At 70.2% G+C, this 223805-nt stretch carries 223 protein-coding genes, 3 pseudogenes and 1 CRISPR repeat array (2 of these 227 cut by a window edge); of the genes and pseudogenes, 124 read left to right on the forward strand and 102 right to left on the reverse strand.

The features are described from left to right. The 3 genes from ACFYY8_RS13415 to ACFYY8_RS13425 all read right to left on the reverse strand — a co-directional run. A protein-coding gene (locus ACFYY8_RS13415) for an IclR family transcriptional regulator (protein WP_390040369.1) crosses the window boundary here: on the reverse strand, nt 1-75 show its 5' end (the start). The gene continues 684 nt to the left of window position 1, outside the view; 75 of the gene's 759 nt are visible here — the first part of the coding sequence; it begins with the start codon at nt 73-75; its stop codon lies off the left edge, out of view. Nucleotides 76-763: 688 nt separating this feature from the next. Beyond that, nucleotides 764-2335, reverse strand: a complete 1572-nt coding sequence (locus tag ACFYY8_RS13420; protein ID WP_390040371.1) for a sulfatase — start codon at nt 2333-2335, stop codon at nt 764-766. 148 nt (nt 2336-2483) lie between these two features. Beyond that, nucleotides 2484-2591, reverse strand: coding sequence for a putative leader peptide (locus ACFYY8_RS13425; RefSeq protein ID WP_390040373.1), 108 nt, complete (start codon nt 2589-2591; stop codon nt 2484-2486). 218 nt (nt 2592-2809) lie between these two features. On the opposite strand from ACFYY8_RS13425, the gene ACFYY8_RS13430 reads away from it, so the two are divergent. Then, entirely contained in the window at nt 2810-3400 is a 591-nt protein-coding gene (locus ACFYY8_RS13430; RefSeq protein ID WP_390040375.1) for a DUF4291 domain-containing protein, read from the forward strand. Further along, a complete protein-coding gene (locus ACFYY8_RS13435) occupies nt 3397-4047 on the forward strand; it encodes an HAD family hydrolase (RefSeq protein WP_390040377.1) in 651 nt (216 codons plus the stop codon). Before ACFYY8_RS13430 ends, ACFYY8_RS13435 begins: the two co-directional genes overlap by 4 nt. Nucleotides 4048-4190: 143 nt before the next feature. Here the strand turns inward: ACFYY8_RS13435 and ACFYY8_RS13440 are convergent, their stop codons facing one another. Together ACFYY8_RS13440 and ACFYY8_RS13445 are read right to left on the reverse strand one after the other, a co-directional pair. Then, nucleotides 4191-4559, reverse strand: a complete 369-nt coding sequence (locus tag ACFYY8_RS13440; protein ID WP_390040379.1) for a DUF4440 domain-containing protein — start codon at nt 4557-4559, stop codon at nt 4191-4193. Then, entirely contained in the window at nt 4544-5389 is an 846-nt protein-coding gene (locus tag ACFYY8_RS13445; RefSeq protein WP_390040381.1) for an SDR family oxidoreductase, read from the reverse strand. The genes ACFYY8_RS13440 and ACFYY8_RS13445 overlap by 16 nt, the downstream gene beginning before the upstream one ends. A 71-nt stretch (nt 5390-5460) precedes the next feature. Between ACFYY8_RS13445 and ACFYY8_RS13450 the strand changes: the two genes are divergently transcribed. Next, nucleotides 5461-6426 carry an AraC family transcriptional regulator gene (locus tag ACFYY8_RS13450; RefSeq protein WP_390040383.1) on the forward strand — a complete coding sequence of 322 codons (966 nt, stop codon included), beginning with the start codon at nt 5461-5463 and terminating at the stop codon, nt 6424-6426. Here ACFYY8_RS13450 and ACFYY8_RS13455 read toward each other — a convergent pair. Together ACFYY8_RS13455 and ACFYY8_RS13460 are read right to left on the reverse strand one after the other, a co-directional pair. Then, nucleotides 6403-6723 (reverse strand): annotated as a pseudogene (locus ACFYY8_RS13455) (DUF5753 domain-containing protein); the annotation flags it as partial. The gene ACFYY8_RS13450 and the pseudogene ACFYY8_RS13455 overlap by 24 nt on opposite strands. 91 nt (nt 6724-6814) lie before the next feature. Next, entirely contained in the window at nt 6815-7594 is a 780-nt protein-coding gene (locus tag ACFYY8_RS13460; RefSeq protein WP_390040385.1) for a GntR family transcriptional regulator, read from the reverse strand. Nucleotides 7595-8588: 994 nt separating this feature from the next. Here ACFYY8_RS13460 and ACFYY8_RS13465 point away from each other — a divergent pair. From ACFYY8_RS13465 to ACFYY8_RS13485, 5 genes are all read left to right on the forward strand, one after another. Then, nucleotides 8589-8807: a hypothetical protein gene (locus ACFYY8_RS13465; protein ID WP_390040387.1), complete on the forward strand. Its 219-nt coding sequence runs from the start codon at nt 8589-8591 to the stop codon at nt 8805-8807. Then, nucleotides 8804-9343 carry a hypothetical protein gene (locus ACFYY8_RS13470; protein WP_390040389.1) on the forward strand — a complete coding sequence of 180 codons (540 nt, stop codon included), beginning with the start codon at nt 8804-8806 and terminating at the stop codon, nt 9341-9343. The genes ACFYY8_RS13465 and ACFYY8_RS13470 overlap by 4 nt, the downstream gene beginning before the upstream one ends. Before the next feature lie 59 nt (nt 9344-9402). Continuing rightward, complete coding sequence (locus ACFYY8_RS13475; RefSeq protein ID WP_390040391.1) at nt 9403-9720, forward strand: hypothetical protein; 318 nt, start codon at nt 9403-9405, stop codon at nt 9718-9720. 415 nt (nt 9721-10135) lie between these two features. Further along, a complete protein-coding gene (locus ACFYY8_RS13480) occupies nt 10136-10369 on the forward strand; it encodes a hypothetical protein (protein WP_390040393.1) in 234 nt (77 codons plus the stop codon). Between the two features lie 17 nt (nt 10370-10386). Next, nucleotides 10387-10614: a BldC family transcriptional regulator gene (locus ACFYY8_RS13485; protein ID WP_390040395.1), complete on the forward strand. Its 228-nt coding sequence runs from the start codon at nt 10387-10389 to the stop codon at nt 10612-10614. 146 nt (nt 10615-10760) lie between these two features. On the opposite strand, the gene ACFYY8_RS13490 is transcribed toward ACFYY8_RS13485, so the two are convergent. Both ACFYY8_RS13490 and ACFYY8_RS13495 read right to left on the reverse strand, forming a co-directional pair. Continuing rightward, nucleotides 10761-11237, reverse strand: coding sequence for a DUF6326 family protein (locus tag ACFYY8_RS13490; protein ID WP_390040397.1), 477 nt, complete (start codon nt 11235-11237; stop codon nt 10761-10763). A gap of 74 nt (nt 11238-11311) precedes the next feature. Then, nucleotides 11312-12328, reverse strand: coding sequence for an NAD(P)-dependent alcohol dehydrogenase (locus tag ACFYY8_RS13495; RefSeq protein ID WP_390040399.1), 1017 nt, complete (start codon nt 12326-12328; stop codon nt 11312-11314). 133 nt (nt 12329-12461) lie between these two features. On the opposite strand from ACFYY8_RS13495, the gene ACFYY8_RS13500 reads away from it, so the two are divergent. Then, nucleotides 12462-13151 (forward strand): TetR/AcrR family transcriptional regulator, encoded by a 690-nt coding sequence (locus tag ACFYY8_RS13500; protein WP_390040401.1) that lies wholly within the window; start codon nt 12462-12464, stop codon nt 13149-13151. Nucleotides 13152-13223: 72 nt separating this feature from the next. Next, nucleotides 13224-13322, forward strand: a pseudogene (locus ACFYY8_RS13505) (transposase); the annotation flags it as partial. Nucleotides 13323-13595: 273 nt separating this feature from the next. Here ACFYY8_RS13505 and ACFYY8_RS13510 read toward each other — a convergent pair. The 3 genes from ACFYY8_RS13510 to ACFYY8_RS13520 form a co-directional block, all read right to left on the reverse strand. Further along, nucleotides 13596-14651, reverse strand: a complete 1056-nt coding sequence (locus ACFYY8_RS13510; RefSeq protein ID WP_390040403.1) for a hypothetical protein — start codon at nt 14649-14651, stop codon at nt 13596-13598. 189 nt (nt 14652-14840) lie between these two features. Then, entirely contained in the window at nt 14841-15371 is a 531-nt protein-coding gene (locus ACFYY8_RS13515) for a hypothetical protein (protein WP_390040405.1), read from the reverse strand. 290 nt (nt 15372-15661) lie between these two features. Further along, nucleotides 15662-16273 carry a TetR/AcrR family transcriptional regulator gene (locus ACFYY8_RS13520; RefSeq protein WP_390040407.1) on the reverse strand — a complete coding sequence of 204 codons (612 nt, stop codon included), beginning with the start codon at nt 16271-16273 and terminating at the stop codon, nt 15662-15664. 58 nt (nt 16274-16331) lie between these two features. Between ACFYY8_RS13520 and ACFYY8_RS13525 the strand changes: the two genes are divergently transcribed. After that, nucleotides 16332-17477 (forward strand): FAD-dependent oxidoreductase, encoded by a 1146-nt coding sequence (locus ACFYY8_RS13525; RefSeq protein WP_390040409.1) that lies wholly within the window; start codon nt 16332-16334, stop codon nt 17475-17477. 183 nt (nt 17478-17660) lie between these two features. Here the strand turns inward: ACFYY8_RS13525 and ACFYY8_RS13530 are convergent, their stop codons facing one another. The 5 genes from ACFYY8_RS13530 to sigK form a co-directional block, all read right to left on the reverse strand. Next, the gene (locus ACFYY8_RS13530) at nt 17661-18290 is read right to left on the reverse strand and encodes a fasciclin domain-containing protein (protein WP_390040411.1); all 630 of its coding nucleotides are present in this window, start codon (nt 18288-18290) and stop codon (nt 17661-17663) included. 162 nt (nt 18291-18452) lie between these two features. Beyond that, nucleotides 18453-19058 (reverse strand): fasciclin domain-containing protein, encoded by a 606-nt coding sequence (locus ACFYY8_RS13535; RefSeq protein ID WP_390040413.1) that lies wholly within the window; start codon nt 19056-19058, stop codon nt 18453-18455. 45 nt (nt 19059-19103) lie between these two features. Further along, nucleotides 19104-20657 (reverse strand): molybdopterin-dependent oxidoreductase, encoded by a 1554-nt coding sequence (locus ACFYY8_RS13540; protein ID WP_390040415.1) that lies wholly within the window; start codon nt 20655-20657, stop codon nt 19104-19106. A gap of 159 nt (nt 20658-20816) precedes the next feature. Next, nucleotides 20817-21593, reverse strand: a complete 777-nt coding sequence (locus ACFYY8_RS13545) for an anti-sigma factor domain-containing protein (protein ID WP_390040417.1) — start codon at nt 21591-21593, stop codon at nt 20817-20819. Next, a complete protein-coding gene (gene sigK, locus ACFYY8_RS13550) occupies nt 21590-22186 on the reverse strand; it encodes an ECF RNA polymerase sigma factor SigK (RefSeq protein WP_390040419.1) in 597 nt (198 codons plus the stop codon). The genes ACFYY8_RS13545 and sigK overlap by 4 nt, the downstream gene beginning before the upstream one ends. Nucleotides 22187-22534: 348 nt before the next feature. Between sigK and ACFYY8_RS13555 the strand changes: the two genes are divergently transcribed. Then, nucleotides 22535-22915, forward strand: coding sequence for a peptidase inhibitor family I36 protein (locus ACFYY8_RS13555; protein ID WP_390040421.1), 381 nt, complete (start codon nt 22535-22537; stop codon nt 22913-22915). Between the two features lie 69 nt (nt 22916-22984). Here ACFYY8_RS13555 and ACFYY8_RS13560 read toward each other — a convergent pair whose 3' ends face one another. Next, nucleotides 22985-23830, reverse strand: coding sequence for a class I SAM-dependent methyltransferase (locus ACFYY8_RS13560; RefSeq protein WP_390040423.1), 846 nt, complete (start codon nt 23828-23830; stop codon nt 22985-22987). Nucleotides 23831-24013: 183 nt separating this feature from the next. On the opposite strand from ACFYY8_RS13560, the gene ACFYY8_RS13565 reads away from it, so the two are divergent. Both ACFYY8_RS13565 and ACFYY8_RS13570 read left to right on the forward strand, forming a co-directional pair. Next, nucleotides 24014-25264, forward strand: coding sequence for a TetR/AcrR family transcriptional regulator (locus tag ACFYY8_RS13565; protein WP_390040425.1), 1251 nt, complete (start codon nt 24014-24016; stop codon nt 25262-25264). A 7-nt stretch (nt 25265-25271) separates the two neighbouring features. Beyond that, the gene (locus ACFYY8_RS13570; RefSeq protein ID WP_390040427.1) at nt 25272-25808 is read left to right on the forward strand and encodes an SMI1/KNR4 family protein; all 537 of its coding nucleotides are present in this window, start codon (nt 25272-25274) and stop codon (nt 25806-25808) included. Between the two features lie 64 nt (nt 25809-25872). Here ACFYY8_RS13570 and ACFYY8_RS13575 read toward each other — a convergent pair whose 3' ends face one another. From ACFYY8_RS13575 to ACFYY8_RS13600, 6 genes are all read right to left on the reverse strand, one after another. Continuing rightward, nucleotides 25873-26541 (reverse strand): response regulator, encoded by a 669-nt coding sequence (locus tag ACFYY8_RS13575; protein WP_390040429.1) that lies wholly within the window; start codon nt 26539-26541, stop codon nt 25873-25875. Then, on the reverse strand, nt 26538-27668 hold the full coding sequence (locus ACFYY8_RS13580; RefSeq protein ID WP_390040431.1) for a sensor histidine kinase: 1131 nt from the start codon (nt 27666-27668) through the stop codon (nt 26538-26540). The genes ACFYY8_RS13575 and ACFYY8_RS13580 overlap by 4 nt, the downstream gene beginning before the upstream one ends. Nucleotides 27669-27687: 19 nt before the next feature. Then, nucleotides 27688-28302: a hypothetical protein gene (locus ACFYY8_RS13585; RefSeq protein WP_390040433.1), complete on the reverse strand. Its 615-nt coding sequence runs from the start codon at nt 28300-28302 to the stop codon at nt 27688-27690. A gap of 208 nt (nt 28303-28510) precedes the next feature. Continuing rightward, a CRISPR array of direct repeats spans nt 28511-28844; the repeat unit is 28 nt; unit sequence GGACCATCCCCGCGTGCGCGGGGAGCAC. A gap of 256 nt (nt 28845-29100) precedes the next feature. Beyond that, on the reverse strand, nt 29101-32352 hold the full coding sequence (locus ACFYY8_RS13590) for a S8 family serine peptidase (RefSeq protein WP_390040435.1): 3252 nt from the start codon (nt 32350-32352) through the stop codon (nt 29101-29103). Nucleotides 32353-32443: 91 nt separating this feature from the next. Then, the gene (locus ACFYY8_RS13595; RefSeq protein ID WP_390040437.1) at nt 32444-33343 is read right to left on the reverse strand and encodes a CU044_5270 family protein; all 900 of its coding nucleotides are present in this window, start codon (nt 33341-33343) and stop codon (nt 32444-32446) included. After that, nucleotides 33336-33902 (reverse strand): RNA polymerase sigma factor, encoded by a 567-nt coding sequence (locus ACFYY8_RS13600; RefSeq protein WP_390040978.1) that lies wholly within the window; start codon nt 33900-33902, stop codon nt 33336-33338. The genes ACFYY8_RS13595 and ACFYY8_RS13600 overlap by 8 nt, the downstream gene beginning before the upstream one ends. Nucleotides 33903-34367: 465 nt before the next feature. Between ACFYY8_RS13600 and ACFYY8_RS13605 the strand changes: the two genes are divergently transcribed. Both ACFYY8_RS13605 and ACFYY8_RS13610 read left to right on the forward strand, forming a co-directional pair. Beyond that, a complete protein-coding gene (locus ACFYY8_RS13605; RefSeq protein WP_390040439.1) occupies nt 34368-35141 on the forward strand; it encodes a lytic polysaccharide monooxygenase in 774 nt (257 codons plus the stop codon). 179 nt (nt 35142-35320) lie between these two features. Further along, on the forward strand, nt 35321-35836 hold the full coding sequence (locus ACFYY8_RS13610) for a hypothetical protein (protein WP_390040441.1): 516 nt from the start codon (nt 35321-35323) through the stop codon (nt 35834-35836). Nucleotides 35837-35926: 90 nt separating this feature from the next. Here the strand turns inward: ACFYY8_RS13610 and ACFYY8_RS13615 are convergent, their stop codons facing one another. Together ACFYY8_RS13615 and ACFYY8_RS13620 are read right to left on the reverse strand one after the other, a co-directional pair. Continuing rightward, nucleotides 35927-36658, reverse strand: coding sequence for an ABC transporter permease (locus ACFYY8_RS13615; RefSeq protein ID WP_390040443.1), 732 nt, complete (start codon nt 36656-36658; stop codon nt 35927-35929). Then, the gene (locus ACFYY8_RS13620) at nt 36655-37368 is read right to left on the reverse strand and encodes an ABC transporter ATP-binding protein (protein WP_390040445.1); all 714 of its coding nucleotides are present in this window, start codon (nt 37366-37368) and stop codon (nt 36655-36657) included. Before ACFYY8_RS13620 ends, ACFYY8_RS13615 begins: the two co-directional genes overlap by 4 nt. 139 nt (nt 37369-37507) lie before the next feature. Here ACFYY8_RS13620 and ACFYY8_RS13625 point away from each other — a divergent pair, with 139 nt between their 5' ends. The 3 genes from ACFYY8_RS13625 to ACFYY8_RS13635 all read left to right on the forward strand — a co-directional run bounded on the left by ACFYY8_RS13625 (nt 37508) and on the right by ACFYY8_RS13635 (nt 40457). Then, complete coding sequence (locus tag ACFYY8_RS13625) at nt 37508-38653, forward strand: sensor histidine kinase (RefSeq protein ID WP_390040447.1); 1146 nt, start codon at nt 37508-37510, stop codon at nt 38651-38653. A 3-nt stretch (nt 38654-38656) separates the two neighbouring features. Further along, complete coding sequence (locus ACFYY8_RS13630; RefSeq protein ID WP_390040449.1) at nt 38657-39325, forward strand: response regulator; 669 nt, start codon at nt 38657-38659, stop codon at nt 39323-39325. 82 nt (nt 39326-39407) lie between these two features. After that, a complete protein-coding gene (locus tag ACFYY8_RS13635) occupies nt 39408-40457 on the forward strand; it encodes an aldo/keto reductase (RefSeq protein WP_390040451.1) in 1050 nt (349 codons plus the stop codon). 115 nt (nt 40458-40572) lie between these two features. Here the strand turns inward: ACFYY8_RS13635 and ACFYY8_RS13640 are convergent, their stop codons facing one another. Next, nucleotides 40573-41046 carry a DUF1992 domain-containing protein gene (locus tag ACFYY8_RS13640; protein ID WP_390040453.1) on the reverse strand — a complete coding sequence of 158 codons (474 nt, stop codon included), beginning with the start codon at nt 41044-41046 and terminating at the stop codon, nt 40573-40575. Between the two features lie 194 nt (nt 41047-41240). Here ACFYY8_RS13640 and ACFYY8_RS13645 point away from each other — a divergent pair, with 194 nt between their 5' ends. The 9 genes from ACFYY8_RS13645 (at nt 41241) to ACFYY8_RS13685 (ending at nt 51128) form a co-directional block, all read left to right on the forward strand. Then, complete coding sequence (locus ACFYY8_RS13645; RefSeq protein ID WP_390040455.1) at nt 41241-41954, forward strand: Crp/Fnr family transcriptional regulator; 714 nt, start codon at nt 41241-41243, stop codon at nt 41952-41954. A 143-nt stretch (nt 41955-42097) separates the two neighbouring features. Further along, on the forward strand, nt 42098-42880 hold the full coding sequence (locus tag ACFYY8_RS13650) for a hypothetical protein (protein WP_390040457.1): 783 nt from the start codon (nt 42098-42100) through the stop codon (nt 42878-42880). Then, nucleotides 42877-45054, forward strand: coding sequence for a hypothetical protein (locus ACFYY8_RS13655; RefSeq protein ID WP_390040459.1), 2178 nt, complete (start codon nt 42877-42879; stop codon nt 45052-45054). Before ACFYY8_RS13650 ends, ACFYY8_RS13655 begins: the two co-directional genes overlap by 4 nt. Next, nucleotides 45051-45941, forward strand: coding sequence for a hypothetical protein (locus ACFYY8_RS13660; RefSeq protein WP_390040461.1), 891 nt, complete (start codon nt 45051-45053; stop codon nt 45939-45941). The genes ACFYY8_RS13655 and ACFYY8_RS13660 overlap by 4 nt, the downstream gene beginning before the upstream one ends. Further along, a complete protein-coding gene (locus tag ACFYY8_RS13665; RefSeq protein WP_390040463.1) occupies nt 45938-47215 on the forward strand; it encodes an OmpA family protein in 1278 nt (425 codons plus the stop codon). The genes ACFYY8_RS13660 and ACFYY8_RS13665 overlap by 4 nt, the downstream gene beginning before the upstream one ends. Before the next feature lies 1 nt (nt 47216). Further along, nucleotides 47217-48674 carry a hypothetical protein gene (locus tag ACFYY8_RS13670; RefSeq protein ID WP_390040465.1) on the forward strand — a complete coding sequence of 486 codons (1458 nt, stop codon included), beginning with the start codon at nt 47217-47219 and terminating at the stop codon, nt 48672-48674. A gap of 100 nt (nt 48675-48774) precedes the next feature. After that, nucleotides 48775-49251 (forward strand): Pycsar system effector family protein, encoded by a 477-nt coding sequence (locus ACFYY8_RS13675; protein ID WP_390040467.1) that lies wholly within the window; start codon nt 48775-48777, stop codon nt 49249-49251. A gap of 75 nt (nt 49252-49326) precedes the next feature. After that, on the forward strand, nt 49327-50451 hold the full coding sequence (locus ACFYY8_RS13680) for a sensor histidine kinase (protein ID WP_390040469.1): 1125 nt from the start codon (nt 49327-49329) through the stop codon (nt 50449-50451). Then, nucleotides 50448-51128 (forward strand): response regulator, encoded by a 681-nt coding sequence (locus tag ACFYY8_RS13685; protein WP_390040471.1) that lies wholly within the window; start codon nt 50448-50450, stop codon nt 51126-51128. Before ACFYY8_RS13680 ends, ACFYY8_RS13685 begins: the two co-directional genes overlap by 4 nt. On the opposite strand, the gene secY is transcribed toward ACFYY8_RS13685, so the two are convergent. From secY to ACFYY8_RS13720, 7 genes are all read right to left on the reverse strand, one after another. Further along, nucleotides 51094-52416: a preprotein translocase subunit SecY gene (secY, locus tag ACFYY8_RS13690; protein ID WP_390040472.1), complete on the reverse strand. Its 1323-nt coding sequence runs from the start codon at nt 52414-52416 to the stop codon at nt 51094-51096. The genes ACFYY8_RS13685 and secY overlap by 35 nt on opposite strands. Nucleotides 52417-52536: 120 nt before the next feature. Further along, entirely contained in the window at nt 52537-53715 is a 1179-nt protein-coding gene (locus tag ACFYY8_RS13695) for a cupin domain-containing protein (protein WP_390040473.1), read from the reverse strand. Further along, nucleotides 53712-54929, reverse strand: a complete 1218-nt coding sequence (locus ACFYY8_RS13700) for a radical SAM protein (protein ID WP_390040474.1) — start codon at nt 54927-54929, stop codon at nt 53712-53714. The genes ACFYY8_RS13695 and ACFYY8_RS13700 overlap by 4 nt, the downstream gene beginning before the upstream one ends. Nucleotides 54930-54935: 6 nt before the next feature. Further along, a complete protein-coding gene (locus ACFYY8_RS13705; RefSeq protein ID WP_352011216.1) occupies nt 54936-55163 on the reverse strand; it encodes a hypothetical protein in 228 nt (75 codons plus the stop codon). A gap of 19 nt (nt 55164-55182) precedes the next feature. After that, entirely contained in the window at nt 55183-55590 is a 408-nt protein-coding gene (locus ACFYY8_RS13710) for a hypothetical protein (protein WP_390040476.1), read from the reverse strand. Nucleotide 55591: 1 nt separating this feature from the next. Beyond that, entirely contained in the window at nt 55592-55852 is a 261-nt protein-coding gene (locus ACFYY8_RS13715; RefSeq protein WP_390040478.1) for a hypothetical protein, read from the reverse strand. A 488-nt stretch (nt 55853-56340) separates the two neighbouring features. Next, nucleotides 56341-56979 (reverse strand): DNA-binding response regulator, encoded by a 639-nt coding sequence (locus ACFYY8_RS13720; RefSeq protein ID WP_390040480.1) that lies wholly within the window; start codon nt 56977-56979, stop codon nt 56341-56343. A 113-nt stretch (nt 56980-57092) separates the two neighbouring features. On the opposite strand from ACFYY8_RS13720, the gene ACFYY8_RS13725 reads away from it, so the two are divergent. Beyond that, nucleotides 57093-57953: an oxidoreductase gene (locus tag ACFYY8_RS13725; protein ID WP_390040482.1), complete on the forward strand. Its 861-nt coding sequence runs from the start codon at nt 57093-57095 to the stop codon at nt 57951-57953. Between the two features lie 92 nt (nt 57954-58045). Then, on the forward strand, nt 58046-58849 hold the full coding sequence (locus tag ACFYY8_RS13730) for an MOSC domain-containing protein (RefSeq protein ID WP_390040484.1): 804 nt from the start codon (nt 58046-58048) through the stop codon (nt 58847-58849). Nucleotides 58850-58896: 47 nt separating this feature from the next. Here the strand turns inward: ACFYY8_RS13730 and ACFYY8_RS13735 are convergent, their stop codons facing one another. From ACFYY8_RS13735 to egtA, 8 genes are all read right to left on the reverse strand, one after another. After that, entirely contained in the window at nt 58897-60546 is a 1650-nt protein-coding gene (locus ACFYY8_RS13735) for a carboxylesterase/lipase family protein (RefSeq protein WP_390040486.1), read from the reverse strand. 285 nt (nt 60547-60831) lie between these two features. Further along, nucleotides 60832-61485, reverse strand: a complete 654-nt coding sequence (locus ACFYY8_RS13740) for a response regulator (protein WP_390040488.1) — start codon at nt 61483-61485, stop codon at nt 60832-60834. A gap of 13 nt (nt 61486-61498) precedes the next feature. Next, nucleotides 61499-62614, reverse strand: a complete 1116-nt coding sequence (locus ACFYY8_RS13745) for a sensor histidine kinase (RefSeq protein ID WP_390040490.1) — start codon at nt 62612-62614, stop codon at nt 61499-61501. 377 nt (nt 62615-62991) lie between these two features. Continuing rightward, the gene (locus ACFYY8_RS13750) at nt 62992-64092 is read right to left on the reverse strand and encodes a M20 family metallopeptidase (protein WP_390040492.1); all 1101 of its coding nucleotides are present in this window, start codon (nt 64090-64092) and stop codon (nt 62992-62994) included. A 242-nt stretch (nt 64093-64334) separates the two neighbouring features. Further along, the gene (gene egtD / locus ACFYY8_RS13755; RefSeq protein WP_390040494.1) at nt 64335-65315 is read right to left on the reverse strand and encodes an L-histidine N(alpha)-methyltransferase; all 981 of its coding nucleotides are present in this window, start codon (nt 65313-65315) and stop codon (nt 64335-64337) included. Between the two features lie 23 nt (nt 65316-65338). Beyond that, nucleotides 65339-66049: an ergothioneine biosynthesis protein EgtC gene (gene egtC, locus ACFYY8_RS13760; protein WP_390040496.1), complete on the reverse strand. Its 711-nt coding sequence runs from the start codon at nt 66047-66049 to the stop codon at nt 65339-65341. Beyond that, on the reverse strand, nt 66050-67360 hold the full coding sequence (egtB, locus tag ACFYY8_RS13765; RefSeq protein ID WP_390040498.1) for an ergothioneine biosynthesis protein EgtB: 1311 nt from the start codon (nt 67358-67360) through the stop codon (nt 66050-66052). Further along, a complete protein-coding gene (gene egtA, locus ACFYY8_RS13770) occupies nt 67357-68583 on the reverse strand; it encodes an ergothioneine biosynthesis glutamate--cysteine ligase EgtA (RefSeq protein ID WP_390040500.1) in 1227 nt (408 codons plus the stop codon). The genes egtB and egtA overlap by 4 nt, the downstream gene beginning before the upstream one ends. 133 nt (nt 68584-68716) lie before the next feature. On the opposite strand from egtA, the gene ACFYY8_RS13775 reads away from it, so the two are divergent. Then, a complete protein-coding gene (locus ACFYY8_RS13775; protein WP_390040502.1) occupies nt 68717-69094 on the forward strand; it encodes a zf-HC2 domain-containing protein in 378 nt (125 codons plus the stop codon). Here ACFYY8_RS13775 and ACFYY8_RS13780 read toward each other — a convergent pair. From ACFYY8_RS13780 to ACFYY8_RS13790, 3 genes are all read right to left on the reverse strand, one after another. Further along, on the reverse strand, nt 69035-69298 hold the full coding sequence (locus tag ACFYY8_RS13780) for an anti-sigma factor family protein (RefSeq protein WP_390040504.1): 264 nt from the start codon (nt 69296-69298) through the stop codon (nt 69035-69037). The genes ACFYY8_RS13775 and ACFYY8_RS13780 overlap by 60 nt on opposite strands. Nucleotides 69299-69339: 41 nt before the next feature. Further along, nucleotides 69340-70047, reverse strand: coding sequence for an RNA polymerase sigma factor (locus ACFYY8_RS13785; RefSeq protein WP_390040506.1), 708 nt, complete (start codon nt 70045-70047; stop codon nt 69340-69342). Nucleotides 70048-70279: 232 nt separating this feature from the next. Next, nucleotides 70280-70909 carry a TetR/AcrR family transcriptional regulator gene (locus ACFYY8_RS13790; protein ID WP_390040508.1) on the reverse strand — a complete coding sequence of 210 codons (630 nt, stop codon included), beginning with the start codon at nt 70907-70909 and terminating at the stop codon, nt 70280-70282. Between the two features lie 218 nt (nt 70910-71127). Here ACFYY8_RS13790 and ACFYY8_RS13795 point away from each other — a divergent pair, with 218 nt between their 5' ends. The 6 genes from ACFYY8_RS13795 (at nt 71128) to ACFYY8_RS13820 (ending at nt 76784) form a co-directional block, all read left to right on the forward strand. After that, nucleotides 71128-72321 (forward strand): cytochrome P450, encoded by a 1194-nt coding sequence (locus tag ACFYY8_RS13795; RefSeq protein WP_390040510.1) that lies wholly within the window; start codon nt 71128-71130, stop codon nt 72319-72321. Nucleotides 72322-72411: 90 nt separating this feature from the next. Further along, nucleotides 72412-73383 carry an asparaginase gene (locus ACFYY8_RS13800; protein ID WP_390040512.1) on the forward strand — a complete coding sequence of 324 codons (972 nt, stop codon included), beginning with the start codon at nt 72412-72414 and terminating at the stop codon, nt 73381-73383. Between the two features lie 50 nt (nt 73384-73433). Further along, on the forward strand, nt 73434-74387 hold the full coding sequence (locus ACFYY8_RS13805) for a DMT family transporter (protein WP_390040514.1): 954 nt from the start codon (nt 73434-73436) through the stop codon (nt 74385-74387). 86 nt (nt 74388-74473) lie between these two features. Beyond that, nucleotides 74474-75094 (forward strand): cyclodeaminase/cyclohydrolase family protein, encoded by a 621-nt coding sequence (locus ACFYY8_RS13810; protein ID WP_390040516.1) that lies wholly within the window; start codon nt 74474-74476, stop codon nt 75092-75094. Further along, a complete protein-coding gene (locus tag ACFYY8_RS13815; RefSeq protein WP_390040518.1) occupies nt 75091-76056 on the forward strand; it encodes a bifunctional 5,10-methylenetetrahydrofolate dehydrogenase/5,10-methenyltetrahydrofolate cyclohydrolase in 966 nt (321 codons plus the stop codon). The genes ACFYY8_RS13810 and ACFYY8_RS13815 overlap by 4 nt, the downstream gene beginning before the upstream one ends. A gap of 239 nt (nt 76057-76295) precedes the next feature. Beyond that, nucleotides 76296-76784: a hypothetical protein gene (locus tag ACFYY8_RS13820; protein ID WP_390040520.1), complete on the forward strand. Its 489-nt coding sequence runs from the start codon at nt 76296-76298 to the stop codon at nt 76782-76784. A gap of 95 nt (nt 76785-76879) precedes the next feature. Here the strand turns inward: ACFYY8_RS13820 and ACFYY8_RS13825 are convergent, their stop codons facing one another. Then, a complete protein-coding gene (locus ACFYY8_RS13825) occupies nt 76880-77641 on the reverse strand; it encodes an ankyrin repeat domain-containing protein (protein WP_390040522.1) in 762 nt (253 codons plus the stop codon). Between the two features lie 169 nt (nt 77642-77810). Between ACFYY8_RS13825 and ACFYY8_RS13830 the strand changes: the two genes are divergently transcribed. Beyond that, the gene (locus ACFYY8_RS13830; RefSeq protein ID WP_390040524.1) at nt 77811-78242 is read left to right on the forward strand and encodes an RrF2 family transcriptional regulator; all 432 of its coding nucleotides are present in this window, start codon (nt 77811-77813) and stop codon (nt 78240-78242) included. A 194-nt stretch (nt 78243-78436) separates the two neighbouring features. Here the strand turns inward: ACFYY8_RS13830 and ACFYY8_RS13835 are convergent, their stop codons facing one another. Beyond that, nucleotides 78437-78946, reverse strand: coding sequence for a VOC family protein (locus ACFYY8_RS13835; RefSeq protein WP_390040526.1), 510 nt, complete (start codon nt 78944-78946; stop codon nt 78437-78439). A 75-nt stretch (nt 78947-79021) separates the two neighbouring features. On the opposite strand from ACFYY8_RS13835, the gene ACFYY8_RS13840 reads away from it, so the two are divergent. The 6 genes from ACFYY8_RS13840 (at nt 79022) to ACFYY8_RS13865 (ending at nt 83934) form a co-directional block, all read left to right on the forward strand. Continuing rightward, nucleotides 79022-79468, forward strand: coding sequence for a MarR family winged helix-turn-helix transcriptional regulator (locus tag ACFYY8_RS13840; protein WP_390040528.1), 447 nt, complete (start codon nt 79022-79024; stop codon nt 79466-79468). 170 nt (nt 79469-79638) lie between these two features. Beyond that, nucleotides 79639-79860 (forward strand): hypothetical protein, encoded by a 222-nt coding sequence (locus ACFYY8_RS13845; RefSeq protein WP_390040530.1) that lies wholly within the window; start codon nt 79639-79641, stop codon nt 79858-79860. A 224-nt stretch (nt 79861-80084) separates the two neighbouring features. Continuing rightward, nucleotides 80085-80747, forward strand: coding sequence for a DUF998 domain-containing protein (locus ACFYY8_RS13850; protein ID WP_390040532.1), 663 nt, complete (start codon nt 80085-80087; stop codon nt 80745-80747). A gap of 143 nt (nt 80748-80890) precedes the next feature. Next, entirely contained in the window at nt 80891-83104 is a 2214-nt protein-coding gene (locus ACFYY8_RS13855) for a nitrate- and nitrite sensing domain-containing protein (RefSeq protein WP_390040534.1), read from the forward strand. Between the two features lie 66 nt (nt 83105-83170). Continuing rightward, complete coding sequence (locus tag ACFYY8_RS13860; protein ID WP_184725372.1) at nt 83171-83560, forward strand: roadblock/LC7 domain-containing protein; 390 nt, start codon at nt 83171-83173, stop codon at nt 83558-83560. Next, nucleotides 83557-83934, forward strand: coding sequence for a DUF742 domain-containing protein (locus tag ACFYY8_RS13865; protein ID WP_352011185.1), 378 nt, complete (start codon nt 83557-83559; stop codon nt 83932-83934). The genes ACFYY8_RS13860 and ACFYY8_RS13865 overlap by 4 nt, the downstream gene beginning before the upstream one ends. A gap of 108 nt (nt 83935-84042) precedes the next feature. On the opposite strand, the gene ACFYY8_RS13870 is transcribed toward ACFYY8_RS13865, so the two are convergent. Together ACFYY8_RS13870 and ACFYY8_RS13875 are read right to left on the reverse strand one after the other, a co-directional pair. Then, nucleotides 84043-84204 (reverse strand): hypothetical protein, encoded by a 162-nt coding sequence (locus ACFYY8_RS13870; protein ID WP_390040536.1) that lies wholly within the window; start codon nt 84202-84204, stop codon nt 84043-84045. A gap of 44 nt (nt 84205-84248) precedes the next feature. Then, a complete protein-coding gene (locus tag ACFYY8_RS13875) occupies nt 84249-84749 on the reverse strand; it encodes a DUF6010 family protein (RefSeq protein ID WP_390040538.1) in 501 nt (166 codons plus the stop codon). A gap of 147 nt (nt 84750-84896) precedes the next feature. Between ACFYY8_RS13875 and ACFYY8_RS13880 the strand changes: the two genes are divergently transcribed. From ACFYY8_RS13880 to ACFYY8_RS13890, 3 genes are all read left to right on the forward strand, one after another. After that, complete coding sequence (locus tag ACFYY8_RS13880) at nt 84897-85514, forward strand: DUF6461 domain-containing protein (protein ID WP_390040540.1); 618 nt, start codon at nt 84897-84899, stop codon at nt 85512-85514. A 182-nt stretch (nt 85515-85696) separates the two neighbouring features. Continuing rightward, nucleotides 85697-85828, forward strand: a complete 132-nt coding sequence (locus tag ACFYY8_RS13885; protein WP_390040542.1) for a hypothetical protein — start codon at nt 85697-85699, stop codon at nt 85826-85828. Nucleotides 85829-86231: 403 nt separating this feature from the next. Next, nucleotides 86232-87266 carry an NAD-dependent epimerase/dehydratase family protein gene (locus ACFYY8_RS13890; RefSeq protein WP_390040544.1) on the forward strand — a complete coding sequence of 345 codons (1035 nt, stop codon included), beginning with the start codon at nt 86232-86234 and terminating at the stop codon, nt 87264-87266. Here ACFYY8_RS13890 and ACFYY8_RS13895 read toward each other — a convergent pair. Beyond that, nucleotides 87235-88659, reverse strand: coding sequence for a hypothetical protein (locus ACFYY8_RS13895; RefSeq protein WP_390040546.1), 1425 nt, complete (start codon nt 88657-88659; stop codon nt 87235-87237). The genes ACFYY8_RS13890 and ACFYY8_RS13895 overlap by 32 nt on opposite strands. 328 nt (nt 88660-88987) lie before the next feature. Here ACFYY8_RS13895 and ACFYY8_RS13900 point away from each other — a divergent pair, with 328 nt between their 5' ends. The 6 genes from ACFYY8_RS13900 (at nt 88988) to ACFYY8_RS13925 (ending at nt 95071) form a co-directional block, all read left to right on the forward strand. After that, nucleotides 88988-89344 (forward strand): hypothetical protein, encoded by a 357-nt coding sequence (locus ACFYY8_RS13900; RefSeq protein ID WP_390040548.1) that lies wholly within the window; start codon nt 88988-88990, stop codon nt 89342-89344. A gap of 44 nt (nt 89345-89388) precedes the next feature. Continuing rightward, nucleotides 89389-89679: a hypothetical protein gene (locus ACFYY8_RS13905; RefSeq protein WP_390040550.1), complete on the forward strand. Its 291-nt coding sequence runs from the start codon at nt 89389-89391 to the stop codon at nt 89677-89679. Continuing rightward, nucleotides 89676-90047 (forward strand): hypothetical protein, encoded by a 372-nt coding sequence (locus ACFYY8_RS13910; RefSeq protein WP_390040552.1) that lies wholly within the window; start codon nt 89676-89678, stop codon nt 90045-90047. Before ACFYY8_RS13905 ends, ACFYY8_RS13910 begins: the two co-directional genes overlap by 4 nt. Before the next feature lie 318 nt (nt 90048-90365). Next, nucleotides 90366-90596, forward strand: coding sequence for a BldC family transcriptional regulator (locus ACFYY8_RS13915; protein ID WP_352011176.1), 231 nt, complete (start codon nt 90366-90368; stop codon nt 90594-90596). Between the two features lie 301 nt (nt 90597-90897). Continuing rightward, nucleotides 90898-92925, forward strand: a complete 2028-nt coding sequence (locus ACFYY8_RS13920) for a WD40 repeat domain-containing serine/threonine protein kinase (RefSeq protein WP_390040554.1) — start codon at nt 90898-90900, stop codon at nt 92923-92925. Nucleotides 92926-93109: 184 nt separating this feature from the next. Beyond that, nucleotides 93110-95071, forward strand: a complete 1962-nt coding sequence (locus tag ACFYY8_RS13925; RefSeq protein ID WP_390040556.1) for an FHA domain-containing protein — start codon at nt 93110-93112, stop codon at nt 95069-95071. A 123-nt stretch (nt 95072-95194) separates the two neighbouring features. On the opposite strand, the gene ACFYY8_RS13930 is transcribed toward ACFYY8_RS13925, so the two are convergent. Beyond that, complete coding sequence (locus ACFYY8_RS13930) at nt 95195-96193, reverse strand: RNA polymerase subunit sigma-70 (protein ID WP_390040558.1); 999 nt, start codon at nt 96191-96193, stop codon at nt 95195-95197. Between the two features lie 439 nt (nt 96194-96632). Here ACFYY8_RS13930 and ACFYY8_RS13935 point away from each other — a divergent pair, with 439 nt between their 5' ends. The 3 genes from ACFYY8_RS13935 (at nt 96633) to ACFYY8_RS13945 (ending at nt 101637) form a co-directional block, all read left to right on the forward strand. Beyond that, the gene (locus ACFYY8_RS13935) at nt 96633-97049 is read left to right on the forward strand and encodes a hypothetical protein (RefSeq protein WP_390040560.1); all 417 of its coding nucleotides are present in this window, start codon (nt 96633-96635) and stop codon (nt 97047-97049) included. Nucleotides 97050-97218: 169 nt separating this feature from the next. Next, a complete protein-coding gene (locus ACFYY8_RS13940; protein ID WP_390040562.1) occupies nt 97219-100992 on the forward strand; it encodes a hypothetical protein in 3774 nt (1257 codons plus the stop codon). A gap of 54 nt (nt 100993-101046) precedes the next feature. After that, the gene (locus ACFYY8_RS13945) at nt 101047-101637 is read left to right on the forward strand and encodes a DUF1963 domain-containing protein (RefSeq protein ID WP_390040564.1); all 591 of its coding nucleotides are present in this window, start codon (nt 101047-101049) and stop codon (nt 101635-101637) included. Between the two features lie 91 nt (nt 101638-101728). Here ACFYY8_RS13945 and ACFYY8_RS13950 read toward each other — a convergent pair whose 3' ends face one another. The 6 genes from ACFYY8_RS13950 to ACFYY8_RS13975 form a co-directional block, all read right to left on the reverse strand. Next, nucleotides 101729-102253, reverse strand: coding sequence for a hypothetical protein (locus tag ACFYY8_RS13950; protein WP_390040566.1), 525 nt, complete (start codon nt 102251-102253; stop codon nt 101729-101731). A 79-nt stretch (nt 102254-102332) separates the two neighbouring features. Continuing rightward, on the reverse strand, nt 102333-103052 hold the full coding sequence (locus tag ACFYY8_RS13955; protein ID WP_390040568.1) for a LuxR C-terminal-related transcriptional regulator: 720 nt from the start codon (nt 103050-103052) through the stop codon (nt 102333-102335). Nucleotides 103053-103112: 60 nt separating this feature from the next. After that, nucleotides 103113-103688 (reverse strand): ATP/GTP-binding protein, encoded by a 576-nt coding sequence (locus tag ACFYY8_RS13960; RefSeq protein WP_390040570.1) that lies wholly within the window; start codon nt 103686-103688, stop codon nt 103113-103115. Next, nucleotides 103669-104019 carry a DUF742 domain-containing protein gene (locus tag ACFYY8_RS13965; protein ID WP_390040572.1) on the reverse strand — a complete coding sequence of 117 codons (351 nt, stop codon included), beginning with the start codon at nt 104017-104019 and terminating at the stop codon, nt 103669-103671. The genes ACFYY8_RS13960 and ACFYY8_RS13965 overlap by 20 nt, the downstream gene beginning before the upstream one ends. Nucleotides 104020-104089: 70 nt before the next feature. Next, nucleotides 104090-104497 carry a roadblock/LC7 domain-containing protein gene (locus ACFYY8_RS13970; RefSeq protein ID WP_352011165.1) on the reverse strand — a complete coding sequence of 136 codons (408 nt, stop codon included), beginning with the start codon at nt 104495-104497 and terminating at the stop codon, nt 104090-104092. Further along, the gene (locus ACFYY8_RS13975; protein ID WP_390040574.1) at nt 104497-106842 is read right to left on the reverse strand and encodes a nitrate- and nitrite sensing domain-containing protein; all 2346 of its coding nucleotides are present in this window, start codon (nt 106840-106842) and stop codon (nt 104497-104499) included. Before ACFYY8_RS13975 ends, ACFYY8_RS13970 begins: the two co-directional genes overlap by 1 nt. Nucleotides 106843-107000: 158 nt before the next feature. Between ACFYY8_RS13975 and ACFYY8_RS13980 the strand changes: the two genes are divergently transcribed. Together ACFYY8_RS13980 and ACFYY8_RS13985 are read left to right on the forward strand one after the other, a co-directional pair. Continuing rightward, nucleotides 107001-107807, forward strand: a complete 807-nt coding sequence (locus ACFYY8_RS13980; protein ID WP_390040576.1) for an SDR family NAD(P)-dependent oxidoreductase — start codon at nt 107001-107003, stop codon at nt 107805-107807. A gap of 66 nt (nt 107808-107873) precedes the next feature. Continuing rightward, complete coding sequence (locus ACFYY8_RS13985; RefSeq protein ID WP_390040578.1) at nt 107874-108905, forward strand: acyltransferase family protein; 1032 nt, start codon at nt 107874-107876, stop codon at nt 108903-108905. An 84-nt stretch (nt 108906-108989) separates the two neighbouring features. On the opposite strand, the gene ACFYY8_RS13990 is transcribed toward ACFYY8_RS13985, so the two are convergent. Next, nucleotides 108990-110912, reverse strand: a complete 1923-nt coding sequence (locus ACFYY8_RS13990; RefSeq protein ID WP_390040580.1) for an NAD(P)-binding protein — start codon at nt 110910-110912, stop codon at nt 108990-108992. Between the two features lie 136 nt (nt 110913-111048). Next, on the reverse strand, nt 111049-113766 hold the full coding sequence (locus tag ACFYY8_RS13995; RefSeq protein ID WP_390040582.1) for a M4 family metallopeptidase: 2718 nt from the start codon (nt 113764-113766) through the stop codon (nt 111049-111051). A gap of 408 nt (nt 113767-114174) precedes the next feature. On the opposite strand from ACFYY8_RS13995, the gene ACFYY8_RS14000 reads away from it, so the two are divergent. Both ACFYY8_RS14000 and ACFYY8_RS14005 read left to right on the forward strand, forming a co-directional pair. Continuing rightward, a complete protein-coding gene (locus tag ACFYY8_RS14000; protein WP_390040584.1) occupies nt 114175-114375 on the forward strand; it encodes a hypothetical protein in 201 nt (66 codons plus the stop codon). Nucleotides 114376-114422: 47 nt separating this feature from the next. Beyond that, complete coding sequence (locus ACFYY8_RS14005) at nt 114423-115883, forward strand: flotillin family protein (RefSeq protein WP_390040586.1); 1461 nt, start codon at nt 114423-114425, stop codon at nt 115881-115883. A 102-nt stretch (nt 115884-115985) separates the two neighbouring features. On the opposite strand, the gene ACFYY8_RS14010 is transcribed toward ACFYY8_RS14005, so the two are convergent. Continuing rightward, on the reverse strand, nt 115986-116816 hold the full coding sequence (locus ACFYY8_RS14010) for a hypothetical protein (protein WP_390040588.1): 831 nt from the start codon (nt 116814-116816) through the stop codon (nt 115986-115988). Then, nucleotides 116816-117562 carry a MerR family transcriptional regulator gene (locus ACFYY8_RS14015; RefSeq protein WP_390040590.1) on the reverse strand — a complete coding sequence of 249 codons (747 nt, stop codon included), beginning with the start codon at nt 117560-117562 and terminating at the stop codon, nt 116816-116818. The genes ACFYY8_RS14010 and ACFYY8_RS14015 overlap by 1 nt, the downstream gene beginning before the upstream one ends. Before the next feature lie 417 nt (nt 117563-117979). Between ACFYY8_RS14015 and ACFYY8_RS14020 the strand changes: the two genes are divergently transcribed. Beyond that, on the forward strand, nt 117980-118378 hold the full coding sequence (locus tag ACFYY8_RS14020; RefSeq protein ID WP_390040592.1) for a hypothetical protein: 399 nt from the start codon (nt 117980-117982) through the stop codon (nt 118376-118378). 19 nt (nt 118379-118397) lie between these two features. Here the strand turns inward: ACFYY8_RS14020 and ACFYY8_RS14025 are convergent, their stop codons facing one another. Beyond that, nucleotides 118398-120470: a glycosyltransferase gene (locus tag ACFYY8_RS14025; protein ID WP_390040593.1), complete on the reverse strand. Its 2073-nt coding sequence runs from the start codon at nt 120468-120470 to the stop codon at nt 118398-118400. Nucleotides 120471-120532: 62 nt separating this feature from the next. Further along, nucleotides 120533-121702 carry a non-hydrolyzing UDP-N-acetylglucosamine 2-epimerase gene (gene wecB, locus ACFYY8_RS14030; protein WP_390040595.1) on the reverse strand — a complete coding sequence of 390 codons (1170 nt, stop codon included), beginning with the start codon at nt 121700-121702 and terminating at the stop codon, nt 120533-120535. A 56-nt stretch (nt 121703-121758) separates the two neighbouring features. On the opposite strand from wecB, the gene ACFYY8_RS14035 reads away from it, so the two are divergent. From ACFYY8_RS14035 to hisC, 7 genes are all read left to right on the forward strand, one after another. Further along, entirely contained in the window at nt 121759-123429 is a 1671-nt protein-coding gene (locus ACFYY8_RS14035) for a glycosyltransferase family 4 protein (protein WP_390040597.1), read from the forward strand. Nucleotides 123430-123627: 198 nt separating this feature from the next. Continuing rightward, nucleotides 123628-124890: a nucleotide sugar dehydrogenase gene (locus ACFYY8_RS14040; protein ID WP_390040599.1), complete on the forward strand. Its 1263-nt coding sequence runs from the start codon at nt 123628-123630 to the stop codon at nt 124888-124890. A gap of 19 nt (nt 124891-124909) precedes the next feature. After that, a complete protein-coding gene (locus ACFYY8_RS14045; RefSeq protein WP_390040601.1) occupies nt 124910-125998 on the forward strand; it encodes a glycosyltransferase in 1089 nt (362 codons plus the stop codon). A 61-nt stretch (nt 125999-126059) separates the two neighbouring features. After that, entirely contained in the window at nt 126060-127880 is a 1821-nt protein-coding gene (locus ACFYY8_RS14050) for a DUF4434 domain-containing protein (RefSeq protein ID WP_390040602.1), read from the forward strand. A gap of 19 nt (nt 127881-127899) precedes the next feature. Then, nucleotides 127900-128565 carry an NUDIX domain-containing protein gene (locus tag ACFYY8_RS14055; protein WP_390040604.1) on the forward strand — a complete coding sequence of 222 codons (666 nt, stop codon included), beginning with the start codon at nt 127900-127902 and terminating at the stop codon, nt 128563-128565. 357 nt (nt 128566-128922) lie between these two features. After that, a complete protein-coding gene (locus ACFYY8_RS14060; protein ID WP_390040606.1) occupies nt 128923-129786 on the forward strand; it encodes a hypothetical protein in 864 nt (287 codons plus the stop codon). 195 nt (nt 129787-129981) lie between these two features. Beyond that, nucleotides 129982-131043 (forward strand): histidinol-phosphate transaminase, encoded by a 1062-nt coding sequence (gene hisC / locus ACFYY8_RS14065; protein WP_390040608.1) that lies wholly within the window; start codon nt 129982-129984, stop codon nt 131041-131043. A gap of 91 nt (nt 131044-131134) precedes the next feature. Here hisC and ACFYY8_RS14070 read toward each other — a convergent pair whose 3' ends face one another. The 5 genes from ACFYY8_RS14070 to purD all read right to left on the reverse strand — a co-directional run bounded on the left by ACFYY8_RS14070 (nt 131135) and on the right by purD (nt 137928). After that, nucleotides 131135-132073, reverse strand: coding sequence for an EamA family transporter (locus ACFYY8_RS14070; RefSeq protein WP_390040610.1), 939 nt, complete (start codon nt 132071-132073; stop codon nt 131135-131137). A 414-nt stretch (nt 132074-132487) separates the two neighbouring features. Continuing rightward, nucleotides 132488-133777, reverse strand: coding sequence for a GTP cyclohydrolase IIa (locus ACFYY8_RS14075; RefSeq protein ID WP_352011144.1), 1290 nt, complete (start codon nt 133775-133777; stop codon nt 132488-132490). A gap of 227 nt (nt 133778-134004) precedes the next feature. Further along, the gene (murA, locus tag ACFYY8_RS14080; RefSeq protein WP_390040612.1) at nt 134005-135270 is read right to left on the reverse strand and encodes a UDP-N-acetylglucosamine 1-carboxyvinyltransferase; all 1266 of its coding nucleotides are present in this window, start codon (nt 135268-135270) and stop codon (nt 134005-134007) included. Between the two features lie 268 nt (nt 135271-135538). Then, nucleotides 135539-136573 carry a hypothetical protein gene (locus ACFYY8_RS14085; protein WP_390040614.1) on the reverse strand — a complete coding sequence of 345 codons (1035 nt, stop codon included), beginning with the start codon at nt 136571-136573 and terminating at the stop codon, nt 135539-135541. A 122-nt stretch (nt 136574-136695) separates the two neighbouring features. Next, nucleotides 136696-137928, reverse strand: coding sequence for a phosphoribosylamine--glycine ligase (purD, locus tag ACFYY8_RS14090; RefSeq protein ID WP_390040616.1), 1233 nt, complete (start codon nt 137926-137928; stop codon nt 136696-136698). Nucleotides 137929-138368: 440 nt separating this feature from the next. Here purD and corA point away from each other — a divergent pair, with 440 nt between their 5' ends. Next, nucleotides 138369-139484, forward strand: coding sequence for a magnesium/cobalt transporter CorA (corA, locus tag ACFYY8_RS14095; RefSeq protein WP_390040618.1), 1116 nt, complete (start codon nt 138369-138371; stop codon nt 139482-139484). A 2-nt stretch (nt 139485-139486) separates the two neighbouring features. Here corA and ACFYY8_RS14100 read toward each other — a convergent pair whose 3' ends face one another. Further along, nucleotides 139487-140413, reverse strand: coding sequence for a glycerophosphodiester phosphodiesterase family protein (locus ACFYY8_RS14100; RefSeq protein WP_390040620.1), 927 nt, complete (start codon nt 140411-140413; stop codon nt 139487-139489). A gap of 159 nt (nt 140414-140572) precedes the next feature. Between ACFYY8_RS14100 and ACFYY8_RS14105 the strand changes: the two genes are divergently transcribed. Next, nucleotides 140573-141136 (forward strand): RNA polymerase sigma factor, encoded by a 564-nt coding sequence (locus tag ACFYY8_RS14105; protein WP_390040622.1) that lies wholly within the window; start codon nt 140573-140575, stop codon nt 141134-141136. Further along, on the forward strand, nt 141133-142308 hold the full coding sequence (locus ACFYY8_RS14110; RefSeq protein WP_390040624.1) for a hypothetical protein: 1176 nt from the start codon (nt 141133-141135) through the stop codon (nt 142306-142308). Before ACFYY8_RS14105 ends, ACFYY8_RS14110 begins: the two co-directional genes overlap by 4 nt. A gap of 627 nt (nt 142309-142935) precedes the next feature. Here the strand turns inward: ACFYY8_RS14110 and ACFYY8_RS14115 are convergent. Next, nucleotides 142936-143499 carry a TetR family transcriptional regulator gene (locus tag ACFYY8_RS14115; RefSeq protein WP_390040626.1) on the reverse strand — a complete coding sequence of 188 codons (564 nt, stop codon included), beginning with the start codon at nt 143497-143499 and terminating at the stop codon, nt 142936-142938. Nucleotides 143500-143579: 80 nt separating this feature from the next. Here ACFYY8_RS14115 and ACFYY8_RS14120 point away from each other — a divergent pair, with 80 nt between their 5' ends. Further along, nucleotides 143580-144446 (forward strand): SDR family NAD(P)-dependent oxidoreductase, encoded by an 867-nt coding sequence (locus ACFYY8_RS14120; RefSeq protein ID WP_390040628.1) that lies wholly within the window; start codon nt 143580-143582, stop codon nt 144444-144446. Nucleotides 144447-144527: 81 nt separating this feature from the next. Next, nucleotides 144528-145034, forward strand: coding sequence for a GNAT family N-acetyltransferase (locus ACFYY8_RS14125; RefSeq protein WP_390040631.1), 507 nt, complete (start codon nt 144528-144530; stop codon nt 145032-145034). Nucleotides 145035-145092: 58 nt separating this feature from the next. Here the strand turns inward: ACFYY8_RS14125 and ACFYY8_RS14130 are convergent. Beyond that, nucleotides 145093-145263, reverse strand: a pseudogene (locus ACFYY8_RS14130) (helix-turn-helix domain-containing protein); the annotation flags it as partial. A gap of 66 nt (nt 145264-145329) precedes the next feature. After that, entirely contained in the window at nt 145330-145581 is a 252-nt protein-coding gene (locus ACFYY8_RS14135) for a hypothetical protein (RefSeq protein WP_390040633.1), read from the reverse strand. Nucleotides 145582-145857: 276 nt separating this feature from the next. On the opposite strand from ACFYY8_RS14135, the gene ACFYY8_RS14140 reads away from it, so the two are divergent. Next, nucleotides 145858-146286, forward strand: coding sequence for a DNA-binding protein (locus tag ACFYY8_RS14140; protein ID WP_390040635.1), 429 nt, complete (start codon nt 145858-145860; stop codon nt 146284-146286). A 272-nt stretch (nt 146287-146558) separates the two neighbouring features. Here ACFYY8_RS14140 and ACFYY8_RS14145 read toward each other — a convergent pair whose 3' ends face one another. Next, nucleotides 146559-147218 (reverse strand): TetR/AcrR family transcriptional regulator, encoded by a 660-nt coding sequence (locus tag ACFYY8_RS14145; protein WP_390040637.1) that lies wholly within the window; start codon nt 147216-147218, stop codon nt 146559-146561. A gap of 85 nt (nt 147219-147303) precedes the next feature. Here ACFYY8_RS14145 and ACFYY8_RS14150 point away from each other — a divergent pair, with 85 nt between their 5' ends. From ACFYY8_RS14150 to ACFYY8_RS14160, 3 genes are read left to right on the forward strand one after another with little or no spacing between them, the layout of a single operon-like run. Continuing rightward, entirely contained in the window at nt 147304-149247 is a 1944-nt protein-coding gene (locus ACFYY8_RS14150) for a fumarylacetoacetate hydrolase family protein (protein WP_390040639.1), read from the forward strand. Beyond that, entirely contained in the window at nt 149244-149840 is a 597-nt protein-coding gene (locus ACFYY8_RS14155) for a DUF2867 domain-containing protein (protein WP_390040641.1), read from the forward strand. Before ACFYY8_RS14150 ends, ACFYY8_RS14155 begins: the two co-directional genes overlap by 4 nt. Beyond that, nucleotides 149837-150259: a DUF6463 family protein gene (locus tag ACFYY8_RS14160; protein ID WP_390040643.1), complete on the forward strand. Its 423-nt coding sequence runs from the start codon at nt 149837-149839 to the stop codon at nt 150257-150259. The genes ACFYY8_RS14155 and ACFYY8_RS14160 overlap by 4 nt, the downstream gene beginning before the upstream one ends. Nucleotides 150260-150360: 101 nt before the next feature. Here the strand turns inward: ACFYY8_RS14160 and ACFYY8_RS14165 are convergent, their stop codons facing one another. Then, nucleotides 150361-150810 (reverse strand): carboxymuconolactone decarboxylase family protein, encoded by a 450-nt coding sequence (locus ACFYY8_RS14165; RefSeq protein ID WP_390040645.1) that lies wholly within the window; start codon nt 150808-150810, stop codon nt 150361-150363. An 83-nt stretch (nt 150811-150893) separates the two neighbouring features. Here ACFYY8_RS14165 and ACFYY8_RS14170 point away from each other — a divergent pair, with 83 nt between their 5' ends. The 4 genes from ACFYY8_RS14170 to ACFYY8_RS14185 all read left to right on the forward strand — a co-directional run bounded on the left by ACFYY8_RS14170 (nt 150894) and on the right by ACFYY8_RS14185 (nt 154102). Next, the gene (locus ACFYY8_RS14170) at nt 150894-151799 is read left to right on the forward strand and encodes a sigma-70 family RNA polymerase sigma factor (RefSeq protein ID WP_390040647.1); all 906 of its coding nucleotides are present in this window, start codon (nt 150894-150896) and stop codon (nt 151797-151799) included. A gap of 81 nt (nt 151800-151880) precedes the next feature. After that, complete coding sequence (locus ACFYY8_RS14175; RefSeq protein WP_390040649.1) at nt 151881-152357, forward strand: lamin tail domain-containing protein; 477 nt, start codon at nt 151881-151883, stop codon at nt 152355-152357. Between the two features lie 114 nt (nt 152358-152471). After that, nucleotides 152472-152990: a SigE family RNA polymerase sigma factor gene (locus ACFYY8_RS14180; RefSeq protein ID WP_390040651.1), complete on the forward strand. Its 519-nt coding sequence runs from the start codon at nt 152472-152474 to the stop codon at nt 152988-152990. Further along, nucleotides 152987-154102 (forward strand): hypothetical protein, encoded by a 1116-nt coding sequence (locus tag ACFYY8_RS14185; protein ID WP_390040653.1) that lies wholly within the window; start codon nt 152987-152989, stop codon nt 154100-154102. Before ACFYY8_RS14180 ends, ACFYY8_RS14185 begins: the two co-directional genes overlap by 4 nt. A 57-nt stretch (nt 154103-154159) precedes the next feature. Here the strand turns inward: ACFYY8_RS14185 and ACFYY8_RS14190 are convergent, their stop codons facing one another. Then, nucleotides 154160-155551, reverse strand: coding sequence for a hypothetical protein (locus ACFYY8_RS14190; protein WP_390040655.1), 1392 nt, complete (start codon nt 155549-155551; stop codon nt 154160-154162). Between the two features lie 382 nt (nt 155552-155933). Then, nucleotides 155934-156509: a TetR/AcrR family transcriptional regulator gene (locus ACFYY8_RS14195; protein WP_390040657.1), complete on the reverse strand. Its 576-nt coding sequence runs from the start codon at nt 156507-156509 to the stop codon at nt 155934-155936. A gap of 55 nt (nt 156510-156564) precedes the next feature. On the opposite strand from ACFYY8_RS14195, the gene ACFYY8_RS14200 reads away from it, so the two are divergent. Next, nucleotides 156565-157488, forward strand: a complete 924-nt coding sequence (locus tag ACFYY8_RS14200) for an alpha/beta fold hydrolase (protein WP_390040659.1) — start codon at nt 156565-156567, stop codon at nt 157486-157488. Between the two features lie 2 nt (nt 157489-157490). On the opposite strand, the gene ACFYY8_RS14205 is transcribed toward ACFYY8_RS14200, so the two are convergent. Then, nucleotides 157491-158492, reverse strand: a complete 1002-nt coding sequence (locus ACFYY8_RS14205; protein WP_390040661.1) for a GlxA family transcriptional regulator — start codon at nt 158490-158492, stop codon at nt 157491-157493. A gap of 122 nt (nt 158493-158614) precedes the next feature. Between ACFYY8_RS14205 and ACFYY8_RS14210 the strand changes: the two genes are divergently transcribed. Further along, nucleotides 158615-159199 (forward strand): HD domain-containing protein, encoded by a 585-nt coding sequence (locus tag ACFYY8_RS14210; RefSeq protein ID WP_390040663.1) that lies wholly within the window; start codon nt 158615-158617, stop codon nt 159197-159199. Between the two features lie 6 nt (nt 159200-159205). On the opposite strand, the gene ACFYY8_RS14215 is transcribed toward ACFYY8_RS14210, so the two are convergent. Further along, entirely contained in the window at nt 159206-159703 is a 498-nt protein-coding gene (locus ACFYY8_RS14215; protein WP_390040665.1) for a winged helix-turn-helix transcriptional regulator, read from the reverse strand. A 71-nt stretch (nt 159704-159774) separates the two neighbouring features. Here ACFYY8_RS14215 and ACFYY8_RS14220 point away from each other — a divergent pair, with 71 nt between their 5' ends. Next, on the forward strand, nt 159775-160164 hold the full coding sequence (locus tag ACFYY8_RS14220) for a nuclear transport factor 2 family protein (RefSeq protein ID WP_390040667.1): 390 nt from the start codon (nt 159775-159777) through the stop codon (nt 160162-160164). Nucleotides 160165-160255: 91 nt separating this feature from the next. Here the strand turns inward: ACFYY8_RS14220 and ACFYY8_RS14225 are convergent, their stop codons facing one another. From ACFYY8_RS14225 to ACFYY8_RS14235, 3 genes are all read right to left on the reverse strand, one after another. Next, nucleotides 160256-161539 (reverse strand): adenylosuccinate synthase, encoded by a 1284-nt coding sequence (locus ACFYY8_RS14225; RefSeq protein ID WP_390040669.1) that lies wholly within the window; start codon nt 161537-161539, stop codon nt 160256-160258. A 113-nt stretch (nt 161540-161652) separates the two neighbouring features. Next, complete coding sequence (locus ACFYY8_RS14230) at nt 161653-162069, reverse strand: DUF3151 domain-containing protein (RefSeq protein ID WP_390040671.1); 417 nt, start codon at nt 162067-162069, stop codon at nt 161653-161655. A gap of 74 nt (nt 162070-162143) precedes the next feature. Beyond that, nucleotides 162144-162632: a MarR family winged helix-turn-helix transcriptional regulator gene (locus tag ACFYY8_RS14235; RefSeq protein ID WP_390040673.1), complete on the reverse strand. Its 489-nt coding sequence runs from the start codon at nt 162630-162632 to the stop codon at nt 162144-162146. A gap of 68 nt (nt 162633-162700) precedes the next feature. Between ACFYY8_RS14235 and ACFYY8_RS14240 the strand changes: the two genes are divergently transcribed. Genes ACFYY8_RS14240 through ACFYY8_RS14255 form a run of 4 tightly spaced genes read left to right on the forward strand, consistent with a single transcriptional unit; the run spans nt 162701 to nt 165640 of the window. Beyond that, nucleotides 162701-163456 carry an SDR family NAD(P)-dependent oxidoreductase gene (locus tag ACFYY8_RS14240; protein ID WP_390040675.1) on the forward strand — a complete coding sequence of 252 codons (756 nt, stop codon included), beginning with the start codon at nt 162701-162703 and terminating at the stop codon, nt 163454-163456. Then, on the forward strand, nt 163453-164163 hold the full coding sequence (locus ACFYY8_RS14245; protein WP_390040677.1) for a hypothetical protein: 711 nt from the start codon (nt 163453-163455) through the stop codon (nt 164161-164163). The genes ACFYY8_RS14240 and ACFYY8_RS14245 overlap by 4 nt, the downstream gene beginning before the upstream one ends. Next, nucleotides 164160-164981, forward strand: coding sequence for an SGNH/GDSL hydrolase family protein (locus tag ACFYY8_RS14250; RefSeq protein WP_390040679.1), 822 nt, complete (start codon nt 164160-164162; stop codon nt 164979-164981). The genes ACFYY8_RS14245 and ACFYY8_RS14250 overlap by 4 nt, the downstream gene beginning before the upstream one ends. Continuing rightward, nucleotides 164978-165640, forward strand: coding sequence for an NAD(P)-dependent oxidoreductase (locus ACFYY8_RS14255; protein ID WP_390040681.1), 663 nt, complete (start codon nt 164978-164980; stop codon nt 165638-165640). The genes ACFYY8_RS14250 and ACFYY8_RS14255 overlap by 4 nt, the downstream gene beginning before the upstream one ends. Nucleotides 165641-165912: 272 nt before the next feature. On the opposite strand, the gene fbaA is transcribed toward ACFYY8_RS14255, so the two are convergent. Next, complete coding sequence (gene fbaA / locus ACFYY8_RS14260; protein WP_390040683.1) at nt 165913-166935, reverse strand: class II fructose-bisphosphate aldolase; 1023 nt, start codon at nt 166933-166935, stop codon at nt 165913-165915. Between the two features lie 167 nt (nt 166936-167102). On the opposite strand from fbaA, the gene ACFYY8_RS14265 reads away from it, so the two are divergent. Both ACFYY8_RS14265 and ACFYY8_RS14270 read left to right on the forward strand, forming a co-directional pair. Next, a complete protein-coding gene (locus tag ACFYY8_RS14265) occupies nt 167103-167822 on the forward strand; it encodes a DedA family protein (RefSeq protein WP_390040685.1) in 720 nt (239 codons plus the stop codon). Between the two features lie 88 nt (nt 167823-167910). Beyond that, nucleotides 167911-168318 carry a hypothetical protein gene (locus ACFYY8_RS14270; RefSeq protein ID WP_390040686.1) on the forward strand — a complete coding sequence of 136 codons (408 nt, stop codon included), beginning with the start codon at nt 167911-167913 and terminating at the stop codon, nt 168316-168318. Here the strand turns inward: ACFYY8_RS14270 and pyrE are convergent, their stop codons facing one another. Continuing rightward, complete coding sequence (gene pyrE, locus ACFYY8_RS14275) at nt 168319-168855, reverse strand: orotate phosphoribosyltransferase (protein ID WP_390040688.1); 537 nt, start codon at nt 168853-168855, stop codon at nt 168319-168321. A 267-nt stretch (nt 168856-169122) separates the two neighbouring features. Between pyrE and ACFYY8_RS14280 the strand changes: the two genes are divergently transcribed. Next, a complete protein-coding gene (locus ACFYY8_RS14280; RefSeq protein ID WP_390040690.1) occupies nt 169123-170349 on the forward strand; it encodes an NYN domain-containing protein in 1227 nt (408 codons plus the stop codon). A gap of 122 nt (nt 170350-170471) precedes the next feature. On the opposite strand, the gene ACFYY8_RS14285 is transcribed toward ACFYY8_RS14280, so the two are convergent. Continuing rightward, the gene (locus ACFYY8_RS14285) at nt 170472-171104 is read right to left on the reverse strand and encodes a two-component system response regulator (RefSeq protein ID WP_390040692.1); all 633 of its coding nucleotides are present in this window, start codon (nt 171102-171104) and stop codon (nt 170472-170474) included. Further along, entirely contained in the window at nt 171105-175283 is a 4179-nt protein-coding gene (locus ACFYY8_RS14290; protein ID WP_390040694.1) for a HAMP domain-containing protein, read from the reverse strand. A 121-nt stretch (nt 175284-175404) separates the two neighbouring features. Between ACFYY8_RS14290 and ACFYY8_RS14295 the strand changes: the two genes are divergently transcribed. Continuing rightward, nucleotides 175405-176943, forward strand: coding sequence for a PP2C family protein-serine/threonine phosphatase (locus tag ACFYY8_RS14295; protein WP_390040696.1), 1539 nt, complete (start codon nt 175405-175407; stop codon nt 176941-176943). 324 nt (nt 176944-177267) lie between these two features. Here ACFYY8_RS14295 and ACFYY8_RS14300 read toward each other — a convergent pair whose 3' ends face one another. Continuing rightward, entirely contained in the window at nt 177268-179034 is a 1767-nt protein-coding gene (locus tag ACFYY8_RS14300; RefSeq protein ID WP_390040698.1) for a S9 family peptidase, read from the reverse strand. A gap of 175 nt (nt 179035-179209) precedes the next feature. Next, entirely contained in the window at nt 179210-180040 is an 831-nt protein-coding gene (locus ACFYY8_RS14305) for a putative RNA methyltransferase (RefSeq protein ID WP_390040700.1), read from the reverse strand. A 121-nt stretch (nt 180041-180161) separates the two neighbouring features. Between ACFYY8_RS14305 and ACFYY8_RS14310 the strand changes: the two genes are divergently transcribed. Then, nucleotides 180162-180590, forward strand: coding sequence for a hypothetical protein (locus ACFYY8_RS14310; RefSeq protein ID WP_390040702.1), 429 nt, complete (start codon nt 180162-180164; stop codon nt 180588-180590). A 6-nt stretch (nt 180591-180596) separates the two neighbouring features. Here the strand turns inward: ACFYY8_RS14310 and rho are convergent, their stop codons facing one another. Further along, on the reverse strand, nt 180597-181748 hold the full coding sequence (rho, locus tag ACFYY8_RS14315; protein WP_390040704.1) for a transcription termination factor Rho: 1152 nt from the start codon (nt 181746-181748) through the stop codon (nt 180597-180599). Nucleotides 181749-181940: 192 nt separating this feature from the next. Between rho and ACFYY8_RS14320 the strand changes: the two genes are divergently transcribed. Next, entirely contained in the window at nt 181941-182690 is a 750-nt protein-coding gene (locus ACFYY8_RS14320) for an MBL fold metallo-hydrolase (RefSeq protein WP_390040706.1), read from the forward strand. On the opposite strand, the gene ACFYY8_RS14325 is transcribed toward ACFYY8_RS14320, so the two are convergent. Together ACFYY8_RS14325 and ACFYY8_RS14330 are read right to left on the reverse strand one after the other, a co-directional pair. Further along, nucleotides 182671-183915, reverse strand: coding sequence for an MFS transporter (locus tag ACFYY8_RS14325; RefSeq protein ID WP_390040708.1), 1245 nt, complete (start codon nt 183913-183915; stop codon nt 182671-182673). The genes ACFYY8_RS14320 and ACFYY8_RS14325 overlap by 20 nt on opposite strands. Nucleotides 183916-184085: 170 nt before the next feature. After that, nucleotides 184086-184670 (reverse strand): XRE family transcriptional regulator, encoded by a 585-nt coding sequence (locus tag ACFYY8_RS14330; RefSeq protein WP_362912352.1) that lies wholly within the window; start codon nt 184668-184670, stop codon nt 184086-184088. Between the two features lie 126 nt (nt 184671-184796). Between ACFYY8_RS14330 and ACFYY8_RS14335 the strand changes: the two genes are divergently transcribed. Further along, entirely contained in the window at nt 184797-185993 is a 1197-nt protein-coding gene (locus ACFYY8_RS14335) for a benzoate/H(+) symporter BenE family transporter (protein ID WP_390040710.1), read from the forward strand. Between the two features lie 104 nt (nt 185994-186097). On the opposite strand, the gene ACFYY8_RS14340 is transcribed toward ACFYY8_RS14335, so the two are convergent. Continuing rightward, nucleotides 186098-186529, reverse strand: coding sequence for a hypothetical protein (locus ACFYY8_RS14340; RefSeq protein WP_390040711.1), 432 nt, complete (start codon nt 186527-186529; stop codon nt 186098-186100). 237 nt (nt 186530-186766) lie between these two features. Here ACFYY8_RS14340 and ACFYY8_RS14345 point away from each other — a divergent pair, with 237 nt between their 5' ends. Both ACFYY8_RS14345 and ACFYY8_RS14350 read left to right on the forward strand, forming a co-directional pair. After that, entirely contained in the window at nt 186767-187822 is a 1056-nt protein-coding gene (locus tag ACFYY8_RS14345) for an FAD-dependent oxidoreductase (RefSeq protein WP_390040713.1), read from the forward strand. A 20-nt stretch (nt 187823-187842) separates the two neighbouring features. Beyond that, the gene (locus ACFYY8_RS14350) at nt 187843-188811 is read left to right on the forward strand and encodes a magnesium transporter CorA family protein (RefSeq protein ID WP_390040715.1); all 969 of its coding nucleotides are present in this window, start codon (nt 187843-187845) and stop codon (nt 188809-188811) included. Between the two features lie 241 nt (nt 188812-189052). Here ACFYY8_RS14350 and ACFYY8_RS14355 read toward each other — a convergent pair whose 3' ends face one another. After that, the gene (locus tag ACFYY8_RS14355) at nt 189053-189769 is read right to left on the reverse strand and encodes an HAD family hydrolase (RefSeq protein WP_390040718.1); all 717 of its coding nucleotides are present in this window, start codon (nt 189767-189769) and stop codon (nt 189053-189055) included. Nucleotides 189770-189877: 108 nt separating this feature from the next. On the opposite strand from ACFYY8_RS14355, the gene ACFYY8_RS14360 reads away from it, so the two are divergent. The 6 genes from ACFYY8_RS14360 to ACFYY8_RS14385 all read left to right on the forward strand — a co-directional run bounded on the left by ACFYY8_RS14360 (nt 189878) and on the right by ACFYY8_RS14385 (nt 193347). Beyond that, nucleotides 189878-191074 carry a helix-turn-helix domain-containing protein gene (locus ACFYY8_RS14360; RefSeq protein WP_390040720.1) on the forward strand — a complete coding sequence of 399 codons (1197 nt, stop codon included), beginning with the start codon at nt 189878-189880 and terminating at the stop codon, nt 191072-191074. Between the two features lie 578 nt (nt 191075-191652). Continuing rightward, nucleotides 191653-191880, forward strand: coding sequence for a hypothetical protein (locus tag ACFYY8_RS14365; protein WP_390040722.1), 228 nt, complete (start codon nt 191653-191655; stop codon nt 191878-191880). Further along, nucleotides 191877-192221 (forward strand): hypothetical protein, encoded by a 345-nt coding sequence (locus tag ACFYY8_RS14370; RefSeq protein ID WP_390040724.1) that lies wholly within the window; start codon nt 191877-191879, stop codon nt 192219-192221. The genes ACFYY8_RS14365 and ACFYY8_RS14370 overlap by 4 nt, the downstream gene beginning before the upstream one ends. Nucleotides 192222-192274: 53 nt before the next feature. Continuing rightward, the gene (locus tag ACFYY8_RS14375; RefSeq protein WP_390040725.1) at nt 192275-192592 is read left to right on the forward strand and encodes a hypothetical protein; all 318 of its coding nucleotides are present in this window, start codon (nt 192275-192277) and stop codon (nt 192590-192592) included. Between the two features lie 283 nt (nt 192593-192875). Then, nucleotides 192876-193109: a hypothetical protein gene (locus ACFYY8_RS14380; RefSeq protein ID WP_390040727.1), complete on the forward strand. Its 234-nt coding sequence runs from the start codon at nt 192876-192878 to the stop codon at nt 193107-193109. Between the two features lie 13 nt (nt 193110-193122). Beyond that, a complete protein-coding gene (locus ACFYY8_RS14385) occupies nt 193123-193347 on the forward strand; it encodes a BldC family transcriptional regulator (RefSeq protein ID WP_390040729.1) in 225 nt (74 codons plus the stop codon). A 19-nt stretch (nt 193348-193366) separates the two neighbouring features. On the opposite strand, the gene ACFYY8_RS14390 is transcribed toward ACFYY8_RS14385, so the two are convergent. Continuing rightward, nucleotides 193367-193909, reverse strand: coding sequence for a TetR/AcrR family transcriptional regulator (locus tag ACFYY8_RS14390; RefSeq protein ID WP_390040731.1), 543 nt, complete (start codon nt 193907-193909; stop codon nt 193367-193369). Nucleotides 193910-194028: 119 nt separating this feature from the next. Between ACFYY8_RS14390 and ACFYY8_RS14395 the strand changes: the two genes are divergently transcribed. The 3 genes from ACFYY8_RS14395 to ACFYY8_RS14405 all read left to right on the forward strand — a co-directional run bounded on the left by ACFYY8_RS14395 (nt 194029) and on the right by ACFYY8_RS14405 (nt 197035). Next, complete coding sequence (locus ACFYY8_RS14395; protein ID WP_390040733.1) at nt 194029-195042, forward strand: aldo/keto reductase; 1014 nt, start codon at nt 194029-194031, stop codon at nt 195040-195042. Between the two features lie 117 nt (nt 195043-195159). Further along, nucleotides 195160-196437: an aminotransferase class I/II-fold pyridoxal phosphate-dependent enzyme gene (locus ACFYY8_RS14400; RefSeq protein WP_390040735.1), complete on the forward strand. Its 1278-nt coding sequence runs from the start codon at nt 195160-195162 to the stop codon at nt 196435-196437. After that, nucleotides 196421-197035: a hypothetical protein gene (locus tag ACFYY8_RS14405; RefSeq protein WP_390040737.1), complete on the forward strand. Its 615-nt coding sequence runs from the start codon at nt 196421-196423 to the stop codon at nt 197033-197035. The genes ACFYY8_RS14400 and ACFYY8_RS14405 overlap by 17 nt, the downstream gene beginning before the upstream one ends. Here ACFYY8_RS14405 and murJ read toward each other — a convergent pair. Then, nucleotides 197024-198586: a murein biosynthesis integral membrane protein MurJ gene (gene murJ / locus ACFYY8_RS14410; RefSeq protein WP_390040739.1), complete on the reverse strand. Its 1563-nt coding sequence runs from the start codon at nt 198584-198586 to the stop codon at nt 197024-197026. The two genes, ACFYY8_RS14405 and murJ, sit on opposite strands and share 12 nt — an antisense overlap. Before the next feature lie 73 nt (nt 198587-198659). Here murJ and ACFYY8_RS14415 point away from each other — a divergent pair, with 73 nt between their 5' ends. Continuing rightward, nucleotides 198660-198884, forward strand: a complete 225-nt coding sequence (locus ACFYY8_RS14415) for a DUF6879 family protein (protein WP_390040741.1) — start codon at nt 198660-198662, stop codon at nt 198882-198884. Between the two features lie 68 nt (nt 198885-198952). Then, nucleotides 198953-200014, forward strand: a complete 1062-nt coding sequence (locus ACFYY8_RS14420) for an alpha/beta fold hydrolase (RefSeq protein WP_390040743.1) — start codon at nt 198953-198955, stop codon at nt 200012-200014. Nucleotides 200015-200039: 25 nt separating this feature from the next. On the opposite strand, the gene ACFYY8_RS14425 is transcribed toward ACFYY8_RS14420, so the two are convergent. Both ACFYY8_RS14425 and ACFYY8_RS14430 read right to left on the reverse strand, forming a co-directional pair. Continuing rightward, complete coding sequence (locus tag ACFYY8_RS14425; RefSeq protein WP_390040745.1) at nt 200040-200270, reverse strand: hypothetical protein; 231 nt, start codon at nt 200268-200270, stop codon at nt 200040-200042. Beyond that, the gene (locus tag ACFYY8_RS14430) at nt 200257-200505 is read right to left on the reverse strand and encodes a DUF6400 family protein (protein ID WP_390040747.1); all 249 of its coding nucleotides are present in this window, start codon (nt 200503-200505) and stop codon (nt 200257-200259) included. Before ACFYY8_RS14430 ends, ACFYY8_RS14425 begins: the two co-directional genes overlap by 14 nt. Nucleotides 200506-200943: 438 nt before the next feature. Between ACFYY8_RS14430 and ACFYY8_RS14435 the strand changes: the two genes are divergently transcribed. Then, nucleotides 200944-202827, forward strand: a complete 1884-nt coding sequence (locus ACFYY8_RS14435; protein ID WP_390040749.1) for an ABC transporter ATP-binding protein — start codon at nt 200944-200946, stop codon at nt 202825-202827. A gap of 270 nt (nt 202828-203097) precedes the next feature. On the opposite strand, the gene ACFYY8_RS14440 is transcribed toward ACFYY8_RS14435, so the two are convergent. Beyond that, nucleotides 203098-203373 (reverse strand): hypothetical protein, encoded by a 276-nt coding sequence (locus ACFYY8_RS14440; RefSeq protein ID WP_390040751.1) that lies wholly within the window; start codon nt 203371-203373, stop codon nt 203098-203100. Nucleotides 203374-204055: 682 nt separating this feature from the next. Further along, on the reverse strand, nt 204056-205042 hold the full coding sequence (locus ACFYY8_RS14445; protein ID WP_390040753.1) for an agmatine deiminase family protein: 987 nt from the start codon (nt 205040-205042) through the stop codon (nt 204056-204058). Between the two features lie 731 nt (nt 205043-205773). Here ACFYY8_RS14445 and ACFYY8_RS14450 point away from each other — a divergent pair. From ACFYY8_RS14450 to ACFYY8_RS14465, 4 genes are all read left to right on the forward strand, one after another. Continuing rightward, nucleotides 205774-206010 (forward strand): hypothetical protein, encoded by a 237-nt coding sequence (locus ACFYY8_RS14450; RefSeq protein ID WP_390040755.1) that lies wholly within the window; start codon nt 205774-205776, stop codon nt 206008-206010. A gap of 246 nt (nt 206011-206256) precedes the next feature. After that, complete coding sequence (locus tag ACFYY8_RS14455; RefSeq protein ID WP_390040757.1) at nt 206257-207054, forward strand: thymidylate synthase; 798 nt, start codon at nt 206257-206259, stop codon at nt 207052-207054. Beyond that, entirely contained in the window at nt 207051-207554 is a 504-nt protein-coding gene (locus ACFYY8_RS14460) for a dihydrofolate reductase (RefSeq protein WP_362912379.1), read from the forward strand. Before ACFYY8_RS14455 ends, ACFYY8_RS14460 begins: the two co-directional genes overlap by 4 nt. Nucleotides 207555-207604: 50 nt before the next feature. Then, a complete protein-coding gene (locus tag ACFYY8_RS14465) occupies nt 207605-208036 on the forward strand; it encodes a DNA-binding response regulator (protein ID WP_390040759.1) in 432 nt (143 codons plus the stop codon). Between the two features lie 30 nt (nt 208037-208066). On the opposite strand, the gene tmk is transcribed toward ACFYY8_RS14465, so the two are convergent. From tmk to guaA, 3 genes are all read right to left on the reverse strand, one after another. Continuing rightward, the gene (gene tmk / locus ACFYY8_RS14470; RefSeq protein ID WP_390040761.1) at nt 208067-208714 is read right to left on the reverse strand and encodes a dTMP kinase; all 648 of its coding nucleotides are present in this window, start codon (nt 208712-208714) and stop codon (nt 208067-208069) included. A 41-nt stretch (nt 208715-208755) separates the two neighbouring features. Next, the gene (locus ACFYY8_RS14475; protein ID WP_390040763.1) at nt 208756-209538 is read right to left on the reverse strand and encodes an SDR family NAD(P)-dependent oxidoreductase; all 783 of its coding nucleotides are present in this window, start codon (nt 209536-209538) and stop codon (nt 208756-208758) included. Nucleotides 209539-209716: 178 nt separating this feature from the next. Beyond that, nucleotides 209717-211306 (reverse strand): glutamine-hydrolyzing GMP synthase, encoded by a 1590-nt coding sequence (gene guaA / locus ACFYY8_RS14480; protein ID WP_390040765.1) that lies wholly within the window; start codon nt 211304-211306, stop codon nt 209717-209719. A gap of 327 nt (nt 211307-211633) precedes the next feature. Between guaA and ACFYY8_RS14485 the strand changes: the two genes are divergently transcribed. The 11 genes from ACFYY8_RS14485 (at nt 211634) to ACFYY8_RS14535 (ending at nt 223166) form a co-directional block, all read left to right on the forward strand. Then, on the forward strand, nt 211634-213061 hold the full coding sequence (locus tag ACFYY8_RS14485) for a coproporphyrinogen-III oxidase family protein (RefSeq protein ID WP_390040767.1): 1428 nt from the start codon (nt 211634-211636) through the stop codon (nt 213059-213061). 11 nt (nt 213062-213072) lie between these two features. Further along, entirely contained in the window at nt 213073-214254 is a 1182-nt protein-coding gene (locus ACFYY8_RS14490; RefSeq protein WP_390040769.1) for an adenylosuccinate synthetase, read from the forward strand. Beyond that, on the forward strand, nt 214254-215282 hold the full coding sequence (locus tag ACFYY8_RS14495; RefSeq protein ID WP_390040771.1) for an ArsR/SmtB family transcription factor: 1029 nt from the start codon (nt 214254-214256) through the stop codon (nt 215280-215282). The genes ACFYY8_RS14490 and ACFYY8_RS14495 overlap by 1 nt, the downstream gene beginning before the upstream one ends. A 25-nt stretch (nt 215283-215307) precedes the next feature. Next, nucleotides 215308-215832, forward strand: a complete 525-nt coding sequence (locus tag ACFYY8_RS14500) for a DinB family protein (protein WP_390040773.1) — start codon at nt 215308-215310, stop codon at nt 215830-215832. Then, entirely contained in the window at nt 215829-217595 is a 1767-nt protein-coding gene (locus ACFYY8_RS14505; RefSeq protein WP_390040775.1) for an alpha/beta hydrolase family protein, read from the forward strand. Before ACFYY8_RS14500 ends, ACFYY8_RS14505 begins: the two co-directional genes overlap by 4 nt. A 54-nt stretch (nt 217596-217649) precedes the next feature. Next, entirely contained in the window at nt 217650-217793 is a 144-nt protein-coding gene (locus ACFYY8_RS14510) for a hypothetical protein (protein WP_390040777.1), read from the forward strand. 31 nt (nt 217794-217824) lie between these two features. After that, on the forward strand, nt 217825-220008 hold the full coding sequence (gene asnB, locus ACFYY8_RS14515) for an asparagine synthase (glutamine-hydrolyzing) (RefSeq protein ID WP_390040779.1): 2184 nt from the start codon (nt 217825-217827) through the stop codon (nt 220006-220008). Further along, nucleotides 219998-220777, forward strand: a complete 780-nt coding sequence (locus ACFYY8_RS14520; protein WP_390040781.1) for a hypothetical protein — start codon at nt 219998-220000, stop codon at nt 220775-220777. Before asnB ends, ACFYY8_RS14520 begins: the two co-directional genes overlap by 11 nt. Then, entirely contained in the window at nt 220777-221052 is a 276-nt protein-coding gene (locus ACFYY8_RS14525; RefSeq protein ID WP_390040783.1) for a PqqD family protein, read from the forward strand. The genes ACFYY8_RS14520 and ACFYY8_RS14525 overlap by 1 nt, the downstream gene beginning before the upstream one ends. Further along, nucleotides 221049-222002: a diiron oxygenase gene (locus tag ACFYY8_RS14530; RefSeq protein WP_390040785.1), complete on the forward strand. Its 954-nt coding sequence runs from the start codon at nt 221049-221051 to the stop codon at nt 222000-222002. Before ACFYY8_RS14525 ends, ACFYY8_RS14530 begins: the two co-directional genes overlap by 4 nt. Nucleotides 222003-222173: 171 nt before the next feature. Continuing rightward, nucleotides 222174-223166 (forward strand): LacI family DNA-binding transcriptional regulator, encoded by a 993-nt coding sequence (locus ACFYY8_RS14535; protein WP_390040787.1) that lies wholly within the window; start codon nt 222174-222176, stop codon nt 223164-223166. Here the strand turns inward: ACFYY8_RS14535 and ACFYY8_RS14540 are convergent. Beyond that, on the reverse strand, nt 223157-223805 hold the 3' portion of the coding sequence (locus tag ACFYY8_RS14540) for an MFS transporter (RefSeq protein ID WP_390040789.1). 644 nt of this gene lie beyond the right edge of the window; only the last 649 of its 1293 coding nucleotides appear in the window; its start codon lies beyond the right edge, outside the window; it ends in the stop codon at nt 223157-223159. The genes ACFYY8_RS14535 and ACFYY8_RS14540 overlap by 10 nt on opposite strands.

Raw genomic sequence — 223805 nt, forward strand, 5'->3', positions numbered from 1 at the left:
GCTGTGCCTGCCGATCTCCCGCAGGATCAGCAGGGCGCGGTCGACGCTTCCCACCGGTGACCGGCCCTCACCCATGATTCTCCTCGCCTGTTCCGGATAATGGAATGCTGTAGCGTCATGCGGAATTATCGCCAGTCAACGGCCGAGAGTCGAGGAAGGTTCACCGAACCGGTGAACAGGGCACCGAACACAGTCCGCGAAGCCTACCCCCAGTCTGTCGCTCTGAGAGACCGTCCCGTTACCCCTCCATCCGGGTACGGCGCACCCGAGCCTTCAGCCAGGGCAGGCGCCGGGTCCTCACAGAGGTGAACGACCCGTGCGCCGCCGAACGATCACGGGTGTGAACCCTTGAAGGTGATGAGCGAGCCAGGTCGTCGGGATCGACGTGAAGGACAGCTGGAAGTCGCGAACCCTTGAGGGTGATGAGCGACCCAGGTCGTCGTGATCGAGATCAAGGGTAGATGGAAGTCGCGAACCCTTGAGGGTGATGAGTGGCACGCCGGGCCGTCGGTCGTACGTTCGGAAGCCCGGGCGGCCCTCTCCGGCCGGAGCCGGAGCAGGTGGGGGACAGCGTAACCCACGATGAGGGGGCGGGCGAGGACGGCACCGCCGGAGAAGTGGTTCGAGGCGTCACCTCCGGCCCGGAGCGGGGCGAACCGCACGGCGAAGGAGGGCGAGAACGCGGTGGTGCCGCAACACGTCACTCGGGCTTCTCATCCTCTGGTGCGGGCGGGGAGTCCCCGCCCGCACCGTGACGGGTCCTCTACTGCGGTGGGTTCTCCTCCGCGTCTCGCAGCGCCTGCCCGGAGGCGTTCTTGAGTCTGCCGACCCAGGTGTCGAGCCTCTGCCTGAGCGTGGAGTCGGCGCCGCTGTAGGAGTTGTCGAGTTGGTGGGGATCGGCCGACAGGTTGTACAGCTCGTGTTCGCCGTTGTCGTAGGCGACGTAGTTCAGCGCCGCGTTCACGCCGAGCGTGTTGGGTTTGGCCCGCAGGCCGACGTAGACGGGGGCGCCTCCGGAGGCGAGCGCCTGCGCGTCGCCGGGGTCCTGGGGCTCCAGCAGGTTGTTCAGGGTGTTGGTGTTCAGGGTGCTGGGTCCGGCGTGCTCGTTGAGGAACGCCAGGCGCCACGGCGACGGTGTGGTGCCGCGCAGGAACGGCACGAGTGAGCGGCCGTCGACGAAGGAGGGAGCGGTCGCTCCGGCCAGTTCGGCGAAGGTCGGCGCGAGGTCGACGTTGAGGGTGAAGGCGTTGACGACCGCCCCGGCGGGGACGCCGGGTCCGCGGATGACCAGCGGAACGTTGAGATCCTCCTCGAAGGCGGTGTTCTTGCCGGAGTTCAGGCGGTGCTGACCCTGGTGGAAGCCGTTGTCCGAGGTGAAGACGATGTAGGTGTTGTCGAGTACGCCCTGCGCCCGCAGGGTGTCGATCGTGTCCTGGACGAGGTCGGCGACCGCGCGCAGGGATTCCCTGCGCTTTTCGTAGAAGGCGTCGATGTTGCTGATCTGGGCGGCGGTGAGCTTGGGCTTGTTGCGGATCCAGGCCGGCTTGTCGCTGACGTCGTCCTCGTTGAAGGACGGGGTGCGCGGCGCCTTGGCGTTGGGGTAGATGCCGTCGTAACGCGGCGGCGGCGTCGCCGGTCCGTGCGGGATGTAGGGGGCGACGTAGGTGAAGAAAGGCTTGTCCGGGTAGTCGGTGGTGGTGTTCTTGATGAACGTGGTCAGCCTGCGAGAGATCACGTCGACGCCGTAGTCAGACGACGCGCCGCCGAAATGGACGGTCGTGCCGTTGTCGTTGACGTCGTAGTTGTACTCCGAATACGGGCTTCCGCCGTTGGGGCTGAACCAGCGCGTCCACCCGGGCGGAATGTAGGTGCTGCTCGGCGCTCCGTTGGGGTACCCGTTGAGGTATTTACCGAAGAATCCGGTACGGTATCCGGCGCTCTGCAGCCAGGTGGCGACGGTCGAGTTCTCCAGCCCTTTGTTGCGGAAGGACTGGAATCCGCCACCGGAGGCGGCGTCGTTGGTGTAGATGCCCGTGTTGTGCGCGAACTGCCCGCGCAGCGTGGACACCCGCGACGGGCAGCACAGCGACAGTTCCACGAACTGCTTGTTGAACGTCGTTCCCTGGCTGGTCAGGAGCGACTGGAGCCCGGCGTCCTTGCCGAAGACGTCCTCGTTGAGGTCGTCGGTGAGGATGAAGACGATGTTGGGCCGGGTCGTCGTCGCCGACGCCGGAGGACTGTCGAGCCTCACACCCGCGTAGGTGATGATCGCGGATACGACGAGCAGAGCCCCCAGGAGTTTCGATCGGTGACGATGTGGTTTGAGGACGTTCATACCGCACCCTTTCTCGGAATACCTGTTCCATCGTTTGGCGTCGATGAATGCGTGCCGAGGCATTCCAGCCTCGAACAGGGTGGAGTTCATCCAGGGGTGACAGCGGTTGTGGGCACGGAAATTCGCACCCGAAAAAGAGGCCGGAGAATCAGTGGGAGAGAACCGGGCGACACATGGCGCTGCTCACACGCGCCAAGTCGATGTGACGCCGCACAGTGGCGTGGAAGCTGTGTCCACTCCAGGCGGTCGATGTCATAATCACATCGAATCCGAATTATCCCTACCGGTCAAGTGGGTAATTGTGTGAACTCGCCACTGAACCGGTGTCGCGTGCGGCGTTCGTTCTGTTCACGACCTCGCGTAGCCGTTTGTCGGCGGCGTACCTGTTTCGTCGGAACATGCCGCTCCGGGCCTCACGGCCGAGGGCGGAAAAGGCTTCGCGATGCCGGTGCCCCGGATGGCAGGGTGCGAAGCATGGCACCCCGGTACCAGGTTCGCGCTGACTACGACGCCGACACGATCGTGGTCTACCAGGCGTACGCGCCTGCCATAGCCGACGCGGCACTGCGGGCGGGCCGCTTCGTCACGCCGTTCTCGTTCCACAGGATGACCTGGATCAAGCCCTCGTTCTTGTGGCTCATGCACCGCAGCAACTGGGCCCGCAAACCCGGTCAGGAACGCGTTCTCGCGGTGCGGATGACCCGGAAGGGCTGGGAGGAGGCTCTGTCCCGGGCCGTGCTCACGACCGCGGATCCGGCAGCCGTTGCCCAGGCGGCCGTACATGTCCAGTGGGACCCGGAACGCTCGTCGCGCGGAGCGGCACTGAACCACTACAGCATCCAGGTCGGCATCGGCCGTGATCTGATCCGCGCGTTCACCGACGACTGGATCGTCAGCCTCACCGACCTCACCCCCCAGGTCCGCAAGGCCGCGGCATTGACACAGACCGGGCACGCCGCCAAAGCCCGGCGGCTGTTCCCCGCGGAGCGGGTGTATCCACTGCCACGGACCCTGGAAGGCCTTCTTTTCCCCGGTTATGCCGCCAGACGTACGCTGTCCGGATGATCAACCCGGTTGAGCTCGTCATTTTCGACTGCGACGGCGTGCTCGTCGACAGCGAACGCATGGCCGTACGCCTCCACGTCGCCGTGGGCGCCGAGCTGGGCTGGCCGCTGACCGAAGCCGAGGTGATCGAGAAGTTCATCGGCCGGTCGATCGTCTCCAACGGAGAGCAGATCGCCGCCCGATTGGGCCCCGCCCGGGCCACGCTCTGGCTGGAGAGATTCGAGCGGCTCCATCACGCGGCCGTCGACGCCGAACTCACCCCGGTCGACGGCATCCTCGACGTCCTCGACACCCTCACTCTCCCCAGCTGCGTCGCCTCCGGCAGCAGCCACGACACGATGCGCCGCACCCTGGGCCGCGCCGGGATCCACCGATACTTCGAAGGCCGCGTCTTCAGCGCCGACGAGGTGCCACACGGCAAACCGGCCCCCGACCTGTTCCTGCACGCCGCCAAGCAGATGGGCGTCCACCCGTCGGCCTGCGTCGTCGTCGAGGACAGCAGATACGGGATCCAGGCAGCCCGCGCAGCCGGCATGCGCGCCCTCGGATACACCGGCGGTCTCACGCCCGCGCGATGGCTCGAAGGACCGAACACCTCGGTCTTCGACGACATGCGCGAACTCCCAGGACTACTCGCGAGAGCCTGACCGCCCACCGCCCCGCGCATCGTCCACGTGACCGCGAACCCCTGCCTCGCCGTACGGCGGCAGCACCAGGTGGAACACCTCGGGGTCGCCCACCGCCCGGGCCGGGACGCTCCGGGTCACGGGCCGGGCGGGGCGGGTCGTCGTTACGGTAGCCAGGTCTCGTGCAGGTGCAACCAGGTGGTGCCCTGGAAGACCACCGTGGACTGCCGGGTCCGATCAGGCTGGACCTCCTGGTAGGTGGCCACGACGAAGGCGCCCTCGGAGGCGACGATCCGTACGTGGCGGATCTCGATGGTCACTCCCGGCGCGGTGCCGTGGAGCGCCTCGACCTCGGCGAGGACCTGGTCGCGGGTGAGCGTCGGGCCGTCGGGGGTGCTGAGCGTGAAGCCGGGGCCGTGGGCGTCGGCGAAGGTGGCGAACTCCTCCCGCGGGAGGGCGCCGGTCAGCCAGCGTTCGATGACCTCGTGATGGCGGACGATCTCCGCCTCGGCGCCGGTCACCGGGTCGCCCACGGCTGGGCGGCGATCCAGGCGCGTAGCGGCGTCAGCCGTAGGCCCAGCAGGTCGGCCACGGCGGGGTCGGCCACGAACAGGTCGCGGTCGGTGGTGGCCCAGCGGTAGGTGTCCGCCACCGCGGCGGCCGTCGGCGCGCCCACCGCCATCGCCAGGCCCGACTCGAACTCGGCCGGGTCCTGCGCGGCGTAGCGGGCGCCGAAGGCCGCCGCCAGTTCGTCGCCGGTCACCACGTCGGCCCCGCCGAGCTTCAGCACGGCGCCCTCCAGGTCGTCACGGACGAGCGCGGCATGCGTGGCGGCGCCCAGGTCGTCGTGCGAGAGCCAGGCCACCGGCAGGTCGGCGGGCAGCGGGTAGCGCAGTACGCCCCCGGCCGCCAGCGGACCCGTCACCCACGGCGCGGCCAGGTTGTCCAGGTAGAGCGGCGGGCACAGCACCACGACCGGCAGCCCGGCCGACCGCAGCGTCCGCACCGCCCACCGGCGCGTCTCGAAGGCGGCCACCCGCGTGGTGGCCTCGGGCAGCCGGTTGGCGGTGTTGAACACCAGCCGCCGCACCCCGGCCGCCAGCGCGGCGTCGCGCACATGGTGGACGTAGGTGGCGACCGTGTCCGGCTCGAAGACCATGGGCAGCGTCACCGAGGCGTGCGTCACCCCGGCGAAGGCCGCCTTCACCGCCTCGGCGTCGCCGAGGTCGCCGACGACCGGTTCCACTCCGTGCGGCACCCGGCCGCTCCTGGTCAGGCCGCGCACCGTGTGTCCCTCGGCGACGAGCCGCCGCGCGACCGCGCCACCCTGGGCGCCTGATGCGCCGATCACAAGAAAGGTCATGCCGGAGAGTCTCGACCGAATCCGCGATACGCTCGATTAATTGAAATATCGGGTTATTTAAGGATCGTCCGGTGGATGATGACCTGCTGAGCGCCCTGCTGGCCCCGCTGCGGCTGGAGGGGGTCTTCCACAGCCGCTGGCAGGCGGGGTCGCCCTGGGGCATCGCGGGCGAGGCCGAGGACTGCGCGCTGCTGCACTACGTGCAGGAGGGAACCTGTGCCGTCGAACTGCCCGGCGCCGAGCCCGTCCTGCTGCACGCCGGGGACCTGGCCGTCTTCCCGCACGGCAACGCCCACCGGCTGGGCGACCGGCCGGGGCGCTCCGCCGTACCGCTCTCCACACTGCTCCCCGAACGGCCGCCGGGCAGCGTGATCACCGTCGAACTCGGCGGGCCGGGCGAGCGGACCGTCCTGATCTGCGGCGGACTCCACTACGACCGGGCCGCCATCTCGCCGATCTACCGGGCGCTGCCGTCCGTCCTGGTGCTCGACAAGGCCACGCTGGACGGCCACGGGCTGCTCGGCGGCACCCTCGGACGGCTGGCGGGCGAGTGGGACCTGGCCGAACCCGGCGCGGCGCTGGTCGCCCTGCGCGCCTTCGAGCTGGTCTTCGTGCTGGCGCTGCGGGCCGCGGTGGGGGAGCTGGCCGAGGGCTCGCCGGTCCTGCGGGCGCTGCGTCACCCCGCGATCGGGACGGCGCTGCACGCCGTACAGACGAGGTTCTCCGAGCCCTGGACGGTGGAGTCACTGGCGGCCCAGGCCGGCATGTCGCGTTCGGCGTTCGCGGCGACCTTCCGCGAACTGGTCGGCGAGGCGCCGATCCGGCACCTGACCGCCCGCCGCATGCAGGAGGCCGCCCGCCTGCTGAGCGAGACCACACTGGCCCACAGCCGGATCAGCGAACGCGTCGGCTACCACTCGACGGTCGGCTTCCACCTGGCCTTCCGCCAGTGGTACGGCACCACCCCCGGCGACTACCGCCGCCGCTGGGCGCAGGGCACCGCACCCGGTCTCCTCGTAGGTGAGGATCGTGAATGATCCGCTCACTGAACCATGCGCGCCAACCTTGAAAGGGAGAACCCGAATCTCCACCCCGGGCCGGTGGCTCATGGCGATCAGATGCTCCGCCTGCTCCCACATGACGTCGGGGCCACCGACCATGCGGGACAGCGCGGCTTCGTCGATCACCGAGGAGAAAGCGGGCGGCCGGGCGCGGTCGAAGATGGCCGGACGTGCCATCCGTGCGGCGACTCCGCGTTGGTCAGTCCTGGCCAGGAGCGCGGTGGCGTAGGCGGGGGTCTGTAACGGCCCCTGGATGACCGCCGCTTCGTACATTTCGAAAGCCGTGAGCCCGCTGTCCTCGCGGAAGTCGGAGGTTCTGCAGTTGTTGCAGTTCGTAGCCCTGGCCGGCCAGAGTGCGTGATGGTCAGTCAGGGATGTCGAAGGTGTACGACCAGGTGAATCTGCTTGCCGAGTGGATGCCTCGGGCGTATTCGATGACGTGGCCTTCGGCGGTGCGGGTGGTGCGGCGTACTTCGACGACGGGCTCGCCTGTGGGGAGGTCGAGCAGTTCGGATTCCTGGGCGGTGGGCATTCGGGCGGAGATGTCCTCGGTGATCTGGTGTGGGGGAAGGCCCTGGTCGGTCAGGACTTGGAATCCGCCGGACTGTCCGGCGATGCCGGGTGTGGGGTCGGTCAGGGGTGTGCCTTCGATGTCGGCGGGGCGGTAGTAGGAGGTCATGGTGTGCGTGGGGTTGCCGTCGCGGGTCATGACGCGGGCTCGTTCGTAGACCGGCGAGCCGGGTTCGATGCCGAGGGCGGTTGCTGTGGCTTCGTCGGCTTCGACCAGGGAGACGTTCTGCGTCTGGTGTCCTTGCTGTTGGGCGGAGGCGCTTTGGGGTTGTTCGGTGGCGAACACTTCGACGGTGGTCCTTTGCCAGCGGTGGCGTGCGTAGCGGTCTGGTCCCAGGCGTCGGATGGGGTATGCGTCGCGGACGTAGGCGCCTGATCCGTGTCGGGTGGTGATGAGGCCTTCTGCTTTGAGCGTGCTGAGGGCTTTGTTCGCGGTGTTGCGGGAGACGTCGTACCGGTCGGCGAGGTCGCGGACGGAGGGCAGTTTCGCCCCTGCGGGCAGGCGTCCTTGGGCGATGTCGGCCCGCAGATCGGTAGCTATGCGACGCGCGGTCGAATCTGGGTCTGTTTGCACGCGAACCACCATATCCAAGTGTCGTAGGCCATTTTGCTTGACGAGTGCTCTGACCTGCTCTAGCGTCCAGTGTCGTACGACACTTTAGGGCAGCTCTCGTCCAGCCATATACAGACGGCTCCTTGATCAGGAAGTGGAGTCCCAAGCCGTGACCAAGCCTAGTGTTCCGGTCTTCGAGCGGATCACGCTCCGCAACGGATGCGACTGCTTCGGTGACGCCATCCCCCTGCCCATGGGATGCGCCCGATGCGGCCACTCCCCGTACGCCCACGGCTGCCCGAACCAGGACGGGCACGACTACGTGCAGCCGTCCGGGCTGTTGATGAACGCCCGTCTCCAGGCCCGTCGTGCGTACGGCCCGCAGTTCCTTCCCGCGCCTCGGCCTCCGGTGGAGGTCGCGCCCACCGAGGTGGTTCCGTTGGTGCCCGCCCAGCGCCGCCCCGATCCCGACCCTGAGCCGGAGGCGCCCGCGCTGGTCCCGGCCGCGAAGGCCGTACCGGATGGTCCTACGGGGGTGGTTGGGCCAGGCCTGGTGCCGGGGGCTGGTCAGAGTGGTCCTGTTCCCGAGCCGGATACGTTCGCGGCTGCCCCGGCCGTGAGTGCCGTACCGGATGGTCCTGCGGAGCCGGTTCCCGGCGGTGATCCGGTCATGGTTCCGGAGTCCATGCCTGTCGCGCCGGTACGGCCTGCTCAGGCTCCGGTGTCCAGGCGGGCTCGGCGCCCGTTCCCCACGGTTCCTCGGCCGGGGATCACCTGGACGAGGGTGAGTCAGCCCGGCCACTTCGGTGTACGGCCCGCGAGCGGTGGGCCGTACCGGCGCGGAGACCGATGTCGCGTTCCCCGTGCTCAGGCGGTCTGTCGGCCTGGTGCTCGTGATCTTCGGTCTTCGGCTGTGCCGTACGGCGCGCGGCTTCTTTCTTGTCCCGCAGGGCAGGCCCGTCTGGCGATCACCCATGCCAGGCATGCCTCTGATCGGATCACGGAGGTCCAGATCATGCACGACACCCCTACGACCCCGGTGATCCCGGGCTGGCGGTTGATCATCAGTGACGCGGGCCGGTTCTGGGCCTTCCGTACCCATGTCTTCTCCCGCGTCGCCGTACGGGCCGGAGCCGAGTCGGCCGTGGACGCCGACACCTTCGACGAGGTCCAGGAGGCCGTGGCCGAGCAGGAGAAGACCGCCCGTGACGCCGTCGCGGGGGTGACCTCGTGACCGGGCGGCACCGGGACGGCCTGCCGTACACGCCGGTGTATCGGCGGGTGTGGGACGGCCCGGCTCGCGCGGAGGCCGAGCGGATCGACCAGGCGTGGGCGGACTGGACGGTGCTCTACAGCCTGGGACGACGCGCTTTCTACGCGGTGGCCGCCTGGGAGGGTCCCCGGCCGGTGATCGTCGCGGACCCGACGGCCGAGGGGTTGGAGGAGCGGATGCGGGAGGCGGAGATGATCAGAGCGATGCGGCTCGCGGCGCCCGCGTCCCGGCCTTCCCCGGCGCCCACGTCGAAGTCTTCTCCGGCGCCGGTTCGGCGTGAGAGGGGCGGGGCCGGTCGTCCGTCTTCGGAGGCGCGGAACGAGGTGGTCGCTGAGGAGCCCGGCGGTGAGCGCGGTTCACCGACCGGGGAAACGGCGTCCGCCGGAGGACGCCGTTCGTCGGGCGAGGGGATGGTGTCCGCCGGGGGGCGGCTTTCGCCGGGTGAGGAGACGGTGTCCGCCAGGGATCGACGCTCGCCGGGTGGGAGGGCGGCATGATGCCAACGGCCTGGACGGCTCGTCAAGGTTCTGAGTTTTCCGATCGAACCTGTAACTCCGTGCAGACGGCTCATCCGGACTGGCTGGTCTTCCACAGCTCGCGGTCCGGGCTGTGGAGCGCCTACCGAAGCGCCCTCCCCGGCAGACCGTGCCCCGGGGACGTGCTGTTGGTGCGGGCCGGGTCGGCTGAGGAACTGGACCGCAAGCTGGCCGCCCAGACGCTCCCGGCGGTCCCGGCGGTTCCGGCGGTCCCGCCGAGTATCCAGGCCGTCGCCGTCGCCCGCGCCCTGCGAGCTCGAACCATCCGGGCCTCCCGGGCCGGTCAGGCCGTCGCGCCGGGCCGGTCTACGGCGTTGCGCAGGTTGCTGCGCTCTTGAGGCCGGTACGGCGGGCGGCGGAACGTCATCCCACCCGTCGCTCGCCGTACCTCGTGAACGTGCGGCTCAGGTGGGAGGGACCTGGGTCGCACACCTTCGCAGGACGGCTTCTACACACGCCGGGTGTGGGAGCCGTCCGGCGCACCGGACCCGTATTCGTGGGGCCGGTCCTCCTCCAGGGTGTCCGGCCCGTGCTCCCCGGCTCCGGGCCGGGCACCCGCCCTCTCGTCACCGCTCCACCCGACCCGAACGATCAGGAGCCCCGGTCGAATGGAGCCCGGCTTCATGGTCCGGATGAAGGTCGGCCAGAGCGGAGACGATCGGACCTCGCGGTTCGAGCGATCGGGAACCCCGGCCCGAACGGCGACGGCCTGAGCGAAGTGTGTTCCTTGTCCGCCTCCGAACAGAGATCACCGTGACCGACGACGAACGACGCCTGATCGACCTGCTCGTCAGCACCCATCCGGCCTGGCGGTACGAGGAACGGAACCTGCCCGGACTTCCCAGGTGGTGGGCCGTCCGCTACGAACCGCTACGCCTCGACCAGCGCAGGGCCGGGGCCCGCGATGCGCTTGGCCGTACGACTCTCCACCGGCTGGCCAGAGCGCTGGCCCGGCACGACGAGATTCTCCACCGCAGCCGCTACTGACCCTCTACGGAGTTCCCATGTCCCCCCTCAAGGCCGTCGCCCCCGACGGCACCTTCGCCACCGGCCCCGGCACCACCGAACGACTCCTCACCCCCGGCGAGGTCGCCCGGATCTTCGGCGTCGACCCCAAGACCGTGAACCGCTGGGCCCTGACCGGCCGGATTCCCTCGGTGCGGACGCCCAGCAGGCAACGTCGCTACCGGGAAACCGACATCAAGGCCCTCCTCAACGGCTCGACTCCCTGACCACGGCGTCAGGGGCACGAACGTCTGAGCGTGCGTTGAGCGAGCTGACGCTCTCTTCGTTGTCGCGGTCGGTTGGATGAGGTCCGCTGGTCGTTCGGCCTACGGGCGCGGCGGCGGGCTTCACACCGTAGGGCCTTCACGGATACCTACTGTCGAAGGTCGGTCGTCGCGGGGTCGGCTGGGACGGCGGGGGTTCGAGGCCATGTCCAGGCGGAGCGCAGGACGAAGGCCAGGAGCAGCACCTCGATTCCGATGGAGAGGCCATAGAAGGAGGCCCAGTCCCAGGTCTCCCCTGCCGCGTTGAACACCGAGTAGGGGACGTAGAGCGATGCGACGACGAGGTTCGTGGCGCGGTTCACCCGGGCGGGCAGCGTCATGGAGAGCATCACCATCAGGGCCGGGATCGCTACGGACGCGAGCATCACGGTCAACAACGTCGGGCTGATGTCGAACTCGAAGACGACGCCTGCGCGGAGGCCGTCGATGACACCGGGCTTGTGGAGGTGGAAGTAGTCGACGTAGATGTAGAGGAACATGAAGCTGGTCCATGCGGCGGCGATCTTGGCCCGCACGGAGACCGGCGGGTCGTCGAGCAGGTTCAGGGGTTTCGTTCGGACGGTCATGGTTCTTCTTTCGAGAGGAGCGGTCCCCTGCGCCGGAGCGGCGACAGGTTGGCGTGCACACACGGGTCCGGTCGTCAGACGGTGACGACGACTTTCCCCCGGGTGTGGCCGGCCGCGACGTGGCGGAGGGCGTCAGCCGCTTCGTCGAGGGGGTGGGTGCGGTCGATGACGGGCTTGACCTGCCCGGTCGTGAGCAGGTCGGCCAGGGTGAGCAGGTCCTGACGCTTCCCGACCGACGTGAAGGGCTTCAACCGCTGACGGGTGAACCCGGACAGCACGCGCGCTTTGACGATCCGGCCGAGGGGGCCGAGCAGGCGGCCGCCGCGTCCGCTGTTGGGGATGAGGGTGCCGGTGGGCGTCAGCGCTCGGCGGACAGCCGCCAGGGGCTGGGCTTCCACGTTGTCGAGGATGACGTCGTAGCGCTTCCCGGTGCGGGTGAAGTCGGTCTCGGTGTAGTCGACGACGTGGTCGGCGCCGAGTGACCGGACCAGGTCGACGTTGCGGGTGCTGCACACACCCGTCACCTCGGCGCCGAACGCCTTGGCGATCTGTACGGCGAAGGAGCCCACGCCGCCCGACGCGCCCGTGATCAGCACCGTCTGGCCCGGTCGAACGTTCGCGATGTCGCGCAACGCCTGCAATGCCGTCATGCCGGACGTGGGCACCGCCGCCGCGTCCACGTCCGACAGGTCGGCGGGCACGGGCACGAGGTGGTCCGCGGGGACGCGGGCGTACTCCGCGAGCGTTCCCGTGGTGCTCCAGCCGAACACCTTGTCGCCGGGTCGGAGGGCGGTGACGTCCTTCCCGACCGCCGCCACCACGCCGGCGAGGTCCCTGCCGGGGATGCCGTGGCGCGGCCGGCGGAGCCCGAACACCAGACGCACCACGTACGGCTCACCGGTCATGACGAAGTGGTCGCCGGGATGTACCGAGGTCGCGCCCACCCGGACGAGTACATCGCCTCGACCGGGCAGCGGTAGCCCGACCTCGGACACCACGAGCACGGAGGGCGGGCCGTAGCGGTGCTGGACGGCGGCCCGCATCGTCGCCGTCCCGGCCGGACTCGGCTCCGGCACTCGTTCGATTCCCACAGAAGCCTCTTCCCCCGAGCCGCGACGCTCGCTGTCTCGTACACCGTACGTCGTACACCGTACGAACGCGTACGCTGTACTATGGACGTACGCTGTACGACTGTCAAGCCGTATGAGCGAGCGAGGAGACCCGTTGGCTGCGAGGGAACAAAGGCGGGTCGTGTCCGACGCGGGGCTGAGCAAGCAGCGGGTGGTGGAGGAGGCGATCCGGCTCGCCGACCGCGAGGGGGTCGACGGGCTGAGCATGCGCCGGCTGGCCGGCACGCTCGGCGCGGGCGCGATGTCGCTGTATCACTACGTGGCGAGCAAGGAAGAACTGCTGGACGCCATGATCGACGTCGTGTTCGAGGAGATCGAGCTCCCGCCGGAAGGAACCGACTGGCAGTCGGCGATACGACGGCGGGCGGTGTCCGCCCAGCAGGTTCTCGCACGCCACCCGTGGGCGAACGGCCTGATGGAGTCGCGGACATCGCCTGGGCCCGCGACCCTCCGCCACCACGAGGCGGTCACCGCCTGCCTGCGGAGGGCCGGTTTCTCGGCCTTGATGGCGACGCACGCCAACTGGTTGCTCGACAGCTATGTCTACGGTTTCGCCCTGCAGGCGGCCAGCCTGCCGTTCGGCACCGCCGATGAGCTCGCGGACGTGATCGAGGACGCCTACCTACCCCAGCTTCCTCCTGACGAGTTCCCCTACCTCAACGAGTCCGCCGCGGCGCTCGTCGCCGCCGGCTTCGACCCGGCGAAGGAGTTCGTCTTCGGCCTCGACCTCGTCCTGGCCGCCCTTGAGCCCCTGAGAGTGCCTTCCGCGAGCCCCCATCCGTGATGTCGTCAGGTGATCGTGTGGCTTTGTAGTGCTACCGCCCGTCTGCGGGGCCAGTTGTGCTGGGATGGCGCGATGGCTGAGCGCAAGCCGTACCCGAGCGACTTAACCGACGCTCAGTGGGCGTTGATCGGACCGGTCCTCACGGCCTCAGTCAACGAGAACACGGCCAGGGTCGCCCTGCTGGACCGGGTCACCGTCGTCACCGAGGGCAGCGTGACCAAAGTGCTGGTCGACCAAGGGTTCAAGAACACGGTTGTCGCCCATGGCGCCAGCCTGGGAAGCGCCGTGGACATCGTCAAACGCAACCCCGCCGACAAAGCCCGTCGTGCCCCAGTCCGCTCGGCCGTCATCCGCGAAACCGACATCAAGGCCCTCCTCAACGCCTCGTGAGAGCGCGCCGCGGGCGGGTGGTGAGGTTCCGTGTCTGACCGTCGAGGGGCACCCCTACGTGGTACCGGCGGAGCCGCCACCGGCACTGTTTCCGCCGGTGCGTCCTTGAGTGTCCCCGCCGAGAAGGCCGGGACGATCGGAGTCCGTCCCGGACCGTCCACCGGCGCCGCCTGCGCCGCCGCTCACGTCGCCGTTATCGCCAGACGACTTGGGCTTCTTGTCGGGGCACGGCTTCGGCGTGGGCGGGACGCCGCACGACTCGGTGTCGTAGGTGAGGGTCAGCTCGCCGTCGCCCTGGCGGACACCGACGGTGAAGGTGGATCCGGCAGGGCCGAGACTCGACCCTCCGCCTCCGCCGCCGCCGTACATGGTGCTGGCGGAGGAGGAGCCGCCGGCGCCGCCGCCTTGTGCGCCGCCGCCACCGCCCCCGCCCGTGCCCATGTGCGGGTCGGCGAGGTTGACGGCGCCGTCTCCTCCGGCGCGTCCTTGGGCGGCCCCGCCGGGACGGCCGGGAAGGTCGGAGTCGGACACGGGCTGCCCACCGGCGCCGCCTACGCCGCCGTTACCGCCCGAGGAGCCGCCGACACCGGCGCCGGGTTGGTTCGGGGTGGCACCGTCGGTGCCGTTCTGGCCGCCGTCGCCACCTTGGCCTTCCGTTCCACCCGCGAAACTGCCGGCGCCTCCACCGCCGCCACCGGCGATGATGAGCGGCTGGTCGCCAAGGGCGATCGTCGTTGTGCCGCCGCCGCCACCGCCGTTGGTGCCGTTGCCGGGCCTGAGGTCCTCCTGGTAGCCGCCGGGCCGGCCGCCGCCGCCGAAGCCGCCTGCGGCGGGCTCGCCGGTTTCGAGGTTCCCGCCTGTGCCCGCGCCACCGACGTAGATCGTCAGTTCGTCCCCTGGGTTGACCTGGACGGTTCCGTTGACCTCGCCACCTCGCCCGCCGGGAGATCCGTAGACGGCGGTGCCGCCTGCGGCTCCGAAGGCGTCCACGATCAGCTCGCACACCCCTTCCGGGACCGTGAAGGTCTGCGGAGCCCCGGTGTAGCCGAACGTTCGGCTACCCGGTTCCGCCTGCGCGACGGTCGGTACGAATGCCAGCGCCGCGGTCATGGCGGCTCCCGCAGCACGCGGGAACCACTTAGAGTTAGTAATTGTCACGAGCTGTAAGGTATGCAGGGCTTGATCGCGATCAAGTCGATCTGAGGGCAATGAACGTGCCCGTGTCGTCCCATACTCACTTGCCGACAGGGTGCCGTCCGGTCCTCACGAAGGACTGACAGCGAGTTGCTGGCCGATACGTCAACGCTTCGTGACAGCGCGCCGCAGTCGGGTGGCGGCGGCCACGGCGGGCCACAGGCGGGTGGCGAGGTTCCGTGCCAGGATGCCGCCCCGCGTCGCGGGAACCATGAGCGCCGACGGAGGATGTCCCGGTCGGTTCCGGTCTGAATGGTGAGCGGCAGCGTCGCGATGGAGTCGTCGAAGATGAATTCGGCGTGGTCGCGGCTCGCCGCGTACAGGATCGCCGCGCGGTACCTCGACCTCGTCCGGCTGCTGGAAGGCCCGCATGTCCATCCGGCCGACCCGCCTGCCCGCCGCGTCGACGAAGGTGAGGCCCGTCGTGCCGGTGGCGGCCTCGCGCAGCCGGGGCATGACGCCCATCCGTTCCGCGACGCGTACGGCGGGGCCTCTGACGTCCACCGGGTTCCCGCTGGAGCGCGGCGTCCCGGCGCGTTCGACGACGGTGACCTGGAAGCCGTGCCTGGCCGGCCAGTAGGCCGCCGTCGGCCCGCCGACCCCGGCTCCGGAGATCAGGACTGTCCGCTCGGTCACGGCGCCTCACTAACCGGATGAAACTCCTCCGCCTACCTGGCCGTGCATGGGAATCGATGTCAGCATCGCCCTTTCGGAATTCCTGATCAAGGGCGAAGGAGCGGGCCAGGTCGGTCGGGCACATTTCTGCGCGACATCCGGAAAGACGACGGCTGCTTCGGGCCACGGTGAACGTTCGCGGAACGGTCTCCACCGAGAGCGGGTGTTTCTCGGTCTGGCCTTGTGAAACAGCGGTTGGGTCACGTGCCTTGTCGCGACCTTGAAGGTGGGCCGCCGAGGGGTCCGGAGCCTCAGATCCGTGTCGCCTCGGGGTTTTCCTCCTGGGAGGCGCAGCCGTTCAGGATGGTCCGGACCAGGGTCTGGACGACGTTCCTGTCGACGGTCTCCGGCGGTGCGGTGACCAGGGTGAACAGCGCGCCCCCGTAGAGCGCGATCAGGGCGGGGATCGTCTCGCGGGGGAGGGTGAGACCGAGTTTGTCGTGCTGCCCGGCGGTGATCCGTACCGCCGCGTCCCCCAGGCCCGCGAGGGCCGAGGCGAGTGCCGGGCGGCGTACGGACTCCAGCTGGAGTTCGAAGATCGCCAGGTAGCGGTCGCGCAGTGTGGTCGCCGCCGTGAGCAGCGACTCGGTCAGCAGGTCGTCCAGAGTCGCGGGCCGCTCAGTGGGCTCGGTGGCCTGATCGGTGGCCCGGTCGGTGTCTGTGTGGTGCAGCTCGACGACGCGCTCCGCGGCGGCCACCAGCAGCGTCTCCCGGTCACGGAAGTAGTTGGAGGCGGTTCCCGGCGGAAGGTCCGCCTCCTTCTCCACCGCGCGGTGGGTCAGCCCGTGCACGCCCGACGACGCCAGCAGCGCGATGGCGGCATCGGTCAGGGCGCGGCGACGGGCCGGATTGGTGGGCGGCATACGGTCACGCTATACCAGTAGGCGTACTAGTACGATCGTAGTGAATCGAGGAGGTCCCGTGAGGATCGTGGTGGTCGGCGCCGGGCTTGGAGGAGTGGCGGTCGCGGTCGGGCTGCATCGCCTGGGCCACGAGGTGACGCTCTTCGAGCGCGGCGCCGAGCTCAGGGAGGCGGGAACCGGGATCGTGGTCATGCCCAACGGGCTCCGGGCGCTGGACACGCTGGGGCTGGCCGAGGACGTCCGCGAGCACGTCATGCGTGAAGGCCGTGGAGGGCTGCGCGACCGGCACGGACGGCCGCTGCTGATCACCGACGTGGCCCGGGTGCGGGAGCGGATCGGGATTCCCGTCATCATCGACCGGGCCCGCCTGCACCGGGCGCTACGCGCCCCGCTCCCCGCCGAGCTGGTGCGAACCTCCACCCCGGTCGAGCGTCTGGAGTCCGACTCCACCGGGGTGACCGTGATCGCCGACGGTGGGCCCGTCGCCAGCGCGGACGCCGTGATCGCCGCCGACGGCATCGGCAGCAGGCTGCGGGCTCAGCACTTCCCCGGTCATCCCGGGCTGCGGCGGACCGGCCGGATGGATCTGCGCGGCATGCTGCCTCGCCCACCCGGTCTGGTGACGGACCTGCTCACCAGCCAGCTGGTCGACCGCCGCACCGGGGCGATGTTCGGCCTGTATCCCGTCGGCGAGGACCTTCTGTACTGGTTCACCGACTCCGTCCTGCACGGCACGCCGCCGGACGCGGAGGAGGCGCGCCGGCGGATGCTGTCCCTGATGGCCGACTGGCATCCCCTCGTCGCGACGCTGATCGAGGCCACCCCTCCCGCCGACGTCTACGTCGACCCGATCACCCGCCTGGCCGCGCCCCTGTCCTCGTTCGCGGCCGGCAGGGTCGCGTTCCTCGGCGACGCCGCGCACGCCATGCCGCCCGACCTCGGCCAGGGGGCCAGCCAGGCCTTCGAGGACGCCGCCGCGCTGACCCGCCACCTGACCGGCGCCGAACCGGCGGACGCCCCCCGGCGGCTCCTGCGTTACGACGCCGAGCGCAGGCCCGGCGCCAACCGCATGATGCGGGCGGCGTCCCGGCAGTCGTGGCTGACCTCCCGGACCGGCCTCGCCGCGTCGCTGCGTGACGCCCTGCTGCGCGCGGTACCGTCCCGGCTGGCCACCCGGCAGCTCGCCGCTCTCTGGCGCGTCTGAAACCGGGACCCGGAACATTCGACGGGCTGTGCGTTCCGGTCCTCCCGCGCCGGTGTGACTCCGGGCCGTGTCTCCATGGGGTGTCGCACGAATACGGCAGAAAGACACCGCGGAGCGGACCGGGGGCGTTCATCCAATTCGTTCGCACCATCGCCGAAGAGGTTCGGCGAGTCCGGCTCCGGGTCATTTCCCGGGCATGAGGACGGTGTCGACGATGTAGACGGTGGCGTTGCGGGTGGGGACGTCGCCGCATACCACGCGGGCGTCGCCGACCATGTAGTCCCGGCCGGAGCCGGTGGTGGTGACCGTGCCGCCCTGCAGGGTGGTGAAGCGGCCGTGCCGCAGGTCGGTCGGGGTCTTGCGGCCGGGGACGACGTGGTAGGTGAGGATGTCGGTCAGCGTCTTCTTGTCGGCCAGCACCTTGGTGAGGGTCTCCTTGTCGATCTTGGCGAAGGCGTCGTTGGTCGGGGCGAAGACGGTGACGCCGTCGGCGGAGTTGAGGGTGTCGACGAGGCCGGCCTTCTTCACGGCGGCGACGAGGGTGGACAGGACCGGGTTGTTGGAGGCGGCGGTGGCGACGGGGTCGTCGGCCATGCCGGTGAAGCTGCCTTCGCCGGAGGCGGGAACCGCGGAGCAGGCCGTGCCGAACGGTGTGTCGGCGACGGGCTCGGTGGCTATCGGAGCGCTGCCGGTGGAGGTCGGGGCGGCGTCCGTGTCCGTGTTGGTCTGGTCGCTGGTGCCGCCACAGGCGGTCAGGGACACGGCCAGGGCCAGCAGGGGCAGGGCGGCGACGAGGCGCCTGTTCGTGATCATGCGTGAGGTTCCTTACCGAGGTGAGGGGGAGGCGGGTGGAAAGGGGGTGAGCGGGGCCGCGGACGGCTGGTAGCCGAACGCGATCACGCTCAGCGCGGGGCGAAGAGGGCCTGAGGCCGTCGTCGCGACGGGCCCACCGGTGTGGCGGGCCCGCCGGTGCGGCTACCTGGTGGGCATGAGGACGGTGTCGACGATGTAGACGGTGGCGTTGCGGGTGGGGACGTCGCCGCACACCACGCGGGCGTTGTTGACCTTGTAGGCGGCGCCGGAGCCGGTGGTGGTGACCGTGCCGCCCTGCAGGGTGGTGAAGCGGCCGTGCCGCAGGTCGGTCGGGGTCTTGCGGCCGGGGACGACGTGGTAGGTGAGGATGTCGGTCAGCGTCTTCTTGTCGGCCAGCACCTTGGCGAGGGTCTTCTTGTCGATCTTGGCGAACGCCTGGTTGGTGGGCGCGAAGACGGTGATGCCGTCGGCTCCGTTGAGGGTGTCGACCAGGCCCGCCCGCTTCACCGCGGCGACGAGGGTGGACAGGGCCGGGTTGTGGGAGGCGGCGGTGGCGACCGGGTCGGCGGCCATGCCGGCGAAGCTGCCCTTGCCCGTGCTGGGCACGGCCGAGCAGGCCGGGCCGAAGGGCTGCCGGACCGCGGCCGGGGCGACCGCTCCTCCTCCTGCGGCGGTGGCGTGCGGGGCGGAGGCGAGCGCGACCGAGCCGGTCATCGAGACGGCGACGGCCGTGATCGGCAGTGCGGCGAGGACGTGACGGACGTTCATGTTCTGGCATCTCCTGTGTCTGGTGGATGGGTTTGCTGAGGGGGTTCAGGTGACGGTCACCAGGACCGTGTGCCAGCCGGTGGCGCCGTCCGGGATCGGCGGCACCCGTTCGGCGGGCTGAGTGTGGCCGGTGGCGTCGGTGGCGCGGACCTCAAGGCGGTGCTGTCCGGGGGAGGCCTGCCAGGTCGTATGCCACTGCCGCCAGGTGTCGGGCCCCGCGGAGGCGGCCAGGTCGGCTTGCCGCCAAGGACCGCCGTCGACGCGGACTTCGACGGCGGCGACGCCGCGGTGCTGCGCCCACGCGGTCCCTGCGACGGTGACGCTTCCGGCGGATACTTCCGCGAAGGGTTTGGGCACCTCGATGCGGGAGGCGGTCTTGATCGGCGCTCGTTCGGCCCAGCCTCGCCGGGTCCAATACGCCTGCTCGTCGGCGAAGCGGGTGAGTTTGAGGTCGGTGACCCATTTGGTGGCCGAGACGTACCCGTACAGGCCGGGCACGATCATCCGCGCGGGGAATCCATGGGCGGGCGGCAGCGGGCGGCCGTTCATCGCGACGGCCAGCAGCGCGTCGCGTCCGTCCAGCACCGACTCCAGCGCGGTGGAGGCGCTCCACCCGTCTACGGAGCGGGACAGGATCTGATCGGCTCCGGCCTGTACTCCGGCCTCGCGCAGCAGTGCCGCCAGGTCGACGCCGAGCCAGCGGGCGTTTCCGGCATACGGACCGCCGACCTCGTTGGACACGCAGGTCAGGGTGATATCGCGCTCGGTGAGCGGGCGGGCCAGCAGGTCGGCGAAGGTGAGTTCGATCGGGTGGTCGACCAGGCCGTGCACGCGCAGCGTCCACTCCTGGTGCGGAACGCGCGGGACGATCAGCGCGGTGTCGACCCGGTAGAAGGAGTTGTCGGGAGTGGTGAACGGGCCGAGCCCTGGCACGTTCAGCCCGACCTCCGGCGGAAGCGGCCGGGCCGGGTCGGCGGGAGGCGGCAGCGCCAGGGAGCGGCCGTCGGCGGCGGCCTGGCGGGCCGAGGTGATCGCCCTGCCGGCGCCGCCGCTCAGCACGGCCACTCCCAGCAGGGCGGCACCGCGGGTGAGCAGCGCCCGCCGGTCGGCTCCCGGCGCGGGTGCCGGTGGCTGGATGGGACGGTCGTGGCGCGGGACGCCCAGCGTGATACGGCTCTCAGGCCTCGGACGGGGGCGGCGGTGGGCGTACAGCAGGGCGAACGTCCCACCCGCCGCCCCCACCGTGGCGGGCAGCACGTCCACCGGGCCGGCGCCCGGCCGAGACAGCGCCGCGGCCCCGGCGAGCGCCGCGAGCCCTGCCAGGGCCGCGACGGCCAGGCGCGGACGCCGGGGCGCGGCCGTTCCGACGGCCGCCGACGTGACCGCGAGCACGGTCACCAACCCCAGGAGCAGGACCGGTTTGTCGGCGGTGCCGAAGGCGCGGACGGCGAAGTCCTTCAGCCACGCCGGGCTCAGGTCGATGAACGCCGACCCCACCGCGAGCAGCGGACCGGCCTCGGGCCGGCCTGTCAGCGCGGCGGTCAGCTCCGCCACCCCCAGCGCCAGAGCCGCGGCCAGCACGCCGAAGACCTCCAACACCCAGGCCCCCGACACCCAGGCCCCCGGCGTCCGGGCTCCCGGCGTCCGGGCTCCCGTAACGGGGACCGTTACGCTGTGGGCCGGTGTCTCATCAGTCACATCAGGGCTTCGGAGCCACCGCGGAAACGGATGGGCGCCACTTTCCCGGCGGAGGGAAGATCAGGCAGCGGACACGTCGACCAGCAGCAACGGCGTGCTGGTCGGCTGCCGCGAGCCACCGGCAGGCTCCACCGTCACCCCCACCTGACCCACATCGGCCCCGAGAGCGCTCAGCACCGGCACGGTGCCTCCGGACCCGCTGGAGGCAAGCAGGCCGGCCGAGGTGATCCGTCCCGGCGCGAGCTGCCACAGCTGGTAGACCCGGCCTGCGGGCGGATCACCCAGCCCGGCCGCCCAGAACACCAGCGCGCCCTGTGAGCGTGACAGCACCACCGTGCCGCGCCCACGCCCGCCCCCGGCGGACGGCGCGGTGGCCGGAGTGGTGACCGCCCGGGCGTCATCCGCGCCCAGCACCGCGGCGATTCGCTGTTCCGCGCGCCGGGCCTGCGCCAGTTCCTGGCGTGCCTGTACCGTGCTCACGCCGAGCCCGGCCACCACGGCCAACGTCGCCGCCACGCTCACCGCCGCCGACCACGGCCGCCACCTGATTCCCCGTAGCCGCCTGGAGGGCGCTGCGGGTGGCAGCATCGGCGGCAGCTGACGCACCTGGTGGATCTCGGCCAGTACCCGCGCCCGCAGGCCTGGCGGCGGCTCGGCCGCCACCGCCAGGCCGAGGCGCGCGGCTGCCTCGGCGAACCCGGTGATCTCCTGAGCGCACTCGGCGCATCCGGCCAGATGCCGCTCGAAGCGGCGCCGCTCGCCCTCATCGTCGATGGCGTCCAGCGCGTAGGCACCTGCCAGGGTGTGCGGGTCGAACCCGTCCTCTCGTTCCCTCATCGGTCCACTCCCAGGCAGTCGCGCAGCCGGATCAGCCCATCGCGCATCCGTGTCTTGACTGTCCCCAACGGGGCCTTGACCAGTTCGGCGACCTCCCGGTAGGAGTAGCCGCCGTAGTAGGCGAAGGTGACCGACTCACGCTGCAACTCGGTGAGATTGCCCAGGCAGCGGCGCAGCCGCTCACCTTCCAACCGGCCCACCACCAGCTCCGAAACTTCATCGAAGCAGCGATGCGGCTCCAGCCGTGCGGCCCGTTCCTCCCGGTCGGTGCCCGCCTGCGCCGCACGCACCCGGTCGATCGCCCGCCGGTGTGCGATGGTCAGCGCCCACGCCATCACCGAGCCTTTGCCCGGATCGTAGCGGGCGGCACTGCGCCACACCTCCACCAGCACCTCTTGGGCCACCTCCTCGCTGTGCGCCCGATCCCGCAGCACCCGCAGCACCAGCCCGAACACCTGCGGCGCCAGCACCTCATACAGCCGCTCGAACGCCGCCCGGCCGCCCCTGCCGACCTCCTGCAGCAACTCCTCCAGTCCCGGCGGGCCGCCATCCGGACGGTCCTCGCCCACCGGCGACCGGTCACGCGTTCCCATGCGGATCCTCCTGCCCCGACCGGCACAGCACCGGCCACAAAAGCTTCGGAGCCATCCGCGTACCGGATGGGTGACACACCTGGTTGTGGACCCGCGATGTGCCCGGCGACGGCAGGACCCGGTTCGGCCGGTCACGAGCCGGACGACGACGATCATGACCGGCGCGTCGGCGGCACGATCCACCCCCGTCGTCGCGTTCTCCGGGAGCGGCGGAGAGCGCGGACGTTCCGAGGGGCGGCGGAGAACACGAATGGAAAAACCATTACCCTTCGAACTCGATCCATTACATACTGTGCTGGAAGTGCCTTGAGGGATCTTCCTTAACCACCCAGAAAAGGAGAAACCACCATGAAGGTAACGACCTCCACCGCTCGGATCGCCGCCACCGTCGGTGCTTTCGGGCTCATCGCCCTGGCCTGCGCGACCCCGGCCTCGGCCGCCGTCCCCACCTCGACGACCACCGCGACGGCCGGCGACATCTGCCTGTGGAGCGGGCGCAACTACACCGGCGCCTCGTGGTGCTGGAACCCCGGCAACGGCTACGTCGACGTCCCCCCGGCCCTGCACGACAACGTCGGCTCCTTCAAGGCCGACGCCAACGGCTGCTTCATCAACTGGATCCACGTCCCCGACCGCAGGGAGACCCGCGTCGTCCGCAGGGGCGACTACCGCAGGGTCTACGACAACGACTTCGGCGGCAAGATCGACGCCGTGGCACCCTCCTGCTGATCGAGCGGCATCCCGCCGGACAAGGAACCCGGGTCGTACGCGGCCCGGGTTCCGTCTGGCCGGGCGGGGTCAGGCTCCGCCGAAGGCGAAGCGGAGCAAGCCCTTGTCCATGCGGGCCATGCCGGGGATCGCCCGCATGATCCCGCAGCGGATTCGTTCGCCGCGCGGCATCTTCGCCACCTCGGGAGAGGTGATCAGCCGTTGCCGCTCGACGAGCCGCAGGTCGGAATTCCAGCGCTCCACGTCGTGTGGGTCGTCGAACCCCTCGTTGACGGGAGCCCCGATCGTCCTGATGGCCGGCACGACCTTGCGCATCATCCGGCTGGAGAGCTTGGAGAAGCCCAGCAGGAGGATCTCGCCTCTCTCGAAGTGGGCGGTGATCCGGCGCAGCAGTCTGACGAAGGTGGGCCCGGTCATCCACGGGTAGAGCCCGTCCATGACCACGACCACCGGCCGATCCGCCGGTAGCGCCTCCAGCCAGCCGTCCTCGTCGAGCGACAGGGCCAGCGCGTGGACGCGGTCGGCCTTGTCGTAGAGCTTCGCGCGTACGGCCATGATGCCGGGCAGGTCCACGTCGTACCAGTCCACGCCGGGCGGGGGATCGATCCGGTAGCCGCGGCTGTCCAGTCCGCATCCGAGGTCGAGCACGACCGCGTCCGGGTGGCGGGCGATGAACCGGCGCACCCATCGGTCGAAGTGGACGGCCCTGATGCTGACGTTGAGCCGCTCCTTCTCCTCCAGCCGGGGGGTCGGCTGGAGGCGTCGCCAGTCGTAGTCGAGGGCCTGGGCGGCCTTCGCCGCGTACGGGTCGCCCAGGATGGGGTCGTCCGACCCGGCGTCCAGTGCCCGTGCGCGCAAGGTGATGAGAGAGGTCTCCTCGATGCCGGAGAGTCCGGCCGTACTTATGCCTGGCATGGTGACCGCCGTTTCCCTGATCGCTGAATGTTTTACCGACACTAGCTTTAATATGGCAGTACGGCGCTGGCAAGCACTAAAAAGCTAGGTTCTTGGATGATTATGTGATTCGTAGTTAACATGATCAAGGGTCCGTGCCTGGATCCGGTACGGTCGACGCGTCGTGGATGGACGGAGGGGTGGATGCCGGAGGCCGAGCAGACGCGACCGCGCCCACGACGCGGCAGGCCGCCGGGGAACCGGCGCGCGCTGATCCTTCGCGAAGCCGCCCGTCTGTTCCACGAGCGCGGATTCCACGGGACGAGCATCATCCAGATCGGTGCCGCGGCCGGAGTGAAGGGGCCGACGGTGTATCGGCACTTCCCCGACAAGAACGCCGTGCTGGTCGCCCTGATCGAGCAGAGCGCGGAGCGCTCCGAAGCGGAGATCGCCGAGATCGTTCGCGAGGGAGGAAGTCCGCGCGAGGTTCTGGAGCGGCTGGTCCACGCCCAGGTCCGTCAGGCGGTCGACGACGGTCCGCTGTCCGCGGTCGCCGCCCGTGAGCTGCGCAGCCTGTCCCCCGAGACGAGCGAGCCGCTCCTACGGCGCGGGCGGGACAACCTCCAGGAGTGGGTGCGCCGAATCGTCGGAGCACGACCCGAGCTGACCGAGGACGAGGCGCGGGCGCTGGCGGTCGGCGCGAAATGGCTGATCTTCACCGTCGCGACCGGCCACGTGGGGCTCGACGACCACCTGCTGCACCGCCTCATCGTTCACATGGCACTGGCCCTGCTCCTGCCCGGTCGAACGCACCGGGCTCCGGCGGCCCCGGCGCTCGCGGTGGCGCCCTCACCCCTGGCGGACGGCGACCGGCGTGAGCTGATCATCCGGGAGGCCGCGCGGCTGTTCGTCGAGAAGGGTTACCACGCGACCGGCATGGACGAGATCGGTGAGGCGGTGGGCGTCACGGGGCCTGCGCTCTACCACCACGTCAAGGGCAAGGACGAGCTGCTGCTGGCGGTACTGCAGGCCGAAGCCGACCGCGCAGAGGCCGAGGTCGCGGAGACGTACGTCGTGGACGGCCCGGCGGAGCGACTCCTGGAGGCACTGGTACGCAGACGGGTGCGCAGGGCGCTCACCGACGCCCACCTCATGGCGGTCGCCGAGCGGGAGTCGTACGGCCTGCCGCCGCGCCGGCGACAGGCACTGCTCCGCCGCCGACGGCTCAACCACGAGGAATGGGCGCATCTCGTCTCCGAGTCTCGTTCCGACCTGAGCGACCCCGAGGCCCGCGCGCTGGTCGACGGAGTCAGGGCCCTCATCTTCGGCCTCGTCATGTCCGGCACGTCACTCGTCGGCGACCGGCTGGAGGCCATGACACTCGATGCGGCGCTCGCCGTGCTGTTCCCGGCCGAGACGGGGGACGCCGTCGATCGGACGAGGTTTCGTGGTTAGGTGGCGCATGGACATCGACCCTGCCGCGCTCCGTGCCGTGTTCGACGTCGGGACACGCGTGCCGCCCCTGGGCTGGGACGCCGTGCGTGCCTTCGAGGCGGAACACGGGATCGTCCTGCCGGAGCCGTACCGGACGTTCGTCGCCGAGGTCTGTGACGGGTCCCGCTCGGGGCCGCCGGACTTCGGGCTGGTGCCGTTGGCCGAGCTGCCCAGGGACTGGGGGAACGGCCGGCCGCGGCGGGTCCTGGCCCTGCCCTTCCCGCTGACGGAGGTGTGGGTGTGGGATGACGATCCACGCCCCGAGGAGGAGATCGACCCTCTGCTCGAACGGGTCTTCCATCACGGCTCGATCGTGCTGGGCACCGACGGGTGCGGCATGTACTGGCACCTCGTCGTCAGCGGACCGCACCGGGGGCACGTCTGGCAGATCAGCGGCGAGGGCGCCGTTCCCTTCGGCGCCGAGTTCGGTACCACCACGGGGAGTTCGGGGTTCGCCGGATGGGTCGAGCACTGGGTCGCGGGAAAGCCCTGGTTCGACGTCTGAGGGTCACGGCGCGGCGCCGTCCGGTCGAGCCGCTCGCCGGGCGCGACCGACGACCACGGCGGGATCAGGCGTGACCGTGACCCGGCACGACCAGGCCGCCCTCGTAGGCCGCGATCACGGCCTGCACCCGGTCACGCAGGCCGAGCTTGGTGAGGATGTTGCTGACGTGGGACTTCACGGTGTGCTCGCTGAGGACCATCGTGGCGGCGATCTCGGCGTTGGACTGCCCCAGGGCGATCATCCGCAGGGTCTCCTGTTCCCTGGCGGTCAGCACGTCGAGTTCTCCGGCCGGTGGTCTCACGGCCTGGGCCCGGGAGGTGAACTCGGCGATCAGCTTGCGGGTGACCGAGGGGGCCAGCAGCGACTCACCGGCCGCCACCACGCGTACGGCGTGCACCAGGTCGTCCCGCCGTACGTCCTTGAGCAGGAATCCGCTCGCGCCCGCCCGCAGCGCCTCGAACACGTAGTCGTCGAGGTCGAACGTGGTCAGCATGAGCACCCGGCACGCCGTCTCGGCCGAGACGATCCCGGCCGCCTCGATGCCGTCCATCCGGGGCATCCGGATGTCGAGCAGCAGCACGTCCGGCCTGTGCGCGCGGGCCGCCTCGACGGCCTCGACGCCGTCCCCCACCTCGGCGACGACCTCGATGTCGGGCTGGGCGTCGAGGATCATGCCGAACCCGGCCCGGACGAGCTCCTGGTCGTCGGCGATGACGACACGCAGGCCGCTCACGCCGCCACCCCGAGAGGAAGACGGACGACGACCTCGAAGCCGGGGCCGTCGGAGCGCGGCCCCGCCGAGGCGGTGCCGTGGCAGGCGGCGGCGCGCTCACGGATGCCGATCAGGCCGTTACCGCCACGGGGGAGCGTGCGCGAGGCTCCCCTGCCGTCGTCGGTGATGTGGATCATGAGTTCGTCGTCCCGCCAGTCGAATCGGATGTCGGCGCGGGTGGCGCCGGAGTGCTTGACGATATTGGTGAGCGCCTCCTGGGTCACCCGGTAGGCCGCGACGTCGACGTCACCGGGGAGTGGGACGGGGGTGCCGGTGACGACGTAGTTCACGGCCAGCCCGGGGCTCACGACCTGGTCGGTCAGGCCGGGCAGGTCGGCGATCGTGGGCTGCGGGGCACGTTGGCCCTCGCCCTCCTTGAGCACGCCGAGCAGCCTGCGGAGCTGTGTCATCGCGTCGCGCCCCGAGGCGGCGATCGCGTCGAACGTGGCCTCGGCCCGGTCGGGATCGCTGCGCACCACGACCGGCCCGGCCTCGGCCTGGACGACCATGAGGCTGACCGCGTGGGCCAGGATGTCGTGCATGTCCCTGGCGATGCGGGCCCGCTCGCGTTCCGCGGCCCGCTCGGCCTCGATCCGGCGTTCGCGCTGGAGCTGGGCGGCCCGCTCCTCCAGCGCGGCGGCGTGGCTCCGGGAGACGGCCGCGGCCCGGCCGATGGCGTAGGCGGCGACGAACAGCACGACGCCGCGCACCGCCGTGTCGGACGACCCGGTGAACGCGAGCCCGCCGACGGTGGCCACGGCCAGCGCGATGACACGCGGCCACCAGGAGGAGTAGGCGGCGACGGAGTACATCGCCACCAGCGCGCCGTACCAGACGGGCTGCGCGGCGACCCGATCGGACAGGTCGTAGAGGGCGAGGGCGCCGAGGGTGACGACGAGCGTGACCACCGGTGCGCGCCGCCGCCACATCAGGGGTATGGTCGCCGCGAGCACGACGGCGTACCCCCACCAGCTCAAGGACTCCCGGGTGGCGAGGAGCGGCCAGAGCTGGACCACCAGGACCAGCGCGGTGAGTGCCACGTCCAGCTGGAGTGCCGGGATGGCGCGCAGCCGATCAAAAAGGGGCATAAGGCGCATTCTCTACTCGTCACACAGAAGCCGGTACGGCGGGCTCGACCACACGGTGCCGGCCGTCGGCCAGACGGGACTCACGGGACACCCGGGCCAGCGCCATGAAGGAGACCAGCAGGCAGGCGGCGCCCAGCGGCATGAGGTCCTTCTCCACGAACGGCACCAGCACGTCGGCGATCACCAGGACGGGCGTCCACGCCTTGACGTGGCGCCGGGCCGCGAGCTGCAGGACCAGGCCGATCTGGGCGACGAAGAACAGCAGCGGACCGAAGTCGTAAACCACCTGCTGAACGCCGGGAACCGCCTGGACCTGGTCGAACAGCATGCCCATCTCGGCGTGGTCGGCTGCCTGGAACCCCAGGACGATGTCGATGGAGAACTGGGCGATCAGTGTGGCGATGCCGACATATCCGGCGGAGGCCAGCCCGGTGGCCAGGGGTCCGCGACCGGCCAGTCTTCGCATCTCGTGGAACGCCATGGCGAAGAACACCAGGGCGCCGACGAAGGCCAGGTGCCCGGTCGTCCAGGCGATGCCGGGGCCACGGACGCCGTCCAGGCCGTCCAGGATGCGGAACACGCCGTAGGTGAAGGTGAGGACGGGGGCGGCGACGAAGGCGATACGGGGGTTCATCTCGTTGACTCCTTAGTGGTGCTGACCTCCTTAATCCTGGTTTTTCACGACTTTGTGGACATCGCCGTGACGAGCGAACTCCCACCTCCCTCTCAGGAGGGATCCGCCGGATCGGACAGGCTCCTGAGAGGGGGCCCCACCGGTCTTGCCGACCGAGCGCCGTCACCCGAGGGCTCTCATCGGCTCGTCGCGCCGCCCCCTTCGGAGGGGACCATCCCCGCGTGCGCGGGGAGCACGGCCCTCACCGAGACCGGCAATCCGCCGGCGGAGGACCATCCCCGCGTGCGCGGGGAGCACCGAACCAGACGGCCGCCCGTCCACAGGAAGCCGGGACCATCCCCGCGTGCGCGGGGAGCACCGGTACGTCTCAAAGCCGTCTGTACCCGAGCAGGGACCATCCCCGCGTGCGCGGGGAGCACGGTTGTGGTCGAGATGCGCGAAAGATCCTGATGGGACCATCCCCGCGTGCGCGGGGAGCACTCGGCTACCGCGTCGTCCACCACGATCCCGACCTGGACCATCCTCGCGTGCGCGGGGAGCACCCTTGGTGACCTGGGGGTTTATCGGCGGGGAGGGCTGAAATTCATTACTTCTGTTGAGTTGGACATTTCGGGCATGGTGTCTCTTGGGGAGAGGTGAACGCCGGTAGCCAGGGTAGTGGCCGACCGGGCTTTAGGGTGGCTTCGCGATTCGTGGAGTGGGTGTCCACAGCCTGTGGGATCAACGCGGGCCGTACGGATGAAAAGGCCTTAGGCCCGGGTTCGGGGTGACCGGGCCTGAGGGGTTCGGGGTGTTGGGTCAGCCGATGGCGTAGGCGCGGGTGATCGTCTGGGTCAGGTCGGTGCCCGAAGGGTCGGTCACGGTCGCGCGGAGGGAGACGAAACCGGGCGTACGCGGGTTCGGCACCATGCTGGTCCAGCCGGAGCCGGTACGGACGACCGGGATTCGACGCCAGTGCGCTCCGTCGTCGGCCGACATCTCCAACCGGATCGAGGTCCGGCTCGACGACCACCCCGAAGTCCCGGCCGAAGACCCGCCCGAAGAATCAGAGGAAGGCGCAGCCGAGGAGTCCGAGGAAGGCCCGGCCGACGGTGAGGAGCCGGGGTTGTGGTCGAGCCAGAGGGGGAGGCGGGTCAGGCTGCCGGGCTTGGCGCGGTTGAAGGAGTCCAGGCCCGCCGGGCCGTACCGGACGGCGGTCAGGGGGAGCGGCCGCTCCTTGGCCGTGGTCGCCGAGCGGAACGTCCAGGCGGACTCGACGGCGGTGGACAGCGTCGAGTACGGCACCTGCCTGCGCGTTGACGCGGTCAGCGTGTAGGTCCCCGGCCCTGCGGGGAGGGCGGCGCGGAGTTCGCAGGTCCGCATGTCGTAGACGTCGCAGCCGACGAGGTCGGCCGTGGCCAGCGTCTTTCCGTCCCTCGTGAGGGTGGCGGTGCCGGTTGCGGCGCTGTCGGAGCCGGTTCTCTCCTGGCCGCCGTCGGCGAGCATCCCCGTCCCGGTGAAGAGCAGCTCGTCGCCGGTGCGGCTGCCGTTCGGCAGCAGGAACGACGGACCCGTGACGGCGGCGTTCACGGTCTCGCTGGTCTGTCCGCGCCTGGCGAGCCTGCCCGCGCCGAAGACGATGGAGCCACCGACCTGCAGGCCGTCCTCGTAGGTCACCCCGGGGGTCCGGTAGTGCACGAGTGTTCCGGGAAGAGGGATGTCTCCGACGGGCACGCTCAGGAACATGCCAGGGAATTCGTCGGAGGAACGCCCGGACATCGGCGCCCCGGTGGTCGCGGTCCCCGAGGCGCGGTAGGTCGTGGTGATCTTCGCGAGGTCCCGCTTCCTGGCGTCGTAGACGGGGTTGTCGGGGAGGCCGTCGGTGCGGTGGTCCACCAGGTCGTAGACGTAGGGGCTGGGTGTGACGTCCTTGCTCAGCCATGTGGTGTGCAGGTCGTAGGTCAGGCCCGCCAGACGAACCGGGACGAAGCGCTGGGAACCGACGTCAGCGCTCGTGAAAGCCGTTGAGCTCCACGCACCGTGGACCAGTCCGAGGTCGAAGCCACGTTGGCGTTCGGCGGTCGGGTCATCGAGGGTGGCCCCGGCTGCTCTGCCCTGGCGAGAGTCCGTCGTCAGGCGGAGGTCCTCACCGTCGACCTTGAATGGGGAGACGGCGGTGGTGAAGGAGTGTTCACCGTCGACCTTTTCCGCTGTCTCGGTGAAGAGGTTCCAGTCGCCCTTGGCGAGCCGTACGGTGGCCGTGCCGTTCTGGAACGTCAGGCCCATGACCTTGCCCGACTTCGCGTCGTAGATCTCGCCTATCCAGGGGTCGACCGGCTGCCCCTTCCTGTCGAGGGCGTTGACGGTGACGTCGTAGGACTCGGGTTCGACGTACGCGCCGGCGAAGGTGCGGACCACGGTGTCGCCGGAGGTGGCGGTGACCGTCCCCACGTGCTCCCCTGGGGCCTTGCCCGCCGCGTCGACGGTGACCGTGACCGACGTCTGTCCTCCGGCGGGCACGTCGAGGCGCCGGGTGCCGAGCCGGAGCACGTCCCCCTCCACGGTCAGGTCGAGGCTGACCGGGGTTTCGCCCCCGTTGGTGTAGGTGACGGTCCCGGTCTTCTCCCGCCCGTCGGGCCCCTTCCAGGGGAAGGCGGCCCAGGTGCCCTCGGACTGGGCCGTGACCTGCTGCCTCAGCGCGCGGACCACGTCCACCCGCCCGGTGCCCTGCTGGTACGGCGTGGCGCCGGACGTGGGACGGGCGCTGCCGACCAGGGCGGCCTTGAGCCGCTGCCCGGTCCAGTCGGGGTGCCGCTGGGCGAGGATGGCCGCGGCCCCGGCCACGTGCGGTGAGGCCATGGAGGTGCCGCTCATGGCGACGTGGGGGCCGTCGGCGGTGCCCTGGGCGGCCGCCGCGACGATGTCCGTACCCGGTGCGGTGAGGTCCGGCTTGACGGCGTGGTCGCCGATCCGGGGGCCGAGGCTGGAGAAGTAGGCCACCTGGTCCCGCCTGCCGACGGCACCGACCGCGAGGGCGGCGTCGGCGCTGGCGGGGCTGCTCACCGGTATCTTGCCGCCGTCGTTGCCCGCGGCGACGACGAACAGGGTGCCGGTCTCCGCGGACAGCGTGTTCACCGCCTCTTCCACGAGGTCGGTCCCCGGCTGGTCGGTGTAGCCCAGGCTCATGTTGACGACCTTGGCCTTGACCTCGCGGGCGGCCCATTCCATGCCCGCCAGGACGGCGGAGTCCGAGGGGCCCCGCTCGCCGCCGACCTTCCCGATGGCCAGCCGGGCGCCGGGGGCCACCCCCCGGTACTTCTCCCCGTTGCCCGCGACGGTCGAGGCGACGTGGGTGCCGTGGCCAAGGGTGTCGCGGATGTCGGGGTCTTCGCTGAAGTTGCGCTCCTGGGTCACCACGCCCTTCAGGTCCGGATGGTCGGGGTCGTAGCCGGAGTCGAGCACGGCGACCGTGACGCCCTCACCGGTCAGCCCCTGCTTCCACGCCTCGGGGGCGCCGATCTGCGCGGTGCTCCGGTCGAGGCTGAAGGACCGGCGGCCGTCCAGCCAGACCTTGGTGGTGTCCGGCGCCAGGGTACGGCCGCCCGCCAGGTCCTTCCACGCCTGGGCCGCGCCGTTCTTGGGCAGGTGGAAGGCTGTCATGCCGAGGCCGTCGAGCCGCCGCAGACCCCGCGCGCTCCCGAGGGCGGGGGCCGGGCCGTTCTCCGACCGGGTGATCAGTGGGATGTCGGGGGTGTCGGCGTCGCCGTACCGCCACTGGAGCAGTTGGGTGACGTCGAACAGCCGGGGGTCGAGCACGCCCTTGGCGATCAGGGGCTGGGCGTCGGAGGGGATCACGTGCAGGTGTCCGTCCCGCGTCCGGCTCGCGAAGACGACCTCCGTACGGCCGGGGCCGGGGGTGATCCGGTGTCCACGGCCGGTGACGACGACGCGGTCCCCGGTGATCAGGGTGACCCCGCCAGCCGGTTGGGCCGGTTGGGAGGGAGGTGTCGGGGTGACGCCCAGGGCCGTCGCCGCGAGAGCGACGGCGAGGAACGGTTTGCCGAAGATCATGGTCTTCCTAGGGGTTGAGGGGGGATGCGTTCGCCCAAGGTCACGCCCCCGCGAGCCCTTCCGGGTCACCGTGGGCGAACGCGGAACGTCCTTACTTGGGAAGCTCGTCCGTCCACTCGGTGGCCAACGCGATGGAGTCCTTGGACCAGGTCACGCTTCCGTCTCCGCCGAGAAGGAAGTTGGTGCGCTTCACCTGGGCGGTCTCGGGGTCGACGACCATCTTGATCTCCCAGCTGTGGTCGTCGGGATCGGGGATGGCCAGTGCCTGGCCGCCCTCGACCGCGCCCGTGCTCCTGACCTCCGGTGTCGTGGCGAGCGCCTTGAACGCCGCGGCGCGGACCTCGGGGGGCGTCGGCAGCTCGGAGATGAGCGTGATCAGGGGGAAGAGCGGTTCGTCTCGCTGCTCGGACAGGCTCATGTCGTCGGGGTTTCCCTGACGCTGGACGATCCAGGTCTTCAACGCCTCGGGATCGGTCGGCAGCCCTGCGAGGTCGTCGAGGCTGATGTCCGCGCCCTTGAGGGAGAGCGGGTTCCTGCCCTGCAGGACGGTGTCGGCGGGGTCTCCCGGCATGGCTCTGGTCCAGCGTTGGCCGTCACGTCTGGTCCAGCTCTCTATCGGAGGTATGTCCGAGTTCAGGAAGGTGGACGTGACGTGCCAGTAGGTCCCGGTCGTCTGGGGCGCGCGTTCCGCGCTGACGGCCGCCATGAGCAGAATCTCCTTGCCGGAGATATCGCCGACCGAGACGGCGGTCGAGGCGGTCGTGGTGGGCGCGGTGGGTACGGCGGGCGGGGTCGAGTCCACCGTGATCACGGCGACGGCCGCGGTGACCGCGGCCGCCAGGGCGACCGAGGGCACGAGCCAGTTGACGCGGCGGCGGTTCCGGGTGCGGCCGTCGATCCGATCCTGGAGTCGTCCCCGGCTGCGCAGGAGGACTTCGCGGGACGGTTCGGGCTTGGTGAGCAGGGCGGCGATGTCGTCCAGGTCATCCACGGGCCTTCTCCTTGTCGATGAGGGTGAGGATCTTCACGCGTGCCCGGCTGAGCCGGGACCCCACGGTGCCGACGGCGATGCCGAGCGCCTGGGCCACCTCCTCGTAGCCGAGCTGGCCGAGCGCCACCAGGAGCAGGACGTCGCGCTCGCCCCCGGAGAGCGCGGCGAGTGCCCTGGCCAGATGCGGCTGCATGCGCTGGGCGGTGACGGAGGTGACGACCCGGTTCTCGTGCCCCTCCACGTCGGGGTCCGGTCCGAGGCGGGCCAGCGCCCTGTAGTGCCGTGTCTCCTTGCGCCTGTGCCTGGCGATCAGGTTGGTGGCGATGCCGAAGAGCCAGGGCCGCAACTCCCCGAGTTCCGGGTCGAAACGGTCACGCCGGTCGAAGGCCACCAGGAACGTCTCGGCGGTGATGTCCTCGGCGATCTGCGTGTCCAGCCGCCCGGCGACGTACAGGTAGACGTCACGGTGGTAGCGGTCGTGAACGACGGTGAACAGGTCGGGATCCCGCCGGTAGTGGGCGACGAGTTCGGCGTCGGTCAGCTCATCCGCTTCGGTGATCAAGCTCTTGTCTCCGACATGAGCCTGCCTTTCGGTCGGTGGGTGCTTTCACCCTCTCTTCGCCGCAAAGCCAGATCATCTTCCCGCAGGGCGGAAACGCGTCCCGTATGGCAGAAAGCCGCCACGTCGTCATGGCCCCGCGCACGGCACCGCGAGGGTCGGCACGGCCGGTGAGAGCACGGGTGCGGTTCGCGGTCCGCTGCGGACCGGGTGCGCGCCGCACTTCTGCGAGTGGCAGGGAACGCACGCGCGGGCACGTCCTGTGGCGCCGCCGTGCCCTCGGCCCGCAGGACGGCCTGGCGGAGGGGGGAACGACCGCCTCCGGCTCTCCCCGAAGAGGACGGGTGACCCTTTCCTGAGGACTTGGGGTGCGTTGACCGTTTGGGTGGAATCCCAGTTGGAAGGATATTTACTGTTAGTAAAGTTTCCTTTATATTTGGATTTCCCCCCAGCGAAGGAATCAACATGCGCAGAACGATCTCAGTCGCATCAGCGACGGTCATCGCGTTCGCCACGGTGTTGCTGACCGCCACGCCCGCGTCGGCGCACGGTTACATCACCTCTCCTCCCAGCAGGCAGGCCCTGTGCGCTCAGGGCAAGGTCTCCAACTGTGGCCCGATCATCTGGGAGCCCGCGAGCGTCGAAGGCCCGAAGGGTCAGCACAACTGCAGCGGTGGTGACAGCCGCTGGTCCCCGCTGGACGACGACAGCAAGGCGTGGCCGGTCACCAACGTCGGCAGCAGCGTCACGTTCAACTGGCGGATCGAGGCCCGTCACGCCACCAGCACGTGGCAGTACTACGTCGGCAACACCCGCGTCGCGGAGTTCAACGACCGTGGCAGGGTTCCCGGCTCCACGGTCTCGCACGTGGTGAACCTCGGTAGCTACAGCGGCCGCCAGAAGATCTACGCCATCTGGAACATCGCCGACACCGCGATGGCCTTCTACAACTGCGTCGACGTCAACGTCGGTGGTGGCCCCGACCCGTCGCCGACCCCCACCGTGACCCCGACCGTCACGCCGACCGCGACCCCCACCGTGACCCCCACGGTCACGCCGACCGTGACCCCGACCGTCACGCCCACCCAGGGCCCGGCCAGCCCGTGGGCCGCCGGCACCGTCTACACGTCGGGCGCTCTGGCGATCTACAACGGCACCACCTACCGCTGCCTCCAGCAGCACACCGCGCTCCCCGGCTGGGAGCCGCCGAACGTCCCGGCCCTCTGGCAGCGCCAGTGATCCGGTGACGCCAGTACGTCACTGAGAGCCCGCGCCCCCTTCACCGGGGCGCGGGCTCTCCCCTTTTCCCACGAAGACCGCCATCCGGAACCACGACCTGGAACCGTCGGCCGGGCCGTACGGTGGCCGGAGCTCTTCGTTCGGGCTGTTTGTCGGTGGTGGGGGGTAACGTGCCGGGTGTGAGCGACGAGCACCATCCCTACGAGGGCGAGCGCTGGCAGCCCGGCGACCTCGTGCTGGACGCCGAGGGCGGCCTGTTCACCCGTGCGGGCCTCGCCGATCAGGCCAGAGGCAAGCCCTGGGGTTACCCCGACAACCGCACCCGCTGTCTCACCGGTGAGCCCTTCGTTCCCGAGGGCATCGCCACCGAGGACTTCCCGATCCGCCCGCTCACCCTCATGCTCCGCGACGGCCGCCCCATCCTGCCCGGGGTCCCCGACGACATCTCCGCCATCGACGGCACGGCCGCCCGCGACGCCGCCGTGGCCTCCGGGGTCGGCGGCCTTTTCCTCGCCGCGACCGCCTTCGACCCGGACGGTGCCGGTGACGTCAGGGCCGCCAGGCTCCGCGCCGACCTGCTCGACAGCGTCGTCATCGTCGACAACGTCCGCGACCTGCACCGCATGTTCCGCGGCGCCGCCGACGGCCTCCTCGTCGCCCTCGCCGAGGCCCAGCAGAACGACCCCGGCCTCTGACCTACCCGGTTCAGAGCTCGCCGGTCAGTACGGCACGGGCCACCCGGTCCCTGATCCCCGCCAACTCGGCCTCGACTTCAACCGATTCCGTCAGCGGATCTCGGTGCGGGACACGCGGATCGTGCCCAGGGCCGCCGGGAGGGCGATCCACAGCAGGATCGACGTGGCCAGCCGTACGGCGTCGCCGCCCGTCATGGTGCCGGTCGCCAGGGGGCCGGTCGTGTTGCCCAGGTCGAACCACTCCGCGAGGACACGGCCGGTCTCGCCGAGTCTGCTGACGACGCTCCACAGCATCGTGTTGGTCAGGCAGACCACGATCGCGACGGGGGCGTTCAGGGACAGCACGCCGAAGGCGGAGCCCATCGCGGTCAGCAGGACGAACGTCGCGGCCATGCCGGGCAGGGCCAGGGGAGGGACGGTCCAGTCGGCCGGGACGTGCTGGACGGCGGCGACGACGGCCGTGGCCGGCACCGCCACGAGCAGCGCGAACACCGTGGCCACCACGGCGACGGCCAGCGGCGGCAGGAACTTGGCGGCCAGTACCCGCGCCCGGCGGGGCTCGAGGGCGAACGTGGTCAGGGCGGTCCGGTGGCTCCACTCGCCGGTCACCGACAGTACGGCGAGCACGGGCAGCAGGATGCCGAACCCGATCCCGGCCGTGCCGGTCAGGGTGAACAGCCGGGGACCGGCGACGACGCCGCGCCCGACGACGGAGGCGATCGTCAGCGCGACCAGGACCGCCGTCAGGATCTTCCCGCTCCGGGTGTCGAAGATCTTGCGGGTCTCGACGAGCAGCAGTCTGTGGAAGGGGATCGAGGTCACGCCGCGCTCCGGTCCGTGTCGGAGGTGAGGTTCAGGAAGACTTCTTCGAGCGAACGGCCGCCGCCGAGCCCGTCGACCGACCCCTGGGCGAGGACCCGGCCCCGGCCGATCATCACGACGTGGTCGGCGATCTGCTCCACCTCGTGGATCAGGTGTGAGCTGAGCAGTACCGCGCAGCCGGAGTCGGCCAGGTGGCGCAGCAGGTCGCGCAGCCACCGGATGCCCTGCGGGTCGAGGCCGTTGGCGGGTTCGTCCAGGACGAGCGTCCCGGGGCGGCCGAGGAGCGCGTGGCCGATGCCGAGCCGCTGCCGCATCCCCAGCGAGTAGCCGCCGACCGGGCGCCGCGCCTCCTGGCCGGTGAGCCCGACCAGGTCGAGGATCTCCCCGACCCGCGACTCCGGCAGGCCGAGCGTCGTCGCGCCGAGCCTCAGCACCTCCCGCCCGCTGCGGCCCGGATGCAGGGCGCCCGCGTCGAGCAGCACCCCGACCCGGGTCCCGGGGTTGCCCAGCCCGCCGTACGGCAGGCCGTACACGGTGGCGGAGCCGGAGGTGGGGCGGGAGAGACCGACCAGGACGCGCAGGGCCGTGGACTTGCCCGCGCCGTTCGGCCCGAGGAACCCGGTGACGCCGCCGGGTTCGACCGTGAAGGACACGTCGTCGAGCGCCCGGACCCCTCGGTAGACCTTGCTTACATGACTGAACTCGATCATGCGTCAAGTCCACCGGATCCGGTGCCGCCGGTCATCGGCCCCGGGGCGAGGGGGCTACCGACCCAGGTATCGCCTTCGGACGTCAGGGTGTGGACCCAGGTCGCTGGGGGCACAGGGCGGCGTTTCCTAGGCTGGTGGCGTGCGGGAGAACACACCACTGGACCGGCGGGGCGAGGCCCTGCGCTATCTGTGCGCGGTGCTGCCCATGCTGTTCTACGGCGTCATCCTGGTCACGGCGGCGTCGCGTTCGCCGGACCGGGTGGTCCCCATGCTGGTCGACATCCCGCTCGGGGTGGTGGGGCTGGTCCTGATGCGCTGGCGCTGCCGCCTGCCGTGGCAGACCGCGCTGGCCACGGCCCTGCTGACCAGCTTCTCCGTCACCGCGACCGGCCCGGCCCAGGTCGCCTACGTCTCCCTGGTCACGCACCGCAGGTGGCGCTGGACGCTGCCGATCGCGGTCGCGTCGTGGCTGTTCCTGCTGGTCAACACCACCCGGTACGGCCTCACCCAGGCGGCCGTCATCAGCCAGATCACCGGGACCGTGATCCTGGCCGGCCTGACCCTCTTCGGACTGTACCTCCGGGGACTTCGCGACCTGGAAGCCTCCCGGCGGGAGGCCGCGCTGGCCGCCGAACGCGAACGACTGCAGCAGATCGAGCAGACCAAGCTGGCGGAGCGGGCGAAGATCGCCCAGGAGATGCACGACGTCCTGGCCCACCGGATGTCGCTGCTGTCGATGCTCGCCGGGGGCCTGGCCTACCGCAAGGACCTGGGCCCCGAGGAGACCCGGGAGATCGCGCTGGCGATCCAGGAGAACGCCCACCGGTCGCTCAACGAGCTGCGGGCCGTACTCGGCACGCTCAGGAGGGACGGCGCGCTTGAGGCGCCGCAGCCGGGCCTTGAGCACATGGGGGCGTTGTTCGATGAGGTGCGCGCGGCCGGGCAACGGGTCGAGGTCGCCGACACCGTCGAGGACCGCGAGTCGCTGCCGACGCAGACCGGCCGCCACGCCTACCGCATCGTCCAGGAGGCCCTGACCAACGCGCGCAAGCACGCGCCGGGCAGTGAGGTGGCGGCCGAGCTGGACGGCAGGCCGGGCAAGGGGCTGCGCATCCGGGTGAGCAACCCGGTTTCGTGGGGGACGCCCGCGAGCCCCGGCGGGGGGCATGGGGGGTACGGTCTGGTCGGCCTGGCCGAACGGACCAGGATGGCCGGGGGCACGCTCGACCACGCCGTACGAAAGGGACGCTTTGTCCTTGATGTCCGTCTTCCGTGGGAGGCTTGACCCGTGATCCGGCTGGTGATCGTGGACGACGACCCGATGGTGCGCACCGGGCTGCGGCTCATCCTCGGCGGCGAGTCCGACCTGGAGATCGTCGGGGAGGCCGGGGACGGCCTGCGGGCCATGGCCGTGATCCGCGACCTCGAACCCGACGTCGTGCTGATGGACATCCGGATGCCCGAGCAGGACGGGCTGACCACGACCGAGCTGCTGCTGTCCGAACCGGACGCCCCCAGGATCGTCGTGCTCACCACCTTCGACGCCGACGACATGGTGTTGCGGGCGTTGCGGCTCGGCGCCACGGGCTTCCTGCTGAAGGACACGCCGCCGCCCCGGATGGTCGAGGCGGTCCGCGCCGCCGCCCGGGGCGAGGTGGTGCTCTCGCCGAGCGTCACCCACCAGGTGATCGCCGCCGCGACCGGCGGGCCGTACGGCGCGCAGGGGCCGCACGGGCCGTATGACGCGGGGGCGCGGCGGGAGCTGGACAGGCTCACCGAGCGTGAGCGTGAGGTGGCGGTCGAGGTGGCGAGGGGTGGCTCGAACACCGAGATCGGCGAACGCCTCCACATGAGCGTGGCGACCGTCAAGGCGAACGTCACCCGGATCTTCGCCAAGCTCGGGGCGGAGAACCGCGTCCAGGTCGCGATGAAGGTCCGTGACGCCGGGCTGCTGTGACCTTGGGACGTGGCTTGCCCTGGAGTGAACTCCAGCACCTAGAGTGCCGGTCACCGAAGGCGACCATCGAAGGAGCACGACCGTGCGCTACCGCGTTCTCGGCGGCACCGGCATCGAGGTGAGCGTCCACTGTCTGGGCACCATGATGTTCGGCGCGGTGGGAAACCCCGACCATGACGAGTGCGTCCGGATGATCCACACCGCGCTCGACCAGGGCGTCAACTTCGTCGACACCGCCGACATGTACTCGGCGGGCGAGTCGGAGGAGATCGTCGGCAAGGCGCTGCTCGGCCGCCGCGACGAGGTCGTCCTCGCGACCAAGGTCCACTTCCCGATGGGTGAGGGCCCCAACCGGAGCGGCAACTCCCGGCGCTGGATCGTCAAGGAGGTGGAGGAGAGCCTCCGGCGGCTGAGGACCGACTGGATCGACCTCTACCAGGTCCACCGCCCCGACCACAGGACCGACATCGAGGAGACCCTCTCCGTCCTGAGCGATCTCGTACGGCAGGGCAAGATCCGCGCCTTCGGCTGCTCGTCCTTCCCCGCCGAGGAGGTCGTCGAGGCCTACCACGTCGCCGAACGCCGGGGGCTGATGCGCTTCAGGACCGAGCAGCCGCCGTACTCGCTGCTGGCCAGGGGCGCGGAGCGATCGGTGCTGCCGACCTGCAGGCGGCTGGGCATGGGGGCGCTCACCTGGAGCCCGCTGGCCTGGGGCTTCCTGAGCGGCAAGTACCGCAAGGGGCAGGACATCGACCTCACCACGGGCCGTGCCGCCCTGGCGCCCGCGCGTTTCGACCCCGCGCTGCCGTTGACCGCGGCCAAGCTCGACGTCGTCGAGCGGCTCGTCGAGGTCGCCGACGGACTCGGCTGCACGCTGCCCGAGCTGGCCGTCGCCTTCCCCGCCGCGCACCCGGCCGTCACCTCCGTGATCATCGGGCCGCGGACCCCCGCCCAGCTCGACGCGACGCTGAAGGGGGCCTCGCTCGTCCTCGACGACGCGACCCTCGACCGGATCGACGAGATCGTGCCGCCCGGCACCGACGTCTACCACCCGGACGGGGCCTGGCAGCCGCCCGCGCTGACCGACGTGGCGCTGCGCCGCCGTACGGCGGACGACCGCGCCGCGGTCTGATCCGTCCCGTCCTGATCCGTTCCGCGACGGGAGGCCCAGCCCTTCCCGCGGGGGAAGTCTCCCGCGACGGGAGGCCCAGCCCTTCCCGCGGGGGAAGTCTCCCGCGACGGGAGGCTCAGCCCTTCCCGCGGCGGAAGAAGGAGCGTCTCCTCCGGGTCGGGGGTTCGGAGGAGGCGGGAGGGTCCTCGGCGGGATGGCGTTCGCGCCACTCGGCGAGGACCTCCTCGACGTCGAGGGTCGGCTGGAAGACCGGCGGCCCCGACAGGGGTTTGCCGTGGGCGACGCGGATGCGGGCGTTGAGCTCGTCGATGATCCTCCGGGCCTCGGCCTCGGTGCGCGCGCCCACCGCCGCCGCCCTGGAGTCCTCGGCGTCCTTGCGCAGCGCGAGCGTCCCCGGCAGTGGGAAGGAGAGGTTCTCCTCCTGCATCTTCCGCTTGATCCACCACATCTCGTCGTCCTGCTTGCCCCCGCCGGGGAGGGGCTTGCCGGCGCCGGGCAGGTTGTCGAACTCGCCGCGTTCGGTGGCCTCGCGGATCTGCCGGTCGATCCACGTCTCGAAGCTGACGCCGAGGGGTTTGCGCTCCGTCATGGGCACCTCCGTATCGCGGCCGGTGTTCTTTTCCGAGGATAACCAGGCAGATGTTCCACCCCCGATCCGAGGTCAAGTTGGAGTCCAAGATCCGGGAAACGGATTTTCCCGATGTCGACCATGTGCGGAGGGTCACCGGAAAGAGAGTGTTAGGTTGGCGTTGACCGTACTTTGTCGGCGCCCACGGAGAGCCAATGGTTTCCGAGCCGTCCGGTCGTCCCGACCGTTCATGGCCTAAAGGGACATTTCTTGCACGGCTGGCGGAGGCGGATCGCCGTTCGCTGCTCAGCCTGGGCAGACCCAGGGTCTGCCCGCCCGGGGAGGTTCTGCTCGCCCAGGGAGCTCCCGGTGACCACGTGGTCCTCCTGATCGACGCGCTGGTGACGGTCACCGCCACGGTCGAGAACGGGATCGTGGCCCTTCTCGGCATCAGAATCGGTGGTGATCTTGTCGGGGAGATGGCCGTCCTCGACGGGGCGAGCCGTTCGGCGACCGTGACGACGTGCGCGCGTTCGATGGTCATCCGCATCGGTAAGCGCCCCTTCCTGGGCTATCTCGCCGAACACCCCTCCGCCGGGCTGGTGCTCAACTCGATGCTGAGCGACCGGCTGCGCTGGGCGAACAGGCGCAGGCTCGACTTCACCGGCTACGGCGTCGGCGTGTGCCTGGCCCGGGTGCTCGTCGATCTCGCCCGCCTGCACGGCCGCGAGAGCGCCGAGGGGGTGGACATCGGCGTACGGCTGTCGCAGTCCGAGCTCGGCGCGCTCATCGGGGCCAAGGAGATCTCCGTCCACAAGGCGCTGCGGGGCCTGGCGGACCGGGGTCTCGTCAGGGTCGGCCACCGCAGGGTCGTCATTCTCGACCGTCATTCCCTCATGACGTACGCGGAGCTGAGCGAAGTGAGTTGATGATCGTTTCCGGGTGACATCGGATATTTCTCCGAAACCATATTTGTAGGGCTTCCTTTCGCGCTTCCGGCGTCATCGTTGGCCGTGCTCCCGAAAAGGGACACGCCGATCTGACAAAGGGGAAGCGGATGACGGAAGCCGTCATGCCTGAATATCGGGCGATGATTTCCGGCGACATCGAGGACTACGGCTCACGCAACGCCGGTGAACAGGCCGTCCTGCAGACGACCCTGGCGGATCTCCTCGACACCGCCGCCCGGGAGGCCAGGCTCGAACGCCCGCGCTGGTCGCGACAGGTGTCCGGCGACGGGGAGTTCTCGGTGCTGACCGAGCCCGCCTCCGTGCTCGACCTGGCCGACGCCTTCGTGCGTGAGCTCGACGTCGCCCTCGCCGTGTACAACCGCAGGCAGTACGGCGACAACTGGACCCGGGTACGGCTGCGCGTCGCCCTGCACGTGGGGCCCGTGCTCCCCGCCGGGCCCATGGGTGTGCCGGGGCCGCACGCCGTACAGGTGAACCGGCTGGTCAACGCGCCCGCGGCCTGTGCGGCCATGCGGGTGTGCCCGGCCGCCGACCTCGCCCTGATCGTCTCCGACCGGGTCTTCGACGACTACCTGTCCCAGGGGTACGGTCACCCCCGCCCTGTGCGGTTCCGTCCCGTGACGGTCCAGGTCAAGAGACAGCGTTTCCTGGCCTATCTCTACCTGCCGAACGCCGACGTCCACGAGCTGCGGGAACTGGACGCCTTCGACCCGCCCGCCGACGACGACCCGGTCCCCGCGCGGGGTGCGGAAGGTCCGCGCCCGACGAAGCCCTTCGGCGCCGCGCGTGACGTCATCATGGGCGACCAGCACCGCGTCAAGAACGGCAACATCTACCGGTCCCAGGGCGACATGCGCTTCGACGCGGGACACGGTGGACGATGAGCGCCGAGCCCACGCCCCAGGAGCCGGGCGACAGGCCACCGGAGGAGCCCGCGAAGCCCGAGCCCGCCAAGGCCGGCAAGGAACCCCCGGCGGAGAAGGCACGCGCTGAGACCTCCAGGGAGATCGAGGACGAGGACGGCGAGCTCGACCTTCCCCTGCGCGAGCGCATGGCCGCCGAGGACGAGGAACGGCACCTGCGCGAGGCCAACCTGCGTGACCTCTACGGCGACGGCCCGCGCGCCGGGCGCGACGCGGTCGCCGGGAGCGCCTACCGGGTCAGGTCGGGAAACATCTACCACGCCGACCGGATCTTCTTCGGCGGCAAGGGGGAGGAGGGGCGCGGGGGCGTCGTCCACCTCGCGCCGAGCCAGCGGGAACTCCTCGACCGGGTGTACGTCAGGACCGTCTCGTGCGGGCGTCTGGCCGAACTGTTGCGCGACGAGCCGGTCGTCGCGCTGCGGGGCGGGCGGGGCAGCGGCCGCAGGGACACCGGCTGGATGGCGCTGCTCGGGTTCCGCCGTACGGAGGGGGCGCCCGTCGGATGGGTGCGCGACTCCGTCAACCCGCTGGACCTGACCGGGGAGGAACTCGACGAGACGGGCGGCTACGTCCTGGACGTCACGGGCAGGACGTGGACACGCGCGTCGGCGGACGGCCTCTTCCAGCACCTCGCCGCCGTCGCCGCCGTGCGGAACGCCAGGATCGTGGTCCTCGTCGACCAGGGGTTCCCCGGTGTCGTGTCGGCCGTGGACCACGACGCCCCCCTCCCCGACCAGGTCTTCGAACGGTGGCTGTCCTGGGAGCTGGACGGCGTCGCCCCGGTGGACGTCACCGCTCACGACGGCGTCCGGGAGCACCTGAAGGAGGGCTGCGCCCTCGCCGACGCCGTACAGCTCGCCAAGGACGTCGCGGAGGCCCTGCGCGGGGGCGGCGGGCTCGACAACGCGCTCGCGGGGCAACCGCGCAGGCTGCGTGCCCAGGTCTGCGCCCTGCTCTCCCCCGAGCACGACGTACGGCGGCGCTGCTTCCTGCTCGGAGTGGCCGTGCTGAACGAGCTGCCCTCGGTGACGATCACGCGGGCGGCACTCCGGCTCACCGAGATCCTCGCCGACCCCGACCACGTGCTCGTCGATCCCGAGTCGTGGGACGCGCTGTCGGAGTGGGTGAGCTACGCCCAGGCGTCCCAGGTGCCGGACGAGCACGGCCAGGGCAGCCGGATCCGCCTGAGCCGTTCCTCCATGGCCTCCGTCGTGCTCGAAGTCGCCTGGCAGGAGCACCCGACGATCAGGGAGGCCCTGCTCGCCTGGCTGGGACGGCTGTGCGAACATCCCGACCAGGCGGTCCGCATCAAGGCCGCCCACGCCATCGGCAGGCTCGCCACCTACGACTTCGACGTCATCGACGGTGAGTTCCTGCGCCGCTGGAGCGTCTCCGGCAGGACCCGCGACCACTGGCTCGCGGCCTGGGCCATCGAGGCGGCACTGCTGTCCCCGCACGTCGTGCCCCGGCTGCTCGACCGGCTGCGTGAGTGGGCCGCGGGAAGCGCGGCGAAGCAGGCCATCGTCGCCAGGGCGTACGGCCTCGGCGTCGGCGTCGAACAGATCGACCGGGCGCTGCCCGCCCTCAGGCAGATCGCGCTGCGCTCCTCGCGCCCCACGACCCAGGACGCCGTCTCGCGGACACTCATGGAGATCTACGGCCCCGGGACGGCGTCCAAGATCCTCTCCGAGCTGGCGGAGTGGGCCGTCGGCGGCCACCCAGGGCTGCGCCGTACGGCCGCGCTCGCCCTGACCCGGCTGGCCTCAGGGGTGGAGAACGACACCTGCAGGCTGCTGCTCACGGAGTTCACCGGCGAGGAACGCGGCTGGGCACGGGAACACCTCGTCACCCTGTGGGGAAACGCCCTCAGATGCGGGCTGTTCGCCCGGAGGCCGACGGGCGTCACCGGTAGTCCGATCCGCGCCGCCTGGGATGTCTTCGCCGAGTGGGTCGCCAACTGGGGCACGACGCCCGGAGTGCGGCCGGTCGTCGAGGCCGTCTTCGAGGCGGCCGGACACCACCACCTGCGCGGGCCGCTCCGCTTCCACCTGCGCCACTGGTACCTGCGGCGGATCGTCGACATCCCCCTCTACCACCGCCTGGACCACCACATGAAAAGGACGGAAGACTCATGAGATTCGTGCACCGGCTCCTCAGAAGGCTCCCCCGCCGCGCGACCGCCGGCATCGCCCACCCCTGGAAGGACGGGGAGGACGGCCCGATCGGCTCGGTGCGCCGGTTCTTCCAGCCCCCGCCCGCGCCGCACTCCGTCTACGACGAGCAGGGCCTGCACGAACGGGACGCCCCGCTGGAACTCACCGTCCCCGCCCGTGGGGACGCCTTCTCCTTCCAGGCCGTCGTCACGGTCGCCTGGTGTGTGACCTCGGGTGACGGCCGCACCACGACGGGGCTCAAGGCCGACATCGCCGCCGAACGGCCGAAGATCCACGAGCGCGCGGAGGAGGTCATACGGCGCGTCGCCCGCCGGTTCGAACCGTATCTGCCCGGCGAGGCGGAGGAGGCGGTCAACGAGGCCCTCACGGTCGAGTTCGCCCGCCCGCCGCACCAGTGCGACGACGTGACGATCACCGCGACCGTCAAGGCCAAGGTCGGCCTCACCGAGGAGGTTCGTGAACTGCGCAAACAGCTCGGCCGGGTGCTCCTGGAGATCCAGGCGAAGGCGGAGATCGACGAGATGATCAGGGCCAACATGACACAGGCCCGCGACGCCTGGCGGGACTTCCTCACGGAGGGCATGGAGGACTGGACCGCGCGCTTCGCCGTACGGCTCGCCGAGAGCCCCAGGGAGGTCGCCGGGGTCATGACGACGATGGTCGAGGAGCGCAGGCAGGACGCGCAGAGCTTCCTGGACGTCGTCAAACAGGTCGTCGCCGCCCAGCAGAGCGTGGACGTGTTCGACCTCGTCGCGGCCAGCGACGGCGTGCTGCGGATCGCCCTGGAACGGCTTGGCGTGCCCGTCCCGCCCCCCGCCTCCGACCTGCCCTGGCTGGAGGAGCGATGAAGGCGCGTCACCTGCTCGCGGTCATGACGATGACGGCCGTCACGGGATGCTCGGTCGGCGGCCTGCTCGGCCAGACGGCCCAGGTGCCGGGCGGGGGAACGGCGGGCCAGGCGTGCCGGTGGCTCGGCGAGCAGGCCGCCGACGCCGCCCAGACCCGGCTGGACCTCGTTCTCCTCGTGGACCGCAGCGCCTCGGCCCGTGACGGGCAGGGCAGGGCGTGGGACTGGTACCGGGCCGTCTTCGGCGGCGAGGGCACGGCCGTCGGCGACGCCGTCACGTTCCCGAACACCCGCCTCCCCACCCCGGCGAGGATCAGGATCGGCGCGTTCGACGGGGAGGGGTCGGTCGAATGGGTCGTCGGCGACCTCCTGCTGCCCCACCTCACCGCCACGGCGGACGGCTACCGCTCCTCCTACGCGCTCAACGTGGGCGACTGCCTCAGGGACGCCGTCGGCCGCGCCGCGACCTCCCCGCCCCGCGAACCGGGCAGCGCCGTCCTCGGGGCGCTCGACGTCGACCGCGCCCCGGCGACCGCGCCGGACGCCGAACACCGGCTCGTGGTGGCCACCGACGGCCTGTCGACACAGGGGTGCGCCTCCCTGGAACGGACCGCCATGCGGGACCTCACCATCGTCGGCAGGATCGTCCGGGCCTGCCAGGGGCAGCGGGCCGTGCCGGACCTGCGGGGCTGGCGGGTGGAGATGCCATGGCTCGGCCACCCGGGAGCGGGCAGGCCGCAGCCACGGCAGAGCCACAGGAAGTGGCTGACCAGCCTGTGGAGCGGGCTGTGCGCCGCGACGGGCGCCCACCCGTGCCGGATCGCCGACGGTCGCCCCACGGACCCCGCCCAGGGGGCCCCGGGCGTTTCCGTGAGCGTCGCCGACCCGGTCATCGCCTTCTCCTCCACGGAACGGGCCCCCGACCCGTTCGTGAAGAAGGTCCTCCCGGAGGACCTGCTCTTCCCGACCGGGTCCGCGGTGCTCCACGCGAGCGGGCGGGAACTGCTCACACGGTTCGCCGACGAACTGGCCGGGCAGGCGCCCGAGTCGGTCAGGGTGGCGGGATACGCCGACGACCGGGGCGGCACCACCTACAACGAGGACCTCTCCCGGCGCAGGGCACGAGCCGTCGGCGACGTCCTGCGACAGGCGGGCCTGCGCGGCGTCCGCACCGAGGGGCGGGGAGAGATCGCGGGGAACTGCCCCTCACCGAGCGCGGGGGACACCAAGGCGTGCAACCGGCGCGTCGAGATCGTCTACAGGGTGCGTGGCTGACATGGACGACGCTTACACGAACGGCGCTCACTCCCACTCCGGGGACGAGACGGTCATCCAGGGCCGTGTCGTGTCGGAGGAGACGGCGCCTCCCCCGCTGGACACCCGTGAGGTGCATCTGTGCCACCACGGCTGCGACTGCTGGCAGCGCAACTTCGACCGCTACCTCGCCGTCACCCCCGAGCGGGAGCCCGACCAGCTCGACAGCGTGGAGATGCACGCGCTGCTGACCGCCAAGGGCCGTGCCGTACGGCATCTGCACCGGCACCTCGACCCCATGGCGCTGGGGCGGCGCAGGCTCATCAAGACCCATGGGGAGGCCACGGTCGCCCTGGGCGAGCTGAGGGCGTTCGCCGACGAGGGCGCGCTGACGCGGGCCGTACGGGAACGGGAACGGCTCGACGACGCCATGGCGGACAGGAAGGTCCGGCCCCCGATGTGGCTTCGGGTGATCGCGTGGCCGGCGATCGTCGCGGCCGGGGCCTTCGACACCTGGTACTTCCAGGGAGTCTTCCAGCGGCTCGTCGGCAACCGGGCGGTCTCCCTCCTGGAGCAGGTGATCACCCTGCTTCCCGGGGTCGTGCTGACACTCGGCATGGTCATCGCGGGGACCACCCTCGGCAAGGCCGTCTACCAGGCCAGACGCGACCACGAGGAACGCCGGGAGAGCAGGGGCGGGGCGGCACGGCTGTTCGCGAACCTCGGTCTGTGGGCGTTGCGCCTGGCCCTGCCCGCGCTGCTGCTCGTGGTCGCCACCCTGTGGGCGCTGTTCCGGGTGGTGGACGTGAACGCGGGCGGCAGGTTGCCCCTCCCGGCGGACTTCGTGGCCGTCCTGGTCGTGACGCTGTCGCTCTGCGCGATCGCGGTGAAGGTCGCCGCCCACGACCCCTACGTCACCCGGGAGTCCGAGGTACGGCGCCGCCTGGCGCGGGCCCGCAGGTCGGAGCGGACTCTGGTACGGCGCGCGGGCGGGAGGCTGCGCCTGCACGTCACGGCCTGGAGCGACCTGCGGGCCACGCGCGACGACCTCGTGGCCGGGGTCATCGAACGGTACGGCGAGGCCTACCGGTTCATCACCTACGCCCGGGGGTTCCACGGCAAGGCCGGGCAACTGCCCCCCGTGTTCGTCCCCGGTTCCAGGAGGGCCGACCGGGGTTCCGGCGGGACCGAGGGGGAGCCGCCGTTGCCGGAGTGGATCGGGGACGAACTCTCCGGGGTGGCCGGCCCCGTCCCGGAGTACGGCGCGCTGCGGGAGGTGCAGGAGGTCCTGCGCAGGTACGAGCCGGGGGAACTGGAGCGGGAGTTCGCCGAGGTACGCGGCCGGCTGACGGCCCAGTGGAGCGGGACACCGGCGGGCCGTACGGCATCGGCGGACTGGACGGATTCGACCGGCTGGACGGATTCGACCGGCCGGATGGGTTCGACCGGCCAGACGGGGGAGGGGGAACGTGAGGGGTAGGCGTTCGCGACGGATGGGAGCGGAGGCCAGGCCGCGGACCGGGCCGGTGGCTCGGGCGGTCCGGTCGGCTCGGGCACGGAGTGAGGCACCGGACACGCGGATGCGGGCGACGGCGATCCTGGCCGAGACCCGCGAGGAGGTGAACAGGGCCGACACCAAGGCGTCGATTCTGCTGGGGGCCATCGGGATCGCGGTCAGCGGTGTGGTCGGCGACATGGTGAACGGCGTCGTGAACGGGTCGTGGGGGGCCTCCTGGCCGTGGTTGCGCTGGACCGCGGCGGGGGCGGCCTTCCTGTCGGTCACGATGCTGTTGATGGCCCTGTATCCGAGGCGGATCGGGTTGCGCCGCCCGTTCGTCAACGCCTACTTCGGGGACGTGGTCGCGCACTCCGGCCCCGAGGCCCTGCGTGCCTCGCTCGAAGGGCCGTTCCCCGACGAGCTGGGACGGCTCACCGACCAGATCCACACGATCAGCCGTATCGTCTCCACGAAGTACCGGTTGATCCAGCTCGCCCTGTGGTGCCTGGCCGTCTCGGTGCTGAGCGGCGTCCTGACCGTCGTCACGGCCACACTTTGAACCCCACACCCCGGGCCGGTAATGGTTAGGATCAGAGGGATATGCCCTGTGCTGGGGGAGACCCGAGGGGGGACGGTGACCGAGCACACGCCCCAGGAACACCGTCCACGTGGCTCCTTCGTGGCCGCCGCCGCGGCGCTGTCCCGGCTGGGGCGGCTGCGTGACCTGCCGGTCATCCTCACACTGGCGTGGGTCGGCTGGCTGGCCATCCCGTGGCCGTCCAGTGGCCTGACCCAGGCCAGGGGCCTGACCACCGGCGTCCAGGACATGGACGCCCCCGCCGCCCCCGCCGTACGGCCCGCCGCCGCGGGGACGGCGTGGACTCTCGCCGCCGCGCCCGCCGCGCCTCCGCCGACGCTGGTCAAACCACCGCCACCGGTCCCGCCCTGCGTCGGGGAAACCTGCGTCGGAGAGCCCGGGGCTGAGGAGCCCGAGGCCGGGAGGCCCGGCACCGAGGGAGACCTGGCCGGGCTGATCGCCGAGGAGCGGACACGCATCGCCGGAGAGGTGCACGACGCCGCGGGGCACGGCCTGGCGACCATCGCCATGCAGGCCGGGCTCGCCCTGCTGATGTTCGACGAGCACCCCGACCAGGTCCGCGAGTCGCTTGAGGCCATCCGCGCGACCAGCACACGGGCGCTCGGCCAGCTCCGCTCCGCGCTCGACCTCGTCGAGTCGGGGCCCTCCGGTCACGACCTGCCGGAGCTGTTCGCCGGGGTGCGGGCCGCGGGGCTCGCCGTCACGGTCGAGCCCGCCAGGCCGTACATCCCGTCGCGGCTTGAGGACGTGGTCTACCGGGTGGTGCGTGAGTCGCTGACCAACGTGTTGCGCCACGCCGGTCCCACCCAGGCCGTCGTCCGGATCGCGCACGACCGGGACGGCCTGCGCGTCGAGGTCGTCGACCGGGGTTCCGGCACGGCGGGCACACCGGCCGGTACGGCGGGTGCGCCCGCCGAGGGGCGCGGGCTGACCGGGATGCGGGCCAGGGTGGTCCAGGCCGGTGGCTCGTTCGAGGCCGGTCCCCGGGAGGACGGCGGCTTCCGCGTCACGGCTCACTTCCCGCAGGGGACGACCTCCACCAAGGCCGACCTCCCGTCCGAAGCCGATCCTCTGTTCGCGACCGGTCCTCTACCTGGAGCCGGCCTTTCGCCCGGGGGCGATCTCCCGTCCGCGACCGGTCTCCCGCCCAGGGTCGTATGAACGAGCGCGCGGGCACGGCGCCGATCCGGGTGGCGCTCGCAGACGACCAGGCCGTCGTGCGGATGGGGTTGCGGGCGCTCATCGAGCGCGAACCCGACCTGGAGTTCGCCGGGGAGGCCGCCGACGGGGCCGGGGCGCTGCGGCTGCTCGGCGAGACGCGTCCCGACGTGCTCCTGCTGGACATCCGGATGCCGGGCATGGACGGCCTCGAAACGCTGCGGGCCATCGCCGCCGACCCCGCCCTGGCCGCGACCAGGGTGGTCGTCGTCACGACCTTCGAGGTCGACACCTACGTCTTCGCCGCCCTCCAGGCGGGTGCCAGCGGGTTCGTCCTCAAGGACAGCGCGCCCGAGGAGCTGACCCGCGCCATCAGGGTCGTCGCCTCGGGGGAGGCCCTGCTGTCCCCCTCGGTCACCAGGAAGGTCATCGGTCTGTTCGGCCGGCACGACGCCGCCCCGGTCGAGGGGATCGACACCCTCACCCCGAGGGAGCGCGAGATGGTCGCCTGGGTCGCCACCGGCCGGTCGAACGACGAGATCGCCGCCGAACTGGTCATCAGCCCGGAGACCGTCCGCACCCACGTCAGCCGCGCCATGGTCAAGCTGCGCGCCAGGGACCGCGCGCAGCTCGTCGTCTTCGCGGTCAGGTCCGGACTGGCGTCCCCCCGAGATCCTTGAGGAAGCCCCGGTAGGCGCGCTGTTCGAGCTGCGCCTCGATCTGTTTGACCGTCTCAAGGCCGACGCCGACCATGATGAGCAGGGTCGTCCCGCCGAACGGGAAGTTCTGCTGGGTCCCCGGGTCGCGCAGCAGTACGAACGCGACGATCGGGATCAGCGACAGCACGGCCAGGTAGGCGGCGCCGGGCGCGGTCAGCCGTGACAGCACGAACGCGAGATAGGTCGCGGTCGGTCGTCCGGGGCGGATGCCGGGCACGAACCCGGAGTAACGCTTCATGTTGTCGGCCACCTCGACCGGGTCGAAGGTGACCGAGACGTAGAAGTAGGTGAAGGCCACGGTCAGCAGCAGGTAGGCCGTCACGTAGACGGGGTGGTCGCCGGAGGTGAGATAGCGCTCGATCCAGGCCGCGACGGGCCCCGTGCCGCCGGTGAACTGCGCCACCAGCTGCGGCAGGAACAGCAGCGACGAGGTGAAGATGACGGGGGTGATCCCGGCCTGGTTGACCTTGAGCGGCAGGTAGGTCGAGGTCCCGCCGTACATCCTGCGGCCGACCGCCCGCTTGGCGTACTGGACCGGGACGCGCCGCTGCGCCTGCTCGACGAACACCACGGCCGCGACCAGGACGATCCCGGCGGCCAGCATCGTGACCAGCGCGAACGGGCTGAGCACGAAGATGTTCGACAGGTAGGAGGGGAAGACGGCGACCACCTGCGTGAAGATCAGGATGGACATGCCGTTCCCGATCCCCCGTTCGGTGACCAGCTCTCCCAGCCACATGATCATGGACGCCCCCGCGACCAGCGTGACCACGATCACCATCGTCGTCAGCATCCCCTGGTCCCGCAGGAGCTGCCGCCCGCAGGTGGGGAAGATCCGGCCCGTGCGGGCCAGTGAGACGACGGTCGAGGCGTCCAGTACGGCGAGGGCGATCGTCAGATACCGGGTGTACTGGGTGATCTTCGTCTGCCCCTGCTGCCCCTCCTTCTTGAGCGCCTGCAGCCGGGGAACCGTCACCGTGAGCAGCTGGATCACGATCGCGGCGACGATCGACGGCATGATCCCCAGCGCGAAGACCGACAGCTTCAGCATCGCCCCGCCGCTGAACAGCTGCACCGCGTCCAGGATCCCGCCCCGGGCGCCGCTCAGGCAGGAGCGCACCGCGTCCACGTCCACTCCCGGTGCCGGGAGGATCTGCCCGAACCGGAACAGCGCGATGATCGCCAGGGTGAACAGGATCTTCTTCCTGAGCTCCGGCACACGGAAGGCGCGGATGAGGAGGGTCGGCATGCGCCGAGTCTTCCTTCGGAGCCGCAGGCCGGGCATCCGCCCACCGGAGGCTTCGCCGTACGCGAATCCGCGTATGCCGGACCGAGAGAAGTCCGAGTGCGGAGATCAGCGGTGGAACGGTCACAGCCGCACGAGGAACCCGTCCACGACGAGCGTGCGGGCCAGCTCGATTTGCCGCGCCTCGGACAGCTCCGGCAGGTCGCGCACCTCGAACGGCTCGGTGCTCCCCGACAGGAACAGCATCGCGGCTCGATGGTCCGCGTCGGCGCTCACCAGCGACTGCGCGAACTGGAGAGCGACGCCGTCCGCCATCATCAGTACGCGCGAGTAGAGCGGCTGATACTTGACCACACGGGTCCGTCCGTCGATCCGGGGAGCCTCGACGGCGTTGGGGACCAACTGCCCGACGGGCCGGCACCGCCCACGCCGAACCAGGGCGTCTCCCAGAGCCCCGAGACCTTCGGCCATGACGGCCGGGTCCTCGATGGCCCTGGCCACGTCGCGCAGGAGGCCGTCGAGGTTCGCGCGGACGTCCACGTCGTCGACGTGCCGTGGCGGCAACTGGGCGAGGACGCGGTCGTCCCGGTAACTCAGCGCCTCAAGAGCCTCGGTGATGAGCTTCAGCACGGTCGGTGCGTGGATCCCGACGGTCAGGTGGATGGACGGCTCGGCGTTGGCCGTGGCGGCGTGGACGCGACCGCGTGGGAGGTACAGCGCGTCCCCCGCGTTCAGCCGCAGGACGGCCGGCGCCGGGAGGTCGGACGCAACGACTTTCTCCCCGCGTCGCATCTTGTGCGGGGACACGTCGGCGTCGTGGATGTGCCAGGTTTTGGATCCCTGGACCTGGAGGACCAGCACGTCGTGGTCGTCGTAATGAGGGAGGAAGCCCTGCGATCCGGGTGGCGTGATGTAGGCGTTGACCTGTGTCTCGAAGTTCAGCTCGACCTCAAGGCCGTGGGCCAGTGAGGCGATGGCGGGCACGTAACGCTCGACGCCGTTGAGGACGATCGTGTGGCCGTCCGCGAAGTCGTTGCGGATTCGGACGAGGTCAACGGTGCCGTCGGCGAACCGGTAGGAGTCGGGGCTCCTGCGGTCGTTCTCCCGCACGACCGTCACAGTCGACGGTTCCGGCCGGACGATCTCCAGGACGTCCTCGACGGCGGCCGGGCCGAACAGGCTGTCGAAGTAATCTTCGCGATCGCGTTCGACGTGGTAGTGCGTGACACCCCACACCTTCTGCAGGAAGGTCTCCACCGTGAGCGGCTGGAGCAACTGGGCCAGCGTGAATTCGACGGTCATGCGTTCCCAAACTTTGCCGTGATCAGTTCACCGGGGTAGCCGTTGCGCACCAGCTCGTCGCACATGTACTGGTACATCACTTTGTAGGCGTCGCAGTACACCGACGGGTTGTCGAACCCGTTCCGCTTCGAGAAGCGGTTCTCCAGGTCGCCACCGCGGCAGACATGACGCCACCGGCACCCGGCGCATCCTCTGGGCAAGGTGTTGAAGGTCTCCTCGACCTCCAGGAATACCGGTTCGGCGAGAAATTCGCGCAGGCGGGTGTCGGCGGTGGAGCACACCGGCGTCCCGGTGTACCAGCCCAGTGCCGGGATGAACGTGTCGTCGATCGCGACGGTGCCGTCGCTGCGCGCAATGACGACCTGGTTCTCCTTACGTGGCCGCCAGAACGCCTGGCCGGGGGTCACGTCCGGCCGGAAGTGGTCGAGCAACTGGTCGACGAAGCGGAGGTGCACGTCCGTGTTGTCTTCGCTGAACCATTCGTGGAAGAGATCCGAGAGGCACGAACCGTACTGCTTCGCCGCGCCCGAGGAGATGAACTCGACGTCATCGGCGTTTCTGTCGGGAAGCAGGAAGGTCATGTTCCGCACGCCCAGCGCCCGCAGGTAGCGGTAGACCTCGCGGTAGTCGTTCCCGCTGTGCATGACGCTGACGGTCGACGGCAGTGGATTCCCGGGCCCATGGGCATCGACGAGCCGCCGGATCGCGTCTTCCGTCCGGCTGAAGCTCGAACGACCGTGCCGGTCAAGGCGGAAGCGGTCGTTGACCGTCCGCGGTCCGTCGATGCTGACGCCCACGGCGACGCCGTGCTCGGCGAAGGCCGCGATCCACTGGTCATCGAGCAGCGTGCCGTTCGTCTGGACGCTCAGCAGGACGGTCGCGACCGGTTCGACGATCTCCCGGAGGAGCCGGCACGCCTCAGCGAACCTTCTGACCCCGATGAGGGTCGGTTCGCCGCCGTGGAAGGCGATCTTCGCGCACGGAATGCGCAGCTCTTCACAGCCTTGGGCGATCCAGTGGGCCAGCGCCTCTGTGACGTCGGCGGAGGCGAGTGAAGGCCTGTCGAACGCCGTCTCCTCGCCCATGTTGAAGTAGTAGCAGTACGTGCAGTTGATGTTGCACCGTTCGGCCACCTTGTAGACGACCTGGAGCGCCTCAATGGAGCCCGGCTCCGCCGGGCTCCATGCCGGCCGGACCACCCTGTCCACCACCACGCGGGCCTACTTCTGCAGCGGGGCCTGGTCGTAATTCCCGCCGCCGCCCTGGGTGTAGTTGCCTCCGCCGCGTTGCGAGTAATTACCGCCGTGCTGGTTGTAGTCGAGGGAACCCGCGATTACCTCACCCGGTGCGATGATTCCGTTCAGGATGCTTTCTCCGAGGATTTTACGGCCCTCGACGGAAATCGTCGACCGGCCCTCCGATACTTTTTCTTCATTCGCATCCGGCATGACGCGATCTCCTTTCGTGTCAATCAGTGACCGGATCGGCCGTTCTCACGTTTCTTGCGATCAGGGGGCACACCGCACAGGCGCTTGGCCCGGCCTGCGTAAACCAGCGGCATGCTCTCCGGATCGAACAGGCCGGCAGGGGTTCGGCGGCGGTCCCGAACTCCAGGGCGTCGTCGATCACAGTGCACCGCTCGCCGGTCCAGTTTCTGCAGCCGTTCTCGACGCAGGGCTGGGCGAATCGGAAACGTTCCTCGGGAACCCGCCCCTTGGCGGCGTCGGCCACGAATTCGTCGTCAATCTTGAGAGCCGGACGTATGTATCCGAGCCGGCCGGTGGCATCGAAGACCCCCAGCAGGACCGCGTCCTTCTCACACCGGGCGCTCGGGCAGAGGACCTCCACCGCCTTCTCCCCGTGGACGCCCACCACGTCAGCTCCCAAAGTCCGGCTTCCTGAGCCCGGCGGCCGCGATCTGCTCGCCGGAGATCTCGACCGCCCAGATTCCCCGCGTCCTCCCGCCGTCGCCTCCCGCCCGTGCGGCCAGGATGGGGTTGTTGATCCACGCCCTGTCGCTGAGGTCGACGTTCGCGAGTTCGACGGCCACCGCTTTCTGCACGGCTTGGTCGATCCTGCTGATCACACTCTCGTCGAGCTCGAAATCGAGCACCACACGAAATTCGTGTCGCGCCACGGCCGCCTCCTCCACAGTGTTCCCAGGCTTTTATCCCGCTGCGACCCCGGCCGTAATCATGGGAAAACCAAGGCAATACCCTCTTTGCACGGTGAATAGCGTCGGCGGGTGTCGTTTTTGTCTGGGTTTTCGAACCGGCCGAGGACGACGGCTTCAGTGAGCCTTTTTCATCTCACTTCACGGAGTCGAAGCGTGGGGATCGCTTTGACGAGCTGACCTGTGAGACGAGGGCGGCAGCGTGGCCCGCGCGGGATGCGCCAGGCCTTCGACCGCGCGTTCGCTCGCTCACCGGGGCCACGAAGCCGGTCGTGGGCGGAATCGGCGCCCTTCTGCGGGACGGACCTGTTCCTGCCCTTGTACGGCACGCGGAGGTGCTCACCGGCACCCCTTCCACATGTCGTTCGACCTCGCCGTCGGCGGTGCGTGGCCGTGCCCGCCGAACGAGTGGGCCACGTTCGCGTCGGCGCCGAAGCGTGGAAGGAGCCGGTTCAGCCGAGTTCCCTGGCGCGCAGGCCGGCCTCGAAGCGGGAGTCGGCGTCGAGCGTCTTCATCAGGGCGGCCACCCGGCGACGGTAGGTGCGCAGCGACAGGCCCAGCTCACGCGCCGCGCTCTCGTCCTTGCGCCCGCTGCCCAGCATGGACAGCACCCGCAGGCTCTCCTGGTCGAGTACGGGCGGCGCCGAACGGCGGAACTCGGCCAGGTCGGTGGCGGCGTTCCACGCGGTGAGGAACAGCGCGTTGACGTTCGCGACCACGTCGGGGGAGCGGACCACGGTGTAGGAGCGTTCGCCGGGACCGGGCGGCCCGGCCAGGACCGCGAGGAGCCCGTCAACGATGATCGTCTCGTACGGCAGGCCCGTCGTGGAGATCCGCACCAGGGCGCCCCTGCGGGCGGCCTCGTCGAGATGGCGCCGTCCCTCCTCGTCGGCGAGGAGCCGGGCGTCGAAGAGCTTACGGACGGTCAGGGGACGGTCCTTCGTGATCCGGGCGCGCATGCCGGGCATGCTCCAGGTCCCCAGGTCACCGGCCGCGCAGGAGAACTCCCGCCGCGCGCCGAGCAGCAGGTGCCCCACCCGCGCGGTCAGCTCCCGCTCTCCGCGCAGGGTCACGTTCCGGTCCGGATCCATGCCCCAAGTCTGCGGTGTCGCGCCGTACGGGACAAACCCATACAAGCCAGGGCGGGTGGCAGCTTGCTGCCATCGCCTCGTGCGGGACGGGGCGGAGACGGCAGGGTTGAGACATGACGAAACACGTGACGTTCGGTGGTGACAGGCGGGTCTCACGCCTCGGGTTCGGGGCGATGCGGCTGCCCGCACGCGGCTGGGACGGCCCCAGGGGCGACAGGGAGACCGCGCTCGCGGTGCTGCGCCGGGCGGTCGAACTCGGCGTGAACCACATCGACACCGCCGCGTTCTACTCCTACGAGGACCTCTCGTCCAACGAGCTGATCAGGACGGCGCTGCGTCCCTACCCCGAGGACCTGGTGATCGCCACCAAGGTCGGTCCCCGGCGTGGTCCCGGCGGGTGGCTGCCCGAGGCCGGTCCCGGCGACCTGCGCGCCTCCGTCGAGGAGAACCTCGCCGGGCTGGGGCGGGACCACCTCGACCTGGTGTACCTGCGGGTCGGCCTGATGGAGACGTCGGAGGAGCCGATCGAGGAGCGCTTCGCCGTACTGGCCGCGCTGCGGGAGGAGGGGCTCATCCGGCACCTCGGGCTCAGCAACGTGACGGCGAAGCAACTCGCGGAGGCACGGGACATCGCGCCGGTCGTCGCGGTGCAGAACCACTTCCATCTGACGCGCCAGGACGACCTGGACCTGTTCGCCGAGTGCGAGCGGGAGGGGATCGCGTACGTGCCGTTCTTCCCGCTCGGCGGGTTCGGGCTGCCGGACGACGGGCGGATCAGGCGGATCGCCGACCGGCACGGGGCCACGGTCGCGCAGGTCATGCTGGCCTGGCTGCTCGCCCGTTCCCCGGTGACGCTGGCCATCCCGGGGACCTCCTCGCTCGCGCACCTCGCCGAGAACATGGCCGCCGCCGACCTCGTGCTGGACGAGCGGGAGGTCGCGGAACTGAACGCGATCGGCACCGAGGACCAGTAAGACTGACATTTTGCTGTGAGATTCGCCGGGGAAACCTTCTGATCGCTCCCGAGGACGCGTAGGGTCGCGGCCATGACGGCACGGAGATCCATGTGATCGTGACGGAGCTGAACGTCTATCCGCTCAAGAGTTGCGCGGGCACCGCGCTGCGGGAGGCGGAGATCACGCCCAGGGGGATACGACACGACCGCGAGCTGATGCTCGTCTCCCCGGACGGCACGCACCTGTCCCAGCGGGAGGTGCCGGGGATGGCGCTGCTGCGGCCGGTCTACGACGGCGACAAGCTCAGGGTCGAGCACCCCGACCCGTCCACGGCGGCCCCGCTCACCCACGAGGTACGGCGTGACCTGCCCGCGCGGGACATCACCCTCTTCAACGCCCCGCACCGGGGCGTGGACCAGGGGGAGGAGGCGGCCGACTGGTTCTCCACGGCGCTCGGCGTCCCCTGCCGCCTGGTGTGCTTCCCCGGCGACCACGTCCGCAGGATCAACCCGAAGCACGCCGCCGGGGAGCTCCGCTACGCCGACGCCCTCCCGCTGCTGGTCGCCTCGGCCGAGTCACTGGCCGAGCTGAACACGCGGCTGGCGGAGCCGGTGCCGATGAACCGCTTCCGCCCGAACATCGTCGTCTCCGGCTGGCGCGAGCCGTTCGAGGAGGACGGGGTACGGCGGCTGCGGATCGGCGAGATCGAGGTCGAGCTGGTCAAACCCTGCGGGCGCTGCGTGATCGTCAACGTGGACCAGGCGACGGGGGTCAGGGGCCGGGAGCCGCTGCGCACGCTCGCCGGATACCGGACCATCAGGACGGACAAGCCTCACGTCGTCTTCGGCAAGTCCGGCCTGTCCCGCACCCCGGGCACGATCCGCGTCGGCGACCCGGTCATGCTCCTGGGGTGACAATCTGTCAATGGATTGTCACTTTACCCTGAGCGGTCGGCGGCCGGTCACATGTAGGCGCCGTCGAAGGGGACGCCGTCCCACAGGGCGCGCTCGTGCCCCCTGGGGTCGTCGGCCACCCTGGGGGAGAGGTCCCAGATCATCGTGGCGCGTCGCGGCACCCGGTAGGCGGGCCAGGCGGGACGCGGGACCGTACGGCGCGCGCCCGGGTCGCCCGTGCGGGCGAAGGAGGTCCAGGCGTCGACCATCTGGGCCGACAGGGTCGTCAGCCGCGCCCGGTCGGTCCGTAGGGCCTCGGGGCCGCCCTGGACGCCGACGAAGCGCAGGGTGCCGAACATGAACGGCAGCTCGATCGTGTGCACCGCCCCGACGCCCTTCGGCGGCGCCCAGTCGAACTGGTACACGTAGGTGGGCCGCCAGCGGCTCTGCGCCTCGGCGAGCCTCAGGGCGGGCACCCGCATGCCCTGGTCGGTGAACATCGCCAGGGCCGCGGCCTGCTTCGTCCTGTCCCTGCGGTAGACCTCGGTCATCCGGGCGCGCCGGGCGGTCAACTCCTTCGGGAAGAACGCGTCGTACTGTTCGGCGAGAGTTCTCAGCCCGTCCTTGGAGTACTGACCGAAGAAGTTCATCTCGTCCCGGTCGGTGCCGAGCAGCAGGTCGATCCCCCGGGCGTTGCCCGCCTTCACCCGCTTGACCACCGTGTCGCGGACCAGCGTCCCGTCGACGTACGGGCCGAAGTAGAGCGCGTGCCCGGCCGCGCCGGGAAAGGCGGCCACGGCCTTCTCCTGGACGGCGAGCAGTTCGGTCACGGACATCCTCCGCAGCGCGGCGAGGTCGCGCACCGGCAGGGTCGAGGCCAGCCTCCGCTCGAACGCCGCGGTGTGCACCAGGGCCCCGCTGCCGCTCTGCAGTACGGCCCTGCGGAACAACCGCTCGGGGTGGTCGGTGGCGAGCATCGCGCTGATCGAGAACGCGCCCGCGGATTCGCCGACCACGGTGACGTTGGCCGGGTCGCCGCCGAAGTCGGCCACGTGGTCGCGCACCCAGCCAAGCGCCGCGATCTGGTCGCGCAGCCCGTTGTTGCCCGAGCCCCGGTAGGCCGGGTCGAGGCCGCCGAGTTCGGCCCAGCCGAGCAGCCCGAGCCGGTAGTTGAGCGAGACGACCACCGCGTCCCCCCTGGCGGCGAGGTTCGTCCCGTCGTAGCGGGCCTCGTTGCCGGTGCCGTACGCGGCGGCGCCGCCGTGGATGAAGACGATCACCGGTCGTTTCGAGCGGTCCGGCTTCGGCGTCCACACGTTCAGGTGGAGGCAGTCCTCGTCGGTGTAGGCCTTCCTGTCGTCGGGATAGTCCTCCGACATCTCGTCGCGGCCCTGGGGGCAGACCTTGGTGCCGTCGACGGCCTTGAGCGTGCCCCGCCACGGGGACACCGGGCGCGGTGGCCTGAACCGGAGCCTCCCGACGGGTGGTTGCGCGTACGGGACGCCGCGGAAGGCGCACAGGCCGTCCGTGGCCGTCCCCGCGACGACGCCGAGCGAGGTCCGGGTCACGCAGGCCGTACCTCCGGCTGTGCCGGCGGTGGACGCGGCAGCCGCGCCGGACGCGGCAGCCGCGGTGGCGGGTACGGCCAGCGTCAGGGCCGCCCCCGCGACGGCCAGGGCGGTGGGCAGGGAGACGGGCAGGCGGAGCGAACGGAACATCGAGACCTCCTCGGGCTGTGTGGATCGAGGAGAGCCTCGCGGCGGAGGGCACCGTCGCGGATCGGCCTGCCGAGCGAACCCGGAATCACCCGCGAGAACCAGGAACCAGAGGGCGGGGAACCGCCCCGGGGCGAAAGGACCGACAGAGCCGGGAACCGCGCAGGGAGGGAAGGGCCTACGGGCTGGGGCATCACACGGGGACAAGAGGACCTACGGGAGCCGTACGGAAAGCAGGGAGCCGGGGCTGCGCGGAGCCGGGAGCCAGCCGGAGACAGGAGACCGGGGCTACACGGAGCCGGGGACGGCCAGGCCTGACTCGTAGGCGAACACGACGGCCTGCGCCCGGTCCCGCAGGCCGAGTTTGGTCAGCAGGTTGCTCACGTGCGTCTTGACCGTGTGTTCGCTGACCACCAGCTCGGCGGCGATCTCGGTGTTGGACAGCCCCCGGGCGATCAGCCGCAGCGTGTCGGTCTCCCGGTCGGTCAGCTCGCCGAGCCGTCTGCGCAGCTCCGGCCTGGCGGTACCGCGCCGTACGACGTCCTCGATCAGCCTGCGGGTCACGGCCGGGGCGAGCAGCGCCTCCCCCGAGGCGACGAGCAGGACCGCGCGCACGAGCTCCTCCCGCCGCGCGTCCTTGAGCAGGAATCCCCCGGCCCCGGCGCGCAGCGCGTCGTAGACGTACTCGTCGACGTCGTACATCGTCAGGACCAGCACCTTCGCCGAGGTGCGGCGGCAGATCTCAGCGGTGGCGGCGACGCCGTCCATCCGGGGCATGCGGATGTCCATGAGGACCAGGTCGGGCTGGAGTTCGACGGCCCTGGCGACGGCCTCGGCCCCGTCGGCGGCCTCCCCGACGACCGTGATGTCGGGGTGGGCGTTGAGGATCAGCGAGAAACCGGCGCGGAACAGGTCCTGGTCGTCGACGACGAGCACACGCATGGGGAACCCCTTGTCAGAGAGAGCCGAGGGGGAGGACGGCGGTGACGGTGAACCCCCGGGGGTCGACGGTGAGGTCGCCCCCGCAGGAGGCCGCGCGTTCGCGCATCCCGACGACGCCGTGCCCCTCGCGGAACTCGGCCGTGCCGCCGCCCCCGTCGGTGACCTCGATCGTCAGCGCCCGCCCCGTCCAGGTCAGGCGCAGCCGCGCGGTGCGTACGGTCGCGTGCCGCAGGACGTTCGTCAGGCACTCCTGGACGATCCGATAGGCGGCGATGTCCACCGCCGCGGGGACCGGGGACCGGGTCCCGTGCTCCTCGACGACCACGTCGAGACCGGCTCCACGGGTGCGTTCGACCAGGTCGGCCAGGGTTTCCAGGCCGGGCTGCGGCTCGCGGACCGGGCCGTCCCGCAGCGTCCCGAGGATCAGGCGGAGTTGGCCGACGGCGTCCCGCCCGGCCGTCGCGATCGCCTCGAACACCATCTCCGCCCGCGCCGGGTCGTCCCGCACGACCAGGGGCCCCGCCTCGGCCTGCACGACCATGAGGCCGACCGAGTGGGTCACGATGTCGTGCATGTCGCGGGCGATGCGGGTGCGTTCCTCGGCGACCGCCGCGGCCCGTTCCTCACGCAGTCGCAGCGCGCGTTCCTCGACCATTCCGCGCTGCGCGCGTCTGGCCCTGGCGCCGACCCCCAGCGCGTAGGCGGCGACGTAGGCCGTCACCACGTAGCGGAAGGTGTCGAAGTCCTCGTGCGGCAGGATCAGGGAGGAAAGCACCCCGACGGCCAGCAACCCGACGCCGATCATCCGCAGCGTCGGCGGGGCGAGGGCCGCGATGGTGTAGGCGCACACCAGCGGGCCGTACGGCATGAGCAGGAAGGGCGGGTGGGTGAGCGCGTCCTGCATCAGCACCAGCGCCGTCATCGCCAGGCCCGCGACCAGGCTCGCCGCGATCAGCAGCGTCCGTCGCCACAGGACCGGCGCCGAGGACAGCAGGGCCAGGACCACGACCCACCACGGCTGGAGGTGAGGCAGCAGGACCGGTATCACCGTCGCGGCCGTGACGACGGCGGCGATCGCGACGTCGGCCCGGGGCACGCGCAGGAGGTTCGGCGCGCGTAGGGAGTCCAACTGGTGTCACCGTCCGGGTCGAAAGCCCCATTGAGGAGCCCTGTAAGGCTATGCGCCGTTGGACTCCCGCCCCGTTCGACGGCCAGGCCGCCGACCATTGAGGAGTCCTGTAAGGCTATGCGCCCCCCACCGGGACACGCCTCCCTCGCCCGACCGAGGCCGCCCTCCCTCCCGGGAGGGAACTCCCTCGGGAACTCCGGGGAGTCTCCCGGACGAGCCTCCGGGGTGAGCTTCCCGGAGAGAACCCTCTGGGCCGACTCCCATGGGGACCTCCCGGGGCAGGCGGCGAGGCCCGCGTCCAGAGGCCGACGCCAGGGGATCCGTGCCCTGAGGTCCATGTCGTGAGGTCCGTGCCCAGAGGGCTCACGCCCGGGGACTCACGGCCCGAGGTCGGTGAGGAACTCGCGCAGGGCCCCGCGGTAGGGCTCGATCGTGGTGATGTCGGCGTACTCCTCGGGGCCGTGCTGCCCGTCCCCGCCGATGCCGAAGATGACGGCGTCGATGCCCCGGCGGTAGTAGAAGCGGCCGTCGGCGGCGCCGTGCTTGCGCAGCAGGGCGCCGTCGTAGCCCTGGTTGCGCGCCGCCCGCCGCAGCCCGAGCACCTCGGGCCGTTCGGGATCGGCGTGGTGCGGCGGGGCGACGTGGGTGACGACGGGCACGACGCCCGGCGCGCAGAAGGCCGCCAGGTGCGCGGTGACCTCCTGCTCGGTCCTGCCGTCCAGGTCGGGGTCACCGGCGGGGAAGCGGATGTCCAGCCACGCCTCCGCCTGGTCGGGCACCTGGTTGCGGGCCGTGTTGGAGGTCTCGATCCTGGCGACGTTGACCGTGGTCCGCCAGGCCTCCTCGGTCGCCACGGGGTAGCGCCCAAGCAGGGCGCCCAGGCTGTGGTTCAGCTTGAGCAGCGCGTTGTCGCCGAGCCACTGGTAGGCGCTGTGCGCGCCGAGCCCGTTCGCCCGCAGGTTCGCGGACACCATGCCCTTGGAGTCGGTCACGACCCGCAGCCCGCTCTGTTCGCCGATGACGACGAAGTCGGCGGTCACGCCCTGGTCGATCTGGTGGGCCGTGCCGTCCAGGCCGCCGACCTCCTCGTCGGTGACGAGCTGCAGCCCGATCGGGTACGGCAGCGCCCCGGCGAGTTCGCGGAAGACGAGTGTCTCGACCAGCGCGGACACCTTCATGTCGTGGGCGCCCCTGCCGTACAGGCGGGTGCCTTCGAGGCGGGGCCTGAACTGGTGCGGCGGCGCGGGCACCACGTCGAGGTGGGCGTTGAGGATGACCCGGAACCGGGGTCTGCGGGGACCGGGGTAGACGAGCGCGCTCGGCTTGCCGTTCGAGACGAACCGCTCGACCGTGAACGAGTCGTCGGCCAGGAGACCGAGCACGAGTTCGAGCGCCTCACGCAGGTCGCCGGGGCGGTCGGCGGTCGACGGCACGGCGAGCAGCCGCCGTGCCGTCACGAGGAGGGAGTCCAGGTCCACCGCCTCATCGTCCCCCGCCCCGGCGCTTCCGTCACCCGTCACGAGCGGAAGAAGCGCGTGATGACGAACCCGGTCACACGCGAAAGGAACCACACGCGAACGAACCATGCGCGAACAGACCACGGGCCGACGGATCCGTCACGAGTGGACGAGCCGCGCGACGACGGACCCGGTCACGCGTGGGCGAACCACGAGCTGACGAATCCGTCACGAGTGGATGAACCGCGCGACGACGGACCCGGTCACGCGTGGGCGAGGACAAGAGTGAAGTCCCCCGTCGGGTCGGTGTAGGTCTGGCTCGGGGTGAACCCGGCCGCGACCAGTTCCCGGCGGAGTCCCTCCTGGCGGAACTTGGCGCTGATCTCGGTGCGTGTCTCCTCTCCCGCCTCGAAGGAGACCGACAGGTCGAGGGCGGCGATCCGCACGGTCATGGCGCGGCTCGCGCGCAGCCGCATCTCGATCCAGTCGTTGCGCTGGTCGTACAGCGCGACGTGCTCGAAGGCGTCCGGCTCGAAGTCGGCGTCGAGCCGGTGGTTGAGCACGTGCAGGACGTTCCTGTTGAAGGCCGCCGTCACCCCGGCCGCGTCGTCGTAGGCCGCGACCAGCCGCCCGGTGTCCTTCACCAGGTCGGCCCCCAGCAGGAAGGAGTCGCCGGGGGAGAGGGTGGCGCGCAGTTCCTTGAGGAACACGGTCCTGGCCTCGGGGTCGAGGTTGCCGATGGTGCCGCCGAGGAAGGCCACCATCCGCCGTCCCCGCCTGGGCAGCAGCGCCAGGTGGCGTTCGAAGTCGGCGCAGACCGCGTGCACCGCCATCCCCGGGTAGCGGGCGGAGAGCCGCCGCGCGGCGTCGCCGAGGGTGACGGCGTCCACGTCGACCGGGGTGTAGGCGCGCAGCGTTCCCGTAGAGGCCAGGGCGTCGAGCAGCAGCACGGTCTTCTCGCTGGTCCCCGAGCCCAGCTCGACCAGCGTGTCCGCCCCGCTGTCCGCGGCGATGTCGGTCGAGTGCCTGCGCAGGATGGACAGCTCCCTGCGGGTCGGGTAGTACTCGGGCAGCCGGGTGATCTGGGAGAACAGCTCACTGCCCGTCTCGTCGTAGAACCACTTGGGCGGCAGCCACTTGGGGTCGGACGTCAGCCCGGCGCGGACGTCGTGCTCAAGGGCCTGGCTGAGGTAGTCGTCGCCGAGGTGGTTGGTCAGGCGTACGTCGGACTGGCTGACGGGCATGATGACTCCTTGGATGTCGCAGGTCACAGCGGCTGGACGCGCACGCCGTCGATGGACGCGAGGACCAGACTCCGATCCGGTACGGCCTGCCAGCCGGACCGGTCGTCGAGCGGTTCACTCGCCACGAGCACGCCGTCTTCGAGGTTGAGGAAGAGCGTGTCCCCCCAGGTGGTCGCGGCGAGGGAGGAGCCGTCGCAGGCGAGGAGGTTCAGCCGCCCGGCGGGGTCCTTGGCCCCGGCGGTGACGACGACCTCGGACAGGGCGTCGCCGAGGGTGAGGCCGGCGCGGCGCCGTACGAAGACGGCGGCGGCGACCCAGGCGGCGTCGCAGGTGCTCTCCGCTCCCGTGTCGCCCGCCAGCTCCCTGACGGGGCCCCGGGCGACGCGGCCGTTGTGGCTGAGCAGCCACGCCCCGTCGGCGAAGGGCGCGGTGGCGCTCTCCTCGATCGGCATGCCCACGCTGGCCGACCGTACGGCCGCCAGCAGGCAGCTTGAGCGGGCGACCTCGGCCAGGGCGGGAAGGTTGGCGTCCGCCCACATGGGGACGGAACGGCGGTAACGGACCGGTTCCGCGCGGCCGGCGTCGTACCAGCCGATGCCGAAGCCGTCGGCGTTGACCAGGCCGTGGCGTTGCATGCGCGGGGCGTAGGACTGCCGCAGCAGGCCGTGCTCCGGTTCGCTGACCAGTGAGGCGATGGGCCGGGGAGCGCCGAGCCAGGCGGCGTGGCGGCACATCTAACGGTGCTCCAGACGCTCGGCGGACACGGAGCGGGCACAGCGGAAGCCCGTGAAGATCTGCCTGCGGATGGGGTGGTCCCAGTTCCTGAACGTCGTGCGGACCGCGGCCGGGTCGGCCGCCCACGAGCCGCCGCGCAGCACCCGGTAGTCACCGCCGAAGAAGACCTCGCTGTACTCGCGGTAGGGGAAGCTGCGGAAGCCCGGGTAGGGCAGGAACTCCGAGGAGGTCCACTCCCACACGTCCCCGATCATCTGCTCCACGCCGTAGAAGCTCGCCCCGGCGGGGTAGGCGCCGAGGGGGGCGGGACGTGCCGCGCGGTGTCCGAGGTTGGCCAGTCCGGGGTCCGGGTCGTCGTCCCCCCACGGGTACTTCCTGGCCCGTTCGGCCTCCGGGTTCCAGCCGCAGGCCTTCTCCCACTCGGCCTCGGTCGGCAGCCGTTTGCCCGCCCAGCGGGCGTAGGCGTCGGCCTCGTGCCAGCTCACGTGCTGCACGGGTTCGTCCATGGGCACCGGTTCCGGCCTGCCGAACCGGGTCCGCCACCAGGTGTCGCCGTCCCTGGTCCAGAACAGCGGGGCGAAGGCGCCCGTCTCCCGCCGCCAGGCCCACCCCTGGGGGTTCCACCAGCGCGGGTCGTCGTAGCCGCCGTCCTCGACGAAGTCGGCGTAGGCGCGGTTGCCGACCGGCAGCCGGTCGATCCAGTAGGCGGGCAGGTCGACCCGGTGCGCGGAACGCTCGTTGTCGTAGGCCCACGGCAACGTGTCCGTCCCCATCGTGAACGGCCCGGCGGGCACGAACACCTCCTCGGGGCCGTACCGATTGCCGGACGGCAGCTCGCCGTCGCGGATCAGGCCCGCGGTCCCGGAGAGCTGCCAGGTGGCGAGCATGGTCTCGTCGTGCTGGTGCTCGTGCTGGATCACCAGGCCGAAGACGAAGCCGTCCCGGTGCAGCGGGTCGGGGCTCTCCGGGTCGAGCCGGTCAAGGACGTCGAGCACCCGTCCCCGTACCCCCTCGATGTAGCGCCGAGCCTCGGCGGGTCCCAGGATGGGCAGGCTCGGCCGGTTCTTCCTGGGGTGTTTGAACGCGTCGTACAGGTCGTCGATCTCGGGGCGCAGCGGGGTGATGCCCCCGGCCTCCCGCAGCACCCACAGCTCCTCGTAGTTGCCGACGTGCGCCAGGTCCCACACCAGCGGTGACATCAGCGGTGAGTGCTGCCTGACCAGCAGGTCGTCCTCGGCGTCGGTGTAGGCCAGTGACCGGCCGCGCACCGCGGTCAGTTCGGCGGCGATGCGCTCCTTGAAGTCGTTCATGCCTGTCCTTCCTCGGTCAACCAGGCCGACAGGCGCGGCCCCGGTTCTGCGGCCATGTCCAGCAGGTCGAGGGCGGGGGGCCGCCCGGTCGTCACGTGGCGGTCGGTGTAGGCGGCCACCCGCGCGGCCAGCGCGCCGTCCACGCCGAGCCTGGGCAGCGCCTCGCAGGCGGCGCGGAAGCACTCCTCGGCGGCCTGGCGCAGCCGGGGGTCGGTGAGGCCGCAACGGGCCGCCTCAAGCCACATCCCCGCGTACGGCTCCGCCGCCGCCAGCGCCGTGTCGGCCGCCCGGTCGTCCATCACCAGGGCGTGGGTGACGGCCACGCACACCGGCCAGTTCGCCGGGTGCTGGGCGTCGAGGTAGCGGATCTCCAGCCAGCCGCGGGGCCGTACCGGGGGGAAGATCGTCGTGGCGTGGTAGGCCAGGTCGGCCAGGGTCGGCGGGGGCACGGGCGCGTCGAGCCAGTCGCGGAAGGTCGAGCCGTCGCGGATCGTGCGGTAGTGGTCGTCGTCCTCGCGCACCAGCATCAGCCGGGCGTCGAGGAGGTAGGCGGCCCAGTCGGCGACGGGGTCGCCGGTGGTCTGGACGGGGGCGGTCCTGGTGCGGTCGAGGTTCTCCCACACCTCCTGGCGGCCGGACATCCATCCGCACGGCCGTCCCTCGCGCAGCGAGGAGTTGGCGAAGGCGGCCAGGAGGACGGGGCCGAGCCGGTGGGCGCGTTCCCAGCGCGCCGAGGGTCTGTCGCCCAGGTCGAGGTTGACCTGGATCGACGCGGTCGAGCACATCATCAACGCCCCGTACGGCAGGCCGAGGAACTCGGCCATCGCGTCGTAACGGGGCAGGTGTAACTGCCGTCTGGCGGGCCGTACGGGGTCGAGACCGACCCCGGCCAGGGCCAGGCCGGCCTCGTTCAGCGCCCGGCGGGTCGCGTCCACGTCGGCGCGCATCCGGGCGATCGCCTCGGGCAGCGGGCCCGCGGGTCCCGACAGTTCGAGCTGCCCGCCGGGCTCGAACGTCACCCGGCTTCCGCCGTCCATCGACGGCAGAACGTCGGCTGTCCTGTCCAGCGGAACCTGGTCGCCGGTGGCCGTACGGTCGAAGACCAGGAACTCCAGCTCGACCCCCACCTCGTCCCCGGCGGCGCCGAGGAAGCAGTCCTGCGCGAAGGCCTCCACATCGGAGGCATTCCGGATCGGCGTGTCCTCGGCCACAAGACTGGCCATCGTCCCCCCTTTTCGCCTGATGTGTACGGTCTATAGACCCGTGAGACGTGCAGGCGTTACAGGGGGACTTTCGGGGTGTGTGTAACGGTTCGGCGGCCCCGGGGGACTGTCCCGTATGGAACGGGGGGCTGCGATGAGACGGGCGAGCCTGGGCTGCCGGGAGGCCGGGGGCCTCGTCACGGCCTATCTGGAGGAGGCCCTGCCCGCCGGGACGCGGCGGCGCTTCGAGGAGCACCTGGCCGGATGCTCCCTGTGCCCGGACCTTCTGGAACGGGTCCGGGTGACGGTCGAGGTGCTGCGGGCCTTCGGCGGGGAGGACATCCCGCAGGAGGTGCTCACCCGGTTGTGCGACGTCTTCGGCCCGCCCGAAGGCCCGTCACAGGGCCTGTCGCGGGGCTCATCGCGGGGCCTGCCACAGGGCCCGCGGGGGCGGCTCTCCCCGGTGCCGCCCTCAGGAGCTCCGCGGCTCCTCGACCCTGGAGTTCCGCCGGTCGCGGAAGGCGGCCAGTAGCCGCTCACGCGCCTGACCTGGCAGCGGCTCGGGTCGCAGGGTGCCCAGAGCGGTGACCGTCACGCGGAACTGGTGCAGGTAGTGTCCGCAACACTCGCAGGCGGCGAGGTGCTCCTCGAACACGTGCCGGGTGGACTCGTCGAGGCCGTCCTCCAGGTAGGAGGTGACGAGCTCGACCCACTCGTCGCAACTGAACCGCTTCACGACGTGAAACGCCTTGCCGTCTCTGAACCGAACCGATTTCACTACGCCGACCGCCTCGCCGTCTCGAAATAATCCTCCAGGCGTCCGCGCACCGCCACGCGGGCGCGGTGTAGCAGAACCCGCTGGTTGGCCGCGGAGATCTCCAGGATCTCGCAGACCTCCTCCGAGGTGCACCCCTCGACGTCGCGGAGCGTGATGACGGCGCGCTGTCGTGGGGGAAGCTCAGCCAGGGCCGCCGCGATCAGGTCGCGCACCTCGGCGGCCAGCACCTCGCCCTCGGGGGTGGACCAGGCCGAGGGGACGTTCTTCCAGTGCCCGGGGAACGGGTCGTCGGGCCCCTGGAAGAGCGACCGGTCGGCGACCGGCTCCTCCCGATGTTCGAAGGCGCTGCTCCACGGTACCGTGCGGTTCTCGCGCAGCCCTCGTTTCCTGGCGGTGTTGACCAGGATGCGGTAGACCCAGGTCTTCACGGAGGAACGCCCCTCGAAGCCGTCGATGCCCCTGATCACCGCCAGCCAGGTGTCCTGCACGACCTCCTCCGCGGAGTCGTTGGTCGACACGTGGGAGCGGGCGAGCCAGAGCATGCCCCTCGACCAGGTGTCCAGCAGGGCCGCGAACATCGCCTCGTCCCCGGCGCGCAGCGCCGCGACGACGACGTCATCCGGGGGGAGCCTGCTGCCCATGAAGGACTCCACGATCGCCTCCTTGCGGTCGGGCGTCTGGGACGCCGCTCTCGTGCCCGTGGACACGAGAAGGTGCCTGGACCGTCCGGCGCCCCCGAGGCGCCACCGACTGCGAGGATGAGGGTTCCCGTCCACGGCCGGTCCGACACCTCCCCGCGGGGACCGGGGGAGCGCCGGAAGAACGCGCAAGAAGGCACCGAAGGGTGCGGTCCAGGCTGTACGGTTCCCCGGCACGCCCAGGTGTTACACCGTTATTTCAGGACGTTCCTGAAATTTCCCGTCTGTTGGTAAAACGTTCTCAGGATTCGGGGAGCCGCAGCATGCGGTCGACCAACTGGTGGAGATGGGCCCGTAGGCGGGGCTTCGTCCTGGGGTTGTCCGGATCGGGTGGATCGGGCGGGGCCAGGGCCTCGCCGTGCAGGAAGCCGTACATGCTCCAGGCCAGCGTCCGCACCAGCAGGTCCAGGTCGGTGTCCCCCTCGATGAGCCCGTCCCTGACGGCGGCGTGCAACGCGTCCCGGGTGAGGTTGATGATCGGGACGGCGTACCGCTGTTCCAGGTCGGGGATGTCGGCGGCGTCGCCGAGCCAGCGGTGCATCCACAGCGCCGGGATCTGCGGGTTGGACAGGCACAGCTCCAGGTAGTCGTCCACGAGGGCGTGCATGGCCTCGGCGACCCCGGCGGCGTCGCGGGCGGGCAACGACGCCAGCGCCCCCTCGACGACGGTCCGCTGGGCCCGGCTCGTCCGTTCGATGACGGCGAGGTAGAGCGCGCGTTTGTCGCCGAACGTCTCGTGCAGCCATTCGAGGTCGAAGCCCATGGCCTCTGCCAGTCCCTGCAGGGTGGTGCCGTCATACCCGAACGCGGCGAAAAGCCGGGTCGCGAACTCTATGACCGCCTCGCTCTGCTGCTCATCCGCAGAAGTCATGGTTCGATTCAAGTCGTTGTCGCAGGTGGACGTAGCTAAGCGCCGGTTTTGGGGTGGTCAAACCTGTGTGCGCAATGGTCAGGCGTCCCACCGGTCCCGGGGCGGGGACGCCGGGTGAAAAATACTGCATCGAACGCTTATCTTCATGGGTTGCAATTTTTCTCTCAGTGAGGTTTTGTGGAGGCGAACATGCGCGTCCCACTTCGAAGGAGCACGCTGTGCACAAAGCCGACTTCGGCCCCGTGACCCTCTCCGTGGCTCGTCACGACACCTTCGATCCACCTCCTGAGCTGGCTGTTTGGCGCCAGGAGGCCCCGATCCGCCGCATGACCTACGCCGACGGCCACATCGGCTGGCTGGCGACGAGCCACTCGGCCGTCCGCGCGATCCTGGCCGACAACCGCTTCAGCAGCCGCGTGGAGGCCCAGCACCCGGCGCTGCCGCACATGGTCGAACAGCGGCAGCTTCCGATGCCCGCCGGTTTCTTCCTGCGGATGGACCCGCCGGACCACACCCGCCTGCGGCGGCTGCTGACCGGTCAGTTCACCGTGCGCAGGATGCGGCAGCTCGAACCGAGGATCGAGAAGATCGTCGCCGCGCGGCTGGACGAGATGGAGCGTCAGGGGACGACCGCCGACCTGGTGAGCGCGTTCGCGCTGCCCATCCCCTCGCTGGTGATCTGCGAGCTGCTCGGCGTCCCCTACACCGACCACGACCGCTTCCAGCACGACTCGGCGGTGATCGTCAGCCGGGAGGAGTCGAAGGAGAGCAAGCTGGCGGCGGTGACCGACCTGCTGACCTTCCTGCACGAACTGGTGCTCAGCAAGCGCGCGAAGCCGACCGACGACCTGCTCGGCGGCCTGGCGGAGAGCGACGAGCTGACGGACGACGAGATCACCGGGATCGCCCTGCTCCTGCTGGTCGCCGGGCACGAGACGACGGCGAACATGATCGCGCTCGGTACCTACACGCTGCTGTGCAACCCCCCGCAGCTGGCGGCGCTGCGTGCCGACCCCTCCTTGGCGGCGGGGGCCGCCGAGGAGCTGCTGCGCTATCTGAGCATCATCGACTTCACGGTCAGGGGCGCCGTTGAGGACGTGGAGATCGAAGGGCGGACGATCAGGGCCGGTGAGACGGTGACGGTCTCGCTGCCCGCGGCCAACCGCGACCCCGAGCGCTTCGAGCGGCCGGACGACTTCGACGTCTTCCGGCAGTCGGGTGGACACCTGTCCTTCGGCCACGGCATCCACCAGTGCCTGGGTCAGCAGCTCGCCCGCAACGAGATGCGCATCGCCATCCCGGCCCTGCTCGAACGGCTGCCCGGCCTGCGCCTCGCCGTACCGGCCGAGGAGGTGCCGATGCGCTCCGACATGGCCATCTACGGCGTGCACCGGCTGCCGGTCGCCTGGTAGAAACCGAATGACCCCATGGATAACCCCATATGGGGTTATCCATGGGCTATAAAGGCTGTGAACAGTTCGGAGAACCGAAGGGACCGTGCGGTGGGGCGTGTGCTGCTGCTGGCGACCGGCGACACCATCGCCTACTCGACCGATCCCCGCAGCCCAGGGGTGGCCTCGGGCGCGCGGCTCCTCGAAACACTGCCTCCCGGCACGCTCACGGCCGAGGTGGTGGCCGAGGACGTCCAGGCGGAACCGAGCTGGGACATGTCCCCCTCGACCATGCTGCTGCTGGCCCGCAAGGCCCGGGAGGCCGTTCTCGACCGGGGCTTCGACGGCGTCGTGATCACCCACGGTCTCGACACCGTCGAGGAGACGGCCTTCCTCACCGACCTGCTCGCCGGGCGGGCCGCGCACCACGGCGCGATCGTCCTGACCGGCGCGACGCGACCCTTCGACGCCCTGTCGCCGGACGGCCCGCGCAACCTGGCCTCCTCCCTGGCCGCCGCGGCGGACCCGGCGCTGTGCGGCGTGGGCGCCGTCGTGTGCGTCAACGACGAACTGCACGCCGCCCGCTGGGTCACCATGACCGACGCGACGGGCGTGTGCGCCATGTCCTCCGCCCCCGCCCCGGTGCTCGGTCACGTGCACGGGGGACGGGCCGTGATCTCCACGCTCCCGCCGGGCAGGCCGCCGACGGTCGCGGGCGACCCCGAGACGGACGTCGCCCTGGTCAAGACCTATCCGGGCATGGACACCGCGGCGCTCACCGCCCTCGTGGACGCGGGCGTCAGGGGCATCGTGATCGAGGGGACCGGCGCGGGGAACGTGCCGGTCGGCCTGCTCACCGCGATCGACGAGCTGACCGGATGGGGCATCCCGGTGGTCGTCGCCTCCCGCGCCCGCACCCGCAGGGCGCCCCTCGACGAACTGGGCCTGGGCGCCGTCCTGGCCGCCAAGGTGGGCGCGGTCGGCGCGTACGGCCTCAGCCCGGCCAAGGCGCGCGTCGCGCTGATGGTCGCCCTCGGAACGGGCGGCGTCGACGCGGTACGCGACTGGTTCGCCAGACTTTAAGCAGGGAAATTTAGATGTGGAGTGAAATGTCCGCATCCTAGGGTTCGGGTATGGAACAAACCGCTGGTTCGGGTATGGGGCAGGCCACTACACCGGACAGCCGGATCGACCGCCGGGCACTGGCCGCGGCGGGGGTCACCGTACTGCTGTGGGCCTCCGCGTTCGTCGCCATCCGCGACGCCGCCCAGTACTTCGGCCCCGGAGCCCTCGCCCTCGGCCGCCTGCTCGCGGGCTCGGCCGTACTCCTCGTCATCTGGCTGGCACGCGGCGGGGGACTGCCGTCCCGGGGCGCCTGGCCCGGCATCCTGGGCTCCGGCGTGCTGTGGTTCGGCCTCTACATGGTCGCCCTGAACTGGGGCGAGCACGAGGTGGACGCCGGGACCGCGGCCATGCTCGTCAACATCGGCCCCATCCTGATCGCGCTCCTCGGCGGCTGGATGCTTCGGGAGGGCTTCCCGCGCCGCCTGCTGGCCGGGATGGCGGTCTCGTTCGCGGGGGCCGCCGTGGTCGGGGTCTCCATGTCGGGCGCGGGCCGCGCCTCGATCCTGGGCGTCCTGCTGTGCCTGCTCGCCGCCGTGACGTACGCCGCCGGGGTGGTCTGCCAGAAGCCCGCCCTCAGGCACGGCTCCGCCATCCAGGTCACCACCTTCGGCTGTCTCGTCGGCACCGTGGTCTGCCTGCCGTTCGCCGGGCAGCTGGTCGAGCAGGTCGCCGCCGCCCCACCGGCCGCCACGCTGAACGTCGTCTACCTGGGCGTCTTCCCGACGGCCCTGGCCTTCACCACCTGGGCCTACGCGCTGGCCCGCACCACCGCCGGGAAGATGGGCGCGACCACCTACGTCGTCCCCGCCCTGGTCGTCCTGATGGCCTGGGCGGTGCTCGGCGAGGTGCCCGGCTGGCTGACCCTGGCCGGCGGCCTGCTGTGCCTGGCGGGCGTCGCGGTCTCCCGCGGCGGCCCGCGTGCCACCACCCCGTCCTCGGTCGGGGCGGTACGGTCCCGGTAACGTGTCAGCCCGTTACGTGATCCACGGGGACGGGGGCGCACCCGCCCGGTCACTCGGGGAGGCACGGATGACTCGGGGAGGCGCGGATGCGAGACCAGACGATCGGTGACTTTCTGCGGAGCCTGGCGGCTCGGGTACCCGCCCCGGGCGGGGGAGCGAGCGCGGCCCTGCACGCCGCGCAGGCCGCCGCGCTGCTGGGCATGGTCGCCCGCTACAGCGACGGCCCCAAGCAGGCCGGGCACGAGCGGCTGATCGGGCGGATCCTGGCGGAGGCCGACACGCTGCGGGAACGCGCGCTCGAACTCGCCGAGGAGGACGCGGCGGCGTTCACCGCGGTCACCGACGCCTACCGGCTGCCGAAGGAGACCGACCAGGAGCGTACGGCCCGCTCGGCGGCGATCGCCGGAGCGCTGGCCGCCGCGGCCGGGCCGCCCGCCGAGACCGTGGACGTCGCGCGCCGCCTGGTCGAACTGGCCGGGGAGCTGCTGCCCGTCGGCAACCGCAACGTCGTCACCGACGTGGCAGCCGCCGCCGAGGCCGCCAGGGCCGCCGCGACCACGGCCAGGGTCAACGTCGAGATCAACCTCGGGGGCATCCGGGACGAGGCGGTCCGCGCCGAACTGGCCGGAAGGATCGCCGGGGTCGACGACCTGGCCGCCGACGCCGACCGGGTGACCGCGACCGTCCGCGAGGAGATCAGCCGTTGAGCACCGAGGGCTCAGCGGGCACGGGGGGCACGGAGAACGTGACGGACGCCGGGAGCAGGGGGAGTGTCGAGAACGTGACGAATGCGGAGAGCTCGGCGGGTTCGGCGGGCGCGGCACGGGAGTTGTCCGGGCGGGGGCTCGCCACGGCCATCCGGACCGACGCGACGGAGCGGGCGGCGGCCCTCGCCGCCCGGGGACGCCCGGCGCGCCTGGCCGTCGTCACGGCCACCGACGACGAGGCCAGCGCCTGGTACGTGCGCTCCATCGTGAACGCCGCGCGCAAGGTGGGCATCGAGTGCGAGGTCGCCGATCTCGGTCCCGGGGCAGAGGCAGGTGAGATCCGTGACCGCCTTGAGGCGCTGAGCGCCGACGAGTGGGTGAGCGGGATCATCCTGCAGACCCCGCTGCCGAAGGGGACGAAACTGGAGGACCTGGCCTCGGCCATCGTCCCCGCCAAGGACGTCGACGGCGCCAACCCGCTCTCCCTCGGCCGCCTGGCCGCAGGACTGCCCGCCTTCGCGCCCGCTACCGCCGAGGCGGTGGTCAGGCTCCTCGACCACCACGGCGTCCCGCTCGCGGGCAGGCACGCGGTCGTGGTCGGCCGCTCGACGGTGGTCGGCAAACCCGCCGCCCACCTGCTGCTCGACCGCGACGCCACGGTGACCGTGTGCCACTCGCGGACCGCCGACCTGGCCGCGGTCACCTCGGCGGCCGACGTCCTGGTCGCGGCCGTCGGCCGGATCGGGCTCGTCACCCCGGACCACGTACGGCCCGGCGCGGTGGTCGTGGACGTGGGCACGAACCAGACCGAGGACGGAGGCCTCGCGGGTGACGTCGATCCCGCCGTGGCGGCCAGGGCCTCGGCGCTGACACCCGTGCCGGGAGGCGTGGGACCGGTGACCACCGCCCTCCTGCTGGCTCACACGGTCCAGGCCGCGGAGACCCTGACCGAAGGCCGGTGACTCCTTCGGCCCTCACACCAGGTGACGGCCGTCGACGCGCGTGCCCCGTCCAGACCGGAACCGGGTGACGATCCTGGGCCCGGTGGAATGAGCCGCGTCCGCGCCCGTCAGTACCGCGATTGATTTTGTCCAGGTGGCGAATAGGGGTTCCAGACAATCCGTCGGCCGCTGACACTGGCCCCTGCCTGCCGTTATCCGTCCGGCGGGCCGGCCTTTTCAGGCGACCGACAGGAGACATCATGATGAGAAAACCAACCATCGTGGACGCGCCGACGACGGGCGCCGCGGCGGTGAACGTCGAATCCGGAATCCGGTCGGGGCGCAGGTCCTTCGGTGCCGGACCTTTCCGCGTCGCGTTCGTCACCCTCGTGGCGGGAATACTCGCGCTCACGGTCACGCAGGGCACCGCATTGGCCGGAGACAACCTGGCCCGATGCCTTTCCGGGCAGGTCTGCCTCTATGAGGGCAGCCTGGCGGACAACGACATGGTCGACTCGTCCTACGGCACGCTGAGCCACTACGGATTGAAAGCGAACACGTCCTACTACGTCGTCAACAACGGAAACGCGAAGCGCGGACTCGACCACTACTACTTCGAACACGCGGGGAAGACCAAGTGCCTGCACTTCAACGTGGGGACGACCCTCAACCAGGGGTCGTGGGTGTATTTGCGCTCATCCCTCTACCAAATCCTGTCCGACCAGCGGTGGGGCGGCGAATGCCCCTAGATCTGCCGGTCTCCTCGCAGGGCGGAAGCGACCGGACGCAAGGCGACCCGACGCGGCGGTCGTGACCGCGGGATGAGCCCGTACGGCCCGGCGGGTCAGGAGGCCGTACGGGTTCGCAGGAGGTCGAGGATCTCGGCCTGGCCGGTGCCCGTGCGTGACTCCGAGCGCGGGGCGCCGGTGGCGTCGCGCACCTCGACCACGAGCAGCGCGTCCCCTCCCTCGGCCTCCTCCCGGCGGACGGTGATCCGCGCCCCGGGAGGGGCGTGTTCCGTGGCCCGCGCGAGGGCCTCGGCCTCGACGTCGTGCCCGGCGCGCAGTTCGGCGAGTTCGACCGGGCGCCGCCCCTGGCCGTCGGGCAGCTCCGGATCGGCGCCGCCGTCGAGCAGCGCCCTGACGACGGCCGCCGCGCCGTACGTCACGGCACGGCAGAGGGCGGTGCCGCCCGCGGAGTCGCGGACGCCGGGGTCGGCGCCCCGGGCGAGCAGGGCCTCGACGACGGCCAGGTGCCCACCGGCCACGGCCCAGTGCAGGGCCGTCATCGCGTTCTCCTCGGCGTGTTCCCGCCGGTCGGGGTCGGCGCCGCCGTCGAGCAGCGCGGTCACCGTCTCGGCGTGTCCCCAGGACGCGGCGGCGCACAGCGGGAGTCCCTCGTGCTCGCCCCCGCTCTCAAGGCCGGGGTCGGCACCGGCCGCCAGGAGCCGCCGCGCGATGTCCGCCTCCCCGTGTACGGCGGCGCGGTAGAGGGCCGTCGAGCCGTACGGATCGGGGGTATCCGGGGCCAGGCCGTCGTCGAGCAGCCGCCCGACCGTCGCGGCGTCCCCGGTCGCCGCGGCCGTCACCAGTCGTTCCCCTGTCATGCGGTTCATTGTGCGTGGCGAAGTGTCCGTGATCTACGGGTTTTCCCAGTGATGATCTCCATTTCTGACTGTGGCGATAATTCATGGTTAACCCATAGAGATAGTAGATTTATTGAGCCCCACCCAGAGGTCGCCGATCATCGGTTCACGTCATCGGGAGGATCTTCGGATGCACGTCACGGCCCGCAGTGACTACGCCATACGCGCGATGCTGGTGATCGCGGCCCATGACCCGACCTCGGTCACCGCGGAGACGCTGGCCCGGGCTCAGAAGATCCCGCCGAGCTTCCTGAGGGGCATCCTGACCGACCTGCGGCGGGCCAACCTCGTCTTCGCCCAGCGGGGCAACGAGGGGGGGTTCACGCTGGCCAGGAGGGCGGAGACCGTCTTCGTCGGCGACATCCTGCGGGCTGTCGGCGGCGGCTTCACCTCGGTTCGGGGCTTCTCGACGGCCGACATCGTCTACTTCGGCGAGGCGGTGCCGCTGCGCGCCGTCTGGCTGGACGTCGAGGCCTCCATCGGGGCCGTGGTGGACAGCGTCAGCCTCGCCACTCTTCTGGAGTCCCAGGGGGCCGAGGTCCCCCGGCGGCAGACGGCCTGAGAGACGGGTGCCGGGCGCGCCGTCACCCCGCTTTCCGTGCCGGGTTCCCTGACGGGCCGGGGCATGCCGGCAGCGCCGGAACCCGGCCCCGGACGTCGGCCGGGTCCCCGGGGACGGCTGGGCCCTCTGAGGGGCGCCTGGTCTTCCGGCCGGTCGGTCCCCGGAGGCGGCCGGACTTCCTGAGGGGCCGCGCCTCAGACGTGGATGGAGACCCCGAGGCCGCCCCGGGTCTGCGCGCCGTAGCGCTCCTTCTCCTTGGCGAGGTCGAGGGGCCTGATGTGGCTGCGGCCCTGCATCGTCTCCTCGGTGATCAGGTCGGCGGGCACGAGCCAGGACACCTCGAACTCGATCCCGTCGGGGTCCTTGGCGTACAGGGCCTTGGTGGTCGAGTGGTCGGAGGCGCCCACGAGGGAGTTCATCTCGGTGAGCTTGACCGCGATGCGCTCAAGCTCCTGGAGGGTGTCGACCTCCCAGGCGAGGTGGTAGAGCCCGACGGTCGTCCGCCCGGCGCCGGAGGGGCCCGCCTGGGCGCCGATCTCGAACAGGCCGAGGTCGTGGTCGTTGCTCGATCCGGGGGCCTGCAGGAACGCCGAGCCCTGGCCGCCCATGACGACCCGGAAGTCGAGGGCCTCCCGGTAGAAGGCGACGCTGCGCTCGACGTCGCGAACGAACAGGACGGCGTGGTTGAGCCGCTGGACCGGCATGTTTCCTCCCCGAAAAACTTTAACTCTCAAGTACACTATCCCCATATGCTTGAAAGTTCAAGTAAAGTGGGCCTCGTGACCAGATGGCTTGACGACGAAGAGCAACGCGCGTGGCGCGCTTTCATGGGGGCCTCACAGTTCATCCACGAGGAACTGGACCGCCAGCTGCAACGCGACTCGAGTATGCCGCACACCTACTACATCATCCTGGTGAAGTTGTCCGAGGCGAAGGATCGCAGGATGCGGATGAGCGATCTGGCCACCGAGCTCAACTCCTCGCAGAGCAGGCTCTCACACGCGGTGTCCCGTCTTGAGGAGAGGGGTTGGGTACGGCGCGTGCCCTGCGCCGCCGACCGCCGCGTCAGCTGGGCCGAGCTCACCGACGAGGGGTTCACCGCGCTCACCGCCGCCGCCCCCGGCCACGTCGAGGCCGTACGGCGCGTGCTGTTCGACCGGGTCGACTCCGAGCAGGTCAAGCGGCTCATGGAGATCTGCTCCGCGGTGCTCGCCGACCGGGGCTGAACCTCCTCGCCGGTCCGGCGACACGCCCGCCGTGCGGTACGGCCGGCCCGGGCGGAGGCGCTGGAAGGAGTGGGGGAACAGAAGGAGAATCCAGCCGGGTCCGTCCCCGCCCCGGTGCCGTCCGTCGTACCGTTTCCCCCGACCGATCGGCTCAACAGGGGGATGCGGAGATGGCGGAGAGTTCTCTGAGGCGGGCGAACGGTGAGCACGAGGCGAACCGCGCGCTCTTCGGAACCGTCCACGAGGTGGCGGTCCGGTACGCGGGAGCCGACGTCTCCCGGGTGATCGCCGTCCTGCGCGGCAGGCTCGCCGGGGTGCCGGGGATGGACGACCACGGCATCCGCAGGATCGCGGAGGAGATCAGCGTCGGCCGGGACCCGTCCGGGCTGTAGACCAGGGCGCGGGCCGTCCCGTCTCCGCCCACAGCGGCACGGGACGGCCCCTTCCGTCCACAGGCCTGTGGATGAACTCCCCCAGCTGGTGCGGGGTTTCCACAGGATGTGCGGAATGGTTGTCCACAGCCTGTGCACAACGGGCCGGGATCAGGGGCGGCTCAGGGTCGGATCAGGGGTGGCGCCGGATGTGTCAGGGACCCCTCCCGGGACAGTCTTGGGGCATGCTCGCGTTGAGAAGGCTCTACCCGCTGGTCGCCTGCGCCGGAATCGCGGTGGCCGTCGGGTCCATGGTCGTGGGACAGGTCGTGGCGACCACCCACTCCGACCCGCTCGCCCTGACGATCGGCGAGTACGCCGCGGTCGAGGGCAACGGGACGACCGAGCTGGCCATGATCTCCCTGGCGGTCGCCTCCCTCGCGCTGGTCGCGGGACTGCGGGCGGCCAGGGCCCCGCTGGGGACGGCGGTCGAACGCCTGCTCGCGGTGTGGAGCGGCGCCCTGACCGTCATGGCGTTCGTGCCCGCGGGCGTCCCCGGCTCGGTGGGCGCCCTGGACGACTGGATGCGGGACCAGGTGCACGGTTACGCCTCGGCCGTGGCGTTCGTCGCGCTGCCCGTCGCGGGCGCGCTGATGGTCACGCGCCTCGGGGAGGACGAGCGGTGGAGGGCGGTGGCCAGGCCGATCGAGTGGCTGGCGCTGGCCTGCGGTTTCGGGCTGGTCGCGGTCACCTACGTGGCGCTTCCCGGCGACCGCGTCTTCATCGGACTGGCCGAGCGGGTGCTGCTCGCCGCCGAGATCGCCCTGGTCGCGGTGCTCGCCGTACGGCTGGCGCACCTGAGCCGGGCCGGGAGGACCGCTCGCGCGTCCCAGGCCGCTCTCGGCTGACTTGTCACTTTGCTTTACTAATTCATGACATGTCACAAATAGGATACGAATACACAGGCTTGTCAGTGCTATCCTCGTCGGCGATCTAGAGGTCGTCCGGAGTCCCCCACTTCGGCGCTCCGGGACCGAACCGATGAGGTGACATGGCATCGAGCAGACCCATCAGGTTCAAGATCTCGGCACTCCTGGCGATCCCGATCATCTCGCTGCTCGCCCTGTGGGGTTTCGCGGCCACCGTGACGGTCGGCGACTCGATGAGCCTGCTCACGGTCTCCACCCTGTACGACACGGTCGGCAAACCCGGTGACGAGCTGAACAACGCCCTGCAGCACGAACACCTGCTCTCGGCCGAGTACCTCGCCTCCCGCACGGACTCGGCCAGGTCGGCCCTGGCCGTACAGCGGAACATCACCAACCAGGCACGCCAGCGCTTCCGCGAGCGGACGAACACCGAGTCGGCCAAGGCCGCGATGACCCCCGACATGCGCATCCGGTTCAACGAGGTGATGACCCGGATCAACGCCCTCGACGGGACCCGCGTCAAGGTGGACGGCGGCAGGATCGGCCTCGTCGGGCTCTCCAGGGACTTCTCCCTGGTGCCCGACGCGCTGAACCGGCTGTCGAGCATCATGAGCCTCAACAACGACCTGCCGCTCTTCCAGCAGTCACGAAGCCTCGGCATGGTCAGCTACGCCAAGGACCTGATGAGCCGCGAGCGGGCGCTGGCCGCCGGGGTGCTGGGCCTGGGCCGTTCGATGTCGCCGAGTGAGCTGCAGCTGTTCAACCAGCTGGCCACCAACCGGGTCTTCCTGCTCGAACAGGCCCTGCCCGACCTGGAGCCGAGGCTGCGCCTGCCGTTCGCCGGGATGATGACCTCGACGATCTACACCCGGTACACCGGCTTCGAGGAGACCATCCAGGAGGGGGAGCTCATCCCCGCCACCGAGTGGCGCTCGGCGGGTGACGACCTGGAGGCCGTCTACGAGCGGGCGCTGACCGCCGTCACCCTCTCCCTGGCCGACCGGGCGGCTCCGTCCGCCGCGACGACGTTCACCAGGGCGGGAGTCGCGGGCGCGCTCGGCCTCGTCGCCGTCGTCGCCTCGCTGCTGGTCTCCTACCGGGTCGGCAGCGGGCTCACCCGCGAGCTCGCCGGGGTGCGCAGGGCCGCCATGGAGGTGGCCGAGGTCCGCCTGCCCCGCGTCATGGAGAAGCTTCGCAGGGGCGAGCCGGTGGACGTCGGTGTCGAGGCGCCACCGCTCGAACCGCTGGGCAGCACGGCGGAGGTCCACGACGTGGCCGCCGCCTTCGACAGCGTCCAGCAGCGCGCCATGCAGTCCGCCGTCGACCAGGCCAAGCTGCGCGAGGGCGTCGCCCAGTCCTTCCGCAACCTCGCCAGGCGCAGCCAGTCCCTGCTGCAGCGTCAGCTCAAGCTGCTCGACGGGATGCAGAAGCAGGCCGAGGACCCCGCCGCCCTGGAGAACCTCTTCCTGCTCGACCACCTGACCACCCGCATGCGCCGCCACGCCGAGGGCCTGGTCATCCTGTCCGGTGGGGCCTCCGGCCGTAAGTGGCGCTCCTCCGTCCTGATGGAGGACGTGCTGCGCGGCGCCGCCGCCCAGGTCGAGGACTACGCCCGGGTGCGGGTCTACCCCATGTCGGGCACCACCCTGATCGGCAGCGCGGTCGCGGACATGATGCACCTGTTCGCCGAGATCATCGAGAACGCCACCGTCTTCTCCCCTCCCGGAGGGGAGGTGTCGATCCGCGGCGAGCTGGTCGGCCGCGGGTTCGCGATCGAGATCGAGGACCGGGGCCTGGGCATGACCGCCGAGAAGCGGGCCTCGATCAACGAGCGCCTGGCCAGCCCGCCCGAGTTCGACCCGTCGGAGACCGACCGCCTCGGCTTCGCGGTCGTCGGCCTGCTCGCCGCCCGCTACGGGGTCAACGTGACGCTGCGGCCCTCGCCGTACGGCGGGACCGGGGTGGTCATCCTGCTTCCCGAACACCTCCTGGGAGACCCGGAGCCCGTCGAGCCGGTCGTGCCGCTCAGGGCCGAGCACATGCCGCCGGTCGCCGCGCTGCCCCCGGTGTCCGCCGAGCCCCGGTTCACCGAACCGGTGCTGCCGGTCCCCGCGGACCTGTGGAAGTCGTCGGTACGGCGCGGCTCCGGACTGCCCCGCAGGGTCCGTCAGGCGAACCTCTCACCGGGCCTGCGCCAGGACGACCAGCGCCAGGAGAACGACCAGATCTCAGGCGCCACCGAGCGCTCGCCCGAGGAGGCTCGGGCGCTGCTGAACTCCTTCCAGTCGGGATGGCGGCGCGGACGCGCCGAGAGCGAGGACGGCGGTGCCGAATGAAGAGCTGGGGTAGTGGACCGAGGATCACACCGAGTGTGATCGTCACAGGGGAAGGGGTTTGAGCACGTGCCGGGTGAGCTTTATTGGCTTCTGGATGACTTCGTCACAAGTGTGGCGGACGTCTCCCACGCGCTGATCCTGTCGAACGACGGGTTGATGATGGCCTCCTCCCGAGGTCTGAGCAAGGAGGACGCCGACCACCTCTCGGCCGTCGCCTCCGGCTTCCAGAGCCTCGCCAAGGGGACGAGCATGCAGTTCGGCGGCGGCGCCGTACGGCAGACCATGGTGGAGATGGACTCGGCGTTCCTCTTCGTCACCTCGGCGGGCCAGGGCAGCTGCCTCGCCGTCATGACCAGCGGCGCCGCGGACGTGGGCCTCATCGCCTACGAGATGGCCCGCCTCGTGACCCGCGTCGGCCAGCATCTGGCCACCGCACCTCGGGTGGCGGGCCAATGAGCGACGACGTCGAGTGGGTCGACGAGGAGGCCGGGCCCGTCGTCCGTCCCTACGCGCTGACCGGCGGCAGGACCGCGACCTCGACGTCCTCGTCCGCGTTCGACCTGCTGTCCATGGTGGTCGCCAACGGCTCGGTGATCTCCGCGGGCTCACACCTGGGCTCGGAGCACCGGCGGTTACTCGGCCTGATGAAGCGCACCAGGCCCATCGTCGAGGTCGCCTCGGAGTCGGGCCTGCCGATCGGCGTGATCAAGGTCCTCCTCGGCGACCTGCTCGACCAGGGGTTGATCCTCGTGCGTTCCCCGCTTCCCGCCAACACCTCTCCCGCGGAGGGGCTGCTGCGAGAGGTGATCAGCGGCCTGCGGGCCTTGTAACGTCCTCACCCGTACGGCCCGGCGGGGGTGGGGTGGCCGGCCGTACGATCCAGGACGACTTCGGAGGCCCCGTGCACCGTCGGAGGGCACGGGGAAAGCTCCTCCCGGCTACGCCCTGAACGCGCAGACCAGGAAGAACAGCACGGCGATCACGCAGAACAGGGCGGTCAGCCCTATCCCGTCGATACAGATGGTCAGCACCAGGACGACCACGGCGAGGGCCGCGTTCAGGAGATAACGTGCCCTGAGCGCCAAGCTTCCTCCGGTCACAGTCCGCTTCCTCGAAGAGACGACTCTTGGAGAACGCGACGGCCTCAGCCCCGGGTTCCCGCCTCCTCGGGTGACCTGGCGCCCTTCGCGAAACCGCCACGGCGGGCGCGGTAGGCCAGGTAACCGGCGACCAGCAGGTCGTACAGCACGCAGGCCGTCGGAAGGTCGGTCAGCGGCGGCTCAAGATGACGGGGCACCACGACGTCCCACACCGGGTGCAGCACCCAGGCGGCCACCAGGAACCACGGCGACCGGAACACCCCCAGCAGGGCCAGCGCCACCACCACCCCGGACGCCGCGTACTCCACCCCGCCGCCGGCCAGGTAGGTCGGCGCGAGAATCCCCACGGTGACGGCGCTCCAGGCCGCCAGTTCGGTCCTGCCGGGCAACCGGCACAGCGCCAGGACGAGCACCACCCCCAACGGCGCCGCCGCCACCACGAGCAACCCGGCCCGCGCCACGGCCCCGATGGCGTACGACATCGCCACCATGACCACCACGACGTAGAACGCCCACCCGGCCGTCACCCACACCCGTCCGCCCATGCTCGGCCCTCCTGTCTTTACCTCAGGAGTCGTCGGCGGTCGGGCTGGAGTTCCGGGAAGGCCTCACGTGTTCGGCCGGGTGCGCCGTACGCGGGCCGTACGGCCCTGAAAGGCCGGGCAGAATGATTCGCGGAGGAGGCTGAATCCGTGACGGCAGACGACCTGTATCAATTGCTCCGCTCGTACGATCCCAGTGACGTTTCGATGCAGCAGTTCCACGCCGTCTGGGTGGAGTCCATCCCTGTCGAGGAAGCGGTCGTCATTTTGAACGGCGATCCGGCCTCGGGGACGCGGGACGGTTTCCTCGGATGGGGTCCGGGATCCGACGGAGGCGACGAGGAGGCCGCCGGTCTGCTGGTCGGGCCGATCGGTGACTGGACTCTGATCGTCGGCGACCATCGTTCCACGGAGGATGAAGCGCTGCTCGCGTTGTCACGGTGTGGTGGGCGCGCTCTGGCCGTCAGCTGGGATTTCCATGGTGAGAACACATTGAAATTCGCCGAAGACGGGAAGCTGATCACGGTCATTGACATCTTCGACACCGGCGAACGGTCCGGTGCCGATCCGAACGCCCTCGACCCGTACTTGCACGGCCTCCGTTTCAACATCGACGACGACATCCCAGGAGAACCCGCCGTCGAACCCGGTGAAAGCCTCACATCCGCCCTGACCGCGATCGGCCGAATGGTCGGCCACCGCATCGACAGAGAATGGCTGGAGGCCACACACACCACGTATGTCGTACCGGCCGGCGACCCTGATTGACGGCCCCCTGGAGGGTTCCCCGACCCACCGGACGTCGGCCCCGCCGTACCGGTGACCATCCTGGCGATGGCCCTGAACGCCTTCCTCCTGTACACCCTGGCCTGGAGAGAATCCACCACCCCCTTCTTCGACCCCGGCTGGTGACCGTCCACAAGGTGGGGAGTTGTGGACCTTTCAGAGTGATGAGTGACGCCCTCTCGCTGAAGTTCGACGTCGCCAAGGTGTTGCGAACCCTTCAGGGTGATGAGCGACCAGCGTTCCTGCCGGTCACGGACGAGCAGTTCGAGTTGCGAACCCTTCAGGGTGATGAGTGACCCGAGGGTAAAGTCCCAGGTCGGGCCGGACGCTGTGGAAGTGGGATGCGCGATTTCTGCAGCAATCCGGCGGTAGTGCAACGGTGCAGGTCAGAGCGTTGATCATTTTTGAGATCTGACTTGGTTCGAGAATAGTCCCCTCCTCGTACCGATGGCGGCCATAGTGTGATCCGCGCCTCGCGGGGATGTACCTGGTGACCCCACTGTGCCATGTGACAAGAAAGATCACTTTTCACGGTACGTCTGGGCAGCCGGGTTAACGGTCGAGGAGACGAGGGTCGCGGGCTGTGGGGAAGGCCGCGAGCGATAGCCTCTGGAGGGCTCTCCTGGTTTCCTCGACGGTTACGTATTGCTCCCGGGAAGCACCTGTGTGGATCGGGTTTCCTGGTCCAGGATCGAGACCATGCGGCTCCTTATCCTCGGCGGAACGAAGTTCCTGGGGCGTGTGCTCGTGGAGCAGGCCCTGCGGCGTGGTCATGAGGTGACCACGTTCAACCGTGGCCGTTCCGGTGATGACGTGTCCGGCGCCACCATGATTCGCGGAGACCGGACCAACCCTCAGGACCTGATGGCGCTCGCTGACGCGGGTCCGTGGGACGCGGTGATCGACCCCAGCGGCATGACCCCGACCATGGTGGAGGACACCACCCGCGCTCTGGCCGATGTCGTCGGCTGGTACGTGTTCGTCTCCACCGTGAACGTCTACAAGGGCTGGCCCACCACTCCGCTGACGGACGCCTCGCCGCTGCGGGAGTACACCCCCGAGGGCCCGGAGGGGGAGAGCGGGCCCGACGCCTACGGGCGCGAGAAGGTCGGTTGCGAGCAGGCTGTCACCGCTGTTTTCGGTGAGCGCGCCACTGTCTTGCGGCCGAGTGTCATTCTCGGCCCGCATGAGTATGTGGGTCGTCTGCCGTGGTGGCTGTCGCGGATCCGCGCAGGGGGCCGGGTGCTGGCCCCGGGCACGGCCACGTGGAAGATCCAGCCGATTGACGTACGAGACGTCGCCGCCTTCGCGTTGGAGTGCGCTGAGCGGCGTCTGTCGGGTCCTTACAACGTGGCCGCGCCGATCGGGCATGCGACGTTCGGTGAGTTCCTCACCGCCTGCCGTGAAGCGACCAGCAGCACCGCTGAACTGGTGTGGGTGGATAGCAGCTTTCTCCGGCGGTACGGCGTGCGTGAGTGGACGGAGTTGCCGATCTGGCGCGAGCACGAGGGCGCTTGGAGGGTGGATGCCTCCCGCGCTCACGCCGCAGGTCTGACGTGCCGTTCGATCGAGGAGACCGTGACCGATACCTGGCGGTGGCTCCAGGCCGGGGTCACGGTCTCTTCCGCTCGCTCTGCGGAGCTGGGCATCTCCGTGGAACGGGAAACGGCGATCCTCACCGCCTGGGACAACCGGACAGTGGTCAAGAACCAGGAACAGGCGGCAGGTGCTTAGCGGTCGAAGCCTCACCGAACGCGGTGACCGTCTCGACCAGTTCCTGAGCCGCCCGCGTGCGGAGTTGGTTGAGCGGTGCCCGTAGGGAGCGCAGCCGGTAGCGCACGGAGAAGGTGCGCAGATCCGGAGACAGGCCCAGCATGGGCTGGACCGTTTCGTGGGCCCCGTTCACATCGCCGAGCAGTACTCGGGCGGCGGCCATGTCCAGCAGGATGGTCGCTCTCAGGATCGGAGAGCGTTTGTCGGCTGGAGTGGCGAGCTCCAGGTTCAGCGCTCGTTCGGCGTGCTCCAGCACCAGATTCACAAAGCGGCGTAGCGTCGCCGGCTCCAGGCTGTCGTGGCGGCGTTGCAGCAGTTCCAAGAACGCGGTTGAGGCGCAACGCTCCTCTCGTGCAGGTCCCCAGTCGAACAGGCCGCCGATGACAGCCAGGTCGTCATGGGTGTCTGAGTCGGTTGTCCGTGCCTCCTGCGCGTCGCGGACGGCCCGTAGCGTTTCGTCGGGATTGCCTAGGTGCGACCACGCGCGGGCGGTGATGCTGTGCAGTCGCGCGGCTGCCAGGCCGGTGGGTTTGTGCTCCCGGCCGCGTTTGACTGCGGTGATCGCCTCTTGGGGAGAATCGCCCCAATAGGCCGCCGTCGCCTGCACACCGCGTGCCCATACGGCCAGACCGGTGTTGCCGATGCTGTTGGCGTGTGCCCACGCGGCGCGCGCGTGATCACGAGCGAATCCATGCTCGCCCAAGTCCATGCAGGTTTCGGCCAGCAACAGGCACAGCAGCCCGTTCAGGTAGGTCAGTTCGGTGATCTGCCCGGGTTGCCGGGTCTGTCCAAGCTTGTGCTCCACTTGGTCGCGTAGGTCTTTGATTTCGGGAAACGTCACGATCGGCGGTCGGGTGTGGAACGTGCGTGCTGCACGAACCACATCGTCTTGCAGTGTTTCAAGGGTTGAGGGTCCGATCGCGGCGTCCGCTGCTCGGGCGGAATGTCGGGAATCTTCGGCAGCAGCCATCATCAACTCACGCAGAGAGGGCGCAGGTTTTGAGCCTGCACCAGAGGTGGGAAGGTCGGGCGTCGTCCATACGACGCTGCGGGTGGGTGACAGGTCGATCACCTCGCCCGGTGATGCGGGGTCTGCCACCAGGGTGGGAACCATCGTGAACAGTTCCTGCGCCGACCGGTCGAACATTTCCTCCAGGACGCGGCAGGCATCCGGCAGCGGTAGCCCTTTGACGTTGCCTGCCAGCCAGCGCCGGTATTGGCGTTCGTCGAGGGTCAGGCCGCGTAGACCAAGTCCGGCGGCGCATCGGCTGTAGGCGGTGAGGAACGTGCGCGGAAGTAATAGTCCACGCGCGCGCACGAGCTGCTTCAGGAGTGTTTCTTCGGCATGGTGCACGGGGTTTCCTCCTCGTGCGGGTGCGGTCGCTGGCAGCGTAAAACGCTGTCTCGCAGCGCGGAGGGACTTCGCAGCAGATGTCGCCCTTGGGTACTGACATGCCATGACGGGGTCCACGGCGATGTCCGCTCCGGACATCAAGTACCGATGAATGTCACCCTTCGCGACATGTTCATGACACATGGTTGCTGGTGATGATCGGCCACGTCCCACCGCTGGCCACCAGAGGTTTCCCCTGGTGACCGGCATCGACGCCGAAGATCGCGCAACGGACCGGGCCGGAAGCGACCCCGAGGCCGTTCACTTCATCCCGTGAAGGAGCCGAATCGTGTTTCCCATCGGTACGCCCATGGCCGACGCTCTGCGTCGGAAGGTCAGTGAGGGTTTCTACGACCCCAAGGCGCCGCAGTTGCGTCGGCTTCAGGGGTTGCTCGGCCGGTCGCGGGTGGAGGTGGTGTTCCGGTGTGACGACGGGGCTCCGTTGCTGGAGGTGCCCTCGATGGGGTTCGTGATCTGGACCGACCTTCGGGAGCGGGACTTCTTCTGGAAGTACCGCGATGAGCGGGCTCATCAGGTCCCGGTCACGCAGGTGGAGGAGGCGGCCCGTCAGATCGTCGAGCACCTGGCCCGTCTTCCGGTTCCTGGGGTGAAAGGTGCCGCGCCGGCGGAGGGGGCGTCCTCGTGATCGGGTCATCTCGGCCGGGTGGGCGGCATCGTGATGGGCGGCCTGTGGCGGCGGTGTATCGGCGGGTGTGGGACGGCCCGGCCCGTGCGGAGGCCGAGAGCCTCAACCAGGCGTGGGCCGGGTGGACGGTGCTCTACAGCCTGGGGACGCGCCGGTTCTACGGGTTGTGTTCGTGGCCCTCCCCGCAGCCGGTGATCGTCAGCGACACCACCGCCGAGGGTCTGGAGCGGCGGATGCGTGAGGCCGAGGCGCTTCTGACCCTGCGGATGCCGACCGCTGAGGAGCGGCGACCGGCCGGGAGACGACGGTTGCGGTCGGCGGGGAGGGCGGCATGATGCCGGGGGTCGCGGATCCCAGCTGTGACAGTCTGCAGCGGGCTCACCCGGACTGGCTGGTCTTTCACAGTTCGCATTCCGGCCTGTGGAGCGCCTATCGAGGTGCCCTGCGCGGCAGGCCGGGCTTCGGGGACGTGCTGCTGGTGCGGGCCAGGTCGGCTGAGGAACTGGGCCGCAAGCTGGCCGCCCAGGTGTCCCCGGTGGTGCCGCCGAGCATCCAGGCCGTCGCGGTCGCCCGGTCCTTGCAGGCCCGAGCCGCCCATGCCCTCCAAACCGCCCGGATCTCCCGGGCCGTTCAGGCCGTGTGTCCTGGCCAGGCCGTCGCGCCGGGCCGGTCCACGGCGTTGCGCAGACTGCTGCGCTCCTAGAAGCCGGTACGGCGGGCGGTGGAACGTCATCCCACCCGTCGCTCGCCGTACCTCGTGAACGTGCGGCTCAGGTGGGAGGGACCTGGGCCGCACACCCTCGCAAGACGGTTCCCACGCACGCCGAGCGTGAGGGAGCCGTCCGGCGCACCGGTCTTCCTATAAGGAAGGCCGGTCCTCCTCCAGGGTGCCCGGCCACCTGCTCCCCGGCTCGGGGCCGGGCACCCGCCTCGCGAAAAGCACCCGCCTTGCGAAAAGGCACCCGGCCTACGAAAAGGCCATGGCCTCCCGAACCCTCTGAGCCGCTACTGAAGGAACCCCATGTCCCCCCTCAAGGCCGTCGCCCCCGATGGCACCTTTATCACCGAGGCCGGAACGACCGAACGGCTTCTCACGCCCGGCGAGGTCGCCCGGATCTTCGGCGTGGACCCCAAGACCGTCAACCGGTGGGCGTTGACCGGCCGCATCCCCTCGGTGCGGACCCCCAGCAGGCAGCGACGCTACCGGGAGAACGACATCAGGGCTCTGCTGGACGGTTCCCAGGGCTCCTGACCGGCTGTCTCCGCAAAATCCCCCTCTCAATTCGATTTGGTGATAAATCCCATTTAGGAGGATAAAAAGTAATAAACCTCATGACGCGAGGTCCATACATCGCGTGCCGGTGTGGCCGTGGTGTACCGAGGATGTGATCCGGCTCGTATTGTTGCCCCGAGGAAAGTCGTCATGCGCGTCGGATTTGTCGGTCAAATGTGTCTTTCGCAGATCATGATCGACGCGTTGTGAGGGTCCCGGCTGCGCGGCCGGATGGCTCCGTCGGGCGCCCGTGGGCATCCGGCGGGAAAGGACGGTAGCGGTGCCCGACGCAGGACCGTTGAAGGCGACCGACCCCCGGCGCATCGGCGTCCACGACCTGCTCGGAGTGCTGGGCAGCGGCGGCCAGGGCACCGTCTACCTGGGCCGGGGCCCCTCCGGACAGCAGGTGGCGGTGAAGGTCCTGCACGCGCGCGTGGTCGAGAACACCACCGAGATGCGGCGCTTCGAGCGCGAGGTCGCGCTGGCGCGGCAGGTGGCGGCCTTCTGCACCGCCACGGTCCTTGAGGCCGGGTTCAGCGAGGGACGGCCCTACCTGGTCAGCGAGTACGTGCCCGGCCCCTCCCTCCAGGAGCTGGTCGCCACCGACGGCCCCCGCACGGGGAGCGGTCTGGAACGGCTGGCGATCGCCACCGCGACCGCCCTCGACGCCATCCACCGGGCCGGGATCGTGCACCGCGACTTCAAGCCCACCAACGTGATCATGGGTCCCGAGGGGCCGGTCGTCATCGACTTCGGCATCGCCCGCATCCTGGAGGGAACCGACGCGACCACGGTCTCCGCGCTGGTCGGCACCCCCGCCTACCTGGCGCCGGAGCAACTGGCCAACCAGCCCGCCAGCGCGGCCTCCGACCTGTTCGCCTGGGCGGCGACCATGGTCTACGCGGCGACCGGCCGCCGGGCCTTCGCCGGTGATCACGCCGCGGCGATCATGGGCACCATCCTCAACAGCGAACCCGACCTGGACGGGGTGCCCGAGCCGCTGCGCGCGCTGCTGGCCGCCTGCCTGGCCAAGGACCCCAGGGACCGCCCCGGGATCGGCGAGGTGCTGGCGATGCTGACCGGCCGCATTCCGGCGGAGCCGTACGAGCTGGAGACCGTCACCGAGAGCCCCGCTCCCGCCCCGGACGGGTCGGCGGTCTCCGACGCGGTGACGCCGAACCCGGCGGCCGAGCGGGACATGATCTCCACCGGGGACCGGCCGGTACGGCGCTCCTTTCCGCGTGGCCGTACCGGATGGATCACCGCGGCGGCCGGTGTCGTGGTCGTCGCGCTCGGGGTGATCTTCTGGCCCTTCTCAAGGGAGCCGGTGACGAGCGCGGCCCCGGCGACGGCGGCGGCGGTGGTGCCGGGCGTGGTCGGCACCCAGAGCGACGACATCTGGGCGGTCGCCGCCGCGCAGGTGGACGGACGTTCGGTCGCGGTGACCGGCAGCGCGGACGACACGGCCCAGGTGTGGGACCTGACGACGCGCGCGCCGGTCGGCGACCCGCTGCGCGGGCACACGGAGGACGTCAGCGCGGTCGCGATCGGCCAGGTGGACGGGCGTCCGGTGGCGGTGACCGGCAGTGCGGACGACACGGTCCGGGTCTGGGACCTGGTGACGCGTCAGCCGGTCGGCGACCCGATGAAGGGGCACACCGAGGACGTCTACGCGGTGGCTGTCACCCAGGTGGACGGCCGTCCCGTGGCCGTCACGGGCAGCGGCGACGACACGGTCCGGGTGTGGGACCTGACCACCCGCCAACCCGTCGGTGAGCCGATGAAGGGGCACACGGAGGACGTCTGGGCGGTCGCCGCCGGGCAGCTGAACGGACGTCCGGTCGCGGTGACCGGTGGGGTGGACGACACGATCCGGGTCTGGGACCTGACCACGCGCCGTCCCGTCGGCGAGCCGATAACAGGACACACCGGTGACGTGTACGGCGTGGCGGTCACCCAGCTCGACGGCCGTCCCGTGGTGGTGAGCAGCAGCGAGGACGACACGGTCCGGATCTGGGACCTGGCCACGCACCAGCCCGTGGGGCAGCCGATGGTCGGCCACACGGGCAACGTCACGTCGGTGGCGGTCGGGCAGGTGGGCGGCCGTCCCGTCGCCGTCACCGGGAGCTGGGACAGGACCGTCCGTCTGTGGGACCTGACCACGCGCCGTCCCGTCGGCGGGTCGTTCACCGGGCACACCAGCACCGTCTACGGAGTGGCGGTCACGCGGATCGGAGGACGGGCCGTCGCGGTCAGCGGCAGCAGGGACACGGCCGTGCGGGTGTGGGACCTGGGACCCGCGTCCTGAAATTCCGTGCCATTTTTTCGACGTCCGAAAAATCCATTCCAGGGAGTCCGAATCAAAGTCCACGGAGGCGCAGTAGGTGGGATGTGTCGGGTTTTTGTGGCTTTTCCTGTGTGGCGAAGCGTGACACGATAAACGATCAAACCGGTTTCTGCTGGAGATTTTTGACGGAGGGGAGTACGGCCCCATGCCGTATGCGATCGTCGGGCACGAAGGTCCTCTCACCGGACAGCGGTTCCTGATCGGCGACGAGCCGATGACCTTCGGCCGCCGGGGCGACAACAACGTGGTGATCACCAGTGAGCGGGCCTCGCGCTTCCACGCCGAGGTGCGCGCCCAGGGTGAGGACTACGTGCTGCAGGACCGTGGAAGCCGCAACGGGACGCTGGTCAACGGCAGGAAGATCACCTCCCACGTGCTCCAGCCCGGCGACACGATCTCCATCGGGGGTGAGACGTTCCGTTTCGAGACGTTCGACGACCTGGAGACCGTCGTCGACGCCTCCATGCTCCCGACGGTCGTCAGGGCCGTGCCCGGCGTCGGGATGGGACAGGTGCTGCACGTCACGATCTCCGGCGGCGGGCCCGTCGGGCTGAGCCTCGCCCTGCTGCTCGAACACCTCATGGGACATCGGGTGTCCATCACGATGTACGACGGCCGCTGGACCCGGGACGGGGCGCGGGTCGTGTGGCGGAACGCGACCCAGGGCAACAACCGGCGCCAGCAGGTCGTGACCGTACAGAGCCGCCAGTATCTCAACCTGCCCGAGGACGTCCAGGAGCGGCTGTTCACCACCGGCTCCTACAGCGAGATGTGGCCGGCGGGCCCCGACTCGATTCGCGGCTACAGCCCGCGCAACATCCGGATCGCCCATGTCGAGGACGTGCTCCTCGACATGGTGAACGAGAAGGCCGACCGCATCCGGCTGATCCCCGAGAACTTCGATCCGGCCGAACACCGCGACGGCGTCGCGCAGGACCACGTGCTGGCCATCTGCGAAGGCGGGCGTTCCCGGACCCGCGAACACTTCGGCGACAGGTTCGGGCAGGCCGACAAGTCGATCTACTCGCTGGACGGCCACCACGTCCAGGACGTGGTGCTCGGCATCCGCGTGAAGTCCGACCTGCCCGACCCCATGATCGTCCTGCTGACCGTGGCCCAGAACCGCTTCCTGCTCAACTCGCTGCGCGGCGAGGGGTTCCTGAACGTGCGCCTCACCGACGCCGAGGCCAAGGAGGTCATCGGCATCGACCCCATCCGGCAGGTGTTCGAGGAGTGCATCGCCTCCAACCCCTGTCTGATGGAGCGGACGGAGAGCGGCGACTTCCACTGCTCGACGCACCAGACGCTGTTCCTGCCCGCCCTGATCAGGGGCTCGGCGCTGTGGAGGCGGGTGCAGGAGGGGCTGACCCTCTTCGGCATCACCGAGGACAACGTGAGCGCGGTCACCGGCTTCCGGCTGGACATGGTGCAGCGGCCCCGCTTCACCTCCCGGCTGTTCTTCCCGACCTCGACCACTCCGGGCACGTACGGCTTCCTCCTCGGAGACGCGGCCAACGCCATCCACTTCTGGCCGGGACGCGGGCTCAACAGCGGACTGGCCTCGGCCATCTCGCTGGCGCGCTCACTCAACCGCAACTGGCGGGGCAGGCCGTTCCGCGACGCCGACTTCGTCCGCCACGAGGCCGCGATGTCGATGCTGCAGTACCGGCACAAGAGCCGCGCCTGGAACGCGATGGTGGCCGCCGACGAGCAGGGGGTCACCCGGGCCATCAAGGACAAGATCGCTCAGGGCCTCGAAGAGGGCGCCGCCGGGGCGGACAGGAACGCCGACATCGACGTCCTGATGGACCGGCTGCGCCAGATCCGGTCCCGCCTGGCCCCGAGAATCCCCGGCATGCCCGACGACGCGGCCCTGCTGGAGCGGCTGAGCGAGCTGCGGAGCGAGACCGTACGGTCCCTGGTGGTCAGCGGCGCCTGGGACACGCTGACGGTCGGGGGTGAGGAGGTGGACATCGACATCTTCGACACCCCGGTCCCCGCGGAGCCGTCCCCTGCCGACGCGACCCTGTTCGTGCGGCCCACCACGGCACCCCACGAGCTCTCGGGAACGACGGGCCCCCAACCGGTCCACAACGAGGCTGAGTGAGGGACCACCCCCCGCGTGCGACGACGTCTTCGCACGCGGGGGTGGTCCCACGCACGCGGAATGAGAACCGAGGTCGCGTCGGCGCCCTCCCGCCGTGGGATCGTCAACCGGCCCGCGCCGGGACTACTCCGTACCGTCCGCGGGCAGGCGCTCCGGCAGCCCGAGCCGCGGGAACCGGTCGTCGTGGAACGTGAAGATCTCGGTGATCGCCCCGCCGGTGACGCGCAGGACGTCGATCGTCAGCGGCAGGTACGCGCCCTCCCGCTCCCGCCAGAGGTAGAAGGCGACGGCGGGCTGCCGGTTCACGAAGACGGGGACGGCGCGCAGGCGCTCCATGCTCTCGAAGCCGCTCTCGACCCAGCCGTTCACCACCGTTTCGCGGCCGACGTGCAGGCCCGGCGTGGGCGGCATCGAGCAGCGGACGTCGTCCCGCAGCAGTGCGGCGAGCCCGTCGACGTCCGTGGCCACGCTGGCGTCGGTGTAGCGGCGTACCAGCTCGCGCGTCCCGGCGTCCTCCTCACCGCCGGTCCAGTCCTGCCGCTCGGCGGGCAGGTGCTCCCGCATTCCGGCGCGGGCCCGCTGTAGTGCGCTGTTCACGGAGTTGACGGAGTCCCCGAGGAGTTCCGCGACGTCCTTCGCCGGCCAGCCGAGCACGTCCCGAAGGATCAGCACGGCCCGGGGGCGCGGCGCGAGATGCTGGACCGCGACCAGGTACGCCAGCTCGATCGTCTCCCGTGCGACGGCGACGGTCTCCGGCTCGTCCGCGTCGCCCGCGGGCAACTCGTCGAGCAGCCGGTCCGGGTAGGGCTGCAGCCACAGCGCCTCGCCACCGGTCGCGGGCTCCGGGCGGCACCTGGCGAGCAGGTCCAGGCAGGCGTTGGTGGCGATCCGGTACAGCCAGGCCCGGAACGTCGACCGTCCCTCGAAGGTCTCCCGCCGCCGCCAGGCACGCAGGAACGTCTCCTGCACGGTGTCCTCGGCGTCCTCGAACGACCCGAGCATCCGGTAGCAGTGCACGTGCAGCTCCCGCCGGTGCCGCTCCGCCAGCCCCGAGAACGCGGGCTCGTCGACCTCGCCCAGACCGCTCACGCCCAGCTCCTCCAGCAGCGTTCCCACACTCATCACGTCACCTTTTCACCTCGTCGTGTCCCGTCGTAGGTATGACGGGTTTGGGCGCGAGAACTCATCACCGCTGAGCACGGCGAGGAGGGCGTGGGTGCCCGTGGAGACGTCCCGCCGGGATGGAACGCGCGGCAGGACGTGCCGGGACGCCCGAGGAGAACGGAGGATGAATGAACGATGTCCATTCGGTGTCCGAAAGGAAGGGGTCTGGCTGCGGTGCCGTACGGGGTGGAATGGGATGATTGTTCGCTGAAGGAGGGAAATTCCAGAAGAGGGTAATCTGGCCTGGAAGTGGGTTATTTGGTGATCTAGATATACGGCGAATGCTCCACAAAGCGCTCAATTCGGGACATCGTGCTATCCCTTTTTTGTGGGGTGGTTCGGTGGAAGGATCTGATTTATCGTGGCAAGAGATAATAAGGCGCAATAGGAGCGACACATGGATCCGCTTGTGCTGGCCGCGGGGACGGCGTTGGTGACGGCCATGGCCACCGATGCCTGGCAGGACGCCCGCGCCGGAGTGGTCGCGCTGTGGCGGCGTTTCCGCCCCGAGCAGGCCGAGGTCGTCGAGGGCGAGCTGGTCGAGGCCCACGCCGAACTGCTGACGGCGAGACAGGCGGGGGACGTCGAAACCGAGCGGGCACTGGCCGGTCTCTGGCAGGTACGGCTGGCGCACCTGCTGAAAGAGGCTCCCGAGTCGGCCGCCGAACTGAGACGCCTCCTCGATGAGGAACTGACCCCGCTGTTGTCGGTCACGGAGCAGACCCGGATCGGTTCGATCGTCATGAAGGCGGTCGTCCGAGACCAGGGACGCCTTTATCAGGCGGGCCGGGACCAGCACATCAACGAGCGCTGAACGGAATTCCCCGGCGGCCGTGACGCCGCCCTCGTCCGGCTCCACAACGTCGTATGACCAGGCCGGAAAGTCAATGGCTGACTCTTTCCAGAATGACCGCCGGGAGCCGGAATCCGAACCGGTCCCACCGGCACGGGAAACGCCCACCGGAGACAACGTCCGCCTTGAGGTGTCCGTCTCCGACCAGGGCCACGTGTACCTGGCCAACAGGGACCAGCACTTTCACTACGGCGAGAAACTGAGCGCCGAACAGCGGACCCGGCCGGGGGTGGTGATCGAGGAGTGCCCCTATCCAGGGCTGTCCGCCTTCAGCCGTGAGCAGCGAAGGTGGTTCTTCGGCAGGAAGGACCTGACCGGTGCGCTGGTCGGCCGCCTCGACCGGCGGCTGCGCACGGGCGGTCTTCAGGTGGTCATCGCCCCCTCGGGCGCGGGGAAGTCCTCGCTGCTGCACGCCGGTCTGCTGCCCGCGCTCGACCAGGCGGCCCTGCCGTACGCCAACCGGTGGCCGCAGGTGACGCTCACCCCCACCGCCACGCCGGTCAGGGAGACGGCCGACAGGCTGGAACGCCTCACCGGTGTCGACCGGGGCCGGATCGCCGAACAGATCGCCGGCGGGCCGGAGCGGTACGTCTCGGCGCTGGAGAGGTGGCTGCGCGACCGGGCCGACGACCCGGCCGCCGCGCGGATCGTCGTGGTGGTGGACCAGTTCGAGGAGCTGTTCACCGAGTGCGACGACGAGCGGGAACGCGAGGCGTTCGTCGAACTGCTCGTACGGCTGGCCGCCACACAGGCCGGGCTCGTGGTGATCGGGGTCCGCGACGACTTCCACTCCGCCTGTGCCGCGCATCCTCTGCTGCAACCCGCCCTGGAGGACCGTCCGCTGGTGGTCGGGCCGATGCCCGAGGCGAACCTCAGGGAGGCGATCGTCTACCCGGCCCAGGACCTGGGGGTGGATCTCGAACCGGGGCTGGCCGAGCTTCTCCTGGGCGACCTGAGGGCGACCGCGGGTGACAGGCGGACGAGTGGGTACGAGGCGGGACGGCTCCCGCTGCTGGCCCACGCGCTGCGCCTGACCTGGCAGCAGCGCAACGGCGCCACGCTGACCGTCGAGGGATACAAGGCCACCGGCCGGATCGAGGGCGCCCTCGCGGCCACCGCGGAGCAGGTCTTCGCCGGTCTGGACGACACCGCCCAACGGCTGGCCAGGCTGCTCTTCCTCCGCCTGGTCAAGCTCGGGGACGGAGCCGAGGACACCCGCAGGCGCGTCGCCCACACCGATCTGGTCGGCATGCGCGCGGACCCGAGGACGACCGCGGCGGTGGTGAACGCCTTCGCCGGGGAACGGCTGCTCACCCTGGACCGCGAGGCCGTACAGATCACTCACGAGGCCCTGCTGAGCCACTGGCCCCGGCTGCGCGGCTGGCTCAACGACGACCGGGCGGGGCGGCTCATCCACCAGGACCTGGAGGACACCGCGGCCGCGTGGAGCCGTGAGAGGGGCGACTCCTCCCGGCTGTACCGGGGGACCCGGCTTGACGCCGTACGTGTGTGGGCCGAGACCAGGCCCGAGGACGAACTCACTCCCGTCGCACGCGACTTCCTCGCCGCCTCGACCCGCCAGCGACGCCGTACGGCCCGGCTGAGGACCGGCGCCGTCGCGGCCCTGACGGTGCTCGCCCTGGTCGCCTCCGTCGCGGCCGTCTACGCCCTCCAACGGGGCAGGGAGGCGATCACTCAGCGGGACCTGGCCGTCTACCAGCGTGTCGTCGCCGAGGCCGACCGGCTCAGGGAGACCGACATCTCCCTGTCCGCCCAGCTCACCCTGGTCGCCCATCGGATGAACCCGGGGGAGGAGACCCGGACACGACTTCTCGGCACCCAGGGCGACGCCCTTTCCACGAGCCTGACGGGACACGTCGGTTACGTCGAGTCGGTGGTCTTCAGCCCCGACGGGCGGATCATGGCCAGCGGTGACGGCAGCGGCACGGTCCGGCTGTGGGACGTCTCCGCCCCCGCCCTGCCGAAGCCGCTCGGCCGTCCCCTGAGCGGCTCCATAAGCGGCGTGTCCGTGATGGCTTTCAGCCCTGACGGACATCTTCTGGCGGCCGGTGACTCCGACGGGAGGGTGCAGCTGTGGGACCTCTCCGACCGCGCGCGCGTCAAGCCGACGGGGGAGCCGCTGCTGGGACACGTGTTCCGGATGACGGCCATCAGGTTCGTGCCCGGAGGGAACATCATGATCACCTCCGGAGCGGACGGAGTCGTCCAGAAGTGGGACCTGACCGTCCCCTCCCCCGCGCTGATGGAAGGGCGAGGTTTCGTCGCCTCCGCGTTCAAGGGGGGCGGGACGATCTCCTCCACCGCCGTCAGCGTGGACGGGAGGACCCTGGCCGTCGGCATGGACAACGCGAAGGTGCACCTGTTCGACATCTCAGACGTCAACCGTCCCAAACCGCTCGGTGATCTCCTGGAGATCCACAGAGGTGAGGTCAAGGCGATGGCGTTCAGCCCGAACGGCAGGACGCTGGCCACGATGGGAGGCGCCGGTGACGCGGGGGTGCTGCTGTGGGACGTCTCCGACCCCACCGACGGCAAGCTGCTCAACATTCCCTCGCGGAGCCGTACCTTCATCGGCACGTCGGTCGCGTTCAGTCCTGACGGAAGGACCCTGGCCGCGACGTACACCGACTGGACCGTCCGGCTGTGGAACGTCTCCAACCCCTCCGTCATGACGCCGCTGGGTCACTTCCTCGTCGGCCACACGGGGTTCGTCACCTCGGCCGCGTTCAGCCCTGACGGGCGGACCCTGGCCAGCGGCGCCTCGGACGGGTCGGTGCGGCTGTGGAACGCGCCCAGCGCCTACCTCCCCGGGCACACGGAGACCGTCACCTCCGTGGCGTTCGGCCCAGGCGGACGGCTGCTGGCGAGCGCCGGGGTCGACAGGTCGATCATCCTGTGGGACGTCTCCGACCCGCTGCGGGCCAGGCGCGTCGGCCGTCCGCTCCTGGGGCACAGGAACTCCGTCGCCTCCCTGGCCTTCGGCCCCGACGGGCACACGCTGGTGAGTTCGGGCGCCGACGGGGACATTCGGCTGTGGGACGTGACGAACCCCGCGCGGGCCACTCCCGTGGGAACACCGCTGAGAGCCGGGAAGAAGGACGCGATCGTCTACGCGGTGGCCTTCGATCCCACGGGAGACGTGCTCGCCGCCGCGTCGAGCGACGGAGCGGTGCGCCTGTGGGATGTGGCCGCCCGCAAGCTCCTCGCCGAGTCGCCGGAGAAGAAGGCCGAGGAGGACGACGCGCGCTTCAGTTCGATCGCGTTCGGCCAGGGCGGGAGGCTTCTGGCGAGCATCGATCTGAGCCAGGCCGTCGTACTGTGGGACGTCTCCGACCCCACCCGTCTCAGACCGGTCGGCCGTCCGCTGGAGTTGCGGGCCGGCACCGCGAGCAGGAGTTCGGAATCCGGCGCCTTCTCCGCGGTGACCATCAGTCCCGACGGGCACACCCTGGCCGCCACAAGCGCCGACGGGAAGGTGTACCAGTGGGACATCACCGATCCGGCGCACGTCACCGCCAAGGGGCGTCCGTTCACGGGGCATACGGGCCTCGCCTATTCGGCGCTGTTCAGCCCCGACGGGCGCACCATGGCGAGTTCCGGCTTCGACGGTGTGCTCCGGCTGTGGGACATGACCGACCCCGCCGGAGGGAAACCCCTCGGGCAACCGTTGCTCAGACACACCACCGCGGTCCTTCCCGTCGCCTTCGACCGGACCGGAGGGTTGCTGGCCGGCGGCAGTGACGACGGGGCCGTCTGGCTGTGGACGCTGGACGAGGAGCAGGCCGCCCGGCGGATCTGCGCCTACACCAGGGGTGCCCTCGACCCCGAGAAGTGGCGCCGTTTCGTGGGAGAGGGCATCCCGTACGACCCGCCCTGCTCCTGATCTCGACATATCCGGTATCTGGCCGGTATAGGCTGCCAAGCCGTGAGTGGATCTATGGCGTTTGTGAAGGATGTCGAGGTCGCGGCGCGGGTGAGCCGTATCGGTGGTCTGCCGTTGGCGCCGGAGGGGTTCCCCTGGCCGCGCTGCGCCGTGTGCGACGGGCCGTTGCGGTTCCTGCTGCAGCTCATCACGGACGACCTCGGCGACCACGCCGAGGCCCTGCGGCCCGGGGCGCTCCTGTCGTTCTTCATGTGCGACAACGATCCCGGCCAGTGCGAGGCCTGGGACCCCGAAGCGGGCGGGAACCGCGCCTACCTGTTCGCCGAAGGCTCCACGGTGCCCCTGCCGTCCCCCGGGGAGGCGTTCGTTCTCCCGCAGTGCTTCGAGATCGGCATCTGTGAGGTCGAGCCGGAGACGGCGGACGAGGTCGCGGAGTTCAAGGTGGTCGGCTGGCTGGGCGGCGAGGCGGAGTGGTGGGAGACCGACATGACGCCCACGTGTTCCACCTGCGGCACCCCCATGGGCTTCGTCGCGCAGATGAGGGAGGGCTACAGCAGGAACTGGCTGATGAACTTCGGCGGCGGCGAGGCGTTCGTCTTCGCCTGCCCTCCCTGTGACGCGGCGTCCGTGGTCCTGCAGGGCTGACACCCCGGTCCGTACGGCGTGGGCCGCCGGGCCGCGCCGCCGACAAGGACGGACCGTGCGACCGGCGGGAGCAGGCCGTACGACCAAGGGTTCAGGGCCTGGCGAGCCGTAGTCCGGCCGTGAGGGATCCGGCCAGCAGCACGGCACCGGAGGCCACCCCGCTGACGATCGGCACCCAGGGCAGGGAACCCGCCCAGGCCATGAGGAATCCGGCGATCCCGAGCAGGGTCAGGGCCACGCCGGGCACCGCGATGGTCCAGTCCTTCCACACCGGGGCCAGGGCGACGAAGTGGACACCCACGATGATCGCCACCCACGCCACGTTGACCTCCGCGGACGCGCCCAGGGCGGCCAGCAGCCGGAGGCCGCCGAACAGCGCGAGCACCTCGACGGCCACCACGATCAGGTAACCGCGCCCGAACATCGTCCCCGCGGCCCCTCCGGAGACGGCGGCGGCCGGTCGTCTCACACCGGCGAACCACAGCGCCAGTACGGCCGCGACGGCCAGGCCCGCGAGCACCCGCAGGACCGTGACCACGACGTCGTCCAGCGGGCTCCGCGCGTTGACGAAGACGAAGACCGCACCGAAGACGGCGCCGACCAGTAATCCGCTCATACGTTGCATGCGTTTCATCCAAACCCACCGGACGCCGGCCGGACACGGGTGCCAGGCCTACCTTGACGTGGTGCCGTCCCTACCTGGCGGCCCCGCGCTGGTAGGCCAGCACCGCCAGCACCCGCCGGTTGACGTCGTCGCCCGAGGGCAGGTCGAGTTTGGCGAACACACCGGCCACATGTTTGCCGACCGCCGCCTCACTGATCGACAGGGCCCGTGCCACGGCCGCGTTGGAGCGTCCCTCCGCGATCAGCGCCAGCACCTCCCGCTCCCGAGGGCTCAGCCGCGCCGTCGGCTCGGTGACCTCCCTGGCCCTGTCCCAGGTCTGTTCGAACAGGTCGATCAGGACGCTGATCAGGCTCTGCTGCCGGATCAGCAGCGCGCCCGGCGAGCGGAGCACGGGGGTGATCCTGACGAAGGCCGCCTCCCGGTCGAAGACGAGCAGTTGCTGGATCGGTTCGTCCACCACCCGGTGCAGGTCACCCGCGGCGTGTAGTTCCCTGAGCCGGGCGAGCTTGCGTTCGTCGTCCAGCACGCTCGCGTGGACGACCGTCCGCATCCGCATCCCGCGCGTCAGGGCGTCCAGCACCTGGCGGCGGCTGCGCTGCTCCTCACGCCCCTGCTCCGGAGACCCCAGCGGCTGCATGGCGCGTAGTTCGCGCGAGGTGGCGGCCAGCCGGGTGATCTCCTGCCTGACCTGTTCCCCGTCCTCCAGCCGCGCGACGTCAACGGGGACACCGCGCAGCTCGCCGACGACCTCTTCGAGCCGCCGGGCCAGTTGGTCAAGAGACGCTTCCATCAGGAGAAGCCTCCCATGACCCACCAGACCCGACGGCCTTCGCCAAAGCGGACGGCGGGGTCAGGGCTGGCTGGCGGTGAGAACCCGCAGGGAGTGCTCAACGAGGGTCACCAGGACGGTCTTGGCCGAGGTGCGGCGCCGTACGTCGCAGAGCAGGACCGGGACGTCCGGGTCCAGGTCGAGGGCGACGCGCACCTCCTCAGCCTCGTACTGCTCGGCCCCGTCGAAGCAGTTGACCGCCACGATGAACGGCGTGCCACGCTGCTCGAAGTAGTCGATCGACGGGAAGCAGTCGGTCAGCCTGCGGGTGTCGGCGAGCACGACGGCACCGAGCGCGCCGTAGGACAGCTCGTCCCACATGAACCAGAACCGTTCCTGACCGGGGGTGCCGAACAGGTAGACGACCAGCCCCTCCCGGATCGTGATGCGTCCGAAGTCCATGGCCACGGTGGTCGTGGTCTTGTTCTCCACGCCTTCGACGTCGTCGATGCCGATACCGCGGTCGGAGAGCACCTCCTCCGTGCGCAGTGGGCGGATCTCACTGATCGAGCCGACGAGCGTGGTCTTGCCGACACCGAATCCGCCCGCGATGAGGATCTTGAGCGCTACAGGTTCGTCAGAGGGCCCGAAGTCCATTGATCACTTCCTTGAGAATGCGCTCGCTCGCCGACGCGCGCCCGATCGAAATGAGCTTGTGGTCCTTGAGGTCACCGAGGAGCACCCGGACGACGCCGAGTGGCAGGTCCAGGTCGGAGGCGATGTCGGCGACCGAGGTGGCCTCGACGGTGACCAGGGAGAGAATGCGTTCGTGCTCGGGTCCCGGGACGAACCCGCCGGACGGGGCCGAACCGGTCGCCTTGACCATCGCGACCAGGTCCAGCGTGTCACCGGACGATCTGGTACGGCCGCCGATCAGCGCGAACGGCCGGACGACCGGTCCCGCGTCCTCGTCCATCCACCGGGTCATCCGCCCGCTCCGCCCTCGGCCCCGGGGTGGGAGAACCCGGGAGACGAGAACCAGGACGACGGAAGCCCGGTCATGTGAGGCCCTGTCTCGGCCGGGCGGAGATGTGCTGGCCGACCCGCTTGACCAGCATCGCCATCTCGTAGGCGATGTGGCCGACGTCGGCGTCCGCGGCGCTCAGCACGGCCAGGCAGGTGCCCTGCCCGGCGGCCGTGACGAACAGGAACGCCGACTCCATCTCCACGATGGTCTGGCGCACCTCACCACCGTTGAAGTGACGGCCCGCCCCGCGTGCCAGGCTCTGGAACCCGGAGGCGATGGCGGACAGGTGTTCGGCCTCCTCCCGGTTGAGCCCCTTGGAGAAGCCGACGGCGAGCCCGTCGGTCGACAGGATCACCGCCTGACGTACCGCGCCCACCCGGTTGGTCAGGTCGTCGAGGAGCCAGTTGAGCTCGCCAGTACTGGACGCTTTCCCAGTCATTAGTCCTCCTTGTCGCCTGTCCTGTGGTGTGCGAGATCGGGTTTCTCTTCCTCCCGGCCGCGTCGCGCGCCCGCCTGGAAGGCGGAGAACAACGCCCGCGCCTCGTCCGGTGAGCGCTCCGGCGCCTCGGAGGGATCGGGTTCCGCGGCCTCTGGAGACTCCTGACGGAGCTGCGGGGCCAGGTTGGCCTGCCGTACCCGGCGGGGCAGGGCCCGTGGCCGTGGCGCCCCCTGCGCGGGAGCGGCGCCCCCACCGGGTTCCCCGCCGCCCGCGCCGTTGGGGCCTCCCGGGGCCGGGCCGCCTGGGACGGGCCCGCCTGGGACCGAGGGGCCGTCCGTGACCACGGAAAGGGAGGGTTCGGGAACGGGCGGGGCACCCGTCGTCCTGCTCCTGCGGGGCAGGGCACCCGGCATGGACGACTCGAACAGGCCGCCGGAGGGACGCGCGGGAGGCACGGGAGGCTCGGCGGGCCGTTCGTCCACCCGCTCCGCGGTGAGGGCGAGCTGCGCGGGCAGTTCGGCCAGTACGGTGCGCGGGATGAGCACGATGGCGGTGGTCCCGCCGAAGGGGGAGCCGCGCAGGATGACGCGGATGTCGTGCCTGGCGGCGAGCCGCCCGACCACGAACAGGCCGAGGCGCTCGCTGTCGGCCAGGTCGAACTCCGGCGGGGTGGCCAGCCGTTCGTTGAGAACCGCGTACTCCTCGGCGCTCAGGCCCAGGCCGCGGTCCTCGACCTCGATGACGAAGCCGTTGGCGACCAGGTCTCCGCGCACGGCCACCATGGTCTGCTCGGGGGAGTAGATCGTGGCGTTCTCGATCAGCTCGGCGATCAGGTGGGTGATGTCGGCGACCGCGGCGCCGTCGAGCGCGGCGGCGGGCATCGGCGCGACGTTGACCCTGGTGTAGTCCTCGACCTCGGCGATGGCCGCCCTGACGATGTCCACGGCCGCGACGGGGTTGCGCCAGGCGCGTCCCGGGGCCGCCCCGGACAGGATGATCAGGCCTTCCGCGTGCCGCCGCATGCGGGTGGTCAGGTGGTCGAGCCGGAAGAGGTCCTCAAGGCTGTCGGGGTCGGTCGCCCTGCGCTGCATGCCGTCGAGCAGGGTGAGCTGGCGCTGCAGCAGGTTCTGCTTGCGCCGGGCGAGGTTCAGGAAGACCTGGCCGACGCCGCGGCGCAGGTTGGCCTGGCCGACGGCGGCCTCGACGGCGGTGCGCCGTACCGAGTCGAAGGCGTGGGCGACGTCGCCGACCTCGGTGGAGTCGCCCACCTTGATCGGTGGGATCTCGGCGGGGACGTCCACCTCCTCGCCGCGCCGCAGGCGTTCGACGACGCTCGGGAGCCGTACGTCGGCCAGGTCGAGGGCGGTCGAGCGGAGGGTGGCGAGCTCACCGGCGAGCCTGCGGCCGAAGCGGACGGACAGGATGATCGAGGCGATCACCGCGACGAGTCCCAGGCCGCCCGCGACCGCGATCCTGACGATGATCCCGGTGGCGATGGACCTGGACCGCTGGGACAGGGTGTTCGAGGAGGAGACGCCGAGCTGGTCGAGCCAGTTGGCCACGCTGTTGGTGGTCTGCTTCCAGCGCTGCGCCTCGATGGGCAGCCGGTCCCCCTGGGCCCCCGCGATGGCCCTCTCCAGGGCGGTGAACCGCTCGAAGGCCGTCGAGTCGAAGGTCTCCCGGTACGGCCTGCCCAGCTCGGCGTCCAGCGCGGACAGGCCCCGCGCGTGCAGGTAGCGCCGGGTGGCGACGTACTCGCCGAAGGCCTCGCGCTCTCTCGGGGTGAGGCGGTAGTCGATCAGCGCGCCGCTGATCAGCGCGTTCTCCCTGGCGATCATCTCGCGGGCGTTGCCCATGGACTGCATGGCCGCGGCCTGCCGGTAGATGCCCAGGTCGGGGACCGCGACGAGCTGGTCGTACAGGAGGAAGACCGAGTCGAGGACCCGGTTGTAGTTCGTCAGGACGTCCAGGCGCGCGTCACGGCCGCTGTCGATGCCGGCGCGGACGGTCGCCAGCCTGCCGATCTGGCTGAGCACCCCGTTCAGCGCGGTGCGGAGTTCCGGACTGCCGGAATCGGTGGACGCGGCGGCGGCGCGGAACTTCTCGGCCGCCCGGTCGGTGCGGGCGCGCTGGTCGGCGATTCCGCTGGTGAGGACGCGGGAGCTGATCGCCACCGAGGACTGCGTCCGTTCCGCCTGAAGCTGGAGCCCAAGCTCGGTGGAGGTGAGGCCGACCGTTTGGTAGAGGTCGTTCGACCGTAACAGCGCGGCACCGTCGCCAACCGTCAGATTAAGTGCGAAACCCCACAGAGCACTCAGTGACAACAGGGGCAGGAGCAGCAGCAAGAAGATCTTGAACCGAATTGACCGGTTTCCAGAGCCCATGCCCACTCGTCCCAACTTCTGAGTGTGTGGAGGCCCGCGTCGCCTTGGGGGTGGATATGCCTCCGGAAGATCGCACAGGAGACTAGCACCGATAGGGTTTCCGCGCAGTGGAGGATCTGATGATTAATGTGATTACCGGGGCGAGTGCCGGAATCGGTGAGGCCGCTGCCGTCGAACTCGCCGGCCGCGGGCGTCAGGTCGTTCTGGTCGGCCGGAACCAGGAAAGGCTGGCCGGGGTCTCCGCCAGGGTCAAGGAGGTCTCGGGGTCCGTCCCGGACACGCTGACCTGTGACTACACCTCCCTCGACGACGTCAGGCGACTGGCCGGTGAGCTTCGGTCCCGCTACGACCGGATCGACGTCCTGGTCAACAACGCGGGCGTGATGTCCACCGAACGGACCCGCACCGGGGACGGCCACGAGACGATGATCCAGGTCAACCACCTCGCGCCGTTCCTGCTGACGACCCTGCTGCTCGACCGGGTCGGGGAGCGGGTGATCACCACCTCGTCCATGGCGGCCAGGTCGGGCAACCTCGACCCGGCCGACCTGAGCCGTGAGCGGCGCCGCTGGAGCGGCTGGCTGCAGTACGGCGACTCCAAGCAGGCCAACGCGCTGTTCACCGTCGAACTGGCCCGCCGCCTGTCCGGCACCGGGGTGAGCGCGACCTGCTTCCACCCCGGTGTGATCAAGACCGGGTTCGCCTCGGGGACGTTCCTGATGTGGATGACCCACCACATCCCGGGCGTCGGCCGTACGGTCGAGCAGGGTGCGAGCACCCTGGTCCATCTCGCCACCCACCCCGACGGGACCGCGCACCCGGGGCGCTACTTCGCCAACAGCGCCCCCGCCAGGGCCCCCAGGGGCATGACCGACCCCGGCCTGGCCCGCGACCTCTGGGAGGCCAGCGAGCGGGCCGTCTCCTGACCGTCCCTGGGATGTCATCCCGGGTTCGCCCGCCGTTGGGACACGGGCGGCTACGGTGCGTGGCCTGTGAGCGTCACGAGCCCCCGCCAGGTCACCGCCGTCCCCACGGCGGGCAGGGACCCCTTCTTCGACAACGCCAAGTTCCTGGCGATCACCCTGGTCGTCTCCGGGCACCTGGTGGAGGACCTGCGGGACGTGGCGGTGGCGCACGCGGCCTACTTCTTCGTCTACGTGTTCCACATGCCGCTGTTCATCGTGCTCAGCGGCTACCTGTCGCGGAACTTCACCTTCTCCTCCGGCAAGGCGCGCAAGCTGATCAGCACGCTCGCCGTGCCGTACGTGATCTTCGAGCTGCTCTACTCCCTGCCCCGCCTGATCCTGTACGGCAAGCTGGACATCAGCCTGCTCGATCCGTACTACCTGACCTGGTTCCTGATGTCGCTGTTCCTGTGGCGGCTGTCCACCCCCGTCTGGCAGCAGCTCAGGTGGCCGCTGGTGGTCGCGGTCGGCCTGTCGCTGCTGTCCGGGATGAGCAGGCTGCCCGACGAGCTTTCGATGAACCGCACGCTGGGGCTGCTGCCCTTCTACGTGCTCGGCCTCATGCTGCGCCCTGAGCACTTCACGATGCTCAGACGGCCGAAGGTCAGGATCGCCGGGGCGCTCACGCTGGTGGCCGGGGCGGCGCTCGCGCTGGCCGTGCACACCTCGGTGAGGACCGAGTGGATCCGCTGGCGGCACGCCAACGACGCGATCGGGGTGGACGACCTCACCGGCAGCCTGATCCGGCTCGGCATGCTGACGGCCGGGGCGCTGCTGGTCGCGGCCTTCCTCGCGATCACCCCCTCGCGCCGGACGTGGTACTCGGGCCTCGGCGCGGCGACCATGTACGCCTACCTGCTGCACGGCCTGGTGGTGAAGGTCGCCGAGCGCTTCTACGGCGACTGGGCGCGGACGGTGCCCGGCGTCGTGGCCGTGGCGCTCCTCGGCGTCGTGCTGGCGGCCCTGCTGTGCACGCCCCCGGTCAGGGCCCTGACCCGCTGGGCGGTCGAACCCAGGATGAGCTGGGCCTTCACCCGGCTGCGCCGCCCGTCCCGCTGAACGCCCGGCCCCGCGGGCCCGCAGACCCGCAGAGCTTCAGACCCGCGCACCTTCAGACCCGCGCACCTTCAGACCTGCGGGCCTTCAGGTCCGCAGGTCGAGGACGGCCCGGTAGGCGGCGGTGATCGCCGCGTCGGCGTAGGCGGCGGGCACCGAGTCGGAGTTGGCGATCGCGATCCGGCCCCACCTGCGGCGGGCGGTCTCGGCGGGGAAGGGCCCGCCGGGGTAGAAGTCCAGGTTCCACGGGGTCGCGTACTCCGGCGCGTAGCCGTGCCCCCACCGGTTGACCGTGATCGCCTGGATGTCGCGGACCGGGTCGAACCCGCCGGGCCCGAGCAGCCTGACCAACTGCTCACGGATGCTGAACTCCAGATAGGAGTACGGCGTGCCGAGCAGTTCACGCCGCCCCGCGATCGAGCCGTCCGCCGGCGACATGCCCGGCACCGCGGGAGCCCGTACCAGGTGGGCCAGGACCGGTTCGCCGGGGTCGCCGGGGGGCCGGTAACCGCCGACGGCGACCCGGGGGGCCAGTTCCGCGACGGACCAGTAGGCCCCGGTGAAGCGGACCCGGCCGACGCCGATCGCCTGCCAGGCCCGCCAGTCGCGCAGCTGGACCGTGGCGTAGAGCATCGGCACCTTGACGGCCGCGCGCAGCGCCCGTTCCTGCTCGGGAGGCAGGCCGGTGACGAGGTGGGGGATCATCATGTTCCAGCAGGCCATGATCACCCCTGCGGCCCGTACGGTCCTGACCCGGTCGCCGTCGAAGTAGCCGACCGTCGCCGTGGTCGCGGTCTCCGGGTCGCCGTCGTTGGCCACCGAGACCACCGGGCTGGACAGGCGGACACGGACCCGGCCGCCCGGCCGGTCGAGCCGGTCGTAGTCGAACCGCGCGGTCGTGACGTCCTCGGGGTCGACGGAGGTGGCGAACCCGGGGACCATCCTGCCGACCATCATCCTGACCAGGGCCTGGTTGCCCTCGGGGAAGAGCAGCACCTCCCTGGGCGCCTCCCAGTGCCTGATCACGCTCGGCGAGTTGTAGACCGAGGGCTTCGACCGGTCGAGTCCGAGCCCCTGGAAGCCGGGGTAGCCGCACCCCCAGGCGTCGACGGCGCCGAAGGCGTCGGAGCCGTACCCCCACTCGTCGCTCGGCATCGTCCGCACGAAACGCAGCACGTCCGGGTGGACCCCGCAGACCTCCCCGAGGAAGCCGGAGTAGGTCAGACCCGCCAGGAACCGATGCTTGGCCTGCTCCGTCAGGCCGCGCAGCCAGTCGGGCGGGTCCAGGTGGAGCGTGAGCAGGTCCCTCCTGGCCCGCTCCGCGAGGGGCAGCTCGGAGATCCACCGGCGGGCGCCCGTGCCGGTCCGTACGAGCCGGTCGACGCCGAAGGACTCCCGGTCGCAGAAGACCCCCTCCCGCGACCCAAGGCCCGGGTACGGCACGGCGGCGAGTCGTGCGGGCCGTACCCCGAGCAGGTCGAGCAGCCGCCTGCCCTCGGGGGTCCAGGCGGAGGGCGCCTCGATCGCCTGGGAGCCGCCGTAGCCGACCAGCGGCCCCCGGCGGCCCGTGGGGTGGAACTCGTTGCGGCGGGCGTGCCCGCCGACGTCGTCGTGGTTGTCCAGGATCAGGATCCGCGCGTCCGGGTCGTGTTCGAGCCAGCGGTGGGCCGCGCTGATCCCGCTGATCCCGGCGCCGACCACCACCAGGTCGTAGCGTTCGCCGGTCGGCTCCGCGGGGCCCGCGTGGGCCCAGAACCGGCCGTCGCGCAGGGCGTGCGGCACGCCGACGTCCTCCGGGGCGTCGCCCCGCAGTCCCGTCAGCGCGGCCGGGTGGCTTCCCCGCGGTGCCGTCCCCATCGGCTCGGCCGACGCCGGCCGGCCGGTGAAGGTCTCCAGCGCCGCGACCCCGGCGGCCGTCGCGACGCCGTCGAAGAAGTCGCGGCGGGAAATGGGGCGGTTCATCCCCAGTTCCCCGGCCCTGCGCGGAGTGATCTCCCCGGGATCCGTCATGGAGGGATCATCATGAATCGGGCCGCCCGAATTGGTCGTCCAAGGGCGGTGGCGAGGACTTTTTACCCGGGGCGTTGAAAGGCTTTTCGTGATTTCCGGCGGACGGGCCAGGGGGCCCGCCCGCCGGAAATGTCATTTATTTCGTGTTTTTGACCCGCGCCCACAGGGCGGGAGTCCTGGGCGGCTGCCAACCGGGCAGGGAGACGTGCCCGAGCACGCACCGGTAGACGACCCCGTTGTGGGTGACGCGGTCACCGGCCTTGTACTGGGTGTACGGCTTCCACGCGGGCAGCGGGGGCGGCGTGACGGTCAGGGTGAAGGTCGCGGAGCGCGTCTCCACACCGGTCGCGCTGACCGTGATCGGATAGGTCCCCGGCACGGTCGCCGCCGAGGTGGTGAACGTGAGCGTGCTCGGGCTGCCGAGCTCGACGGCGGACGGGCTCGCCGTGACGGTCACTCCCGCCGGGGCGCCGCTGGCGGAGATCTGCAGCGCCTGTGGGGCCAGCCAGACGGGCGAGGTCTCCAACGTGGAGACGGCCGTCTGCCCGGCCTCCACGGTCGCCGCGGCCGGGGTGAGGTGCACGGCGAAGTCACCGCCACTCACCTCCACCCGCAGCGTGGTCGTACGGCGGGAGGCGCCCGTGGCCCGGACGGTGGCGAAGTAGTAGCCGGGCGGCGTCGCCTTGGACGGATGGACGGTCACCCGGGCGGTCTGCCCGGTGGTGATCGTGGACGGGTTGAAGGTGAAGGAGAAGGAGTCGGGCAGGCCGAAGGAGGTGAGCGCGACCTGCTGCGGGTCACCGGCCGTGGTCGTGGTGCCGAGCGTCAGCGTGGCCGTCTGATCCGGTTTGACGGTGACCGTGTGGCGGTCGAGCGAGACGGAGAAGTCGTTCGCCGGGGAGGCCGGGGAGACGGTCAGCCGGTAGGACGTCGTCTCGGAGAGCGTGGGGGTGGCCGCCGAGGTGGCGCGGACGACGATGGTGTGCGTGCCGACCGGGGTCGACGCCGAGGTGGTCACCGTCATCAGGGTCGAGGCGCCGCTCGGCATGCGGGGGGTGGTGAAGGTGACGCCCGTGCCGGCGGGGACGCCCTCGGCGGTCAGGTCGAGGTCCTGGCTCGGGCCGCTCAGCTTCCTGGTCCGCACCGCGACGGACGTCGAGGTGCCCTGGTCGATCACACCGTCGGGCTCGCCGGTCCGCACCGTGAAGGTCCGCGAATCGGCCGGGCAACCGGGCTCGTCGGGGGAGGCCGCGACCCCGACCGCCTCCCAGGCGTCCTTGACCCGCTGGAGGTGGAGGCAGCCGAACAGGGCCAGCGCCGACTGCACGGTCGCCGCGCGGGCCTTGGCGTGGGTCCAGGGCGCGGTCTTGAGGTTCAGCGCGCCCATGTAGATCTCACCGGCGTCGCGCAGGCCGATCCCGGTCACGCCGTCGCCCGCGCAGACCGGGCTCCGCTCCGGCCTGCCCTGGACGTGGTCGCCCTCGGCCAGCAGGTAGAACCAGTGGTTCTGGATGCCAGCCACCTTGTGCGGCTCCTGGGTGGGCACGTCCTCGGAGTAACAGCCGGGGTCGCCGAAGACGGCCGGGTCGTACATGTTGCGCAGCGGGCCGGGGCCGCTGAAGTCCACCTTCTCCCCGATCAGGTAGTCGGGCGCGTCCGCCTCCGGCGGCTGGTTGGCGTAGTGCTCGGTCAGGGTGCCGATGATGTCGCCGGTCGACTCGTTGAGGGCGTCGCCCTCGTTGCCGCTGCCGTTGCCGCCGCTGGTGTTCTCGAAGATGGCGTGGCCGTACTCGTGGCCGACCACGTCCATGGAGGACATCTGCTTGCTGCCGTTCTCGTTGTGGCCGAGCCACACGCCGTCACCGGCCCAGACGGCGTTGGGGAAGTTGAAGCCGACCCTGATCGGGAACGTCCGGCCGGTGCCGGTGATGCCGTCCCGGCCGAGCCAGTCCCGCACCATGTCCCAGGTGCGCTGCGCGGCGAACATGCCGTCGACGCAGGCGGTCTCCAGGTCGGAGACCGAGCCGTTGCCCCACTCGTCGTCGGCGCCGGTGTAGACGGTGCCGTTGGTGGACGCGCAGCTCAGGTTGGCCCGGGTGGGGTCGGTCATGCTGTAGGAGCCTGCCGAGCCCGAGGTGTCGAGATAGACGGGGTCGCCGTTGTGGAAGGGGTGGCCGACGCCGCGCCGTACGTCGTCCCAGCGGTCGGCGATCGAGCCGTCGGCGGCGTCGACGTAGACGTGCAGGACGGAGGGGCCGTCCTTCGAGCTCCCGGTGACGACGCTCTCCCAGGTCAGCCGGGGCTTGGTGCCCGCGGCGTGCACCACGAGGCGGGGGTCGCTCTGCTTGGTCACGGTGCCGAGCAGGTCCCGCGCGATGGTCCGCGCCCGTTCGGCGGTGACGACGGGCTTGGTCGCGACGTCGTCGAGCTTGGCCCGCTGGCCGGTGGTGACCGTGGTCACCCTGCCGCCCTCGCGGTCGGTCGCGACGATCACGTCACCGCCGTAGACGGGCAGGCCCCGGTGCAGGCGCGGATAGGTCAGGTACTGCAGGCCGCGTGAGCCGAAGACGACCGTCGGGTTCCCGAAGGTGTCGCCGTCACCGGCGCGCAGCTCGCGGGAGCGCGCGGTGAGGGCCTTGTCCGCGGTGCCGAGGGCGCGGGAACGGGCGCGGGCGTCCGGGGGCGCGTAGGCGGAGCCCTGGGCTCCGGCGGCCTGAGGGCCGGAGGGGTCGGCAGGGCTGACGGGAGGGGTGGGGGTGGGGGAGGCGGTGGCGGGCGCGGCGCCGTACAACGCGCTCGCGCCCAGTGCCGCCGCGAGTAACGCCGCGATGCGTGTTCTGCCGTTCGGTTTCACTGCGTGTGACTCCTCAAGACGTCCCTGGGGAGGGGGACCAGGAGCCCGGCCGGCCAGGCTCAACTCGAAACGAAACTCAACGTGACACCGGATTGTGCGGGGCGAGTAGCCAATGCTTTTCCATGTCACGGTGTTATGGGCCGGACTTCTGCCAAACGAAGTACGCCCTGCTCAGTCGTATATATGGGGATACGCAGAGATTGTTTGGGCTTGTCGCAACCGATGGTGAACGTTTTCGAGGCGCCGGTCGTTGGAGGGGGAGACGGGCTGCGGAGCGGTCATCGACCCCGCAGGCCACCGGGCATGCTACGAAGGGTGGTGAAACAGGACATGTCGGAGTAGCGTCCGCAGACGCGGATTCGCTCGGCGGATGACGGATCTGCTCCGCGACGGGACGGGGAGCCGCGCGTGGTCGGTAAGCAGGGCAGGGTGACCGGCAAGATCGGTCCCGGTCTGGTCGGCGAGGTGCTGATCGCGGTCCGCGGCGGCGTCGAGGCCTTCTACGCCCATCCCGCCGTTCCCGACGAGGAGATCTCTCCCGGATCGATCATCGTCGTCGTGGAGTACTACCCGCCCCGCACGGTCTACGTCGCTCGCGCGCTCGTCTGAACCTCTCTCCCTTTTCTTTTGCTCTCTCCCCCCTCGTGGAGGCCACATTGCCAACCGAGTCCCTCATCATCGGTGGCGGCGTCCTTGTCGCCCTTTTCATCGTCATCCTGCTGTTCAAGGCCGTCTGGCGGGTGGCCGAGCCCAACGAAGCGCTGATCATCTCCGGCCTCGGCGCCCGGGGGAAGAACGAGGGCGACAGCCTCGGCTTCAAGATCGTCACCGGTAAGGGCACCGCCGTGCTCCCCGGCTTCCAGACCGCGCGCCGCCTGCGCCTCGACAGCCGCGCGGCCAATCTCCAGGTCTCCTGTGTCACCCAGCAGAGCATCCCGGTGGTCGTCAAGGGCGTCGTGATCTACAAGGTCGGCGACGACCTGCACTCCATCGCCAACGCCGCGCGCCGCTTCCTCGACCAGCAGGACTCGATGAACGGGGCCATCCACGAGCTGTTCACCGGCCACCTGCGCTCGATCACCGGCAACCTGACCGTCGAGGACCTCATCCTCAACCGCGAGCGGCTGACCGGTGAGACGCGCGCCTCCGCCTCCGATGAGATGATCAAGCTCGGCCTGATCGTCGACTCCCTGCAGATCCAGGAGATCGACGACGAGACCGGCTACATCACCAACCTCGGCAAGCCGCACGCCGCCAAGATCGCCGCGACCGCCCGTATCGCCGAGGCCCAGCGCGACCAGGAGGCCACCGAGGCCGAGCAGATCGCCGCCGCCAACAAGGCCGCCGCCTGGCGTGACGCCCAGATCAAGCAGGCCTCCTACCAGGCCGAGATCGACGAGGCCCAGGCCAGGTCCCGCCAGGCGGGCCCGCTGTCGGAGGCCTCCGCCCGCCAGGAGGTCGTGGTCCAGGAGACCCGCGCCGCCGAGCTTGAGGCGCAGCTCTCCGAGCAGCGTCTGCAGTCCCAGGTCCGCAAGCCCGCCGACGCCAAGGCGTACGAGACCGTCACGCTCTCCCAGGCCGAGAGGGACGCCCGCATCGCCCGCGCCGAGGCCGAGGCCCGCGAGACCGAGCTGCGCGCGACCGCGCAGGCCTCCCAGGTCAAGCAGGCCGCGGCCGCCGAGGCCGAGTCCGTACGGCTGCGCGGTCTGGCCTCCGCCGAGGCGACCAAGGCGACCGGTCTGGCCTCCGCCGACGCCGCGAAGGCCAAGGGCCTCGCCGAGGCCGAAGCCGCCAAGGCCAAGGGTCTGGCAGAGGCCGAGGCCATCCGTGCCCGCTCCCAGGCGCTCGCCGAGAACCAGGAGGCGGTCATCGCCCAGCAGCTCGCCGAGAACTGGCCGCAGATCGTCGAGGCGGGCGCGAAGGCGTTCGGCAACGTGGACCACATGGTCGTGCTGAACGGCGCCCAGGGCATCGAGGAGATGCTCGCCAAGGCCCTCACCCTCGGTGGGACCGGTCTCGGCCTGGCCCGCTCCCTCCTCAACATGAACGGCACCTCCGCTCCCGTCGCCGTCCCCACCCCCGAGGTCAACGGCAAGGCCGTCGAGCCCACCTCCTGACCCGCGCCTTTTGAGGGGCCGCCCGCGACAGCCGTACGGCACGCGGGCGGCCCCCAGGCCTCTCAGGCCCCAGGCCCCCAGGCTTCTCAGGTCCCAGGCCCCTCAGGGCACCGGGGTTCGCAGGGCGTCGAGGACGAGACCGGGGGAGTCGGCGAACAGCCGGATCACCCGGGCCTGCTCCCTGCGGCCGAGGGGCCGGACCACGGTGACCGGTTCGGACAGTTCGACGACCACGTTCGTCTGGGAGGAGACCGCGACCCCCAGCCGCCCGTCGGCCACGGTGACCGTGCCCCGCTCGTCGTAGGCGCGCGCCAGCCGTACCGAGGAGATCAGCTCACGGGGGACGCGCAAGTCGAAGTGGACGCCGTAGCGCACCCGCAGCTCCCCTTCGGTCACCACGTGCGGCCGGGTCGCGCAGGCGGCCCACAGCGCCAGCACCAGCACGACCGCGTACGCGTCGAGCACCAGCACCACCGTCCGCACCCCGTACGGCACGCCGAGCGCCCCCAGCAGCAGCTCGACCGCCACCGTCTCGACGACCGCCGCGAACAGCAGCACCAGCAACATCGAGGACTGCTCCCGGGCGTACGGCACCGCGGTCGCCCCCGGCGGCACCCCGTGACGGCGGCGCGCCACCCACAGCCAGAGACCGGCCACGCTCCGCGCCTCGAACCCGATGAGCCTGCGCACCGGGACCGGCACCAGCTTCCGCACGGCCGTACCCAGCGCCGCGCGCCGACCGGCCCCGCCCCGGCGCGCCGCGCGGAACAGCCGCAGCAGGGTCACCGCCTCCAGCAGCAGCACCGCCACGACGGCCACCTCGACGACCACGAGCACCGGCCCAGGGAGCCGCACCCCCGCCACGGTCAGAACCACGAGCAGCAACTCGGCGGGAAGTACGGCAAGCAGCGCGGCCCGCGCGACCCTGAACATCAGCCCTCACCTCTCAGCGTGGTCAGCACCAGTCGGAACACCTCGATCTGCGCGGGCGACATCTCCGCGCCCAGCGCCCCGGTCATCTCCTCGACCGCGTACGGCCCGGCGAAGGCCCCCGCCATCTCCCCGGGCAGGTGCGCGGTCAGGTCGGCGGCGAGCACGGCCACCCGGGGGTCGGCGGGGTCGGCGTCGGCCAGCTCGTCCAGCCGCCGGTAGAGAAGCCGCCCCCGGGCCAGCGCCTCCGGCTCGGTCAACGGCCGGATCATGCCGAGCATCCTGTCCCTGGCCTCGGGATCGGTGACGCCGTCGAGCAGGGTCAACAGCTCCCGGTCGAGTTCGGCGACGCGCGACCCCTCGGCGGGAAGCTCGCGCAGCACCGCCGCCAGGCCGGGGGAGACCGTGGAGTCCGGCCCCAGGTCCTCCTCGGCGAGCAGCGCGGCCAGCCGTTCTCGTCTGGCGCCGATCGCCTCCTGCTGTCTGGCGAGGTCGGCGTCCAGCTCGACGAGCACCTCACGCAGGTCCCCGCCCCGGTCGCCGGGACCGAGCACGTCACGGATCTCGTCGAGGGAGAGGCCGAGCTCCGTCAGCCGCCGCACCCGGGCGAGGAGGACCGCGTCGCGCAGGCCGTACTCCCGGTAGCCGTTGGCCAGCCGTACCGGCTCGGGCAGGAGGCCGAGGTGGTGGTAGTGGCGCACGGTCCGGGTCGAGACCCCGGCCAGCGCGGCGAGTTCACCGATCCGCATGCCCTCATTAGAAACGTTGACGTTACGTCAACGTCAACACGCCTCGGCGGGCGCCGTACGGACGACCAGGAGGGAGCGTACGGCCCCGGCACGAGGGCGACGGCCATCCCCGCGACGGAACGTGTCTGCTCTCTCCTGACGACTTTCCCGGCGGGCGGGCGGGTGCTCCCACCCGGCGGCGGGTCACGGGCGATGGCAGGGAGCCACCCGGAGAGCAGCGGGGAAGACCGCTCTGACCAGGCTGTTCATCATTATGTCGATCTTCACCCCCGGGGAAAGACACCACGCCAGACGGGCCGGAGTTCTTGGGAGACCACATGGCGGTCGACACGGGTGAGGGAAAAGGTGATCATGGGACGGTTGATCCGGGGGCTTCCCTTACGTCCTGAATTGGGGAAGCCGAGTCGAGGAGGACGTGTGACCGACATCGCCGACGACATCGCCGACTGGCTGTATCCCACCATCGAGCGTGAGATGAACGGCGCCCAGGTTCTCGCGGCGGACGGTGACCTGCTCAGGACCCTCGGGGAGAAGACCCTCGGTCCCGGGGGCGGGGAGAGGTTCATCGACCACATCTCCGGCAGCTCCCAGGTGAAGCTCAACATCATCCAGCGCTACCGGGCGACCCGTGAGGCCGTCGTCGCCTTCCGGCGACGGGTCGCCTCGGGCGAGTCCCTGAGCACCGAGGACACCCTGGCCCTCACCCGCGCCACGATCAGGGACGAGACCCTGTCCGAGGTCCTGTCGTATCTCGCGGCCGGTTACTACCTGCGCCCCGGGTTCAGGGAGGAGTGGCGTCCGGCCTCCCTGCCCTGAACCCGGGGCCCGGGCCGGTTCAGATCATCACGTGGGCGTCGGGGTGGCCGACGAAGGAGAACTGGGCGTTACGGGTCAGTTTGATGTCGTCGGCCTGCCAGGTGTGCATGGCCGCGTCGCCGCTGCGCCAGTACACGAAGTTGAACCGGTCAGACGAGTAGATCTTGACCCGGTCCTCCTTGAGCCGCCGGACCAGCCTGGTGTCCTCGCCCCGGGTCACGTCCTCGAACCCGTAGTGCTTGAACATCTCGGCCTTGCCGAGGAAGGTGCCGCCCTGCACCAGCCAGCTGTAGCGGTGTTCGAGCCCCGGCAGCCGCAGCATCGTGGTGTTGCTGCCCTCGAAGTAGGCGTAGTGCGCGCCCTTGCCGACGAGTTCGGCGTCGGAGTAGTCGAAGGCCCGCACCAGGTCCGACAGGTAGTGCTCGCCGTACAGGTTGTCGTCGTCCATCTTGGCGATGAGCGAGCCCTCCGCGGCGGAGATGCCCAGGTTCATGCAGGCGCCGAGGGAGAGCGACGGGTCGGCGGGCAGCACGACCACGTCGGAGATCCCGGCGACCCGCGCCTTGTCGGCCACCACGACGGGGTCGATGTCGAGGCCGTGCAGCACCATGACGAGCTGGACGGGCCGGTGGATCTGCTTGGCGACCGAGGAGATGGCGTGTTCGATCTGCGCGGCCCTGTTGGTCGGCAGCACGACCGAGACCGACCGCGACCGCGTCTCGACGGGCTTGCCGAGCACCCGCAGGATCTGGTCGACCCGGTGGGTGAACAGGTGCTTGTCGAAGACCTCCCGCATCGCCATGTGGCCCTGCCTGGCCCGCAGCTCGGGGCTGTTGATCAGGTGGAGCACCTGGTTGTAGGACTCGACGGGCTCACGCGCGATCGGGATCAACGACCCGAAGGTCTCCTCGATGGCCCGCGACCACCCGGAGACGACGGAGGTCGCGCAGGCCGACAGCTCGAAGACGCGGCGGGCGCACATGGTCGGCGAGTCGAGCACCGAGTTGACGTTGAGGAAGACCTTGTACATCTTGTACGCGGCCAGCATCTGGTCGTACGGCAGTTCGCCCACGATGTGCGGGACGTACTCGGCGGGCCAGGCGTACTTCTCGTCCACGGTGCCGTTGCGGGCGAAGATGTGCAGGCCCAGTTCGCGGACGGGGGCGAGCACGGTCTCCATCTGCTCACGCCGCTCGGGGTGCTTGTCGCGGAAGTACATCCCGGCGAACACCACGTCGTGCAGCCTGCCCTGGCGCTCCTGGATGGGGTTGTGCACCCGGGGCTGGGCGGCGAACTGCAGCACGTCCACCCGGTCGTGCCCGAGGACCTCCCGGTAGCGGGGCACCATGTCCCCGTCGCAGGTGAAGACGTAGTCGAACAGCTTGGCCGTGTCGATGAAGAACTCGAAGTTCGGCGGGTCCTCCTTGTTCCAGAAGACCGTGGGGATGCCCTCCGCCTTGCACCAGTCGATCAGGGCGCGCAGTTCGGGCTTGGGCGCGTTGGAACCGGTCATCTGGTAGCGCCAGCGACCCTGGTTGCCGTGCCAGGCCGACTCGGCGAACAGGATCTCCGGCCTGCGCTCGGCGAAGATCTCCGGCCAGTCGCGCAGCCCGAACTCGATCTGGTCCCACTCGTACTTGAAGGCCATCCTGGAGAAGTCGTCCAGGATCACCGCGACCTTCATGTCGGGCCGGTTGATCGGCCCGGCGGGCCACTTCACCTGGGGCACGTTCACCACGGGCCCCTGCTGGTCGAGCTCCTCGACCACCTCGGACACGGGCCTTGGCGCCTTGGGGCCCTTGCGGGTGGACATGGCCGCCTTCAGCTTGCCGGGCAGCCGGACGACCCCCGACCCCTTGGCCCCGGTCAGCGCCTCAGCCACCCGGTACGGCCGCTGCACCTTCGTGGACTCCAGCTTCCACTGGGCGTAGTCGGCGCGCGCCTCGGCGATGGCCAGCCGCCGTTCCAGGTCGCGGACGCGCTCCTCGAAGCGCTCGACGACCTTGCGCTCCTCGGGAAGCCAGTTGATCGGCCCAAGACGCTGGAACTTCGGCTCTTCGGGGGTCTGCTCAGACTGCTCAGGGGAACTCATGGGAATCGCCTTTACACCGAGGTCGTGCCAGCGTACGGCGTGCGCCGTACTTAAAGGGCGGTTTACAGGGAATTGGGCGGTATGGCCTGGCCTGCGGGGGAGAGGTTGCCTCCCTTGAGCCAGGCGGCGATCACCCGGGCGATCCTGGGGCCGGCCTTGCCGTCCCAGAGCGGGGGCAGGTCCCCGGACGGCGTCGTGGCGCCCTCGGCCAGCGCGCGGTCCGCGGCGACGGCCAGCTGCGCCGGGGTGACCAGACGGTTCGTGCCGTGGGTGATGGTGATCGGCCGCTCGGTGTTCGGCCGGACCGTCAGGCACGGCACGCCCAGCATGGTCGTCTCCTCCTGCACCCCGCCCGAGTCGGTGACGACCAGCGAGGCGCCGCGAACCAGCGACAGGAAGTCGACGTAGCCGAGCGGATCGACGATGAGCAGGTTCCCGCCGGTCACCAGCCCCGCCTCGGCCAGCCGCTGCCTGCCCCTGGGGTGGATCGGCACCACGATCGGCAGGCGCGCGCTCACCTCGAGGACGGCGTCGACGAGCTCCTTGGCCGAGGCCGGGTCGTCCACGTTCGCGGGCCGGTGCAGGGTGGCCACGCCGTACCGGCCGGTCAGGCCGAGGCGGGAGCGGATCGGCGCCGGGTCGAGGTGGTCCAGCGCGGAGAACAGGCTGTCGATCATCGGGTTGCCCACCAGGTGGACCCGCGCCGGGTCGACGCCCTCGTTGGACAGGTGGGACAGCGCGTCCGGCGAGGTGGCGAACAGGATGTCGGACAGCGCGTCCGTGACGACCCGGTTGACCTCCTCGGGCATCTCCCGGTCGAAGGAGCGCAGGCCCGCCTCGACGTGCGCGGTCGGCACGTGCAGCTTGGCGCAGACGAGGATCGCCGCGAGCGTGGAGTTCACGTCGCCGTAGACGACGACCAGCGTGGGACGGTGCTCCAGCACGACGTCCTCAAGGCCGGTCAGCAGGGCCGCGGTCTGCCGCGCGTGGGAGCCGGAGCCCACCCCGAGGTTGGCGATCGGCTCGGGCAGACCCAGGTCGGCGAAGAACACGTCCGACATCAGCGCGTCGTAGTGCTGACCGGTGTGGACGATGCCCTGCCGCACCCCCAGCTCCGCGAGCCCGCGCACCACCGGGGCCGCCTTCACGAAGTTGGGCCGCGCGCCGAGCACGTGCAGGACGAGGGGATTGTCGGGGTCCGGGGTCGTCCCCGTGGGGGCGTAGTCCCTCATTGACCTCGCCTTTCATGCGGGAGTGGGGCAAACGATGCCTATGGTACGGTCACGGCGTGGTATCCGATGCCAGCACGCCAGACTCCTCAAAGGTTTCCGCGAAGTCGGCCCGTGCCGGGCTGAGCGGCCTGTTGAAGGGGTTCGCCAAGCACCCCGTGATCGTCTCCCGGGTCGTGGCGGCCAAGGTCAAGTCCGATCCGGTGCGTGTGGCCCAGGCCGCCGCCGAGACGCTCCCGCCGAGCCTGCGCCCCGTCGTGGGCCGCTTCGCGTGGCCGGCGGCGCGACAGGCCAGGCTGGTCGTCCGCAAGCTCGGCATGCGCATGGTCAAGGGGCCGTGGGCCGAGGCCAAGGAGCACTTCGACTCGGGCCGGATGAGCGAGGCCGTCGCCGTGCTCCAGGGGCACACCAGGTATCCCTTCATCAAGCGCAGGGCCACCTACTACGCCGGTGAGCTGGGGGCCATCCAGCCCAACCCGATCCCGCCCAAGGACAAGGTCATCGTGGGGGAGCGGGTCGAGGGGCGGGTGCTGCACTGCGTCACCAACGCGCTGCCGTTCACCCAGGCCGGATACACCGTGCGCACCCACCGCATCGTCACCGCGCAGAAGGCCGCCGGCCTCGACCCGCACGTGGTGACGAGCTGGGGCTGGCCGATGATGCAGGGCCACGCCGACGCGACGCCGTACGAGGAGATCGACGGCATCCCCTACCACCGGCTGATCCCCGACGGCGGTGAGGTGCCCTTCGAGAGCCAGGGCCGCATGATCAGGGGCGCCGGTGAGGTGACCGAGCTGGTCAGGACCCTCAGGCCGCAGATCCTGCACGCCGCGACCGACCACCGCAACGGCTCGGTCGCGCTGGCCGTACGGGAGCGGACCGGCACGCCGATGGTCTACGAGGTCCGCGGCTTCCTTGAGGAGACCTGGGCCTCGCGCGACCCCAAGCGGATCGGCAGCCAGCGGCACGTGCTCCAGCGCGACCGTGAGGCGTTCATCATGCGCTCGGCCGACGCCGTGGTGACGCTGGCGGAGACCATGGCCACCGAGATCGTCGAGCGCGGCGTGCCGAGGGAGAAGATCTTCCTGGCGCCGAACGCGGTCGACGACTCGCTGCTGTCCGCCGAGTACGACGGCGCCGCGTTCCGTTCCGCGTACGGCATCGCCCCCGGCGAGGTCATCATGGGCTCGGTCTCCAGCATCGTGGCCTACGAGGGCTTCGCGACGATGCTGAGCGCCGCGGCGCTGCTGCGCGACCGGGGGACCCCCGTCAAGGTCCTGCTCGTCGGCGACGGCGCGGAGCGGCCCGCGCTGCTCGAACAGGTCGAGGAACTCGGCCTCGGTGACGTGGCGATCCTGCCCGGCCGGGTCGGTCCCGACGAGGCGCTGCAGGCCCAGGCGGCCATCGACATCTTCGTCTGCCCCCGCGAGGACCTGCGGGTCTGCCGACTTGTTACACCATTGAAACCTGTTGAGGCGATGGCGCTCGGCAAGCCGGTCGTGCTGAGCGATCTTCCCGCGCTCTCGGAGCTCGTCGGCTCCGACGGCGCCGGACTTCTCGTCGCCCCGGGCGACCCCGAGGCCCTCGCCGACGCGCTCGCCGCGCTGCGCGACGACCCCGAGCGGCGGGCCGAGATGGGGCGGGCGGGACGGGCCGAGGTGGCGGCCAAGCGCACGTGGAGCCGCGTCGCGGAGACGTACCGTGACCTTTACCGATCACTTACCGCTTGATGACCTTCGGACGACTCCCAGAAAACAACCGGTTTGTGATGCGTTCAATGGCATTAGACGTGGCTCGTTCGGACTTGAGATAGCCTTTGCGACCATGAAGTGTTGTTTCCGGCATCCCAAGGTCACCCGGTGAGCGAGCGCAACGAGCCCGCCGGCGACACTGGAGCCCCCGTGGGCGGGGCCGGCGAAGGAGGCCGAGTGAGCACCTACGACCTGGCCGTCATCGGTCTCGGATATGTCGGCATGCCCCTGGCGAAGGAGGCCGCGGGGGCCGGACTGCGCGTCGTCGGCTTCGAGGTCGACCCCGTGAAGGTGGAGGCCCTCAACGCGGGCCGCTCCTACATCGACGACCTGACGGACGCCGACCTGGAGCACATGCTGGCCGGTGGTTTCACCGCGACCCTGGACGAGTCGGTCCTAGCCGAGAGCGCGACCGTGGTCATCTGCGTGCCGACTCCGCTCGACGAGGACCACCGCCCCGACCTGTCGGCCGTCGAGGGCGCGACCGCGACCGTCGCCCGTAACCTCTCCAAGGGCACCCTGGTCGTCCTTGAGTCGACCACCTGGCCCGGCACCACCGACGAGGTCGCCCGCCCCATTCTTGAGGCCTCCGGCCTCGTCGCGGGCACCGACTTCCACCTCGCCTTCTCGCCCGAGCGCATCGACCCGGGCAACGCCAAGTACGGCATGCGCAACACCCCCAAGGTGGTCGGCGGTTACACGCTCGCCTGCCGGGAGCGCGCGGTCGGGTTCTACTCCCGCTTCGTCGAGCAGGTCGTGCCGGTCAGCGGCACCCGCGAGGCCGAGATGGCCAAGCTGCTGGAGAACACCTACCGGCACGTCAACATCGCCCTCGTCAACGAGATGGCGATCTTCTGCGACGAGCTGGGCGTGGACCTGTGGGAGGCCATCGAGGCCGCCTCGACCAAGCCGTTCGGCTTCCAGAAGTTCCTCCCCGGACCGGGCGTCGGCGGCCACTGCATCCCGGTCGACCCGTCCTACCTCTCCTACACGGTGCGCAAGCTGGGATACCCCTTCCGGTTCGTCGAGCTGGCCCAGGAGATCAACGAGCGGATGCCGGCCTACGTGGTCGCCCGCGTCCAACGGCTGCTCAACCGGCACAAGAAGGCCGTCAACGGCTCCAAGGTGCTTCTGCTCGGCGTCACCTACAAGCCCGACATCGCCGACGAGCGAGAGACCCCGGCCCTTCCGGTCGCGCGGGCGCTCGTCGAACTCGGCGCCGACCTGGTCTTCGCCGATCCCTACGTCAAACAGTGGCGGGTCGACGGCGTCGAGGTGCTCCACGAGGAGGACCTGGCGAAGGCCGTCACGGAGGCGGATGTGACGGTGCTGCTCCAGCAGCACGCCGCCTTCGACCTATCGATCGTCGAGGACCACGGCAGGCTCGTGCTCGACACCCGAGGCGTTCTCGCCGAGGGTGAACGCGTCGAGCGGCTCTAGTAACGAAGGGCTGCGCGCAGTGCACGTGCTCGTCATGACGGTGGTGCATCACCCCGAGGACGCCCGGATTCTGCACCGGCAGATCCGCGCGCTGGTGGACGCCGGTCATGAGGTCACGTATGCCGCGCCGTACACCGCGCGGGGCGTCATGGCCCGGTCGTGGGTGAACGGCGTCGACCTCCCCAGGGCAGCCGAGCGTAAGCGGCTCACCGCCGTACGCGCCGCCCGCAAGGTCTTCAAACGCATGCGTGGCCAGGTGGATCTCGCGATCGTGCACGACCCCGAGCTGCTGCTCGCGGTCGTCGGGGTGCGCAACCGGCCTCCGGTGGTCTGGGACGTCCACGAGGACACCCCGGCGACCCTGTCGCTGAAGCCCTGGTTGCCCGCCTTCCTGCGCCCGCCGGTGCGTTTCCTGGCCCGCCTGCTCGAAGGCACGGCCGAGCGCCACCTGCACCTGCTGCTGGCCGAGAGCGCCTACGCGGGCCGCTTCCACAGGACGCACCTGGTGGTGCCGAACGAGACGTGGGTCCCCGACCAGGTGACGGCGCCGGGCGGTGACCGGATCGTCTACCTCGGCTGGTTGTCGGAGGCGCGCGGAGTGCGCGAGGCGATCGAGGTGGCCAGGCTGCTGCGGCCGCACCGGGTCGCGGTCGAGCTGATCGGCTACGCCGACCCGCAGTCGCGCCCGATGCTGAACGAGGCGGTCGCGGAGGGCCTGCTCGAATGGCGTGACTTCATGCCGAACGACGAGGCGCTCAAGAGGCTCGACGGCGCGCTGGCCGGGCTCTCGCTGCTGCGCGACGAGCCCAACTACCGGCACTCCATGCCCACGAAGATCGTGGAGTACATGGCGCACGGCATCCCCGTGATCACCACTCCCTCGCCGCGGGCGGTCGAGCTGGTCGAACGCTACAACAGCGGTGTCGTCGTGCCGTGGCAGGACCCCAAGGCCGTGGCCCAGGCCGTGGTCTTCCTGCGGGACGACGTCAGGGAGCGGCACGGCCAGGGCGCCCGGGGGTACGCCGCGGCCCGTGCGAACCACCACTGGCCGAACTCGGCACGCCGGTTCGTCTCCCAGCTTGAGGCGTGGGCGGGGGTCAAGAGCTGATCTCCGGCACGGGGGAAGTCGTTTATGTCCGCCTGATCGTGAGAACGGTAGTGTCCTGAAAGTGCGCTGGCTGACCGCTTTCCTGGGCCTGGCGATCCTCGCAACCGCCGTCGTGGCGGTCGTGATGGTCCTGCCCCGTGGCGAGAGCGCCTCCACGGCCCGGAGCACACCGTCCACCCCTTCGCAGAGCCCGCCGGACCCGTCGGCGTCGGCCTCCCCCTCGGGTACGCCGTACACCGATCCGTGCGGGACGTTCGACACGGCCGTGCGGTCGCCGTACGCGCTGACCGGCTACTGGCTGATCCCCACGACCGACCACTGCACCTGGCGCAAGCAGTTCACGGCCATCCACGAGGTGGGCGGCGACACCGTGATCCGGATCGGCTGGGGCCTGCAGGCCCGCAGGACCTCCGAGGACGGCCGCGTCCTGGAGAAGGAGGGGAACAAGGCCGACCCCCGCTACGCCTCCTGCGTCGAGGACGGCGTGCCGTGCGTCGAGGCGGCGGAGCGGGACCTCAAGGCGGCCAACCCGGGTAACCGGGTGAGCTGGACGTTCGTCTACCGGACCGACGAGGCGTTCGGCGACGGGCTGTTCCGCTGCCCGGCCTACGAGCGCCGGATCGTCGCCGGGGACACGGTCTTCTACCGGCTGCTCGCGCCCGACGACGGCACCGACGACCCCAGCTGCGACAACGTCAGGAACCGGGGACGCGGCTACCACCTGATCCTGGTGGCCGCCGCCAAGGAGGACAGTCTCACCGAGCTGCTCGACCTCGGCGACCGGTTCGGGGTGAAGGTCTTCCCGGCGCTGCCGCTGGCCCCGCGCGACCCGGCGCAGAGCACCCGCGCCTCGGAGCGCGGCACCGACACCCTGACCACGCTCACCCGGCGCATCCTGCAGGACTACGGCGACCGCTTCGCGAACCGGACCTCACTCGGCGGGTTCTACCAGCCGTTCGAGCTGCAACTGCGGGACATGAAGGCCGAGCACCCGACGCTGGCGGTCTACGCCTCCCAGCACCAGATCGTCGAACAGGAGATGCCGGGCAAACCCATCCTGGTCAGTCCCTACCTGGACGCGCGCAAGCGGCTGCCGTTCAGCGCGACACCCCAGGAGGTGGCCAAGGGCTTCGAGGCGCTGGCCAGGACCGGCGTCGGCATCATCGCGCCGCAGGACAGCCGGGGCACGGGCAAGGTGGGACTGTTCTGGCCCGACCAACGGGGCCAGCGGGTCGACGAGCGGCTGAGGTCCGTCGTGGGGGAGACGACCAACGGCGACGCCTACCACGGCTCGACCCGCGACTACTACCGGGAGATGGCGGCGGCCAGGACCAGGATGGTCGAGCAGGGCTACAACGTGCAGCTCTGGGCCAACGTCGAGGCGTTCGAACCGTCGTCGGACGAGCCGTGCGCCGCCAGGACGGGCACCAGGGGGCGCACGGACAAGGAACGGCTCGACACCGCGGTGACCCAGGTCGGCCGGTACGTCTCGAAGATCGTCTCCTACATGTGGAGCGACTTCTTCACCTGTGGTTCGCCGTCCCTGTCCGAGGAGGTCGCCCGGGACGCGGGCAGGCCGATCCCGGTCGACGCCGTCCACCGGCCGCGTGACATCCAGGACGGCGTCGAGATCCGCGGCTACGACATCCCGGTCGGCTCGACGGTGACGATCACCTGGCCCGGTCAGGAGACCCCCGAGGTCACCAAGGTCACCGGGGTCGATCTCGAAGCGCTCCCGGCCGACCTGCCGGAACGCGTCAGGACGGCGTGGTTCCCGTTCAACTGGAACGGCGTGCCGCCGGGGACGTGGGTGCGGATCAAGGTGACCGCGCCCGACGGGCGCGCGGCGGCCGAGTCCTTACACGTTCGCGTGGGCTCCTGAGCGGTGTAACGTGCCTGACATGGTTCCGCGCATCCCCGTCAGCGTGGACCTTGTCGTTCTCACAGTGCGGTGCCAGGAGCTGAGCGCGCTCGTCTGGCGGCGGAACAAACAGCCCTACGAGGGGCGATGGGCCCTGTCCGGCGGCTTCATCCACCTCGACGAGGACCTCCCCGCCGCCGCGGAGCGCGTGCTCGCCGAGCGGGCGGGCCTGCCCGGGGCGCCGGTCCACCTGGAGCAGCTACAGACCTACGGCTATCCCGACCGTGACCCGCGCCAGCGCGTCCTGAGCGTGGCCTATCTCGGCCTGGCCCCCGACCTGCCCGCCTCGACCGAGGCCCACATGAGCTGGCAGCCGGTCTCCTCTCTCAGGGAGATGGCCTTCGACCACCGGCGCATCATGGTCGACGGGATCGAAAGGGCCAGGGGCAAGCTCGAATACACCCCGCTCGGCGCCGCCTTCTGCCCGCCCGAGTTCACGGTCGCCGATCTTCGCCGGGTTTACGAGATCGTCTGGGATCGCGCGCTCGATCCCCGTAACTTTCACCGGAAGGTCACCAAGGCGGAGGGCTTCCTGGTGCCGACGGGCCGCACGACCACCCGTGACGGGGGCCGTCCGGCCAAGCTGTACCGCAGGGGACCTGCGGTTTTCCTGCATCCCCCGATGCTTCGCTCCCTGAAGGAGTAGATCCGGAGACAGTCCCCACGGGGAAGGCTTCCGACGCATCGAATCTCAAGGGATGAAAACCATTCCTTCGTTATAGACATGAAAATGGTTATCGCTTACGCTATTTCCACACTGAGAGGTTAAGAACGCAAAATCTTGAAATTTCAGGATGTCGTCGGGGTTGTTCCGCGACGATTGTCCTGGTGGTCTCGGCGACCGTGAACCCGGCACCGGACGGCGACGGCTCACCCGGCGAACGGCCATGCCTCGTCACCGTCAGGTGGTGGGAGCGGAGGCCGGGCCGGGGCGGGAACCGTCCGGACGCGTGACGCCCTTCCCAGGCACGGAACAGGCTTTTCTCAAGACAGGAGAGTGCTGATGGCGCGGCGGACACTTGCGCCCGGCGTGGAGATCTTCTCGGTGACGACCGGGACGGTACGGCAGGCGGCGGGCACGACGGGACGTTCCGAGATCGAGCCCCGCGGGCGACTGCGGGCCGGGGCGGGCAACGGCCACGCGGAACGCCGCGTGGGCCGGGCCGTACCCGAGGAGTCCGCGAAGGTGACGGTGCTGCGGACCGCCGCGGGCGAGTTCCTCCCCGTCCAGCAGGAGATCGGCGGAGACCTCGACCAGCTCGACCCGGGAACGCTGCGGACCTTCGAGGACCGTGGGCTGCTGGTCGAGCGCGAACCCCGCTCCTGGCCGGGTCCCGTCGCCGTGGTCGGCGGCGGAGCCATCGCGCTCGCGCTGTCCGAACTGCTCGTGCGGATCGGCGCCGAGGTCCACCGGGTGCCGACCCCGGACGCCGCCCTCGGCTGCGCCGCCGTCAGCTGGTGCCAGGACGACCACCCTCCCGCCGAGTGGGCCAAGGCCGACGTCCTGCTCACCGAACGTTCGATCGCCTGGCAGCGCTGCTCGGTCGAGGGCGCCACCGCGGTGCTCGAACCCATCTCCTCGGGTCCCGAGGGCCTCACCCACTCCGACATCAGGGCCAGGCGGCTGGCCGCCTCCGCCACTCCCGGGCACCTGCAGGCCTACTGGAGCAGCGAGCGCCGCAGAGGGCCCTCCCCGGTCGGCCCCGCCGAGGCCTGGTTCGTCGCGGCGCTGCTCGCCGCCGACCTGGAGGCCTGGGCCGCCCGCCGTACGGTGTCGCGGGGGTTGAGGCTGGTCGACCTGATCAGCCTGACCGTGACGGAACAGCCGATCCTCCCGCTGTCGGTGGTCTCCTCAGGAGACGCCTGACCGCGAAACGCCCATGGACAGGCGCCGGGTCCCCGGGGGGGTGGAACCGGCGTCGACCGGCCGGCGACCGGACATCCCACGTCCGGTCGCCGGCCGGACATCTTCCGCCCGTTCGGCTCGGAGACCTGCTCGGAGGCCGTCGCCCCGGCGTTCCAGGAGGATGCCCCATCCGCCTGCTCCTCATAAAGTAAGGTCATGCCTCGTTTCCGTGCGATTCTGGACACCGTGCCCCCCTATCGGGCGGGCAAGGCCGTGGTGTCGACCGACGGCCGGTCCTTCAAGCTGTCCTCGAACGAATCCCCCTACGGTCCGCTTCCCTCCGTGGTCGAGGCGATCTCCAAGGCGGCCGCCCAGGCTCACCTGTACCCCGACCCGGGGGTGAGCGCGCTGACCAACGCGCTGGCGGAGCGCTACGACGTGCCCGCGGAGCACGTCGCGGTCGGCGCGGGCTCGGTGACGCTGCTGCAGCAGCTCTTCGAGACCGTGGGCGAGCCGGGTGCCGAGGTGATCTACGCCTGGCGGTCGTTCGAGGCCTACCCGCTGATGGCCGACCTGTCGGGTTCCACCTCGGTGCGGGTCCCGCTGGCCGACGAGACGCACCACCTCGACGCCATGGCCGAGGCGATCACCCCGCAGACCCGCATGATCTTCGTCTGCAACCCGAACAACCCGACCGGCACGGTCGTGCGCTCGGCCGAGCTGGCGGCCTTCCTCGACCGGGTCCCCGAGGACGTGCTGGTCATCCTCGACGAGGCCTACCGCGAGTACGTCAGGGACACCGACGTCACCGACGGTCTCACGATCTACCGCGACCGGCCCAACGTGGCCGTGCTGCGCACCTTCTCCAAGGCGTACGGCCTGGCCGGGCTGCGGGTCGGCTACCTGATCGGCAACGAGCCCGTCGCCGCGGCCGTCCGCAAGACCGTGGTGCCCTTCGCGGTCAACCACCTCGCCCAGGTGGCCGCGATCGCCTCGCTTGAGGCCGAGGCCGAACTGCTCGAACGGGTCGAGACCGTGGTCAAGGAGCGCGACCGGGTCCGTGACACGCTGATCTCCCAGGGCTGGACGGTGCCGGTCACCGAGGCCAACTTCGTCTGGCTGCGCCTGGACGGGCGCACCCTTGAGTTCGCCGGGGCCTGCGCGGCCGAGGGTGTGGCCGTGCGTCCCTTCGAGGGCGAGGGCGCCCGGGTCTCCATCGGCTCCCCCGAGGCCAACGACACCTTCCTGGCCGTCGCGGAGGCCTTCCTGAAGGGCTGACGCGCCCCGGGCCCTGGGGGGAACCCCCGGAGCGTCCCAGGGCTCCCACGGGGCTCTCAGGCCCCTGTGGTCCCTTTGTGGGAACCCGTCCCTACACGGGGGCGGGTTCCTTCTCCGTCACGACCGGTGCCTTCCTGCGTTCCGTCGAGACCACCAGCGCCACGCCGACGACGATCACCAGGCCCGCGACGACCATCGAGCCGGTGACCACCTCGCTCAGGATGAGCCCGCCGAGGACGACCGCGACGACGGGGTTGACGTAGGCGTAGGTCGAGACGAGGGAGATGGGGGCGTTGCCCAGCAGCCACGCGTAGGCGGTGAAGCCGACCAGCGAGCCCATCACGATGAGGTAGGCGAGCCCGATCCAGGAGCGCCCGGAGACGGCCGCGAGGTTCAGGTGCTCACCCGACGCCGTGCCGACCAGCGTCAGACCGACGCCGCCCACGAGCATCTCGACCGTGCTGGCCGCGAAGGGGTCGGCGGGCATGGGGATGCGCGAGGACAGGAACGAGCCCACCGACCACGAGATCGAGGCCAGCAGGATGATCGCGATCGACGTGCCGTTCGACGAGCCGCTCGCCCCGGTCAGGGAGAGCACCGCGACACCGGCGAACCCGACGAGCACCCCGGCCAGCGTCAGCGCCCGGGGCCTGTCACGCGCGACGACACGCAGGATCACCAGCCACAGGGGGACGGAGGCGACCAGCAGCGCGGCCAGGCCGCTGGAGATGTGCTGTTCGGCCAGCGCGACCAGGCCGTTGCCCGCGGTCAGCAGCAGCACGCCGACCAGTGCGGCCCCGCCGAACTGCTTGACCGTCATCCTGAAGGGACCCGGTCCCTTCACCAGCAGAATGACCAGGCTGAGGATCACCGCGGCGGAGGTGAAGCGCATCGCCCCGCTGAGCAACGGGGGAAGCGTCTCGATGACCACCCGGATGGCGAGATAGGTGGAACCCCAGACCACGTAGACGATCGCCAGCGCGCCCCAGACGAGGAGAGACGTACGTCTGTCAGCAGCGTCATAAGCCATAGCTCCTGACAATATCCCCTTATATGGAGAAACCTCTCGCGGATTTCAGTCCTTGAGACGGCCCTCCCGAGCCTCGAAACGGAAAGCGCCGTCACCCCCCGATGTCCTCATGGACCCGGAGGATGACGGCGCGGCGGCCCCGGGGCATGGGCCGTGCTGCAGTACGGCGCAGGCCCCGGAGCCACGGACACACGAAGGTCGCGGCCCAGGCCGCGACAGGGGCCCCGGCGGAGGCTGTGACCTCAGCGGTCTCAGCGGCCTCGGCGGAGCCCGGACAGACCTTCTCCACCCCGGAAGCCCCAGGGGTCTCCGAAGTCCTGGCAGGGACTCCGGTGGGGACTTCGTGGGAGGCGTCGAAGGGAGCCTCGACAGCCGCGGCGGCGAACTTGACGGCCTCGGCGGTCTCGGCGGACCTCAGCGGGTTCCCAGCTTCTCCACGATCAGCCGGTAGAGCTGGCGTGGACGACCGGGCTGCGGAGTGCGGTTCGGCGGAAGCGGCCACGCGAGCCCCTCGTCGACCAGCGTGCGCAGCAACCGCCGTGCCGTACGCGGGGTGACGCCGAGCATCTTGCCCGCGCCCTCCGCGTCCACCACGGTGTCCCCGCCCTCCAGCTTGGCGGCCAGCCGAGCCAGCACCTCCACGCCCTTGGGCTTCAGCGGCCCGCCGCCCTGCGGAGGCATCCTGGGCGCCGGGATGAGCGCCCTGCCCTCCCGGTCGACGGCGAAGCCCTGGGCCTGCTTGCCCGCCTGCGTGCGCGCCAGGGCGGCCCTGGCGTGCGACTCGGCGTCATGCGTCGTACGGCCCATGCCGACCCCGACCTCGACCGCCAGCCCCAGCTCGTCACGCACCCGGGCCGCGAAGGGCAGCACCCGGAAGCCCTCGGTCGCCGTGGCGACCGAGCCGCGTGTCGCGGTGACCATGTAGCTGTGGTCGTCGACCGCGGTCACCGAGGCGTTGATGCGGTTCGCCTCCTGCACCAGCAGCCGGTGCAGCGACAGCCTCAGCTCGTCACGCCAGTAACGCGGCGCGGCCCTGCGGACCGGCTCGCGGAGCGTGGGAACCTCGACCAGCACCACCGTGAGCTGAGACTCCTCCAGCCTGTGGTGCGCCCCGAGCAGCGCCGCGGTGTGCAGCGCCGTACGGACCGCGGCGGAGGTGGGGCGGATCCTGACCACCGGAACCCCGGCCGTCTGCAGCCGGTCGGCGACGGCGGGCAGGCAGGTGAGCGCCCCGCTGGTGTTCCCCTGGCGCGCCAGGCGCTCGTGGAAGGACGCGATCGTGCCGGTGGCTCCCGGCTCGTCGCGGCTGTGCACGTCCCCGGCGGGCAGCCCGAGGTCGGCGTAGGCCTCCTCGATGTCGGCCCGTCCGAGCACGTCGATGCTGACCCTCCTGGGGTCGATCCGCTCGTCCAACGCGGCCCTGGCCAACGCGGCGATCAGTGCGGCGCCGCCGAGCTGGACATACGTCGCGGGCATCGTCAGCACCCCCGATCGTCTGGCCAGGTCGTAAGGAACCGGGCTGGCGAACAGACAGGCGTCGACTCCCGCCCCGAGGCGGGTCACCTTGTCGGCCGCCTCCTGTTCGTCCCGGTACGCAGCGGCCACCAGGCGGCACGGCAGAGGTGCCGCCGCATGTCCCATAAGCATCACTCTTTCTACGAGGTCATGGGGGCCCACCACACCGATAGTGAGGTCCGGTGTCATGGCACCCGGGCGTGACACTCGTGGAGTTTCTTCGGCCCGCTCGACCAATGTTCGTCCCATCCTGCCGTCCCTGTTGATTCGGCTCTCTTTTGGAACGATCGCTTGCGAGGGCCGTAATGTCACGCCCGTTTAGAGGTCAATTCTTGGAGGAACCCACGGTCTAAACCCTGACTGACAGTGTTTACACAGGTCAGAGCGCTTTTTGGGAGACTGAAACCGGTTGATTATCAGGCAGAAATCTCTCGGTGGACATCCGCGCCCAGCGCCTGCATACGCTCGGCCAGATAAGAGTGGCCCCGGTCGATGAGATATCCTGACCCGATCACGGTCTCTCCCTGGGCCGCCAGACCGGCCAGGACCAGGGCGATGCCGGAGCGCAGGTCATGGGCGGTGACATCGGTTCCGGTGAGCGGAGTGGCGCCCCGGACGACGGCGCTGTTCTCCTTCACTTCGATGTCGGCGCCCATTTTGTTCAGTTCTGCGGCCAATGCGAACCGACCGTCGAAAATCCGTTCGTGGATGTAGCTCGCGCCGTCCGCGAGACAGGCGACCGTCATGATCGGCGACTGCAGATCGGTGGCGAAGCCGGGGTAGGTGTCGGTGATCACGTTGATCGGGCGCAGCGGGCGGTCCCTGCGCACGTGCAGCACGGCGCCGTGGTCGGCGAACTCCACCCCCATCTGCTCCAGCTTGTAACGGACGACACCGAGGTGGTCCAGGTCGGCGCCGACCAGGTTGACCTCGCCGCCGGTGATCGCGGCGGCCATGGCGAACACGCCCGCGTCGAGCCGGTCGGGCATCACGGTGTGCTCGACGGCCTGCAGCTCGTCGACGCCCTCGACGGTGATGAAGCCGGTCCCGCCACCGCTGATCCGCGCGCCCATCCTGGTCAGCATCTCGATCACGTCGAGGACCTCGGGCTCAAGGGCCGCGTTCTCGATCACGGTCGTGCCGCGCCCGAGGACTCCCGCCATGATCAGGTTCTCGGTGCCGGTGTGCGAGGGGGTGTCGAGGTACAGCGTGGCGCCGGTGAAGCCCGTCGTCTTGACGTGGATGACGGCGTCGCCCTCGTCCACGACCGCGCCGAGCCGCTTGTAGCCCAGGTAGTGGAAGTCGAGGTTACGACTGCCCAGGTTGCAGCCGCCGACCCCCTCGATGACGGCCTCGCCGAGGCGGTGCAGCAGCGCCGGGACGAACAGCACCGAGCCGCGGAAACGGCGGGCGATCTCGGCGGGCAGCACGGGGCTGCTCAGCGTCGAGGCGTCGATCACCAGCGTGCGCTCGGCCTCGTGGAGCTCGACCTTGGCGCCGACGGCCTCCGCCAGCTCGACCGCGCGGCGCACGTCCTCGATGATGGGGACGTTGCGCAGCACGGTACGGCCTCTGGGCGCCAGGAGGGCCGCGCCGATCATGGGAAGCACGGCGTTCTTGGCGCCCTGGATGAAGGCGGTTCCACGGAGGGGATTGCCACCGCGCACGCGGTAACGGACCATGCTTCATGCTCCTTGGGGGTGGGGGACGATATTCGTACGACAAGGGGGGCGGTGGCCCGAAGGCGTCGGCCAACACTAGCCGTTGGATGCCCCTGAACCTGCTATTTCGTGGGGAAACCGGACCCGGTCAGCGGACTGACCAGAAGCTTCCGCGCGAAAGTTTCGACGGTTCCCACATGACAATTTCCACTCGACCGTGAAAGCTTCCGCGGCTCGTGTGCCCCGCCGGGCGGGCCGTGCGACGCCTACGTCACCGGCCAGAGTTTATTCACGCGGTCCGGGTGCCCCTGCCCGAGGGGGTCAGCGGGGAGGCGGCCGTCAGCAGGGTGTCGGCCCGCTGGTCCACGAAGCGGGTCACGACCTGCTGGCCGTACCCGAAGACCATGGCCCAGACCAGGATCGCCGGCTGGGAGCCGAGCCCGGACATGCCAGGAACGAACCCGGAGTTCAGGATCAGCAGCCCGAGCACGGCCGTCGCCACCCCGGCGGGCGCCTTGAGCAGGGTCTGGGCGACCGCCAGGGAGTAACGCGTGGACAGGTCCGCGCGGGTGGACAGCGAGGCCGCGCTGGACAGCGCCGCGCCCAGCACGCCGACCAGGGCGACGAGCGGGACGTCGCCGTGACCGGGCCGGTGGCCGCCGGTCGGGCAGATCTGGGCGGGCATCAGGCCCTGGGTCTGGACCACCGACTGGTTGCCGCACATCGGCACCGCGTCCGGCCAGATCGCGCCGACCGCCACCAGGCCGAACACGATCACCGACAGCATGAGGACCCCGCCGAGCAGCAGGTTGCGGAAGCTGCGGACCCGGCCGCTCTCCATCGCCTGCGCGGTGTAGGCCGCCCGCAGCACCGACTGCATCAGCGGCCTGTCGCCCTCGCCCAGGTCTCCGGCGGCGATCCTGGCCTGCAACTGGACCAGCCTGGGGTCGTCGCCGGGCAGGTAGGCCCTGCCGATCGCGAGGACCTCGGTCGCCCGGCCGCACAACTCGGGCGTCGGCAGCACGCCGTACAGCATCACGGTCGCGCTGTTGACGTTCGACCAGGCGCCCTCGACGGCGTGGCCGGTCAGCCAGCGGCGCAGGCCGTGCCTGCTCCTGGCGTAGGACTCGGCGCGGGCCAGGTGCGTGCCGATGCCCTCGCCGACGGAGGCGGACGGGCCCGTGCGCTCGCACGCGGTCAGCGCGCGCTCGGCGTCGGCCCTGATCTCCTCGCTGCGGGTCGCCACGTACACGCGCCAGATGCCGGGCCAACGCAGGACGCCGGTGTCGCCGATCCGTTCCGGGGAGACTGCGTCGAGCGACATCGTTCCTCCGTTGGGCGCGGGCCGTGGGGGACCGGGCCGGGAGTGTTCCCGGCCCTCGGGGTGTGCCGATTCGACGGTACGTCCCCGTGCCCCGGGACGCCGGGCCTTCGCGGAGCCGGGGCTCAGAGACCCTGGACCGCGATGTCCGTACGGTGGTGCGAGCCGCGCATCCGGATGCGGCCGACCGCCTGGTAGGCGGCCTCGCGGGCGGCGGCGACGTCGGCTCCGGTGCCGACCACGCTGAGCACCCGCCCGCCCGCCGACAGGACACGGTCGCCGTCGGCGGCGGTCCCGGCGTGCAGCACGTAGGCGTCGTCCGCCACCTCGGAGAGCCCCTCGATGACATCGCCCTTGACCGGGTCCGCGGGGTAGTTCTCCGCCGCGACGACCACGGTCACCGCCGCGCCCTCGTGCCAGGAGAGCGGACCGAACCGGTCGAGCGTGCCGTTCGCGCAGGCCAGCAGCAGGCCGGCGAGCGGCGTGGCGAGCCGGTCGAGCACGACCTGGGTCTCCGGGTCGCCGAACCGCGCGTTGAACTCGATCACCTTCGGGCCGCCCCCGGTGAGCGCGAGCCCGACGAAGAGCACCCCCGTGTACGGCGTGCCGCGCTTGGCCAGCTCGGCCACGGTCGGCAGGACGGTCTCGGTCATCACCCGGTCGGTCAGGTCGGCGGGCGCCCAGGTCAGCGGCGTGTAGGCGCCCATGCCGCCGGTGTTGGGACCCTTGTCGCCGTCATAGGCGCGCTTGTGGTCCTGGGCGGGCAGCAGCGGAACGGCCGTCGAGCCGTCGCAGAGCGCGAACAGCGAGACCTCGGGGCCGTCGAGGAACTCCTCGATGACGACCCGTCCGCACGCCACCGCGTGCCCGAGCGCCTCCTCGCGGTCGTCGGTGACCACGACGCCCTTGCCCGCCGCGAGCCCGTCGTCCTTGACCACGTACGGCGCGCCGAACGCGTCGAGCGCCGCGGCGGCCTCCTCGGGCGTCTCACAGGTGTGGGAGCGCGCGGTCGGCACACCCGCCGAGGCCATGACGTCCTTGGCGAAGGCCTTGGAACCCTCGATCCTGGCCGCCTCGGCCGAGGGGCCGAAGCACGGGATGCCCGCCTTCCTGACCGCGTCGGCGACCCCGGCGACCAGCGGCGCCTCGGGGCCGATCACGACCAGGTCGGCCCGCAGGTCCTCCGCGAGCCCGGCGACGGCCTCGGGGTCGGTCGGGACGACCGGGTGGAGGGTCGCGATCCGCGCGATCCCCGGGTTTCCCGGAGCACAGTGGACCTCGGTGACCTGGGGGTCCGTCGCCAGAGACCGGCACAGGGCATGCTCGCGCCCGCCGGATCCAATCACAAGAATGCGCACTCGGGAGAGCTTATCCGTCGAGTGCGGGACGACTGTCCACAGGCTGTGGACAAGGTGTTCGACCGCGTACCGCCCGGGGTTGACGAACTTCCGCGTGTCGATCTTCTCTGTGACATATCCTGATGAAAGAGCTGATCTAGCTGTAAACGGGACATGAATTTCGTTGGGTTCCGCATGATCGCCCCTTGTGGCCGAGGGTATCCTGGGAGTCCGCCCCCAAGCATGTGCTAAGTTTGGGCGGCTTTGGCGTGTCTGATGCTGATTGGAGGTGGTTGGGGATGACCTCTGGCGATCCCAGCAGTACGTGCTCGCGCACACGTGCTGTGCGCACTCTCGACCACTCCACACCGGTGTCCGACCGGCTGCGCGCGCATTCTCTTTGAGTTGAGGTGACACAACGTCGCGTGCGATCAGTGCCGGTTCGGGCGGGAAGGCCTGACATGCGCTCTTCGCTTCTGTTCCCCCGCATCAAGCACGTACGTGCCGTTCGTACCCCGCGTCCCAGCCTCTCGGCTGTCGACCGTACGAACTCCCCCTGCGTCCCGCCGAGCGACTCGCTCGTCGAGTACGCCGCCTACGTCAACGGCAAGAAGATCGACGCCCTGGGCATCGTCGACGCCCTCGAACTCGTCCGCGAGCACAACGCCGCGCAGGAGAAGGGCAACGCCTTCGTCTGGGTCGGCCTGCACGAACCCGACGCCCCCGAGGTCGAGTGGCTGGCAGAGGTCTTCGCCCTGCACCCCCTCGCCGTCGAGGACGCCGTCAAGGCTCATCAGCGTCCGAAGGTCGAGCGGTACGGCGACTCGCTGTTCGTCGTCCTCAAGACCGTCGCCTACCTCGACCACGACGTGCTCACCGCGACCAGCGAGATCATCGGCACCGGCGAGATCATGGCCTTCGTCGGCCCCGACTTCGTGGTCACCGTACGGCACGGCACGCACTGCCCGCTGACCGAGGTGCGCGAGCGCCTCGAGGACAAGCCCAAGCTCCTCAGCCGGGGCCCGACCGGCGTGCTGCACGCCATCGCCGACCACGTCGTCGACAAGTACCTCACCGTGGCCGACCTCATGCAGACCGAGCTCGAAGACGTCGAGGCCATGGTCTTCGCCGAGGTCAGCGCCCGTGACATCGGCCGGATCTACAACCTCAAGCGCGAGATGATCGAGATGAAGCGGTCGGTGACCCCGCTGCAGTCACCGCTCGCCACGCTCGCCCAGCGCCGGATGATCCCCTCGGAGATGCGCGAGTACTTCCGTGACGTCGTCGACCACCTCGCCCGCGTCTGCGAGCAGGTCGAGTCGTCCAACGAACTGTGCAACTCGGTCCTGCAGGCCGCGCTGGCCCGCTCGAACGCCCTCGCCAACGAGGACATGCGCAAGATCTCCTCGTGGGTGGCCATCATGGCCGTTCCCACGATGATCGCCGGGATCTACGGCATGAACTTCAAGCACATGCCCGAGCTTGAGTCCGTCTTCGGCTACCCGCTCGTGATCTGCGTCATGGTGATCGTCTGCACGCTGCTCTACCGGGGGTTCCGCCGCAACGGCTGGCTGTGACGTCAGCCGACCGGCGCGCGCATCGGGGAGAGCGGGGCGGCCAACGGCAGGCCCCGCTCGGCCCACAGCACGCGCATCCGGTCGGGATAGTCGGTGACGACCCCGGCGACCCCCAGGTCGAGCAGCACCGCGGCCCTGGCCGGGTCGTTGACGGTCCAGGCGACCACAGGAAGCCCGGCCCTGGCCGCGTCGGCCATCAGCTCCTCGTCGAGCAGCACGTGGTCGGGCGAGAGCACCGTTCCCCCCGCCGCCAGCGCGGCGGCCGGAAGGTCGCCGTCGAAGTCGTCGAGATCGAGCCCGCCGAACCACGCCGGGTCCATCGTCGCCCGCTCGACCAGCGCGTAACGGGGCATCGCCGGGGCCAGGGAACGGACGGCGCCGAGAATCCGCCAGTCGAAACTGAGGATCGCCGCCCCGCCGAGCCTGCCGTGCAGGTCCAGCTCGGCGACGACCAGCTCGGTCAGCTCACGCGGGTCGGCGCTCAGGTCGGGCCGCGTCGGATCGGACTTCAGCTCGACGTGCAACCGCACCCGGTCGGCCCCGTAGGCGTTCACCAGGGCCAGCACGGCGCTCAGCGTCGGCATACGGGTGTCGGGAACCGGCACCTGGGTGGCGACGAACCGGTCACCCGAGACGAGCGGCAGCCGTACACCGCATTCGAGGGTGCGTAACTGCGCCAGCGTCAGAGTCCCGACGGGCCTGCCCACGTAGGGGAACATCGGGTCGCCGGGGAAGGCGGGGTAGCGGTCGGCGCTGGTGACCGCGGAGACCGTCAGGTCGTGGGTCAGCACCAGACGCCGGTCGGCCGTCAGCGCGACGTCGAACTCAAGCGCGTCGACACCCAGCTCCAGGGCGTGGGCGAGGCCGGGCAACGTGTTCTCTGGCCGGAGGCCGCGGGCTCCCCGATGGCCATGGATCTCGGCATGCACACAGGGGACCTTACAGACCCCGGACCCCGATTCCACAGCGCGGCTCGCCCCCTGTTTCCATCGCGCGTCAACCTTGTCACCGCATGTGGTTCGCAAAATCCTCACCAGTGGACAACCAAGGCGGCGCAGCGGATCGGGCCCGGTACGCGTTCTTAGGACATGAACGGTGAGACAGTCGCTCAGGCGACCGCGCCACCCGGTGCCGGGGCGGTACTGGCGGACCTGTACCGCGAGCACCGGCTCGCCCTGGTTCGCCTGGCCGTACTGCTCGTGGGGGACAGGGAGAGCGCGGAGGACGTCGTGCAGGACGTCTTCTCCAGGCTGCACACCGCCGCGCTGAACGGCGGGCGCCCCGGGACGCTCACGCTGACGTACGTCCGCGTCTGCGTGTTGAACGCCTCGCGCTCCCTGCTGCGCAGACGCGGGGTCGCCGCCAGGCTGAGGCCCGCGCGACGGGACTGGCCGATCGACTCGGGCTCGGGCTCCGACTCCGGCTCCGATTCCGCGGAGACGAACGTGCTGCTGGGCGAGACGCGCCAGGAGATGCTGGCCGCGCTCGGCAGGCTGCCCAGGAGGCAGCGCGAGGTCCTCGTGCTGCGTTACTACCTCGACCTGTCCGACGCCGAGATCGCCCAGGTGACACGGCTCGGGCAGAGCACCGTACGGTCCACCGTCTCACGGGCCCTGGGACGGCTTGAGCGCGAACTGGGAGGCAAGGCATGACCGGCATCGAGGATCGGCTCAGGGACGCGCTGACCGCCAGGGCCGAGGCCGTGACGGACGACGGGCGGTCCCGCGTTCTCCCCGAGCCGCACAGGCCGCTCACGCGGGCCGGGTGGTGGGCGCCGGTCGCGGTCGCGACGGCCATCGTGCTCGTGGTCGGCGTCGTCGTCGTGGGAACGCGAACGCGGCTGGTCACGACCCCGCGACCCGTGTCCTCCTCCGGTGCCCTTCCCCCGCCGATCAGGCAGGTGTGGCCGGACGCGGTGCACGAGGTCCCGACGACCGGGCCGGGCGGCCGGACGTTCACTCCGGAGATGTTCGTCACCGACGGGATCGTGGTCGGACAGGGTCTGGGGAAGGACCGGTTCGACGGGCTCTGGGCGTACGACGTCGTCCGGCGGAGGTTCAGCCTGATCGCGTCGTTCAAGGAACCGATCGGCGGGACGCTGACCTTCGGGGACGGCCATCTGGCGTGGTCGACCGCCCGCGACCGGATGACCGAGGTGTGGACGGTGCCGGTCACCGGCGGCACGCCACGGCGGCTCGCCAGGTTCCCCGCCGCGATCGACGACGACGACAATTACGAGGGGATAAGCCTGGCCGTGGCAGACGACGCGGTCGTGTGGTCCCCGCCGGGGGGCGGTGTCTACCGGGTTCCGCTGAAGGGAGGGAAGGTGTCCCTCATCGAGGGGACGAAGGGCCAGTGGCTGGTCGAGTGGCCGTGGGCGGGGTGGCCCAAGCGGGGCACCATGACGGACCAGTCGGTTCCCCGTCCCATGGAGCACCTGCGGAACGTGCTCTCGGGCGAGTCGAGGGACGCGGTCCCTCCGGCGGGACACACCTCGTGGTACGAGTGCGGCCTCACATGGTGTTACGACGGCTCCAGCGCCTGGCGGCGTGACGGGACGGGCCTGCACGCGATGCCGGGGTCGACGGGCGGGGCGTCCTTCCGCGGCCGCGTCGTTCTGCTTGACCAGACGGACCGCGCGGGCAACGGGGGACGCAGTCTCTACGACGCCGCCACGCGCCGCGCCGGCCTGCTGTTCGCCGTTCCGGTTTCCCGGAACCCGAGGGACAACCCTCCCGGCCTGTTCGTGCCGAAGAACCTGTTCTTCTTCAAGAAGGACAAGAAAACCCTGGTTCTGGTGAACCCCAATGCCATGATTCGTTGAGGCTTTATTGGTTTCGGTCGGCTGGTAAACGGGTTCGGGTTCTCAGCCTCGTGGGGGAGCCGTGGCGAGGAGGAAAAGCCCCGCGCCGCCTCCTGGGAGCGTCCGCCCATGTCCTCGCCCTGGCGGCTCAGGAGGCGGGGGAGACCACGTCCCCTCCGGGGCCCGGCCCGTTCGGAACAGGTCGGCCGCCGTGAAAACCCTGGTGACGACGGGAGTTGACAACCGGTCCTTACAGGCTTGTTTCGGAAACGGTGTGTGCGAACTCGTGGGAAGGCCCGTACGGCGGTCGGACCGAACGGGTCGTCGGGCTTTCCCGTCACGAGGCTCCCGAATGGGAGCCTGCTATGTCGGAACTGACATCCCCTGCTCGGAATAATCGCGGAGGAACAGGAAAAAGGTGGTCGCATTCTTTTGACACCGGATGTGGGAATTCACAATGCCCGTGGGATGAATTCCTCTCGGTGCCGGTAGGGGCGATTTCCCCATGACGCCCTTCCGGGGGCCGTACGGCTCGCTGTGGGGTGAGCTGGGGAGGGTCGGCTGAGGACCTGGATCCTCCCAAGGCCGTACGGCTCGCCCGGCGTGGGACAGGAGGCCGGAGCATGGTGAAGCCGGGGCCTTGCCGGGTCAGCTGAGGAAGGCCGGGCGGAGCATGGCGAAGACCTGGTCCGTCAGGGCCAGGCGGTCGGCCGAGCCGCCGGTGCGCAGCCATTCACGCGCCACCGTGTCGAGGGCCGCCCCGGCGGCGACCGAGGCGAGGTCGGCCTCCAGCGGGGACAGGCCGCGCCCCGTCAGCGCCTCGACGATCAGGGCGCGGGCCTCGTCACGCTTCTGCAGGAGCCTGGCCCGTAGCGGGGGAGTGGACTCGATGAGCCGCAGCACCTCGACCTGCGTGTTGATGTGCGCCTCCCAACCGCGCAGCACCGTGTGCAGGCTCTCCCACGCCCCTTCCCCCGGCGGCCGGGCGGAGATCTCCTGGGCGACCCGCTCTGCCGTCGCCTCAAGCTCGCCGAGGAGCGCGTCCTCCTTGGTCGGGAAGTAGCGGAAGAAGCTGCGCTTGGACATCCCGGCCGCCCTGGCGATGTCGTCGACCGTGGTCTCGTCGAAGCCGCGCTCGGTGAACAGCTCAAGCGCCCGTGCGGCCAGCTCGGCGCGCACCGCCCGCCTGGTGCGATCTCGTAACCCCTCCATGACCGAAAATCATACACTCATTGCCAAGCTTGTCACTTGGTGACATATTCAGGGCGACGCTCTTCGGATCGGAGGCTCTCATGCGTGGAAAGACCGCCCTGATCACCGGCAGCACCGGAGGAATCGGCAAGGAGACCGCACGCGGGCTGGCCGCCCTGGGCGCCCGGGTGATCCTCGTCGGCCGCGACCCCGTACGCGCCCGGCGGGCGGCCGACGAACTGGGCGCGGGCGGCGGCCAGGTCGAGGCCCTCGCGGCGGACATGACCCGCCTGGGTGAGGTGGCCGCCCTCGCCGCCCGGGTGGCCGAACGCTGCGACCGGCTGGACGTGCTGATCAACAACGTCGGCGCCAACCCGCCACGCCGTACGCTCACCCAGGACGGGGTGGAGACCACCTTCGCCGCCCACGTGCTGGCGCCGTTCACGCTCACCCGTCTGTTGCTGCCGCTGCTCGTCGGCCGGGTCGTCAACATCACCGGCGGCATCCCCGGCGGCCCGATCGACCTGGACAACCTCCAGGCGGAACGGCGCTATCTGGGGTGGACGTTCGCCCAGTACAACCACACCAAGACCATGCAGATGGCGATGAGCCTGCGCTTCGCCGAGGAGGTGGCCGGGACCGGCGTCACGGTCAACGTGGCCTACCCCGGGCACGGCCACACGCCGATGAACCAGTCGCTGAAGGCGGCCGGATTCCCCTACCTCTACCGCCCGATCGTCCCGCTGCTGGGCCTGGTCGCCCCCCGGTTCTTCGCGGACCTCGGCAAACCCGCCCGCTCCAGCATCCACCTGGCCTCAAGCGCCGAGGTCGAGGGAGTGAGCGGGGCCTACTTCAGCATGAAGTGCCGCCGTACGGCCTGGCCGGAGAGCGCCCTGAACCGCCGCAACCAGGACGCGATCTGGGCACTGTGCGAGAACCTGACCCGCGAGGTCATCGGACACCCCTGATGGAGGAGGCTGGGGGGATGACACGGTCACATATCACTGGTTTTCAAGCCCCTGGGTTCTTTCTGAACGGCGGTGGCTCCCATGCCTGAGAGACGTCCCGTTCCCGTGATCCGCGAGGCTCGTGAGGAGGACTGGCCGCGGATCTGGCCCATCGTTCACGACGTCGTCACCGCGCGGGACACCTTCGCCTACGACCCCGCGATGAGCGAGGACGACGCCAGGAAGCTCTGGCTCCTGCCGGCCCCGGCCAGGGTGGTCGTCGCGGTTGACGGCGACCTGGTGCTCGGCACCGCGAACATGTACGCCAACCGGCCCGGCCCCGGCGACCACATCGCCTCCGGCAGCCTGATGGTCGCGGGGGAGGCACGGGGCATGGGCGTCGGACGCGCCCTCGTCACGGACATGATCACCTGGGCGAGGCAGCGGGGGTTCGCGGCGATCCAGTTCAACGCCGTCGTGGACACCAACAAGAGCGCGATCCACCTCTACGAGACCCTGGGCTTCACCACCCTGGGCACGGCCCCCGGTGCCTTCCGCCACCCCACGGAAGGCCACGTCGGCCTCCGAATCATGTGGCTCCCCCTGTGAAGACCGAGCCTGTCGGAGCACCCCGGTTCCTAACCAGTGACCTCTTCGGTGTGAACGCTCATCCCCTTGAAGGGTTCGCAATCGCCGAAGAGGGGTTGAGGAGGGCCTTGATGTCGGTTTCGCGGTAGCGGCGTTGGTTGCTGGGGGCTCTGACCGAGGGGATCTTCCCGGTGAGGGCCCAGCGGTTGACGGTCTTGGGGCCGACGCCGAAGATGCGGGCGACCTCGCCGGGGGTGAGGAGTCGTTCGGTGGTGTCGGGTCCGGTGGAGAAGGCGCATTGGGGACGGTCATAACGTTACGCACACGACGAGTGACTCGACAGGGACAGGACCCCCACGGAATCAGCGAGTGCCACGATGCCGCGCGGCCGGTGAGGGCGGGCGAGCAACTCCCGGATGACGACCTTGCTCAGACCGCTCTGCCGCAACCACGCGGGAGCGATCCTGCGCAGAGTACGCAGCGTCTCCACCGAGTCGGAGTCCCGGTAGGTCTGCGCCTGGGCGTGCGCGACGTCAAGCAGGAACCACGACTTCCAGGAGTCGGGCACCTGAGCGGAAGCCGGGGTTTCGGCTGTGGATGGCAGCGCCCGTTGCGGTCCCACCCTGCTGAGCTGGTCAGACGCCGTTCCAGGAACCGGAGGTCCGAGGTTCTGTCCAGCGTGCCGATCGCTGTTTGGGGCTGGTGACGCGTTCTTACCGGTACCCACGATGGACCGTTCGCGAGACGGCTAGGCCTGGGCTGCCTCAGCCGGTGTGGCCCAAGGTTGATCTAGTACATGAACGTTATGTTGAAAACGGATCGTTTATTCGGCATGCTGTCATGCATGTCCGATGTCTTCACCCGGCCCGATTCCGGGGCGCAACGCGCCGAACGCGGCTACCACGCTCTGACCCACCTCGTCGAGCGGCATGCCGGCGATGCCGCGCGTCGAGCGCGGCAGATTCATCCCGACATGCCGGCCCCGCATGAGGTGGTTCGGCTCGTGGCGGGACTGGTCGGCGGTTCCATATGCCTGGAGGCGGGCGAGCCGGTCATCGATCACGACGACCTCGTCGCCGTGCTGACCCTTTTGCCGGGCATTCGAGCCGACCTCGAATCGACCGAGCTGTTTCTGCTCACGACCGCCAGAAAAAGGGGCATGACCTGGCAGGACATCGCCTTCAGTCTCGGCCTGAACACAGCCCAGGCCGCCCGGCAAAGGTACGAACGCTTGGCCGCTCGATCCGAGAGCGGGCCGCCTGCCGACAGCTGATCTACAGACTCCGCAGGCCGTTCCCTCACGCCCGGCGCAGCGGGCGGCGCCCGACGCGCCGCCATGTTCATCCCGTCATGGGGAGCAGGCCAAGTAATCCGGAAAGGGCTAATAGGGCTGGTCAAGCGGTGGAGGCGGAAGCCAGGTTTTCGGCTGTGGATATCCGTTCCCGGCGTGGGATCGGATTGCTTCCCGCAGCGGTATGGTTGCGCCGGCCTGGTCAAACGCCACCCCAGGAACCGGACAGAATATGCCCCGGTGACCGGCCCTCGTCACCCCCGGTCGGTCCCGGTGCCCTCCAGGACCGTGGAAAGCAGGGCGCGGAGTGCGGTGCGGACGGCTTCCAGGTCCACCGCTTCCGGGGTTATCCGCCACTGGGCGTGGATGCCGATGACGGTTCCCACCAGGACGACCGTGAAGGCCTCCGGGGTGGTGCCCGGCGGTAGGGCGTGGACCGGGATCCGGGCCCGTACGGCCTCCCTGAGGGCCGTGTGGAGCCGGGCGTAGTGGTCGCGGATCGGTGAGTCGGCCTCGACGGCCTCGGCGAGCAGGGTGATGAACAGGCGTGCGGCGGGCATGCGGATGAAGGTCATCACCTGCTCCAGCGGGTCGCCGCGCACCTCCCCCGGAACCGGGCCTCCTGAAGCCCGGCCGGAAGCCGAGGTTCCTGAGGCAGGGCCCGAAGCCAGGACGGGCGCCGGGGCCGGGCCGAAGGCGGTCAGCATGGCGTCGAGCCGGTCGTCGATCACCGCCTCAAGCAGGCCCAGCTTGTTGCCGAAGTGCCAGGGGATGGAGCCACGGCTGATACCGGCCCGGTCGGCGATGTCGATGAAGCTCGTCTGCCGGTAGCCCTTCTCGGCGAAGAGTTCGGACGCGGCCGTCACCAGCAGCCGGCGGCTCTCCTGCGTCATCTCGGTACGTCGCGTGGCCATGTGACCCATCAAACCAGGTATGCCCGATGACCTACCAAGTGTTGATCGATATATTCTGTGTCAGTCAACATAGAAAGAGGCATCCATGCGTTGGGTCACCTACGAAACGGACGACGGCGACCGCGTCGGAGTGGTCGACGACGACCGGATCCACCCGATCGGGCCGGGTGTCAGCCTGATCGACCTCATCGGCCAGGGTTCGGAGAAGCTGCGCGCGGCCGGGGAGGCGGCACTGGCCTCGGAGGCGCACACGGTCCTGCTGGCCGGGGTCAGACTGCGCGCGCCGATCCCGCGTCCGCCCTCGATGCGCGACTGCCTGTGCTTCCTGGACCACATGCGCAACTGCCGGCAGGCCATGGGGCAGCCACGCACGCTCAAGGACGCCTGGTACCAGATCCCGGCCTTCTACTTCGCCGCTCCCGCGACGGTCGTCGGGCCGTACGACGACGTGGCGATCTCCCCGGGCAGTTCCTGGTTCGACTTCGAGCTGGAGATCGCGGCGGTCATCGGCCCCGGCGGCCGGGACCTCACCCCTGAGCAGGCCGAGGAGCGCATCGTCGGCTACACCGTCTACAACGACTGGTCGGCGCGGGACCTGCAGACGCACGAGGCCGCGCTGGCGATCGGCCAGGCCAAGGGCAAGGACGGCGCGACCACGCTCGGCCCGTTCCTGGTCACGCCAGACGAGCTTGAGCCCTACTTCCGCGACGGCAGGCTCGCGTTGCGGGTCGAGGCGGCCGTCAACGGCCGGGTCATCGGCTCCGGCCGTACGGACTCGATGGACTGGAGCTTCGGCGAGGTCGTCTCCTACGCGTCGCGCGGTGTCGACCTGCTGCCCGGTGACGTGTTCGGTTCGGGTACGGTGCCGGGCTGCTGCCTCGTCGAGCACCTGTCCCTGGCGGACCCGGGCTCCTTCCCCGGCTGGCTGAAGGACGGCGACGTCGTCGAGCTGACCGTCGAGGGGCTGGGCCGTACCCGGCAGACGGTTCGCGCGTCGGCCAGGCCGTACGCGCTGGCGCCCCGGGACAACCCCGACCGGCTTCCGCCGCGTCCGCGCGTGAACAGGGCGTCGTCGCGGCTGCCCTACACGCGCGGTCTGCACGAGGTCGGCGCGGACGTGTGGGCCTGGCTGCTGCCCGACGGCGGGTACGGCCTGAGCAACGCCGGGCTGGTCGCGGGAGAGGGCGCCTCGATCCTGGTGGACACCCTGTTCGACCTGCCGTTGACGGCCGAGATGCTCCACGCGATGCGGCACGTCACCGCTCGGCACCCGCTCACCCACGCCGTCCTCACCCACTCCAACGGCGACCACACCCACGGCAACCAGTTGCTCGGCGAGGGCGTCGAGATCGTCGCCGCCACGGCCACCGGTGCGGAGATGCCGCACGAGATGCCCGCGGAGCTGCTGACCGCCACCCAGGTCATGGAGATCGGCCCCGCGACCCCCTACCTCCGTGAGCGGTTCGGGCCCTTCGACTTCGGCGGGATCCGTCTGCGGCTGCCCGACCGGACCTACGACGGGGAACTCACCCTGGACGTCGGAGGGCGTGAGGTACGTCTGACGAACCTCGGCCCCGCCCACACCGGAGCCGACACGGTCGTGCACGTGCCCGACGCCGGGGTGCTCTTCGCGGGGGACCTGCTGTTCGTCGGCTGCACCCCCATCGTGTGGAGCGGACCGATCGGCAACTGGATCGCCGCCTGCGACAGGATGGTCGCCACCGGCGCCCACACGATCGTCCCCGGCCACGGCCCGGTCACCGACCCCGACGGCGTTCGCGCGGTACGCGGCTATCTCACCCATGTGGTCGAGCAGGCCGACGCCGCCCACGCCCGGGGCGTCCCCTTCGCGGAGGCGGCCAAGGTCGTCGATCTCGGGGAGTACGCCACCTGGCTGGACGCCGAGCGGATCGTGGTCAACCTGCACCGCCGCTACCGCGAACTCGACCCCGGGACCACGCCCGAACTGAACCAGCTGACGCTGATGGCGATGATGGCCGACTGGGACGCGACACGGGGACTCTCGTGAGGCTCCCCGAAGCCGCGCACACCCGCCTGCCCTGGCGTGTCCACGAACTCACCGGGGACTTCACGGTCGAGGACGTGTGGTCGTTCCGCACTCCCGGCGCCGGGCCCGGCGACTTCCCCACGATGCTTGAGGCGATGCGGACCGCCGGGGGGCTCGCGAAGCTGCCCCGGCCCGCGCGGTTCCTGTTCGCCCTCCGCTGGAGGATCGGCGCGCTTCTCGGCTGGGACAGGCCGTCCTCTGGCGTCGGCGCGCGGGTCGGCTCGCTGCGCGACCGCCTGCCCGACGACCTCCGCGACGCCCCCCGTGGCGCCGACAGCGAGACCATGCCGCTCAAGGCGGTCTACGAACTCGACACGGAGTCGGCCAGGGAGCTGGCGAACAGGACCGTGCACACCGTGATGCACCTGGGCTGGGTCCGGGGGGCCGGCGGTGACCACGAACTGAGGATGGCCGTCCTCGTCAAGCCCAACGGCCTGTTCGGACGGCTCTACATGGCCGCCATCGCACCCTTCAGGTATCTCGTCGTCTACCCGGCGCTGACCCGGCGCTGGGAACGGGCCTGGCGTGACCACGCGGAAAGGACGCCCCGATGAACTTCAGGATGCTCCGCTGGGCGAGCGGGATCATGATCGCGCTGGGTGCGGGGCACCTGTCCGTGGTGGTGCTCACCGGCTGGGCGCGGATCTCCGACTGGGTACGGCAGGGCCTGTGGGCGGCCGTCCCGTTCCTCGGCACAGGCGGTGACACGGGTGAGCTGGTGGAGACCCTGCGGGACAAGACGGTCTTCTGGGCCGGTCCGGGAAGTTTCGCGGTTCCCCTGGTCCTCCTGGGCTGCCTGACGTGGCACCTCGCCGGGCGTGGGGTGACCGTACCCGCCGGAGTCGGCTGGGGTGTCGCGGTGTGGTGCGTGGTGGGCGGCGTCATCCTCGTGCCGTCCCCGTTCTTCCTCGGGGCCGTCGCCGGAGCGCTCATCGTCCTGGCGGCGCGGAGGGACGTGCCCGCGCCGCGCTGACTCGCGACCTCACCTGGGATGGAGCCGAGCCGGTCACCACGGGGGCGTCCGGCTCACGTTCCCGGCGGGGCGTCGTCCGTCGCGACGACGCCCCGTCCGGTTCACCAGGTTTTGCCGGCCTGCTCGCGGATCGTGTGGTTGATCCGGTTGAAGAAGTTGGTCAGCGCGATCTCCATGGTGATCGCGTTCAGTTGGTCGCCGGTGAAGTGGTCGGCGGCGCCGTCCCAGATCTCGTCGGTCACGCCGGGAGCGCCGTCCTGGATCCGGGTGGCGGCCTCGGCCAGCGCGAGCGCGGCCCGTTCCTCGTCGGTGAAGAAGGACGTCTCGCGCCACGCGACGACGTGGTGCAGCCGCTCGTCGGTCTCACCGGCCTTCTTCGCCGAGGTGACCGAGGCGAAGACACACGGGCTGCAGCCGTTGATCTGGCTGACGCGCAGGTGGACCAGCGACAGCAGACGGCCGTCGACACCTCCGGAGTGAATCACCTTGTACAGCTTCGCGATCCCCTCGACCAGCTCGGGGCTTGCCGTACCTTTCAGGCGTGCTTCCATGGTTCCTGCTCCCTTGTCGGTTACCTGAGCCCGTTCTGGCTCGTCATCACCCATGACGGAGCGGTTCTGCGGAAGGTAACAACATGCACGACACCGGCCAGGCCAGGCCCGCCGATCCGATGACCGAGGTATTCGAGTCGCAGCGCGACCGGCTGCGCGCGGTCGCCCATCGTGTGCTCGGATCGCACGCCGACGCCGAGGACGTGGTCCAGGAGGCGTGGCTGCGGCTGTCCCGCCAGGACGCGACGGCCACTGGCAACACCGCCGACATCGCCAACCTCGCGGGATGGCTGACCACGGTGGTCGCCCGGATCAGCCTCGACATCCTGCGAACGCGCCGGGCCCGCACCGAGGTGCTCCTGGACGACCGGCTGCCCGAGTTCGTGGTGACTCCCGACGACGGTCCCGCTCCCGAGGAGGACGCGGTGCTCGCCGACTCGGTCGGGCTCGCGCTCCTCGTCGTCCTCGAATCGCTCCGGCCGAGTGAGCGGCTGGCCTTCGTGCTGCACGACCTGTTCGCGGTGCCGTTCGACGAGATCGGCAAGATCCTCGGCAGGTCGACCGACGCCGCCAAGATGCTCGCCAGCCGGGCCCGCAGGAAGGTGCGGGCGACGGAGCGTCCGGCGGGTGCCGGACGGGAGCGGCGCGAGGTGGTCCAGGCCTTCCTGGCGGCCGCCCGCCGCGGGGACTTCGAGGAACTGCTGCGCCTGCTCGACCCCGAGGTGAAGCTGACCGTCGACACCCCCACCGGCGTGGTCGTCGTCCTCGGCGCGACCAAGGTCGCCGGGGGCGCGCGGCTGTCCTCGGGCGCGGGCGTCCTCGGCCGGGCGGTGCTCGTCAACGGCCTGCCCGGCTTCGTCTCCTGGCATCAGGACGGCACCCCGCTCTCCGTCCTGGCGTTCACCGTCACCGAGGGCCGGATCGCCGCCATCACGGCCTTCGTCGACCCGGCCAAGCTCGCGCGGATGGACCTGCCCGACCCGGCGTGAGTCGTCGGGCCCTGCTCAAAAGACGCGTGAAGTGCGAGGATCACTAGCAGAGTTACCTTTTACTGCACTTCCGGAGGATTGGTGCGTTCTCTCCCCCTGGCCTGCGCGGTGGCACTGGCCGCTGCCACGCTCGCCCCTGCCCTGCCCGTTCAGGCCGCCGCGACTCCGTCCCTTCAGATCACCCGCATCTGGTACAACTCGCCTGGGTCACCCGATTTTGGGGCGAACAGCAGCCTGAACGGCGAGTACATCCAGGTCAAGAACACGACCCGGCGAGCGGTCGGCCTCAAGGGCTGGACCATCCGCGACGAGACGCGTCGCTCCGACCACGTCTACACGTTCGGCGCCCTCACCCTCGGCGCGGGCAAGACGGTGACCCTGCGGACCGGTAAGGGGAAGGACACCTCGACCACCCGGTACTGGGGCAGGAGCGGGGGCACGCTCGCCTACATCTGGAACCAGACCAGGGACACCGGCTACCTGCGTGACCCCAAGGGGAAGCTGGTCGACTCCTGCTCCTACAACTCGTCCCGGGTCGAGTACGTCAACTGTGTCTAGGCGGGGTGAACCGCCGAGGAGCCCGCTCCGGAAGGAGCGGGCTCTTTCCATTTGAGGTGTCCTGCAACCTTTCGCGTGGTTGGTCGCGTTGGGAACCGGCGAGAGGAGATCACATTGGATCGTCACGACGGTTTCCGCGAGTTCGTGCTCGCCCGCCAGCAGGCGCTGACGAGGACCGCGTACCTGCTCACGGGCGACGCGCACCTCGCCGAGGACCTGCTGCAGAGCGTGCTGATCAAGGTCGCCAAACAGTGGCCCAAGCTGTCCGTCGACGGCAACCCCGAGGCGTACACGCGCAAGGCGCTGATGAACCAGTACATCTCGTGGCGGCGGCGGTTACAGCGGGAGTGGCCGAGCGCCTCTCCACCCGAGCGCGGCGCCTCCCATGACGAGGGGACGATCGACCGGATCATGCTGCGTCAGGCGATGACCAAGCTGACGCGCAAGCAGCGCGCCGTACTCGTGCTGCGTTTCTGGGAGGACCTCACCGAGACGCAGACGGCCGAGGCGCTGGGCTGTTCGGTCGGCAACGTCAAGAGCCAGACCCACCGCGCGCTGGCCCGCCTGCGCAAGCTCGCGCCCGAGTTGTCCGACCGGAGTTCCCTTTCCTTGCTGCAGGAGGTGGCGGTATGACGAGGCTGCGCAGAGCCCTGAACGGCCTCGCCGAGGAGGCGCCCTCGGCGGACCTGTCCGGCATGGTCGACCGGATCCTGACGGGGAACCGGCGCAGACGGCACACGACCACCGTGCTGGCCGCCTTCGCCACGGTCGCCACGGTCGTGGCCACGGGTACGGTGATGGCGGCCGTGACACGGTCCCGGTCCCCGGAGGCGGCCACGTCACTGCGGGCGGGGGCGATCGCCGACCTGCCCGGGGGCAACGTGGGGCCGCTCGAATACGCGTACGAGACGCCCTGCAAGGTGGACAAGCGGAAGGCCCTCGACTGCTCCTCCGTGGAGTGGCGGGTGGTCACCCGCGCGGGCACGACCTACCGGCTGCCGCAGGCGCTCGCCATGACCGCCAGGAACCACCGGGTGCCCGTCGCGATCAGCCGGGACGGGCGCATGCTCGCCTACTACAGCAAGCAGGCCCAGGCGCACGTGGTGCGCGATCTCGTGGGCGGTTCCGAGACGACGTCCCCCGCCACGGTGAAGGAGTCACAGATCGGTGCGGGCTCCATGCTCGTGCTCTCCGACGACGGCCGTCACGTGGTGTTCGACCCGCGTGAGGGGACCAAGAAGCCGGGGCTGCTGATCGACGTGCGCACCGGCACGACGGTGCGGGTGCCCGGCCAGTACGAGACGGTCAGTGTGCGCGGCGGCGTCGCCGAGCTCGTCCGGTACCTCAGGACCGACCTGCGGCTGATGCCCGTCACCGGTGGAGGCAGGATGGTGCACTTCGACGGCACGTTCATGGGCTTCAGCGAGGTCTCTCCCGACGGCCGTACGGTCGCCGCCTTCGAGAGACGCGACGCCAAGAAGTGGGTCCAGGAGCTGCGCACGCTCACCCTGCTCGATGTCGGCACCGGGCGCAGGGTGCGCAAGGTGCCCATCGACGGCCTCCCCGAGGGGCAACCCGTCACGGCCACCGGTCCCTGGCGGAGTGGGTCGGAACTCACGGTCGTCGTGCAGGACGCGAAGCGCACCTATGTCTACGGGGTCGACATCGGTACCGGGAAGGCCCGTCGGCTGACTGACTATCCGAACGTGCTGTACCTGACCCTGCCGGGGATCGCGAGCGAGTGATCCGCCGAGCGCGTAGGAAGGGCGTCGGACAAGGGGGCTCCGACGCCCTTCCCGCGTTCAGCTGGAGAGCTGGTCGTACCGGACGCGCATGCCGTCCACGAGGGTCTTGAGGGCGGGGGCGTTCGGCAGCCAGGAGTTGGCCAGAGACTGGGTGGCCTGGGTGACGAGCTGGTCGGCGAGGTTGGACATCGGCGTCGCCGCGTTCGTCACGTCCGCGGCCCACAGGTAGGCCGCGTTCCCCGCGGGCACGGGCGTCCCGGCCGCCAGGACGTGCACGGTGTGCTGCGCCTGACCCCAGCCGACCAGCTGGTGCAGGTCGGCCAGGACCTCCTCCATCACCGCGAGGTCGTAGGCGGTGACCAGGGGAAGCACCGGCATGGCGCTGACCGGGGTGGTGGAGCGGCCTCCCGGCCCGTGGTGCAGGGTCATCGAGATCTGCTGCGACTCCAGCATGAGCTGCCGGAGCAGCAACTCGGTCGGCGCCTCACCCAGCCAGATGTAGGAGTTCTGGTACTTCTGGACGAACGCCATGTTCTGCCACACCCACAGCGACCGGGCCCAGCCCTTGGTGAGACGCTCCTGGGCCTCCGTCAGCGCCTGACTCACCTTGGTCTCCTGCGGGACCGTCAGGGCCGGACCGGCGGCCGGGGAGAGTACGGCGAGCGGCGCGGGCGCGGGCAGGACGAGGTTCGTGTGGCGCCTGGCCACCTCGGCGTAGTGGTCGGCGTTGGTCTTCATTTTCGGCCAGGCGATCGCGGCGAAGCCCGCCGCGCCGAAGTAGATGTGGTCCACGATGCTCTTGCTGGCGATGTGGAAGGACTCGTGCAACAGAGTGCGGACCCGATGGTCGGTACGGGCGTCCGCGAACGTCATGGGGACGGTCAGCGACTTGGGCGAGGACACGGCCCCGGCACCCTGGATGGCCAGGTCACCACGGCTGTCCAGCAGGATCATCCGGTTGTCGTAGAGGCGCCTCAACCCGGTCGCGGCGTCGGTGAACGTCTGCTTGATCTCCGGCAGCCTGGCACCGTTCGGCAGGTTGAAGACGGCGGTGATGTGCGCGTCGGCGTTGCCCGCCGCGATCTGGGTGAAGGCGGTGGTCGCCTCGTCCACCATGGTCTTCAGCACCGTCTGACCGGCGTCGCCAGGAGGCTGGTTCTGCCGGTCTCCCGCCTGCGCGACGTACGGCGTCTTGTCGGCGAGGACCGCGATCAGCTTTTCCAGGGTGACGTTGGCCGCCGCGTTCGTGTAGTCCAGCGGGGCGGCGGTCCTGGCGTAGTTGTCCACCCCGGTACTGCCCAGCGCGACCCGCAACGCGCCCAGGTCACCGGGCAGGACCCTGTCGTAGGCGCGCCGTACCAGCCGGTGCAGCGTCGCACGGAGCGGAGGCTGGGGGAGTTGGGGGTGGGTGAACGGTTCCTGCTGGGTCACACCGCTTAACGGCAGCATGAATTCCCTTCCACATCCGCTTTTTCCCTCGCGACGGATGTCGCGTATGTCAGATATGACACCCGCCACAGAAAATGCGTTTACCGCTCAGGCGGGCCGGTCCGAAAAGCCGGTGCCGTACGGCGCGCCCTCCGCGCAGTGAAGCCGCCGTGGAGCCGCCGTGGAGTCGCAGCGCACTTCCGGGGACCCTTTCGACGCCCGGCCGGTCAGGGGTTCTCCTTCTCCGGGGAGCGGGTTCCTTTTCGGGTACGGCGGGCGGCTCGGTGTGGGTGGGAGCCTGGACCATGACGCGCAGGTGGCCCGCGGCGGTCTCCTGGGAGCGGACGAACATCCCGCCTTTGGTGAAATCGGCCGTCCAGCGCCGGAGGGCCCGTACCGATGATCACGAGGCCGGATCGACGGCGAGGCGGTTCAGTTGCAGGTCGAGTGTCGCGACGGCCGTGTCGCGGTCGATCTCACCCAGCATGAGCGCGTCGGCGAGTGAGCCCGCCGCGCCGAGCAGGATGCGCGCCTCCGCCTCGGCGGCGACGGCCGGACCGTACGCTCCGGCGACGAGCCGCGTGACGGCGGCCGTCGCGGCGGACAACCCCTCCCGGTAGAGCCGGTGAAGCTGGGGGTTCGCGGCGGTCGAGGCGAGGAACGCGTGACCCGTCAGGATCTGTTCGGCGCCGAGGTCCACAAGCGCCAGAAGGACCTGACGCAGCGCCGTACGCGGCGGATCACCCGGTCGTACGGCTGCCGCGAAGGCGCTCTCGATGTCGTGCCGCCGCATGGTCGCGGCCAGCCGCAACAGCTCTTCCTTGGCGGGGAAGTAGTGCTGGACCAGGCCCTTGGAGATCGAGGCCTCCACCGCGACGCGCCCGACGGTCACCGCCTCCGGGCCCTCGCGCACGCACAGCCGAAGCGCAGCCCTGGCGATCTCCTCACGCCGCGCGTCGTGGTCCACGCGCTTCGGCATCTTCACCTCCGTGGAGCGTTTACAGTACGATCGTATCGTAAACGAGGGGGTTGCCATGGACACCATCGCGCCGAACGTCGGGGCGGCATTCAAGGCGGGCGGGCTCGGTCACTTCCACGACGCCGCCGCCTACGCCAGATATCGGCAGGCCTACGACCGTGCGCTGGCGACCCTGCCCACTCCGAGCGCGACGCTGGACGTGCCGACCGACTTCGGCACCGTCCGCGCCTACCGGTTCGGGCCCGCCGACGGGGTGCCGCTGTTGCTGCTGCCCGGCCGTACGGCGGCCGCGCCCATGTGGGAGGCCAACCTGGCGGGTCTGGCGAGGAACCGCCCGGTGTACGCGGTGGACCTCATGGGAGAGCCGGGCCTGTCCGTGCAGACCCGGCCGCTGACCTCCTCGGAGGACCAGGCGGCCTGGCTCGCCTCCCTGGTCGACGGCCTGCCGGAGCCGGAGCTCCACGTGCTGGGGCTGTCGATCGGCGGCTGGTCCGCGCTCAACCTCGTCGTCCGCCGGCCGGCCGGGATCCGCTCACTCGTCCTGCTCGAACCGGCCGTCACCTTCGGTGGCATCACCTGGAAGGTCGTCGTCGTCTCCCTGGGGTCGGTGCTCCCCATGCCCGGCGCGGTACGGCGACGCCTGCTGAGCTGGATCTCCGGCGGCGCCGACGCCTCGGAGGACGAGCCCGTCGCCGAGTTGATCGCCTCCGGTATGCGTGACTTCACCGCCGCCCTCCCCCGGCCCGACTACCCCACCGACGAGCAGATCTCCGGGATCGACCTGCCCACCCTGGTGGTGATCGGCGGCCGGAGCATCATCCACAATCCGGAGAAGGCCGTGGCACGGGCACGCCGTCTTCTGCGGCGCGGCACCGTCGAACTCTGGCCGGAGGCGTCGCACGCCGTCAACGGCGAGTTCCCCGAGCGCGTCGAGAGCACGGTCAACGCCTTCCTGGCCGAGGTCGAGCGCCGTCCTTGAGCTCAGTCCTCCGGAGCCGTTCGTGGGGTGGTGAAACGCTCCCGGTAGTCCGTCGGGGTGACGCCGAAGCGCTGTCTGAAGACCCGGTGGAGTGTCTCGACGGAGCCGAGGCCGACCGTGTTCGCGATGGTCCGCAGGCCGCCGCCGGTGTGGAGCAGGTGCCGTGCCGCGGCCTCCACCCTGATCGTCTCGACGTAGTCGGCGGGTGTGACCCCGACCTGGCGGCGGAAGAGCCGTGAGAAGTGGCGGACGCTGAGGCCGGCCCGGCGCGCGAGCGCCTCGTTGGAGAGGTCCTCGGTGAGGTGGTCCGGTATCCACGCCTGCAGACGCGCGATCCCGGCGTCCGAGGCGGAGGGGTGCGCGAGGAGTTCGCTGAACTGGCTCTGCCCGCCGGGCCGTCGCATGTACATGACGAGCCACCGGGCGACCCGGCGGGCCAGTTCGGCGTCGTGGTCCTCGGCGACCAGGGCGAGGGCGAGGTCCATGCCCGCGGTCACCCCGGCCGACGTCCAGATGTGCCCGTCCCGCACGAAGATCGAGTCGGGGGCGACGGTCACCTCGGGGTGGTCGGTGGCGAGCCGTTCCGCCGCCGCCCAGTGCGTCGTCGCCCTCCGTCCGTCGAGCAGCCCGGCCGCCGCGAGAATGTGGGCCCCGACGCAGACCGACGTGATCCTCCGTACGTCGTGGTCGGCGAGGGCGGTGAGCCATTCGATGAGCGGTTCGGCCCGCAGGACCCTGGGCCCGGTCGTGTCCAGCACCAGGCCACCGGGCACGATCAACGTCCCGATTTCGCGGCGCAGTTCCGTCCAGGAGACGTCGGCGGCGATCGAGGCGCCTCCCGCGCAGCGGACGAGGCCCGCCTCAGGCCCGGCGACCACGATCTCGTAGCCGGGTGCGCCCTCGCCGAGAAGGCGGTCGGCGGTGGAGAACACCTCAAGCGGTCCGGCGACGTCGAGCAGTTCGACACCGTCGTACACGGTGATCACGACGAGATGCGAAGTCACGGTGCCCACTCTGCCGTACGGATGGCGATGGCCGGATATGACATGTACATGTCCTTGCGGACATCGGTTTCGCCGATCGACGATGGTGATCGTCCATCCACCGGTGACGTACGGAGCACCCGATGATTCCCTCGATTCCCGACTCGCCCATCGCCAGGGCGGCGGTCGCCCTCGCCGCCGAGGCCGAACCCGTGGACCTGCTCAACCACAGCTACCGCACCTACCTCTTCGGCCGGTACCTGGTCGCCGAACCCGAGATCGACGAGGAGGCGGCCTTCGTGGCGGCCATGCTCCACGACCTCGGCCTGGCCCCGGACCACCGGGGCGAGGCGGAGTTCGCACGTGTCGGGGCCGACCACGCGTGCCGCTTCCTCGAAGGGCGTGGCTGGGACCTGGACCGGATCCACCTGGTCGAGGAGGCGATCCTGCGGCACGCCAACATCCACGCCGAGGAGGTGCCCGAGTACCGCGTGATCCAGGCGGGAGCCGCCCTGGACGTCGGCGGGCTCGGCTACGAACACGTCAAGAAGGATGATCTCTCCGGCGTCCTGAAGGCCTATCCGCGCCTCGGCTTCGCGTCGCACATGCGCGACCGCTTCCTCGGCGAGATCCAACGGCACCCGGAGGGTTCTTTCGCCGAACTGGAGCGGGCCCTCGGGGCGACCGACCTGATGGGCGCCAATCCGATCGACCGGCTGGAGGAGTAGTCCCCCTCAGGGGCTTTCGAGGACGGTGCCTATCAGGGCGGTGCCGCGGTCCGTGCGGCCGCCGGGGCCGGGGTGGTAGCCGACCTGGTCGGCGGTCAGCTCACCGCCGCACGACCGGCAGGTCACGGTGGCCCGGGTGTCGTCGCCGCAGGTGTGGTGCCGGACGATCAGCGGCGGGCCCGCGTCGTCGGCCTCCCAGCGGTCGCCCCACGCGGTCAGCGCGAGCAGGACGGGCACCAGGTCCCGGCCCTTGTCCGTCAGGTGGTAGCCGTACCGGTCGGGCCGTTCGGCGTAGCGCTCACGCCGGAGCAGACCGCCCTCCACCAGTCGTTCGAGACGCTGGCTCAGCACGTTGGTCGCGGCGCCCAGGTCGCGCTGGAGCTCGTCGAACCTGTGCAGGCCGAGCGTCACGTCACGCATGATCAACAGCGCCCAGGGGTCGCCCACGATCGCCGCGGAACGGGCGATCGAACATGCGATGCCAGTGAAGTCCGTTCTGGTCATATTTGAGTCCCTTGCTTAAAGCAAGTCAGCAGGATAATTTGCGCTTCATGTATCACGCTATTGTGCGGTCGGTGGTCAGGAGAACCTGGCGCAAGGTGGGCGCGGGCGACTACGAGGCGGCGGTCGCGATGGCCGCTCCCGACGTGCGATTCCGGTTCGTGGGGGACACGGCGCTGGGCGCGGATGTGCGGGGCCGGGACGCGTTCCGGGCGTGGTTCGCCCGCTTCGAGGAGCGTCTGCCCGGTGTCCGGCTGAGGCTCGTCGACGTCGTGGCCAACGGCTGGCCGTGGAACACCAGGGTCGCGGTGTGCCTCCAGGTTGTCGGCACCCTGCGGGACGGGACGCCGTACCGCAACCTCGCCATGCAGTGGGTCACCCTCCGCTGGGGCCGCATGGTCGACGACGTCGTCGTCGAGGACACCCTCAAGCTCGACGCGGCCCTGCGCGGCTCCGAGGCATGACTTCCCGGCGCGGGGGCACGGGAAGGCAGGGAGAGGGAAACGCGACGCGGGGACGGTGCTTGGGCGCCGCCCCCGCGTCCGCGGTACGAGATCAGATCAGCGAGTGGACCTGCAGGGTCTCGGTACGGCCGGGGCCGACACCGATGGCCGAGATGCGGGCGCCGCTCATGCTCTCCAGGGTCTTAACGTACGCCTGGGCGTTGGCGGGCAGGTCCTCGAAGGTCTTGGCGCCGGAGATGTCCTCCTGCCAGCCGGGGAACTCCTCGTAGATCGGCTTGGCGTGGTGGAAGTCGGTCTGGGTCATCGGGATCTCGTCGTAGCGGACCCCGTCCACCTCGTAGGCGACGCACACCGGGATGCGCTCAAGGCCGGACAGGACGTCCAGCTTGGTGAGGAAGAAGTCGGTGACGCCGTTGATCCGGCTGGCGTAGCGGGCGATGACGGCGTCGAACCAGCCACAGCGGCGGTTGCGGCCGGTGGTCACGCCGTACTCGCCGCCGGTCGTGCGCAGCCAGTCGCCCATCTCGTCGTCGAGCTCGGTCGGGAACGGACCGGAGCCGACACGGGTCGTGTAGGCCTTGAGGATGCCGATCACGCGGGTCAGGCGGGTCGGCGGGATGCCGGAACCGGAGCAGGCGCCGCCGCTGGTCGGGGAGGAGGAGGTGACGAAGGGGTAGGTGCCGTGGTCGATGTCGAGCAGGTTGCCCTGACCGCCTTCGAGCAGCACGACCTTGTTCTCGTCGAGGGCCCTGTTCAGGATCAGGGAGGTGTCGGCGATGTGCGGCTTGAGACGCTCGGCGTAGCCGAGGTACTCGTCGAGGACCTGGTTCGCGTCGATGGACCTACGGTTGTAGATCTTGGTGAGGATCTGGTTCTTCTCACCCAGGGCGATCTCGATCTTCTTCTGCAGGATGCCCGGGTCGAGCAGGTCCTGGACCCGGATGCCCATGCGGTAGATCTTGTCGCCGTACGCGGGACCGATGCCGCGGCCGGTCGTGCCGATCTTGGCCTTGCCGAGGTAGCGCTCGGAGACCTTGTCGAGGGCCTTGTGGTGCGGCATGATCAAATGCGCGTTCGCGGAGATGAGCAGACGCTCCGAGGAGACGCCACGGGCCTGGAGGCCGTCGATCTCACTCAGCAGCACACCCGGGTCGATGACGACACCGTTGCCGATCACCGGGATGACGTTGGGGGAGAGCACTCCCGTCGGCAGCAGATGCAGCGCGTACTTCTGGTCGCCGATGACGACCGTGTGTCCCGCGTTGTTGCCACCCTGGTATCTGACGACGTAGTCGACCTGGTCACCGAGCAGGTCGGTCGCCTTCCCCTTGCCCTCATCGCCCCACTGGGCACCCACGAGAACGACAGCCGGCATCGTTAGTCTCCAACCGCAAAAACCAAAGCCCCTGACGCAATCGCGACAGGGGCTCTTGCGAGGTGAGAATACCTGACCTGGTGGGAAATGGGGATTGTCCGTTTCCTGGCGGGTCAGCGTCCGTTCAGTTCCTCGGCGGCCGCGGCGCTCGAATCCCTCAGGAACTGCTGGCAACGCTCCGCCTCGTCCTTCTCGCCGATGGCCTGGGCCGCGCGGCCCAGAGCGTGCAGGCAGCGCAGGAAACCGCGGTTGGGCTCGTGTTCCCAGGGGATGGGACCGTGGCCCTTCCAGCCCGCCCTGCGGAGCTGGTCGAGACCGCGGTGATAGCCGGTCCTGGCGAAGGCGTAGGAGGTCACCGCGTGTCCGGCGGCGAACGCCTCGTCGGCGAGCGCCCCCCAGGCGGCGGGGTAGGCGGGGAAGCGCGCGGCGACGTCTGAGGCCTGGGCGCCGGACTCCAGCGCCTGCCTGGCCTCGGGCAGGTCGGGCAGCCTGGTGGGCGGCGGACCGGCGAGAAGGTTCTCGGATTCCATAGGGACAGTCCTACCCGCTGGGACGGGGTCAGGCCAAGATCGGCCGCCTGAGACGTGCCTTACTTCTGCGGGACTCAGCGGCGGTAGCCCGGGTGGACGCCGGGGGTGAGGCCCTGCTGTACGGCGACGGCCTCCAGGAGGGCGGTGAGCTGCTCACGTTGGGCCTCGTCGAGGGCGGCGCAGATGTCGTTCTCGTGCGCGGCGCCCACCTCGCGCATCCCGGCCATCACGCGGGAGCCCTCCTCGGTGAGGTGCAGGGCGTAGTTGCGGCGGTCCTGGGGGTTGCGCCGCCGTTCGACGAGCCCCTTGCGCTCCAGGCCGTCGACCAGCGTGACGACCCGGCTGGGCACGACCCCCAGCTCCCCGGCGAGGGACTGCTGGCTGCGTCCGGGGCGCATGGCGATCATGCGCAGCAGGCCGACGTCCGAGGGGGCGACGCCCAGGACGCCGACCCGCTCGGCGAAGCGCGCCGCCGCGTGCGCGCCCACCTGCGCGAGCAGGAACGCGGTGCCCCTGGGCTTCGACCGTGGCGCCGTCCCGCTGTCGTGCTCCTCTGTGGTCATGGAGCGATGGTAGTCGTAGTGAATGGTTCTCTGCTATGAATAGTTCAGTAAAGAGAACGGAGAAGAGCGTGTCCGACGACATGACGGGCAGGGTCGCGCTGGTGACCGGCGGCTCACGGGGGATCGGTGCCGAGACCTCCCGTGTTCTGGCGGCCAGTGGCGCGAAGGTCGCGGTGAACGGCCGCGACCGGGCGGCGATCGACGAGGTCGTCGCCGACATCACCGCGCGAGGAGGTACGGCGCTGGCCGTACCCGCGGACGTCACCGACGAGGACCAGGTGTCGGCCATGCGCGAGCGGATCGAACGCGAGCTTGGGCAGGTCGAGATCCTCGCCGCCTTCGCGGGCGGCTCCGGGGCGCCCGCCCCGACGGCCGACCTCGGGGCCGCCCGCTGGCGCGCGGTCATCGAGTCCGACCTGACCTCGGTCTACCTGACGGTCTCCGCCTTCCTGCCCGCCATGGTCGAGCGGGGCCGGGGCGCGATCGTCACCATGTCCTCGACGGCGGGACGCCACCCCGGCGGGGCGAACGCCGCCTACGCCGCCGCGAAGGCCGGGGTGGTGATGTTCACCAAACACCTGGCCAACGAGGTCGGCGGGTACGGCGTCCGCGTCAACTGCGTGGCCCCCTCGGCCGTGCTCAACGAGCGCATGCGGCGGTTCATGTCCGACGAGCAACTCGACGGGCTGGCCGCCTCCTACCCCCTGGGCCGCATCGGGCGTCCCGAGGACGTCGCCCAGGCCGTCCTGTACCTCGTCTCGGACGCCTCGTCCTGGGTGACCGGGGTCACCCTCGACCTGACCGGCGGCCGGGTGATCGTGTGAGCGAGACGACCGTACGGCGCAACGGTCAGGGCGGGCCTCCGCTGGGCGTCCTCGGCGTCGTGTTCACCGTGCTGTTCCTGGCCGGGATCATCGTCAGCACGATCATGGCGGGCGGCGCGACCTTCCCCTCGCCCTTCGGGGACGGGGTCGTCGACTACTTCAGGGAGAACGGGAACGCCGTCGCGGTGACGGGGTTCCTGCAGTTCGCCGCCTCGGTCCCGCTGGCCGTCTACGCCGCGACCGCCTCGGCCCGGCTGCACAACCTCGGCGTCCGCGCGCCCGGCGCCGTCATCGCCCTGACGGGTGGCGCGCTCGCCTCGGTCATGCTGACCATGTCCGCGCTGTTCAGCTGGGCGCTCTCCCGCCCCCAGGTGGTCGCGGAGCCCGGTGTGGTCCGCGCGCTGCACTTCCTCGCCTTCGCCACCGGCGGCGTCGGGCACGTCGTCTTCCTGGGACTGCTCATCGCGGGCGTCGCCGTACCGGGCTGGCTGGCCGGGCTGCTGCCGCGCCCGTTCGCGCTGACCGGCCTGGTGATCGCCGTGGTGGCCGAGCTGACCACCCTCGTCATCCCGCTGACCGGGCTGGCCGTGCTGCTGCCCGTGGCCCGCTTCGGCGGCATGGCCTGGCTGGTGGCCGCCGGATTCCTGCTGCCCCGCACCCGGACCCGCGGCAACGGCCGCTCGACCGTCACGAAGGAGACTCCATGAACACCGCGATGCTCGAAAAGCTCATCAGGTTCCAGCACCCGGAGAAGGTCCTCGGCTATCTCGGCGGGCTCGACGACACCCGCGTCGCCGCGCTCTTCGGTCTGGAGGTGGACGCCTACCTGCGGATACGGCACGACCACGAGGACCAGGTGCGCCGGACGGCGGAGGAACTGCTCGGCGACCCCGCGTTCGCCGAGAAGGTGGACAGGCTGCCCTTCGCGCCCGGCCTGCGCGTCGTGGCCGTCGGCGAGAGCACGACCGACGACCTGCTGTCCTGGTTCGAGATCCTGCGCCACCTCCTCGCCCTGCGGCGCCCCGGCGACGGGATCGTCCTGGTGAACACGGCCGTCTCCGGGCAGACGAGCACCCAGGCCCTGGCAGGCTCGCCCGCGGTGGCCTTCCAGCGGCCCGACTGGGTGCTGTGCATGCTGGGCGCCAACGACGTGCGGCGCTTCGGCGGCCCAGAGGGGCCGATCCTGGTCAGCCCCGACGAGACCGGCCGCACCCTGGGAGCGCTGCGCGACATCGTCACCGCGCGCACCGGAGCCCGCTGGGTGTGGGTCGCGCCGAGCCCGATCGACGACGCGCGGGTCGCGGCCTACCAGCCGTTCCTGCAGGGCGGTTTCTCCTGGAGCGACCGCGACCTCGACCCCGTCGGCGCCTTCCTGGCCGCCCAGCCGGAGCCCGTGGTCGGCAGCGGCCCCGCCGTCGCGAAGGAGGGCGCCCAGGCCCACCTCGACGACGGGGTGCACCTGTCCCTCGCGGGCCAGCGGGCCCTGGCCGTCGCCGTGGTCGAGACCCTCGCGGACCTCACGTGAGGCTGATCGTCTTCGGCGCGACGGGCGGCACCGGCCTGCAGGTCGTGGTCCGGGCCCTCGACGCCGGTCACGACGTCACCGCCGTCGTGCGGGACCCGGCGAGGCTCGGCGCGGGCGGCGTTGCGGGTGGCGGTGCGGGCGGGGACCCCCGGCTGACCGTGATCCGGGGCGACGTCCTGGAACCCGAGCCGTGGCGGCGGAACGTCGGCGGCCACGACGCGGTCCTGTCCTGCCTGGGCAGCAGGGACCGTAAACACCCCACGACCGTCTACTCGCGGGGCACGTCCAACATCGTCGACGCCATGCTCGGCACCGGGGTACGGCGGCTGCTGTGCCTGTCGTCCGCGGGCCTGGAGATCCCACCGGGCACCCCCCTGGCCCAGCGCCTGGTCACCAGGCTTGTCATCCAGCGCCTCTACCGGTACGGCTACGCCGACATGGCCGCCATGGAACGGCTCGTCAAGACGTGCTCCGTGGACTGGACGATCATCCGCCCGCCCATGCTCACCGACAAACCGGCGACCGGGCACCCCCGCGCCGCGGTCGACGGGCACCTGGAGGGGCTGCGCAGCGTCTCCAGGGCGGACCTGGCCGACTACATGATCGGGCACGTCGAGGACCGGGAGACCTGGGGAAGGACGGTCGAGGTCGGTTCGTGACCCGGTGTCCGGCCCCGCGACGGGGGTGGGCCGGAAACGGTTTCCCGGCGGCTCGTCGTCATCCCCGAACGAGGCGAGCCGCCGGGATCTCAACAAATCGACCCGTCGGGGCCACTGAATGAGGCGGGCTGTCAGAACCTCCGGATGAGGCGGGTCGCCGGGATCTCCGTACAAAGCGGCCGGTCAGGGCCTCCGAACGAGGCGGACCGCCGGGGCCTCCGAACGTGAGGAGCCCGGGTCCGAACGTGGACCCGGGCTCGAAGGACTCAGGCTCAGGTGAGCCTGGTGCCCGCGGACTTCAGGTGCCGGCAGGCCTCGGCGATACGGGTCGCCATGGAGGTCTCGGCCGCCTTGCCGTACGAGCGGGGGTCGTAGGCCTTCTTGTTGCCGACGTCGCCGTCCACCTTGAGCACGCCGTCGTAGTTCTTGAACATGTGGTCGGCGATCGGGCGGGTGAAGGCGTACTGCGTGTCGGTGTCGATGTTCATCTTGATCACGCCGTACGAGATCGCCTCGTGGATCTCCTCGAGCAGCGAACCGGAACCGCCGTGGAAGACCAGGTCGAAGGGCTTCTCCTTGCCGTACTTCGTGCCGACGGCCTCCTGGATCTCCTTCAGCACGCCGGGACGGAGCTTGACGTGGCCCGGCTTGTAGACACCGTGCACGTTGCCGAAGGTCGCCGCCAGCATGTAGCGGCCCCGCTCGCCCAGACCGAGGGCGTCGGCGGTGGCCAGGGCGTCCTCCGCCGTGGTGTAGAGCTTCTCGTTGATCTCTCCGACGACGCCGTCCTCCTCACCGCCGACGACGCCGATCTCCACCTCAAGGACGATCTTCGCGCGGGCGGCCTTGTCCAGCAGCTCCTGCGCGATGTCCAGGTTCTCCTCAAGCGGTACGGCGGAGCCGTCCCACATGTGCGACTGGAACAACGGGTCCTGACCGCGGGCGACGCGTTCGAGGGAGATGTCCAGCAGCGGCCGTACGAAGCCGGGAAGCTTGTCCTTGGGGCAGTGGTCGGTGTGCAGGGCGACCGTCACGGGGTACTTGGCCGCGACGACCCTGGCGTACTCCGCCAGCGCGGTCGCGCCGGTCACCATGTCCTTGACGGTGGTTCCGGAGAGGAATTCGGCGCCACCGGTCGAAACCTGGATGATGCCGTCGCTCTCCGCCTCGGCGAACCCTCTGAGCGCGGCGTTGAGGGTCTGGGACGAGGTCACGTTGATCGCCGGGTAGGCGAACTCACCGGCCTTGGCCCGGTTGAGCATCTCGGCGTAGACCTCTGGAGTCGCGATGGGCATCGGTGTCATCTCCCTAGAGACGGCGGTGAACTGCTGGCGCGGGGTCCGGCCGGGGCCAGGCCCTCAGCCAGTATTCCGGGTTCCTTCCCAGCCGGACAGTCCGGGCAACACTTGTGCCCGCGAAGATCTCTCGATCCGGGGGCTTTGCCCGGGTAGGCTTCACGCCGATGGACCTCCTGCATAACATCCTCGACCCGAAGTGGTGGCTCGGCCTGCTCGGCCCGTTCGCCACCATCGGCGTGCTCGGCATCATCTTCGCCGAGACCGGGCTGCTGCTCGGCTTCTTCCTGCCAGGTGACTCGCTGCTCGTCGCGGCGGGGGTGTTCAGCACGGCCGAGGCGGCCAAGGCCATACCCGGCCTGGAACCGCTCTCGTTCCCCGTGCTGCTCGTCCTGGCTCCCCTCTGCGCGATCGTGGGGGCCCAACTCGGCCACCATCTCGGCGCCAGATACGGCCGCAAGATGTTCGACCGGCCCGACTCCCGGCTCTTCAAGCGGGAGTACGTGGAGAAGGCCGAATACTACTTCCAGCGGTTCGGCCCGGCCAGGGCGGTGGTCATCGCCAGGTTCATCCCGATCGTGCGGACGTTCCTGAACCCCGTCGCGGGCGCGCTCGGCATGGACGCCAAGCGGTTCTTCCTGTGGAACTGCGTCGGCGCCGTGCTGTGGACCGACAGCATGTTGATCTTCGGCCGCCTGGTCGGCTCCGCGGTGCCCAACGTCGACAGGTACATCCTGCCGGGCGCCTTCGTGATCATCCTGCTGTCCATCATCCCGATCATTCGGGAGGTCCTGAAGAGCCGCAAGGAGGGCAAGGCCGTACAGACTCCGCAGGGCAGGCACCACCGGGGCTCGCCGACCGGCACCCCTGGTGAGCCCGGTCTCTGACCGTTCTCCCTCAGTCCGGCCGAAGCCCCTCCCAGGCCCGCTGCCTGCCGCTACTCTCCACACTGTGGGACGCCACAGGTCTGATCCGATGGGTATAGCGCGCCTCGGCCTCGCGGCTCTGGCGGTGCTGGCGCTCGTCTCCTTGGTCGTGATCGGCGTCAGGTCACTGTCGGGAGCGCTCTCCGTCGCGCCACCGAAGCCGGCGCCGACCGTCACTCCGCCGTCCCCGGTGCCCTCCTCCGCCTCTCCGCGGCGGGTGCCCACGGTCGTGGTGCGGTGTCTTCGGGAACGTTGCCCCACGGTCTTCCTGAAGGAAGCCGGGGGCGACGTGCTGATCAACCGGGAGATGGACGACGGCGAGCAGGTCCGTTCCTTCGAGAAGAAGCTCGAAGTGGTGCTGGCCGACTCCGCCGCGGTCAAGGTGCTGGTGAACGGGGAGGAGCGCCCCCCGGGCAGTCCGGGGAAGCGCCAGGAGTTCACCGTCTCCCGTGACTGATCAGGCCAGGCCGAGGTCCCCGAGGGTGTAGGCGGTCAGGTACGGCAGGCCGGCGGCGGCGATCGCCGAGGCCGCGCCACGGTCCACGATCGTGGCGACCGCGACGACCTCGGCGCCCGCCTCGCGCAGCGCCTCGACCGCCGTCAGCGGGGAGCCACCGGTCGTCGAGGTGTCCTCGACGGCCAGCACCCGCCGCCCGGCCACGTCCGGCCCCTCGATCCTGCGCTGCATGCCGTGCGCCTTCTGCGCCTTGCGGACGACGAAGGCGTCGAGCTTGCGGCCCCGCGCCGCCGCCGCGTGCAGCATGGCCGTGGCCACCGGGTCGGCGCCCAGCGTCAGCCCGCCGACGGCCTCGTAGTCGAGGTCCTCCGTGAGGTCCAGCATGACCCGGCCGACCAGCGGCGCCGCGTGCCCGTCGAGGGTCACCCTGCGCATGTCCACGTAGAAGTCGGCCTCCTTGCCGGAGGAAAGCACGACCTTTCCGTGCACGACGCCCTTGTCCTTGATCTCGGTCAGCAGGTTCTCGCGATCGCTCATGGCAACAAGGTTAGGGTGGCCGCCGAGAGCCTCGTGCGGCGGGCGAATCCACGTGCCGCAGGGGCCTCAAGAACGGGACAAACTGGTACGGTCTGCGTAAACCCTCCGGCGTATGGTCATGCGCGGGTCGAATCGTCGGGATTCACCCTCGGACGATCAGCGGCTTGATTACCCTGAGAAAGGGCCGCCTGTTCTGGTCTCTCAAGGGGTTCTTTCAGGCGTTTGTGAGCCGGAAGGGCCGGGCCACGCAAGAAAGGGCGGTTTCGCGTGGATCGCTGCGCGCTTTTCGTGGACGCTGGATATCTGCTGGCCGACGGCGCGATGGCGGTGCACAGTACCCGTCATCGGGAGGAGGTCTCGTGGGACTACCGGGGACTGCTCTCCCTGCTCAACGAACTCTCCAGGGAACGCACCGGCCTGCCGCTGCTGCGCTGCTACTGGTACGAGGCCACCGTCGAGGGCCGTCGCACTCCCGAGCATGACGCGCTGGCCGACCTTCCCGGACTCAAGCTCCGTCTGTCCCGCATCCGCCCCGGCCGCCGCGAGGGCGTGGACGCCCAGGTCCACCGCGACCTGATGACCCTGGCGCGCAACGGCGCGGTCTGCGACGCGGTCGTGGTCAGCGGCGACGAGGACCTGGCCCAGGTCGTGTGCGACGCCCAGGACTTCGGGGTCCGGGTCACCGTCGTGCACATCACCGCGGACGGCAGCTGGGCCGTCTCGCGCTCGCTCCGCCAGGAGTGCGACGACCTGATCGAGATCAGCGCCTCCCACCTGAGGCCGTACGTCACCGTGACGTCGAGCGTCTCGGTCGGCGTCGCGGTCACTCCCGCGGTGACCTCGGCGACGACGGAGACCCCCGCGCTGCCCACCGGCGGCAGGGCGAGCGCGAACGGGCAGACCCCCGTGGCCTCCCTCGGCACCGGACCCTCGCAGACCGGCCCCATGCCCGCCGTCCCGCCCTCGCGGGCCGCCCACGCGCTGCCCACCTACCCCGGCTACTCGACCGAGCCGCCCCCGCCCCCGGCGCCGCCCGTCCCCCAGCCGCAACCACAGCCCCAGCCGCAGCAGCAGGCCCCGACCCCACCCGTCTCGTCCGGCCAGGGCGGTTCGGCGGGCTCGCCGCAGCCGCCGTACGGCTCGGCGGGCACCGGCGGGCCCTCGGCCTACCGGCCGGGCCAGATGGGCGCCTACACCGGGCCGCATCCCGCGCCCGTCCCGCAGCAGAGCGCGGGCGGCAACGGCACGACCACCCTCTCCGAGGCGGTGAAGGCCGCGCACAAGGAGGGATACGACTTCGGCGAGTCCGTCGCCAAGGACGCCCCGGCCCTGTGGCTTGAGGCCGTGCTCGCCCGCAAGCCACGTATGCCCTCCGACCTTGAGGCCCGTCTCCTGCAGGGTTCCTCCCTGCCGATCGACTTCCTGTTGCACGACGAGGTCCGTCACGCCCTGCGCCGGGGCTTCTGGGACGCCCTGGAACGCGCCCGCCGCTAGGTTCCCGGCCTCGCCGGTTCTCACCCGGGGCCGGATCGCGGGCACCTCGGCCGTCGCGTGAAAGCCGCCGCCTGAAAACGGTGAGGCCGCCGGGGAGGTCCCCGGCGGCCTCATGCTCCGTGTCAGGAGAGGGCGTCGAAACCGGCCCTGAGGTGGTTGAGACGGTGGGAGAGGTCGGACAGGGGGCCGACGAGGTTCGGGTCGCCACCCTTGCGGGCCAGCTCGACGACCCGGGCGAGCTCCTCCTCAACGGCCGTCAGCCGCCCGGACAGCTCCGGCAGCACGGCCGTCTGGACGTCGGCCTCCCCCGGGGGGATCTCGGAGGCCAGCCGGTCACGGAGCATGAAGGCCTGCTCGGCCAGGCGGCGGTTCATGTTGTACAGCTCGACGAAGACCGCGACCTTGGCCCGCAACACCCAGGGGTCGAACGGCTTGGTGAGATAGTCGACCGCCCCGGCCGCGTAACTGCGGAAGGCGTAGTCGGGGGCGCTGTCCACCACGGTCAGGAAGATGATGGGGATGTTGCGGGTACGCTCACGGCGCTTGATGTGCGAGGCGGTCTCGAACCCATCCATGCCGGGCATTCGCACATCCAGCAGGATCAGTGCGAAATCCGTGTTGAGCAGGGCCTTCAACGCCTCCTCTCCCGATCTGGCCCGTACGGGCACGAGATCGAGCGAACTGAGGATCGCCTCAAGCGCGATGAGGTTCTCCTCCCGGTCGTCGACCAGGAGGATCTTGGCGCGGTCCGCCATCTACTGTGCCCCTTCGTTGGAGTCGTCCGCCGGCCTGCCCCTGGTGAGCCAGCCGCGCAGCCGTTCCAGCAGCCGGTCGACGTCCACAGGCTTGGGAACGTAGTCCGAGGCACCCGAGGCTATGCTCTTCTCCCGGTCGCCGCGCATGACCTTGGCGGTCAGCGCGATGATCGGCAACTCGGCGAACTGGGGCATCCGGCGGATCGCCGACGTGGTCGCCCAACCGTCCATCTCGGGCATCATGATGTCCATCAGCACGAGGGCGACGTCCTCGTTGCGTTCGAGCTGCTCGATGCCCTCCCGGCCGTTCTCCGCGAAGACGACCGTGGCGCCGTGCCGTTCGAGCACGCTGGTCAGCGCGAACACGTTGCGGATGTCGTCGTCCACGATCAGGATCTTGGTCCCGGTGAGCGGATCGTCACCCTTCCACGTCTTTGTCTCCTGCTTCGGGAAGTGCGAGACCGGCATCTCCTCCGGCATCGGGATCTCGGGCAGCTCCTCGGGCTCCTCGGCCACCCCCACGATCGTCTGGCCGCGCGGCAGCGTCTCGGAGACGGCGGCGCCGCCGTCCCGCGAGGCCAGCGGGCCGACGTAGGACGGCGGGAGGTACAGCGTGAAGGTGCTGCCCTGCCCGACCTCGCTGGCGACGTGGATCTCACCGCCGAGCAGACGGGCGATCTCCCGGCAGATCGACAGACCGAGGCCGGTGCCGCCGTACTTGCGGCTGGTCGTCCCGTCGGCCTGCCGGAACGCCTCGAAGATGAACTCCAGCTTGTCGGCGGCGATGCCGATGCCGGTGTCGATCACCTCGAAGGCCAGGGTGCCTTCGGCGCCGCGCAGGGTGTCGTCGACGTAGGGGACGTTCGAGGGGGCGCGGACGACGCGCAGCCGTACCTCGCCCTTGGGGGTGAACTTGATCGCGTTGGACAGCAGGTTGCGCAGCACCTGCTGCAGGCGCTGCTCGTCGGTGCGCAGCTCCTGCGGGACCGAGGGGTCGACCTCGACGGCGAACGACAACCCCTTGTCCTGCCCCAGCGGGGCGAAGGTCGCCTCGAAGTAGTCGACGAGCTTGGGCAGCGAGATGCGCTGCGGATGGATGTCCATCCGCCCCGCCTCGACCTTCGACAGGTCGAGGATGTCGTTGATCAGCTGGAGCAGGGCGGAACCCGCGCCGTGGATGGTCTTGGCGAACTCGACCTGCTGCACGGTGAGGTTGCCCTCGGCGTTCTCGGTGAGCAGCTTGGCCAGCACCAGCAGGCTGTTCAGCGGGGTGCGCAGCTCGTGGGACATGTTGGCCAGGAACTCGGTCTTGTAGCGGGAGGAGACCGCCAGCTGCTCGGCCCGTTCCTCCAACGTACGGCGCGCCTGCTCGATCTGGAAGTTCTGGATCTCGATGGCGCGGTTCTGCTTGGCCAGCAGGGCGGCCTTGTCCTCAAGCTCGGCGTTGGAGCGGCGCAGCTCCTCCTGCTGGCGCTGGAGCTCGTCGGAGCGTTCACGGAGCTCGGTGGTCAGGCGCTGCGACTCGGTCAGCAGGTCCTGCGTCCGGGAGTTGGCGATGATCGTGTTCATCGTGACGCCGATTGTCTCGACGAGCTGGTTCATGAAGTCATGGTGTATCTCACTGAACTGGCTGAAGGAGGCCAGTTCGAGCACTCCCAGGACCTGCGTCTCGAACAGGACGGGCAACACGATGATCTGGGCGGGCACCGAACTGCTCAACCCGGTGTCCACGGTCAGATATCGGGCGGGGACCTCCCCCATGAAGATGCCCTTGCCGTCCATGGCGGCCTGCCCCACGATGCCCTCGCCGGTCGCGAAGCGCTGCCTGATCCGTGAACCGGGGCGGGCGCCGTACCCGGCGATCAGGTGCAGGTCGTGGTCACCGGACGGGTCGGCGAGGTAGAAGGCGCCGTAGTGGGCCGCGACCAGCGGGGTCAGCTCGCTCATGATCAGCCTGGCGACCTCCATCAGGTCGCGGTGGCCCTGCATCAGACGCGAGATCCTGGCCAGGTTGGACTTCAGCCAGTCTTGCTCCTGGTTGGCCTTCGTGGTGTCGCGCAGGTTGGACACCATCGTGTTGATGTTGTCCTTCAGCTCGCCGATCTCGCCCCCGGCGTCCACGGTGATCGAACGGGTCAGGTCACCCCTGGCCACGGCCGTGGTGACCTCGGCGATCGCGCGGACCTGCGTGGTCAGGCGGCCCGCGAGCTCGTTGACGTTCTCGGTGAGCCGCCGCCAGATGCCCTCGACGCCCTCGACCCGGGCCTGACCGCCGAGCTTGCCCTCCGAACCCACCTCGCGGGCGACTCGGGTGACCTCGGAGGCGAAGGAGGACAGCTGGTCGACCATGGTGTTGATGGTGGTCTTCAGGGCCAGGATCTCGCCCTGGGCGTTCACGTCGATCTTGCGGGCGAGGTTGCCGTTGGCGACGGCGGTGGTGACCTCGGCGATGTTGCGGACCTGGTAGGTCAGGTTGTTCGCCATCGAGTTGACGTTGTCGGTGAGGTCCTTCCAGACGCCGGAGACGCCTCGGACGCGGGCCTGGCCGCCGAGCTGTCCCTCGGTGCCGACCTCGCGGGCGACGCGGGTGACCTCGTCGGCGAACATGGACAGCTGGTCCACCATCGTGTTGAGGGTGTCCTTGAGCTGGAGGATCTCACCTTGCGCGTCGGCGGTGATCTTCTTGGACAGGTTGCCCTGCGCCACCGCGGTCGAGACGGCCGCGATCTGCCGGACCTGCGTGGTGAGGTTGTTGGCCATGACGTTGACGTTGTCCGTCAGGTCCTTCCAGGTGCCCGAGATGCCGGGAACCTGCGCCTGACCGCCGAGCTGCCCCTCGGTGCCGACCTCGCGCGCCACCCGGCTCACCTCGGAGGCGAAGGAGGACAGCTGGTCGACCATGGTGTTGATGGTGGTCTTCAGCGCCAGGATCTCACCCTGGGCGTCGACGTCGATCTTCCTGGTCAGGTCGCCGTTGGCGACGGCCGTGGTGACCTCGGCGATGTTGCGGACCTGGTAGGTCAGGTTGTTCGCCATGAAGTTGACGTTGTCGGTGAGGTCCTTCCAGACGCCGGAGACGCCTCGGACGCGGGCCTGGCCGCCGAGCTGTCCCTCGGTGCCCACTTCGCGGGCGACGCGGGTGACCTCGTCGGCGAACATGGACAGCTGGTCCACCATCGTGTTGAGGGTGTCCTTGAGCTGGAGGATCTCGCCCTGCGCGTCGGCGGTGATCTTCTTGGACAGGTCGCCCTGCGCCACCGCCGTGGCGACGGAGGCGATCGCGCGGACCTGCGTCGTCAGGTTGCCCGCCATGAAGTTGACGTTGTCGGTGAGGTCCTTCCACACGCCGGAGACCCCGCGAACCTGCGCCTGACCGCCCAGCTCACCCTCGGTGCCGACCTCACGGGCCACCCGGGTGACCTCCTCGGCGAACGCCGAGAGCTGGTCGACCATCGTGTTGACCGTGGTCTTCAGCTCGAACATCTCGCCGACCGCGTCAACGGTGACCTTGCGGCTCAGGTCTCCCTTCGCGACCGCCGTCGTGACCAGCGCGATGTCACGCACCTGCGCCGAGACGCGGCTGGACATCGTGTTCACGGCCTCGGTCAGGTCCTTCCAGCTGCCCGACATGCCCCGCACGTTCGCCCGGCCGCCCAGACGACCCTCGGTGCCGACCTCGCGCGCGACCCGGGTCACCTCCGAGGTGAACAGTGAGAGCTGGTCGACCATGCCGTTGATCGCCTTGCCGAGGCGGCGCACCTCGCCCCGGGAACCGCGAACCAGGTCGATCCTGCGCGACAGGTCGCCCTTGGCCACCGCGTCGATCACGTCCGCGGCCCCGCTGACCGGGCCGACCAACGCGTCGATCAGAGCGTTCACCGAATCGACGCTCTCCGTCCACGAACCGACCCCGGGGCCGGGGGAGAGACGTTCACCGAAGCGACCCTCCCGCACCACCTCCCGGCGCACCCGGTGCAACTCGTTCGCGAGGTGCTCACGACGGTCGGCCACCTCGTTGAGCAGCAGGCGGATCTCGCTCAGGATGCCCGGCGGGGCATGCGGCACCCGGCGGCGGAAATCGCCATCGCGCCAGGTGATCAGTGTCTGGAGAATCGGCTGCAGGTCCGATTCGGTGTACCGTCGTTCTTCGACGCCAGACACGGTGTTGGCCGTGGTCATGAGACCTCCTTGACTCCCGGGGGGCGCAGCCGTGAGTCATCCCAGTCTGTCACGGTGCGCAACTCCGAGTCCCGCCTTCGATTTACCCCATGTCAGCAGCAAGTGTGGTAGGCACGGAACAGTGACGAACGCTCCCCGCGCCGTCCTGGCCGCGACATTCGCCCCAGGAGACACGGCCGTCCCGGCAGCCAGGCGGTTCACCATGGAGGTGATGACCGCCTGGGCGGCCGCATCCCTGCTCACGCCCGCCGAACGTCTGGTCGCGGAGTTCGCCGGCCAGGTCGGGGACGCGCCGTTCGAGGTCGTCTGGAGTCACCTCGGGAACGGCCTGCGGATCGAGGTGCGGCGGCAGGACGCCTCGGAGACGGCGTTCGAACGCCCGACCGTACCGGTGGAGGAGTGGGGCGTCACCTTCACCGACGACCAGCGTACCCACTGGGCGGTACTGGGCCTGTCCGGCGAGGCCGAGGGGCAGGCCGCCGAGTGGAAGGCGGAGGAACCGAGCCGCGGACCGCTCTGGATGGGTTTCCTGGCCAACGCCAGCGACCTGCTCGCCGGGACCCTCAACCCGGACATGGTGCCCGCGATCATCTCGCAGATCGTGGTGCCCCGCCTGGCCACCTGGTGCGCCGTCTACACCTGGAGTGACAACGGCGGCCCGCAGCGTCCCGCCTACCTGTGGCACACCGACGAACGCGGCATCGACGGGCTGCGCGAGGAGCTCGCCACCGTCCAGATACCGCAGGCGGGCGGCGCCATGCAGCTCGGCGACTGGCAGATGCTCGTCGTCCCGCTGCTGGCCAGGGGCAGGGCACTCGGCGCGATGTGCCTCGGTCGCCCCGACCACTTCGCCGAGGACGTCTTCCAGTACGCCGAGGACATCGGCCGCCGCGCAGCCCTCGCCATGGACAACGCCAGGCTCTACGCCACCCAGGCCGCGGCCAACCGGGCGCTCCAGCGCAGCCTGCTGCCTCCCGACGAACCCGGTGAGATCCCGGGCCTCGACCCGGCCGTCGTCTACGAGCCCGCCGGCGAGACCAACGAGGTCGGCGGCGACTTCTACGACCTGTTCGCGGCCGGGGACGACTGCTGGCGCTTCGCGGTCGGCGACGTCTGCGGCACCGGTCCCGAGGCCGCCGCCGTCACCGGCCTCGCCCGCCACACCCTGCGCCTGCTCGCCAGAGAGGGGTACGGCGTCGCCGCCGTCCTCGACCGCCTCAACCAGGCCATCCTCGAAGAGGGCGACCGTGCCCGCTTCCTGACCCTGCTGCACGGGGAGATCAAGCCGGTGCCGACCGGGCTGGACGTCTCCATGGTCTCCGCGGGCCACCCCGAGGCGCTACGGCTGCGGCCGAGCGGCGTCGTGGACACGGTGGTGACCTCCCAGTCGCTGCTCGGCGTCTTCCCCGAGGCGACGTTCAAGGCCCAGCTCGTCCACCTCGACCCCGGCGACGTCCTGCTCGCGGTGACCGACGGGGTGACCGAACGCCGCCAGGGCGGCAGGCTGTTCGACGACGACGGGGGACTGGCCAAGCTGTTCGCCGAGTGCGTGGGACTGTCCGCGCGGGCGGTCGCCGAGCGGATCCGCCGCGCCGTACAGGACTTCGCCACGGAACCCAGCGCGGACGACCTGGCGATCGTGGTTTTGCGAGCGCGTTAGCTTTGCGCCGCCTGCGGCGGCGCGGGCTTGGGCGCTTCGGGTCGGCGCTTTCCCTCGTCTCTCCGTCGCTTCGCTCCTGCGTTCCTCAGTCCAAGCGCCGACGCGCCCAAGCCGGACACTCCTCACGCACGGCACCGGTAAAGCAAAGCTGCGCCTCTTTGCGCCGCCTGCGGCGGCGCGGGCTTGGGCGCTTCGCGTCGGCGCTTTCCCTCGTCACTGCGTCGCTTCGCTCCTGCGTTCCTCAGTCCAAGCGCCGACGCGCCCAAGCCGACACTCTTCACTCCTGGCGCCGGTAAGACCACGGGCGAACCTTCACGCGAGGGGTCAGGGGCCTGGGGTTATGTGTTTGCGGACGAAGTCGAGTTGGGTGGACATCTGGGTGATGCGTTCGGCGATGACCAGGGAGCCGTGGCCGGCGTCGTAGCGGTAGACCTCGTGGGGGTGGCCGCGTTCGGCCAGGCGGGAGACGTAGGTCTCGATCTGCCCTATGGGGCAGCGGGGGTCGTTCTCTCCGGCCAGGATCAGCACCGGGGCCTCGACCTGGTCGACGTAGGTGATGGGGGAGCACCTCGCGTAGCGTTCCGGCTGTTCCTCGGGGGAGCCGCCGAGCAGGGCGCGGTGGTAGGACCGCAGCGCCTCGGTCTCCTCGCGGTAGGTGGCCAGGTGGTCGGCGATGGGCACGGTGGCGACGCCCGCCGCCCACATCCCCGGCTGGGTGCCCAGGCCGAGCAGCGTGAGGTAGCCGCCCCAGGAGGCTCCCGCCAGCACGAGACGGGTGGGGTCGGCGACACCCCGTTCGATCATGGTGGTCCGCACCGCGGCCACGTCGGCCAGTTCGATGTGGCCGACCTCGCCGACCAGGGCGTCCCGCCAGGCGGAGCCGTACCCGGTCGAGCCTCGGTAGTTGATCCGCACGACGGCGAAGCCGTGGTCGACCCAGGCGGCCACCTGCGGCACGAAGGAGTCGTCGTCCTGCGAGGTCGGGCCGCCGTGCAGCAGGAAGACCGTGGGGAAGGGGCCGGAGCCGCGTTCGGGGCGTGAGACCAGGGCGTGGATGCGGCCGCCGGGTCCCTCGACGTCCAGGTCCTCGACCGGTACGGACAGCGGCGCGGTCGGGCCGCCGTGGCTCACCACGATGTGGCCGTTGGTCGACCTGATCACCGGTGGGTGGGCGCCGCTCGACCAGGAGTACTCGACGGAGTCGTCGGGCCGGGGCGTGGCGCCGTCGATCACCCCGTGCGGGGTGTCGATCGGGGACATCCTGCCGCCGGGAAGGTCGTAGTGGTGCAGGTACGTACGGCCCCGGTTGGCCCGCACGAGCAGCAGGGAGCGGCCGTCGTCGTACCAGTCGGCGGTGATCTCACCGGAGTCGCGCAGCCAGATCTCCCGCTGTTCGCCGGTCTCCGGGTCCCAGACCAGGGGTTCCCTGCGGCCTCTGCGCTCGTGCAGGGCGAGGATCCTGCGGTCGCCGAGCACAGGCGCGAAGCGCAGGCCGAGCACGCCCCTGCCCTCGCCGTCGCGCAGGTCGCCGACCACCGTGCCGTTGCGTCTGAGCACCCGCAGCGCGGGGTGGCGCGCGTCGCCGTGCTCGCTGTGGCTGATCGCGACGAGGGAGCCGTCGAGGGAGATCGCGGCGACGGAGGCGGCCTCGGCGTGCTCGTAGATCACCCGGGCGGGTTCGCCGGGCCGTACGAGGCTGACGGTGAAGCCCTCGCCGGGCCTGGCCATGCCGATGGCCGCCTCACCCGTCGCGGCCAGGGCGATTCCCGAGGGGAAGCCGGGTTCCAGGTCGATGGGCTCGTCGGGGCCGCCGTAGAAGGGCTGGCGCATCCAGCCGCCCCACTCGTCACCGTCGGTGTCGGAGAACCACCAGACCCACTTCCCGGTGGGGTCGATCGTGCCGTGCGAGGTGCCCTTGGGACGCGCGGTCACCTGGCGGGTCGCGCCTGTCGTACGGTCCCAGGCGTAGATCTCCCAGGTGCCCGAGGCGTTGCTCCGGTAGACGTTCCTGGCGGGGGCCCGCCGCGCCCACACGGGCAAGGTCACGCGGGGCGCTCGGAACCTGGATTGCCAGCGTTCCTCCGCCTTCATATATCGCTTCCCCTCGTCAAGGCGTGGCTTCAAGCGTCCAGGCGCGGGCTCGCCGGATTGCCGTCCAGTATGTCGCCTCCACCACTGGTTTGCTTCATTAATGTGTGGGAATTTCGGACTAAATGTCACTCCAGTAACACGAATCTCGGAGGCATCTGTCAAGTTAACGGCTTGATCAGAGACGGCGTTGAAAGATAGACATATAGAAAGAAGCCGTCACTTCACTGGATTCAGGTAGGTCTGCGATCCTCGCTCGCATAGCGTGAGAATCGGTGTGCCAGGCGCTCGGTCCCATGCCCACGACGGCCTCGACCGCGTCACGTCCGAGGGTCATGCCGAACTCGTGCAGGCTCCGCCCGGCCTCGACGAACCGGTCGCCCAGGCTGTCGGCGACCCGCCGCTCCTTGTCCTGGTCGACGGAGAGCAGCCCGAGCCGTTCGACCAGCGGTTCCAGGTGCCTGGAGGTCGGGGTGACCACGACCAGCGTGCCGTCGGGCGCGAGGACCCTGGCGAACTCGGGGCCGTTGCGCGGCGCGAACACGTTCAGCAACACCTCGGCCGAACCGCTTCTGAGAGGCAGGGGCCGCCACACGTCGGCCACGACGGCGCCGAGCCGGGGATGAGCCCGCGCGGCCCTCCTGAGCGCGTGTTTGGAGACGTCGAGCGCGACACCGACCGCCCCCGGCAGCCGGTCGAGCACCCGGGCCAGGTAGTGCCCCGTGCCCGCCCCCGCGTCCACGACCACCCCGGCGTCCGTACGGCAGGCGCCCGCGACGGCCTCGGCGAGGGGGGCGAAGTGCCCGGCCCCGAGGAAGGCGTCCCTGGCCGCGACCATGTCCGCGCTGTCGGCCGTCCCCGGCGCCCGTGAACCGGTCAGCAGGCTGACGTATCCTTGCCTGGCCACGTCGAAGGTGTGCCCTGCGTCACACCGTACGGCCCGCTCGTCGAGGGCCAGGTCGCCGCCGCAGACCGGGCAGACGAGAAGATGGACGACGTCGGCCAGCATCCGTCCATCATCCCGCCTCCCGGGGAGTGCCCCGCCCCGGCCTCTCGTCTTGTTCTGAAGAGGAATTCAACTCAGCGCCGTACAAGCCGGTTCCAAGTGGCGGGCCGTACAAATTCGAAGCATGAGAAGGACATTTTTCGCCGGTGCCGTCCTCGTGGCCCTCGCGGCGGGCCCGGTCACCGCGCTTCCCGCCGCGGCGGACTATCAGCTGGGGTCGGTCAGGTCCTCGGCAGGCCACGGCGGCTACGCGAAGGCGACCGTCAGGATCACCTCTTTCAGCGCCGAGACGTTCAAGGTGTACGGCACGCTCTACGACCGCGACCCGCACCGTGACCACTGCGCCTACATCAGGGCCAGGTTCCACTACACGGGGGGCGGGACGGGGTGGGCGCAGCCGCGCCTGACATGCGCCCCCAGCGGCTCCTACCGGCTCGGCTCGGACGGCGAGATCACGAGGGTCGACATCAAGATCTGCCTCTACGACCGCAGGTCGCGTTCACTCGGGTACTGCCGGGTCGACTCGATCAGGAACGAGGACCTGGCGTACTGATCGGGATCAGGCCGCCCGGACCCGCTTGAGGAAGGCGGCGTTCGAGGGGGTCTCCCTGAGGCGGTCGGTGAGGAGTTCGAGCGCCTGCTGCCGGTCGAGGCCCCCCAACGTACGACGCAGCCGCCAGGTGAGGTCCAGTTCCGCGGGGTCGAGGAGGATCTCCTCACGGCGGGTGCCGGAGGCGTCGAGATCGACCGCGGGGTAGAGGCGCTTGTCGGCGAGGGCACGGCTGAGACGAAGCTCCATGTTGCCGGTCCCCTTGAACTCCTCGAAGAGGCTGTCGTCCATCCGGGACCCGGTCTCGACCAGGGCGGTGGCCAGGATCGTCAGCGAGCCGCCGCCCCGGAGGGCGCGGGCCGCGCCGAAGAAGCGGCGCGGGGGCAGCAGGGCCGCGGCGTCGAGCCCGCCGGCGAGGGTGCGTCCCCCGCCGGGGGCGAGGTTGTTGTAGGCCCTGGCGAGGCGGGTCAGGGAGTCGAGCAGCATGACGACGTCGTGTCCCGCCTCGGCGAGGCGCTTGGCGCGCTCGACGGCGAGTTCGGCCACGGCGACGTGGTCGCGGTCGGCGCGGTCGAACGTCGAGGCGGCGACCTCGCCCTTGATGCCCCCGATGCCCCCGAGGTCGCCGACGGACTCGCGCATCTCGGTGACCTCCTCGGGGCGTTCGCCGACGAGGACCATCATGAGGTGGCATTCGGGGTGGTTGCGGGTGATCGCGGTGGCCAGGTCACGCATGACCATCGTCTTGCCCGCCTTCGGCGGCGCGACGATGAGGCCGCGCTGGCCCTTGCCGATCGGCGCGAACAGGTCGACGACCCTGGTGGTCACCGACTCGGTCTCCAGATGGAGCCGGTCGCGGGGGTGGATCGGCGTCATGTCCGCGAAGTCGGGCCGCTCCCGCCAGGAGGTGCCGCCGTTGACGGTGCGAACCTCCTCAAGCTTGTCGTACGGCCCGCGCGCCAGCGCCACGACGTGGTCGCCGGGCCGCAGGCCGTACCTCCTGATCTGGGCGTGGGGGACACGGACGTCGCCGGGGCGGGGTAGGTAGCCGCCGGTTCTGAGGTATCCGGTCTTGTCGCGGACGTCGAGCAGCCCGGCCACGGTCTCGACGGGAGTGCCGTCGCGGGGCCTGGGGGGTTTCACAGGTGTCTGGGACGTCATGAGGGGACCTTTCGTCCGGGAGACCTCGGACGGGTCTCAGCACGGGGAGAGGAAAAAGGGGGAAAACCACCGCACGCCGAAGAAAGGGGCGGTGAGGGAGAATGGGCGGATCATCGCACGCGGCACGGCCAGCGGTGCGTCACACCCACATTTACCGTAGCACCGTCAAGCTGTGGATGAACAGGAGAACCGATGCCACATCAGCCGATAACAGTCGCCGGAGTCGAGGTGTTCCCGCTCTGCGACGCCGTGGGCCCGATGGGCGGAACGATCCGGCGTCCGCTGACGGAGCTGTTTCCCGGAGGCGGGCATCGGGAGACCGACGAGTGGGTGCTGCACTTCCACTGCTACCTGCTGCGTGACGCGGCGGGCCGTACGGTGCTGGTGGACACCGGGGTCGGGCCGGAGGACTCGCCCGCCGCGAGCTGGGCGCCGGTTCCCGGGTCGCTCGGCGCGGAGCTCGCGCGGGTCGGCGTCCCCGCCGAGGAGGTCGACGCGGTGGTCGTCACCCACCTGCACAGCGACCACGCGAGCGGCACCGTGATCGGCGGGCTGCCCGCCTTCCCCAACGCCAGGCACCTGCTCCAGCGGGCCGAGATCGAGACGGCGGAGGAGACGGCCCTCGACCGGTTCGTCAGGCCGCTGGGCGAGCGGGTCCAGGTCGCCGAGGGCCGGGCCGAGGTGTTTCCCGGCATCAGGGTCTTCCACACCCCGGGCCACACGCCCGGCCACCAGGTCGTCCAGGTGGGAGACCTGGTGCTGACCGGTGATGTGGTGCTGCACCCGGTACAGCTGGCCGATCCGTCGATCCCCTACCTGTACGACGACGATCCCGGCCTCGCCGTGGTCACCCGTACGAAGCTGCTCGAACAGGTCGAGGCCGAGCGGGGCATGATCGCCACCGCCCACTTCGCCGAGCCGTTCACCCGGCTTGGGGGGTGACCTCGGGTTCGGCCGTCCGTACGGCCGCCAGCAGCCTCCGGGTCTTGCGCCGGTAACGCAGGACCTGGAGGGCGCCCAGCGCCCAGATCGGATACTGGACGGCCAGGGCCCAGCGGAAGGACTCCAGGGTCGTCTGCCCTGTCAGGTCGAGGACGATCCCGACCAGGGCGATCAGCGACATCGACGCCACGAATCCGCCGCCGTTGACGATGCCGGTCGCCGCGCCGATCCTGGCGGCCGGGTTGAAGGTCCTGGCGTAGTCGAAGCCGATCATCGACCCCGGCCCGTTGGACGCCAGCACGACGACGAGCACCACCAGCAGCCACAGCGGGGCCCGTCCGGGCCAGGCCAGTACGGCGGTCCACGCCGCGGCCGTGCTGCCGACCACGACGAACACCATCCGTGAGCGGTGGAAGGGAAAACGGCCCGCGAGGTAGCCCATCAGCGGCCCGCAGACCATGCCGCACAACGTCAGCGTGGACAGCAGCACACCCGCCGTCGCGGGGGACAGGCCCTGCCCCTGTACCAGGAACGGATACCCCCACAGCAACAGGAACGCGGCGGCCGAGCACTGGGTCGCCGCATGGGTCCACATGCCGAGGCGGGTCCCCGGCTCGGCCCAGGCGGCGCCCAGGCTCGGCCGTTCCGCCGTCCGCACGGGCCGGGAGTCGCGGAGCACGACCAGCAGCAGCACCGCCGAGACCGCCCCGAGCCCGGCCGCGCCGACGAAGGTCGGGGTCCAGCCGTTGACGTGCAGGGAGTGGATCAGCGGCACCGTGGAGGCGATCGCGCCCACCTGCCCGATCAGGCCGGTGAGCTGCACCATCAGCGGGTTGCGGCGGGCGGAGAAGTGGACGTTGACCAGTCGGATCACGCTGATGAACGTCATCGCGTCGCCGCAGCCGATCAGCGCCCTGCCCGCGATGCCGCCGGTGAGCCCGTCGGCGAACGCGAAGACCAGCTCGCCGCAGCCCATCACGATCGCGCCGGTCACCAGCATGCGCTTCGAGCCGAACCGGTCGACCAGCACCCCGACGGGCACCTGCATGGCCGCGTAGACCAGCAGCTGCAGCATCGCCAGGACGGAGAGCCCGGCCGCGCCGACCCCGAGCCGCGCGGCGGCCTCGATGCTGGAGACGCCGAGGGACTGGCGGTGGAAGACCGCGATCACGTAGGCAAGGACGCCCACGGCCCAGAAGAGCCCCGCCTTGGCTCGTGGAGTCATGGGATGAATATATGTTTATGCCCTTTTTGCCGCACCATTGGGGTCCCCGGGGGTGGGACTGAGGATGGTGCGTGTGTTCCGAGTCGTCTTTGGGCGGGCGGGGTCGTGATCGGGTTTCGGTGTTGTGTCCTGGACGGGGCCGTGGGTGATGCCGATGTCGTGGACGGGCGTCAGCGTCGTGGGTAGCGGATGAGCAGGCTCGCGTGGACGTCCTGGTCGCCGACGGCCTCGTAGGAGTGCGGCACGTCCGACACCCAGCCGATGTGCTCGCCCGCCCCGGCCGTCAGCGTGCGGTCCGCGGCGACGACCCTGAGCGTTCCGGAGAAGACCGTGATGTGCTCGGTCACCCCCCGGTGATGGGCCGGGGAGGTCTGCGCGGCGCCCGCCGGGACCGTCATCCGGTAGAGCTCGTAGGTCACCTCCCTCTCCTCGAACACCTCAAGGAGCACGGCGGCGACGGCCGTACCCCTGATGGTGGTGCCCGGGGCGGCGGGGGCGGTACCGAGGGCCACGGCCAGTGGCACGCCGAGCTCGGCGGTCACCGACCAGAGCGTCTCCAGGGTCGGATTGCGGGTGCCGTTCTCCAGGCCCGAGAGGGTGGCCTTCCCCACGCCCGCACGACGGGCCAGCTCGGAGAGTGACATGCCGCGTTCCTCACGCAATTGGCGGATTCGCAGGCCGATGTCGTGAGTGTTGCTCTCCAGGGCTGGACGAGGGGTTTGTGAGTGGCACTCCATGGGGCTATGGTGCAGCATGCCCGCTGTTCCGTTTACGGAACGATCGTCCGCGTGTCGTGCAGAGGGGCTTGTTCGTGCGCGGTCGGGTGAAACGCACATGCCGCCGGGCGGGGTCGCGTGCCGCAGGGCGGAGAACGGAGAACGATGTCACGCCTTCTGCAACCGGCCCTCGCCGGGATCGTCACCGCGCTCGTCGGCTTCGCCAGCTCCTTCGCCGTGGTCCTGGCCGGGCTGCGGGCGGTCGGCGCGGACCAGAACCAGGCGGCGTCGGGACTGCTCGCCCTGTGCCTGGCCAACGGGGTGGTCGCGATCTGTCTCGGGCTGTGGCGGCGGATGCCGATCACCATCGCCTGGTCCACCCCCGGCGCCGCGCTGCTGGTCGCCACCGGCGCCGTCGAGGGCGGCTTCCCCGCGGCCGTCGGCGCCTTCGTCGTCTGCGGCCTGCTGATCGTCGCCGCCGGGCTCTTCCCCGCACTCGGCCGGCTGGTCGCGGCCATCCCGGCCCCCATGGCGAGCGCCATGCTCGCCGGGGTCCTGCTCGACCTGTGCGTGGCCCCGGTCAGGGCACTCGGCGAGGTACCGCTGATGGCCGCCCCCGTGGTGCTCACCTGGGCGCTGCTGAGCCGCTTCGCCGCCCGGTGGGCCGTCCCCTGCGCCCTGTTGGTCGCGGTCGTGGCCATCGCGCTGACCAGCTCCGGTCTCGGCGCCGTGGACATCCGCCCGGTCGTGGAGCTCACCGTCCCCACCTGGAGCCCCCAGGCCATGATCAGCGTCGCCCTGCCGCTGTTCCTGGTCACCATGGCCTCCCAGAACGTGCCGGGCATGGCGGTCCTCGCCCAGTACGGCTACCGCCCCCCGCTGCGCGGCATCCTGCTCGGCACCGGCCTGGCCAGCACGGTCGGCGCCCCCCTCGGCGGCCACGCGGTGAACCTGGCCGCCATCACCGCCGCCCTGGCCGCGAGCCCCGACGCCGACCCCGACCCGGGACGCCGCTGGATCGCCTCCGTCACGGCCGGTGTCTCGATGATCGTCCTTGGCGTCGGCTCCGGACTGGCCACCGCGCTGGTCCTGCTCTCCCCGCCGGTGCTCATCGAGGCCGTCGCGGGACTGGCCCTCGTCGGCGCGCTCGTCTCCGCGCTCGCCGCGGCCCTGGCCGACCCGGACGGCAGGCAGGCCGCCGTGATCACCTTCGTGGTCACGGCCTCCGGGATGACCCTGTTCGGGATCGGCGCCGCCTTCTGGGGCCTGGTCGCCGGAGGCCTGATGACCCTCCTGTACGGCGGCCGGAAGGCTCCGACGGCTCCGGTGGAGCCGGAGAAGGCCGAGCCCGCCCTGCGCTGACCCGCCCTCCCGTCCGGCGGCCAGGCGCGGAGCCGTACCGGGCGGGAAGGCGGGTCTTTCGGTGGTGCCTGCTTCGGCGTCTACCTCGGTGCTTACTTCGGTGCTTACTTCGAGGGGCGGGTGTGGCGGCCCGCGACGAGCTGGTCGGCCGAGTGCTGACGGGGGACCTCGACGCGGGGGTGCGGGGCCGTCGTCTCGGGGTCGACCGTCTCGGGGGTCTCCGCGAGCTTGCGTTCGAGTTCCTGCTTCTCCCGCTCCAGGCGGTTCATCCGGTCACGCGCCTCAAGACGGGAGGCGCGCAGCCTGCTTCGCCGTACGGCGGAGCGGCGGGTCCCGGCGAACAGCAGGGCCAGGCCGAGCAGGAAGACCGCGCCGGTCGCGGCTCCGGCGAAGAAGAACTCCAGCTGGGAGAGCTGGAGGGTACGGTCGAAGACCGTGAACGTCGCGGTCGCCGTCGCGGTGGCGGCCTCGTCCCAGGAGACCGCGACCACAGTCGCGCCCGCGAGGACGATCAGGAGGACTCCAAGAACTAACATGTGACCTCATCTCGGGCTGCTTGTGCTGTGCTGGTCACCCAAACTGCCCCGGGACGGCCCGATTATGCGGGTCCGGCCACGGGCGTGGGGATCGCCCGAGATGGGCGGCCCGACGCGGGCGGGCGCGCATCGGGCCGCGCGTTGGATCGTCCGCGTCCGACGCGGTCGGGCGCACGCCCGGCCGCGCGGGGGATCAGCGGGGGATTATCCGGGAGCGGGCCGTGGTTGCCAGGGAGCATGACGCAGATCGACGTCGTGGTCATCGGGGCGGGGCAGGCCGGGCTGTCCAGCGCCTACTTCCTGAAGAGGGCCGGTCTCGACTTCGTCGTGCTCGACCGCTCACCGGCCCCCGGCGGCGCCTGGCAGTTCCGCTGGCCCTCGCTGACCCTCGGCGCCACGCACCGCGTGCACGACCTGCCCGGCCTGCCGCTGGGCGACCCCGACCCCGGCCGTCCCTCGGCGGAGGTCGTTTCCGAGTACTTCGCCCGCTACGAGCGGACCTTCGACCTGCCGGTGCTGCGCCCGGTCGAGGCGCGTTCCGTCGAGGAGGGCGCTGAGGGCAGGCTGCTGGTGCGGACCTCGGTCGGCGACTGGTCGGCCCGTGCCCTGGTCAACGCCACCGGCACCTGGGAACGTCCCTTCTGGCCGCGCTACCCCGGGCAGGAGACCTTCGCCGGACGGCAGCTGCACACCGCCGACTACGTGAACGCCGAGGAGTTCGCGGGCAGGCACGTCGTGGTGGTCGGCGGGGGCGCCTCCGGGGTGCAGCTCCTCATGGAGATCGCCCGCGTCACCACGACCACCTGGGTCACCCGCCGCCCGCCGGTCTTTCGCGAGGGGCCGTTCGACGAGGAGGCGGGCCGCGCCGCCGTCGCCAGGGTGGACGCCCGGGTCCGGGCGGGCCTGCCGCCGGGCAGCGTGGTCGGCGCGACCGGTTACCCGCTGACCCCCCAGGTGCGGGCCGCGATGGCGGCCGGGACGCTGAACCGGCTGCCGATGTTCGACAGGATCGTCCCCGAAGGGGTGGTCTGGGATGACACCGGTGATCTTGTCAGGGCCGACGTGATCCTGTGGGCCACCGGGTTCCGGCCCGTCGTCAACCACCTGGCCCCGCTGCGCCTGCGCGAGCCCGGCGGCGGCATCCGGGTCGAGGACACCGTCGCGGCTCTCGACCCCCGTGTCCACCTGGTCGGATACGGTCCCTCTGCGAGCACCATCGGGGCCAACCGCGCCGGCCGTACCGCCGTCAGGCACATCAGGAGACTTCTCGAAGCCGTTTCGAAGGCCGCTTGACCGAGTTAATGTGAAACGCCATGGACCGCACCCGCCTGTACCGCAACGGGGCTTTGAAGGCCGAGGGTTTCCCCATCGACGAGATCTCCGACCATGTCGGAGATCCCTCCGCCGTGGTGTGGTTCGACCTGTGCTCGCCGACGCCCGCCGACCTGGAGACGATCAGCGAGGAGCTCGGACTCCACCGCCTGGCCGTCGAGGACGCCCTGCAGAGCCACCAGCGCCCCAAGCTGGACAGCTACGACAGCCACCTGTTCATCACGGTCTACGGCGCCAAGCTGCACGACGAGGGTCTCGACCTCGTTGAGATGTCCATCTTCGTCACCAAGAACGCCCTGGTGACGGTGCGGGAGAACCCCGGGTTCGACATCGACGAGGTGGTCAGGCGCTGGGACGCCAACCCCGAGATGGCCAGGTACGGCGTGCCGTACCTGCTGCACGGCCTGCTCGACTACGTCGTGGACGGCTACTTCGACGTGCTGCAGGCCATGGACGACCGGGTCGAGGCGCTTGAGGACGACCTGTTCGCCGACGTGCCGGGGGACCGGCTGCACATCCAGCGGCTGACGTTCGAGATGCGCAAGAAACTGGTGCGTTTCCGGCGGCTGGCCGTACCGGTTCGGGAGGTCGTCGGCAGTCTCCTGCGCCGCAGCGTGGAGATGGTCGACCCGGCGCTGACGCCCTACTACCAGGATGTCTACGACCACACCCTGCGCGCGGCCGAGTGGACGGACTCCCTGCGCGAGCTGGTCGGCAACGTCAGGGAGGCCCACATCAACCAGCAGGGCTTCCGGCTGAACGACATCATGAAGCGCATCACCAGCTGGGCCGCGATCATCGCGGTCCCCACGATGATCACCGGCTTCTACGGCCAGAACGTCCCCTACCCGGGCTTCGGCCACACGGCGGGCTTCTGGATCTCCACCCTGGCCATCGTCATCGCCTCGGCGGTCCTCTACACCGCCTTCAAACGCAAGGGCTGGCTGTAGGGGACCGGGGCACTGGTTCTGAAGGGCGTCACCTTCGTTTGCGTTGTGATCCCTTTGGGGTGATGAGGAACTCGATTCAGTGACGCCCGCCATCACGATTCAGACCTTCACGACCGTGTCCGGAAGCCCACTGTGCCATGGGGCAGGGGAGAGATCACCGCTTTTGCGGCATGTTCGCGTGAGCCAGTGGTTTCCTGGTGAACCCGCTTCTGTACGGCCCCCAGGGGGCTTCCGTGTGAAGTCAGGGGCAGTGGGCGTGGTCGTGGAGGGCTTCCAGGAGGCGTGTGGTGTCGCTCAGGTCCGGTAGGACACAGGACGCCCCCGCCTGTCGAAGCTCCTCGATCCCGGTGCGGCCTGTCGCCACCGCGATGACCGGCACACCGTTCTGAACGGCGGCCTCCACGTCGGCGGGGGTGTCGCCGATGACCACAGCCTCGTGCGGTTCCAGCGGCCCGCCATAGACGGCGGCGGCGCGTTTCACCGCGATCCGCACCAGCTCGGCCCGCACGTCGTCGTCCTCACCGAACGCGCCCGCCTCCCAGGCGATGGCACGGTCAAGCCCGAACGTGTGCAGCTTGAACCGGGCGACCTCGCGGACGTTACCGGTCACCACCGTCTGCACCACCCCGTCCCGGTCGGCCACGGCCTGCAGCGCGGCAGCCGCCCCCGCCAGGGCATGACCCCGCTGTCGTACCTCAACCCGCCGCAGTAGATGAGCCTCGGCCAGGGCGGCGGCGAACCGCTCGAAATCATCCCTGCCGGTCGTCAGGCCGTGCAGCCGGGCGGTCTCCCGGAAGATCACCGCCTCGGTGAGGCCGTCGATCCTCGCCTGCTGTCGCATGACCACCCCGGTCACCCGCTCGAACGCCTGCGCCGACAACTCACGCCCGATGCCCCGCATGTCGATCAGCGTATGGTCGATATCCCACAAAACAACTCGAAACACTATTATCGCCACCTCCGGACGGCCCAAGCCGTTTCAGGTTGTCACATCGTTGTTCGGAACCGATCCATCCCATTCCTTATCCGGTCTACGCTCAGCGCATCGGCCAAGAAGGGGGATGGGATGGCGACGAATCTCCCCATCGGGGATCGTGTCCGCTACTGGCGAGAGAAAAAGCAACGCAAGCAAGCTGCGGTCGCCGGTCTGTGCGGCATAACCGAGGAATACCTCTCACAGATCGAGCGCGGCTTGAAAATACCATCACTACCCGTTCTGCATGCTCTCGCTGCCGAACTCGGCGTCCCGTTGTCAGCTCTCCTCGACGATATCCCCAAAAAGGCCTCCCGGCAGGGGGACGGTGTCGCTCAGGATGTCACCCGCGCCCTGATGGGGTATGGGCCTGTGAGAAGTTCCCTGCCGATCTCATCTGCCGTATTGCGGGAGCGGGTGGAGTCGGCCTGGAGGACATGGCAGACCAGCCCCACACGGTTCACCGATGCGGCAGCCGTGCTACCGGATCTGATCGCCGACACTGAGCACGCCTTGCGTGTCCACCGGGCGGGTAGCGATTCGGTCGTCCGGCGCGAAACCATGCGCGTAGCGGCTGACCTTTACTTCCTGCTCCGGTCCTACTGTCGTCGAGCGGGTCGGGTTGACCTTTCTCTCATGGTGGCCGATCGAGGTCTGCGCGCTGCTGAGGACGCAGACGATCCGATTCGTATCGCGGCAGCTCAATGGAACCTGGGGCACGTGCTGCTCGCCGATGGCGAGTACGAAGGCGCCGAGCAGATCGCATGTCTGGGCATCGAGCAGCTTGAAGCCGTACGGGGTGAGGAGACCGTAGCGCTGGCTGGGGCGCTGGATCTTGTAATGGTCGTTGCCGATGCGCGTCGAAAGAAGTGGGGAGGCGCTCGCCAGCGTCTTCACGACAGAGCGGTTCCCCGGGCGCGGCTGGTAGGCGAGGGCAACTGCATGTGGACCGTGTTCGGGCCGACCAACGTCGAGCTGCACAGCGTGAGCATCAGGATGGAGGCCGGTGAGGCCGTCGAGGCGCTGAAGGCCGCAGATCAGATCGACACGAGCCACCTTCCGTCGCTGGAGCGCCGGTTCACTTTCATGCTTGATGTGGCTCGCTGTTATGACCTGCGGCGTGAAGACGCCGCAGTCCTGGTTCATCTTCTTGATTTGCTTCAGTTGGCCCCAGAGGATCTGACGCGAAGCCCACTTGCCCACGATATGGCCATTCGTCTTCGTCGTCGTGTACGTCCCACATATCGGCGGCAGGTGGACGTGCTCACCGAGCGTCTGGGGCTTCTTTGACTTCCCGAACTGCTGGTTACCCGAACTGACAGTTCGGGTGACGGCCCTTCGGAGTGCCTACTGTCGCAGAGAGGCCACACGACGACAGGGGTGCTGACATGAAGGCAGCCGAAACTGAGCCATGTAACGCCATCAGCTCACCCTCCCGCCTGGCAGGGAGCGGTTCGGACGCGATACGGGTGCCACGACACCTCAGCCTGACGGCTCTGGTGTGACTGCCTACCAAGAAGTTCTCAACCATTATCGGCTCCAGTCCAGTGAAGCGTTTGTTTCCCGATTCCGGACGAGTAGTCCGATGCCTGGGGAACGATGGGTCATCGGGTAAATCGGGATCGCACAACGTGGCACTTGCCGGAACGGGCTTCTGGCCGAATGAACTTCTCTGCTCCACCTCGCTGACCCCATATCGGCACCCGCAACCTTGATACCCGTTTCAAGCCGGCGACAGGGCGGCCACTCCATCGAGTATTCAGCTGCCCATGCCATACGGCGAATCTTGATTCTTCTTCACAGCCGGACCCGCCCAACGAATTGACATCGCTGGAACGAGTCCCTATCGGACATGGGAGGTGCAAATCGTGCATGACGACACGTCCACGACGACCGCCCCGGCGATCCCGGGGTGGCGGTTGATCATCAGCGATGCCGGACGGTTCTGGGCGATCCGCAATCGTGCGTTCCCACGCATGGCGTTGCGCGCCGGGGCCGAGCCGACCGTAGATGCCGACACCTTTGAGGAGGTCCAGGCCGCCGTCACCGAGCAGGAGGAGAAGGCTCGCGACGCCGTTGCGGGGGTGTCCCCGTGACTGGGAGGCATCGGGATGGCCTGCCGTACGCGCCGGTCTATCGGCGGGTATGGGACGGTCCGGCCCGCGCCGAGGCCGAGCGGATCGATCGGGCGTGGGCGGAGTGGACGGTGCTCTACAGCCTGGGGCGGCGCTGCTTCTACGCGATGGCCGTCTGGGACGGGCCGCGTCCGGTGATCGTCGAGGACGGCACGGCCGACGGGCTGAAGGAGCGGATGAGGGAGGCGGAGATGATCCGGGCGATTCGGCTTGTGCCGCCTTCGTTGGCTCGGCGGGGGCGGCTGTCCTCTGAGGCGGCGGGGGCCGGTGGATGGCGTTCGCCGGGTGGGAGGGCGGCATGACGGCCTGGGTTCCTCGTCAAGGTTCTGGGTTTTCCGATCGAACCTGTGACTCCGTGCAGGCGGCCCACCCGGGCTGGTTGGTGTTCCACAGCTCGATGACCGGGTTGTGGAGCGCCTACCGGAGTGTTCTGTTCGGCAGGCCGTACGCCGGGGAGGTGTTGTTGGTGCGGGCGGAGTCGGCGGAGGAGCTGGACCGTAAGTTGAGCGCCCAGGTGCCTCCGGTGGTGCCGCCGAGCATTCAGGCTGTTGCCGTCGCCCGTGCCATCCAGATTCGGGCCGCCCGGGTCTCCCGGACCGTTCAGGCCGTATGTCCTGGTCAGGCCGTTGCGCCGGGTCGGGCTACGGCGTTGCGCAGGTTGCTGCGTTCCTGAAAGCCGGTACGGCGGGCGGTGGAACGTCATCCCACCCGTCGCTCGCCGTACCTCGTGGACGTGCGGCTCAGGCGGGAGGGGTCTGGGTCGCACACCCGTCGCGAGACGGTTCCCGCACACGCCGAGTGTGCTGGGGAAGAGGGAGCCGTCTGGCGCACCGGTCTCCGCTGCGGAAGGCCGGTCCTCCTCCAGGGTGCCCGGCCGTCGTGCTCCCCGGCTCGGGGCCGGGCACCCGCCCCCTGAAAAGGGCCGCCCCCAACCACTCCCGCACCCAGGGACGACCATGACCGACGACGAACGACGGTTGATCGACCTGCTCGTCAGCACCCACCCCGGCTGGCGGTACGAACACCTCCACCTGCCCGGCCTGCCCAGATGGTGGGCCATCCGGTACCGGCCGTTGCGCCTCGACCAGCGCGAAGCCGGGGCCCGGGACGTGCTCGGCCGTACGACACTGCGCCGCCTCGCCGGAGCGCTCGCCCGGCACGACCAGATCCTGCACACCCTCCGCCACTGAAGGAGTTCCCCACATGTCCCCCCTCAAGGCCGTCGCCCCGGACGGCACCTTCGCCACCGGGCCCGGTACGACCGAACGGCTGCTCACGCCCGGTGAGGTCGCCCGGGTCTTCGGTGTGGACCCCAAGACCGTCAACCGGTGGGCGCTGACCGGGCGCATTCCCTCGGTACGCACCCCCAGCGGGCAGCGGCGTTATCGGGAGAGTGACATCGACGCCCTTCTGAACCCTTCCCGCTGATCGACGCCAAGGGCTTGATTCAGGGGCGCAGGCCGTGGAAGACGACGTCGAGTGCTCTGGTTCGTAGGGACTCGTCCCAGTTCTGGTGTTGGGCGGCCAGGCAGGCGGCGGTCAGGAGGGCCAGGATCTCCGGCATCTCCACCTCCCGGCGCACCTCGCCCGCCTGCTGGGCGCGGACCAGCAGGGTTTCGACGGCGCCGCGGATGTCGTGGGCTCCCGCAGTCGCGGCCTTGACGTCTATCCCGGCTTCGGTCAGGGCTTCGGCGAAGATCTTCTTCGGGGTGGCGTCCTCCACGACGCGGGCGAAGAAGGCGAAGAACGCGGCGCCGGGTTCGGCTGCCTCCGCCAACGCCCGCGCCTCCTCGGCGAGCCTGCGTTGACGGTCGACGACGATCGCCTGGTAGAGGGCCTCCTTGGTGGGGAACTGCCGGTAGATCGTGCCCACGCCGACCCCGGCGCGCGCGGCGATCGCCCGCATGGGGGCGGAGAGGCCGTCGCGGGTCAGGACCTCCTCCGCCGCGCTCAGCACACGCGCCAGATTGCGCTGCGCGTCCGTGCGCATCCTCGTCCTCCGTCCTTCGCGCGGGAACAGCGCGCCCCACGGCCGTTGACAACCGGAACAAGCGTTCCGTATCGTTTCGCGCATTCCAAGCGGAACGCTTGTTCCGATTCTATCGGGGGATGTCCATGAATCACGTACGGCTCGGCGGCTCCGGCCTGAAGGTCTCCCGCGCCTGCCTCGGCACCATGAACTTCGGCACCGGTCCCGGTGTGGGCGGCTGCGAGGAGGCGGAGGCGATCCGCGTCATCGACGCCTTCCTCGACGCGGGGAACAACTTCATCGACACCGCCGACATCTACCACGGGGGTGAGTCGGAACGGATCGTCGGCAAGGTGCTGCGCGGACGCCGCGACTCGGTGGTCGTCGCGACCAAGGCCTTCGGCCCCCAGGGGCCGGGCCCCAACGACCGGGGGCTGTCCAGGGCGCACCTGACCAGGGCGCTTGAGGCGAGCCTGCGGCGTCTCGGCACCGATTACGTCGACCTCTACCAGTGTCACCAGTGGGACCCCCAGACTCCCATCGAGGAGACGATGGCGACCCTCGACGGATTCGTTCGTTCGGGAAAGGTCCGCTACCTGGGCTGTTCCAACTTCACCGCGCCGCAGATCGTGGAGGCGCAGTGGGCCGCCGAACGCGTCGGGGGAACGAGAATGGTCAGCCTCCAGCCGCAGTACTCCCTGCTGGCCAGGCTGATCGAGGCGGAGATCCTGCCCGCGTGCGAACGCCACGGTCTGGGCGTCGTCACCTACGCCCCGCTCGGCGGCGGGGTCCTGGCGGGCCGCTACCGCAGGGGCGTCGCCCCCGGTGCCGACAGCAGGATGAGTTCCCTGCTGGCGATGTCCAGCCCCGCGGCCGACCGCTGGGCGGGGGAGATGCTCAGCGAGCGCAGCCACGGCATCGCGGACGAGGTGGCCAAGGTCGCCGCAGAACTGGGCGTCACCCCGGTCGAGGTGGCCATCGCCTGGGTCGCCGCCAGGCCGGGCGTAACCTCGGTCGTCATCGGGCCCCGTGACCTGGGGCAGTACGAACGGAACGCGGCCGGATTCGCCCTCGACCTTCCCGCCGAGTCGGCCGACCGCCTTGAGGAGGTCTCCCGGCCCGCGCACCGTCCTGTGACCGGGGCGTCCTTCTGATCGAGTGTCGGAAAAGCTGATATTTCCGGGTATGCCATGCCGTACCCGGCAGATAACCCGCTTTCCGGCTGTTCTATTCTGCGAAGGCCATTCTGACCAGCAGGCGAAGGAAATCCCGTGACCTTTTCGGCTCTGAACCTCGACGAGCTGACCGCTCAGCGTGACCGCGCCCGGCGTGACTACGACGCGCTCGTCCAGCGCGGTCTCTCGCTTGACCTCACCCGGGGCAAGCCTTCGGCCGGCCAGCTGGACCTGGCCTCCGCCATGCTGACGCTGCCCAGCGGCCACACCGCCGCCGACGGGACCGACTGCCGTAACTACGGCGGCGGGCAGGGTCTGGCCGAGCTTCGGGCGATCTTCAGCGGCCTGCTCCAGGTGCCCGCCGCCCAGCTCGTCGCGGCGAACAACTCCAGCCTGTCCCTGATGCACGACACCCTCGTCCACGCGCTGCTCAGCGGCGTGCCCGGTGGCGAACGCCGCTGGGTGGACGAGCCGAGGGTCGCCTTCCTGTGCCCGGTTCCCGGATACGACCGTCACTTCGCGCTGGCCCAGCGCTTCGGCATCGAGCTGATCCCGGTGCCGATGAACGACCAGGGTCCCGACATGGACGTCGTCGAGGACCTCGTGCGGCAGGACGCCCAGATCAAGGGCATCTGGTGCGTGCCCAAGTACAGCAACCCCAACGGCGTCTCCTACGCCGACGAGACCGTACGGCGCCTGGCCGCCATGCAGACGGCCGCCTCCGATTTCCGGATTTATTGGGACAACGCCTACGCCGTACACCACCTGACGGACACCCAGGTCGAGATCGCCGACATCCTGGCGCTGTGCGCGGAGCACGGTAACCCCGACCGCGCTTTCGTCTTCGGCTCCACCTCGAAGATCACCTTCGCCGGGGGCGGCGTCGCGTTCTTCGGCTCCTCCCCGGCGAACGTGTCCTGGCTGCTCGGCCACACCGGCAAGCGCACCATCGGTCCCGACAAGATCAACCACCTGCGGCACGTGGAGTTCCTCAAGGACGAGGCGGGCGTTCTCGACCACATGCGCCGCCACCGGGAGCTGATCCGGCCGAAGTTCGACACGGTCGACCTGATCCTCGGCAAGGAGCTCGGCGGAACCGGCCTGGCCACGTGGTCCAAGCCCCTCGGCGGCTACTTCATCAGCCTCGACGTGCTGCCGGGGTGCGCCCGCCAGGTGGTCAGTCGTGCGGCGGAGGCGGGTATCGCGCTGACCCCGGCCGGTGCGACCCACCCCTACGGCGACGACCCCGCCGACAGCACCATCCGCATCGCGCCCACCTACCCCGAGCTGCCCGAGGTCGAGCTGGCGATCAGCGGCCTGGCCGTCTGCGTCCGCCTGGTCGGCACGGAGAAGCTGCTTGAGCAGGCCCGGTAACGGCTTGGGCGAGCCTGACTGGTCGCGGTTGTTCCACGCCTACGGCGTCGCCGCAGACGTCCCCGCCCACCTCGAAGCGCTGGCCGGCGACGACGAGCGGGCGCGGATCAAGGCCGTCGACCACCTGTGGGCGGCGGTGATCCACCAGGGAACGCCCTGGTCGGCCACCCCGCCCGCGGCGCTGGTCGTCGCCGGGTTGCTGTCCGATCCCCGTACGGCCCGGCGCCGGGTGGCCGCGGTGCCGCTGCGGGCCGTACTGCTGGACTTCCTCGGGGAGGTCGGCGAGGCCGCTCAGCCCGAGGTTCCGCAGGAGGAGATCAGGGCCGCGGCCGACCCCCGGGGACGGGAGGCGGAGATCGCCGCGACCCTGGAGACGCTGCTCAGCGAGGACGCGGAGGAGAGCGAGGACGTCTGGGACGAGGAGGCCATTGAGGTGATCATGGCCCAGGTCGTCCTCGACCTCAGGGCCGCGGTGCCGTACCTGGCCGAGGCGGTGACCGCGTGCCTGGCCGACGAGGAACCGGAGGTGCGCGACGCCGCCTCGAAGGCGCTGGCCGTCCTCAAGCGCGTGCCGACAGGCGGTTCCTCAGGCGCGTAGGGCGCTGATCAGGGTTCGGAGTTCGGAGACGCGCAGCGCCCACGCTGCCAGGCCGTACAGCAGGACCCCGCACGCGCCCGCCGCGAACACCACGGCGAGCGAACCCGCCCACCCAGGGCCGGTGACCTGCCCGGTCAGGCGCGCCACGACGGCCGCGACCCCGCCCGCGACGAGCGCGGCGGGGAGCATCCGGCCGTGCGCGCGCAGCAGGCGGTGACCGTCGACCCTGCCGAGCCTGCCCCGCAGTACGGCCGCCGCCACGAGGAACCCGGCGCAGTTGGCCAGCGCGTACCCGACCGCGACCCCGACGACCATCCGTGGGCCGGGCACCAGCCACGCCGAGACCACCGCGCCGCCGACCGTGGTCGCCGTGACGAGCAGTCCGATCATGGCCGGGGTGCGGGTGTCCTGCATGGCGTAGAAACCGCGCAGCAGAACCTGATAGCCGCAGAACGGCACCAGGGCCAGACCGTAGGCGGCCAGAACCGACCCGGTGAGCGCGGCGGCCGAAGGGGTGGCGTTGCCGTGCGCGAACAGGGCGGTGGCCAGGTACGGGCCGAGCACGACCAGGAAGGCGGCCACCGGCAGGAGCACCACGCCGGACAGCCGCAGACACCGGGACAACTCGGCCGTCACCAGCGACAGGTCCCGCCGCGCCGCGGCCCGGCTCAGCCCCGGGAGCACTCCGGTGACGATGGACACGGTGACGACCGCGTAGGGCAGCTGGAACAGCGTGTAGGCGTTGGCGTAGGCACCGAGGGCCCCGTCCCCAGAGGCCAGGGCGAGCCGGTTGACCACGACGATCGCCACCTGCGCGGCGGCCACGGACAGGAGGGTCCAGCCCGCCATGGCCGCGATCCGCCGGACACCGACCCCTCGCGGGTCGGCGCGCAGCCGTATCCGGAACCCGGTGCCGCGCGTGGCCAGGCAGAGCACGAGCGCCTGCACGGCGACGCCCGCCGTGGTGCCCACACCCAGCAGCCAGGTCTGGGCGACGGTCAGCCTCTCAAGGCTGCCGGTGCCGCCGATCGCCAGGTAGGCGGCGGTGGTCGCGACGACCACGAGGTTGTTGGCCACCGGCGCCCACATCGGTACGGCCTGGCGGCCCCGGGCGCTCAGGACGGCGGCCAGGGTCGTCCCCACGCCATAGAACAGGACCTGCGGCAGGAAGAAACGGGTCAGCACGATCGCCACCCGCCGCTGGTCCGCGCCGAGGTCGCCGGCGCACAGGTCCACGATCTGCGGGGCGAACAGGGTGGTGGCCACCACGGTCGCGCCCAGGCCGTAGGCCACCAGCGACAGCAGCCGCTGCGCGTAGAGCTCGTCGGGATACCGGACGAGCAGGGGGACCAGGACGCTGGTCAGCGCCCCGCCGAGCACCAGGTCGTAGATCGAGTTGGGCAGCGTGTTGGCGATCGTGTAGGTGTCGAACAGGTCCTTCCCAAGCCCGAGCGCGGCGACCAGTGCCAATGTGCGCAGGAAACCGGTGACCCTGGAGACGAACGTCCCCACGGCCATGGCCCGCCCCGCACGCGCGAGTCCTTCGTCCATGAACGCCATATTCGAAGATGACATATTTGTCGGGGCGGGCGATCAGCTGTCGTCGTATGTGACAAGGAGCGCTGTGGAGGCGATCTCAGTCCGGCGTCGGTCCGAATTGCGGACCGGCCGAGATACCCGCAAGCTCGAACTGCACGACTATTACGGCTCGGACGAGGATCTGAAGCTCTTCCTGACGGGTGATCTGGACGCTGTGGACGCCTCCTACCGGCAGTGGGCCGCCAAGGTCGCCGAGAAGGAGCGTGATGGGAGGCGCCCGCACCGGGTGCGACTGATCTCCGAGCCATGATCACCGCCCGGCGGAATCCCGCTGAACACGAATTCGCGACCGGTGCGACGCAAATGAGAAGGGATGACATGACCCCTCGTTGGATCACCCTCGCCCTCGCCGCCGCCGCGGCGGCAGGCGCTGTCAGCGCCTTCTATCAGAAGGCGTCCGAGCACGCCGACAAACGCCGCTTCCCGGCGCCCGGCCGGTTCGTCTCCGTCCGAGGCCGCCGCCTGCACGTGCGGGCCGAAGGCGAAGGCGGCCCGGCCGTCGTCATCCTGCCTGGCATGACCGACAACGGTCTGGGCTGGGTCAACGTCCGGCGGGGACTCGTTCCCGGCCAGCGGGTGTGGCAGTACGACCGGGCCGGACTCGGCTGGAGCGAGGCGCCGCCCTGGTGGGAGTGGCGTGGCGCCTCGAACCTGGCCGACGAGCTTCACGAGGTGCTGGAGGCGTCTGGGGAACCCGGCCCCTACCTTCTCGTCGGCCACTCGATGGGTGGAGAGATCGCCCGGTTCTACGCGGCCCGCCACCGCGACAGGGTCGCGGGGATGGTGCTCGTGGACGCGCCCTCCGAGCGTGTGACCTGGATGGTCGAGGAGTTCGGCTGGTGGCGGGCCGGGCCTCCGAAGTACTGGCGGAACGTTCTCACCTACGCCCTGACGCCGTGCGGCGTGGTCCGCGCTCGGACGCGCCTGGAGGTCAGGAAGGGGAAGGAACCGGATCTGTTGCGCCGGACACGGGGGATGCTTCCCGCCGAGCTGGTCGATCTGGGCTTGGCCCTGGAGCTGACCAGCGGGCAGCGCAGGGCGGAGGTGTTGGAGGATCTCGGCAGGACCGGGGCCGTCAAGGCGCTTCAGGCCGAGCGCACGCACTTCGGTGACATGCCGCTCACGGTCATCTCCAGAGCCCCGCACCCGTCACCGGACAGCTACTACGGCGCCCACTTCGCCGGTCGCCCCGCCGACGTGGCCGAGCGCCAGAACCGTGTCTGGGGACGCATCCAGGCCGACCTGGCCGGTCTGTCCGACAACGGCACGCTGGTCGTCGCCGAGCGGGCCGCGCACAACGTCCAGATCGACGAGCCCGAACTGATCATCAAGGCCGTCACCGACATGTGCGCCAAGATCCGGGCGGACTCGGTTCCGTAGGAGCCGCGTCGTCAATCCGTGACGGTCAGAAGGGGCGGCCGCCGCCCGCACCGAAGTTGGTTTCGTGGCTCCACAGGTGGGTGCAGCCGGGGCACTGCAGGTGGAGCATGCTGCCCGTGGTGCGGATGAGATAGCGCCAGTGGTCCGAGCAGTTACGGCCGTCGGAGCAGGGGGCGCAGTCCCTGTCGTCGCGGCATCCCGGACAGGGGACCCAGGCCCTGCGTCCCAGGTCGGCGTGCGGATCAATCGGCAGCATGACCCGCTCCCCGGTACGGCAGGACCCCGGCGGCGACGAGCATGTCGTAGATCTCCTGCTGCCGCTCGTCGAGGCCCGAGTAGAGCAGGTCGTAGGCCTCCTCCTCGCCCCGCATCACCGCGATCGGGTCCCAGTCGTCTCCCAGGGCCTCCATGACCGCGGCCCGCCGCCGGGCCTCCTCAAGTGTGAGGTCGATCTCGACGACGACGTGTGCGTTGCTGCTGTCCTGACTCATGAGACTTTCCTTGACGGGGTTTCGTGGGAGGCCGGGCCCGGTGGGCTTCCCTCCGGGGCTCCGTGAGGGTTCGCGGGGGTTCCGGAGTCCATGGGCTCTGCGGGCCTTCGCGGGCTTCCTGTGGCGGAGAGGTGGCCGGCTCTTTGTGATCGCCGAACGCCCGGCGACGCACCGCGAGGTCTCTTTATACCTTTTTATACCTTATGTCGCTTTTCTTGCCTAGTTCGTGACGTCCTTCACGGGTTGTTGTGCCATGGTTGACCTGAACATATGTTGAGGTCTTAGTGTTCTGGAGAGTCGCACCGGAGAACGTCCACGTCCCCTCTCTAGGCGGACACGGCCACGCGACGGTTTTGTCGGTGGCGGATGAGAGCCTCTGCGGTGTCGTCAACCTGTTCGAAGAGCGGTCGGAAGGCCACCACCCCCCGGAGACGAGCGATGGACATAGAAGTCACCGCGTGGACGTCGATGTACCACGCGATGCACGCCCAGAACGAGCGCAGGCCCTTCTCCAGGGCGACCCTGCGGCGCATCGGCGCCTTCGCCAGACCGCACCGCCGGTTCCTGACGTGGTTCCTGCTGCTCAGCGTCACGACGGCGGTTCTGGCGGTCGCGACCCCCGTGCTCGCGGGCCGGGTCGTCAACGCGATCGTCGAGGGTGCCGACTTCAACCTCGTCGTACTCCTGGCCTCCCTCATCGCCGTCATCGCGGTCGTCGAGGCCGGGCTGGGGCTGATCACACGCTGGCTGTCGGCGAGCATCGGCGAGGGGCTCATCCTCGACCTGCGCACCACCGTGTTCGACCACGTGCAGCGCATGCCGATCGCCTTCTTCACCCGCACCCGCACCGGCGCCCTGGTCAGCAGGCTGAACAACGACGTCATCGGCGCGCAGCGGGCCTTCAGCGACACCCTCTCCGGCGTGGTCGGCAACATCGTGACGCTCGTGCTCACGCTCATCGTGATGATCGGGACCTCCTGGCAGATCACCCTGCTGGCCCTGATCCTGCTGCCGATCTTCGTACTGCCCGCCCGCCGGATGGGCACCCGTCTGGCCAAGCTCGAACGCGAGTCGGCCGACCACAACGCCGCGATGATCACCCAGATGACCGAGCGCTTCTCCGCGCCGGGCGCCACGCTGGTGAAGCTCTTCGGCAGGCCCAGGCGCGAGTCGGCGGAGTTCGAGGGGCGGGCCAGGCGGGTGCGCGACATCGGCGTGCGCACGGCCATGTCCCAGTCGGTGTTCGTCACCGCGCTGGTGCTGGTCTCCGCGCTCGCCCTGGCCGTCGTCTACGGCCTCGGCGGGTTCTACGCGCTGCGCGGGCAGCTCGAACCGGGCGCGGTCGTGGCGATGGCGCTGCTGCTCACCCGGCTCTACGCGCCGCTGACCGCTCTGGCCAGCGCGCGGGTCGAGGTGATGACCGCGCTGGTGAGTTTCGAGCGGGTCTTCGAGGTGCTCGACCTCAAGCCCCTCATCGCCGACGCCCCGGACGCCAGGCCGGTGCCCGAGGGGCCGGTCTCCATCGAGTTCGACGGGGTCGGCTTCGCCTATCCCTCGGCCGACAAGGTGTCGCTCGCCTCACTTGAGGAGGTCTCGACCCTCGACACCCGCGGTGGCGTCGAGGTGCTGCACGGGGTGTCCTTCCGCGCCGAGCCCGGGCAGATGGTCGCGCTGGTCGGCTCCTCCGGGGCGGGCAAGTCGACGATCGCGCAGCTGGCGACCCGTCTCTACGACGTCGACAGCGGCGCGGTGCGCCTGTCCGGTGTCGACGTCCGCGAGCTGAGCGCCGAGTCGGTGCGCGAGACGCTCGGCATGGTGACGCAGGACGGGCACCTGTTCCACGAGTCCGTCCGCGCCAACCTTCTGCTGGCCCGCCCTGAGGCCACGGAAGAGGAGATCTGGGAGGTGCTGCGGCGCGCCCGGCTGGCCGACCTCGTCTCGGCGCTGCCCGACGGGCTGGACACGGTCGTGGGTGAGCGCGGATACCGCCTGTCCGGTGGCGAGCGCCAGCGTCTGACGATCGCCAGGCTGCTGCTGGCCCGCCCCCGGGTCGTCATCCTCGACGAGGCGACCGCCCACCTGGACTCCACCTCGGAGGCCGCCGTCCAGGAGGCCCTGGGTGAGGCGCTCGCCGGGCGGACCTCGGTGGTGATCGCCCACCGGCTCTCCACCGTCCGCGCCGCGGACCTCATCCTCGTGGTCGAGGACGGCCGCATCGTGGAGCGCGGCACCCACACCGCCCTCCTCGCCGCCGGTGGCCGCTACGAGGAGCTCCACCGCACCCAGTTCAACCAGTCAGAGGAGATGCAGCCCGTCCACTGAGTCGGTCTCCACGGTCTGAACTCGTCCCTACGGTCTGAGCCCCCTTTCTCAAGGGCTCGGGCCGTGGGGACGCAGCCGATGAGACCGCGGACCGGGGCATCAGAGAGGTGCTTGGGCCGGCGAAGAGACAGCCGCTCCGCCACCGTTTGCGGTATCCCGGCGATACGAAGAGCGCGACTGATCACAGCTCGCCATTGAGGGCGAGGTCACGGCCGGTTCCGAACCGGCCGTGACCTCGTTTCGCGAGTCTCCACGGGTCTCCACGGGCCTCTACGGGTCTCTGCGCGACAGAGCGGCTCCCGCGGCGGCAAGCGAGACCACGATGTAGCCGAGCAGCACGAGCGTCGCCGCCATGGGTGGGAACCAGTTACCCGTTATCCGTCCGGACAGAAGGTTGGACGCCATCGGCAGCGTGAGCGAGCCGATCCATTCGTGCCAGGGAGCGGGCAGAAGCGAGATCAGCGGGGGAACGACGAACAGCAGCGCGAAGATCGAGACGAACGCGGCTCCGGTGGACCTCAGAAGTGTTCCAAGCCCCAGGCCCACGAGCGCCATGACCATACAGCTGAAACGGCCCAGGACGCTAATGAGCGTAAGGGCCTCTGGTGTGATCCGTCGAGGTTTCCTCCTCTTGAAGGACTGATCGAGGGCGTCGTCCCGAGGGGGCACGAGCTTTCACAGCTCGCGCCCACCTCGCGGCAACACCGTCTCAGCCAACTACCGTTTTTGGTGGTCTAGCTGAGACGCGTGTCTTGGAACGGCCACCACCAGTGACGTACCTCCCGGTCGGGCGATCGGACGGGTGCCGTTACGCGTCCACCAGCTGCATGAACGTCCCGAAAATCATCTTAAACCGGACAGTGTTTGGGGTTGCGTTCGATGTCGGATGTCTTTTCCCAGGTCAACACGGCACAAATATCGAACAGAATCTCGATTCTGTCTGGTTCCCGGGACACCGCCTGACCAGGTCAGAGCAGCGGAGGTGACGCGGGGAAGTCTGCCCCTGCGCCGGGCATAGCCATCCACAGCCAAAACCCTGAATTCTACGAAACTCTCGTTAGCACAGCTCAGACAGCACTTCGTCGAAAATTTCTTCGTTGCCACCGGGACCCCTCGAAGGAGGTATTCCTCAAGCAGTCTGCTGGTCTTCTCGTCGATCCGGAGCCGGACATCCGGCCGATCATCGCCACCGTGACCACACCGGCCGTGGCCACCAGAACATTGCGGTTCATGTCCTCTTGGGCATCTGCTGGGTGGCGCAGTGGATGCCGCCGCCGCCCTCGCCCAGAGTGTCGACGCCCACCTGAACGACCTCGCGGCCAGGGTAGAGGTCGCGGATGATGGAGACCGCGTCCCTGTCGGCCTTCTTGTCGCCGAAACGGGGCAGGACGACGCCGCCGTTGACCACGTAGTAGTTGACGTAGGTGGCCAGGAAGCCCTCGCCACGTCGGCCGACGTCCTCGGGTTCGGGCAGTTCGACCAGTTCCAGCCGCTTGCCGCGGGCGTCGACGGCTGATCTCAGTACCGCGTGCGCCTGGTCGTAGGCGGCGGTCCAGACGTCCTGCGGGGCGTCCTCGGGCGGGGTACTGACCACAACGACTCCGGGCTCGGAGAAGCGGGCCAGCGCGTCGATGTGGTAGTCGGTGACGTCCTTGCCCTTGACGCCCTTCACCCAGATGAACGTGGTCGCGCCGACGGTCTGGGTCAAGGCGGCCTCGATGTCGGCCTTGGTCTTGCCCGGGTTGCGGTTGTCGTTGATCAACGAGCTCTCGGTGGCCATGAGCGTGCCGACGCCGTCGACCTCGATCGAACCACCCTCGCCGACGATGGGCGCGGCGATCCGGGCGACCTTCTCCATGGCCAGGATCTCGCGGGCGACGCCGGAGTCACGACCGTGTTCCTGCTTGCCGCCCCAGCCGTTGAAGTGGAAGTCGACTCCGGCGAGCTTCTTGCCGTCCAGCACGAAGGTGGGGCCGATGTCGCGCATCCACAGATCGTCGACCGGGATCGAGACCACCTCGACCTGGGAGCCGCAGGCACGCTGCGCCGCCTTGACGTCCCGGGGGCCGGCCAGCAGCACGACCGGCTCGAAGCCGGCGATCACGCGGGCGATGCCGGCGATGTCGTCGCGCACGCCGGCGATGTCGGCCCCCCAGATCAGCTCGGTCGGCCATGACATGAACGTCTGTTCGTGCGGATGCGTCTCCTCGGGCATCAGCCATCCACCCTTCGTGCCTGTTGCGGCCGGAATGTTCTGTGCCGTGGCAGGCGTCGACCCCGCCCCCTTTTCCGTCGAGGACGGACCGCAGGCGCCCAGCGCGTCTCCGACGGCCGCCAGAATCACGGCTTGCAGTGCCTGACGTCGCGATATCCGCACAACAGCCCCCTGACTGAAATTGCCGCGGTCGTCGTACCCACATCAAGATCGAAGCTTCTGCCATGGGAGACGAGGGCTGGGGGCTGGCTGGAGTCGCCCGTGAACATGAAGGTGGAACGTACCTACCCGGCTGGCGAACTTCTATCTGGTCTACGCCTTCCGCGCCACTTCTACTGAGTCGGCGCCGGTTCGACTGAGCCGGGACAGTCAGGGCGTGTCGGTTGCCGTTGGTCCGGCTGCCTGGCTCCTGACAACCGGCCGTGCCGGGGCGGAGCAGTATCTTGAGCGGCCGTCAGCGGGATGGAAGAGCCAGCTGGCTCAGGGCACCGGCGGACTCGTTTGGGAATCGACTTCACCGGCAACCCAAGGCGAGACGCTCTCGCGCATCCGCGTCTCAACGGCAACGAGAAGTGAGACGAGTCCGGCGACGCGGTCTCACCCCCGATTACGTTCGTCCAGCTCGGCGACCAGGCCGCCGACAAAGATCAAATGAGACAGAACAACCAGCGCGGCACCCGAGCGCCCCGATTCGGCCCTGTTCTCGTACAGCTCCGGCGAATGGACGTGTAGTGCTGGGTAACGCTCGGGGCTGCGCTCGCCGTGAAGGCTGGTGGCAGCGCCAGGGCTGGATCGTCTGCGATCCGACGATCGGCATCGAGCGGCGGCGGGCCCCGCCGGACCGCACCAAAGCCCTCATGGAGAACCAGATTGCCGCCCTGCGGCGTCTCGACATCGCGCTGCGGGAGAAGACGTTCTGGAAGACGCTTATGAGTCCGCCGCCCGCGCCAATGAGGTGCTCTACCTGAACGTGGAGGACCTCTACCCGCAGGACAAACGTGGGAAGACCACCGCCAAGAGGGGCGACGGAGTGGATCCACTGGCAGTTCTCCGGAGCGGTACGCCCGCCCCGGCGTCGACGCCGTCGCCCGGCATGTCGCTGAACGCGACTCCGTAGCCCGCCACCGACGCTGAACATCACGCCGGCACCACGGTGTACGGGGAGACATGACCGTCGAGTGCGTGCCTGCCGGCGGCCAGTAGACTCGGCCGCCGTGGCGGACACCCAGTACGAAGACCTTTTGCGGCTGGTACACACCTCCGGGACGGCCAAAGCCGACCGGACGGGTACCGGCACCCGAAGTGTCTTCGGGCATCAACTACGCTACGACCTCTCACAGGGGTTCCCGCTGGTCACCACCAAAAAGGTGCATATCAGGTCCATCGTGTACGAGCTGCTGTGGTTCCTGCGAGGCGACTCGAACGTTGGCTGGCTACAGGAGCACGGCGTCACCATCTGGGACGAATGGGCTGACGTGAACGGCGAACTCGGTCCGGTTTACGGCGCGCAGTGGCGATCCTGGCCCGCCCCGGACGGCAGGCACATCGACCAGGTCAGCGAGGTTCTCGACACTCTGAGCCGGGACCCGGACTGCCGCCGGATGATCGTCTCCGCCTGGAACGTCGCCGAACTCGACAAGATGGCTCTCGCGCCCTGCCACGCCTTCTTCCAGTTTTACGTCGCCGACGGCAGGCTCTCCTGCCAGCTGTACCAGCGCAGCGCGGATCTGTTCCTCGGCGTCCCGTTCAACATCGCCAGCTATGCCCTGCTCACGCACATGGTGGCTCAGCAGGCCGGCCTCAAGGCCGGCGACTTCATCTGGACCGGCGGCGACTGCCACATCTACGACAATCACGTCGAGCAGGTGACCGAGCAGCTCTCGCGCACCCCGTTCGAGTTTCCCGGGTTGCGTCTGCGCCGGGCCAACTCGCTCTTCGACTACGCCTACGCCGATGTGGAGGTGCTCGACTACCAGCACCACCCGGCCATCAAAGCCTCGGTCGCGGTGTGAACGTCGGGCTGATCTGGGCGCAGACCCTTGATGGCGTGATCGGTGCGGACAATGCGATTCCGTGGAGCCTGCCTGAGGACATGGCACATTTCAAGGCAACCACCCTCGGCCATCCCGTGGTGATGGGGCGCAAGACGTGGGATTCGCTGCCTCCACGCTTCCGCCCGCTGTCCGGCAGGCGCAACATCGTGGTGACTCGTGATCCGCAGTGGGTGGCCAGTGGTGCCGAACGCGCCGAGTCTGTCGCCGAGGCTCTGGAGCTTGCAGCCCAGCCGTTGGAGCGAGCTGCCCCTGCAACAGCATGGGTGATCGGAGGCGGGGAGATTTACCGGGCCGCCCTGGAGTACGCCACGATGCTCTCGGTGACTGAGGTCGACTGGACGGTGGACGGCGACACCTATGCGCCGGCACCGGGCCCGACGTGGAGAGTCTCCGAGGATAAAGGCTGGCGGTCTTCCGTGTCCGGACTGCGCTACCGCATCCGCAGGTACACCCGGTGACAGTCGGCTCACGACCCCGGTGGGCTGCCCCATCCTGCGCCATGTGAGGGTTGGGCACCGTAGCCGCCCTGATACGGGCCGTCCACGGGGCACCGTACACCGGAGCCAGTGGGTTCGTCCTCAAGGACGCCCCGCCCGCTGACCTTCTCTCCGCCATCCGCGTGGTCGCGCGAGGGGAGTCCCTGACCTCGCCGGCCGTGACCCGTAGGTTGATCGCGGAGTTCGTGCGAAGCCCCGGGCCGGTGAGCACGCGGGGCCACGGCCGCCTACTCGCCGGTGTCACGGACCGGGAGCGCGAGGTGCTCTTCCACGTCGCGCGCGGCCTGTCGAACACCGAGATATCCGACCATCTCCATATCAGTCTGGCAACCGTCAAGACGCACATCGGCAGCCTGCTCGCCAAGCTGAGAGCCCGCGACAGAGCCCAGCTCGTCATCGTCGCCTACGAGTCTGGGCTGGTCGGCGCAGCACGGAGAAAGTGACCCGCCCCTGACGGCGAACCGAAGAGGACGTCAGCCCAGGAGGTTGGGGAGGCGGTCGTTGACGACGCCGTACAGGAGGTCCAGGCTCTCGTCGACCGGGAGGTTCGTGTCGAAGCGGACCAGCCCCTCCTCGTCGGCGACGACCTGGTAGTTCATGTAGAGCTGCTGGTCGTGGTCGGCCTCGATGTAGGAGTCACGCCAGTCGGTACGGCGTCCGACCCGGCCCTGCGAGACCTGGAAACCCGGGTCGCACAGCAGCGTCAGGTCCGGCCTGGGCGCGTGCTTGCAGATCTCGAAGAACCACTCCTCGTTGGCGAAGCCGCGTGCCCTCATCTGCGCCAGCGCCGTGAAGACGTACCTGTCAGTGATCACCGTACGCCCCTCGCGGAGCGCGGGCAGCACCACCTCGTGGAGGTTCTGCAGCCGGTCGCTGGTCAGCAGGCAGATCAGGGCGCGGTAGTCGACCTGGTGCCGCTCCTCCGGGTGGTAGATGTACCGGGTGAACAGCGGAGATTCCCGGGCGTACCTGGACGGCTGCATGGTCACGACCGGTTCCACGCCACGCGAGGCCAGCCGCTTGGAGAGTCCCTCGATGAGGCTGGTCTTCCCACTGCCGTCCATGCCGCAGAAGGCGATGAACGTGCCGGGAAGGTCGTGGTCGTAAAGGGGAAGAGCCATGTCCGAAAGTCCTCTCTCGGGCGGATGACGGTACGGCCAGGTCAGATGGCGGTGTAGCCACCGTCAACCAGCAACTCGGCGCCGGTGACGAACCGGGCGTCGTCACCGGCGAGGAAGTGGATGGCACCGGCGATCTCCTCGGGGCGTCCCTCGAAGCGTAGCGGCGCCCCGAAGGGGTGACGTTCCCGCCGGGGACCGTCGGCGGAGGTGTAGACGGTCTCGGCGAGCCTCCGGGTGTTCTCGCCGAGCCGGGTGGCCGTCCGTCCCGGGCTCACGATGTTCGCCCGCACGCCGTACGGGGCGTTCTCCACGGCGAAGGCGCGCACCAGCTGTACCAGGCCCGCCTTGGACGCCTCGTAGGCGGCGCAGCCGCCGCCCGCGCCGATCACGTGGGCCGAGACCGAGCCGACCGCGACGACCGAGCCGTTGGAGGAGAGCCGCAGCAGCGGCGCCGCCCGCTTCAGGCACAGGAAGGGGCCGGTGAGGTTGACGCCCAGGATGTAGGACCAGTCGTGTTCCGACATGTCGGAGACGAACCCGTCGCTGGTGACGCCCGCCGCCAGGACCAGGGTGTCGAGCCCCCCGGCGTCGGCGATCCGGGTGAAGAGGTCCTCGACCTGCTCGGCCACGGAGACGTCCACCGCGTACGGCCGGACCCGGTCGGCGCCGTGTTCGGCGGCCAGCCGTTCGGCGGCCTCGGTGAGGGCGGTCTCGTCACGGTCGGCCAGCGTGACGTGGTGGCCGCGCGTGAGGAAGATCTCGGCGGCGGCGTGCCCGATGCCGCTGGCGGCACCGGTCACGCACACCCGACGGGGGGCCGTCATCGCCTCCCTCCCGAGGCGCGCACCCGGCGGGGAGCACCATGGCTCAAGACGCCAGGGCCCAGGACAGCAGGGCCCAAGGTGCCAGAGCCCAAGGTGCCAGGACCCATGACGCCAGGGCCCAAGACATCAGAGCTCAAGACGTCAGGGCCCAGGACGTCGTGATGGGCCGGGGAGGTCGTCACTCCCACTCCACGGTCGCCGGGGGCTTGCTGGTGATGTCGTACACCACGCGGCTGATGCCCGGCACCTCGTTGACGATGCGGTTGCTCACCGTCGCCAGGAAGTCGTGGGAGAAACGCGACCAGTCGGCCGTCATCCAGTCTTCGGTGTCCACGGCGCGCAGGGCCAGGACGTCCTCGTAGGTCCGGGCGTCGCCGAGCACGCCGACGGTCCGCTCGGAGGTGAGGACGGCCAGCGCCTGCGCGGTGTGCCGGTAGAGACCGGCCGCGCGCAGCTCCGAGATGAAGATGTGGTCGGCCCGGCGCAGCCGTTCCAGCCGCTCCCGGGTCACCGCTCCGGTCATCCGTACGGCGAGGCCGGGGCCGGGGAAGGGGTGGCGGTCGACGATCTCCTCGGGCAGGCCGAGGCTGCGGCCCACCTGGCGCACCTCGTCCTTGAACAGGAACGACAGCGGGTCCAGGAGTTCCAGGCGCATGGTGTCGGGCAGCCCGCCCACGTTGTGGTGCGTCTTGATCTTCGCCGCGGCCGAGGAGTGGCGCTTGGAGTCGCCGGCGCTCTCGATGACGTCCGGGTAGGTGGTGCCCTGCGCGAAGAAGTCGGCGTCGCCGAGGGTGGGGGCGACCTCCTCGAAGACCTCCATGAAGCTGCGGCCGATCCGGCGGCGCTTCTCCTCGGGGTCGACCACGCCCTCAAGGGCGCTGAGGAACTTCTCACTGGCGTCCACCTTGACGACGCGCATGTTCAGGTGGCGGGAGAACACGTCCATGCACTGCTCGGCCTCGCCGAGGCGCAGCAACCCGTTGTCGACGAACACGCAGGTCAGCTGGGAGCCGACGGCCCGGGAGACCAGTGCGGCGGCGACGCCGGAGTCGACTCCGCCGGACAGCGCGCAGATGACGCGCCGGTCGCCGATCCGGGTGCGCAGCCAGTCGACGGTGTTCTCGATGAACGACGTGGCCGACCAGTCGCCCGCGCAGCCGCACAGGTCGAGGGCGAAGTTGCGCAGCAGGTCGCGGCCGAAGGCGGTGTGCGCGACCTCGGGGTGGAACTGCACGCCCCAGAACAGGGCGCCGTCGCCGATGACGGCGATCAGGCCGTCGCCGCTGCGCGCGAACACCTCGAAGCCGGGCGGCACCTCGACGATGTGGTCGGTGTGGCTCATCCACGCGACGGAGTTCGACTCCACGCCGGTGAGCAGGGGGGAGTCGCCTTCGAGGAGCACCTCGGCGCGGCCGAACTCCCGGCTGGGGGCGGAGGCCACCCTGCCGCCGAGGGAGTGGGCGAGCAGCTGGGCTCCGTAGCAGATGCCGAGGACGGGAATCCCCAGGTCGAGCAGTCCTTCGGGCAGTCCGGCGGCGCCGTCGTCGTAGACGCTGTGCGGGCCGCCGGACAGCACGATCCCGCGCGGTTTGCGCGCGGCGATCTCCGAGACGTCGGCGGTCGCGGGCATCAGTTCGCAGTACACGCCCAGTTCACGGATTCGGCGGGCTATCAGGAGGCTGTACTGCGAGCCGTAGTCGAGCACGACCAGCTCAGCCTGCTCGACGGAGGGGCGGTTGAAGGTGGGGCTCACGTCGGAGCGTGACATGCGAATCCATTCGGGCGGTCTCGGTGGTCCCACGCGGGTTCCAGAATTACTCAGATCATACGTATTAAGTATGAGGGCGAGGTCGAGAAACAAGCCCCGTCAGGAGCCCTCCACGTTTCCGCAGGTCACAGCCTCGCTCTTGCTTGGAGGGCCAGCCGATCCGGCCCTATCGAACGGTAAACCTTCTTAACTATAGGTCCTTGACACTACCAAAGTCATACGTATGATGAGGCTCACTTGTAAGCCTGTTTGTGGGCTAATGGGTGCTTTGGCCGCCTGAAAAAGCGTGTCTCCCGCCCATAACTCTGCAGCTGGGAGTGAGCACAGATGTCCACCAAATCTGAACTCCAGCGGTCCATCGACGGCGGGGCCATCCCTCCCTTCGTCTACTGCTATCCGGTGCGTTCCTCCTACCGCCCGCTGGATCCGGGACGGGCCGTCGAGGCCATCTGGGAAGAGGACCTGAGCCATTCGCCGACGCGCGAACTCAACCTCTACCTGCACGTTCCCTTCTGCAGGTACAAATGCGGGTTCTGCAACCTGTACACCGTCATCTCCGAGGACGCGGACGTGTACGACGCCTACACCGAGGCGCTGTGCGCGGACATCCGCAGGCACGCCTCGGTGATCCGGGACCGGCGATTACGGACGGTCTACATCGGCGGGGGAACGCCGAGCCTGCTGCACCGCCGCAACTTCGACCAGATCTTCGACACGCTGACCGAGGTCTACCCCAACTGGCGCAGCACCACCGAGGAGGTCGCGGTCGAGGCGACGCCCGACTCCATCGTCGACCGGCCCGACACCCTGCGCCACCTGATCGCCCGCGGCCTGACCAGGGTCAACATGGGCATCCAGTCCCTGCGGCCGCAGGAGATCCGTGAGGCGGGACGCGGCCAGGCCAACGAGCGCACGGTCCGCAAGGCGATCGAGATCGTCAAGACGACGGACCTCGCCAACCTCAGCACCGACCTGATCATGGGATTCGCCGGGCAGGACGACGACTCCTGGCGCGAGTCGGTCGACGAACTGGTCGCCCTGGCCCCCGAGACGATCAGCACCTACTTCCTGACGATCCGCCCGGACGCCTGGTTCTCCAAGACCGGCAGGTACCGGTACATGCGCAACGGCGCCCTGTACGACCGCTACGACTACGCGCAGGAGAAACTGCTGTCGGCGGGATACGTCCAGGAGTCCAACGTCCGGTACAAGAAGCCGGGACGCGGAGGCTACGTCCAGAAGGTCCTGCAGTTCCACGGCGTTCCCGTGCTCGGTCTGGGCGCCGGGGCGCGGACCTACACCAACACGGTCGACTACATCGTCGGCGGCAGCGCCAACCCCACGCTCGCCGAGGTCGGCGACTACATCAAGGGCGCCAACACCGGCAGCCTCGCCCCCCGGGCCGGGTTCGTCTACGACGACGTCGAGCGGATCCGCAAGCGGCTGGCCCTGGACCTGTTCGACCTGAACCTGCACGACCTCGACAGGTACGGCTACCGCGAACACGCCCACCTGTTCGAGCCCGTCCTGCTCGCCGCCGAGGAACTCGGCCTGCTGACCCGCCTGCCCGGGGACCGGGTGCAGCTCACCAGGACCGGCTTCAAGTACCGCGACATCATCTCCTGGATGTTCTACTCCCCGGAGGTCGTGAGCCTCGACGAGGAGTTCTACCGGGAGCTGCACAACCAGAACTCCCGGGCCACCCGCCTGCTCGGCAACCCCTCGTTCATCTCCGGCCTGTCGGCCGCGGTCTGAGAGGGGACGAGATGCCGGTACTCGCCGTCCTCGGAGCCCACTGGGGAGACGAGGGCAAGGGGAAGATCGCGGCGGCCCTCAGCCGGGACGCCCACGTGTGCGCTCGCTTCCAGGGCGGGCCGAACGCCGCCCACTCGGTGCTCGCGCCGGGCCGTACCGAGCCGTGGGTGCTGCGGATGGTGCCCAGCGGGATCCTGAGCGGGGCCGTCGGCGTCGTCGGCGGCGGCTGCGTCATCGAGCCCAGGATGCTGCTGAACGAGGTGGCGATGCTGCGCGCCGCCTTCCCCGACGTGACGGACCGCCTGCGCGTCTCCCTGCGGGCCCACGTCATCACCGCCGACCACCGGGAGGCCGACAGCTCCGGAAGCGGCGTGGGCAGCACCCGGATGGGCGTCGGACAGGCCTACCGCGACAAGGCGGCGCGCACGGGACTGCGGGTCAAGGACCTGCTGACCGGCGGGGACCGCCTGCCCGCCGACCTGCGGCCGGTCGCCGAGGAGTTCGCCGACCTGATCGGCCACTGCTGCGTCGACGAGGTCGCCTACCTGCGCGACCGGCTCGACCACGGCGCGCGGGTGGTCGCCGAGGGCGCCCAGGGCAGCAGGCTGGACCTCGACCACGGCGACTACCCCTACGTGACCTCAAGCAACACCACGGTCGGGGCGGTCCTCACCGGCCTGGGGGTCGGCCCGAGGGACATCGCGAGCGTCCTGCTGGTGACCCCCGCCTACGTCACCAAGGTCGGCGGCGGTGAACTGCCCTCACGGCTGTACGGCGAGCTCAACGCCGAACTGCAGGAACGCGGCGAGGAACTCGACCGCGCGACCGACCTGATGCGGGACACCGGCTGGCTCGACATCGGCTGGTTGCGCAGCGCCTGCCGCCTCAACCAGGCGGACGGGATCGTGATGACCAAGTTCGACGTGCTCGCGGGCTTCCCGGCGATCGGGCTCTACGACCAGGACAGGGCCCCCGCCGTACGGATGCTCCCCGGCTGGAGCGCCGAGGACGTCGCCGCCGCGTCCGGGGGCGCCGAGGCGCCCCACATCGCGGCCTACCTCGCGGAGGTCGAGCGGCACTGCGCCACCCCGGTGGTCGCGGCGGGTCGCGGGGCGGGGCTGGACGACTGGTGGTGGCGCGGCGACGAGGAAGACCTGTGGAGGTCGCCCGACCAGGCCCTGGTCGTGAACTGATGATCGAGGTCGACGTGGGCGACGCCGTACTCGGCAACCTGCGGATCGGGATCAGCCCACTGTGGGAGACGGTCGCGAGCCTGTCGCTGCTCAGCAGGCGGGACGCCTGCCCGTGGCCGTACACCGTGTGGGCCAGGAACGCCAGGCAGGCGCTCGCCAGGGGACGCGGGGGTGAGGCCCTGACGTGGTTCGCCGGGGTCGGGCTCCCGCTGCCCGCCTTCCTCACGCCGGCCCCGCCGCCGGGGGCGGCCGGGATCGACGAGGAGCTCGCCGCGCTGCGCGCCGTACCCGAGGAGACGGTCAGGGAGGAACTGGCCCGCCGCTACCCGTCGGGGACGCCGGAGCCGTTCGCCAGGTTCGCCAGGGAGCCCCGGGAGGCGCTCGGCTGGTACGCGGACCTGCTCCAGGACTACTGGGCGGCCACGGTCGCGCCGTACTGGTCGGCCATGCGGCCCGTCCTGGACCAGGAGGTGCTGCTCCAGGCCAGGGTGCTGGCCACCGCGGGCGGCGGGGCCGTACTCGGCAGGCTCGGCGGGCGGCTGCGCTGGGACCAGCCGACGCTGAGCCTCAACGACTCCTCGGCGTCCCGGCGCGACATCCGGGGCGCGAGCAGGCTGGTGCTGGTCCCGTTGCTCTTCGCCCGCGGCACGCCGTTGTGCGCCACCGGTTCGCGGGAGGAGGTGGCGATCGCCTACCAGGCGCGCGGCTCGGCCGTACTGGCCGGTGGACGGGCGTCGGGGGCGGTCAGGCAGGACGCGGAGCCGGAACGCGGTGACCGGCTGGCGATCCTGGTGGGACGCGGCAGGGCCGCCATCGTCAGGGCGCTGGCGGTTCCCACCACCACCTCGGTGCTGGCGACGACTCTCGGCCTGGCGGCGAGCACGGTCTCGGAACACCTGACGGCTCTGGTCGCCGCCGGTGTGGTGCAACGGCATCGAATCGGTGTACGTGTGATGTATGAGCTGAACCGGTCAGGTCGGGCGCTGCTGGAGTATCTCGACAACGAGACCGTGCACCCGGCCGCCTGACGCCTGTTCCAGGAAGGACCACCGCATGCCACCGACGACGACGCCGTTGATGACGCCGTCCCTCACCGCCGACGAGAAGACCACGCTGCACGCCTTCCTGCGCTACCTGCGGGAGTCCGTGATCGCCAAGTCGGCGGGAGTCGACGACGAACAGGCCGCCAGGGAACTCGTTCCCTCGGGCAAGAGCCTGCTCGCGTTGCTCAAACACCTGACGGTCATGGAGCTCGGCTGGGTGAGCTGGGCGTACGCGGGCGTCGACCTCCCCTCCGAACTGTGCGACCAGGAGGTACGGCCGGGGGAGACGGCCGAGGAGGTGATAGCGGCCTACCGCGCCGCCGCCGCCCGCTCGGACGTCGTCATCGACGGCTGCGCGTCCCTGGACACACCCGGCGTGCGGACGCTGCGCCCGACCGCCCCGGCCACGCCGACCATGCGCTGGGTGCTGGCCCACCTCATCGAGGACACCGCCCGGCACACCGGCCACGCCGACGTGCTGCGGGAGCAGATCGACGGGCTCGCCGGGAACTGGAAGGGCAACACCCGGTGGTGAGCGGGCTCCACGAGGTGGAGACCGTCTTCACCGAAGGGCACGTCGAGATGCTCGACTGGTCGGGAGGCCCGGTGCTGGCCGACCAGGACGAGAAGGGCGTGCTGCTCACCGGCCCCGACGGTACGGTGCACCGGATCGACGACGAGGCCGACGTCACGATCTTCGCCGGGGACGAGGCCGCCTTCCTGTCCGTCCACCGGGACGGCACGACGCTGCGGGTCGTCCAGCGGCCCCTGCGCGGTGACCCGGTCACCTGGGAGGCCCCCCTGACGGGTGCCGCCGGGCGGGGGTGGGCGCCGTTCGACGCCCTGCCGGGACGGCCGGTCCACGGGACCCGGGGCGTCGCGCTGGTCGTGGAGACGGACACCGGCGCCCAGGCGATCCTTGAGGCCTTCCCCGGAGGGACCGGGCGGATCCACCCGAACCGGTGGCCCGGTGAGTCGCCGGTCCACGTGGACGGCGGCCTGAACCTGGCCGTGACCCAGCTCCACGACGCCCCCGACCGGCCGGTGCTCCACGTGTGGCCCCTGGAGCCGAACCTTGACGACCCCGTGGAGAGACGGGTCGCGGGACGCTGGCTCGACGTCCGCGACGGCCTGGCGCTCGTCGAACGCGACGGCAGGCCGGTGACGTGGCGGCCGGGCACGGACGTCGTCACCGACGAACTCCAGATGGAGGGAGACCTGGTCGACGCGCGTTTCCTGGGGCCGGGTACGGACACGATCGCCGTGGTCGTCACCTTCGAGGGCGCCGACAGCCTGGTCGTCGTCGACCGGGCGAGCGGCACCCGGCGGGCCGTACCGCTGCCGCCGGGCCGTATCCGGGTCTGCTCCGCCCACGCCGGAGGCGTCGGGCTGCGCCTGACCTCCGTCGTGAACGGCGGCGTGTGGGCCTGGCTGGCACCGGACGGGACCACGCGCACCGCCCCGGGAAGTGTCCCGCCGCTTGGCGGCGGCGCCGTCTCCGGCCACCGCTGGCAGGGCGCCACCCCCATCCACGTCCACCTGCCGGGAGGCAGGCCGACCGGCGTGGTGATCTCCCTGCACGGCGGGCCGGAGATCGTCGAACGGGACGAGCTCCGCTTCGACGGGCTCTACCGGAGACTCCTGGAACGTGGGATCGCCGTTCTCGCGGTGAACTACGCGGGATCGTCCGGCTACGGGGCGGCCCACACCAGACGCGCGTGGCGTGCCTGGGAGGAGACCCTGCGGGAGGACCTGACGGCCTGCCTGACGTTCGCGGAGCGCAAGGGCGTGCCCCGCGACCGGACGATCCTGCTCGGCGCCAGCTTCGGCGGCGGCCTCGCGCTGCTCGGCAACGCCCTCCTGCCCGGTACGGCCGGTGTGGTCGCCTGCTCGCCCCTGGTCGACCTGGTGCGCCACGTGCGCAGGATGGTCGAGGAGGACCCCCGCTGCCGGGCCTGGTTCACCCGCAGGTTCGGGGACCTGACCGCCGAGGGAGCCGTCGCCCCCCTGGACCCGGTACGGCTCGCCTGCCCGGGGAGCGGTCCTGTCTTCCTCATCCAGGGCGACCGCGACCCGATCTCCAGCCTCGGGGACGTCCGGGATCTCGCGCGGCTGGCGGCCGAACGCGGCCTGCCCTGGGAACTCGTCGTCGAGCCCGGCGTCGGTCACCGCCCCGCCACCCTCAGGCAGGCGCTGAACCGCTACCGCAACCTCATGGAGGCCCTGGAGAAGTTGGCCGGTCAGTGGGGGCATTCGGCTGGAACCGAATTCCTTGTCGGGCCTGCGGACGCCACCTAGGGTCACGATGGCGATCAGCCGTCCGTCCAGGAACCCCTGAACCCGGGAGAACCCATGAAGCCGTACGTCAGACCGCAGCCCATGCCCGAGGAGCCCCAGGAGGAGTGCTCGGCCGAGTCCTCCAAACCCCTGAAGCCCTACGTCAAGTCGCAGGCCAAGCAGGTCGCCTACAACACGGTGCTGCGCGTGGTCGCCTGAGCAAGGACTCCCCCCAACCCCTGAGGTGCACATGTGCGGTCTGGCCGGTCTGGCCCGTATCGACGGCGGCCACACGGACGCCACGACGGACGCGCTCCTGGAACGGATGGCGCGGATCATCGCCCATCGAGGCCCCGACGACCGGGAACTGCTGCGGCAGGGACCGGTCGGCCTCGCCTTCACCAGGCTCTCCCTGGTCGATCCGGAGAGCGGCGGCCAGCCCCTCTCGACGGAGGACGGCGACCTCGTCCTGATCGCGAACGGCGAGGTCTACAACCACCGTGAGCTGGCCGCGAGGCTTCCCGCGGGCACCCGGCTCAAGGGGGGCTCCGACTGCGAGGTCCTCCTGCACCTGTACCGCGAGCGGGGCGACGCCTTCCTCGACGAGGTACGCGGCATGTTCGCCATCGTGCTGTGGGACCGTCGCCGGGGACGGCTCGTCCTGGCTCGCGACCGGTTCGGCGTCAAACCGCTCTACTACCACCGTGACGGCCGGCGCGTGGTGTTCGCCTCGGAGATCAAGGCGCTGTTCGCCGACCCGGCCACCCCACGCGCCCTGGACTGGGAACAGGCGCTCACCCACCCCATGCTCAGCGCCGCGCCGTACCCGCACCGGGCGGAGGTCCCCTCCACCTGGTTCACCGGGATCGAGTGCGTCCCCGCGGGCCGGATCGTGCAGATCGACCTGGCCGACGGGACGACCCGCGAGCACACCTACTGGTCCCTGCCGACGGCCGACGCGGACGCCTCGGAGGAGGAGTTCGTCCGCCGCTACGGCGAACTGCTCGCCGAGTCCGTGGCCGAGTGCGCGACCGCCGACGCCGAACTCGGGGTCTTCCTCAGCGGCGGCGTCGACTCGGCGGCCGTCACCGCCCTGGCCACGCCGTACGCGGGACGGCTGCACACCTTCACCGTGCTGTCGGCGAGCACCCTCCGCAACGGCGACGCGGAGCACGCCTCCTGGCTCGCCGGGAAGCTCGGCCTGCCCAACCACCAGGTGTGCTTCGAGGCCGACCGGATCCCCTCCCCGGACGAGTGGAAACGGCTGCTGTGGCTGATGGAGCACCCGCAGTGCGGGCCCGAGCAGTACTACAAGCACGAACTGCACCGCTACGCCAAGCAGGCCAGACCGGAGCTGCGGGGCATGCTCCTGGGAGCCGCCAGCGACGAGTTCAACGGCGGCTACTCGGCGGACTACAGCGGCGGAGGCGGCTGGGACGCCTTCGTCGCGACCCTCGACGCCATGGCGTGCTCCGGCGCCCTGCGGACCCGCCCCGACCTGGCGCCCTGGTGGACGCGGACCGACGTGCCGCTGCTGTCCAGGGAACTGCTCGCCGTACGTGAGGACCCCTACCGGGCCTACCTGGCCGCCGAGTACAGCAAGATCCAGCAGTACAACTGCTGGCACGAGGACCGTACGGCCGCGGGCAGCGGCATCGAGGCGCGGGTGCCGTTCCTCGACCACCGCCTGGTCGAACTGGTCCTGTCCATCCCGCCGAGCCACAGGAAACGGCTGCTGTGGGACAAGACGATCCTGCGGGAGAGCATGCGGGGCGTGCTGCCGGACCGGATCACCGCCCGCGAGAAGGTCCCCTTCTTCTACGGCGAGGGCCAGCGCCACACCCACCGGGTCTTCCTGCGGATGCTGCGCGGGGACGGGGCGGCGCTCGTCGAGGAGGCCCTGGCCGCGCCGGGCGCCTCCGGGGCGCTGGACGGCCCCGCCGTACGGGGTCTGCTGGGGTCTCTGACGGAACGAGACGACCTGGCCCAGGTGGAGATCCTGCTCAGGCTGGTGAACCTGGGGCTGCTGTCCCAGATGGTCGGCGACCTTCCCCCGCCCGTCGTGGACATGTCCGCCGGTTCCGTCCCCGTCGCCTTGAGCGGCGAGAACGAGGCGCGGACCGAGGAGATCCTCGGCTGCGCGCCCTCCGTCGCGCCGGAGTCGGTGCCCGCGCCGGAGGACGGCTTCCTCCTGCTCTCGGACACCACGACCGAGGGGACCTGGTACGTCGCCGTGGACGGCGCCGTCCGGTACGTGCTGGAGAAGGACGACGACTGGCTGGACCTGCTGCGCTCCGTCGACGGCGCCCGCTCGGTTGCGGAGATCGCCGAACTGACCGGGCGGCCGGGGGACCAGGTGGCACGGCAGGTCGCCGAGGCCGTCGAACACGGGATGTTGCACCTGATCGAGGAGGGGACGGGCCATGCGGGTTGACCCGAGCGGACACCTGGCGGAACTGGCCGCGCGCGGGCTGCTGCCCGAGGACCACCAGGCCGTCTACCTGGCCGGATCCCTGGTCAGAGGCTGGGGCAACCCGGGCAGCGACCTCGACGTCTACGTCGTGTCCACCGCCCAGAGAACCGCCCCGAGCACGGCCCTCGCCCCGGTCGCGCTGACCCCCGACCACGTCCCCGTCGAGGTCGTCCACGTGGACGGCGTCAGGTGGGACATCGAGTACTGGACCGACTCCCAGGTCGACCAGATGTTCGCCAAGGTGTCCTGGGAGGAGTTCGACACCAACCACAGCGTGGCCGACCTGCTCACCTCCCACGAGATGGACTTCCTCGAACGGCTCGGCAGCGCCGTGTCCGTCACGGGGGAGTCGTGGCTGGCCGGACGCAGGACGCAGCTTGAGTCCTCGGCGATCCGCTCGATCCTGGTCAGCCGCGCGCTCAACCTGTCGGACCTCTTCGTCGAGGACGCCGTCGGCCAGCTCAAGGCGGAGGACGTGGAGAGCGCCGTGCTCTCGGCCAAGCTCGCCTTCGGCTACGCGGTCAACGCCCTGCACGTCTCGTGCGGGGAGTTCGGCCACAGCGCCAAGTGGCGGGCACGCCGGTTCCGCCAGGTCGAGCAGACCATCATGCCCTTCGAGGAGTACTGGGCGATCGAGACCATGCGGGGGTACGACCCGGCGAACCCGGCCGCGTGGGTCGAGGACGTCGTACTGGCGTGCCGCCGGATCTCCATGGAGGTCGTGATCTGATGGAACAGCTGTCCCCCGAGGCCGTACCGGTGCCCAGGCTCGACGTCCGGGTGCGCAACGTCGGCGGCACGCTCACCGTCGCCTGGGGCGAGAGCGTCTTCGAGCTCTCCGAGACGGCGGGCTTCCTGTGGAAGCGTGTGGACGGCCGCAGGTCGCTGCGCGAGCTGGCCCTGCTGCTGGCCGGGGAGTACGCGGTCGACGCCGAGACCGCGCTGCTGGACACGGCGGAGACCATGACGGCGCTGGCCGACGGCGGGCTCGTGCGGTTGAGATGAGAGACACGCCGGAGGACTACGGCAGCCGTTTCGAGCGCTGGGACGAACGGGCGGCCGTCAGGGTCAAGCCGCAGCCCGTCATGGGCTCCCCGGCGCCGGACGCGCTGTACTTCCCCCCGGAACTCGTCCCCGTGCTGCGTCATCCGCTGGTCGCCGAACGGGGGGAGCGGGCGGTCCACGACGCCCTCGCCCAGCACCTCTACCACTACCTGCACTTCACGGTCGAGCTGGAACAACTCGCCATCATCCCCGTCGCGGCCAGGATCGCCAGGGGGCGCTCCGGGCTGGACCTCCCGGAAAGGATGCGCGCCGACGCCTACAAGATCGTGACGGACGAGGCCTGGCACGCCCAGCTCTCCTACGACCTGATCAGGCAGGTCGAGGCGTGCTCAGGGGTGGAGTGGGCCGACGCGGGCACCCCGGCCTTCCTGCGTCGCCTCGACGCCGTCCGCCGGCGCCTCGACCCCCGGGTCCGGGGGCTGGAACGGCTGCTGTTCGCGGTCGTCAGCGAGACGCTCATCTCGACCGTCCTGACCGACATCCCCAGGGACCGGCGGCTGCCGGGGGCCGTACGCGACCTGGTGCGCGACCACGCCGAGGACGAGGGCAGGCACCACGCCTACTTCCGTGACCTGCTCCAGCGGCTCTGGCCCGCGCTGAGCGCCGGGGAACGCGCCTGTGTCGGCCCTCTGCTGCCCGCGATCGTCGCGGCGTTCGTCGAACCCGACCGTGAGGCGGCGGCCGTCGTCGCCCGATCGGCGGGGCTGTCACGCGAGGAGGCCAGGACCGTCGCGGCCGAGTCGCTCTCGGTGGAATGGACGGCCCGGGACACCGCGTCGAGGGCGCGGACCGTCGTACGGTATTTCGAGGAGGCGGGAGCGCTCGACGACGGCGCGACCATGGAGGCGTTCGTCTCGGCCGGGCTTCTGAACAACGTCCGGGACGGGTGAGAGCACATCTCTTTTCCCCTTCGATCCGATGGGGAATGTCTGGATGGAATACTTGTCCTGGCATCGGATCACAGAGCATCGAGTGGCAGCGGTGTACGGGGTCACGGGGAAGAACGCGATCTGTCTGTGCGCCATGACGAACACATAGGGTGATTAGACATGCTTAGGCCGGTGAAAGCGCGCATCACCAGCAGGGATGTGGCTCAGGCAGCCGGGGTCTCACAGTCGACGGTCTCCCTCGTCCTCACCGGGAAGTGGCCGGGCCGGGTCTCGAAGGAGACCGCGGCCAGGATCAGGCGCATCACCGCGGAGATGGACTACCAGCCGGATCTGACGGCGCGGAGCCTGCGACTTGAGAGAACCGGCACGGTGCTGCTGATCGTTCCCGCGATCACCAACACGTTCTTCGCCAACCTGCACGTGGGGGCGACCCAGGTCGCCAACCAGCACGAGACGACCGTCCTGGTCTATCCCATGGGCACCGACAGGCACGAACGGCTGCTCCCGATACCGCAGCAGGCCATCGACGGGATGCTGGTCTACGGCGACGTGGGGACGGAGGCCATCCGCCCGCAGGGCGTCGTGCCGATGGTGCCGCTGGACTGCGACCCCCGGCTGTACCCCGACGCGGTCAACGTGGACATCGCCGTGGGCAGCCGCGAGGCCGCCCGCCACCTGCTGGACCTCGGTCACCACAGGATCGGCTACCTGCACGTGGACCGGCGCGGCGCCTGGATGCTGACGACCAGGCTGCGCTCCCTGCGCGCGGTGGTCAGGCATCGCCCGGGGGCGACCCTCACGGTGGTCGGCACGACCTTCGACCCCGTGGACGCCCAGCGGGCGGCCCTGGAACTGCTGCGTTCGGACCCGGCCCCCACGGCGGTGGTCTGCGAGGACGACAACCTCGCCGTCGTGGTGTTCGCCGCCGCGCGGAGCCTCGGACTCGACGTCCCGAACGACCTGTCGGTGATCGGCTACAACAACCTTCCGATCAGTGACGTCCTCCATCCGGCGCTGACGACGGTGAACATCCCGGTCACCGAGCTGGGGGCGGCCGGTGCCCGGGCGCTGCACGACAGGCTCGCCGCCAGGCAGCCGAGCCCCGCCGTGCTGCGGAGCTCCCTGGTCGTACGGCAGTCCACCGCCCCGCCCCGTCAGGCCTGACGTTCGCGAGCCCCCGTGAGGCCGGGATCACGGTAGATGATCCCGAACGAGGTGAGGAGGAAGGCGACCGGCAGGAGCGCCTGGATCGCCCCGGTGAGGAGCACGGTGGTCGCGCTGCCGAGAGACTGCGCCGCCACCCCTCCGGCCAGCGCCCCCAGGGGGATGGCCCCGTGCGAGATCAGCCGGTAGCTCGCCGTCACCCGCCCCATCAGCTCGGGACGGACGATCGCCTGCCGGGCGCTGATGGCGTGGACGTTGTACACGGCCAGCGCGAACGTGCTGACGAACATGCAGGCCACCAGTACGGCGACGCGCGGCGCCGTGGCGTCGAGGAGCGTGGCCGAGGCCGCGGCCATCACCCCGATCCCGCTCATGAACTGGGCCGCGAAGATGGTCGGCCCCGCGGGGAACCTGTTGTGGACGTAGGCGGCGAAGGCGGAACCGGCGATGCCGCCCACGGCACCCGCGGCCACGACCACCCCGAGCAGCGCGGGCGTCAGGGCGAGGTGCTGGACCACGTAGATGAGGATCGTCACGTCGAACGCCTGGATGCACATGTTGCCGAGGCCGCTGGCCACCCCGAAGGCGAGAACCCGCCGGTCCTTGACGAAGTACCGGAACCCCTCGGTGATCGCCGTC

It is taken from the genome of Streptosporangium sp. NPDC001559, assembly GCF_042893955.1.
GTDB lineage: Bacteria > Actinomycetota > Actinomycetes > Streptosporangiales > Streptosporangiaceae > Streptosporangium.

What these genes read in the sequence shown, in the direction of transcription:
- ACFYY8_RS13485 (WP_390040395.1), top strand. Translation starts at nt 10,387, where the DNA reads ATGTCCCCCCTCAAGGCCGTCGCCCCCGACGGCACCTTCGCCACCGGC.
- ACFYY8_RS13965 (WP_390040572.1), bottom strand. Translation starts at nt 104,019, where the DNA reads ATGACCCGGTGGATGGACGAGGACGCGGGACCGGTCGTCCGGCCGTTC.
- ACFYY8_RS13685 (WP_390040471.1), top strand. Translation starts at nt 50,448, where the DNA reads ATGAACGAGCGCGCGGGCACGGCGCCGATCCGGGTGGCGCTCGCAGAC.
- ACFYY8_RS13465 (WP_390040387.1), top strand. Translation starts at nt 8,589, where the DNA reads ATGCACGACACCCCTACGACCCCGGTGATCCCGGGCTGGCGGTTGATC.
- pyrE (WP_390040688.1), bottom strand. Translation starts at nt 168,855, where the DNA reads ATGAGCGATCGCGAGAACCTGCTGACCGAGATCAAGGACAAGGGCGTC.
- ACFYY8_RS13945 (WP_390040564.1), top strand. Translation starts at nt 101,047, where the DNA reads ATGGCGTTTGTGAAGGATGTCGAGGTCGCGGCGCGGGTGAGCCGTATC.
- ACFYY8_RS14430 (WP_390040747.1), bottom strand. Translation starts at nt 200,505, where the DNA reads ATGAGTCAGGACAGCAGCAACGCACACGTCGTCGTCGAGATCGACCTC.
- ACFYY8_RS13820 (WP_390040520.1), top strand. Translation starts at nt 76,296, where the DNA reads ATGATGAGAAAACCAACCATCGTGGACGCGCCGACGACGGGCGCCGCG.
- ACFYY8_RS13950 (WP_390040566.1), bottom strand. Translation starts at nt 102,253, where the DNA reads ATGAGCGGATTACTGGTCGGCGCCGTCTTCGGTGCGGTCTTCGTCTTC.
- rho (WP_390040704.1), bottom strand. Translation starts at nt 181,748, where the DNA reads ATGACGTCCCAGACACCTGTGAAACCCCCCAGGCCCCGCGACGGCACT.
- ACFYY8_RS14475 (WP_390040763.1), bottom strand. Translation starts at nt 209,538, where the DNA reads ATGACGGCCCCCCGTCGGGTGTGCGTGACCGGTGCCGCCAGCGGCATC.
- ACFYY8_RS13855 (WP_390040534.1), top strand. Translation starts at nt 80,891, where the DNA reads ATGGCATCGAGCAGACCCATCAGGTTCAAGATCTCGGCACTCCTGGCG.
- ACFYY8_RS13915 (WP_352011176.1), top strand. Translation starts at nt 90,366, where the DNA reads ATGTCCCCCCTCAAGGCCGTCGCCCCCGATGGCACCTTTATCACCGAG.
- ACFYY8_RS14500 (WP_390040773.1), top strand. Translation starts at nt 215,308, where the DNA reads ATGCCACCGACGACGACGCCGTTGATGACGCCGTCCCTCACCGCCGAC.
- ACFYY8_RS13990 (WP_390040580.1), bottom strand. Translation starts at nt 110,912, where the DNA reads ATGACGGATCCCGGGGAGATCACTCCGCGCAGGGCCGGGGAACTGGGG.
- ACFYY8_RS13445 (WP_390040381.1), bottom strand. Translation starts at nt 5,389, where the DNA reads ATGACCTTTCTTGTGATCGGCGCATCAGGCGCCCAGGGTGGCGCGGTC.
- ACFYY8_RS14300 (WP_390040698.1), bottom strand. Translation starts at nt 179,034, where the DNA reads ATGAAGGCGGAGGAACGCTGGCAATCCAGGTTCCGAGCGCCCCGCGTG.
- ACFYY8_RS13580 (WP_390040431.1), bottom strand. Translation starts at nt 27,668, where the DNA reads ATGCCCCTTTTTGATCGGCTGCGCGCCATCCCGGCACTCCAGCTGGAC.
- ACFYY8_RS14165 (WP_390040645.1), bottom strand. Translation starts at nt 150,810, where the DNA reads ATGGAAGCACGCCTGAAAGGTACGGCAAGCCCCGAGCTGGTCGAGGGG.
- secY (WP_390040472.1), bottom strand. Translation starts at nt 52,416, where the DNA reads ATGCCGACCCTCCTCATCCGCGCCTTCCGTGTGCCGGAGCTCAGGAAG.
- ACFYY8_RS13735 (WP_390040486.1), bottom strand. Translation starts at nt 60,546, where the DNA reads ATGTTCCGTTCGCTCCGCCTGCCCGTCTCCCTGCCCACCGCCCTGGCC.
- ACFYY8_RS14230 (WP_390040671.1), bottom strand. Translation starts at nt 162,069, where the DNA reads ATGGAATCCGAGAACCTTCTCGCCGGTCCGCCGCCCACCAGGCTGCCC.
- ACFYY8_RS14055 (WP_390040604.1), top strand. Translation starts at nt 127,900, where the DNA reads ATGGTTCCGCGCATCCCCGTCAGCGTGGACCTTGTCGTTCTCACAGTG.
- ACFYY8_RS14085 (WP_390040614.1), bottom strand. Translation starts at nt 136,573, where the DNA reads ATGTCGCTCGACGCAGTCTCCCCGGAACGGATCGGCGACACCGGCGTC.
- ACFYY8_RS13645 (WP_390040455.1), top strand. Translation starts at nt 41,241, where the DNA reads ATGGTTTCCGAGCCGTCCGGTCGTCCCGACCGTTCATGGCCTAAAGGG.
- sigK (WP_390040419.1), bottom strand. Translation starts at nt 22,186, where the DNA reads ATGGGAACGCGTGACCGGTCGCCGGTGGGCGAGGACCGTCCGGATGGC.
- ACFYY8_RS13875 (WP_390040538.1), bottom strand. Translation starts at nt 84,749, where the DNA reads ATGGGCGGACGGGTGTGGGTGACGGCCGGGTGGGCGTTCTACGTCGTG.
- ACFYY8_RS13555 (WP_390040421.1), top strand. Translation starts at nt 22,535, where the DNA reads ATGAAGGTAACGACCTCCACCGCTCGGATCGCCGCCACCGTCGGTGCT.
- ACFYY8_RS13910 (WP_390040552.1), top strand. Translation starts at nt 89,676, where the DNA reads ATGATGCCGGGGGTCGCGGATCCCAGCTGTGACAGTCTGCAGCGGGCT.
- ACFYY8_RS13695 (WP_390040473.1), bottom strand. Translation starts at nt 53,715, where the DNA reads ATGACCGTCGAATTCACGCTGGCCCAGTTGCTCCAGCCGCTCACGGTG.
- ACFYY8_RS13790 (WP_390040508.1), bottom strand. Translation starts at nt 70,909, where the DNA reads ATGACTTCTGCGGATGAGCAGCAGAGCGAGGCGGTCATAGAGTTCGCG.
- ACFYY8_RS13605 (WP_390040439.1), top strand. Translation starts at nt 34,368, where the DNA reads ATGCGCAGAACGATCTCAGTCGCATCAGCGACGGTCATCGCGTTCGCC.
- ACFYY8_RS14120 (WP_390040628.1), top strand. Translation starts at nt 143,580, where the DNA reads ATGCGTGGAAAGACCGCCCTGATCACCGGCAGCACCGGAGGAATCGGC.
- ACFYY8_RS14380 (WP_390040727.1), top strand. Translation starts at nt 192,876, where the DNA reads ATGACCGACGACGAACGACGGTTGATCGACCTGCTCGTCAGCACCCAC.
- ACFYY8_RS14105 (WP_390040622.1), top strand. Translation starts at nt 140,573, where the DNA reads ATGAACGGTGAGACAGTCGCTCAGGCGACCGCGCCACCCGGTGCCGGG.
- ACFYY8_RS13675 (WP_390040467.1), top strand. Translation starts at nt 48,775, where the DNA reads ATGCGGGCGACGGCGATCCTGGCCGAGACCCGCGAGGAGGTGAACAGG.
- ACFYY8_RS13590 (WP_390040435.1), bottom strand. Translation starts at nt 32,352, where the DNA reads ATGATCTTCGGCAAACCGTTCCTCGCCGTCGCTCTCGCGGCGACGGCC.
- ACFYY8_RS14385 (WP_390040729.1), top strand. Translation starts at nt 193,123, where the DNA reads ATGTCCCCCCTCAAGGCCGTCGCCCCGGACGGCACCTTCGCCACCGGG.
- ACFYY8_RS14340 (WP_390040711.1), bottom strand. Translation starts at nt 186,529, where the DNA reads ATGTTAGTTCTTGGAGTCCTCCTGATCGTCCTCGCGGGCGCGACTGTG.
- ACFYY8_RS14140 (WP_390040635.1), top strand. Translation starts at nt 145,858, where the DNA reads ATGTCCGATGTCTTCACCCGGCCCGATTCCGGGGCGCAACGCGCCGAA.
- ACFYY8_RS14310 (WP_390040702.1), top strand. Translation starts at nt 180,162, where the DNA reads ATGAGAAGGACATTTTTCGCCGGTGCCGTCCTCGTGGCCCTCGCGGCG.
- ACFYY8_RS13970 (WP_352011165.1), bottom strand. Translation starts at nt 104,497, where the DNA reads ATGACTGGGAAAGCGTCCAGTACTGGCGAGCTCAACTGGCTCCTCGAC.
- ACFYY8_RS13430 (WP_390040375.1), top strand. Translation starts at nt 2,810, where the DNA reads ATGGCACCCCGGTACCAGGTTCGCGCTGACTACGACGCCGACACGATC.
- ACFYY8_RS14520 (WP_390040781.1), top strand. Translation starts at nt 219,998, where the DNA reads ATGCGGGTTGACCCGAGCGGACACCTGGCGGAACTGGCCGCGCGCGGG.
- ACFYY8_RS14360 (WP_390040720.1), top strand. Translation starts at nt 189,878, where the DNA reads ATGGCGACGAATCTCCCCATCGGGGATCGTGTCCGCTACTGGCGAGAG.
- wecB (WP_390040595.1), bottom strand. Translation starts at nt 121,702, where the DNA reads ATGAGGGACTACGCCCCCACGGGGACGACCCCGGACCCCGACAATCCC.
- ACFYY8_RS14485 (WP_390040767.1), top strand. Translation starts at nt 211,634, where the DNA reads ATGTCCACCAAATCTGAACTCCAGCGGTCCATCGACGGCGGGGCCATC.
- ACFYY8_RS14200 (WP_390040659.1), top strand. Translation starts at nt 156,565, where the DNA reads ATGGACACCATCGCGCCGAACGTCGGGGCGGCATTCAAGGCGGGCGGG.
- ACFYY8_RS13865 (WP_352011185.1), top strand. Translation starts at nt 83,557, where the DNA reads ATGAGCGACGACGTCGAGTGGGTCGACGAGGAGGCCGGGCCCGTCGTC.
- ACFYY8_RS14145 (WP_390040637.1), bottom strand. Translation starts at nt 147,218, where the DNA reads ATGGCCACGCGACGTACCGAGATGACGCAGGAGAGCCGCCGGCTGCTG.
- ACFYY8_RS13935 (WP_390040560.1), top strand. Translation starts at nt 96,633, where the DNA reads ATGGATCCGCTTGTGCTGGCCGCGGGGACGGCGTTGGTGACGGCCATG.
- ACFYY8_RS13890 (WP_390040544.1), top strand. Translation starts at nt 86,232, where the DNA reads ATGCGGCTCCTTATCCTCGGCGGAACGAAGTTCCTGGGGCGTGTGCTC.
- ACFYY8_RS14325 (WP_390040708.1), bottom strand. Translation starts at nt 183,915, where the DNA reads ATGACTCCACGAGCCAAGGCGGGGCTCTTCTGGGCCGTGGGCGTCCTT.
- ACFYY8_RS14250 (WP_390040679.1), top strand. Translation starts at nt 164,160, where the DNA reads ATGAACACCGCGATGCTCGAAAAGCTCATCAGGTTCCAGCACCCGGAG.
- ACFYY8_RS13720 (WP_390040480.1), bottom strand. Translation starts at nt 56,979, where the DNA reads ATGGATCCGGACCGGAACGTGACCCTGCGCGGAGAGCGGGAGCTGACC.
- ACFYY8_RS14510 (WP_390040777.1), top strand. Translation starts at nt 217,650, where the DNA reads ATGAAGCCGTACGTCAGACCGCAGCCCATGCCCGAGGAGCCCCAGGAG.
- egtD (WP_390040494.1), bottom strand. Translation starts at nt 65,315, where the DNA reads ATGCCCGTCAGCCAGTCCGACGTACGCCTGACCAACCACCTCGGCGAC.
- hisC (WP_390040608.1), top strand. Translation starts at nt 129,982, where the DNA reads ATGCCTCGTTTCCGTGCGATTCTGGACACCGTGCCCCCCTATCGGGCG.
- ACFYY8_RS14395 (WP_390040733.1), top strand. Translation starts at nt 194,029, where the DNA reads ATGTCCATGAATCACGTACGGCTCGGCGGCTCCGGCCTGAAGGTCTCC.
- ACFYY8_RS14290 (WP_390040694.1), bottom strand. Translation starts at nt 175,283, where the DNA reads ATGACCACGGCCAACACCGTGTCTGGCGTCGAAGAACGACGGTACACC.
- ACFYY8_RS13725 (WP_390040482.1), top strand. Translation starts at nt 57,093, where the DNA reads ATGACGAAACACGTGACGTTCGGTGGTGACAGGCGGGTCTCACGCCTC.
- ACFYY8_RS14160 (WP_390040643.1), top strand. Translation starts at nt 149,837, where the DNA reads ATGAACTTCAGGATGCTCCGCTGGGCGAGCGGGATCATGATCGCGCTG.
- ACFYY8_RS13420 (WP_390040371.1), bottom strand. Translation starts at nt 2,335, where the DNA reads ATGAACGTCCTCAAACCACATCGTCACCGATCGAAACTCCTGGGGGCT.
- ACFYY8_RS14350 (WP_390040715.1), top strand. Translation starts at nt 187,843, where the DNA reads ATGGACCGCACCCGCCTGTACCGCAACGGGGCTTTGAAGGCCGAGGGT.
- ACFYY8_RS13665 (WP_390040463.1), top strand. Translation starts at nt 45,938, where the DNA reads ATGAAGGCGCGTCACCTGCTCGCGGTCATGACGATGACGGCCGTCACG.
- ACFYY8_RS13810 (WP_390040516.1), top strand. Translation starts at nt 74,474, where the DNA reads ATGCGAGACCAGACGATCGGTGACTTTCTGCGGAGCCTGGCGGCTCGG.
- ACFYY8_RS14150 (WP_390040639.1), top strand. Translation starts at nt 147,304, where the DNA reads ATGCGTTGGGTCACCTACGAAACGGACGACGGCGACCGCGTCGGAGTG.
- ACFYY8_RS13670 (WP_390040465.1), top strand. Translation starts at nt 47,217, where the DNA reads ATGGACGACGCTTACACGAACGGCGCTCACTCCCACTCCGGGGACGAG.
- ACFYY8_RS13530 (WP_390040411.1), bottom strand. Translation starts at nt 18,290, where the DNA reads ATGATCACGAACAGGCGCCTCGTCGCCGCCCTGCCCCTGCTGGCCCTG.
- ACFYY8_RS13425 (WP_390040373.1), bottom strand. Translation starts at nt 2,591, where the DNA reads ATGACATCGACCGCCTGGAGTGGACACAGCTTCCACGCCACTGTGCGG.
- ACFYY8_RS13775 (WP_390040502.1), top strand. Translation starts at nt 68,717, where the DNA reads ATGAGACGGGCGAGCCTGGGCTGCCGGGAGGCCGGGGGCCTCGTCACG.
- ACFYY8_RS14070 (WP_390040610.1), bottom strand. Translation starts at nt 132,073, where the DNA reads ATGGCTTATGACGCTGCTGACAGACGTACGTCTCTCCTCGTCTGGGGC.
- ACFYY8_RS14305 (WP_390040700.1), bottom strand. Translation starts at nt 180,040, where the DNA reads ATGCTGGCCGACGTCGTCCATCTTCTCGTCTGCCCGGTCTGCGGCGGC.
- ACFYY8_RS14335 (WP_390040710.1), top strand. Translation starts at nt 184,797, where the DNA reads ATGTCACGCCTTCTGCAACCGGCCCTCGCCGGGATCGTCACCGCGCTC.
- ACFYY8_RS13435 (WP_390040377.1), top strand. Translation starts at nt 3,397, where the DNA reads ATGATCAACCCGGTTGAGCTCGTCATTTTCGACTGCGACGGCGTGCTC.
- ACFYY8_RS13545 (WP_390040417.1), bottom strand. Translation starts at nt 21,593, where the DNA reads ATGAGGGAACGAGAGGACGGGTTCGACCCGCACACCCTGGCAGGTGCC.
- ACFYY8_RS13535 (WP_390040413.1), bottom strand. Translation starts at nt 19,058, where the DNA reads ATGAACGTCCGTCACGTCCTCGCCGCACTGCCGATCACGGCCGTCGCC.
- ACFYY8_RS13960 (WP_390040570.1), bottom strand. Translation starts at nt 103,688, where the DNA reads ATGGACTTCGGGCCCTCTGACGAACCTGTAGCGCTCAAGATCCTCATC.
- ACFYY8_RS14525 (WP_390040783.1), top strand. Translation starts at nt 220,777, where the DNA reads ATGGAACAGCTGTCCCCCGAGGCCGTACCGGTGCCCAGGCTCGACGTC.
- ACFYY8_RS14215 (WP_390040665.1), bottom strand. Translation starts at nt 159,703, where the DNA reads ATGACCAGAACGGACTTCACTGGCATCGCATGTTCGATCGCCCGTTCC.
- ACFYY8_RS14190 (WP_390040655.1), bottom strand. Translation starts at nt 155,551, where the DNA reads ATGCTGCCGTTAAGCGGTGTGACCCAGCAGGAACCGTTCACCCACCCC.
- ACFYY8_RS13570 (WP_390040427.1), top strand. Translation starts at nt 25,272, where the DNA reads ATGGACATCGACCCTGCCGCGCTCCGTGCCGTGTTCGACGTCGGGACA.
- ACFYY8_RS13980 (WP_390040576.1), top strand. Translation starts at nt 107,001, where the DNA reads ATGATTAATGTGATTACCGGGGCGAGTGCCGGAATCGGTGAGGCCGCT.
- ACFYY8_RS14015 (WP_390040590.1), bottom strand. Translation starts at nt 117,562, where the DNA reads ATGCGGATCGGTGAACTCGCCGCGCTGGCCGGGGTCTCGACCCGGACC.
- egtB (WP_390040498.1), bottom strand. Translation starts at nt 67,360, where the DNA reads ATGAACGACTTCAAGGAGCGCATCGCCGCCGAACTGACCGCGGTGCGC.
- ACFYY8_RS13620 (WP_390040445.1), bottom strand. Translation starts at nt 37,368, where the DNA reads ATGATCGAGTTCAGTCATGTAAGCAAGGTCTACCGAGGGGTCCGGGCG.
- guaA (WP_390040765.1), bottom strand. Translation starts at nt 211,306, where the DNA reads ATGTCACGCTCCGACGTGAGCCCCACCTTCAACCGCCCCTCCGTCGAG.
- ACFYY8_RS13930 (WP_390040558.1), bottom strand. Translation starts at nt 96,193, where the DNA reads ATGAGTGTGGGAACGCTGCTGGAGGAGCTGGGCGTGAGCGGTCTGGGC.
- ACFYY8_RS14390 (WP_390040731.1), bottom strand. Translation starts at nt 193,909, where the DNA reads ATGCGCACGGACGCGCAGCGCAATCTGGCGCGTGTGCTGAGCGCGGCG.
- ACFYY8_RS14115 (WP_390040626.1), bottom strand. Translation starts at nt 143,499, where the DNA reads ATGGAGGGGTTACGAGATCGCACCAGGCGGGCGGTGCGCGCCGAGCTG.
- ACFYY8_RS14495 (WP_390040771.1), top strand. Translation starts at nt 214,254, where the DNA reads ATGATCGAGGTCGACGTGGGCGACGCCGTACTCGGCAACCTGCGGATC.
- egtC (WP_390040496.1), bottom strand. Translation starts at nt 66,049, where the DNA reads ATGTGCCGCCACGCCGCCTGGCTCGGCGCTCCCCGGCCCATCGCCTCA.
- ACFYY8_RS14530 (WP_390040785.1), top strand. Translation starts at nt 221,049, where the DNA reads ATGAGAGACACGCCGGAGGACTACGGCAGCCGTTTCGAGCGCTGGGAC.
- ACFYY8_RS13650 (WP_390040457.1), top strand. Translation starts at nt 42,098, where the DNA reads ATGCCTGAATATCGGGCGATGATTTCCGGCGACATCGAGGACTACGGC.
- ACFYY8_RS14330 (WP_362912352.1), bottom strand. Translation starts at nt 184,670, where the DNA reads ATGCTGCACCATAGCCCCATGGAGTGCCACTCACAAACCCCTCGTCCA.
- ACFYY8_RS13705 (WP_352011216.1), bottom strand. Translation starts at nt 55,163, where the DNA reads ATGCCGGATGCGAATGAAGAAAAAGTATCGGAGGGCCGGTCGACGATT.
- ACFYY8_RS14320 (WP_390040706.1), top strand. Translation starts at nt 181,941, where the DNA reads ATGCCACATCAGCCGATAACAGTCGCCGGAGTCGAGGTGTTCCCGCTC.
- ACFYY8_RS13510 (WP_390040403.1), bottom strand. Translation starts at nt 14,651, where the DNA reads ATGACCGCGGCGCTGGCATTCGTACCGACCGTCGCGCAGGCGGAACCG.
- ACFYY8_RS14185 (WP_390040653.1), top strand. Translation starts at nt 152,987, where the DNA reads ATGACGAGGCTGCGCAGAGCCCTGAACGGCCTCGCCGAGGAGGCGCCC.
- ACFYY8_RS13955 (WP_390040568.1), bottom strand. Translation starts at nt 103,052, where the DNA reads ATGGAAGCGTCTCTTGACCAACTGGCCCGGCGGCTCGAAGAGGTCGTC.
- ACFYY8_RS13835 (WP_390040526.1), bottom strand. Translation starts at nt 78,946, where the DNA reads ATGCCGGTCCAGCGGCTCAACCACGCCGTCCTGTTCGTTCGCGACGTC.
- ACFYY8_RS13655 (WP_390040459.1), top strand. Translation starts at nt 42,877, where the DNA reads ATGAGCGCCGAGCCCACGCCCCAGGAGCCGGGCGACAGGCCACCGGAG.
- ACFYY8_RS14025 (WP_390040593.1), bottom strand. Translation starts at nt 120,470, where the DNA reads ATGAGTTCCCCTGAGCAGTCTGAGCAGACCCCCGAAGAGCCGAAGTTC.
- corA (WP_390040618.1), top strand. Translation starts at nt 138,369, where the DNA reads ATGCGCTCTTCGCTTCTGTTCCCCCGCATCAAGCACGTACGTGCCGTT.
- ACFYY8_RS14110 (WP_390040624.1), top strand. Translation starts at nt 141,133, where the DNA reads ATGACCGGCATCGAGGATCGGCTCAGGGACGCGCTGACCGCCAGGGCC.
- ACFYY8_RS14285 (WP_390040692.1), bottom strand. Translation starts at nt 171,104, where the DNA reads ATGGCGGACCGCGCCAAGATCCTCCTGGTCGACGACCGGGAGGAGAAC.
- ACFYY8_RS14420 (WP_390040743.1), top strand. Translation starts at nt 198,953, where the DNA reads ATGACCCCTCGTTGGATCACCCTCGCCCTCGCCGCCGCCGCGGCGGCA.
- ACFYY8_RS13520 (WP_390040407.1), bottom strand. Translation starts at nt 16,273, where the DNA reads ATGCCGCCCACCAATCCGGCCCGTCGCCGCGCCCTGACCGATGCCGCC.
- ACFYY8_RS14345 (WP_390040713.1), top strand. Translation starts at nt 186,767, where the DNA reads ATGACGCAGATCGACGTCGTGGTCATCGGGGCGGGGCAGGCCGGGCTG.
- ACFYY8_RS14270 (WP_390040686.1), top strand. Translation starts at nt 167,911, where the DNA reads ATGGGTATAGCGCGCCTCGGCCTCGCGGCTCTGGCGGTGCTGGCGCTC.
- ACFYY8_RS14225 (WP_390040669.1), bottom strand. Translation starts at nt 161,539, where the DNA reads ATGCCGGCTGTCGTTCTCGTGGGTGCCCAGTGGGGCGATGAGGGCAAG.
- ACFYY8_RS13850 (WP_390040532.1), top strand. Translation starts at nt 80,085, where the DNA reads ATGCTCGCGTTGAGAAGGCTCTACCCGCTGGTCGCCTGCGCCGGAATC.
- ACFYY8_RS13585 (WP_390040433.1), bottom strand. Translation starts at nt 28,302, where the DNA reads ATGAACCCCCGTATCGCCTTCGTCGCCGCCCCCGTCCTCACCTTCACC.
- ACFYY8_RS13805 (WP_390040514.1), top strand. Translation starts at nt 73,434, where the DNA reads ATGGAACAAACCGCTGGTTCGGGTATGGGGCAGGCCACTACACCGGAC.
- ACFYY8_RS14490 (WP_390040769.1), top strand. Translation starts at nt 213,073, where the DNA reads ATGCCGGTACTCGCCGTCCTCGGAGCCCACTGGGGAGACGAGGGCAAG.
- fbaA (WP_390040683.1), bottom strand. Translation starts at nt 166,935, where the DNA reads ATGCCCATCGCGACTCCAGAGGTCTACGCCGAGATGCTCAACCGGGCC.
- tmk (WP_390040761.1), bottom strand. Translation starts at nt 208,714, where the DNA reads ATGGCTCTTCCCCTTTACGACCACGACCTTCCCGGCACGTTCATCGCC.
- ACFYY8_RS13830 (WP_390040524.1), top strand. Translation starts at nt 77,811, where the DNA reads ATGCACGTCACGGCCCGCAGTGACTACGCCATACGCGCGATGCTGGTG.
- ACFYY8_RS13825 (WP_390040522.1), bottom strand. Translation starts at nt 77,641, where the DNA reads ATGACAGGGGAACGACTGGTGACGGCCGCGGCGACCGGGGACGCCGCG.
- ACFYY8_RS14435 (WP_390040749.1), top strand. Translation starts at nt 200,944, where the DNA reads ATGGACATAGAAGTCACCGCGTGGACGTCGATGTACCACGCGATGCAC.
- ACFYY8_RS13845 (WP_390040530.1), top strand. Translation starts at nt 79,639, where the DNA reads ATGGCGGAGAGTTCTCTGAGGCGGGCGAACGGTGAGCACGAGGCGAAC.
- ACFYY8_RS13885 (WP_390040542.1), top strand. Translation starts at nt 85,697, where the DNA reads ATGAGTGACGCCCTCTCGCTGAAGTTCGACGTCGCCAAGGTGTTGCGA.
- ACFYY8_RS14060 (WP_390040606.1), top strand. Translation starts at nt 128,923, where the DNA reads ATGGCGCGGCGGACACTTGCGCCCGGCGTGGAGATCTTCTCGGTGACG.
- murJ (WP_390040739.1), bottom strand. Translation starts at nt 198,586, where the DNA reads ATGGACGAAGGACTCGCGCGTGCGGGGCGGGCCATGGCCGTGGGGACG.
- ACFYY8_RS14075 (WP_352011144.1), bottom strand. Translation starts at nt 133,777, where the DNA reads ATGACACCGGACCTCACTATCGGTGTGGTGGGCCCCCATGACCTCGTA.
- ACFYY8_RS14170 (WP_390040647.1), top strand. Translation starts at nt 150,894, where the DNA reads ATGCACGACACCGGCCAGGCCAGGCCCGCCGATCCGATGACCGAGGTA.
- ACFYY8_RS14210 (WP_390040663.1), top strand. Translation starts at nt 158,615, where the DNA reads ATGATTCCCTCGATTCCCGACTCGCCCATCGCCAGGGCGGCGGTCGCC.
- ACFYY8_RS14445 (WP_390040753.1), bottom strand. Translation starts at nt 205,042, where the DNA reads ATGCCCGAGGAGACGCATCCGCACGAACAGACGTTCATGTCATGGCCG.
- ACFYY8_RS14125 (WP_390040631.1), top strand. Translation starts at nt 144,528, where the DNA reads ATGCCTGAGAGACGTCCCGTTCCCGTGATCCGCGAGGCTCGTGAGGAG.
- ACFYY8_RS13490 (WP_390040397.1), bottom strand. Translation starts at nt 11,237, where the DNA reads ATGACCGTCCGAACGAAACCCCTGAACCTGCTCGACGACCCGCCGGTC.
- murA (WP_390040612.1), bottom strand. Translation starts at nt 135,270, where the DNA reads ATGGTCCGTTACCGCGTGCGCGGTGGCAATCCCCTCCGTGGAACCGCC.
- ACFYY8_RS14235 (WP_390040673.1), bottom strand. Translation starts at nt 162,632, where the DNA reads ATGACCACAGAGGAGCACGACAGCGGGACGGCGCCACGGTCGAAGCCC.
- ACFYY8_RS14265 (WP_390040685.1), top strand. Translation starts at nt 167,103, where the DNA reads ATGGACCTCCTGCATAACATCCTCGACCCGAAGTGGTGGCTCGGCCTG.
- ACFYY8_RS14010 (WP_390040588.1), bottom strand. Translation starts at nt 116,816, where the DNA reads ATGTTCAGGGTCGCGCGGGCCGCGCTGCTTGCCGTACTTCCCGCCGAG.
- asnB (WP_390040779.1), top strand. Translation starts at nt 217,825, where the DNA reads ATGTGCGGTCTGGCCGGTCTGGCCCGTATCGACGGCGGCCACACGGAC.
- ACFYY8_RS13560 (WP_390040423.1), bottom strand. Translation starts at nt 23,830, where the DNA reads ATGCCAGGCATAAGTACGGCCGGACTCTCCGGCATCGAGGAGACCTCT.
- ACFYY8_RS13640 (WP_390040453.1), bottom strand. Translation starts at nt 41,046, where the DNA reads ATGACGGAGCGCAAACCCCTCGGCGTCAGCTTCGAGACGTGGATCGAC.
- ACFYY8_RS14425 (WP_390040745.1), bottom strand. Translation starts at nt 200,270, where the DNA reads ATGCTGCCGATTGATCCGCACGCCGACCTGGGACGCAGGGCCTGGGTC.
- ACFYY8_RS13740 (WP_390040488.1), bottom strand. Translation starts at nt 61,485, where the DNA reads ATGCGTGTGCTCGTCGTCGACGACCAGGACCTGTTCCGCGCCGGTTTC.
- ACFYY8_RS13925 (WP_390040556.1), top strand. Translation starts at nt 93,110, where the DNA reads ATGCCGTATGCGATCGTCGGGCACGAAGGTCCTCTCACCGGACAGCGG.
- ACFYY8_RS13660 (WP_390040461.1), top strand. Translation starts at nt 45,051, where the DNA reads ATGAGATTCGTGCACCGGCTCCTCAGAAGGCTCCCCCGCCGCGCGACC.
- egtA (WP_390040500.1), bottom strand. Translation starts at nt 68,583, where the DNA reads ATGGCCAGTCTTGTGGCCGAGGACACGCCGATCCGGAATGCCTCCGAT.
- ACFYY8_RS14195 (WP_390040657.1), bottom strand. Translation starts at nt 156,509, where the DNA reads ATGCCGAAGCGCGTGGACCACGACGCGCGGCGTGAGGAGATCGCCAGG.
- ACFYY8_RS13565 (WP_390040425.1), top strand. Translation starts at nt 24,014, where the DNA reads ATGCCGGAGGCCGAGCAGACGCGACCGCGCCCACGACGCGGCAGGCCG.